This is a genomic window from Parasphingorhabdus pacifica (assembly GCF_054779195.1).
The window spans coordinates 1-230,040 of the sequence record NZ_BAAGYS010000021.1; the positions used below are offsets into that span (position 1 = coordinate 1).

The window sequence follows — 230,040 nt, forward strand, 5'->3', positions numbered from 1 at the left end:
CGTTTTGAGAACCGGAAGCCGGAGGAGCGTCGGGATAAGCCGCGCTTTGAGAACCGGAAGCCGGACAAGGACGCGCGCCCCGGGCGAGATGGCGGCAGGTCCGGTGGTCGACGGGATGACCGGTTCCAGAATCGGAGCAACGAGCGGTCTCAGGACAAGCGCTCCGACAGCGCCGAACCGCAGGTCGAGAATCCCGCGCCCGAGTTGCCGGAGGAGATCGAGCCTTCCGAATTGGACGGCGAGGTGCGGCGCGAGATGCGTTCGCTCCCCAAGGGGTTGGCGGACAAGGTAGCCAAGCACCTCGTGGCAGCGGGCAAGTTGATGGACACCGACCCGGAACAAGCACTCGTGCATGCTCGATACGCGCGGCAACGAGCTTCGCGGATCGCCTCGGTTCGGGAGGCCAACGGGCTCACCGCTTACGCGGTTGGTGAGTGGAGTGAAGCGCTGTCCGAGCTTCGAGCCGCACGCCGAATGGCCGGTGGTGCGGGCCATCTGGCGATCATGGCGGATTGCGAGCGCGCGCTCGGGCGTCCCGAGAGGGCGATCGAGATCGGCCGAAGTCCCGAGGCCGCCGAGTTGGAAGGGCAAGAGGCGGTCGAACTCCGCATCGTCGCGGCGGGCGCGCGTCGCGACTGCGGCGAGATCGAGGCATCGGTCGTCGGGCTGCAGATCCCGGAGCTCGACCCGAAGCAACAACAACCCTGGAGCGCTCGACTCTTCTACGCGTACGCCGACAACCTGCTCGCGGCCGACCGGGTGCAGGAGGCGTTCACGTGGTTCGTCCATGCTGCGCATGCTGACGACGAGGGCGATACCGATGCGCCCGAGCGTCTCGACGAACTCGTCGTCCGACTCGGTGGTCCCGAAGTCGCCCAGGAACTCGTCGACGAAGTCGAGGAGTCGCTGCCGGAGGAAGCAGAGCCGGAGGAAGCAGAGCCGGAGGTGCAGGCAGAGGTGCCAGTAGAGGCGACGGATCCTTCGGACGGAGGGTCCGAGGAACGGTGAGTACGCCCTTACTGGACGATCACGATGTCGTCCTGCTGGATCTGGATGGCACGGTGTATCGCGGAGGCGAGCTCGTTGCCGGCGCCAAGGAATCGATCGACGATGTCCATGCACGGGACGTGCGTGTCCGGTACGTCACCAACAACGCTTCGAAACTGGCGCAGAACGTCGCGGACCACCTGACGGTTTTGGGGCTTCCGGCCGACGCCGTGGAGGTCAGCACCAGTGCGCAGGCCGCTGCGGCGGTGCTCGCGGCCGAACTGCCCCCGCGGGCCAACGTGCTCGTGGTGGGTTCGTCCGCGCTGGAAGCGGAACTCGCGGAGGTGGGGCTCACTCCGGTTCGGGAGAACTCGGCCCGGCCCGACGCCGTTGTCCAGGGACATTCAACGGATACCGGGTGGGCCAATCTGGCTGAGGCGTGCCTGGCCATCCGGGAGGGCGCCTTGTGGGTCGCGTGCAATGGCGACGTGACGCTCCCGACCGAGCGTGGGGAGCTCCCGGGAAACGGTGCGATGGTGGCCGCGTTGCGCGCGGCTACGGGGTGCGAGCCCTCGATCGCGGGCAAACCCCAGCGCCCCCTCCTGGCCGCGGCGGTCACCTCCGCCGCGGCCAGGAGGCCCCTGATGGTGGGGGACCGGCTCGATACGGACATCGCGGGCGCGATCAATGCGGGCATGCCGTCCCTGATGGTGCTCACAGGTGTGAACGGGCCCGCTGACTTGCTGTCCGCACCGGTCGAACTCCGACCCGGATACGTCGCGGCCGACTTGACGGCGTTGCACCGTCCGGCGACCGAGTCGGCGATCGAGGGACAGACGTCGTGGTTCGTGGAGGTCGGTGCGGATCGGTTGGTCCTCGAGGCAAGAGACGCCCACCGGGGAGAAGCATTGGGTGCCTTGCGTGCGTTGTGTGCGGCGTGGTGGGCGGTTGGTGGCTCGGGTCTTCCCGACCTGATCGCCCGAGACGACGTCTCGAAGCGAGCGTTGAGGCAGCTCGATCTGAACTGACCGAGTCCACGCCGTTCGGCATCTGCGCGTCCGCGCTGGGCGTCCGATAGCGTGGAGCATGTCGTCATCCTTCGACGACGGGATCGAGGGAGCAGGAGGAGATGACCTCTCCGGGGCAACAGAGCAACGGTGCCGTGCCGAATCCCACGGTGCTCGCCAAGCCGAACCACGAGGACGAAACGCGGTCGGCCGAACAGGCCATCAGTACCGCGCTGAGTGGCCTCGAGGATATACGTCAGCTCCCGGTCTCGGAGCACGTCGAGCGGTTCGAAACGCTGCACACCGCTTTGACGGAGGCGTTGACCACGGCGGAGAACCTGAGTTCCACTTCGAACGGCTATGGGGGCTGACCAGTGCCACGCAGGGCGCGCTTGGACGCCGAACTGGTCCGACGCGGACTCGCCAGGTCGCGGGAGCAGGCGTCGGAGCTTGTCGATGCGGGGCGGGTGACCGTACGGGGAATGGTTGCTCGCAAATCCGCCACCGCGGTCGGGATCGATGCGCCGATCATCGTGGCCGAGGATGTCGACGATCCCGGATGGGCTTCGCGCGGGGCGCACAAGTTGCTCGGAGCGCTGGAGGTTTTCGAACCGGAAGGGCTCGTGGTCGACGGGCGACGTTGCTTGGACGCGGGAGCCTCGACCGGCGGGTTCACCGATGTGCTGTTGCGCCGGGGCGCCGAGGAGGTCGTGGCGGTCGACGTCGGCTACGGCCAGCTCGTGTGGAAGCTGCAGACCGATGAGCGCGTGACCATTTGTGATCGCACCAACGTGCGGTCGTTGACTCCGGACCAGGTCGGGGCCCCGGTGGATCTCGTCGTCGCCGATCTGTCGTTCATCTCGCTCAAGCTCGTGCTTCCGGCACTGGCCGCGTGCGCGAAACCGGACGCGGACTTCGTCCCCATGGTCAAACCACAGTTCGAGGTCGGCAAGCAGCGACTCGGCTCGGGCGGAGTGGTTCGCGATGCCGATCTGCGCGCGGAGGCGGTGCTGGAGGTCGTGAAGTTCGGGCTCGACAGCGGATTGGGTTTGCGAGGCGTGGCGCCCAGTCCGCTGCCGGGGCCCTCGGGAAACGTCGAGTACTTCGCCTGGCTGAAGGCGGGGGAGCACACGGAACTCGACGAAGCGGAAGCGCTCGTGCGGCAAGCCGTTCACGACGGGCCGCAGAACTCGCACAAGCACGGTGCTGACAAGTCGGGTGTGAAAACCTCGAGTGGTACGCAGCAGGAGAGTGGCACTTGACGCGAGAAGTGCTCGTGGTGGTCCACAGCGGGAGGCAGTACAACCTGCGTACCGCGGAGAAGGTCGCCGAGAAGCTGCTGGGTGCGGGGCTACGGGTGCGGGTGCTGGAAGAGGAGGCGCCTGAACTCGGTTCGAGCTGCTACACCCGGACCGTGGAGAACGGTCCTCTTGCCGCCCAGGGCGCCGAACTCGTGCTCGTGCTGGGTGGCGACGGCACGCTGTTGCGGGCGGCGGAGCTGGCACGTCCGACCGGTGTTCCGGTGTTCGGAGTGAACCTCGGGCGGGTCGGTTTTCTGGCCGGTGCCGACTCGGATGCACTGGACGATGCGGTGAACGCGGTCGTGGACGGCCGTTACCACGTCGAGGAGCGCATGACCATCGATGTCGTGGCCAGCCTCGATGGCGAAACGCTCGCGACGACCTGGGCGTTGAACGAGGCCAGCGTGGAGAAGAGTAGCCGGGAGCGGATCCTGGACGTGATCGTCGAGGTGGACGGTCATCCGGTATCGGCCTTCGGGTGTGACGGTGTGCTTTGTTCCACGCCCACCGGTTCGACCGCGTACGCATTCTCGGCGGGCGGGCCGGTGGTGTGGCCGGAGGTACAAGCGCTACTGGTGGTACCGAGCAATGCGCACGCCCTGTTCGCCAAGCCTCTGGTGGTCTCCCGGGATTCGCTGGTCGCTCTCGAGATCGACCAGTACGGCCACGACGCGGTGCTCTGCTGTGATGGGCAGCGGCACTTCGACCTGCCCCGAGGGGCTCGTGTCGAGGTGGTTGCCGGACGCCGTCCGTTGCGATTGGTTCGGTTGTACGACACCGCGTTCACCGACCGCCTGGTCGGCAAGTTCGAACTGCCGGTGCAGGGATGGCGTGGTCCGGTGCGGGACTGACAGCGACACCGCTACTGGAACGTTTTCGAACCTCTGTGCGGGTCGCCGTGGTTGATTCGAACAGGTGATCGCACCGTTCTGAGGTCGGTTTTCGCCGGCGTCTGGATAGTGGACCCCGTCGTCGTGGAGCAGCGCCCCGGCATCGTCGGATGTGGGGTTCACCGTGGTGCTCCCCCATGGCGGGGACTGTGCGACTAGGGTGCTTGATGTGTTGGCGGAGATGCGCATCCAGGGCCTGGGAGTCATCGATGACGCCACGCTCGATTTGCACCCGGGCTTGACCGTGGTTACCGGCGAGACCGGCGCAGGCAAGACCATGGTGGTCACGGGGCTCCACCTGCTGGGTGGCGGGCGTGCGGACGCGTCGAGGGTTCGAGCGGACACCCCACGAGCGCTGGTGGAAGGTCGATTCGAAACCAAGAGGGAGTCTTCCGCGGTGGCCGTGGCGGCGGATGCCGGGGCCGAGCCCGACGAGGACGGCAGTCTGATCGCCCTGCGGAGTGTGAACGCCGATGGACGCTCCCGGGCGCACCTGAGCGGGCGTTCGGTGCCGAACTCCGTGCTCTCCGACCTGGCCGACCAGCTCCTGGCCGTACACGGGCAGAACGATCAACTCCGGTTGTTGCGCACCGGTGAGCAGCGGAGTGTGCTGGACCGCTTCGCAGGCGCCCCCGTTGCCGACGTGCTCGTCGACTATCAGCAGGTACGCCAGGAGTGGACCGACGTGGTGCGGGAGTTGACCGAGCGCACCGAGCGTTCGCGAGAGCTCGCACGCGAGGCTGACCTCCTCCGGTACGGGCTGTCCGAGATCGACGCGGTGGCTCCGGAGCCAGGCGAGGACAAGGCACTGGTGGACGAGGCGCGAAGACTCGCCGATGTCGATCAGCTGCGCGAGATCGCTACCGGCGCGCAATTCGCCATGAGCGGGGCCGCGGACGGTGATCCGGATTCTCCGGGCGCGCTCGGATTGCTCGGTGACGCGCGGCGACGCCTCGGATCGGCCGAAGACCCCGCCCTGCGAGATCTCGAACCGCGGGTGGCCGAGGCCGCCGCAGTCCTCGCCGATGTGGGCGCCGAGCTCGGTGCGTACCTGGATCACCTCGACGCTGATCCGGGGCGGCTCGAGCAGGTGTTGGCAAGGCAGGCCGAGCTCAAGCAGTTGACGAAGAAGTATGCCGCCGACATCGACGGAGTCCTGGCGTGGGCTGCCGACGCCAGGACTCGCCTCGAGGGGATGGACACCTCTGAGGAGGCGTTGGCGGCGCTGGCCGAGAAGCGGGACGAGCTGGCGGGCAGAGTGGCGACGCTCGCGCACACGTTGTCCCAGGCGCGGCAGGAGGCGGCAGGCAGGCTTTCGACCGCGGTGACCGAGGAGCTCGCGGGGTTGGCGATGTCGCAGGCTCGCCTCGAAGTGGGCGTGCAGGTCAAGACAACCGACCCGAGCGATACGTCCGCGCTCGTCGTCGACGAACGTACGGTGCACGCGGGTCCCGAGGGGATCGACGAGGTCGAGCTCCGGCTCGTCGCACACTCCGGCGCGCCGGCGTTGCCGATCCACAAGGGAGCTTCCGGCGGCGAACTCTCCCGCGTGATGTTGGGCCTCGAGGTCGTACTCGCCGGTGCTGACACGGTGCCGACGCTGGTGTTCGACGAGGTGGACGCAGGTGTCGGTGGGCGTGCGGCGGTCGAGATCGGTCGTCGCCTCGCCAAGCTCGCTCGGACTCATCAGGTGGTCGTGGTGACGCACCTGCCGCAGGTCGCCGCGTATGCGGATCGGCACCTGGTCGTCGACAAGGGGTCCGCAGGAGGTGGCCTGACTCGTAGCGACGTCCGCACCGTCGCCGACGAACGTCGGGTGGCCGAACTTGCGCGCATGTTGGCCGGGCTGGAATCCACCGAGACCGGACGAGCACACGCCGAGGAACTGCTCGCCACAGCCGAGAAGTACAAGGCGGATGTTTCTGCCGCTGGGCGTGCCTCGAAGGGTGGTGCGACGAAGGGCGGCGCTCGAAACGCCGGGGCCAGAACGGCGGGCGCGAAACGGGACACGGGCGGTGTCGACGACCGGGAGCCGGGAGGGCAGTAGGCGAAGACCGGCCGGTGGATTCGACCTCCGGCCGTGCGCGCAGGCCGCCGGTGCTGCAAATGGCCGAACGCGTTCGGCGTGGCGGAGTGGCGAAGGGTGATCTGTTTGTCACCATCGGCGCATGAAACTCAGCGGTCTGCTTGCCCGCAAGGAGGAAAGTCTCCCCGGCGTCACCGGCATCGCCAGGGTGGAGCGGCGTTCGGGTGATCTGCTTCGCCGGGTCAGTTCCGGCGACATCGCCGTCATCGACCAGGTCGACCTGGACCGCCGCACTGCGGAGGCGCTGGTCGCGGCCGAGGTGGTCGGCGTCGTCAACGTCGCGCCGTCGATTTCGGGACGGTTTCCGAACCTGGGGCCGGACGTCCTCCTCGCCGCGGGCATCGCGCTCATCGACGGAGTCGGTTCCGACGTGCTGCACGAGGTCAAGGATGGGGCCAAGCTGCGCATGCACGAGGGCTGCGTCTACCTCGGTGAACGTGAGGTGGCACGCGGCGAGGAACAGAACGCGGACTCGGTCGCCGATCATCTGATCGAAGCGAAGGCCGGGATGTCCACCCAGCTGGAGGCGTTCTCCGCCAACACGATCGAGTTCCTCCGGCGGGAGCGCATGCTCATCCTCGACGGGATCGGTGTACCTGAACTCACCGTGACGCTTGAGGGGCGGCACGTGCTGGTTCTCGTGCCCGGGTATGGCCATGCCGATGACCTCAAACGCCTCAAGCGCTACATCCGGGATTTCCGGCCGGTGCTGATCGGCGTGGACAGCGGCGCCAACGCGCTGCGCGCGGCGGGTTACCGGCCGGATGTCGTCGTGGGCGATCCGGAGGGGATCGAGACCGCGACGTTGAAGTGCGGTGCCGAAGTCGTGGTCCCCGCACATACCGATGGTCACGCTCCCGGCTTGGAACGCATCCAGGACCTCGGTATCGGCGCGGTGACCTTCCCCGCCTCGGGCAATTCCGAAGACCTGGCGCTGCTGCTCGCGGACGCGCACGGGGCGAGTCTGGTCGTGACGGTCGGCTTTCAGGCCACGTTGCACGAGTTTCTGGACCGTGGGCGGATGGGCTCGAACCCGTCCACTTTCCTCACCCGCTTGAAGCTGGGCGGCAAGTTGGTGGACGGCGGTGCGGTCACCAACCTACAACGCAACCGAGTTTCGGCAGGTGTGGTCTTCTGGCTGCTGTTCGCGGTGCTGCTCGTGGTGTTCGTCGCCTTCGCGACGTCGGGCTTCGGTTTCGCATACCTCGACGTGATCGCAGATTCGGGTGACCGCCTTCTCTCATACTTCAAGGGGTTCTTGTGATTCCGTTTCGCTACCACCTCGTCTCGGTCACCACGTTCTTCCTCGCCCTCGCGGTCGGAGTCGTGCTGGGGTCCACGTCGCTCAGCGAACGGCTGTTGTCCGTCGTCAGCGATGAACGTACAGCGCTGAAGCAGCAGGCGACCGAATTCCGCCAGGAGAACGAGGACTTGCGGGCAGAACTCGCCGGAGCTGACCGCTTCGGGCGCGCCGTCGGTTCGATGGCCGTTCGCGGCAAACTCGACAACCGCCGGATTTCGCTGGTCAGCTCGTCGGCGGTATCCGAGCACGAGCGCAAGGCGATGCGGCAGAAATTGGAACAGGCGGGAGCCACCGTTGCGGGCGAGGTGCGGATGACCGATCGCATCACCGATCCCGGTGAAGCCGATCAGTTGCGCAGGATGATCGTCGGGCTGCTGCCCGCGGGTGTGCAATTGCCCGACACCGCCAATCCGGGGACGTTGCTGGGCGGCTTGCTCGGGCCGTTGACGCTGCTCGACCCGCAGACCGGAGAGCCGCAGGTGTCGGAGCGGGAAAGAGTCTCCGTCGTGGCAGGCATGACGGATGGTGGGTTTGTGCGCTTCACCTCGGATGGCGAGCCTGCTGAACTCGCGGTCGTACTCACGGGTGGCCGGGTGGAAGGCAACGACGCGGGGACCACAGCGTCGACCCTGGCGCGGTTGGCCGCTGAGTTGGACAACTCCGGTTCGGGCGCCGTCCTGGCCGGTCGGACGGGCTCGGCAGCCGGCAACGGGGCCGTCGGTGTGGCAAGGACCGATCCGGCTTCCGAAGCAGGTTTGTCTACAGTTGACAACACGGACGCTGCCTTCGGGCGGGTCGCGGTCGTGCTCGCCTTGGCCGCGGAATGGGAGCGCCGGTCCGGCCACTACGGACTCGCCGAAAACGCGCAGGGCGTGGTTCCGGGGGCGCGAGACTGAACCATTCGGTTCCGCTGCTGCGCGCCGAGGGGCCCCGGAGTCGGTGGTTCGGAATTGGGCCGTTGGTCGTGCCGGGCGACACCGTCGGGGAGGTGCCGCCCGGCCATGTGACCCAGCGTGCATCGGGGAGGGGAGATGCGCCGGGTCGGGTTTGTGGGTCGGTTCGGGTTCGGCGGTCGGGCTCGGAGGGGTTGGCTCGGAGGGCCTGGCTCGGGTCTGTTTCGGGTTCTGATTCGGGATTCTGATTCGGGGTCAGGCTCGCCGATCGGGTTCGGCGAGCCGTGACTCCATGATGGCGTCGAATTATTCGATTTGCCATAATTCGACCAGGTGATATTCCTTAACGATGCCGTTGGTGCGTCGCAAGCTGGCCCTATGACATCGGGTTCACCGCAGGTGCCACAGTCCAGGCCAGAGGATCAGCAGGCACGGGACCAGCAGGCACAGGACCACCCGGGCACGCGACCGGACGAATCATCGGACCGGTCACCCGGAGGACGCGACGGTCCTGGGGATGGTGGGACGGCGTCTTCGCTCGCCGAGAGTTCCGCTGAGGCCCTGGGCGGCAGGGGCAGCGCCGCCGCGAGTCCGACCGTTCGTCGACGGGTCCTCGCCGCGGAACTGAAGCACCTCCGCCGGGCGGCCGGCCTGACGCACGTCGACATCGCGAACCGCCTCGGATGGCAACAGGGGAAAGTCAGCAAGATCGAAGGTGCGAAGCAGGGCGTCGGCATCGATGCGGTGATCGCGCTCGCCGAGGTGTGCCACGCCTCCTCCGGGCAACGCGATCGATTGGTGGAGCTCGCCCGCACGGCACGCACGAAGGGGTGGTGGGAGGCCTACGGAGACGTGCTGGGGCCGGAACAGCGGACCTACGTCGGTCTGGAAGCCGATGCGGACGCTCTCACCGCTTTCGCCGCTGAGAGCGTGCCGGAGCTGCTGCGGACCGTGCCGTACGCCGAGGCGGTGCTGCGGGCTCACGGAGGTGGAGACGGCGAAGCGGATCGGCTGGAACGCGCCATCGAGGTGCTCGTGCAACGGCAACGGAACGTACTCCGGCGCGGTAAGCCGAATATCGATGTGCTGATCTCGGAGTCGGCTTTGCGCAGGGCGGTCGGTAGTCGGCAAGTCATGCTCGACCAGTTCGAGTGGTTGACCGCATCGGCGGCCGGAGGCGATATCGCGCTGCGGGTGATCCCGTTCTCGGCGGGTGCGTTGCCTGCGGATTGCCCGTTCTCGCTCCTGGAGTTTTGGTACGACCCGCATCCAGCGGTCGTGTTCGTCCCCGGCGAAGGCACCTGTGCGCACGTTGAGGACTCGGTGGAGGTGGATTCCTTCCGTGCGGAGTTGGCGGACCTCCGCTCGTGTGCGTTGGATCCAGACGCTTCGGTGGAGTTCGTCCGGGAGGTCCGGCGCGAGATCGAACTGGGCGGTCCGACATCGCCCAGGACACGTTGCTGATCACGCGCCGGGGCGAAACGCTCGGTCGACATCGGCGTATCCCGGGGGCTGTGCAGAGGGAGTTCCGGAGCAGCGGTCCCCGACGGAGCGGGCTGATCGTTCAACGGTGCGAAGGGCATCCATCGCGACCGGTCGGGCCGTGGTGCGCCCCTGATTGGTGGTGCGTTAGGCTGGAATCCCGTGGGAGCGACGGATGCAGCCGTCCTGCCAGCGCAAATACCTAGCCCGGCGACGGCTTTGACCACGGGGAGCCTTCTTGGTGCCGCAAGCACGCACGATCAAGCACGTGTTCGTTACTGGGGGCGTGGCCTCCTCATTGGGTAAGGGGCTCACCGCCTCCAGCCTGGGCGAGCTGCTGACCTCCCGCGGACTGCGGGTAACCATGCAGAAGCTCGACCCCTACCTCAACGTTGACCCTGGGACGATGAACCCGTTCCAGCACGGTGAGGTGTTCGTCACCGAGGACGGTGCCGAAACCGACCTCGACATCGGGCACTACGAGCGTTTCCTGGATCGGAACCTCACCAGGAACGCCAACGTCACCACCGGCCAGGTCTACTCGTCGGTGATAGCGAAGGAACGCCGTGGTGAGTACCTCGGCGACACGGTCCAAGTCATTCCTCACATCACGGACCAGATCAAGGCCCGCGTCCGGGCGATGGCCGAACCCGACGACGACGGTCGGACGCCGGATGTCGTCATCACCGAAGTGGGTGGCACGGTCGGCGACATCGAGTCGTTGCCGTTCCTGGAGGCCTGCAGGCAGGTTCGTCACGACGTCGGGCGGGACAACTGCTTCTTCCTGCACGTCTCGCTCGTGCCCTACCTGGCGCCTTCGGGCGAGCTCAAGACGAAACCGAGCCAGCACTCGGTCGCCGCGCTGCGCAACATCGGTATACAGCCGGACGCGCTGGTGTGCCGGGCGGACCGCGAGCTGCCGGAGGACCTCAAGCGCAAGATCGCGTTGATGTCCGACGTCGATTCCGACGGGGTGGTCGCCTGCCCGGACGCACCGTCGATCTATGACATCCCGCGTGTGCTGCACGCCGAAGGACTGGATGCCTACCTCGTGCGCCGGCTCGGATTGCCGTTCCGGGATGTGGACTGGACGGTGTGGGGCGATCTGCTCGACCGGGTGCACAAGCCGACCGAGAAGGCGCGCATCGCGTTGGTGGGCAAGTACGTCGACCTTCCCGACGCCTACTTGTCCGTCACCGAGGCGATGCGGGCCGGCGGGTTCGCGCACCGGGCGAAGGTGGAGATCGTGTGGGTCCCCTCCGATGTCTGCGAAACGGAGGCCGGTGCGGCCGAGGCGCTCGCGGGCGTGGACGGCGTTCTGGTTCCCGGTGGATTCGGGGTTCGTGGCATCGAGGGCAAGCTGGGCGCGCTGCGCTATGCCCGTTCGCACCGGATTCCGGCCCTCGGGCTGTGCCTGGGATTGCAGTGCATGGTGATCGCTACCGCTCGTGATCAGGTCGGGTTGGCGGGAGCGAACTCCACCGAGTTCGAGGACGACTCTCGGCACCCGGTCATCAGCACGATGGCCGACCAGCACGACGTGGTCGCAGGTGAGCGTGACATGGGCGGAACGATGCGCCTGGGGTCGTATCCGGCGAAGCTGGAATCGGGCTCGATCGTGGCCGAGGCGTATGGGACGACCGAGGTGGCCGAACGGCACCGGCACCGCTTCGAGGTCAACAATTCCTACCGGGACCGTTTGTCCAAGGCGGGGATGGTGTTCTCCGGTACGTCGCCGGATGGGCGACTTGTCGAGTTCGTGGAGCTGGACAGGGAAGAACACCCGTTCTTCGTCGGTACCCAGGCCCACCCGGAGCTCAAGAGCCGGCCGACGCGTCCACATCCGCTGTTCGCGGCCTTCGTGCGCGCGGCGCTGGACTGCCGTACCGGAGACGGGGGCTCGTCCGAGCTGCCCTCGGGGGACGGCTCCGAGGATTCGGGACCGGAGAGCGCCGGTGCGGAGAGCTCGGACCCCGAAGCCGAGACAGCGGACGCTTGACCTCACGGGGCGTGCGAAGCTGGCCGGGTGAGCACGGAGGAGAACCCGGTTTCGACCGGGGACGAGGTTGCCAGGACCGACGGTGAGCACCGGTTCACCGCGGTGGCCAGTGAGGACGTCTACGTCGGCAAGATCCTCGCGCTGCGCGCGGACCACGTTGCGATGCCCGGTGGTCGTAGTGCGCGGCGCGAGGTCGTCGAGCACATGGGTGCGGTGGCGGTGGTGGCCCTTGACGAGGCCGACCGGGTGGTGTTGATCCACCAGTACCGGTATCCGCTTGACCGGAGGCTTTGGGAACTGCCCGCGGGCCTGCTCGACGTCGTCGGCGAGGAACCGGTGCGCACGGCCCAGCGTGAACTTGCCGAAGAGGTCGGACTTGCGGCGGACGAGTGGTCGGTGTTGGTTGATCTCGCCTCGTCCCCGGGTTTCACTGACCAGGTCGAGCGGGTGTTCCTGGCGCGCACGTTGACCGAGGTCGATCGGCTGCCTCCGACCGGGAACGAGGAGGCGGACCTCGTGGTCCGTCGCGTGGACCTCGCGGATGCGGTCGACATGGTCTTGGCGGGGGAAATCGTCAACGCGCCTGCCGTGTCGGGGATTCTCGCGGCGCACGCGCTTCGTCGAAGTCGAGTGCAGCAGCGGCCACCTGAGGCCCCGTGGCGGGACCGCCCGTATCGGTTTGCCGCGCGGGGCGGCAGTTGAACCGCGGGGGGGGGCGGTCGACCGGGCGCCCTCAGCGGTTTCAGGATCCCAGCTGCCGTCCTTCGGAGTCGGTGTTTTCACTGTTCAACAGGCTGATTCCGTCGACTATGCACCAGATCACCGCGGGGATCGCGCCGACGCCGCACAGCACCAGCCCCGATGTGAAGGCGATCAGCTGACCGGCTGCGATGCCGGTGTGCCCGGTGTAGAAGCGCCCGATCCCGAACGGTAGGAAGATCTGTAGCAGTCCGGCCGTCGTTTTCGATTTGGGCGAGAGTGGCGGATAATTCCCCGTTCCCGGGTGCATCGGTGGCGTCCCGTACGCCTGTGCGGGGTATGGCGCCTGCGCGGGGTGCGAAAAGTGCGCGGGGTGCGGAGGGTGCGTGGTGTGCGGCGGTGGCATACCGACAAAGGGGTGTGGGCCCGGTAGATCCGCGAACAACGAGTGCAACTGCCCCGCGGTGCGCGCCTCGGTGGCCGCGGTCACGCGTTCGTCGAACTCGTGAATGTCGATTCGTCCCCGCGTGTAGTGCTCCCCGAGAGCGCGAACGGCTTCTTCGCGTTCCTCGTCTCCGATGCGTGGTTCATGAGGATTGCCGGATTGGGTCACCGCACAACAATAGCGATCACCTGCCCGCTGTTGGGGACGATCACGGCTGATTGGGTGGTGGCTCCCTCTATGCTGCTGACACCCCCGCACCCGGTTGGAGGAGTCCACGATGAAAGCCTTCGAGGATGTGCCTGCTGGTGTTCGGGCCGTGATCACGAGCTATCTCGACCACCTCGCGGTGGAACGGGGGACCGCTCGCAGCACCCTGGATTCGTACGCCCGCGATCTGCGGCGCTACGCCGACCACCTGATGGAATGGGACGTGTCGTCGCTGGGCGAGGTGCGTGCCGAACATCTCGCGGGTTTCCTCGCGCTGCTGCGGGAGGGTGCGGGAGAGCGGCAGCCTTTGGCGCCGTCCTCGGCGGCGCGTGCGCTGGTGGCTGCTCGCGGATTGCACCGGTTCGCGCATTCGGAGGGGCTGTTGGAAGCGGATGTCTCCCGTGAGGTCTCACCTCCCAGCCCGCCCAAGCGCTTGCCCAAGGCGCTGCCGGTGGAGGACGTGCTTCGGTTGCTCGATAACACCGGTGGGTCGGACATTCGCGGATTGCGCGATCGTGCGCTGCTGGAACTGCTGTACTCCTCGGGTGCGCGCATCTCCGAGGCGGTCGGAACCGATGTCGACGACGTGGATACCGAGGAGCGAACGGTGTTGCTCGACGGCAAGGGCGGGCGTCAGCGGGTGGTGCCGGTCGGCAGGCCTGCCCTGACGGCTTTGGACGCCTACCTGGTGCGTGCGCGCCCGGTGCTGGCCGCGCGGGGGCGGGGTGATGCGGCGATCTTTCTGAATTCCCGCGGTACTCGGTTGTCCAGGCAGAGCGCGTGGAACGCGTTGAAGGCGGCGGCGGACCGGGCTGGGGTCACCAGCGGGGTTTCTCCGCACGTGCTCCGCCATTCCTTCGCGACACACCTCCTCGAGGGCGGTGCGGATGTCCGCGTGGTGCAGGAGTTGCTGGGGCACGCGTCTGTGACGACGACCCAGGTTTACACGATGGTCACGGTGAACACGCTCCGCGAGGTCTTCGCGACCGCACACCCGCGTGCGCATCAGCCCGCCGCGGCCGGCGACCAGTCGTGATGGCGACAAACCGGGGGAGATGTGTGATCGGCGTCGAACCGCGAGTGATTTCCAGAGGTCCGCAGCGGAGCCGAACGAAAAATGTGGTTCCGGTCCCGCGCGACACACTGCCGGAATGGGTCGCGAATCGGGTTCGTGGCGGTAACGTTGGCATTTCCGGCGCACCGGCGAGGCGCGTTGCCGCTGGTAGCGAATGCCGCATAGGCTGAGTTGAGCAGTACAGGCAGACAAGGAGTCAGATCGCGATGTCGACACCGCAGCCCTCCGCCGACCGGCGGTCCCGGGGCGCTGTCGACCTGAGCATCGCCCCGGACAAGAGCGATGGGGCTACCGGTGGATCCGGCGCGTCGCAGGATGAGCTCTCACCGGGAGTGGGGCCGACGGGCAGGCCGCTTCGGCGAATCGCAGAACCTCCTCTGTTGGACAAGCACGGGCCTGCATCGGTTCTGGCGATGTGCAACCAGAAGGGCGGTGTCGGGAAGACGACTTCGACGATCAATCTCGGTGCCGCGCTGGCGGAATACGGTCGCCGGGTGTTGTTGGTCGATTTCGATCCGCAGGGAGCGCTCTCGGTGGGTTTGGGCGTGCACCCGCACCAGCTCGACCACACGATCTACAACGTCATCATGGAGCGGGCGGTCGGTGTTCAGGACGTGGTCATGCAGACCACCGTCGAGGGCATGGACCTGCTGCCGAGCAACATCGATCTGTCGGCGGCCGAGGTGCAATTGGTCGCCGAGGTCGGCCGGGAGCAGGCGTTGGGTCGAGTGATCCACCCGGTGATGAAGGAGTACGACTACATCCTGGTCGACTGCCAACCGTCGTTGGGACTGTTGACGGTGAACGCGCTGGCGGCTTCCGACGGGGTGGTGATCCCGCTGGAGTGCGAGTTCTTCAGCTTGCGCGGGGTGGCGTTGCTCATCGACACCATCGAGAAGGTCCGTGAACGGCTGAACCCCAAATTGGAGATCAGCGGTATCCTCGCGACGATGTTCGACCCTCGTACGCTGCACTCGCGCGAGGTCATGGCGAGGGTCGTGGAAGCATTCGGCGATGTGGTCTTCGACAGTGTCATCAACCGCACAGTGCGGTTCCCGGAAACGACCGTGGCCGGAGAACCGATCACGCGGTGGGCACCGCGTTCGGCCGGAGCCAACGCGTACCGCGCGCTCGCTCGCGAGGTGATCGATCGATGACCGGCGGAGCGATCGCGGGGGCGGTGGGGTGACGCGCCGGTCTTCGCTGCCGGGTGCGGCGGAGTTGTTCCGGACGACCTCGCCCGGTCAGCCGGGCCGTGTGGGTGTTTCTGGTGGTGTCGTTCCAGCGGATACCGGTTCCACCCGCACCGGGCCGGCGGAGAAGGCCGGGCGGGTCGACAGCGGACGCCGCAAGCACGATGCGAAGATCACGGTGTACGTGTCCGACGAGGAGCTGCTGGGTCTCGAACAGGCGCGATTGGCGTTGCGCGCCGATCACGGCATCGCCGTCGATCGCGGTCGTGTCGTTCGCGAGGCGGTAGCGGTCGTGTTGGCTGATCTAGGGGAACGTGGAGAGGATTCGGTGCTGGTGCGACGACTCCGGGAGGAGACCGGCGAGTGACCGAGTCCGGGGGCGTCGAGGTTCCCGAGCCGACTGATGCGAACACGTCCACCGGGCGTTTCACGGTGCGGCTGGAGAACTTCGAAGGCCCGTTCGACCTGCTGCTGCAACTGATCTCACAACATCAGCTCGATGTGACCGAGGTGGCCTTGCATCGGGTCACCGACGAGTTCATCGCTTATACCAAGGCGTTGGGTGAGCGATCGGATCTCGACGAGACCACGGAGTTTCTGGTGGTGGCCGCCACGCTGCTCGACCTCAAGGCGGCGCGGTTGCTGCCTGCCGCGGAGGTGGAGGACGAGGAAGACCTCGCTTTGCTGGAGGCTCGCGATCTGCTGTTCGCCCGCCTGCTGCAGTACCGGGCGTACAAGCAGGTCGCTGCGTTGTTCAGCGAGTTGGAGGCAGGTGCGCTGCGTCGCTATCCGCGTTCGGTCTCGCTGGAGGAGCGGTTCGAGGGCTTGCTGCCCGAGGTGGTGATCGGGGTGGGGCCCGAGCGCTTCGCGGAGGTCGCCGCGTCCGTCTTTCGGCCGAAACCGGCGGAGACCGTCTCGTTGGAGCACCTCCACCAGCACCAGGTTTCGGTGCGGGAGCACGCCGCCTTGCTTCGAGTGCGGATCGCGGAACGAGGGCAGGCGACTTTCGCCGAGCTGGTTTCCGATTGTGGGCACACGGTCGAGATCGTGGCTCGGTTTCTGGCGCTGCTCGACCTGTTCCGCGAGTCCGTGCTGCAGTTCGACCAGGACGAGCCGCTCGGGGAGCTGGTGGTCACCTGGGTCGGTGGGAGCGTTGTGCAGGCGCGGGCTGATGCCGAGGCCGCACGGGCCGAGCGGGAAGAAGAGGAGTACGGGTGAGCGAACCAGTCGAGCCCGGTATGACCGGAGCTGACGAGCAGGACAGCGGCTCCGGTACGGGTGTGGCCGCCGAGCCGCACCGGAAGCGGGAGGAGATGTCCGCCGGGACCGGTGCGGTCGTCGGGTACGGAGATGTCCCGGCCGAGGTCGACGAGGTTTCGGTGGACCCGGCGGCCGACGCGGACAGTTCCGCCGATGCTGAGCAGGTTCCGCAGACGGACGCTGACGCTGGGGCGGACGAGTCCGGTCCTGGGGGAGCGGTGGCTGGTGAGACGCAGCAGGCTCCGGACCTGAGTACCGACGCGACTTTGGACGCGGCGCTGGAGGCGCTGCTGCTGGTGGTCGACGTGCCTGCGGGCGAGGAGCTGCTCGCGAGCACGCTGGAACAGCCGGTTGCCCGGATTCGTGAGGCGTTGCGACGTCTTTCCGACGGCTATGCGGCGGCGGAGCGGGGAATGGATCTCCGTAAGGTGGGTGATGGTTGGCGGTTCTACACCCGCGACACGTATGCGGCTTATGTGGAGCGCTACCTGTTGGACGGGCAGCGTTCCAAGCTGACTCGCGCGGCGTTGGAGACGTTGGCGGTGATCGCCTATCGGCAACCGGTGACGCGTTCTCGGGTGTCGGCGGTACGCGGTGTGAACGTGGACGGCGTCATCCGTACCCTTGTGGGTCGAGGTCTGATCGAAGAGGCCGGGACCGATCCGGAGACGGGCGGCATCTTCTACTGCACGACCGAACTGTTCTTGGAACGGCTCGGGCTGTCGTCGCTGAAGGACCTGCCCCCGCTCGCCCCCTTGTTGCCCGAAGTGGATGCAATTGATGACGTCTGAACACCGTGACCCAGCGAACCCGCACGACGCCGCTTCCGAAGGGGAGCGGTTGCAGAAGGTGCTCTCGCGTGCGGGTGTGGCTTCGCGACGCGCCGCCGAGAAGATGATCACCGAGGGCCGGGTGGAGGTCGATGGTGAGCTGGTGGTCGAGTTGGGGCGGCGGGTCGACACGTCCACGGTGACCATCCGCGTCGACGGCAACCGAGTGGTGGTCAACGACAACATGACCCACCTTCTGTTGAACAAGCCGACCGGCATCGTGTGCTCGATGTCCGATGATCAGGGGCGGCCGTGCATCGGTGACTACCTGAGGGAGCGGCAGGGGCGGCTGTACCACGTCGGCAGGTTGGACGTGGACACCGAAGGACTGCTGTTGATCACCAATGACGGCGATCTGGCGCATCGTCTGATGCACCCTTCGTACCGGGTGCTCAAAACTTACCTCGCCGAGGTTCCCGGTCCTGTTCCGAAGGACCTGGGTCGCCAGCTGCGGGAGGGCGTCGAGCTCGACGACGGTGTGATCAAGGTGGACAAGTTCCGGTTGCTGGACGCAGGTGAGGGACGTGCCCTCGTCGAGCTGGTGGTTCACGAGGGGCGCAAGCGCATCGTGCGCCGGCTGCTGGACCACGTCGGGCATCCGGTGCAGCGGCTCGTACGCACTTCGGTGGGCAACGTGCGGCTCACCAATGAGCGTCCCGGAGCCATCCGCCCGCTCGACCGCAAGGAAGTGGCGAGCCTGTACCAGGCCGTGGGGCTGTAAGCGGCGCGTTCACCGCTCGGTCGGACGATCTGCGCGGCGACTTTTCGGGCCGGCACTTTCGAGTTGCCAAGACCTATAACTTCAGTGCTGAGTGAAAGCATCTCGGCGGGCTGGCACGGTGTCCGAGTCGCGAACCCGCGCAGCGCGTGCGCCCGTGAAAAGCTGGGCGGCCGGTTCGACCATGCGCGCCGCGACCGGGCCCAGGATCGCCATCAACAACACGTAGGTGGTGGCCAGGGCCGCCAGCTCGCCGGATACCGCACCGGAGGAGACCGCCAGCCCGGCGATGACGATGGAGAACTCGCCGCGGGCCACGAGCGCGGCACCGGCACGGGCGCGTCCCATCTTGCCGATGCCCTGCGTCTTCGCGGCGAACCAACCCGTGCAGATCTTCGTTCCGCTGGTGACGATGGCCAGCAGGAATGCGAAGAACAGCACTGGTGGGATCTCGGCCGGGTCGGTGTTGAGGCCGAAAACCACGAAGAACACCGCGGCGAACAGGTCGCGCAGTGGTTCGAGCATGCGGGTGGCGTTGACCGCGGTGGACCCGGAGATCGCGATGCCGAGCAGGAACGCGCCGACCGCGGCCGAGACCTGTAGTTCGGAGGCGATTCCCGCGACCAGCAGCGCGGCGCCGAAGAGGCGAAGCAGGAACACTTCCGGGTCTGGGCTGTGGACGAGGGCGGAGACGTAGCGGCCGAATTTGAGGGCGATGATCAGCACGAGAGTGATGACCACGAGCGAGATGCCCACGGCCGTGAGTCCGCCGAGGAAGCTGACTCCGGCCAGCAACGCGGTCAGGATCGGCAGGTAAACCGCCATCGCGAGGTCCTCGAACACCAGGATCGACAGGATGACGGGTGTTTCCCGGTTGCCCAGCCTGCCGAGGTCGCCGAGCACTTTGGCGATGATGCCGGACGAGGAGATGTAGGTCACTCCGGCCATGGTCAGGGCACCGACCGGCCCCCAACCGAGAAGCAACGCCACCGCGACGCCGGGGGCGGCGTTCAACACGATGTCCACCAGGCCGGCCAGCCACGACTTGCGCAGACCGGTGACGAGCTCACCCGCCGAGTACTCCAGCCCCAGCAACAGGAGTAGGAGTACGACGCCGATCTCGGAGGCGAGGTGGGTGAACGGTTCGATGCCGTGCAGCGGGATGAGGCCGCCGGAACCGAAGGCGAGTCCCCCTAGGAGGTAGAGCGGGATCGGGGAAATCCCGATTCTCCACGCGAGTCGCCCGAGGATGCCGAGACCGAAGAACACCGCTCCCAGCTCGATGAGGGAGATCGCCGTGTCTTCTTGCACCGTGTGTCCTCTCGCCCGGTCGGTCGCATCTTGAGTTGTGATCCGCGGCGGGTCCGCCACCCGAATGGTCCGGCTTCCAGCGCCGTCGGAATAGCCCGGACGACGGCCACCCGGGTGCGGTCCGGTTCGACGGAGTCGGTCTGCTGGTTCTCAGCCCCGTTCGAGGATCTCGCTCGCGGCATGGAGACCGTCGGCGGTACCGACGACGACCACGAGATCGCCACTCGAGAAGGTGAAGTCGGGCCGCGGGGAGGGATGGACGGTTCCGTCCCGCACCACCGCGACGATCGAGGTGAAGGTGCGGGACCGCATCTCGGTGTCGCCGAGAGCGCGGCCTGCATACGGGGAATCGTGGTGGATCGGCAGCTGCCAGGTCGTGATGCCGGTGACATCGCGTTGCTGCTCGGAGAGTTGGGTGACCAGCTGCGGTGCACCCAGCAGATTGGCGAGGGCGCTGGACTCCTCGGAGGTCAGGCCGACCGAGGCCACCACCTTGTCCGGATCGTGCGGGTCGGAGACGATCAGCTCGAAGCGACCGTCCCGGTAGGTGATCACGCCGATGCGGTTTCCGGAGGAAGTGCGGAAATCCTGCTGCGTGCCGAGCCCCGGCAGCGGGGTGACTGAGACGTCCACGCGGCGACTGTAATACACCGCGGGAGCGATTCATTTTCGCCTCGCGGACGCGCATCGATGCGTCGCTGCCCTCAAGGGCAGAATGGGGGGTTGGTTAGGCACTTGACGGTGCCGGAGGTTGGTGAGACAGGGAGGACACTCGACGTGGCACATGCCGAGCTTCGCGGGGTGGTGGCTCTCGACGGTCCGTCGGGAACCGGCAAATCCACGGTTGCCCGCAAACTGGCATCGACGCTCGGCGCGGCGTACTTGGACACCGGGGCGATGTACCGGGCGGTCACGTTGGCGGTGCTGCGTGCACGGGTGGAGCCCACGGCCGCTGACGAGGTCGCCAGGGTCGCGGGCGGGGCTGTCCTTTCGATGGGGACCGATCCGCTCCATCCGTCGGTGGTACTCGACGGCGAGGAAGTGGAGCAGGAGATCCGGGGTCCGGAGGTGACCGGTGCGGTCTCCGCGGTCTCCGCGGTGGCCGAGGTCCGCGAGCTCCTCGTTCGCGAGCAGCGTCGGGTGATCGACGAGGCGACGCGCCGCGGCGGCATCGTGGTCGAAGGACGGGATATCGGAACCGCCGTCGCGCCTGATGCGGGGCTGAAGGTGTACCTCACCGCCTCGTCGCATGCGCGGGCGCAGCGGCGCAGTTCCCAGGACATCGAGGCGGGTCGTGGCGCGGACCTGGAGGGAACGCGAGCCGATGTGCAACGTCGGGACGCGCTGGACTCCGGACGCGCCGTCTCCCCACTGCGCATGGCCGAGGACGCCGTGGAACTGGATACCACCGAACTGGATGTGGCCGGTGTGCTCGAGCAGTTGACGAAGATGGTCGAGAGCAACGGGTTGCTCACCGGTGCGGACGGGATGGCGCGATGAAGGCCGGGGACAGCGTTCCGGAGCGTTCCGGCGGCCATGGACCGTCGGCGGATGGGGAGCGGTTGCTTCCCGCGGGGAGCAGTCTGCGGTGGCATCGGTTCGGCCAATGGATCTCCAGACGGCTGGTGCGCATGCCGTACCGCGTGCGAATTCATCACGCCGAACGAGTGCCTGCTTCGGGCGCGGTAGTGTTGGTGGCGAACCACAGTTCTCTTCTCGAAGGTCCCCTGCTTCTCGGCATGGTGCCCCGCACGGCTTCCTTCCTGGTCAAGGATGAGCTGTTCCGCGGGCCGCTGGGTTGGTTCCTGCGCAGGATCGGTCAGATACCGGTTCGGCGGGGCGAGCCCGACCGTGCACCTCTGCTCACCTCGGTGCGAGTGTTGCGCGAGGGCGGCTTGGTCGGGGTCTTCCCGGAGGGGACACGGGGCGACGGGACGGTCGCCAGCGCGCAGAACGGAGCGGCGTGGTTGGCCCGTTCGTCCGGGGCTCGGGTTCTGCCGGTCGTATGCCGGGGTGCGAAACGGCCGGAGGGACGTGGCCGTAGGCTGCTGCCCAGGGTCGATGTGTTGTTCGGTGAACCGGTGACACTGCCGGAGGCCAAGGGACGCGCCGGGTTGGCGGCCGCGACCGAGCAGGTGCGCGCCGAACTGGTCGAGCTGATCGCCGAATTGGACCGGCTGGTCGCAGACCACGATGACGACGAAGTGAGAGGGAACTGAGCGTGACCGATGAGTCGCTTTCGGGCCCCGGTGGCGTCGATGAGTCGCTTGCGGGCGGGCTCGACGGCACGTGGTCCGACGAATCCGAATGGGCTGCTTTCGACGCGGCCGACGTTTCCGGTGACGAAGCCGCACCGGCTCCGCAGCCGGTTCTGGCTGTGGTGGGGCGTCCCAACGTCGGCAAGTCGACGTTGGTGAACCGCCTGTTGGGCCGCCGGGAGGCGGTTGTGCAGGACACTCCGGGCGTGACGCGCGACCGGGTGTCCTACGACGCGTTGTGGAACGGACGACGCTTCACGGTGGTCGACACCGGTGGCTGGGAGCCGTCCGCGAAGGGTCTGCAGGCGGCCGTGGCGTCGCAGGCGGAGATGGCTATGTCCACCGCCGATGCCGTCCTTCTGGTCGTGGACGCGCAGGTCGGTGCTACATCCACCGACGAGGCCGTGGCGAAGGTGCTGCGCCGGTCCAAGCGGCCGGTGCTGGTCGCGGCGAACAAGGTCGACGACGAGCGCACTCATGCTGAGGCCTCGGCATTGTGGTCGCTCGGGTTGGGCGAGCCGCATTCGATCAGTGGGTTGCACGGACGTGGTTCGGGGGATTTGCTCGACCTGGTTCTCGAATCGTTCCCGGAAACGCCTCGAGAGCAGTTCGGTACGACCGGTGGGCCGCGTCGGGTCGCCTTGGTGGGCAAACCCAACGTGGGTAAGTCGAGCCTGCTCAACCGGTTGACGGGTGAGGACCGCTCGGTGGTGCACGACGTCGCGGGCACCACGGTCGACCCGGTCGACTCGTTGGTGGAGATCGACGGTGAGGTGTGGCGGTTCGTCGACACTGCCGGCCTGCGCAAGCGGGTGAAGACCGCGAGCGGAACCGAGTACTACGCGTCGTTGCGGACCAAGGCCGCGATCGAGGCTGCCGAGGTCGCGATCGTGCTGGTCGATGCTTCGGAACCGCTCACCGAGCAGGACCTCCGGGTCATCAGCATGGTGGTGGAGGCGGGACGTGCGCTCGTCATCGCCTACAACAAGTGGGACCTGGTCGACGATGAGCGGCGGCAGCGGTTGGACAAGGAGATCGACCGCGACCTGAACCGCGCACGTTGGGCCGAACGGGTCAACGTTTCGGCCCAGACCGGGCGAGCGGTGGGGAAGCTGGCACCGACGTTGCGCACCGCGCTGGAGTCGTGGGACACCCGCGTGTCGACGGGACAGCTGAACGCGTGGATCTCGGAACTGGTCGCTGCCCACCCGCCGCCGGTTCGTGGCGGTAAGCAACCGAAGATCCTCTTCGCGACCCAGGCCCACCCACGTCCGCCGACGCTGGTGTTGTTCACGACCGGCTTCCTCGAGGCTGGTTACCGCAGGTTCCTGGAACGCAAGTTCCGGGAGACTTTCGACTTCGTCGGTTCTCCGGTCAAGATCTCGGTGCGGGTTCGCGAGCGCAACCCTGGTAAGAAATCCCGACGTTGAGCGAGTAGGACGGTCATCCACGGTCGGTCCGTGCTCGCCGACCCGTGGGTGATCCGCTCGGGCCGCGGTGATCGCACCGGCGAGTGCGGACCTGGTCGGCGTGGGATGGCCGCTGTCCTCCCACGAGGCCCTTCGGCGCATGCTCTGGTTGCTCTCGTCGGCGTGCCCGGAGCCTCCACCGTCGCGGTGTGCGTTCCCCGACCCACGGACGTCGGACCACGAGTGTAGGTGGGGTTTGCGTCGCGTCGTCATGATCAACGTTACTCTTCGGGCAGCTCTCGTCAGCAGGGGGAAGGTGACCGAGTGGTGCGTGAGGCAGGTAACCGGAGGGTGGCACGGCCGATTCGCCTGGTGCTGGCCGATGACGAGCCGAGGCTCCGGCGCGGCTTGCGGGTGTTGCTGGAGGACGGTGGCGCCATCCGGGTGGTGGCCGAGGCGGGGGACGGCTACGAGGTGATCTCCGCGGTGCGGACGCACCAGCCGGACGTCGTACTCGTCGACGTGCAGATGCCGGGCAAGGACGGGTTGACCGCGCTCGGGGATCTCCGCGCATTGCCGGATGCACCCGTGTACGCGGTGTTGACCACGTTCGACCTCGATGACTATGTGGCCGAGGCACTCAGGTTGGGTGCGCAGGGATTCCTGTTGAAGGACGCGGATCCCGCGGTGTTGGGGCGAGCGGTCCGCGACCTCGCGGCGGGGGGTGCGGTGCTGGACCCGAGGGTTGCCGTTCGTCTGCTGCCGCGGCTTCGAGGTTTCGGCGAGAGCAACCAAGAGGTGCAGCTCGTCCGGAATCTGTCCGGGCGCGAGAAACAAGTACTCAACTTGTTGGCCGACGGACGTTCCAACTCCGACATCGGCGATCGGCTTGGCCTGACCGAGGCGACGGTGAAGAGCTACGTCTCGACCGTGTTGAGCAAGCTCGGGGCAGACAACCGGGTCCAGGCCGCGTTGATCGCCCAGCGTGTTTCGGTTGCCGGTGACGGTGATCGGTGTTGACGTCGGCCGGCCGAGAGCGGGTGCTCCGCTGGCTGGCCGAAACAGCGGCAGTGGGGTTGCCCGCCGCTGCCGTGCTGTTCGCCAAGGCACCGGAGATCCAGTTCTGGACCGCGCTGTTCGCCTGCGCGGTATTGCCGCTTCGCCACCGCTGGCCGCGTGTCGCGGTGGTGCTGTGCGTACCCGGTCTCGCCTGCGGGATGGGCTGGCCGCCGGCGATCGTGGCGCTGTTCAAGGTCGGTTGGGTCCGGCCGCACTTCTGGTCGCTGATGTTCTGGGTGCTGGTGGCGAGCGCGTCGGCGCTGGCGCCGGTGCTGATCCGCGAGTCGTTGGATTTCGGCAGTCTCCTGGTGACGATCAGCTTCGTGCTGTTCGCGGCGGGCAGTGCGGCCGCGCTCGGGGCGTTGGTCCAGACCCGGCGACAGCTGACCGAGAGCCTGGCCAGGCTGCGTGAGGTGTCGGAGGCCGAAGCTTTCGCCAAGGCCGAGACAGCTCGGGCCGACGAACGTGCTCGCATCACCAGGGAGATCCACGATGCGGTGGGCCATCATGTCACCTTGATCGCGATTGAATCCGCGGCACTCGCCGCGACCAGCGAGGAACCGGAAACCGCGGAGTCGGCGGGCCGGTTGCGCGGCCTCGCGAAAGAGGCACTCGCCGAGATGCGGACCACGCTCGGTCTGGTGCGTGCGGGCGGTTCGCCGGACGATGCGAGCGCTCGGTCGCTTTCGGATCTGGTCGCCCGAGCTCGGGAGACCGGCCTCGACGTGCGGTTTTGCGGGTCCTCGGACGGGAGCCGGCTGGCGGCCGGAGTGGGGCGGGCCGCCTACCGGGTGGTTCAGGAAGCGTTGACCAACGCCTCGAAGCACGCTCCCGGAGCCGAAGTCGTCGTGGACTTCGACAGCGACAGCGACGACGAGATCGTGCGAATCGCGGTGACCAACGGCGCGCCGCTGGGGAAGGTCGTGGACATCGGCAGCGGGGGGTCCGGGTTGGCGGGACTGTCCGAACGGGTCCGAACCGTGGGCGGGCAGCTGGAAACCTCCGCGTTGGGCGGCGGGGGTTTCCAGCTGGTGGTCGTCCTGCCGAAGGGTGAGGTCCCGGCTGCGGACGTCTCCTGACGACTCTCCCCGGAAGCGGATCAGGCGATGTCGGTTCGGGGCAGCGAGTCGCGGAGGAAGTCGACCTGGAGCAGCAACAGGTTCTCGGTGGTGAGTTCGTCGGTGGGCATGTGGCTGACTCCGGGCAGGGGAAGAACCGTGTGCGGTCGTGCCGCGGCGGTGAGGGCCGCCGACAACCGGAGCGTGTGGGCGAGCACAACGTTGTCGTCCACGGTCCCGTGCACGAACAGCAGCGGGCGGCGAAGCTCGGACGCATCGTCGAGGAGCGAGCTGGTGCGGTAGTTCTCCGGGCTTTCGTCGGGCAGACCGAGATAGCGCTCCGTGTAGTGCGTGTCGTAGAGCCGCCAGTCGCAAACGGGCGCGCCCGCGATCGCGGCGTGGAAGACGTCGGGGCGGCGCAGCACGCCGAGCGCGGCGAGGTATCCACCGAACGACCAGCCGCGGATGGCGACCCGGTCGAGGTCGAGTTCGGGATGCTGTTCGGCGGCCGCGTGCAGCGCATCGACCTGGTCGTCGAGGGTGGGGCCCGCGAGGTCTCCGGCGATGGCTCGATCCCATTCCGGGCCGCGCCCGGTCATGCCGCGCCCGTCGGTGATCAAGACGGCGAAACCTTGGTCGGCGAACCACTGTGAGGTCAGGTACCCCTGCTGCCGGGCGAGTACTCGCTGGGCCTGCGGCCCGCCGTAGGGGTCGACGAGCACTGGCAGCCGCCCGTGGATCTCCTGGTACCCGTTGGGCAGCAGCAGCGCGCTGCGCAATTTCCGCTCCCCGAGCCGGAGGAGTTCGACGTTGAGCGCCAGATCGGGTGTTTCGGCGTGCGAGGTGACTTCGCCGATGTTCCGGTCGCCATCGAACACGCGCACCCGGGATCGCGGCTCGTCGAGTGTCGCCGAACTCAGCACGACCACCGAACCGGAGCGGGCGGCCGCGTGCACGCCCGGCTGCGTGGAAAGGCGTTCAACTCCGTCGACACCGACCCGGTAGACGTGGACTTCGGCGGGGTCGTGCTCGGAGGCCGTGATCAGGACGTCGTCGGCGACGTCGAGAATGCCGCGGACCTGCAGGGTGCTCGGTGTCCACGCGTGGTCTCCGACCAGCAGCCGGTAGGCACCGTCCTGGGCCCGGATGCGGACGAGCTCGCCCTTCGGCGACCACGCGGGCCAACCGGAGGTGATCTCCACCCAGTGTGGATCGGTGTCGCGGTGGATCTCCTGCGTCGTGCCGGTCTCCGGGTCGACTTCGAGCACGAGTTGGGTGCGCTGATCACGGGATTGCACGGCCAGCAGCGGTCGACCGTGCCTCGACCAGTGCGCGGCTACCAGATAGGGGTGGGCCTGGCGGTCCCATTCGACGTCGATGCGCTCGCCGTGCAGGTCGAGTACCGCGAGTCGCACCTCGGCGTTGTGGGTACCGGCAGCGGGGTAGCGCATGGTGGTCGGTGGCCGGGTCGGGTCGGCGGGATCGGCGAGGTGCCAGGTGTTCACCGGCGATTCGTCCACTCCGGCGGCGAGTATCCGCGTGCTGTCCGGCGCCCACCAGTAACCGCGGTGGCGGTTCATCTCCTCGGCCGCGATGAACTCGGCGGCACCCCAGCTCCACCCGTCGTGCTCGGGCTCGACCAGGGCGCGGTCGTCGGATCCGTCGGTGGCGATGACCCGCAGGGCTCCGTTGGCCAGGTAGGTGACCGTGTGCCCGTCGGGGGACAGGCGGGGCTCGGCGGCGGGCTGCTGGGTGGGCAACGCGCGTACTGCCGCCCCGGATCGGTACTCCTCCGGTATGGCGGTCTGCTGCTCGGTGTCGCGGACGAGCTCTGCCAGGAACAGCTTCCCGGAGAGGCCGAAGACGACCCGTCGGACTTCCCGGTCGGTGGCGTATCCGGTGATGCCGGTTGCGCGTTCTCGCGCTCGTTCCCGCCGGGCTTGCTCTTCGGGGGAAACCTCTTTCTCGTCGTGCAGCGCGGCGGGATCCGCGATCAGCCGCTCCTGGCCGGACCCGGTATCGAGCATCCATAGCGCGGTATTGCGGTCGGTGCCGTGGAACGACCTGAGGAAGATCACTGCGTCACCTGCCGGAGCGACGGTGATGTTCCGGGGGGCGCCGAGGGTGAATCCCTGTGTTCGGGCGCTGTGACGCGGGAAGGACGGCACGGACGACATGTCTTCAGACTGCCAGGCTCTGTGCGGTCGAGCAGAGGCAGGTGACGCACCGGAGTGTCGGCTCTTGACGATGCCACAACATCGGGAGAATCGTCGACGAAGCGTGATCGAGAGTGTTCAATAGGTGATTGCCGGGAGGCCGCGTGTCCGCAAAGGTTCGGGTGTCCGCAATGGTTCGGGTGTCCGGAGCGGTTCGGGCGGCCGGGGTCGTTCAGGCGACCGGGGCGCGAAATCGTGTTTCGTCATGGGTGAGGGCACGGATCCTTCCGAATGCGCGGTCTTCGGCGGTGTCGGGATGTCAACGGTGGGGGTTCGTGCGACACCGGTCCCGGCGTGTCTCCCGGATGTTCGGGATGGTGATGGTGGTCCCGTTCCTCGTCGCGGCTGCGTTGGGAACCGGGCCTCGGGCAGGGCAGGGAGAAGCGAGTAGTGGCCCCGCGGGTTCCGGCGGAACGAATGCCACCTTCTACAACGATGCGGCGAATCCGGCGGCCGACCCGCACGTGCTGTACGACGAGAGCAGCGGTTACTACTACGCCTATTCCACCGAGGGTGCCGATCCTGAACACGTGTTCGCGATCTACCGGTCGCCGGACCTGGCCACCTGGGAACGGTTGCCTGGCGGTGCGATGGAACGCGGCGACGGGAATCACTGGGGACACGACTGGTTCTGGGCTCCGGAGGTGTACCACAACACCGAAACCGGGCTGTACTTCCTCTTCTACTCCGCCCGGATGCGAGAAGGCGTCGCCGAGCACTTCCGCTACCCGGATTTCGAGGAGGCGAGCAAGATCGGTGTTGCCGTCGCGGATTCCCCGGGTGGACCGTTTCGCAACATCACCGATCAGCCGATCGACTACTTCCCCTACGATCCGGACTACCACGACGTCAACCTCATCATGGATGCGACGCAGAAGAAGCCGCCGGGCACACTGGCCGAAGGCCGCACGGCCCCGCTGGGAACCTACATTCCCTCCATCGACCCGAACGTCTTCTTCGACGACGGGCGGATGTTCCTCTACTTCTCGCGCAACGCCTACCGGAACTGGGTGTGGGACCGGGACCTGGGCAAGTACGTGGAGGAGTCCAACATCCTGGCGGTGGAGCTCGACGACGAGTGGTGGCACGATCCGACCGGTCGAACGATGCCGAAGATCCATTCGAGCTACCGCGACGCGAACCGGGATCCGGAAGATCCTCCGGGAGTCCGCAAGGACGGTTTCACCCAGATCCTCGATTACGGCTCGGACCAGCAGGCGTGGGAGAACGCACATGTGGACGATTACGCGGAGACGGGCGGGAAGAAGAAGGATCGGCGATGGGCCGAGGGGTCGACCGTGGTCAAGGCGTTCCGCGCGGACGGCCGACCGCTGTATTTCCTGACCTATTCGGCGAACAATTTCGCGGACCCGTTCTACGGCGTCGGGTACGCGGTGGCGGAAAGCCCGTTGGGACCGTGGCGCAAGAGTCCGGACAATCCGGTGCTGGCGCAGGACGAGCAACGCTCGATGTACTCGACCGGGCACGGCAGTGTGACCGCCTCGCCGGACGGTTCACAACTGTACTACGTGCACCACGGCAGGCCCTCGGTGACGACGAACCGGCGCCTGTACACCGAGCGGATGCGGATCGATGCGGATGCGGCGACGTTGCGGATCGATCAGTCGACGAGCGACGAGCCGGTACCTGCCGGTGTCGCTCCGTACGAGCTGGCGGCCGATCGCGAGCTGGTCGACCTCGCCGGCGGGCGAGGCCGGGTCAACTGGGAGGTGCGGAGCGCTTCGGGAGCCGCGTTGGACCTCGTGAACCCGAGCAACCGGGTCACCGCGGAATTGGCGCCTGTCGGTGCGGTGCGGGTCGAGGTGGAGCACGATCACGCGGTGCTGGTGGGCGAGCAGTCGGGGGTTTCCGCGTTGAACCTGCGATACCAGCGTCGTCGGTCCGACGGGACGCACGTCGACGTGAGCAACATCGACGACCGGTGGCATCCGGTGGGCAAGACCGTTCCGGTGGCCGCGTGCACCTCGAAGCTCACCGAACGGAACCTGCGGTCGCTCGACGTATCGGAAGGTGTGCTGTGCTTGCGCGGCGGCACGGTTTCCGGCGATGTCCGAGTGGCCCCGGGGGCTTCGCTGGTGGTGCTCGGCACCAGGATCGGTGGTTCCGTGCACGCTCGGGATGGCGAGGCGCTGTGGCTTTCGGACAGCGATATCGCGGGATCGGTCGACGGGCGGTCCGTGGTCGGCGGTGTCCGCATCGATGGCATTCGGGCCGGGGGATCGGTGACGCTGGTCGGTAATCGCGGGAGCCGACCGCCGGTCGTGGCGGGGTCGGACATCGCGGGTTCGTTGCTGTGCGTCGGAAACGCACCGGATCCGACGAATCTCGGGCGTTCCAACACCATTCGCGGAACGGTGCGGGGCCAGTGTTCGGAGATGTGATCGCTCGGGTGCCGTTGCGACGGTCGGCACCCGAGCGATCGCGGTCGATTCGGGCCGGAGCTCGGTCCCGAACTGGTGGTTGCTCGCGGTGGGGACGCCGACGCGTCCGCACCGCGCCCCGAACCGTTTCGGGAACCCTGCCTATGCGCTGACCTCTTGCAGGCTCTTGCCTTCCTGGATGGCCTTCTCGCTGTCTTCAGGCAACTTCAGCAGGGTGGTGAGCCCGATGGCGACCAAGTAGAGCGCCGCGAAGATCACCGTCACACCGGCTGCGCCGACCAGTGGGAAGAACAGACTGGCGATGGCTGGTCCGACGAAGGTCGCACCCCCGGCGCCGAGGTTCAACAGTGCCATGGCGCCACCCTTGTTCGTGGGAGCCATCGAGGGGATCAGTGCCGAGATCGGTACGAAACCCGCGAGCGTCGCGCCGTAGAGCATGCCGACCAGGACGGCGGCCCAGTAGTATTCGGCTCCGAGCGCTACCGGGATGAAGTACAACAGCGCGACGCTGATCGCACAGCCCACGCCGCCGAAGGTGGCGATCGTGGTTCGCCAGCCGATCTTGTCGCTGAGCGCGCCGAAGATCAGGTTGAACACGATGTTGGTGCCGTAGATGATCGCCAGCAGTTGAAGCCACTTGCTCTCGCCGAAGCCGATGTCCTCGGAGAAGATGCGTGGCAGGAACACCAGCATGCCGAACTGCGGAGCGGTGTTGATGATGCGCACGATGCAGCCCACGAGCACTCGGGGATGCGTCCACATCACCGAGACGCTGTTGTTCAGGCTCTCGCGGAGGGTGATGTGGGAGGGGATCAGCCTACCGTGGCCGGTGCGTTCCTTGACGCCGAGGAACACGAACGCGCCGCCGAGCCCGATCAGCAGCAGCGCGGACCAGAGGGTCCCGAACTGGCCGATCATGGGAGTGGTGAAGCTCGCCCAGAGCGATCCCAGCGTGGGAAGTCCGCCGGTGAAGGCGAAGTAGAACCAGCCTACGGCGGCTCCGAGTCGCGCGCTCGGCGCTGTCGCGGTGATCCAGACCAGGAACCCGAAGGCGAACAGCGGGTAGCCGAAACCGCGAATCCCGTAGAACACGAGCATGAGCACGTAGTTTTCGCTGCCGAGCGCGAAGACCAGGTAGAGGACGTCGAAGACGACCCAGATCACGAATCCGATGATCATCACCCTGCGCGGGCCCCACACGTCCGACAGGGCGCCGGAGAACCAGGAAGCGACCATCACGGCGACGCCGTAGACCGTGATCACGTACCCGGCGCGCACGTCGCTTCCCGCGCCGTGGTCGGCCATGAAGGGCGAGATGAATCCGGACTCGACGCCGTCGCCGATCATGAACAGCAGGACGCCGATGTAGCCGTACACCAGCGCCTTGGGCAGGCCCCATCTGTCGAGCAGAGAACCTGGAGTGGTGGCAGTGGACACGCCGAAACCTCCACGTTGAGGTGGTGCGAGTGGAGGTCGTCCGCACACACCTGTGTTCCCAAGCAGCGCGGGTGAACCCCTGTCCCGGGGGTCACTGGTGGACGTCGACCTCGTGAACGTACGCATCATGTTCACTCGTGGAGATAAAAATATCAATAGTAGTGTTAATTTGAGTGCGCAGTAGAGCTGTGCGGGTCGTTGCCGGCCTGGCGGACCTCGGTGTGCTCGCTCATTGATTCGACGAGCTCGTCGTCGAATTCCCCCGCGAGCAGCACGTGGTCGAACGAGTGGACCGGGGCGAAGCGGTGCAGTGCGGCACGCCCCACCTTGCTCGCGTCCATCATGAGCACCTTGGTCGCCGCCGCGTCGAGCATTGCCCGCTTGACCAGTACGATCTCCTGCTCCTGGTGGAAGGTCATTTTCGCGTTCATCGCGGAGGTGGACAGGAAGACGATGTCGACCGAGAAGCCTCCGATCATCTCCTGGCAGGGCAGCCCGAGGTAGGAGTCGTGCGTCCTGGAGTACTCGCCGCCGAGGCAGATCAGTCGGATGTCGGGCGCCTCGCGCAGGGTCTCCTGAACCTGGCGGTAGTTGCTGACCACGGTCAGGGGCCCCACGTCGACCAGCAGGCGCGCGAGTGCCAGCGCCGTCGTGGAGTCGTCGAGCATGACCGACATGCCAGGGGTGATCAGCTGCAGCGCCTCGGCGGCGAGTGCTTCCTTCTCCTGGGTGTGGGTGTGCAGCCGAAAGTCGGAGCTGCTCTCGAAGACCGTCGAGGGCTGGGCCGACACTCCGCCGTGGTACTTGCGCAGCAAACCGCGGGTGACCAGGTCGTCGATGTCGCGGTGCACGGTCATCAGGCTGACGCCGGTCATGCTCGACAGTTCGGCGGCGCTGGCGAAACCCTGGGAGACGACGTGGTCGATGATCTTCTGCTGCCGCAGTAGGCGGGGTGATTGCTTCTTCGGTGCGGACGCCATGCGCGACATCTTGCCTGTTCCGCCTGCCGGGGCGCTGCATGTGCCCCCGGAACACCGGTGAGTACCAAATGACTAGTGACAGTTAACGTTCAGACTGTTAATTTGTCTCAACCGGTAACCGGCAGGAGGAAATGGGATGACCCAGTCCGAGGAGCAGACGGTCGCGCACCAGGCGGTCGTGTTCGACATGGACGGTGTTCTGGTCGAGAGCGAGCACCTGTGGGAACGGATGTGGAGCAGGTTCGCGGAAGCACGAGACCGGACCTGGACCGTCGAACAGACCCGCCACGTGCAGGGCATGAGCGCTCCGGAATGGGCGGCGTTCCTCGCCGAGTTCAGCTCCGCGGCCGAAACCGTTGCCGAGACCGAACGCATCGTGGTCGACGACATGATCGCCGCGCTCGACTCGGGAGAGATCACGCTGCTTCCGGGCGCGCGGCGCATGGTGAGCGAGGCCGCCGGACAGGCACCCATCGCGCTCGCCTCCTCCGCGCCTCGCAGGCTCATCGACTCCGTACTGGACCGGCACGCCTTGACCCGGCTGTTCAGCGCGACCGTCTCCAGCGCCGAGGTGCCGAGGGGCAAGCCCAGCCCGGACGTGTATCTGAGCGCGGCGGACAGGCTCGACACGGCGGCGACGGCTTGCCTGGCCGTGGAGGATTCCAGCAACGGTCTTCGTGCGGCGGCAGCCGCGGGTATGACCGTGGTGGCCATCCCGAGCCCCGCATACCCGCCCGCCGAAGACGCCCTGGCCAAAGCGAGTTTCGTTGCCGCCGACCTGGACGAGGTGCGGCTACGTCTGACCGGGTCTCTGGGAACACCCGTCGGAAGCTGAAACCCACGCCCGCTGGGCGATCGTCGTCGACAAAGGAGTCCTCATGACCAGCGTTCTCGCGGCCGGTGACCACTTCGTGGCACCGGACGTGTTCGTCGACTCCCTGCGCGAACACGCGGGGCGGCACGAGCTGCGCTTCGAAACGCTGCGCTTGCCGTGGCCGGTGGAACCCTTCGGCCCGATCGGCAATGTACGGGAAGCCAGCGGCACCGAGGAGCAACTGCTCGAATCTCTGCCGGGTGTTCGGATCGCGACCACCCAGATGGCCCCGTTCACCGAGAAGGTCCTCGCCAACAGCCCGGACCTGCGGTTCGTCGGAGTCTGCAGGGGCGGTCCGGTCAACGTGGATCTGGCGGCGGCGACCGAAGCCGGAGTTCTCGTGAGCTACGCCCCCGGTCGCAACGCGGCGGCTGCCGCCGAGTTCGCCGTCGGGATGATCCTCGCCGCGCTGCGCCGCATTCCTGCATCGGACGCCGAACTCAAATCCGGAAATTGGCGCGGAGACTACTACGCCTACGACAACGCCGGGATCGAACTGCAGGGCTCGACGGTCGGCTTGGTCGGCTACGGTGCGATCGGCCGTATCGTGGCCAGGGTGCTGGCCGCCTTCGGTGCCCGCGTCGTCGTGTCCGATCCGTTCGCGGACAAGGCGCAGCTGACGGCCGACGGCGTCGAACTGGTCGAGCTCGAAACGTTGCTGCGGCGCAGTTCGGTGGTGAGCTTGCACGCGCGGTTGACGGCCGGGACCGAAAATCTGCTCAATGCCGACAACCTGGCGCTGCTGCCCGAGGGGGCCGTGCTGGTGAACTCGGCCCGTGGTGGCCTGCTCGACTACGAGCCGCTGCCCGAACTGTTGAAGTCGGGCAGGCTCGGGGCGCTGGCCGTCGACGTCTACGACATCGAACCGCCGCCGCGCGACTGGCCGTTGTTCGACGCGCCGAACGTGATCACCACACCACACTTGGCCGGTGCCACCAGGCAGACCGCCCACCGCGCGGCCGACATCGTGGCGGGCGAGGTTGCCAGATTCCTCGACGGGCAGCGCCCACGATTCGTGGCCAATCCGGACGTCCTCGAACGAATCGAAGGTCTGCGCCCATGATTCTCGGGGTCGATGTCGGAACATCGGTGACCAAGGCTTCGTTGCTGCGGCGGGACGGCACGGCGGCGGTCACCCACAGTGTGCGCAGCTCGCTGGAGCGGCTGCCCGGTGGTCGGGTCGAGCAGGACCTCGACGACGTCGTCGACTCGGTGGTGCGAGTCGTGCGTTCGGTCGGTGCGGAAGCACCGGAACCGGTCGAAGCATTGGCCATCACCGGCCAGGGGGACGGACTGTGGCTGCGCGACGCCGCGGGCGAGCAGGTCGGTCCCGCGCTCTCGTGGCTGGACGCGCGGGCCTCCGAGGTGATGGAGCGCTGGGGCGGCGACGAGAACAGTGTGCTCAACAAGGTCCACGGCTTGACCGGTTCGGGGATGTTCCCCGGGTCCGCGGGACCGCTGCTGGCCCATCTCGCCGAGCACGATCCGCGACGGCTGGATCGGGCAGCGGTCGCCGGGTACTGCGTGGACGCGATAGTCCAACGGCTTACCGGCGAAATCACGGTGGATGCCTCTGACGCGTCCCTGCCCTTCCTCGACGTGCCCAGCCGGACGTACTCGCAGGAGGCACTGGCGGCGTGCGGTCTCGACGATCAACGCCGGTTGCTCGCCGAACCCGCACCGCCCGGAAAGTTGTTCGCCCTCAGCGGTCCCGGCGCGGAGATTCTCGGCTTGCCTTCCGGGTTGCCGATATCGGCCGGCCCGTTCGACTTGCCCGCGTGCGCGTTCGGCTCCGGTATCAGCGATGTCGGCGACGGCGCGCTGGTGATCGGTACGACGCTGGGCTGCCAGGTGCTCACCGACGACGTCACCATCGTGCCGGGTGCCGAAGCCGCCGGGATGTGGCTGGCCACGCCGCGGCCCGACCGGTACATGCGGGTGATGCCTGCGATGGTCGGCACGGCGAGTCTCGACTGGGTTCTGAGCATGGTCGGCGCCAAGGTCGAAGAACTGGAGACGTTGCTGGAGAGCAGCTCTCCCGGCGCGGGTGGTGTCTCGGCTCTCTCCTTCCTGTCGAACTCCGGTGAGCGCGCTCCCTTCGTCGAGTCGAGGGCGCGAGGGCAGTTCACCGGATTGTCACTGGACACGACTCCTCCGGATCTCGTGCGCGCGCTGTGCGAGGCCGTTGCCTACGCGGCAAGGCACAACCTCGAGTCGGCGGGGCTCGAAGGTGACGTTTCGGCCTGCGGCGGTGGGGCGCGTTCGGCGGCGTGGAGCCAGATCTTCGCGGACGTCCTGGGACGCCCGCTGCACGTGCCGCACGAAGTGGGTGTGGGCGCGCGAGGCGCGGCGATGACCGCTTGGGACTCGTTGGGTGAACCGATCGACCGGCAGCAGTGGGAACAGGCCAGGCACACCGTCGAACCAAATCCCAGTGCCGTCGAATTCTACGAGCACGGGTACGCGGAGTACCTGGCGACGATCGAACAGGCACGACCGAGCTGGCAGCGAGCAGCTACCCGAGGAGCGAAGCGATGACCCGTTTGTACGACGATCCCGCCTCGTTCACCGAGGACATGGTCGCCGGATTCGTGGCTGCCCACCCCGGCCGGGTGCGGTCCGTTCCGGGTGGGGTGGTGCGGGCGAACCGCGCGCGCGAGGGAAAAGTCGCGGTGGTGACCGGTGGCGGATCCGGGCACTACCCCGCCTTTTGCGGAGTGGTGGGTCCTGGGTTCGCGGATGGTGCGGTCGTGGGCAACATCTTCACCTCCCCCTCGGCCGAGGACGCCTACTCGGTGGCCAAGGCGGCCGATGCGGGCGCCGGGGTGGTGTTCTCCTTCGGCAACTACGCCGGGGACAACATGAACTTCGGGCTCGCCGTGGAGCGGTTGAGACGGGAGGGGACCGCGGCGCACAACGTCGTGGTGACCGACGACGTCGCCAGCGCCCCGGCGGAGGAAAGTACTGCGCGCCGCGGCGTCGTCGGCGATTTCGTCGTCTTCAAGGTGGCTGCCGCAGCGGCCGAAGAGGGCTACTCGTTCGACGAAGTGGTCCGGGTCGCCGAGCACGCCAACGCCCGTACCCGAAGCCTCGGTGTGGCCTTCGACGGCTGCACGCTACCGGGGCAGAAGGAGCCGCTGTTCCACGTGCCGGTGGGTCGGATGGGCGTCGGACTGGGCATTCACGGCGAACCGGGGGTGTCCGAGCGGGAGATGCCGACTGCCTCGGAACTCGCCGAGCTCCTTGTCGACGGTGTGCTGGCCGAGACGCCGGACGGAGCTGCTCCCCGAGTCACGGCGATCCTCAATGGACTCGGGTCGACCAAGTACGAGGAACTTTTCGTCGTGTGGCGCACGGTCGCGCGGAGGCTGGCCGAAGCGGGCATCGAGGTAGTGGAGCCCGAGGTCGGGGAGCTGGTGACCAGCCTGGACATGTCCGGGTGTTCGCTGACGCTGGCTTGGTTGGACCCGGAACTGGAACGCCTGTGGCAGGCCCCGGTCGACACGCCGGCTTACCGCAAGGGAAACGTGGTCCTCGACGAGTCCGGCACGGAATTGGCGGAGGAGATCGCCGAAGCCGCCGCCGCCGACGTCGTCCCGGTCGCCCCCGAGGCAGGCCGGCGGACCTCGGCCGTGGTCGCCCGTGCGTTGGGCGAGGTGGCGGAGTGCTTGGGCGATGCGGAGGAGAAACTCGGCAGGCTTGACGCGGTCGCCGGAGACGGTGATCACGGACGTGGGATGACGCGTGGCAGCTCGGCCGCCGCCACGGCTGCGGAAGATGCCGCGGGCAAGGGGCTGGGTCCGGCGGCCGTACTGATCGCCGCCGGTGATGCCTGGGCGGCGAAGGCCGGCGGTACTTCGGGTGCGTTGTGGGGCGCGGCGCTGCGGTCGTTCGGGGATGAGCTGCCCGCCGATCGTGCGGCGGCGGCGGCAGACCTGGTCAGAGGGGCCGAAAGCGCGTTGGGCGCCGTCCGGCGCCTCGGTCGGGCCGAGTTGGGCGACAAGACGTTGGTGGACGCGCTCGTCCCGTTCGCGCGCGCGTTGCGCGGTGCGGTCGACGAAGGCGCGACCGGTGCGCGGGCCTGGGTCGCGGCGGCCGCGGAGTGCGAGCGCGCCGCCGAGGCCACCACCGAGCTCCGTCCCCGTACCGGACGTGCCCGGCCGCTGGCCGAGCGCAGCGTCGGGACTCCGGATCCGGGCGCGACGTCGCTCGCCCTGGTGATGAACCGGATCGCCGGCGTGCTGACCGAGAACACGAGCGTCGAAGCGAAGTGAGGACCATGAGCGAGCAAGCACCGTGGCGGATCGTCGTGGGCTGTGACGATGCCGGACTGCAGTACAAGAACGCGTTGCGGGCGGATCTCGAAGCCGATGCCCGGGTGGCGTCGGTGACCGATGTGGGAGTCGGGTCCGACGAGCACACCGACTACCCGCACGTGGCGGTGGCGGCCGCGCGGTTGGTCGCCGCGGGTGAAGCCGACCGTGCGCTGCTGGTGTGCGGGACGGGGCTGGGGGTGGCGATCAGCGCCAACAAGGTCTCGGGGGTCCGAGCGGTCACCGCGCACGACAGCTATTCGGTGCAGCGGTCGGTGTTGAGCAACAACGCGCAGGTATTGTGCGTCGGCCAGCGTGTGATCGGATTGGAACTGGCCCGGTTGTTGGCTTCGGAATGGCTCGACCACCGATTCGATACGACGTCGGGCTCGGCGCAGAAGATCGCTGCGATTGAGGGTTACGAGGGCGCGTCGAACGTTCCGGGCGTGGCGTGCTGAGGGGGACAGGTGAGCGACGGAGTCCGTTGTGCCGCTCAGCGACAAGAGGTTGTCGAGATCGCCAACCGGATGACCGGAGACCGGTTGGTGGTGGGCACGTCCGGCAATGTTTCGGTTCGAGTGGGCAGCCTGATCGCGGTGACCCCCTCTGGGGTGGATTACGACGCCCTGACGGTCTCCGACGTCCCCCTGGTGGATCTCGACGGCCGGGTGGTCGACGGCGCGCTCAAACCGACCTCGGAACTGCCGATGCACCTGCGGGCGTACGTGCACCACGATGCGGGCGCGGTGGTGCACACCCATTCGCTGAACGCCACGGCGTTGTCGCTGCTGCGGGACGAGGTTCCGGCCGTGCACTACCAACTGGCGGACTTCGGTGGTGGCGTTCGGGTCGCGGACTACGCGACGTACGGTACGGACCAGCTCGGCGAGAACATGTCGGCGGCGATGGCCGGCCGGACCGGCTGCATCCTGCGCAACCACGGCACCGTCACGGTGGGCGAGAACCTTTCGAAGGCGTACAACCGGGCTCGTCAGCTGGAGTGGCTGTGCGAGTTGTGGTTGACCGCCCAGCGTGCCGGTACACCTAGTCTGCTGCCGGATTCCGAGATCGCGTTGTGCGTGGAGAAGTTGCGCTCCTACGGCCAGTCCTGAAGCGCCACCGTCCGCGGGGGGGCGGGTGATGTCCCGCATCGCGTGGAACGTCCGGACGCCGGGGTGAATCCACGGACGCCCGAGTGAAACACGATGGCAACGAGGTGGGAACACGGTTCTCACCCGGGTGTCATCGTGGCGGGCTCCGCGGCAACATTCGCCCGGCAGCATGTGGGTATGGCTTCCAGCGAAGTTCGTCCGACCGGGACCGGTGCTCGTCCAGCCGGGGGCTCCACCCGGTATGCGCCCCGGTTGATCGAGTTCGGCGCGCTGCTGTGCGTCGCGGGAATCGCTCTGTTGGTATTCGCGGGCATGCGGGACGGCTCCCCGGCCCTCCATGTGCTGACGACCGTCGGCGCGGCTCTGCTCGGAGGGATCGCGGCACGTCGATGGCGGTCCCGAAGGCCGGACCTCGCAGGCACGCCGGATCCCGATGATCTTCCGCCGTCCGGCGTTGCGGCCGCACCCGACCTCGCCGGATCCGATGTCGCCGGACCTGACGGCGCCGGACCCGACGTCGCCGCTGCCGAATTCGCACCGGGCGAGGTGGCCGCGGGCGCTTCGCGCGGTCGCGCGTTGTGGCGCTTGCGCGCATCGGTGATCGATTCGCCTGGGCGTCTGGCTCGGATCGCTTCGGGACTGGCCGCCCTGGGCGGCAACATCCGCACGGTTCAGGTGCAGCCGGTGCCGGGCGGTGCCGTCGACGAGGTCCTGTTGCACGTTCCGAGCAAGGTGACCGCAGACGAGCTCGGCAGGGCCGTGGAGCGGGCCGGCGGCAGGCAGATCACCGTCCGCAAGGCTGATGTGCGCGAACTCGACGACCTGCCTACCCGGACGATCAACCTCGCCAGGGAACTGGTGGCCGGTCGCTGCGAGACGTTGCGGACGTTGCGGGCACTGCTCGGCGAGGTCGACGTCCGGTGGATGGAGGAGTCGGAATCGCCGATGGTGATCGACGACCTCGCCGACCGCACGATGTGCTTGCGGGCACCGGGCGGGGGAGTGCTGCTGCTGGAACGGACCACTGGCTCGTTCACTCCGTCCGAGTTCGCCCGTGCCCGTGCGATGGCCGAGTTGGCGGCCGGGTGTGACCCGCGACCACTCCGGGACGGCAGGACCGTCACCACGAGGCAGGGCACCGAACTGACCGTGCGCACGGCGGACCGGGACGACCTGTCGCCGGTCGCGGCGTTTCACGAGCGCTGCTCCAAGGCCGCCCTGTACCGGCGCTACCGCGGTTCCGGCCCGGCGGAATCGCGTCTGCTCCGGTTGCTGACGCCTTCCCTCGGGAGATCGCTGGTCGTGGAGATTTCCGGAGGTGAGGTGGTGGCGCTGGGGACCCTGGCCTACGAGGGCGATTCCGGAGAGATCGCGCTGCTGGTACACGACGATTGGCAGGGGCGCGGTATCGGAACCCTGCTCGCTCGTGAGGTGGTGGCGGTGGCCGATTCGCTGGGGCTGGCCTCGCTCGAGGCGAACACCCAGGTCGATGACCTCGCCATCGCGGGGACGCTGCGCGCGGCCGGGTTCAAGGTCGCGGGGGTGCCCGAGCCGGGTGAGTGGTGCTGGACCCGGAGTCCGACCCGTACCAGCGTCATCCGGGCTTCGCCCGCGTTCCGGTGGTGGTCCGAGCGGACACGCGCATGGTGATCCGGGCGGAGACCACGACCGTGTCCGACGTGTCCAGGACACGCACCGGAACGACCCAGTCCTGCGGTTGTTCTTCGAGGTCGGGCAACGGGGTGAGCTCGGCTACCGCCCGCAGGTTCGTCGTGGCTTTCGCGGTGTAGTCGACGGTCATCCCGACCGGGATCCAGCGGTGCGTGCCGGGCAGGCTCGCGTCGGTCAGCAGTCCGGCGGCGACCTCGGCCATGTTGCAGGCGGCGATCGCGTGGAAGGTGCCGATGTGGTTGTGCACGCGCCGGCGCTTGGTGGCCCGAACTTCGCAGCACCCCGGGCGCAGCTCGGTGATGTGCGGACGGATGGTGCCGAAGTAGGGAGCCTTGAAGCAGACCGCTCGGGAGAACAGCCAGGTTCCGAGCGGGTACCGGCTCACTTTGCGCCACAGGTTCAGCGTGCTGGACATGATCGCCTCTCGACATGGGTTACTGGTCAGTAACCTATGTCGAGGGCGGGTTCCGATGCAACCCGCACCGCACGGGTCGCCCGATGCCGCCCGATTCGTCGTCGCTACCCGGCACTCGTCACCGGACCCGGGTGGTCGCGGCCGAGACGAGGTCGCCGAGCACCGCGCGCACATCGCTCTCCACGGACATCGCCTCCAGCGCCTCGCTCGCGGCGGCACCATTCCGCTGGATGAGTCGTTCGCTCTCGGCCAGCGCGCCCGTGTCGACGATGATCGTTCGCACGCGCCCGACCGCGTCGTCGTCGAGATCATCACCGCCCGCGAACCACCGGTCGATCTCGGTGGCCTGCGCGGCTGTGGCTCGCACGCGGCTCATGGCCACCAGGGCGGTCGACTTCCGGGCGCGCAGATCGTCGGCGACCGGCTTGCCGGTCACGGCCGGATCCCCGAACGCGCCGAGCACGTCGTCGCGCAGTTGGAAGGCTTCCCCGAGCGGCATCGCGTAGGCGCTGTAGTCATCGAGCAACTCGTGCCCGGCTCCCGCCAGCACGGCACCCATGTGCAGCGGTCGTTCGACGGTGTACTTGGCGGTCTTGAAGCGCATCACCGTGCTCGCGCGGTCCAGCGACTGCGCACCGCTGGCTTCCTCGGCGAGATCGAGGTACTGGCCGACGACCAGCTCGTTGAGGATCTGGCCGACCAGCTCGTGGGCCCGCAGCTTGCGTTCGGCGGGCAGGTCGGCCTCGGTGAGCATTTCGTGGAACCAGCTCAGGCACAGGTCGCCCAAGAGCAGGGCGACCGAGGAACCGAACCGGTCCGAACGACCGCGCTGGCCGCTGCGCCGATGCTCGTCAGCGTGCCTGCGGTGCAGCGAAGGCCCACCCCTCCGACTGTCGCTGTCGTCGATGAGGTCGTCATGGATCAGCGCGAAGGCGTGCAGCAATTCCCAGCACGCGGCGGCGTCCACGATTCCGGGCGCGGTGCTCCCACCTCCCGCACCGCGCCAACCCCAGTAGCAGAACGCGGCGCGCAGTCGCTTGCCGCCGTCGAGGAACTCCCGCACGGTGCTCACCGCGCCCGTCCACCGGTCATGACTGTCCTGGTCAAGGCCCATGTGGTCGAAACGCAGTCGCTGGCGGTCGACGAACTGCGAGAGAGCTTCCTGGACCCGCCTCCGCAGTTCTTCCACATCGAGCGGGTGGATGGTGGCGGGATACGTGGTTGCCATGATCGCTCCTGGTTGACGGGTCGTTGCGCGGTGGCCGTTGCCGGTCACCGCGCGGCGGCAGGCAGGTCCTCGTGGTCGGCCCGCGGCCACCGGTGCGGTTCCGGCCCCAGCTCCACCAGCTGACCGACCTGCTCGCGGCACCACGGGGACACGGCGGTGCGGGCGGCGAGGACGTCCTCGGTGAAGCGCGGCCAGGAAACCCATTCGGTTTCGGCCACTTCGCTCGGTACCGGTCGAGGAGCATCCGCGGTGACCGCCCGGAAGACCGGACACATCTCGTTCTCCACGACGCCGTTGTCCATCACGGCCCGGTAGCGGAAACGTGGGAGGACCAGCTCCATGTGCTGGACGGTAATCCCCAGCTCCTCGTGGAGCCTGCGGCTCACCGCGGAGTCCAGGGACTCGCCAGGCCCGGGGTGACCGCAACACGTGTTCGTCAATACCCCCGGCCAGGTGCTCTTGACCGGCGCGCGCCGGGTGAGCAGCAGTCGGTCGTCGGAGTCGAAGACGTAGCACGAGAACGCCAGGTGCAACGGTGTGCGGCGGTCGTGCACGCTCGTCTTGTCCATGTACCCCGTGGCGTGTCCCGACTCGTCGAGTAGGACGACCTGTTCCACGTGCCTACCTCCTACTTGGCCCCGCTGAGCTCCGGCGGGCGGTGAATTCCCTGTTGAGGAGGACACTAGAGGTGGTGGCGACGACGGGCATCAGCCGATGCGCCGCGGAGGATCGTTCGAAGGGCCGAGCCGCTCGGACGATCATGTCCGTTCGGCTGAGGCAGGCCCCGGACGAGAACGGGCCGCTCACCTCCGCCAGGAAGGTGAGCGGCCCGTGGGGAGCGCGCCGGGAGCCCGCTAGACCACGAGGATTCCCGCGATGGCCGCACTCATCAGGTTGGCCAGGGTGCCGCCGAGGATCGCCCGCATGCCGAACTCGGCGATGAGCGGCCGCCTGCTGGGTACCAGGCTGCCGAGTCCGCCGAGCAGGATGGCCAGGGACGAGAAGTTGGCGAAGCCCGTGAGCGCAAACGTGATGATCACGGCGCTCTTGTCGCTGAACTCACCGATCTGCGGCCCGAAGTCGGCGAAGGCCACGAACTCGTTGAGGACGAGCTTCTCGCCGACGAAACCACCCGCTGCGATCGCTTCCTCCCATGGCACGCCGATGACGTACATGATCGGTGCGAACACGTATCCGAGGATCTGCTCGAAGGTCAGGTCGGGGAGACCGACGATGCCTCCCAAACCGCCGAGGATGAGGTTGACCAGCGCGATCAGCGAGATGAACGCGAACAGCATCGCGCCGACGTTGAGTGCCAGCTTCAACCCGTCGGAAGCGCCGAGCGCCGCCGCGTCGATGACGTTCCGAGGTTTGGTTTCGGTCGCCTCGGAAACGTTCGACCCCGGCTTGGGCTGAGAAGAGGTGCCTCCGGCGGCGGACCCGTCCTCCCGGTCCGTGCCGGTGCGGGAAACCTCTTCGGCATCTTCGCTCCCGGCGGGTTCCCGATCGTCGAACCGGTCGTCGTCACCAGCGGGTTCGGACGTGCCGGAGACGGGAGCGGAGTCCGATTTGGCTTCGGAGGTTTCCGGTACGAGGATCTTTGCCATGAGCAGCCCCGCGGGTGCCGCCATGAAGCTGGCCGCGATCAGGTGATCCAAGCGCGCGCCGAGCAACGAATAGCCGATCATCACCGAACCGGCCACCGTGGACAGGCCACCGACCATGACGGCGAAAAACTCCGACCGGGACATCAGGGCGAGGTACGGGCGCACCACGAGCGGTGCTTCGGTCTGCCCGACGAATATGTTCGCGGTCGCGTTCAGCGACTCCGCCTTGGTGGTGCCCAGCACGCGCTGGAGTCCACCACCGATGATGCGGACCACCCACTGCAGGATGTTCCAGTGGTAGAGCACCGCCGTGAGCGATGCGATGAACACGATGAGCGGCAGCACCTGGAACGCCACCACAGTGCCTTCGCTGGGGATGATCGGTCCCACGAGGAAGTCGATTCCTTCGCTGGAGGAGTCGATTACCTTCTGCACGCCTTCGGAAACCGACGCGAGGGCGCTTTTCCCGGCCTCCCACCTCAATACGATGAAGCCGAAACCGACCTGGAGGAGCAGGGCGCCGATCACCGTCCGCGGTTTGACCGCGCGCCGGTTGGTGGACAGAGCGAATGCGATCAGCAGCAGTACGAGCATGCCACCGATGCCCCAAAGGACCTGCACGATTAGGGGCCTTCCTGTGATCTTCGGCGCGACTGCCGGTGTGCGTTCCGCGCCAGGCTATAAGCCGGGATGGTCGCATTTGGACCGATCTGTGGGGAAGCCCGGACACCTGGTCGTCACGAACCGAGTTCCATCTGGGAATACGTGAATGCGCGGCGAATACACGCCAAGCCCGCCACCAGGGACGCTGCGTCCGGCTACCTTGACGCCCACTTGGCGACGACTACAGGTGGGCCGATATGCGAAAACGTCCCCTCATCGCGGCAGTGGCAGCAGTCGCGGCGGCCTCCGGAATCGCGGTTCCGGCCTCGGCGACGGAACGGGCGCCGGGCACGATCAGCGCTGCCGCTGTGCAGGAACACTTGGTGGAACTGCAGAACATCGCTGAAGCCAACGGGGGCAGCCGAGCTTCCGGAACCCCCGGCTACCGGGCATCGCTGGACTACGTCAGAGCCGAACTCGACACGGCCGGATACGAAACCTCCGTCCAGGAGTTCGATTCCTGGAGCGGAACGACCTACAACCTGATCGCGGAATCACCGGCTGGCGACGCGGAGAACGTGGTCATGATCGGGGCGCACCTGGACAGCGTCAGCGTGGGTCCGGGAATCAACGACAACGGGACCGGTACCGCGGCCGTTCTGGAAGCAGCGCTTAACCACGCCGAAAGCGGTGCCGAACCCGCGAACAAACTCCGTTTCGCGTTCTGGGGCGCCGAGGAGGACGGACTCGTCGGCTCATCGCACTACGTCGACGCACTCGATGTGACCGAGCGGCAGAACATCGCGCTGTACTTGAACTTCGACATGGTCGGTTCGCCCAACGCCGGGTATTTCACTTACGACGGCGATGATTCGGACGGCGAGGGAGCGGGTCCGGGGCCGGAAGGATCGGCCGAGATCGAGCAGTCGCTCAACGACGCGTTCGGCGCGGCGGGCATCGAGACGGAAGGCACGGACTTCGACGGCCGTTCCGACTACGGCCCGTTCATCGAGGTAGGAATTCCTGCGGGCGGGACGTTCACCGGAGCCGAGGGAACCAAGTCCACCGAGCAGGCGCAGAAGTGGGGTGGTCAGGCGGGCGAAGCATTCGACCCCTGCTACCACCGGGCATGCGACACCGTCGAAAACGTCAACGCCGAAGCACTCGAACTGAACGCGAATGTCATCGACGAGGCGGTAAGCGCCTACGCCCAGCGGATCCCCTGACACGCCGATCGACCAGCGGTGGGGAATCAGGAGAGGAATTCACGAGCACGCGACGTGCGTGAATCCGCGAAGCCACCGCCGGCCCGGTTGACCTCCACCTTCCGGGTCGGCGGTGTTCCACATCGAAAGTTCGAATCCGCTCCGATCGTTTCATTGCCGGATCGCTTTCCGGGTTGGAATCCACGGGGCGTCGTCCTGTTCGTCAGGACGACTTCACCGCCGACCCGGTGCTTCGAGTCCAGGAAAAGTCAATCCCGGGGTGTCTCCGCGCTGCGACGCGCGAGGCGAACGCGGACCGAGTCGAGCGAGCGGGCTCGGCTCGGCGCTGTGTCGGCGTGCTGCTTCGCCTCACCGGGTCTGACCAGCAGAAGCCCTTCGAGTGCGTTCCCTTCGACGCCCGCTCGAAGAGCGTGACCGACAACGACAGCGGGACGGCTGCGTACCGGCTCGAGCGGCGGAGGGGCCCCGTTTTCGACAGCTGGACACGAGAAATTGTCGCGGCCGGCGATTCAAGGGTTCATTCGGGTGATGTGGACAAATTCACCCGCTTGCTTGCATGATTCACCCGATGTGGAGCGCCGGGAAAACCGGGAAGGGTAAATCTGTGGCGCCTATTCGCCAATCCGTCGAATGCGGGCGGGAGAACGCGTTGAATCGACTCCGTCTCGATTTGTCTGCTTCTCCAGAATTCCCGCTCCGGAGGATGTATGCGTCACTTTCGTCAGGCCGCGTGTGCCATCGCGGCAGCCGTCGTCTCACTCGGCGTGGTCGCGGTCCCGGCATTCGGTGCCGAAGCGGCCACCAACTACGTCGCACTCGGCGATTCCTACGCGTCGGGGACCGGAACGAGGGAATACTTCGAGGACAGCGGTGATTGCTACCGCAGCCCCCACGCGTACGCCCAGCTCTGGGCGGATTCACACGACGTCGCGGACTTCGCGTTCGATGCCTGCTCCGGTGCCGTCACCGGCGACGTGCTCGCCAATCAGCTCGACTCCCTGAGCGAGGACACGTCACTGGTCACGATCTCCATCGGTGGCAACGACATCGGATTTGCCAGCGTGATCCAGGACTGCCTGCTGGGGACCAACGAGATGTGTGATGCCGCGGTGAGCGAAGGCGAGGCGAAGGCCCGCGATGAGCTGCCCGCGAAACTCGACGAGACGTACGCGGCGATCGCGAACGCTGCTCCGTCCGCCGAGGTGATCGTTGTGGGTTATCCGCAGATCAACGAGCCGACCGGCAGTTGCGGGATCCCCGGGTTCACCGAGGCGAAGCGTCAGCGGATCAACGCCGGCGGCGACGTGCTCGCCGGTGTGATCTCCGAACGCGCGGCGGCAGCGGGATTCACGTTCGCCGACGCGCGTACGGCGTTCGAGGGCCACGGTGTGTGCAGCGACGCGGAGTGGATCAACGGGCCCAGCAACCCGCTTCGCGAGTCCTTCCACCCCAACGTGGATGGGCACGCGGAGGGATACCTCCCGGTGGTCAACGCCGTTACGGCTTGATCGACCGGTAGGTGGCGGGCTCTTCCGGTGAACACGCAGCCGGGAGGGCCCGCGTTCGCCTCGGCGGAAGCCCGGACGCATTCGCCGTGTCCGGTGCCGCCCGCGGCGGGCAGGCACCGACCGGACTCGAACGTCGAGGAGGTGAGTGGCGAAGGAGTCGAACCTCAGGAGGCGGCCAAGTGCTTCGGCCGGGGTAGTGGCGTTCGGACGCCGATCTTGTCGCTGATGCCATCGACCGTGGCGACGGGGTGCTGGGGCACAGCCCGTGGGGGCGCATCGATCCATTCTCCCAGCCGCCGCGCGCCGACGTATCCGAGCACTGCGGCCGATCCGAATACGGATGCGGCCGCGAATCGACGAAACACGCTACGTCCTCCTCTGTTAGGAGCGTGCTGTACTGACGTGCCCGACCACGATCCGCGGCGAAGTACCGTCGGTACGCGAAATGGGCTCATGCCGCCATAACGCCGGGACCCATCGGGCTCCCGTTGCAAGCTACAACCGCGCGACGAGGGCCGAAAATCCGGAGCGGCTAAACCGCTGGTTCAGGTGACGAAGCCCGAGCCGCCCTCGGTGGCATGGCGCAAGTAGCGATCGGCGGAGCGGCGAACCGCGGCGGACCCGTCGGAATCGACGATGCGCCGCCACCACGCGCCGTAAACGCGCTCGAAGGGGAACGGTTCGAGCCTGGCGACCGCACGTCGGATGATCTCCGGTCGCTCCGGTATCAGATTCGGGTAGCTGCGCATGAAGCTCACCCAGCGGCGGTCCGGCACCACCTGCAGGATGTCCCCGCTGAACAGTGCGGAACCGGCGTTCCAGTGGAGCACCGAACCACCCGCGAAATGCACCCCCGCATTGATGAGGGTCAAGCCAGGACCCAGTTCCGCGGTATCACCGGACCAGAACACGACCCGGTCGTCGTGCTCCGGGACCCACTGCCGGTCGGCCTCGTGCAGGTACACGGGGGCATCGAACGCACGCGCCCACTCGAGCATCGTGCTGTAGTAGTGCGGATGGCTGATGGCGATCGCATTGATGCCGCCCAGCTCGGTGACGCGGTCGACGATGCCATCGTCGAGGTAGGTAACGCAGTCCCACAGCACGTTCATCGTTCCGGTCCGAATGAGCAACGCCCGTTGCCCGATCGCGAAGTTCGGCTCCGTGCCGATGCCGATGACGTCCGGCCCCTCCTGCTCGATGCGGGCCGAGTACCCCGCCGCGCGCATGTCGGGCAGCGTGGTCCACTGCTGGCCGTTCCAGTTGACGAACTGGCGTTCGTCCCGGCAGATCGGGCAATCCGGCCGAGGTCGCGGGTACTGCGTCCCGCACTGGACGCAGATGGGGCTGGCATCGTTCGACGCGGTCATCCACCCGATCTTTCCGCAACGCGCGGCGGAGAGCACAGCGGCTCGTCGGGGACGGGCCCTCGCTCCACCTCAGGCGGAGTCGGGGTGGACGTGGCGAGCGGTGTCGATGATCTTCTCGATGCGTCGTGCGTGCGCACCGCGCCAGTAAACCTTGCCGCAGGAGGTGCACCGCGCGAACACGTCGTAGTTCCGGCGGGTTCCGGCCCGTAACTGCTCGGCGACCTGGTTCTCGGCGACGCCGAGCAGTTCGCCGTTGCACGCGGTACATCGGGACCAGGGACGGAGCGCGGGCGCGAACCGATCGATCACGTCGGTGAGCTGGTCGGTCGGCCGTGATCCCCGGACGTAGGCGGCGCTGGGCAACGCCCGACGCCGGAGCAGGCCGCGGTCCTGGGTGAGCAGGGTTCGGTTCTCCCGCTGTGCCTGGGTTACGAGTTCCTCGTCGGCCGCATCGTTGTGGTAAGCGGTGTCGACCCCGAGTAACCGCAGGTAGCGGGCAAGCGTGCCGAGGTGCACGTCCAGCACGAATCGCGGTTCGATCCGTTGGGGGCGTTGCACGGGCCGGACCGTGATCCGATCACCGGCTCGCGGACGGTGCGACGGGTCGGCGACAACGTCGTTCACCAGCAGGGTGCCCACTTCGGGCAGCGGCACTCCGAGGGATTCCACCACGTGCCCGAGCGATGCCGTGCCGTCGTGCGGCACGATGTTGCATTCCGCGTCTCGTCGCCCGGCGGACAGGAAGAATCGTAGGCCCGGTGAGGTCCGTATCCACAGTTTGGCGTCCGAGTCCATCGAAGACCGGCCTCCTCCCGAAGTGGGACGGCGTCTTCCCACGGCGACCTCGAATGATGACCTCAGGCCAGTTCCCGCAGGCAGACGGTGGTCAGGAGTCCGTCGTCGCCGGCTTGGCGCAACGCCACCGTGGCGTGCCGGGACTCGAGGTCGAGCTCCGCGATCATGTTGCCCAGGTACGGACCCGCGAACTTCGACCAGGTCAGCGGCACGGGCGGAACCCCCGCACGCTCGGAGAGCTTCCGGATGATCTTCGTGAACCGGTCGGACCACGCGAGGCGCAATGGTCCGCGCAGTCTCGAATGGAGCGCGTTGTGCAGCGGTGAGCACGTGATCTGCACGACGCGGGAGCGAGTCCCGCTCGGGTACTCGGCATCGGCCAGGTAGCTGTGGTGGACGTCGCCGGACAGCACGTTCACGGTCGCCGGCCCGCGAGCGGCATGGGCGATGAGGTTCGAGAGCCGGTCGAACGAGCGGCGGAAGGCCGCCCAGTGCTCCAGGTCAGCGGCTTGCCGGAGCTTTTCGGCGAGCCAGGGCGTGCGACCGCGCTCGGTGCAGGCGACCTCGTTCCAGGATTGCACGTGGTGGATCACCGGGGGCAGGAGCCACGGCAGTGACGAGGCGAGCAGGACGTGGTCGTGCTCGCCGTCGAGTGACTGCTCGATCCATTCGAAGTCGGCCGCCGAGTGCATGGAGCGTTCGGTGGTCTCCAGCATGCGACCACACCGGGTGTCGAGCACGACCAGCCTCGCGGGGCCGAGGTCGCGGCGGTAGCTCCACCGCGCGCCCTTCCTGCCGTTGTGCTCGGTGTCCGCTCGGGCCGCGAACTCGCGCAGGACTTCCCAGGCGTCGCCCGCTTCGCCGACCTCGACGACAGCGCGGTACACCTCGTCCTGGGCGAGCTGGTCCGGGCTGAGATTGCCGATGTGCTGGTAGATCCAGTAGGCGACGATCCCGCCCAGCAGACGTTGCCGCCACCACGAGGTGCGTGCCATCCGCGCGCGCCACCGTTGGGAAATGTTCCAGTCGTCCCGGATGTCGTGATCGTCGAAGATCATCATCGTGGGCACCGTGGACAACAGCCAGCGCACCTCGGGTTCCGACCACGAATATCGATACAGGTGGACGTACTCCTCGAAGTTCGCGATCTCGGTGCCCGGGGGACGGTCCAGATCTCGGCGGGTGCGCAGCTCCCGCTGCAGTTCCGGGGCTGTCTGATCGGCGTAGACCTGGTCGCCCAGCAGCAGGAGGGCATCCGGGCGGTGGTGGTCGGGAGCTCGCTTGAGTAGGCGAGCGGACACTCGGAGCGCGTCCGTGCCCAGTTGCTCCGCGTGTCGGACGTCCTCGGTGGTGCCGAAGCGGCACGATCCGAACCACAGTCGGAGTCCGCTGCCATGACCGGTCGGTATCGTCTTGATCCGGCACGGTGGTTCGTCGCCGACCGGCCAGACCGGCTCATCGTCAAGTCGGACCTGGTACGGAGTGGTCGAGCCGGGGCGAAGTCCCCGCACCGGGACCAACGCGTAGTGGTGCCCTCGTACCTGGAAGGTGCGCGCAGTGCAGCCGAGTACCTCGACGGTGGCAGCGACATCGGTCTCCACCCACACTGTCGCGCTCGTGTCGTCCACGTACCGCAGCAGTGGACCCAGCAGCAACTTCGCCACGGGCACGGGATACCGCACGGGTACCGATCCCGAAACACGATTCGCACCCGGATCGTCGGAGGTACGGGTGTTTCGCGTGGCCATGAGCGCGGGGTAGGGTTCGGGTCACTCGTCCGCTCCGCGCTGGCGGCCCACTCCGTTGTGCAACGGCAGGATGCAACAGCACGGCTGCAACAGAAGTGCGCACAGCGTCGGATGAGTACTTGAGCAACAGCAGACTTGAGCGAGCCGTCGCGATTCCAGGCGCCATCCGGAAGCGTGCGCGGCTGTTCCGGGTGGCCGAAAAGGGAGGGAACGCGGTACGCCGCGGTCCCGGCCGCCCACGGTGGAAGAGCCCGCTGGCCATGATCGGTCAGCGGGTTTTTCGCCTATCCATCGTCGACCGGGTCAGGCACTCTGCTTGATCGCCGAGATGTCCAGCTCCAGCGTCACCTTCTCGCTGAGGAGCACCCCGCCGGTCTCCAGCGCCGCGTTCCAGGTCAGTCCCCAGTCCTTGCGGTTGACCTGGACGCTGCCTTCGAATCCGACCCGGTCGTTGCCCATCGGGTCGCTGGCGGCGCCGGTGAACTCGACGTCCACGGAAACAGGGCGAGTGGTTCCCCGGATCGTGAGATCGCCGGTTACTCGGTAGTTGTTCTCCGATATGGGCTCGATCGAGGTGCTCCGGAAGGTGATCTCCGGGTAGTTCTCGACGTCGAAGAAGTCCGCGCTGCGCAAGTGCTCGTCGCGCTGTTCCTGCCTGGTGTCGACGCTGGCGGTCTTGATCGTGAGGTGCCCGTGGGAGCGTTTCGGGGCCGTCGCATCGATGTGGAGGGTCCCTTCGACATCGCTGAAGCGCCCCCTGACTTTGGTGATCATGGCGTGGCGGACCACGAATCCGAGGTTGGAATGAGCCGGATCGATGTTGTAGTCCCCGGTGATGTCCTGCTGCCCGTTGCCGGTCACGGTCGCTCCTCAGCGTGTCGTCGCTTTCTTCGAATGCGCTGGGTATCGTCGCCACAGCTGGTGAGCTCTGCCATCCCGACGTCGAGGCTCCCTCCGTTCGGGGGACGGGGAGGCGGTTTATGGGTGCGCTCGACGACGTGCGACGGCAGCTGTACTCGGCGGACCCGACCGAGTTCGTCGGAGTCAGGGACCGGCTGGCCGCCGAGGCCCGCGATCGGGGAGACGGCGAAACGGCCGCGGAGATCAAGAAGCTCCGCCGCCCGGGAATGGCCGCCCACGCCGTGAACCTGCTGGCGTGGCACGAATCGGAACGGGTCGACCGATTGGTCGAACTCGGGGAGCAGATGCGCTCGGCGCAACGAAACCTGCGCGGCGACGAGGTCCGGCAACTGGATGAGGAACGATCCGGGCTTCAGGTTGAACTGATCGATCGTGCCGTCGAGCTGACCGGGGCCGGCGGACGTTCGCTCGGCGAGCAGGCGCGCAGGCAGGTCGAGCAAACCCTGCACGCGGCGGTTTCGGATCCGGAAGCCGCCCGGCAGGTGTGCTCGGGTGCGTTGACCGCCCCGGTCGAGTACAGCGGGTTCGGTCTGGACGAGGTGTCGGCGGCGGCGTTGCGGAATCGATCGAACGCGGCGGAGTCGAAGGACGTCGGACGGAGCCGCCGTGACCGCTCCCGGAAGGGCTCCCGCAGCGGAGAATCCGGAGCCGCGGAGCGGACTCGCGAGGTCGAGGCGGGCGCGGCTCGAGCGGAGGGTTCGCCCCGGAGTTCCGCTCGCCGGAAGAAGAACACTCGAAAGCAGCAACAGCCCGCGGCGGGAAACGCCGCGATGGAGGAAAAAGACGCGGAAGAAGCGAGGGATGAGACTCGCAGGAGTGCGCCGGACCGGCTCGACGAGGAGCTGCGGCGCGCTCGGGAGGAACTCCGGCACGCCGAGAGCGAACAAGATCGTGCTGCGCGCAGGCATGAGCGGCTGCGCGGTCGGTTCGACGAGATCGAGCTTGAGCTGCGGGACGCCGAACAGGAGTTGGACCGAGCCCGCGAACGTGTCGACGAGGCCCGAAAGCGCTGCGGTGACGCGGAAACGCGCCGACCGGGGTCCCATCGGAAGCGGTGATGATGTCTCCGGTTGGTGGGTCCGGACGCGACCCGAAATCGCGTCAATGTGGCTTGCGTCACATCGGAAACGATCATCCGAAGCTGGTAAAGTCGGAGCCAGTCGTTAGCTTCTGGGTTCGTGTTCGTGCACGCTCGCAGGAAAGTGTTGCGGGCGAGCTGCTCTCTTTGGTGCAAGCCGGAGAAGTCGCCGTCTGACACCGCGGCTCGGGCCTCCACGAGGTGGTGGAGGTCCGCACCTCCAGTTCGATCAAGGGAGACAGCGAAATGGCGCAGGGAACCGTGAAGTGGTTCAACTCCGAAAAGGGCTTCGGCTTTATCGCACCGAACGACGGTGGCGCGGACGTGTTCGTCCACTACTCGGCGATCGACGCCCCCGGATTCCGCAGCCTGGACGAGAACCAGCAGGTCAGCTACGAGGTCACGCAGGGCCCGAAGGGCCCGCAGGCCAGCAACGTTCGCACGCTCTGATTCCAGAGCGCTGAACCACCGGTTGCGCCCGGCGGCGTCCTGAACGCCCCTGGGACCCGGTTTCGAGGCGGCGGCTCGCTCCCCGGAAGGGGAGGGGGTCGCCGCCTTTTCGCGTCAACCTCCCGCTGCCGCACCGCCACCCCCCTTTACCGCACGGCCATTGGGGTGAGTGAACCGCATCTGGGTGATCTTGGTCCACGGCGAGGCAATACTATGTTCGCGCAGTCGTGGAAGGTGGGCGGTAGTTCGGTGCGCGGGGTCGACTATTACGAGCTCCTCGGTGTGGATCGCGGTGCTTCGGCGGCGGACATCAAGTCGGCGTATCGGACGCTGGCCAGAACCATGCACCCCGACATGGGGGGCACGAGCGGGACGTTCCGGCTTCTCCAGGAGGCTTACGAGACGCTGAACGACCCGGTCCGACGGGCCGCCTACGACGGGGAGGCGAACCGGACCGAAGCCGGCGACACACCGAAACGAGGTCGCGGTGAGCCGTCGCGCCCCTCCAGGCGAAAGGGGTTCGGGGACGACCCGAACTTCGTGCCGACTCGGACCCGGCTGACCGCCGACGACATTCCGTGGTGGGATTCGGTCAATCCGAACGCGAAGATCCGCTACCTGCCCGCGACCGGCCCGGAACCGGCGCCCACGCTGGCGATGGTGGGCGCCTGGACCATGCTGCTCATGGCCGGTTTGGCCGTCGAGTTGTCCGCCGTGTTGCTGGCGCTGTGGCTGTCCTTGCTGATCAGTGCGGGTGCGGCGATGGTGATGCTGTTGCGCCGGTACGTGGAGGCCAACCGCACCGACCGGCGGTTCGCCGCGGAGTTTCGCGGCCAGGTGGTGTTCGGTCGCCTGGAGACCGATGCCGACGAGGTGGCCAAGGTGCTCACCGCCGAGCTGCTGAGCATGTACCTGACCCGTATGCCGGGTGTGCGGATCTTCCACGGTTTGGCCTGGCCCGGTTCGGTGTTCACTGACGTCGATCATGCCGTGCTCTGCGGTCGGCGACTGGTGCTGATCGAGTCGAAGCGGTGGTTGCCGGGGCACTACACGATCGACGAGTCGGGGATGCTGTTCCGCAACGGTCACCGATTCCGAGGTGGGGACACCCGGCTGCCCGACGGGGTGGCGGCGTTCGAACAGCTGCTCCCCGACATCCAGGTGCGTGGTGCTCTGCTCATCTACCCCAGTCGCGCGGGCGAGGTGACCACCGGGGAATACTCCGGGGCAGCCTCGTCACCGGTGACTCCCGAACAGTTCGTTCGGGAGTTCGGTGGATGGCTGGCCGGCGATGCCGACGCGATTGATCGGGAGATCTTCAGCGTGCTCCTCGGTCAGGTCGTGTCCGCCTGAGCGTCGAGTCGTGCGCCGGGTACGGATCTCGGACCGGCGAACGCGTCCCCAGGGGTGATCTACCTGGTGATGCCCGGCTGGTGAATGGTCGCGCAGGAGGCTCGTGCACCGGTCGGCGCCCATCGATCCGCGAGGTTCGAGACCGAGCGGTTCCGGTTGAGGCCGGCCGTTGCATCGCGGAAATTCATCCCACCGTGCGGGCTGGTCCGTTGCTCAGAGATGGGTACCCACTGTTGTGTGGAGTAGTGCACGTCGGATGTCGGCACATCCGGGACAACGGATTCGAGGTTTCGCGCGATGGTCACCACTACCGGTACCGGCACGAGTCAGCCGGTCAACAAACCCGTCTTCGCTGGTCGTCGAGGGATCGGCCCGCAACTGTCGGTCTACCTGTTCATTTTGGGGCCGTTCGTCGCGTTGATCGCGGCGGTTCCGCTGGCTTGGGGGTGGGGGCTGCGCTGGTGGGATGTCGCGCTGGCGGCGGGGTGGTACCTGTTCACCATCCTGGGAGTCACCGTGGGCTTTCACCGGTACTTCACCCACGGCGCGTTCCGGGCGAAGAGGTGGTTGCGGATCACGCTCGCCGTCGCGGGAAGCATGTCGGTGCAGGGTCCGATCCTGCATTGGGTCGCCGACCACCGCAGGCACCACGCGTTCGCCGACAAGGAGGGTGATCCGCATTCCCCGTGGGCGTTCGGGTCGTCGCCCGCTGGTCTCGTGCGCGGTTTCTGGCACGCGCACATGGGGTGGCTCTTCGAGCGGGACCTGACCAATCAGGAGCGGTTCGCTCCCGACCTGCGCGCTGACCGGGATATCTTGCGGGTGCACCGGTTGTTCGGGCCGCTGACGCTGGCGACTCTGGCGTTGCCCGCGTTGTGCGGTGGTCTGATCAGCGGGTCCTGGTGGGGAGCCCTTACCGCTTTCTTCTGGGCGGGGCTGGTTCGAGTCGGCTTCCTGCACCACGTGACCTGGTCGGTGAACTCGATCTGCCACATGATCGGAGCGCGGCCGTTTCGGACCCGGGACAAGGCGGCGAACTTCTGGCCGCTGGCGGTGCTCAGCATGGGCGAGTCGTGGCACAACCTGCACCACGCTGATCCGACCTGCGCGCGGCACGGTGTTCGTCGGGGCCAGATCGACATATCCGCCCGGTTGATCTGGATCTTCGAGCGGTTCGGCTGGGCCTCGCACGTTCGTTGGCCCACGCAGCAGCGGCTGGGTCGGCTGAGCGCGCGTACCGGCGGGTGAGGTCCGGTGGCCACCACAACGGCCGAGCGCGGTGCTCCAGTGGTCGTCGGCTGGCGTGCGCTGCTGGGCTCCGGGGTCGGGGTCGGGAAGCGCGTGGTGGCGCGCACGGTTGAAGCAATCCGGATATATGTACGGCCAAATCCGCTCTCGGGTTGGTGCGGCCGAGCACGGTGGAACGGGAAGGTGACCGGCGAAGGCCCCGGATACTGCGTGATGGCGCCTGAGGGCGCTTGATCCGGCCCATTGACAAGACTCGAACGAGGGGGGAGTCTTTCCACGAAATTGGCCGTACAAATATGCGGAGGCGTCGGTGGGGGAAGCACGGGTAGCTGAAGGGCCGTACTTCGACGACCTCGAAGTCGGACGGGTGTTCGACCGGGCCCCGGCGATGACCCTCACGGAAGGCCACGCAGCCGTGCACCAATCGATCGTCGGTGACCGGTTGCGGTTGGCCCTGGACCGGCAGCTCGCCGAGCGTGTCACGGGGGAGCCGGCGGCTTTCGCCCACCCGGCCCTGGTGTGGGACCTCGCCGTCGGACAGTCGACCCTGGTGACCCGGCGCGTCAAGGCCAACCTCTTCTACCGGGGATTGGTGTTTCGGCGGGCGCCCGTGCTCGGTGACACCCTCCGGACCAGTACCGAGGTCGTGGGACTGCGGCAGAACCGGTTACGCCCGGGGCGATCCGCCACCGGATTGGCCGCGCTCCGGATCACCACGGTCGACCAGCGCGATCGACCGGTACTGGACTTCTGGCGGTGCGCCATGCTGCCCTTGCGCGATCCCGATGCGGCTACCGGCCACGCGGACGACCTCGATGCCATAGGCGAGCAGCCGGAGTCGCTCGGCGCGGCCGTCGAAGGCTGGCGGCTGGAGGAGTTCCGCGCGGGGGCCGCGCCCACGGCCTACCCGGAACCCGGGGACTCCTGGCGCGTGGACGGCGGAGACGTCGTCTCGTCCGCACCGGAACTGGCCCGGTCGACGCTGAACGTGGCCGCGGTGCACCACGACGCCACGGCAGGCGGTGGTGGCAGGCTCGTCTACGGCGGGCACACGATCGGGATCGCGCTGGCCCAAGCCTGCCGAGCGCTGCCGAACCTGGTCACGGTCGTCGGCTGGCACGGATGCGACCACACGGGCCCGGTCCGGGAACAGGACACTCTGTCGAGCGACGTCAGTGTGGAAGCCGTCGAACCGGCTGGGCCGGACGGCGTCCTCGCGCACCTGCGGTCGACGGTGACCGCCGTCGGTGACGGGGAAACGGAGCAGCGCGACGTTCTCGACTGGCGCTACGTCGCCCTCCTCGCCTGAGAACCCGCTCCACGCGTGCGGAGCGTCGAACGTCCGGAACTTCCCGAGGGCAGGCAGATGAGGAGTGTGTCATGGCTGAGCTGAGCGCGGAGGAACGCGCGATCGTCGAGACGGTGCGCGATTTCGTCGATCGCGAGGTCAAACCGGTCGCGGGCGAGCTCGAACATGCCGATGCTTATCCGGAAGAGATCATCGAAGAGATGAAGAAGCTGGGCGTCTTCGGCCTGGCCATCCCGGAGCCGTACGGCGACGTCGCGGTGACGACCCCGTGCTATTCGATGGTGACCGAAGAGCTCGCCCGGGGCTGGATGAGCCTGGCGGGGGCAATGGGCGGCCACACCGTCGTGTCCAAGCTGTTGTTGCAGTTCGGGACCGAAGAGCAGAAGGACCACTACCTGCCGCGGATGGCCACCGGTGAACTGCGCGCCACGATGGCGTTGACCGAACCCGGTGGCGGATCGGATTTGCAGGCGTTGCGAACAGTCGCGCGCAAGCAGGGTGACGACTACGTGATCAACGGTTCCAAGACCTGGATCACCAACGCCCGCCGCTCCGGCCTGGTGGCCCTGCTGTGCAAGACCGACCCTTCCGCCGAGCCCGCGCACAAGGGCATCAGCATCCTGCTGGTCGAGCACGGGCCGGGCTTCACCGTCTCCCGCGATCTGCCGAAGCTCGGGTACAAGGGGGTGGAGAGCTGCGAGCTGGGTTTCGACGATTTCCACGCCCCGCGCTCCGCACTGCTGGGCGATGCCGAAGGACGCGGCTTCGGGCAGATGATGAAGGGTCTGGAGATCGGCCGCATCCAGGTAGCCTCGAGAGCGCTCGGAGTCGGCCGGGCGGCGTTCGAAGATGCCCTGCGCTACTCGCAGGAGCGGGAGTCGTTCGGCAAACCGATCTGGCAGCACCAGTCGATCGGCAACTACCTCGCCGACATGGCCACCAGACTCACGGCCGCGCGCCAGCTGGTGCACCACGCCGCCGAGCGGCTGGACTCGGGCGCTCGCTGTGACATGGAAGCAGGCATGGCCAAGCTCTTCGCTTCCGAGAGCGCCATGGAGATCGCGCTGAACGCGGTGCGCATCCACGGCGGTTACGGATACTCCACGGAGTTCGACGTCGAACGCTACTTCCGGGACGCCCCGCTGATGATCGTCGGCGAGGGGACCAACGAGATCCAGCGCGACGTCATCGCACGACAGCTGGTCAATCGCGGCGGGCTGGCCGCGCCCGAACAGTGAGGCGAACAGAGGAGGACATGTCGATGCTCCCGTTGCAAGGCGTGACCATCGTTTCCCTGGAGCAGGCGGTGGCTGCGCCGTTCGCCACCCGCCAGCTGGCCGACCTGGGCGCCAGGGTGATCAAGATCGAGCGCGCCGCTGGTGACTTCGCTCGCGGATACGACACCACGGTCAACGGCATGGCCAGCCACTTCGTCTGGCTCAACCGGAACAAGGAAAGCGTCGTCCTGGACCTCAAGGACGCGGACGATCGCCGCGCGATGGGCAAGTTGCTCGGCGCCGCGGACGTGTTCGTGCAGAACCTCGCTCCTGGGGCGGCCGCTCGACTCGGCCTCGGGGCCGACGAGCTGATCGCCGAACATCCACGACTCGTGGTCTGCGACATTTCCGGGTACGGCAGTTCCGGCCCGTACCGCGACAAGAAGGCTTACGACCTGCTGATCCAGTGCGAGGCCGGGCTGGTGTCGATCACCGGGAACGAGCAGGAGCCCGCGAAAGCAGGTATCTCGGCCGCCGATATCGCGGGCGGGATGTATGCCTACAGCGGGGTGCTCACCGCGCTGTACGAGCGGGAGCGCACCGGACGGGGCACGGCTTTCGAGGTATCGCTGTTCGACGCGCTGGGCGAGTGGATGGGTTTTCCGTACTACTACGCGAACTACGGCGATTCCCCGCCGCCGCGCGCCGGTGCGCGGCATGCCGCGATCGCTCCGTACGGACCGTTCGCGGCAGGCGACGACTCGCAGGTGTTCCTCGGGGTGCAGAACGAGCGGGAGTGGGTGACATTGTGCGAACAAGTGCTCGGCCGGCCCGAGCTGGCGGCTGACCCCAGGTTCCGTTCCAACCCCGAACGGGTCGCCAACCAGGACGGATTGCGGGTGGCGATCGAAGCCGCGTTCACGGACATGACCGGTGAGGCCATCGTCGAACGGCTGGAAGGGGCAGGCATCGCCAATGCGCGGATGCGCACGATGGCCGAGTTCGGCGAGCATCCGCAATTGGCGGAGCGGGATCGCTGGCGTGAGGTCGACTCACCTGCCGGGCCGCTGCGGGCACTTCTGCCGCCGGTGACGGTGAGCGGGCGGGAACCCCGTATGGATCCGGTACCCGGAATCGGTGAGCACACCGAGTCCGTGCTGGCCGAGTTCGGCGAGCGACGGGGCGACTGAATGACTCGGCGGTGACTCCGGAACGGGGCGCCGGGATCGGACCGGCTCACCCCGATCGTTCGTCCGGGGCCTCCGGGTTCTTCGGCGGATCAGGAGCCTCCGGCGGTTCCGGCGTCTCGGGGTGGGGCTTCGCCGGCTTCTCCGGTGCTTCGGGAGGGTCCGGTGTCTCGGGAACACCCGGCACTTCTGGACTTTCCGGTATCTCCGGGCTGTCCGGCACCTCGGGAATGTCGGGCGTCTCGTGATACGGCTGCTCGGCGCGACACGCGGCCAACTTGCGACCAGTCGTCGGCGTGTGCTGCCACCAGCGCGGCCTCCGGTCCGTGTTCGAGCGCGCATCCCGGACAGCGGTTCGCACAGCGACCTCCTACGCGGTTGTTCGGTCGTACCCGGCCGGTCCGTGCCCGGCACATACCCGCAGTCCGCCGAGAGCAAACCCGATCGGACCGGTGCGGCGTGGTACGCATGAATCGGCTGCTCGTCTCGTCATGCAGGCCGACAAAGCCCACCTCCGCGCCGGAGGTGGGCTTTGTCGGTCAACGACTCACATGTAGCGGCCGCCGGTGATCTCCAGCACGCAGCCGGTCATGTACGACGAGAGGTCCGAGGCCAGGAACAGGACCACGTTGGCGACCTCTTCGGGCTCACCCGCCCGGCCCATCGGGATCTCGGCGAGCTTGGCGTTCCAGATGTCCTCGCGCAACGCGGCGGTCATGTCGGTGCGGATCAGCCCGGGCTGGACCGCGTTGACCCGTACGCCCTTGTGCGCCACCTCTTTCGCCGATGCCTTGGTCAGACCGACCAGCCCGGCTTTGGCGGCGCTGTAGTTGGTCTGACCGACCATGCCGACCTTGCCCGAGATCGACGAGATGTTCACGATCGAGCCGCTGCCCTGCTCCCGCATGATCGCTGTCGCGGCCTGCGTTCCCAGCCACGCACCCTTGACGTGCACGTCGAGAACCGACTCGAAGTCGTCGACGGTCATCTTGCGCATGGTCGAGTCCTTGGTGATGCCCGCGTTGTTCACCATGACGTCGAGCGAGCCGAACTCGTCGACGGCTGCGCGAGTGGCGGATTCCACCGCGTTCTGGTCGGTGACGTCGCAGGCCACACCGAGCGCCGCGCCGGCACCGCCCAGTTTCGCGGCTGCTTCCCGAGCCTGCTCGCCGTCGATGTCGGCGAGCACCATCCGAGCGCCTTGCGCGCTGAACGTTTCGGCGATGCCGAAGCCGATTCCCTTGGCACCACCGGTGATGACGACGACCTTGTCCTGCAGCATGGCTGCGTACCTCCTTGATCTTGAACGATGCTGGACCGGACGGGATGCGCGCGGTCGGGACTCGCCCGCGTTGTTCCGAACAGTTTCGGGATGAGGGTCGGCTCGGCGGACACCACGGACCGGACGTTCCGGGTCAGAGCGTGCTCAGCGTTCCGAGTACGGCGGTCACCTCACTGGAGAGGACGCCGCCGTTGCCGTGCGCCAGGGCGACTTCCGCCCCGTCTATCTGGCGGGTCTCGCAGTCCCCACGAAGCTGCCGCACTGCTTCGATGATGGTGAAGATGCCGTACATCCCCGGGTGGCAGTAAGAGAGACCCCCACCGTTGGTGTTGACCGGGAGTTTGCCGCCGGGTGCGATGAGCCCGTCGGATACGAACGGTCCGCCCTCGCCCTTGCCACAGAAACCGAGGTCTTCGAGGAAGAGGATCGGGTTGATGGTGAACGCGTCGTAGAGCTCGACCACGTCCACGTCCCGCGGTGACAGGCCTGCCATCTCGAATGCTCGCCTGCCGGATTCGGAGGCCGCCGTGACCGTCAGATCGGGCATCTGGGAAATGTTGCGGTGCCAGTTCGCCTCCCCGGCGCCGAGCAGCGAAACGGGTGTGCTGTCGAGATCTCGTCCTCGCTCGGTGCTCGTCAGGACCACCGCGCCGCCGCCGTCGGTAACCAGGCAGCAGTCCCTGGTGGTCAGCGGGTCGCTGACCATGCGGGCGGCGAGGACTTCCTCGCGACTCAGCGGTTCGCGGGCGAACGCGGCGGGATTGAGCTGCGCCCATCGGCGAGCTGCCACGGCAACGTCGGCGAGTTGTTCACGTGTCGTGCCGTACTCGTGCATGTGTCGAGAAGTGGCCAGCGCGTACATGCTGATCGGGTAGCGCGGCTCGTAGGGAGCTTCGTACGGGTCGGGTTTGGACGGTGAGACCAGTCGCCCGCCGTCGGAACGTTGGGTGCTGCCGTACACGATCAGCGCGGTGCTGCAGAGTCCGTTGGCGATCGCGGACGCGGCGTGCAGGAGGTGGGAGACGAACGAGCTGCCGCCGATGCTCGATCCGTCCAGGTACCGGGGTCGGATGCCGAGGTACTCGGCGGTGTCCATACCGGCCATCGGGTAGTAGGACGACGCGGTGAAAAGCCCGTCCACTTCGGACTTGTCGATTCCGGCGTCGGCGAGTGCTCGCGCCGTGGCTTGCCCGACCAGGTCCAGCGGGCTCGTGCCGGGCGCCACCGAACCGAGATCAGATTCCGCCACACCGACAACCGAAGTCGCGCCACGCAGACTCACTTCTGACCTCCCTTCCGGAACACCGCGATCGGTGTGCCCCCTTCGTCATCGGTGACCGCGAAACGCACCCGCAGTCCGATCGACACGTGGTCGGGTTCGACGTCCTCGACCCGCGACATCATGCGGAACCCTTCGTCCAGGTCGACCAGCACCACGTTGCGCACGCCTGTCCGGGCGCGCACGTTCGTGGTCGCGTAGACGGTTCCGACGCCCGAGCTGCGTTGCCACCGCAGGTCCTCGGATCCGCAACCGGGGCAGAGCACCCGAGGGTAGAAGATCGCGTTGTCGCACCCGCCGCAACGCTGGAATCGAAGCTCGCCACTGGCGAGGCCCTCCCGGTACACCGCGTCCGGTGCCGCGGGGACGGCGTGTTCACTCATTCGTCGATCCTTCCGGAATAGGACGCTGCGACTCGGGATCGGAGAGGACCGCCAGGCAGTCGACCGCGACCACACCACCGCCGCGTGCGTCGAGCAGCAGCGGGTTGACGTCCAGCTCGGCTACGTCGGAAGCGAGGTCGTGGGCCAGCCACGAAAGCCGCGACACGGCATCGGCTGCGGCGTCGAGGTCCAGTTCGGGACGGCCGCGGACCGCCCCGAACAGCCGGCTGCCGCGCAACGAGCGCAGCAGTCGCTTGGCCCCATCGGGGTCGACCGGTGCGACGGCTACTCGGCTGTCCGCCAGCACATCGACGAGCACGCCACCAAATCCGACCACGACGACCGGACCGAAAGCCGGGTCGTGTTTGATCCCGGCGATGAGTTCGGTTTCGGCGGTGGCCATGCGCTGAACCAGAACCCGGGCGTCGGGGGCGTTCGCCTCCCGCGCGATCCGCAGCAGTTCGTCGACGGCCTTGCGAACCTCCGCCGGTTCGGTCAGCCCCAACCGGACGCCTCCGACATCGCTCTTGTGCCCGATCCGGTCCGAGAGCAACTTGACCGCGACCGGGCCGCCTATCGCCTCGGCGGTGGCCGCGGCCGCTTCCGGAGTGTCCGCGGGAGATGACTCGGCACTGCGCACACCGTACGCCGTGATCAGCCGGCTGGATTCGTGCTCGTTGAGCTGTTCCCGCCCGCGCGCTCTCGCCTCGGCGATCACGTCGCGCGCGGTCGACTCGTCGACGTCCGCCGGTCGTTCCGGCTGGGTGAGTCCGGGGCGGTGGCTGTAGTCGGCCAGCACGCCGAGCGCCGCCGCTGCCCGGCCGGGGTCGGTGAAGCAGGGAATTCCCAGCTCCCGCAGGCGTTCTCGCGGTTTTCCGCTACCACCTGTCCACACCACCACGAGTGGGCGGTCGGTGTTGCGATGCACCCGTTCGATGGTGGCGATGAGCTCGTCGGCACCCTTGTCGGCATTGCCGAGCAGCACCGCGATCATGTCGGTTTCGGGATGTTCGGCCGCGAGCTCGAGACTTCGGCGCAGCAGATTCGGTTCGCTGATCAACGTGGCAGTGAGGTCGATCGGGTTGCGGGGGGATCCGAAAGCCGGGATCACCGTCGCCATTCGCCGTTGCCACTCCTCGTCCCACGCGTCGACCGCGATGCCGTGCGTGCTGGCGGCGTCCGCCATCAACACACCGGCACCACCGGACAGCGACAACGTGCTCAACCGTCGACCGCGCACCCGCCTGCCGGTCGCGAGCAGCTGCGCGGCATCCAGCATCGCGTCCGGGCCGTCCACCCGGATCATGCCCACTTGCCGTGCGGCACCCTCGAACACGGCGTCTTCCCCGGCGAGCGAGGCGGTGTGGCTTTGCGCCGCGCGGGCACCCGCGACCGACCTACCGACCTTGACGGTGATGATCGGCTTGTCCAACTCGTGGGCGCGCCGGGCGACGTCGAGGAGCTCCCGTCCGTGGCTCACCCCTTCCAGGTAGGCCAGCAGCACCTCCGTCCGACCGGTTTCGACGAGGGCGCCGAGAATCTCGGACACGGACAGGTCGATCTCGTTTCCCGTGTTGAGGTAGTGCGAGATGCCGAGTCCGGTCTGTTGCGCCTCGCTGAAGATGCAGGAGCCGAACGCGCCGCTCTGGCTGACGAACGAGACCGGGCCCTCCCGCAGTTCGACGTTCTCGTCGAGCGCCGACGTGAAGGTGGGTGTCGCCCGGTCGCGCACGCTGATCATGCCGAGGCAGTTCGGTCCGAGTACCCGAATACCAGTTTCGTCGATGACTTCGCGCAGCTGCCGCTGCAGATCCGCGCCGTGCTCGCCCGCTTCGGCGAAACCCGCCGCGGCCACGATCACAACGGACACGCCTCGGCGGGCGCAGGCGCGCACGCCGTCGACGACCTGCTCGGCCGCGAGCATGACCATCGCGAGGTCGATCTCGCCGTCCACCTCGTCGAGGGAGCGGAACGAGCGCAGTCCCTGCACTTCTTCGCGGCCGGGATTAATCGGGATGATGCGTCCGTCGAACCGGAACCGCTTGAGGTAGTCGACCGGTCGTCCGGAGAGTTTGATCGGGTTGTCGGATGCCCCGAGGATCGCGATGGATCTCGGGTGCAGCAGGTATTCCGCCGATGCTGTCTCTTGCCTCGGTGCGACGTTCACGTCGTGCTCCTCCCCCGTGCTGTTCGCCCCTGTGGTCAGGACGCGGCCTGGCGCAGCAATTGCTTGGCGATGATGAGTTTCTGGACCTCGCTGGTGCCTTCGTAGATTCGGAAGACGCGGGAGTCGCGGTAGAAGCGTTCGACCGGAACACCGCGCATGTAACCGGACCCGCCGTGCACCTGCACCGCGCGGTCGGCCACGCGCGAGACCATCTCGCTGCAGAAGAGTTTGGCGGAAGACGGGGCCAGCCGGGTGTCCGCGCCGCTGTCGTACTCCTCGGCGGCCTGCAACACCATCGCCCTACCCGCGTAGAGCTCCGCTTGCGATTCGGCCAGTTGCGCCTGCACGAGCTGGAAGCGGCCGATGGGTTCACCACCCTGTTCGCTGGTGGCGGCGTGGGCGACGGACTCCTCGACGATCCGGCTCGCCAACCCCACGCAGATGGCGGCGATGTGCAGCCGTCCTCGTGTCAGTGACGACATCGCGGCGTTGAATCCCGCGTTCTCCCGGCCACCGACGAGTGCCCCGGCGGGAACCCGGGCATCGTCGAAGAACACCTCGGCGGTGTGGGCACCGGCTTGGCCCATCTTCACGTCGGACGGTCCGATCCTGACACCGGGGCGGTCGGTTTCGACGAGGAACACCGAAATTCCCTTGTGCGGCGCGACGTTCTCGTCGGTCCGCGCGAAAACGACGAGCAGGTCGGCTTGGGGTGCGTTGGTGATGAACCGCTTGCCGCCCGACAACACGTACTCGCCACCGTCCCGGACCGCGCGGGTTCGGACCCGGCTCGGGTCGGATCCGGCACCGTCCTCGGTGAGGGCGAACGACGCGATCGCTTCGCCCGCGGCCAGCTTCGGCAACCACTCCTGCTGCTGCTCGTTCGTGCCGAACTTGACGAGCACCTGCCCGGCGATGCCGTTGTTGGTGCCGAACATGGACCGGAATGCGGGCACGGTGTACCCGAGTTCCATGGCCAGGCGCACGTCTTCGCTGGTCGAAAGACCGAGGCCGCCGAACTCCTCGGGTAGGGCGAAGCCGAACAGCCCCATCTCGGCCGCTTTCTCGCGCAGTGCTTCGGGGATGGCGTTCGTCTCCTCGATGGTGTCCTCGTGGGGAACCACCTCGTTCCGGACGAAATCGCGCACCGTGCTCAGGACGTCGTCGAATACCTGCGGGTCCATCGTGTCCTCATTTCGATTCGGCGGTTTCCGCGGGTGTTCGGGTGGACTCGCGGGGCGGTCGGTCAGGTGCGAGCAGGGGCGGTGGGCGTGCTGCTGTCCTGCTCGGCGTGGCGGGCAGAGAGTGCGAGCAGGCCGCGCGCGCCGAACAGCGACATCAGCACCGTCAGCAGCGCGTATCCGACGACCGGGACGATCGACCCGAACGTGGTCAGCAGCGATTGCCCGATCAAGGGGGTCGTGCCGCCGAGGAGCGTTCCGGCCAGTGCGTACGACAACGAGACACCCGTGTACCTGATGCGGGCGGGGAACGCCTGAGCCAGGATGCCCGCGAGGATCGAGTAGTACATTACGTGCGGCAGGGTGGCCAGAACCATTCCGACGGCCGACATCGCAAAACTCCCGGTTCCGATGAAGAAGAACATCATCGGCAATACCGGCAATTCCAGGATGAGTAGGATCGTCACGACCTTCCGGATGTTCCACCGGCTCGCGAAAATTGCGCCGAACGGCTGAACGAAGAACTGCACGATGCTGCTGATCAGAATGACCGTCAGGAACGCTTCTCGTTCGAACCCGAGTTCATTGGTGGCCCAGGAGAGGGCGAACGTGTTCTTGAAGTAGGCGGCGGAGAAAGCGATTGTGCTGGCGCACACGCCGAGCAGGATCAGCGAGGTGTGGTTCCGGAACACCTCGATCAGCGGGAATCGGGCGGTTTGTCCGCTGCCCTTGAGCCGCTCGACAGCCGGGGACTCCTCCAGGCTCAGCCGGATGATGAGGCCGAGCACGATCAGGATCGCCGACGCCAGGAACGGCAGCCGCCAGCCCCAGCTCAAGAAGGCGCCGTCGGGTAGCTGTGAGGCCAGCATGAACGCGAAGGAGGCGAGTATCTGGCCGGCCGGAGAGCCCTGCTGGGCGAAGGCGCCGAACAGGACGCCGCGGTGCTTGGGCGCGTGTTCGGTGGCGATGAGCACGGCGCCGCCCCATTCGCCTCCGACGGCGATGCCCTGCACGATGCGGAAAAGCACGAGAAGTACGGGAGCGAGCATGCCGATGCTCGCGTAGGTGGGCAGCAGGCCGACGCCGACCGTGGTGAAGCCCATCAGCAGCAGCGTTGTGATCAGGGATTTCTTGCGTCCCACCCGGTCACCGAGGTGGCCGAAGATGATCCCGCCGAGCGGGCGGGCCAGAAAGCCCACCCAGAACGTCGCGAAGGAGACCAGAACGCCGATGGCCGGGCTGGTCGCCGGAAAGAACAGGGGTCCGAACACCAGTGCGGAGGCGGTTCCGTATATGTAGAAGTCGTACCATTCGATGGTGGTGCCGATAAAAGAGGCGATTCCCGCCTTGCGGCCCATCTTCTCTTCCGGGCGGAGCCGGCTTTTTGCCATGCGATGACTTTCCTTCGTGCGGCTTCGTCGACGCGCAGAACGGCTCTCTTCGGGCTGGTGCCAGGAATTGCCGTAAGCGTGGCGGTTCCTGTTTCGGCCGTGCTGGTGAAAGTAGTGCAGGTGGTGTGTTCCGTCTAACACTAAGTTGGTGTACGGTTGATTCGTTTCGGCGACATAATCGGTTATGACCTGCGCGGATGGTTACGCGGTCGAATGCACCCGTGATCCTCCGCCCGGATGCACACCGGCGGACGTGCCGAGGAGGCGTGGACCACCGGATGCGTTTCGGCGGGTCGCGGACACGGCCGCTCCTCGGCGGGACGGGCGGGGAGAGATGAGGACGGTGCCGTGGAGCTTCGCCACTTGAACGCGTTCGTGGTCGTCGCGGAGGAACTCAACTTCCGACGGGCCGCCGCTCGCCTGCACATGTCGCAACCACCGCTGTCCCAGCAGATCAAGCGGCTCGAAGCGGAGGTCGGAGTGCGTCTCCTGCAGCGCACCACGCGACAGGTGGCACTGACCGCCGCGGGTGAGGCCTTCCTGCGGGAGGCGCGCAACACGTTGCAGTCGGCGCACGCGGCGCCGCGGGTCGCCCGGCAGGCCGCGGCCGGTCAGATCGGCGCGCTGCGCCTGGGGTTCAGCGGGCCGACGTCGTACGAGGTGTTGCTGCTGCTCGTGCGCAGGTTCCGCGAGCAGAATCCCAAGGTGCGCTTCGACATCATCAGTCCCGTGTTCGGGGGAGAGCTCGTCGAGAAGCTCGACCGCCAGGAGGTCGATGCGGGTCTGCTGCGCCTGCCGATATCGGCGAACGGCCTGCGGGTGCGGGAACTGATGAGCCATCCGCTCGCGGCCGTGCTGCCGACGGAACACGCCCTCGCCGAGCGGGAGGAGATCCACCTGCGAGAACTTTCCGGTGAGCGGTTCGTCTGCTACCCGACCGATCGCGGATCAGTCGTCAACCAGGTCGTGCTGGCGGCGTGTTTGCAGCACGGGTTCAGCCCGGACTTCGCGCAGGAGGCGCCGGACACCCACACGATCCTGTCCTTGGTCGGGGCAGGCGCGGGGGTCGGTCTGGTGCCGTTGTCCGCGGGGCACTTGGAAGTACCGGGAGTGGTGGTGGTCGCGGTCACCGACCCGCCCCAGGTGCCGTTGGGGTTGGCCTGGCGGGAAGATGACCCGAACCCCGCCCTGCACGCGCTGGTCGACCTGCTGGACCAGATCGCGGCCGATGCCACCGCCGAGCAGTCGTCCGCGCCGATGCGCGGCTAGCGCGGTATACGGGACGCACGGTCCCCTCGAGGACCGTGCGCTGTCGATCAGTCGTTGCCGGGGAACTCGCGCCGCAGCACGTGTGCCGCCTCCGACCAGGTGAGCTCGCGCAGCAGACCCGGCACATCGGCACCGCAGGCGGCGAGCTTGTCCCGCAGTTCCCGGTCCGTGGGAGGGCGCTGCGGTGCCCCGGGCGGCAACTGCAATCCGACCGTCCTCGTCGTTCCGTCGGTCAGTGCGAACTCCAGAGTGAGATCACCGGCCAGCAGCCCGTCGCCCTCGTCCGGTGTCGCATCGAGCGAGACCACCTTCAGCAGGCGCTGGGCTTCGGCCCGCTGCACAGCCGAGTCCGTGAAACTGTCGAAATCCGGGTACTCGTCGAGGACCGCGGTGGCGATCGCGTACTCCAGGCTGAACTTGCCCTGCAATCCGGTGCTCGGCCGGTGGTGGATCAATGGGTGCACGGTTCCCGCAGGCGTGCGCGCCATGATCGCCGCGACCTCGTGGGCAGCAGGCTTCTTCGACCCCAGGTCGCGGACCGCGCTGATCGGCCGCTGCAGGGCGTAGCAGCAGGGGAAGACCTTGATCGCCAGACCGCCGGGAACCGCCGGGCCGGAGAGGTCGACGCGATCGGCAGCACCACCCACCAGCTCCAACCACTGTTCGAGCGAGCCGGGGGCTGCCGTCGCCCCGGCGGCGGCGAGTCTGGCCGCCCGCACCCCCGCCTCCGCGGCGAAGCCCACCTGCAGGGATTTGGTCGCAGTACCGAACGCTTGTTGCACTCCTCCTGCCGCGGGGACCGCGAGCGCGATCGCCCGCGTGATGCCGTCGGCGTCCAATCCGAGCGAGACGGCGGCGGCAACGGCCGCCGCAGGGGCTCCGGCCGTGCACGTGGTATGCCAACCCTGCGTGTAGTGCTCCCAGCCGAGAGCGTTGCCGATCCGGGCCATCACACCGGCACCGGCGAGGTAGGCGCGTGCGTCACCGCCGGTGGCCAGGGTGGCGGGTACACACACCACGCTGATGTGCGTGGTCGAGTCCACGTGCAGGTCGTCGAAGTCGAGCACGTGGCCCACGGCCGCCCACCGTGCCGGCTCCGGCAGCGAGGCGGCCAACTCTCCGACCGGATCCCGGCGGGCGGCCAGTGCGACCGCCACCGTGTCCAGCAGGGAACGCTCGGCCAGCGCCAGGTCTTGCTCGCTCGGGGCGAGCTCGACGGCCCACTGTGCGATCCGGTCGGCAAGGGTGCTCATGCGTCCTCCATGTGTGGCGTTGGTGGTGGCGGACGGGCGGACCGGTCAGCGAACGCTGCGGCGCAGCCGGACCCGGTAGGAGTAGTGCTCCGGCAAGAAGTGGCTGATGGCCAGTTCGACGGGGTGCTGCTCGCTGTCGTGGTAGAGGCGGTCGATGCGCAGAACCGGGCTCCCGGCGGGTGCGGCGAGCAGCTCGGCGTCCTCGGCGGGCAACATCGCCACCGAGATGCTCTGGTCGGCTTCGGCGACCGGGGCGGTGGACTTGTGGTCGAGCAGCCCGAGCACGGTGATGGTGCTGCGCGCTCCTGGAGTGGTCAGCTCGGGAGTGCCGGTGAGGAGGTCACCGACCCTGGGCGGCAGGTGGACGGTGGTCGCACAGAACGGCACGCCTTCGTGCAGGCGGCGAAAGCGCACGGTGCTGACCGCGTCGGAGTGCAGGCGCAGGCGCCCGGCTGCGGACACGTCGACTTTGCGCTGCAGCGGGGTGCTGAGCTCGAATTCGGTGTCGAGGGACAGGCCCATCAGGTCGTCGACCGAACCGAACTGGCGAAGGTACTGGCCCTCGCGGGCGGCGGGGAAGGTGCCCCGACCGGGAACGCGGTAGACCATGCCTTCGGCGACGAGGTCCTGAAACGCTCGCCGCACGGTCTGCCTGCTCACGCCGTGTTGTTCGGCGAGCTCGGCTTCGGTCGGCAGGCGCTGGCCGGATGTGTATTGGTGTTGCAGGATCGCGGTGCGCAGTTCTCGGGCCAGTGCCTGGTAGGCACTTTCTCCGCCGGTTCCTCCGATGTTCATCGGTTGACCTCCGGCTCTATTTGTACGGCCATATTATGGTCACCCTTATTCGGTGTCAACGATCGCTGTGCGATTGAAATTTCGTGCAGTCGTGCTTTTCGCGGGGCCACGGCCGGTCGGGATGAGATGTTCGGATTGAATTTTGGCCGTACAAAAGTGTCCGCGAGGTGGATCCGGCGACGCTCCGCGTGGCCGCGCAGATCGGGATCGGCTTCGCGGTGCCCGGACGGATTGTGGCGGAGTGCACCTTCGCGGCATCCGAGCGGGCTTCGCTTGAGCGCGGCCAACACAATGGACGCGGCATCCGCTCGTCGTCGATCTCGCGCGGCCCGTCGAAACCGGTCCACCGCGCAACAGGGGAGGTAACTCGTGACTGCCGACCGGACGCGGACGCGTCGGGCATGGTGGATCTGGGCGAGTGGGGTGGTGGTCTACCTTGCCGCCGTGTTCCACCGGGGCAGTCTGGGGGTTGCGGGCCCCACGGCGCTCGAACGTTTCGGCGTGGGACCAGCCGCGCTGAGCGCGTTCACCGTCCTGCAAATGAGCATCTACGCGGGAATGCAGGTCCCTACCGGGTTGCTCGTCGACCGCTTCGGTCCCCGAAGGGTGATCACGGGCGCGGCTCTGCTGCTCGGGATCGGCCAGGTGCTCTTCGCGGTGGCCGCCTCCTACCCGATGGGGCTGGTGGCCAGAGCTGTGCTGGGAATGGGTGACGCCCTGGTGTGGGTGAGCCTGCTGCGCGTGGTCGCCGCCCACTTCTCGACCAGGCAGTACGCCATCGTCACCACCGTGTCCAGCGCGCTCGGCGCGGTCGGTGGGGTCGCGGCCACCTTCCCGCTCGGCTGGATACTGCGTGATTGGGGATGGGGCCCGACCTTCCTGCTCTTCGGCGCGATCACCGCCGCTTACGCGGTGATCCCCGCGCTGTTCGTTCCCGACGGCCAACCATCCGCGTCGCTCGGCCGATCGGCCCGCTCCGGGGAAGGCCTGCTTCGCAAGGTCCGGGACGTCTGGGCGGTACCCGGGACCCGCTTGGCGTTCTGGGTGCACTTCTGCACGCTGTTCGTCACCGGGGTCCTGTCCCTGCTGTGGGGCTACCCGTACCTCGTCGACAGCATCGGGCTCGACCCCGACACGGCAGCGCTCGTGTTGAGCGTGCTCATCATCGGCCAGGCGCTGGGCGGGCCGCTGGTGGGTGCGCTGATCGGCTCGCGCCCTGGGATGCGCATGCCACTGGTGGCGGCATACCTGCTCTGCAACGTCACGGCCTGGGGCCTTCTACTGGGGTGGAGCGGTGGGAAGCCGCCGCTGGTCGTGCTGGTGATCGCGTTCGCGGTGTTCGCGCTCGGTGGGCCGGTTTCAGCCGTCGCCTTCACCTTGGCCCGGGACTACAACCCGCTCGGGCAAGTCGGTACGGCCACCGGACTCGCCAACGCCGGTGGCCACTCGGCCACCGCGCTCGGTGCACTGCTCGTCGGCCTGCTCCTCGACCTGACCGGCGACTACCGGTTGGCGCTGGCGGCGCTGCTGGTCATGCTGATCTTCTCGTCCTGGCGAACGTTCGTATGGTGGCGGCGTACTCGAGCGGGGGTGCTCGCCGCGCAGGAACGCGGCGACAGCGTCCCGGTCCTGGTGCGCAGGCGCCGATGGGACCTGGAGCGGGACGAGCAGCCGGAGAACGCATCCGCCTGAGCTGTCCGGCTGCCCGCCGACTCGCACCGACGTCCACACGGGTGCACCGCGTCGTCAAGGCTCGAGGACGACCGGCAGGTGATCGACACCGCGGAGGAGCATTCCGGGGGAGCGGTGACGCACCGCTCCCGCTGCTCGCATCCGCGGAAAACGGCGCAGCAGCATCGGCAGCAGGGTCTGCGATTCCATCCGTGCCAGGCGCGCTCCCAGACAGGCGTGCGGTCCGGCGGAGAGCGAGACGTGTGGAGCCGGTGGCCGGGTGACGTCGAGAACTTCCGGGTGGTCGACGACCGCCGGATCGCGGTTTGCCGAGGCCAGCAGGATCCAGACGAGCGACCCGGCCGGGATGTCCGCTTCTCCGGCCCGCGTCGAGGAGGCCGCCACTCGAGTGGTGGCGTGCACCGGCGGGTCGTAGCGGAGCAGCTCCTCCACCGCACCCGCCGCCAGCTCCGGTCGCTGCCGCACCAGCTCGGCCTGCTCGGGGTTGCGCAGCAGCGTCCGGATCGCCGAGCCGAGGAAGCTGGTCGAGGAGTCGTATCCGGCTGTGAACAGGAACAACAGATTGCCGAAGAGCTCCGATTCGTCGATGTCGCCTGCTTCGGTAGCCCGGATCAACGCCGTGACGAGATCGTCCCGTGGTTCGTCGCGCCGTTGGCGGACCACGCCGTCGAAGAATCCGACGAACTCGTCGGCGGCGCGGTTCACCCGCTTGTGGATCCCGGGGGTCTGCATCGGTTCGAGGAAGCACGACAGAGTCCTGCCGGACCAGCCGAAGCGGTGGGTGGCTTTCGGGTCGAGCCCGAACACCGCGCTGATCACCGCGAGCGGGAAGGGCAGTGTGAGCTCTTCGACGAGGTCGACGACCTCGCCGGTTCCGGCGCGTTCGGCGAGGTCGTCGATCATGCTCTCGGCGGTGTCGTCGACGACGTCCTGCAGCGCGTTCGTCCTGGTCCTGGTGAAGTGTGGTGTCAGCAGCCTGCGCACGTCGCTGTGCCGGTGCTGGCTTTGGAAGACAAGGCTGCGGTAGAGCAGCCGGGAGGCGGTGTGCTCGCGCCAGCTCGGGTGAAAGCTGTCGAGGTGCTCGCCGCTGAACGGAGCCAGCGCGCGGTTGCGCAGGGCGGCCGAGCACTCGGCGTGCCTGCTGAGCACATGCCCGCCCAGCAGGTTGGGCAGTGGGCTCCGCAGCAAGGGGGTGTGCGTGCGCAGCCGCGCGTACAGCGGATAAGGGTCGGTCTCGCCACGCGAGAACATGAGTGCGCGGAAGGTGGAGACGGCTTCGTCTCGGTCCTCGAGTACTGCCGGAGAAGTCATGCCGATGAAGTATCCAGTTCGGGTTGGGGGGTGATCGGTGCGCCGGAGTCCACTGCCGACCAGAAGCGGGCGAGCGCGTCGGCGGTGGCGCGGGGATGTGTCACGGTGGGCGAGTGACCGGCTCCTTCGATCGTCGTGATCGGAGCGCTCAGCCGTTCAGCGAGGCGATGTTGCCGGTCGGTGTTCCACATGTCGTCTCCGGACCCGTGCGTCACCAGGACGGGAACGGCAATGGCGCCTCCGAAGGGGAGCCGGTCGGTCGTGTCCGGGTAGTCGGCGACGGAGCCGCTGAAGTCGGCGAGGAAATCCGGGCGGATCGCCAGGTAGCTGTCCTGAACGCGGTCGACGCTTCGGTGTGAGACGCCTGCACGCACCGCTTCTTCGCGGATCTTGTCGAACACCGCGGTGATTCCCTCCGTCGCCACGGCGTGCGCGACCTGTTCGTGCAACCGCGGTGCTGCGGAGTCGGCCAGACTCCACCCCGATCCGAGCAGCACGAGGCTCCGGACGCGGTGAGGGGCCCGATAAGCGAGGTCCCGGGCGACGAACCCGCCGAGGCAGCCTCCCACCACGTGCACCGGCTGCTCCGGGGAGAGCTCGTCGATCAGTGCGCGGAGATCGTCGGCGAGCTCGCGCACGGTGCGGGGCGAGGTTTCCCGGCTACTGAACTGTCCTATGTGGTCGTAAGCATAGGCGGTGTGGCCGAGGCGGGCGGCCTGCACCAGTGCCGGTCCCCAGCGGTGACTCGTCTCGGCGAGACCGTTGACAGTGATCGACACGGGCCTTGTGGACGGGTCCGGCGCGTTGCGCAGGCATTCGATGCGACCGCGCGGTGTGTCCACAATGTCCTGATGCATGCCGAACGGAGTGCGGCGGCGCTTCCGGGGCGCTTCGGGATCTCCCGTTCCGGGGTTCATGGCGCACTCGGCATGGTCAGCGGCAACGAGGGCTCGACCGGAGATGCGGGAATCGTTTGCTGCGCGGTCGGTCCGGCGCCCAGGGCGGTGAGGGTGCTGACGATTTCTGCCGGCATCGGCATGGACTCGATCTCGGCTCGGATGCGCTCCGCGTGCACACGGTACGACGGTTCGGTGAGAAGTTCCTCGACCTCGTCGCGAACCACGCCCGCCGCCCGGTCCGCGAACCCGATGCTGCGGGCCGCTCCGCTGCCGGCCAGGCGGGCGGCGTTCTCGAACTGGTCGCACATCTGCGGCAGGATCAGCTGCGGCAGCCCGTAGCGCAGCGCGGTCATCGCGGTTCCCGAGCCGCCGTGGTGGACCACCACGTCGCAGGTGGGAAAGACCTGGTCGTGCGACAGCCAGCCTGCGGCGCGCACGTTCGGGGGCAGGTTGCTGAGCGCGGAGTTGCGCGAGCCAACCCCCGTGAGCACCACCTCACCGTCGAAGTCGGCGAGTCCTTCGGCGACGGTGCACAAGCCGTCGATGCCGGCATCGAGTTCGACGCTGCCCATCGAGACGCACACCCGGGGGCGGGTGCGGTGGGTCCAGAGCCACGGTGACGGCAACCCGACTCCGCCGTAGGGGATGTACTGCATCGGAAGCCAGCTCGTGGAATCGAAGCAGGCCAGGCTGGATGGGCACAGGTCCACCGTGGCCGCGGGCGTGGTCTCGGCGGGAAGCAGCCCGAACTGCTCCTGCAGCGCGTGCAGCCGTCCCATGGTCTCTTCGTCGAACACCGTCGCGGACAGCTCGTCCGAGATGTGCATGCCCCAGTGCTGGGAGATCGAGGGAATCGCCGAAAGCGCGGCCGCGATGGGGCCCGAGTACTCGGCGAAATCGGAGACGATCAGGTGTGGTCGCCACTGCCCGACCAGGTCGATCGTTTCTGCGACGGTGTGCTCGGCGAGCGCCACCCACGGTTCTGCGGTGAAGTCGTGTTCCCCCGCGGGTCCGGCTTCGTCGGGCCACAGCTTCAGCGGGTTGACGTTGCCGCCGACCGAAGCGTGTTCGAGCCCTGCGGTGCGAACGGACTTGGCGATCGGACGTGGACCGGCGACGAGAACCCGGTGTCCGGCACAGCGAAACGCCCATGCCAGCGGTACCAGGGGGAAGAAGTGACCGCAGCCGGGCGTGGTGGTGAACAGTACACGCATGCGAGGAAGTAACCCATCGAACGACGACGTGTGCCTGGACGATCAACGCCCATCTACGGCCGACAACGTCACTACTACGTGATGGCTTGAACAAGATCACTCGATCGAGCGGTCCTCTGTGGTGCGATCCAGGGGAGTGTCGCTCGGATCGTTCACTCTGCCGAGTCCGGATCGGGTCTTTCGGGAAAGAAGTCCGCTTTGCTGTGGAAAGTGCGATCGCGTCCGCTGGAGCACGGTCGGCGCAGACGTAGGGAAAGTCGAGCGACCGGGAAATCCGTGGAGTACGGCCAACGGCTGTACTAGGGTCCGGTTGGTGCGCATCCTGTTCTCCAGCCTTGCCGCCCATGGCCACACCTATCCGTTGCTGCCGCTGGCGACTGCTGCGCGAGCCGAAGGGCACGACGTCCGTTTCGCCAGCGGCGAGGCGATGCACGAGCCACTGCGAGAAGCGGGCTTCGACCCGATCCTCGCAGGCCTGTCGATCTTCGAGGCAGGAACGGAGGCGGGCCGCCGGATTCACGGCCCCGGGTTCGACCTCGCCGCACTGGCACCGGAACAGATGCGTGCGGTCGGTGCGGCGGCGTTCGGCGAGGTCCTCCCACGACGCTTCGTCAATGATCTGCAGCCGGTGCTGGAGCGGTTCGACCCGGCGCTGGTGGTTTTCGACTCCGCCAACAGCGGTGCGGAGATCGCCGCACGATCGGCCGGCGTTCCGGCGTTGTTCCACGGGCTCGGACCGGCGGTGACCGCGGGCTTCGAGGACCACCGTGAGCGGTTGGCGGAGTTCGCCGCAGGACTGGACCCACCCGTTCCGGAGGATGCGGACGGCACCCCGTACCTGGACATCTACCCGCCTTCGATGCAGGAGCACGGATTCCGCTCGGGCGAGCACCGGGTGGAGATGCGTCCGGTGCCGTTCGCCGAGTCCACGCAGCCGCCCGAGGGGATGGCCCGGAGCGACCACGACCGGCCGATGGTCTACCTCACCTTCGGAACCGGGTTCGGCACGGCACGCACGCTGCGACGAGTGATCGACGCGCTGGCTCGGTTGAAGGTGAATGTGCTGGTCGCGACCGGGCCGTCGGTGGACGTGGCGGCCCTCGGAACGTTGCCCGACAACGTCCGAGCCGAAGCGTGGGTGCCGCAGGCCGCGGTGCTGCCGCACGCCGATGTTCTCGTGCACCACGGCGGTAGTGGAACCACGCTCGGCGCGTTGAGCGTGGGTGTTCCGCAACTGCTCCTCCCGGCGGGAGCGGACCAGTTCGCGAACGCGGACGCCGTGCGGTCCTCCGGCGCGGGCGAACGTCTGCTCGCCGACGAGGTCGGCCCCGAAGCACTGGTCGCCATGGTGAGCGGACTGCTCGCGGACCGGAGCTACCATGAGGCCGCCGGGCGCGTCGCCGCCGAGATAGCCGCGATGCCCTCGCCCGAGCTGATCGCCCGTGGCTTGCCGGAGCTCGCGGACCGCTACCGCCCGGTGTGATCGTTCGGATCTTCGAGCACGTCGAAGGGCCGACCACCCCGTCCGGTGCGGCGGGACAGCACCCGCCGCACGCCGATGGGCGCGGGTGCTCAGCGGGGCAGGTTCGCCACCGCGGTCGTGGCACAGAATCCGATCGGCCCCGTCGGGTCGTGCAGCGTGCACTGCCCGGCCGCGATTCCGTCGTCGCTGATGTGCCCGTCGGAGTGTATGCCGATGAAGTCGCCGTCGGGTGGTCGGCTCAGCGTCAGGTTGTAGTCGGCGTTGATGAAACCGAGCCCTCGGGTGCCGTAATGCGCCAGCGGGCTGGCGAAATCGGCCGCCAGAGCTGTTCGGACGACCGGTGACGTCGTCTCGCCCTCGACCAGCGGATGCCGCTCGCGCAACCACACCCGGCGGGCGCCGCGGGTATCCCAGTCCTCCGTCGGCTTGCCGTCGGAGGACAGCAGCCAGCTGTCGAACGGTGGCTGCCAACCGGGCCGGATCGGCGGGGCACCGAGCTCGTGCGGATCGGGGGCCTCCCAGCGCGGTGTGCGTTCGACGTCTCCTGGCGGTTGCTCGCTGCGGCGCAGCAGCACCACGCTCGCTCGCGCGACCGGACGTTCCTCGGCGAACACCGTGGCATCCGCGACCCGGATCCGACGGCCGTCCCGGACCCGGGTGGTCTCCACCCGGACCGGAACCATCGCGGTGCTGCGGAACAGGTCGACGGTGAGCCGTGCGCACTGTAGTCCGGGCTCGGCGTGCCCCTGCTCCACCGCCCGTGCGAGCAGGCCGCCGAGCAGGCGGCCGTGCAACATGTCCGGCGCCCACGGGCTGTTCGCGGGCGGGGTGGGCCGATAGTGTCCCCCGTCCGGGGTGAAGAACGCCTCGGCCTCGTCGGTTTCGGTCACCGTTCCTCCTCGGAACTCGGAGAGCTGGGGCGGTCCTCCCGCAGGGGGTCCAGCCGTTGGATGAGTCGGATGGCCGCTTCGAGCACGGTGTGCGCCTCTTGTTGGTCGGCGCAGGTGGCGATCTCCCGCCCCGCCTCGCCGATGATCGTGGTGAGCACCGCCACGGTGACCCGGTCGACGGGGTCGCTACCTGCCCCGAGCAGGACCGCGTTCTGGCGCACCCATTCCTTGTCGCGGGTGCGTCGGATCAGTTCGAAGTTCGGTGGTCCGTCGCCGTTCATGAACAGCAGAACGAGGTCCCGGTGCTGCCACGAGTCCTCCAGGAAGGCACGCGCCCCGATGGAGAACAGTGTCAGCGGGTCCTCCTCGCCGGTCTCCCGCGCGCGGGAGACCGCGTTGGTGGCGTTCTGCTCGTGGGTGGCTTGGTGATCTTCCCAGAGGGCCAGGAACAGTTCGCTCTTGCCGCCGAAGTGGTGGTACAGGCTCCCGACGCTGGATCCGGCCCGCTCGACCACCTTGGCGATGCTGGCCTCGTTGAAGCCGCGCTCGGCGAAGATCTCGCGGGCCGCGTGGAGCAACCCACGCCGGGTTTCGGCGGTGCGGCTCCACTGCCAGGCGTTGGCGCCCGTGCGGCCGGTCCTGGGTGGCATCGCGTCCTCATGCTCGGTGGAAGTTCCGAGCAGAATACCGAATCAGATTTCAGAATTCGTTTCGAGTGAGGTGTCGCACAACGGCTTGCGCGGCTTCGTGTCGATCGTCGGTTCGCCGGCTGCGGAGCAGCGCTCAGCCGCGGGGCGTGGCGGTCGACGCCAGGCGGCCCCAGCCGGGTTCGACCTCGGACCACGAACTGTCCCCCGCGATCACCGCGATCGAACAGGTTTTGAGTTCCTGCGCGGTTCCGGTGAGCGCGGTGACGAGTTCTTCGAGGCCGGGGTTGTGGCCGACGAAGACGACTGTCCTGGCGGAGTCCGGAAGCTCGTTGGCCAGCTCAATCAGCTGTCCGGCGGTAGCGCCGTAAATGCGTTTGTCGTAGCGCGCCTGCACCTCGGCATCGAGCTCGGCGGACACCAGGCGCCACGTCTTGCGTGCACGGGTCGCCGGGGAGCAGAGGGTGAGGTCGGCGGGTTCGGTGTTCTCTTGCAACCACCTCCCGGCGGCCGGAGCGTCCCGCAGTCCGCGCTCGTTGAGCGGACGTTCGAAGTCGGAGAGCTCCGCGGGCCATGCGGACTTGGCATGCCTGCACACGATCAAAGTCCGTTCCCCATCAGCCATGGCCTCAGCCTAGTAGGTCCGGGCCGCTCGTGTCGGGGACGGGCGTGCTGCTGATCACTCGGCTGCTGGTGGTTTCGGGGCTGCCGGTGGATTCGGAAATGCCCTCGTGGACGAGCGGTGCGCGTACGGATCTCTCATCCGGAAGATGGCGGAGGTTCCATGAAAAACCGAGCAAGATCCGTGTGGGGACTGTGCTGTGGGGCCCGCCGCCGATAGTGTCGGAAAAATGGGCCGATCGCTCCTGGGCAACGAGGTCAACCGTATCGAGGATCCGGATCTGCTGCGCGGTCGCGGAACCTACGTCGACAACACGAAGGTCGAAGGTGTCCTGCACCTGGCATTCCTTCGTTCGTCGCTGGCCCACGCGCTGATCACGCGCGTGGACGTGTCCGAAGCGCTCGCCGCTCCCGGGGTGGTAGCGGCCTATTCGGCAGACGACTTGCCGATGCCGCCGCTGGTGCCGTTCGTCGAGGTGAACTCGGCGTGCACCCGGTATCCGCTTGGGACGGATCGCGTGCGCTTCGCGGGTGAACCCGTGGCCGTGGTGGTGGCCGAAAGTGCCGCGCAGGCGGCCGATGCGCTCGAATTGATCGATGTCGACTACGAACCGCTTCCCGCGGCCGTCGATGTCGAGGAAGCTTTGCAGCCGGATGCGCCGACGCAATTCCCGGAGCTGGGAACGAACATCGCGATCGGTGAACGAGATCCCGTGGGACCCGAGGTTCTCGATGATGCGGACGTGGTCGTGCGCGCCAGACTGGAGAACCAGCGCATGGCGGTCGCGCCGATCGAGGGCAACGCCGTCGTGGTGGTTCCCGGTGGCTCGGACGAGGACTACGACGTCACCATTCGGGTCTCCACCCAGATGCCGCACGGTGTGCGTTCCGGTATTGCGGCGACGTTCGGCTGGGATCCGGATCGGGTACGGGTGATCGCACCCCACGTCGGCGGGGCTTTCGGCGGCAAGGTCGGTGCCGGTGCCGAGCACGTGCTGGCCGTCGCGATCGCGCAGCGGTTGGGGCGGCCTGCGAAGTGGACCGAGACGCGCACCGAGAACCTCCAGGCGATGCCGCAGGGCAGGGCGCAGGTGCAGTACGCGGAACTGGGGCTGCGTTCCGACGGGACCATCGCTGGCCTGCGTTGCAGGATGATCGGTGATTCCGGGGCGTACGCGGGTTTCGCCGGTGCGCTGGTCACGAGCATGACGCGGGTGATGGCCCAAGGGGTCTACCGCATTCCCGCGATCAGCTACGCCGCGCTCGGTGCGTTGACGAACACGGCTCCGGTCGGTGCGTTTCGTGGTGCGGGAAGGCCGGAGGCCGCGGCGATGCTGGAGCGAATGATCGATATCGCGGCTGCGGAACTCGCCATGGATCCAGTGGAACTGCGTAAGCGAAATTTCCTGCAGCCAAGCGAGTTTCCGTACACCACGCTGACGCACGCCGCTTATGACAGCGGCGACTATGAACTCGCGCTCACCGAGGCGTTGCGGTTGGCCGACTACGAAGCGCTGCGTGCGGAACAGGCCCGCCGGATCGAAGCGGGCGAGAACATGCTGCTCGGGATCGGTGTGAGCAGCTACGTTGAGATCACCGGCGGCGGCGCCGGGGAGTACGCGCACGTCGAGATGCACGAACGAGGTGCGACGATCAAGGTCGGGACCTCCGCCCACGGACAGGGCCACGCGACAGCGTTCTCGATGATCGTCGCGGACCTGTTGAACGTGCCGATGGAATCGATCGAGTTCGTCCAGGCTGACACCGGGAGCGTTCCGCGCGGTGGGGGGACTGCGGGTTCGCGCTCGATGCAGATCGGCGGCAGTGCCGTTCGGGGCGCGACCGAAACCGTGTTGCGGAAGGCGAAGGAACTCGCCGCGGATCGACTGGAAGCCGCGGTGGAGGACATCGAGGTGATCGAGGACGGTCATCTCGGCGTATCCGGCGCGCCGAACGCGAAGCTGAGCTGGTCGCAGCTGGTGCGGTTCGCTGCCGAGGACGATCACGCCCTCGCGGCGGAGATCGATTTTCAGCCGGACGGTGCCACGTTCCCGTTCGGTGCTCACGTATCGGTGGTGGAGGTGGATTCGGAGACCGGGTACGTCCGGCCGTTGCGGCACATCGCCGTCGACGACTGCGGGCGCGTGCTGAACCCCGTGCTGGTGCGCGGGCAGCAGCACGGTGGTGCCGCTCAGGGCATCTCGCAGGCCTTGTGGGAGCAGTTCTCCTACGACGTGGACGGCAATCCCGCCACCGCCACGCTGGCCGATTACACGATTCCCACGGCAGTCGAGCTGCCCTGGCTCGAAACCGCGAACACCGAGACGCCGACGACGCGCAATCCGATGGGTGCGAAGGGAATCGGTGAGTCGGCCACGGTCGGCGCCACGCCGGCGGTCCAGAACGCGGTCGTGGATGCACTGCGGCATCTGGGAGTGCGGCACATCGACCTGCCTGCCACTCCGCAGCGGGTGTGGCGTGCGATGCGGGACGCCGAGGCAGGCAAGCCGCCAGTGCCCTGGCAAGAACCGCCCGAGGCGTTCGACGCCCTGCCGGTCCGGGGTGCACACGCGGACGACTCCGGAGAAGCAGTGGCCTGACCAGCGGGCACGTGGTTGCTGGTTCGCGGAATGTGCCGACGGCGGATCAGCAACCGCGAGGACACACCATGCCCCCGCCTCCCTGAATAGGGATCATGGGTGTGCCACAGCTGGTGCAGGTATGTCCGCTGACGCGAGGTGGCGGACTTCCCACCGCATAGGTGGGAACGCTCATCCTCGGTATCCGACGGTGTGCACAGTGCACTCGGGTTCGGTTACCGCCTCGACCCACAGGTACATCCGTCCGTGTTCCCGGTTGACATCGGCGTAGATGCTGTCGCCCCGGGCAGCGATCTCCAGGTTGCTGTGCCACTCGTGATCGAGGTGCGCTTGGTCGCCGACCTTGCCGTCGCCACCGGGTGTGCCGATGAGGCGGACCCAGTCCTGCCTGGCCTCTTCCCGAAACATCCGGCAGATCCAGTCCGCGACATCTTTCGGGGTGTGGATGACCGCGTCGGGGACCCGGCCGAGTCGTTCGTCGCGCAGGCTCGAGAACATCTCGGTGCCGTCCCGAAGCTCGACATACCCATGCCAATGCACCCCTTTCTCCCGCCATTCCTCGGGCTCCGGTACGGCGATCGCGTCCTGTGTGGACCAGTGGTCCGGCCGGTACGCTTCGTGCTCGTCGATGTTCACAGCTGCCCTTCTACCTGTTGGCCCTTGCGGATGACCAGTGGACACACTCGGCTGTGGGGTGCCCATGAGGGCGAACGGTACCGCCGCCGACGTGATCGGCGGGCGGGGTTCGGGTTCATCGACGTTCGCACGGCCGAGGGATACCCGTCCGTCGGAGTCCCGGCGACGTGGTGGTCGGGAACGGCCGGCGCAGGCGAAGGCGTGGGCACGTGAACCGGTGACCCGGACACGAGCGGGACGTTTCAGAGGTCCAGGACGAGCCTGTCGCGCTCCGCGCGGGATACGCACGGTAGGAAGGAGCAGGCGCGCTCGTCACCGGCGAGCACGTGGTCGCGGTGATCGGCTTCGCCTGCGAGCAGTCCGACCCTGCAGGTACCGCAGAAGCCCTGCCGACACGAGTAGGCGACGTCCGGCCGGACGCGGCGAACCGCATCGAGGGCCGACTCGTCAGCGGCCACGGTCAGCACCCGGCCACCAGCACCGAGCTGCACCTCGAACGGCTCACCAGCGGTGATCGGCGGTGGGGAGAAGCGTTCCGAGTGCAGTTCCCTGGCGCCGCTCGCGGGCAGATCCATTCGCAGACCGGTGGTCAGGGCAGCTGGTCCGCAACAGTAGACCGTCGCGCCCTCGGCGCCTGCCAGTAGTTCCGACCCGGAGACCGGCACACCGTACTCGTCGTCCGGCCGGATCCAAGTCCTGGCGGGATCGAACGTGGCCAGTTCTTCGAGCAGCGGCATCGACTCCCGTGACCGGCCACAGTAGATGAACCGCCAGTCGGCTCCACCGGCGGAGACCGCGCGCAGCATCGGCAGAATGGGGGTCACCCCGATGCCGCCTGCGATGAACAGGTACCGCTCGGCCCGGACGAGCGGAAAGGCGTTCCGCGGACCTCGAAGCGTCATCCGCCGACCAAGGTGGAGTTCCTCGTGTACCTCCTGGGACGCCACTCCGATCCGCCGGACGGCGATCCGGTAGCGATCGCGGTCGGCCGGGTCGCCGCACAACGAGTACTGCCGAACCCGCCCGGAGGGCAATTGGACGTCGACGTGGGAACCTGGCTGCCACGGGGGCAGCGTGGTGCCCTCGTCCGGAACGAACGTCACCGATCGGACATCGGGCGTCTCCGTCCGCACCCGCTCGACCACCACGTGGAGGTCGCGGTCGACGGAGGTGACCGGTGGGCGGCCGGTGTCGAGCCCCGCCACCCTGTCGAGGGCCTCGACCATCGTGGCCATCGCTCGCATCAGCCGGTCTTGGCGGCGGCGCCCGTAGAGGTCGCCGGGGACTTCCGGTTTCAACGGGCTCCTTCTGTTTCCTCGCGGGAAGGTGGCCAGCGGCGCACCGTGGCTGCGGTCCGTGGTACCGACTCCGGTACCGCTGCGCTGCCGTGCTCGACCGTTCTCCGGACGTCGCAGTACATGTGCTGGGTACTGGTCGGCACGAGCTCTCAGTGTTCGGCAGCGCGCGCGGCGGGCGAACGTGCCAGGTAGGAGACCGCCTGGCTCGTCGACCCCGTTTCGGAAGGGTGGTAGGAACGGCGGAAGTACGGTGCCAGCAGTCGCACGAACTGCAAGTAACTCGGTGTGAGACCGCGGTTGCCGCTGTGGACCAGGTCGCGCCAGCGAGCTTTGCGCCGTCCCCGGAGTTCGGGATCGTTGGCCACGAGGAACCTGGCGCCTCGTGCCCACAGCCCGAAGAAGAACGGGGCCGCGAGCAGGAAAAGTCGAACTCGCCGGAAGTAGCGGCCGTCCAGGTGCATGAACAGGTCGTAGGCCACCGACCGGTGCTCGACTTCCTCCGCTCCGTGCCAGCGGAGCAGATCGAGCATGGTCGCGTCGGCGCCGACCCGGTCGAGGGCCTCGGCGTCCAGGATCCATTGGCCGAGGAATGCGGTGATGTGTTCGATGCCCGCGACCAGAGCGACCCTTTCGACCAGCCATTCCTCGGCGCGCTTGCCGGTGCGGCCCCGATCCCCCAACAGCGAGCGGAACAGCCAGCTGATCTGCCGGACATAGGGTTCGGTGTTCAGCCCGCGGGCATTGAAGTGGTCGACGACTCCCTGGTGGGACTGCGCGTGCATGGCTTCCTGTCCGATGAAGCCGAGCACTTCCTCGCGGAGCTTGTCGTCCTGGATCATCGGTACGGCCTGTTTGAAGATGTCGACGAACCAGCGCTCACCTTCGGGCAACAGCAGGTGCAGCACGTTGAAGACGTGGGTGGTGACCGGCTCGTCGGGGATCCAGTGCATGGGCAACTCGGACCAGTCGAAGTCCACGTCCCGGGCGTGCAGCGCCACTTCGTCGGGTTCGTCCGGTTCCGTATCGTGCGAGGTCCACGGCTGTGGGGACATGGGTGGTCTCCTGATGTTCGGTCCGCCGCGCGTGGGCAGCGTGTTCAACGGTGGGCGGCCCCGAGTCGCGCTGCTGCGCGGAGCAGTCCCGGTGCGAACCGGGAAAGGACGAGGCCCGCCTTGGCTTCCGCGGTGATCGGAGCTATGGCCGTGTTCCGCTCGACCGCGCGCAGGATCTCCTGCGCCGCACGTTCTGCGGTGAACCCTCGGCGGCGGTACAGCTCCGACGCCCCGCGCCGGCGACGGTCCTGCTCGGTGCTGTCGACACCCACGAAGCGAGTACTGCCGGTGATGCCGGTCCGGACGATTCCGGGGCACACCGCGACGACTCCGATCCCCTTCCCCGCGAGTTCGGCACGCAGGCAATGGGACAGGGTCAGCACCGCCGACTTCGAAGTCGCGTAAGCCGTGAGCGGCTGGGGGTGCAGGTAGGCGGCCGCGGAGGCGATGTTGACGATCCGGCCGCCTTCGCCGCGCCGGGCCATCCGATCGGCGAATGAACGGCAGCCGTGGATGACACCGCGCAGGTTGACGTCAAGTACCTGCTGCCAGTCGTCGTCGGTGGTCTCCGCGAAGGGACCGGCGAGGCCGATCCCGGCGTTGTTGATCACTACGTCGGGGGAGCCGTGTTCAGCCTCGATCCGCTCCGCGAGGGACTCCACCGCCGCGCCGTCCCCGACATCCACGGCGGAAGCATCGGCGACCGCACCGCGTTCCCGAGCGAGTTCCGCTGTTCGCGCGGCGGAGTCTCCGTCGATATCGGTGACCACCAGCTGTGCTCCCGCTTCGGCGAACGCGAGTGCGGTGGCGCGACCGATTCCGCCGCCCGCGCCACTGATCACCACCAGCTGATCCTCGAAACGCCGTCCGGACGGAACGCCGACCTTGCCTCTGCGCAGGCCGCGCGCGTCGGAACCGTTGTCCACCCGGTCGATGAGTTCGGTCGCGCATCGGGCGACGGCTTCGGGATTGCTGCGCGGAACCCAGTGCGACCCGGTGATCCGGCGCACGCTGAGGTCCGGGACCCACTGCTCGATCTCGGTTTGCATGGGAGTTCCGACGAAGGGGTCGCCCCGGGGGGCGAGTACCTGGACCGGGATTCTCGTGAAGCGTTCCCGTGGACGGGAGAGTCGACCGGTCATGTTCGCCCGGTAGAGGTTCAACCCGTGGAGGGCGTCGGCGAGCTCCGGTTCCGGATTGGCGGGTTCGAGGAGGCCCAGCCACTTGCCGAGGAGCCCTGTCCGCCACACGAGTTCGGGCAGCAGCGGTAGCTGGAAGAACAGGGTGTATCCGGAGCAGGCGAGTTGCTTGCCGAGGTCGCGCAGAGCACGAGGGTGGGGCCGCAGGCTGGAGCGCATCCATTGCCCCGCGTGATCGAGGCACGGGCCGGAGATGGAGGTGAAGGAGGCGAAGCGGTCCGCCGATTCGGGGGAGGTGACGGTGTGCCAGGACTGGATCGAGCCCCAGTCGTGCGCGAGCAGGTGCACGGGTTTCTCGGGGGAGACCGCGTCGAGCACCGCGGTGAGGTCTTCGGAGAGCCGGTCGAGGTGGTACGCGTTCCGGCCGCGAGGCCTGTCCGACTCCCCGGCGCCGCGAACGTCGTAGGTGACCACGTGAAAGCGCTCGACCAGGCGGTCGGCCACTCCGCCCCACATCGAGCGGTTGTCGGGGTAGCCGTGCACGCAGACGACCGTCGGGGCGTTCGGGTCACCGCGCTCGCTGACGGCGAGTGTCGTTCCGTCCCGGGATGTGACTCGGGTGTGCACGCCTGACCTCCCACGTTGCGCACGCGGGGTGCGCACTCGCCGATTACTTGTAACTTCGAGTAACAGATACTTGTGAATACTATGCGAGTTGCCCGCGTCAATGTCAATGAACGATGTAAACGTGGGCGTTCGTTTCGTCCTCCGCTGTCGCGAAGACCACTACGTGTGAAACCGCACGCCCAATATGTGGGCGCGGATTCTCGTTCTGTGAACGGACCTGAGTAAGATTCGCAGGTCAACATGCACTTCAGAAGGAGGATGGGCGCCATGACGGTCGGCCACGCCCCCGACTCCGGGACCGACTCCCCTGAACAAGGGTCGGGCCCCAGCAATTCGAGACGCCAGGTCGTGGTGGCCAGCCTCGTCGGCACGTCGATCGAGTTCTACGACTTCTACGTTTACGCCACCGCTGCGGTACTGGTGTTTCCGCAGCTGTTCTTCCCCGCGGGAGACCCGACCGCGGCCACCCTGCAGTCGCTGGCGACGTTCGCGATCGCCTTCGTCGCGCGCCCCGTCGGTTCCGCCCTGTTCGGACACTTCGGTGACCGCGTCGGCCGCAAGTCCACTCTGGTCGCCTCGTTGCTCACGATGGGGATATCCACGCTGCTGATCGGTTTCCTACCCGGTTACGCCGAAATCGGCGTGGCAGCCCCGTTGTTCCTGGCACTCTGCCGGTTCGGCCAAGGGCTGGGACTGGGCGGCGAGTGGGGTGGGGCCGCGTTGCTGGCCACCGAGAACGCCCCCGCGAAGAAGCGCGCCTTTTACGGCACGTTTCCGCAGTTGGGCGCCCCGATCGGTTTCTTCCTCGCCAACGGGATCTTTCTGCTCATGTCGGAGACGATGACCGATGAGGCGTTCCTCTCCTGGGGTTGGCGGCTGCCGTTCCTGCTGTCCTCGGTCCTGGTGATCGTCGGGCTCTGGGTGCGGTTGAGCCTGCACGAGACGCCGGCGTTCGCGAAGGTGGTGCAGAGCGACCAGCGCGCCAAGGTTCCGTTCACGCAGGTGTTCCGCACCGACTTCAAGGGACTCGTGCTGGGTACCTTGATCATGTTGGCCACCTACGTGCTGTTCTACCTGATGACGGTGTTCTCGCTCTCTTACGGCACGGCGGACTCCGGACTCGGCTTCGAGCGCTCGCAGTTCCTCCTGCTGCTCATGGTGGGAGTGGTCTTCTTCGGGCTCACCATCCCGGTGGCCGGCGTGCTGGCCGACCGCTACGGGCGCCGTCCGACCCTGATGGTCACCACCGCCGCGATCCTGGTGTTCGGATTGCTGCTCGGCCCCTGGTTCGGCAGCGGCTCGCTGCTGGCGGTGGTCACGTACCTGATCGTCGGCCTCAGCCTGATGGGTCTGACGTTCGGACCGATGGGGGCGGTACTGCCCGAGCTCTTCCCGACAGCGGTCCGCTACACCGGCGCGTCGGTCTCGTACAACATCGCGAGCCTGTTGGGTGCTTCAGTCGCCCCCTACATCGCGACCTGGCTGGCCAGCTCCTACGGCGTCGGCTGGGTGGGTATCTACCTCGCCGCGATGGCGTTCGTGACGCTGCTTGCGCTGGCGGCCGGCCACGAGACCCGTGGATCGTCGTTCGACGACTGATCGATTGCCGGGTGGGCGCGTCGCCCGCCGACGTGCCCACCCCCGGCCGGACCGCACCGACCACCGTTCCCCGCAGTGGCCCACGAACCCGTCGCTCGCCGCGGGAGAGATTTGTTCAGCGATCCCGCAGCAACAGGTGCAGCCGCTGCAGGAACTCGGCCTGCGCCGGGTTGATCCGTTCCCCGGCCGACTCCAGGTCCCACCACCGCGCCTCGTCGACTTCCGGAAAGGACGCCGTCTTCCCCGACCGGGGAGGCCACTGGATCTCGAAGGTGTTGCTGCTCAGCGTCGACACGTCGAACTCGCCTTCCAGCGCCCACGCCGCCACCACCTTCCCGCTCCGCTGACTGATCTCGCCGAGCGGAATGAGTCCGTCAGCGGGTAGGCGAGTGCCGGTTTCCTCCCGGAACTCCCGCAACGCGGCTTCGCGCGGATCCTCGCCCTGGGGATGCTCGCCCTTGGGAATCGACCACGCGCCGAGATCTTTGCCCTGCCAGTACGGCCCTCCGGGATGCACGAGCAGAACTCTCGTCACTCCCGACCTCCTGGTGAACAGCAGGATTCCAGCGCTGCGCTTAGCCACCACGTCCTCCAAATCGGGTACTGCGACAGTACCTCCTCCGGACGGCGGGTCGCTCCGGTGCGGATGGTGGGTACGGCTCGGAGACCCGCAGACGAACCGACTGCTCGACGGGCGAGGGCGAGCGGTGATCGGTTCCGGCTGTCCGGTGAGGACTCGCCAGAGACTCGGACCGCGAAGTACTGTCGGCCGGGAAGATCGTAGTGCGGGTGGGTCCCGGCGCGGTTCTTCAGCAGGTGCGAAGCTGTGGGGGAAGATCGTCGGACCGCGAAGCAGCGACATCACGAGGAGTGGCATGGCGGACGAACAGGACCTCGCCGTCTCGGAGCGCGCTCGCGCGCTGCTCGACGAGCATCCCGTGTTCGACGGGCACAACGATCTGCCGTGGGCGCTGCGCGAGCAGGTCCGCTACGACGTCGGCAAGCGCGACATCGCCACGGATCAGTCCTCACACCTGCACACCGACCTGGCGAGGTTGCGGACCGGCGGTGTCGGAGCCCAGTTCTGGTCGGTCTACGTGCGTTCGGATTACGAAGGAGACGAGGCGGTCAGCGCGACGCTCGAACAGATCGACTGCGTGCTGAATCTCGTCGAGCGGTATCCGGCGGACCTGATGCTCGCGCGTACCGCCGACGAGGTGGTGGCCGCACGTGCGCAAGGGCGGATAGCTTCGCTGATGGGCGCCGAGGGCGGTCATTCCATCGCCTGCTCATTGGCGACGCTGCGGGCGCTGCACGCCCTCGGGGTGCGGTACATGACGCTGACCCACAACGACAACGTGGCCTGGGCGGACTCCGCGACGGACACACCAGCTGCGAATGGGCTCACCCGGTTCGGGGAGGAGGTCGTCCGGGAAATGAATCGCCTGGGGATGCTCGTCGACCTCTCCCACGTGGCACCCACGACCATGCGGGACGCGATGCGGGTGAGTCGATCTCCCGTGGTCTTCTCCCACTCGTCGGCGCGCGCGGTGTGCGATCACCCGAGGAATGTCCCGGACGACGTGCTGGCATCGCTGCCTTCCAACGGCGGAGTGGCGATGGCGACGTTCGTCCCCAAGTTCATCCTCCCTGAATCGATCGAATGGACGCGGGCCGCCGACGACGCTCTCCGCGCGCACGACCTGCACCCGCTGGACACCACCGAGGAGGCCATGGAGGTCCTGCGCGCCTACGAAGCGGACCATCCGAGGCCCGCCGCGACCTCGAAGACCGTGGCCGACCACCTCGACCACATGCGGGAGGTCGCCGGTATCGACCACATCGGCATCGGTGGTGACTACGACGGAACGGCCTTCACCCCCGCCGACCTGGCCGACGTCTCCGGCTACCCGGTTCTGATCACCGAGCTGCTCGACAGGGGCTGGTCGGAGGCCGACCTCGCCAAACTCACCTGGGACAACGCGGTGCGCGTGTTGCGGGACGCCGAGGATGTCTCCCGGGAGCTGCGCCGCAGTGAAGAGCCCTCCATCGCGACTATTGAGCAGCTCGACGGCTGACACCGGACGGCTCCGGAACTCGACTTGACCGGTCGTCGTCGACGTGGGGCCGAACGGCGTCGTGAGGTGGGGCAGCGAGTGTGTGCCCGCCGCCGGGATTGAACGATCCCGTTCTCGGGTACGAGATGGTCGAGGCCATACGAAAGGAGGATCGATGTCGGATCCGCTGAACGCTTCGACCCCCTCGCCGAACGAGGTGGAACCGGACGCCGGTGCTCCGGAGGACCCTGCCACGTTGCAGTCTGCCCAGGACCTCGACGAAGACGAACTCGGCGCCGACCCGCTGGAAGCAGGAGCCGAACCGGCGGAGAGTTGGTCGGAAGTGGCCGCGGACCGGCCTACGCCGAGGGAACAGCGCGAGGGCGGCACTCTGGACGGCAGGTTGGCAGCGGAGCGCTCCGACCGGCCCAACGAACCTGCCGATCAGGAGCCGCTGACCGACAGCCCGTTGCGCGAGTTGGACGAGACCGTGGACGAGCGTGCGCAGGCCGAAGTGGCGGACGGGACCGCCAGTGAGGCGGCTGCCGCCGAGCAGAACGAGAATGCGCACGGCGCCGTCCTGCAGGGCGATCAGGTCGAGGCGACCGGCCTGTCAGCCACCACCGATGAAGGTGACGTGACGGGGGAGGACGCGCGGGAACCCGGCGGGGCGCCAGAGGAGCAAGCCGAACGCGTCGAGGACAGCGGCTTCTGACAGTCGCCCGCGCGGAACCCGCGCGGGCGACTGCCAGGCGGCGATATTCCGGCGGGCTTCCGGCCCGGCGGCGACAACAGCGGTGCTGTCGCACACGCTCACGTCGACACGGTGCGTGCTGGGATAGCGTGAGGGACTCCGCGAACCGGTATGAACGTGAGCAGAGGAACCTCTTTGTCCGACGAACTGCTGTTGGAGCGCACCGGGCCGGTGGCCACGCTGCTGCTCAATAGGCCACACCGGCACAACGCCCTCACCATGAACATGTTCCTGCAGTTGCCGTCGTTGGTGGAACGAGCCGTCGCCGACCCGGCGACCAGGGCGATCGTGGTGCGTGGTGCGGGTGAGCGCGCGTTCGCAGCAGGGGCCGATATCCGGGAGTTCGTAGGTGCGCGCGGACGAGGACGGCGTGCGCGCGCACGGCGAAGCAGTCGCCGCCGCCGAGAACGCGCTCGTTTCGGCGCCCGTGCCCACGATCGCGATGGTGCAGGGATACTGCATCGGTGGTGGATGCGGCTTGGCGCTGGCGTGCGACATGCGATTCGCCGACACGACCGCCCGGTTGGCGATCACACCCGCGAAACTCGGAATCGTGTACTCGCTGGAGGCCACCCGACGCCTGGTAGAGGAGGTCGGGGCAGCGGAAGCGAAGCGGATGTTGATGTCCGCCGAGCAGCTCGATGCCGAAGACGCTCACCGGATCGGTCTGGTCAACGAGCTCAAAAGACCCGGCGAGCTCGAAACCTACACCTACGACTACGCCCGGCTGCTGGCTTCGCGCGCACAGAACACCGTTCGGGCTGCCAAGGATTTCGTCGATCGAATCGTCGCCGGTCAGCGGTACGAGGATGATGACACGCGTCGGATGAGCGCGGTCGCCGACAGCCCCGAATACGCAGAAGGATTACGTGCCTTCCTCGAAGGTCGGCCGCCGGATTTCCCGTGATGCACCGGATTTCTCGTGGTGCGGGGATCTTTACGGGATGTGGCGGTTTCAGGGCAGGACACTGTGGATGGTTCCAATCGATCCGCGACGGCGATGTCCCGCGCCGCCGCGGATGTCAACGGTCCACCAGATCGCGCACCTGTGCGTAAACGGTGGCGTCCTCGTGCAATGCTCCGTGACTGAGGCAAGCGGTCTCGGTGTTGGACGCGCCTGAGAGCACGGTGCTGTCCTGCGGCATGATGATCTCGTCGCAAGGCGACCACCAAGTCGCGTACCGGGCGGATCCGGGAGTTTCATCGCCGGAATTGAGCTGGTCCAGGAAGTCCGAGCCGATGCGCATTTCCTCGCAGGAGACATCGACGCATCCGTTGGCCGACGTCGTACCGTGGTTCGGTCCGCCAAGGGAGACCCAGCCGTCGACATTCCCGTCACCGTCCAGGTTTTTGGTGTAGTACCGAGATGACAATCCGCCCATAGAGTGAGTCACGATGTCCACTTCGGAGTTTCCGGTGGCGGCCTTGAGACTCTCCACTTCCTGGGCGAGCTGTTGCGCCGTGGTCGCGTTGGATTGGGTGGTGTCGTAGGACCATTGATCCAGGTGGCTGCTGGGCCAGCCGTCTGCCTGAAAACGATTGGCCATGGTGTCCCACGTCGATCCGTTCGAACGGTATCCGTGCACGAAGAGGATCGGGTCGCTGTCCTGGCTGAACGACGAGCTGGTCGCCGCGCCGGCCGATGGGGGCAGCCACACGGAGGGGAGGACGAACAGCGTGGTGAGGAGTGTCTTGGCCCGCATGGTTTTCATGAGAGTCCCGTGATCTTCGGCCGTGGAGCGGTGGGCGCAAGGGATCGCGATCGCCTTTCGCTCCGAGGGGGGAGGTTGGTGCCGGGGAAAGCTCGGAAGCTCGACGAAGAATGTCGGATCTGTCGGAACGCGGACAGGAGATTACTGCCGAGTGATCATTGAACGTCAGGAGTCGGTTCGACGTGGCCGGTTCGTTCGAGCGCGTGCAGAGATTCATTGCGCGTCAGACGATCAAGATGGCGCTTTTCGAGAATCGCGGCAAGCCGCCGAAGGGGTGAAGATCGGCTTGCCCCTGGTGTGGCTCCCAGCTTGCGGAGGTCTCCGAGAGGTGGACTGGACGTGGTAGCCACCGGATCGTTGACGGGATTTGCGAAGCTGGTCGGGAAGGTCCGATCCGGTCAGAGATGGGCTCGTTCGCATGAGTGCGCCCGGTGGAGCGAAACCACGGCACGGCCTCACAGGCGCGGCACCCGCAACCCGGCCATGCCGCCGTCCACGGGAAGCGCGGTTCCCGTGGTAGCGCCGGACAGCGGTGACGCCAAGTAGCAGATCGCGTGCGCGACCTCCGCCGCGCTGATCAGTCGGCCGGACGGTTGGCGGGCTTCGAGTCCGGCGCGTTCCGAGGCGGGTTCGGGGGAGGCGTCGAGCAGCCGCTGCACCCACGGGGTGTCCACGGTTCCGGGCGTGACGCAGTTGACCCGTATTCCGTGGGCCAGGTGGTCGGCCGCCATCGCCAGCGTCAGCGAATACACGGCTCCCTTGCTGGCGCTGTAGAGCGCGCGCTGCGGCAGTCCGGCGGTCGCGGCGATCGAGCAGGTGTTCACCACGGCGGCATGCTCCGATCGGCGCAGTGCGGGCAGTGCTGCCCTGCTCACCCGCATGATGCCGAGCACGTTGACGTCCAGCACCGTGGACCACTCGTCCTCGCCGTTGTCCTCGACCGTGCCCCGCGCCCCGATCCCCGCGTTGTTCACGACCGCGTCGAGCCCGCCGAACTCGTCGACGACCCGGTCGACCGCGGCACGAACCGAGGTGTCGTCGGTGACGTCGCACCGCAGGCCCAGCAGGGGCGAGGCAACATCCTCGGGGTGAACGTCCAGGCAGGCGACCGTTGCGCCGCGGGAGGCGAGCAACCGGGCAGTGGCGAGTCCGATTCCCGAGGCGCCACCCGTCACCAGCGCTCGCACGCCGTCGAAGTCGGTCAATTCACAGCCTTCCACGCTGCGCCGTTCGGGTATCGGAATCGCTCCCGGGACGCTTCGAAGATCTCCGCACCGCTGCCCGGCTCGGTCGGCGGCAAGTACCGTCCATCGCGCATCCGCACCGGTGCGGTGAAGTGCTCGTGCAGGTGGTTGACGTACTCGATGGAGCGATCCGTCCTCGAACCGGAGACGGTGACGAAGTCGAACATCGACAGGTGCTGAACCAATTCGCACAAGCCGACTCCACCCGCGTGCGGGCACACCGGGACACCGAACTTGGCCGCCAGCAGCAGAATGGCGACGTTCTCGTTGATCCCGGCGACCCGGGTGGCGTCCAGCTGAAGCACGTCGATCGCCCCGGCCTGCAGCAGCTGCTTGAATACGATCCGGTTCTGGCCGTGCTCGCCAGTGGCGACCCGCATCGGTGCCACCGCCCGGCGGATCGCGGCGTGCCCGAGAACGTCGTCCGGCGATGTGGGCTCCTCGATGAACCACGGATCGAACTCGGCGAGGCGCTCGAGCCAGGGGATCGCGTCGGGCACGCTCCAACGCTGGTTCGCGTCTATCGCGATCCGCACGTCCGGCCCCACGGCTTCGCGGGCGGCGGCAAGGCGCCGTACGTCGTCCTCGACGTCGGCGCCGACCTTGAGCTTGATCAGGTCGAAGCCGTCGGCGACGGCCTCCCGCGCGAGCCGGGTGAGTTTCGCGTCGTCGTATCCCAACCAGCCGGGCGATGTCGTGTATGCGGAGTAGCCCTCCGATTCGAGCAGCGCCATCCGCTCAGCTCGACCCGGCTCCGCGGTGCGCAGCAGTTCCAGGGCCTCGTCCGGGGTGAGCGCATCGGTGAGGTAGCGCCAGTCGACGAGATCGACGATCTGCTCCGGTGTCATCCGCGAGAGCAACTGCCACACCGGGAGGCCTGCCCGCTTGGCGGCGAGATCCCACGCCGCATTGACGACCGCCCCGGTTGCCATGTGCATGATCCCCTTCTCGGGGCCCAGCCAGCGCAGTTGCGAGTCGTTGAGAAGTGAGCGGGAGAGTCCGCCGAGATCCGCGCACATCGCTTCGACGTCGAGGCCGACGACGTGCTCGGAGAGCAGCTCGATCGCAGCGCATTGCACCTCGTTCCCGCGGCCGATGGTGAACGCGAACCCGTGGCCGTCCGGACCCTCGTCGGTGTGCAGCACGACGTACGCGGCGGAGTAGTCGGGGTCGGGATTCATCGCGTCGGAGCCGTCGAGTTCCCGAGATGTCGGAAAGCGGACGTCCTCTACGGAGAGGGAAACGATGCGGCTCATGCGACATGCTCCTTCGTGCCGTCGACCATGGTTTGGTGTTGCCTGCCGAGCCCCTCGATTTCGAGCTCGACGACGTCTTCCGGGCGCAAGTACGGGAAGCGACCGGACATCGCGACGCCTTCCGGGGTACCCGTGTCGATGACGTCACCGGGTTCGAGGGTCATGTACTGGCTGAGGTGCCAGACGACGTCTGCGACCGAGAAGATCATGTCCGCGGTCGTGGAGTCCTGCCTCGGTTCGCCGTTGACCCAGGAGCGCAGCCGTAGCCGTTGTGGATCGCCCACCTCTTCGGCGGGCACGAGCCAGGGGCCCAGTGGGTTGAACCCCGGAGCGCACTTGCCCTTTGACCATTGCCCGCCGGAGTGTTCCAGTTGCCAGGTTCGCTCGGAGATGTCGTTGGCGATCGCGTATCCCGCGACGTGGTCCAGTGCGGCGTCCGGGGAAGCGAGGCGCCCGGCCCGGCGTCCGATGACGACGGCGAGCTCCACTTCCCAATCGGTGCGCTCGCTGCCGTCCGGAACCGTGATCTCGTCGTCCGGCCCGACGAGAGTGCCGGGGTGTTTGAAGAACACCACCGGGGCCGCGGGTATGTCCACACCGGCCTCCGCGGCGTGGGCGGCGTAGTTCAGGCCGATGCCGATCACGGCCGCGGGGCGCGCGATCGGGGGTCCGATGCGCAGACCGGTCGAGTCGACGAGGGGGAGCCCGCCTTCTTGCACGGCTGCTCTGGCCCGGGAGATGCCGTCCGCCGCGAGGAATTCGCCGTCGATGTCGGTGGTCATGTTGCTCAGGTCGTGGACCGCGCCGTCGGCTCTCCGAACAACGGGGAGTTCGGCTCCGGGGGGTCCCAGACGCATCAGCTGCACGCGTGCTCCTCGGTCGGTGATGGGTGTGGGTCAGGTGCCGGACACCGGTCGCAGCCGCTCGTAGCAAGCCGTCTCGAGGTGGGCCCGCATCGATGCTTCCGCGGCCGCCGGATCGCCTTCGGTGATGGAGTCGGTGATGGCTTGGTGTTCTTCCAACGTCTTCTGCCCGATCCCCGCGTCGTAGTGGAGTCGGAAGATGTGCAGGTGACAGTGCGTGCGCTCGAAAGCACGTCGGACTTGCGCGCTGCCTGCGAGTTCGGTCACCAGCACGTGGAACCGGGTGTCGTGCGCGGTCAACGCCTTGTACGCGTCGTAGGTGTCGTCGCGGGGTGTGTCGCATGAGGCCATTTCCGCGCGAATCCGCTCCCGCCCGCCGGCATCGGCTCGTTCGGCCGCGCGGGCTGCTGCCCACGGTTCGATGAGCAGCCGGAACTGGTACAGGTCGTCGAGCTCTTCGCGGCTCAGCAGCGGCGTCGTCCGATATCCGCGCAGTGGTTCTTTGACGACGAGTTCCGCCGACTCCAAGCGGGCCAGCGCCTCGCGCACGGGCGTGGGGGAGACGGCCAACTGGCGGGCCAATCCGTCGATCGAGACCCGCGAGCCGGGCTCGATGGCGTGGTCCATGATCAACGCCTTGACCGCCTCGTACACGTCGTCGGCGAGCATCTGGCGGCGTGCCAGTGGCGCTACCGGTACGCCGCCGTGTGCCGCGCCGGTCGGTGCGCCGTTCATCTTCGTCTCCTACGTCTTGTCGGGTTCGAATCGATCGACGGTCCCACATCTCTTGACGTGTGATCCCGGGCACTCCAATAATCCCATGGCCTACCGGAAGTATCCTATAGGATTTCCATGGAAGTGTTCCAGGACACACATCAGTTGTTGTCCCGACAGGGTTGTCGACCGACGGGCGGGGTTGGACATGACCACACAAGGAATCGGGCACACCGCGGGCTCTGACCTGCGGTTACCGGATCCACCGGCGGAACTGCGCCGACGGCGCGTGACCGTCACGACTTTCCTCAAGTTCTTCGGGCCCGGCGCGATCATCGCCTCGCTCACCATCGGTAGTGGCGAGTCCATCCTCGCCTCCCGTGAAGGTGCCGTCTTCGGCTACGCAGTGCTCTGGGCCGTGGTCGTGGGTTCCATCGCCAAAGGTGCCCTCGTCTACGCATCCAACCGGCACATGACCCTCACCGGCGAGCACCCCATGACACGGTTCGCCAAGGTGCTCCCGGGGCCGCGTGGCTGGTTCCCGGTGCTGCTGGTGCTGATCTGCCTCGTTTCGTTCCCCGGCTGGGCCAGCGGGGTGGCGGTCGCGCTCGGCGACTACCTGCAGTCGCTCGGCGCGGGAAACGCCACTGCCTACGCAGTGGGGGTGCTCGTCTTCGCGGCGATACTGTCCTATGTGGGCGGTTATGCCCTGTTGGAGAAGGTGCAGGTCGCGATCGCCGGCTTGATGGTGGTTCTCGTACTGATCGCGGTGTTCGTCGCGAACCCCGACTGGCTCGGTGTGCTCGGCGGACTGGTGCCCGGCAGCTTCGACTACGCGCCGTTCGTGGGTGAGAAATACCCGGAGATCGTGTCGACGTCGGTGTGGGTGGAGCTCGTGGTCTTCATGGGCAGTCTCGGCGGCGGCATGTACGACTACATCGGCTACACCGGCATGCTGCGCGAGAAGAAGTGGGGAATGCTCGGGCATCGCGATGTCGAGTCGATCGGTCGCCAGCTGTCCACGATGGATGACCGCGCGCGGTTCCCACTGTCGACCGACCCCGAAGACGTGGCCGCCGCCCGCGCTTGGAGCCGCGCTCCGTTGTTCGACATGCTGGCGGCGTTCTTCTCGCTGGGCATCATCGCCGCCGCATTCATGATCAACGGCGCGGTGATCCTGGGCGAACAGCAGCAGGTACCCGAGGGGAACGACGTACTGACGTTCCAGTCGCAATTCCTCGCGGTGGTGGCACCGGTCTTCGAGTATTTCTACGTCGTCGCGATCGCGATGGTGCTGTTCGGCACCGTGTACGCGATGTTCGAGGTCTACTCGTGGACCACCTACGAGAGCCTCGCGGCGGTCTCGGACAAGGTTCGCGCTCGCGGGCAGCGCGGCATCCGGCTCTACGTCTACGCGTGGACCGGCATCGGCGGCCTCCTGGCGATCGCGTCCGGTGCGAGTTTCGTCGCGCTGATCAGTCCTGCCTCCATCCTCGGTGGTGTCTTCGCCTGCGGGATCTACGGGGCCGGACTCCTCTACGTCGACAAGGTCAACCTCCCCGCGCCGTACCGGATGAGCACGCTCCTGCGGGTCTTGGTCACCGTGGGTTCGGTGGTCCTGACGGTGTCCGGCATCGTCGCGATGCTCGCCTTCGCCGGGGTGATCGCGTGAGTTCCTCGGTGCAGTGGCGTTATGCGGTGCTCGGACTGGGGTTCCTGGCTCTTGCCGGAACCCGGGCCGCGCAGGACGCACCGGTCTGGGCGATGGTTTTCCTCGTCGCGGCGGTCATCAACGGCTGGCTGGCGGTGCACGAGGCGCCCCCGAACACGCCGGTGGACCTGAGTGGAGTCGACAAATCCGAAGTGGACAGGTCGTTGCAGGTGTATCGCACCTCGGCGCGGCAGTGGCAGGTTCTCGTCCTAGCCGGTGTGTTGGTAGGCGGTGTGCTGCTGTTGGTCGAGCCGACGCTCGCCGTGTTCGCCGGTGCCGCCGCGCTCTTCGCGCTCCACCGCGCGCACCGGGCCGGTCGCGCCGTCGCGACCCTGCGACGAATGGCGGTGGTGGGACGGTGACGTGTTCACTCGACGACCTCGGGGCGCTCCCCGCCCCGGGAGACAACGCCGCGGTGGCGACCCGGCGAATCGAGGCGGGCACCGCGGTCGCGTTGCCCGGCGGTCCGGTCGGGCTGCCGCACACGGTGCCGGAAGGGCACCGGTTCGCCGTCGTGCCGGTGGCCAAAGGCGGGGACCTCTTGTCCTGGGGGCTGCCCTTCGCCCGGGCCACCCGGGACATCGGCGCGGGGGCATACCTGGGAACCGAAGGGATGCTCGAGGTGCTGCGCGAGCGCGGGATTCCGGGCACCTTCCCCGCGGGCCCCAACATCGAGAACCGGGCGCTCGAGCCGTACGTGCTCGACGAACACACTCTGCGTCCCGGGCGGCCGCCGGAGTTCGTCGCCGACCCCGGCACCTTCCTCGGGCACGATCGAGGCCCGGGGCGTGGCGTCGGCACCCGAAACCACCTGGTCGTGCTGGGGACGTCGTCGCGCACGGCCTCCTACGCCCAGGTCTTGGCGGACCGCTTCAGCGACACCCCGACGCACCCGGGCTTCGACGGCGTGGTCAGCGTCGCGCACACCGAAGGCGCATCAGCGGGCAACAACGCCGAACTCGTGCTCCGCACACTCGCCGGATTCCTCACCCATCCGAACGTCGGAGCCGTGCTGGCGGTCGACGACCCCGCGTCCGGTGTCACCAACGACGCGGTGCGGCGGTATCTGCACGCGCACGGATACCCGCCGCTCGGGGTGCCGCACGCGTACCTGAGCCGGAGCGACGGCTTCACCGCGGATCTTGAACGCGGTGCGGACCTGGTCGAGGGATGGCTACCGGCACTCGCCGAGGCGAGACGCACCGAGCAACCGCTGGCGCACCTGCGGGTCGCGCTGCAATGCGGAGGTTCGGACGCCTTCTCCGGACTTTCCGCCAATCCGTTGGCCGGTGCGGTGGCCGGTGAGCTGATCCGACACGGCGGCGGTGCCATCCTCGCCGAGACCGACGAGCTGATCGGCGCCGAGCACTACGTGCTGGAGAACGTGCGCGACGCGGACACCGCTCGACGTTTCCTGGCGATGCTGGCGCGATTCACCGAACGGGTCGGTTGGCACGGTCACACCGCCGAGACCAACGTGTCGGGGGGCAACGCGTACCGCGGCCTCTACAACATCATGATCAAGTCGCTCGGCGCCGCCCGCAAACGCGATCCTGCCGTGCGGCTCGATCACGTCCTGGACTACGCGCAGCGGATCACCGAACCGGGCTTCCACTTCATGGACAGCCCCGGCAACGACCTGGAGAGCGTGGCAGGGGAAGTCGCAGGCGGGGCGAATCTGATCTTCTTCACCACCGGGAACGGTTCGGTAACCAACTTCCCCTTCGTGCCCACGGTGAAGCTCGTCAGCACCACGGGGCGTTACCGCAAGCTGCCCGACGAGATGGATGTCGACGCGGGTACCTGCCTGACGGGCACGCCGATGGCCGAGCTGACGCGCTCCACCTTCGACCTCGCCGTCCGGGTGGCGAACGGGGATCGGACGGCGGGCGAGCGAGCAGGCCACAGTCAGGTGTCGATCTGGCGGGACTGGAAGCAGACCCGGCCGCTGCCGGCGACGGCACTGGCCACCGCCGCGGACCGGGATCTTGCCGGCGAACCGCTTCGGGCGCCCGGCAGTCCGGCGCCGCAGCGGTCGTTCCCGGCGCTCGCCGTCGGTGATTCCGTGCGGCCCGACCGAGTCGGGTTGATCATGCCGACGAGCCTGTGCTCGGGGCAGATCGCGTTGCGGCTGGCCGCGCGGTGTCAGGAGCACCCGTCGCGCGCCGGCAGACTCACCCGTGTCGTCGCGCTACCGCACACCGAGGGGTGCGGTACTTCCGGCGGACCGTCGGAGGACGTCTACGCGCGCACGGCGGTCGGCTACCTGACGCATCCACTGGTGCGCGCGGCGCTCCTGCTCGAGCACGGTTGCGAGAAGACCCACAACGACTACTTCGCCGACCGGCTGCGCTCCGCGGGTGCCGATCCGGACTCCTTCGGCTGGGCCAGCATTCAGGGCGACGGGGGCATCGCCGGGGTGACGGAGCGAGTGGATGCCTGGTTCGACGCCGCGCTGCGCGATGCCGAACAGCTACGCGAGCACGACGCGGGCCTGGGCGACCTCGCCCTCGGACTGCACGGGCAGGGACTCGTCCCCGAGGAGGCGGCGCGGGCGCTGCTCGACTGCGGCGCGGCGATCGTCGCTCACGGTGGCACGGTGGTGGTGCCCGAGAACTCGCCGCTGTTGTTGTCGCAGGCGTTCCGGAACGCTCTCGGCGACCACGCCGGACCCACTCTCGCCCACGGCCAGCAGGTGCGCTTACCCGGCTGGCACGTGATGCGCGCGCCGACCGCGGACTGGCTCGAGACGACGACCGGGCTCGGCGCCACCGGAGTGCACCTGTTGCTGGCGCACGTCACCGGCGCTCCACCGCCCGCGCACCGGATGTTGCCACTGCTGCGGGTCACAGCTGATTCCGCGACGGCTGCCGCGTCGGCGGCGGATCTCGACATGGTGCTTGCCGAGGAAAGTTCGGAATGGACGGACCGACTGCTCGACGTGATCACGGCGGTGGCGGGGCGCGAACTCGTACCTGTCGCGATGCGGACCGCCGATGTGGGTTTCCAGGTGACAAGGGGGTTGTTGGGTGTCTCGATCTGACCAGGACACGGCCGGGCTGTCGAGAGCGGCACCCGACCTGCTCGTGGCCGATAGCACCGAGTCGACCCACACCTCCACACGTGAGGGGCCACGGAAGCCGAACGGGCCGGTGTCACGACTGGTACGAGTTCCGGAATCCGGTTCGTTGCCCGCCGATGTCGCGGCGTCCGCCGCGTGAGCAGAGAGGAAGAGCCGATGGAAATCGTCCGCTACCTGCAGGACGGGGTCACCCGGGTCGGCGTCCGCGACGAGGGCGAGGTGGCACCGCTTCGGTGGGCGTCGACCGTCGCCGAGGTGTTGGCGCAGCCGTTGGCGGACTTGCGCGGAAGCCTCACCGAAACCGGTCCCGCCGTCGATGCCGCCGAGGTCAGGTACCTGCCGCCGGTGGACGGGCGCACGGAGGTGTGGGCCGCGGGCGTGACCTACGAGCGTTCCCGCAGCGGCCGGGTCGAAGAAAGCGCCGAAAGCTCGGTGTACGACAAGGTGTACGACGCGACACGGCCGGAGCTGTTCCTCAAGGCCGTCGCATGGCGGGTCGTCACCGATGGAGAGCCGGTCGCCGTCCGCGACGATTCGGCGGTGGACGTCCCGGAACCGGAACTCGCGGTGGTCGCGAATCGGTATGGCGAGACGGTGGGCTACACCGTGTGCAACGACATGAGCTCACGCGGGATCGAGGGCGAAAACCCGCTGTACATCCCGCAAGCCAAGATCTACAACGGCAGCTGCGCCCTGGCCGCCGGGATCGTCCCCGCATGGGAAGTGCCCAACCCGTGCGATCTCACGATCACGATGAGGGTCGTGCGCGGTGGCGCGGTGGTGTGGTCGGGAGAGACCAGCACCGCGCGCTTGCACCGGCGGCTGGACGAGCTGGTCTCGGCGCTCTACCACCCCACGGACTTCCCCGACGGCGCCGTGCTGACCACGGGGACCGGCGTGGTGCCGGAACTGAGCTTCACCCTCGCCGAAGGCGACCGCGTCGACATCGGGATCGAAGCGGTGGGGGCCCTCTCCAATCCGGTCGTTCGCGGTCGTGAACCGATGTCCTGGCTGGTGGACGCGTTGGAACACCCCGAGAAGAGGAAGGTGCTGCCTTGAACGGCGACACGACACCCGAGGACCTCGACACCGTCCTCGCCGGCGCAACCGCCGCGGCGGGGCCGCTGGCGGCGTTGCGACCCGCGCGGCGGGCCGCACTGCTCCGCGCGGCGGCCGCTGCGCTGGACGAAGCCGTCGGTGACCTGGTGCCGATCGCGATGTCCGAGTCATCGCTGCCCGAGCAGCGGTTGACCGGCGAAGTGGCCCGCTCCAGCGGCCAGCTGCGGCTGTTCGCCGATGAACTCGAGGAGGGCGCCTACCTCGAAGCGATCATCGACACCGCCGACCGGACCGCCGTTCCGGTACCGCGCCCGGACCTGCGCCGGATGCTCGTTCCGCTCGGTCCGGTGCTGGTGTTCGCCGCGAGCAACTTCCCGTTCGCGTTCAGCGTGCCCGGTGGTGATACCGCGTCCGCCCTCGCGGCCGGAGCCCCCGTGGTGCTCAAGGCACATCCCGGGCATCCGGAGCTCTCCCGCCGCACCGGTGAGGTGCTCGTCGAGGCGCTGCGCGCGGCGGGCGCTCCCGAGGGCACCCTCGCTGTGGTGCACGGGACGGATACGGGCACCTCGGCGCTGACCGACTCGCGAATCAAGGCAGCCGCATTCACCGGTTCGGTGCACGGTGGGCGCGCACTGCTGGATATCGCCAACAAACGTCCCGATCCCATCCCCTTCTACGGTGAGCTCGGCAGCCTCAACCCGGTGTTCGTCAGTCCGGCCGCGCTGGCCGCGCGCGGTGACACGATCGCCGACGGATACGTCGCATCCTTCACCCTCGGTTCCGGGCAGTTCTGCACAAAGCCCGGCCTGCTCTTGCTTCCGGAAGGACACGGGTTGGAGCAGCGTCTCACCGGCGCCGTTCGCGGCGCCGCACCCGCAGCGATGCTGGGCGACCGGATACGGGCCGGGCACGCCGAGCAGCGCGACCGGCTGGCCCGTCTCGAAGCAGTGCGCACGCTCGTTCGCGGGAACGACGACACGCCCGAGGTCGCCCCCACACTGCTCGCGACGACGGCCAAAGAGCTGCTCGCCGAGCCCGACGCGTTCCTCCAGGAGTGCTTCGGCCCCACCTCGATCGTCGTGGAGTACGCCGGGATCGACGAGATGCACGCAGTCGCGGAGGTTTTGGCCGGGAACCTCACCGCCACAGTGCACGCCGAGGAGGGCGACGACGTCTCGCCGCTCGTGGCACGTCTGCGTGAGCGGACCGGGCGCATCCTGTTCAACGGATGGCCCACGGGTGTCGCCGTGTCGGCGGCGATGCACCACGGGGGTCCGTGGCCCGCCACCACCGCGTCGGTGCACACGTCGGTCGGTACGACGGCGGTGCGCCGCTTCCTGCGCCCGATCTGCTACCAGAACACGCCGCAACACTTCCTTCCGGAAGCGCTGACCGACCGCAACACCCTTGGTCTGCCGCGCCGGATCGACGGAATCGTCACGACCGGGGAGGTCGCATGAACCTGCGCAGCCACGAATGGTTCGGGGAGTCCGGCCGGAACGGCTTCATCCACCGGTCCTGGATGAAGGCCCAAGGATTCTCCGACGACGTCTTCGACGGTCGGCCGGTGATCGGTATCTGCAACACCTGGTCCGAGCTGACCCCGTGCAACGCGCACCTGCGCCGCCTCGCCGACTCGGTCAAGCGCGGTGTGTGGCAGGCGGGCGGGTTTCCGGTGGAGTTCCCGGTGATGTCGCTCGGAGAAACGCTGCTTCGTCCCACTGCCATGCTCTTCCGCAACTTGTTGAGCATGGACGTCGAGGAGTCGCTGCGCGGCAACCCGGTGGACGCCGCCGTGCTGCTGACCGGCTGCGACAAGACCACCCCGGGGTCGGTGATGGGCGCGGCGAGTGTCGACCTGCCGACGCTGGTGGTCACCGGTGGGCCGATGCTCAACGGCAAGTTCCGCGGCTGCGACATCGGGTCCGGTACCGCCGTCTGGCAGTTCACCCAGGACGTCAACGCCGGTCGGATGTCCGAAGAGGACTTCGCCGCGGCGGAATCGGGAATGTCGCGTAGCAACGGGCACTGCATGACGATGGGCACCGCGTCGACGATGGCTTGCATGACCGAGGCGCTGGGCTTGCAGCTTCCCGGCTCGGCGGCGGTCCCCGCAGTCGACTCCCGCCGTTACGGACTGGCACAGCAGGCCGGTCAGCGGATCGTGGGGATGGTCGGCGAGGACCTGCGGATGAGTGGCGTCGTCACTCGGGAGTCCTTCGCGAACGCGATCAGAACCAACGCGGCGCTCGGCGGTTCGACGAACGCGGTGATCCACCTGCTCGCCATCGCGGCGCGACTCGGGGTGCCGCTGGAACTCGATGACTTCGACACCTTCACGGCCGAGGTGCCGTGGCTGGTGGACCTGCAACCGTCCGGTCGCTATCTGATGGAGGACTTCTATTACGCCGGCGGGCTCCCCGCGGTACTCCGTGAGCTGCTGCCGCTGCTCGACGGCGACGCGCACACCGTCACGGGCGAGTCCGTGGCCGTGAACGTGGCCGGTGCGGAACGCGTCGGCGAGGTGATCCGGCCACTCGCCGAGCCGCTCGGTGTCGACGCGGGCACGGCGGTGCTGCGCGGCAATCTCGCGCCGGACGGAGCGGTGCTCAAGCAGTCCGCCGCGTCACCGCATTTGTTGCGGCACCGCGGCCGGGCACTGGTCTTCGACAGCATCGAAGCCTATGACGCGGCGGTCGACGAACCGGAGCTCGATGTCGACGCCGACACCGTGCTGGTGTTGCAGAACGCGGGCCCGCGCGGGTATCCGGGCATGCCGGAAGTCGGCAACATGACGATTCCGCGCAAGCTCGCGGAGCAGGGCATCGACGACGTGGTGCGCATTTCCGACGCCAGGATGAGCGGGACCGCCTACGGCACGGTGGTGCTGCACACCTGCCCGGAGTCCGCAATCGGCGGACCGCTCGCTCTGGTGCGCACCGGTGACTGGGTGGAGCTCGATGTTCCCGGGCGTCAGCTGCACCTCGAGGTCTCCGACGAAGAACTCGCGAGTCGTCGTGCGGCGTGGCAGCCACCGCCCGCGCCGCACGACCGCGGCTGGTCGCGGCTCTACGGCGAGCACGTGCTGCAGGCGGCCGAGGGCTGCGATCTCGACTTCCTCGTCGGGAACAGCGGTTCCGCGGTGGGGAGGCAATCGCATTGAGGGTCGCGCTGTTCACCTCCTGCGCCGCGGATGTGGCGGCGCAGGGGCCCGCGCTGGCCGCGGCGCGGGTTCTGGAGGCGACCGGCGCGGTGGTGGACGTTCCGGGCGGGCAGACGTGTTGTGGCCAGATGGCGCTCAACTCCGGGCACCCGGGCCCCGCTACGCGGCTGATGCGGCGCTGGTTGCGAGTGTTCGAGGATTACGACGCGGTGGTCGGGGTCTCCGGATCGTGCACCGCCACGGTGTACCACCAGTTCCCACGCGTGCTCGAAGGCCGCTGGTACCGGCGGGCCGAAGCGGCGGTGGGCCGGACGTGGGAGCTCACCCAGTTCCTCGCCGAACACGGCGCGTCCCTCGAACTCGCGCTCTCCGGCGACATCACCTGGCACGACTCCTGCCACATGCTGCGGTCGCTGGGGAGAAGGCATCGCCACGGGACGTCCTCGCCCGGGTCCGGGGACTGCGGCTGCACGAGGCGGTCGACAACGAGGTGTGCTGCGGGTTCGGCGGCACGTTCGCACTCAGGTACCCGGAGTTGTCCTGCGCCATGGCAGACCGCAAGATCGCGGATGTGACCGCCACCGCCGCGACGCACGTGGTCTCCTCGGATCCAACGTGCCTATTGCACCTGGCGGGACGGGCCGAGTGGCGCGACGCACCGCTGCGCACGTTGCACGTCGCCGAACTGCTCGACGCGGCTCTGTCCGACGGGGTCGGCTCCATTGAGGAGGTCTTCGCTTGAGCGCTCGTTCGAACGCGTTGCGGGGAGCCGAACGGGTACCGCACCTCCGGCCCGAATGGGCAAGTGGTGCGCACCCCGAACATCGGGAACTGCTGCCGATCGTGACCGCGGAGGCGGTGTCCCGGCCGGAATCCGAACGCACCGCGAGTCGGCTCGGCGAGCGCAGCCGTGAGCAGCAACGCGGGGGGTGGCCGGAGCACCTGGTGCCACTGCGCGAGCGAGCCGCCCGAATTCGCCGGGAAACGCTCGGTGACCTGGAAGGCTATCTCGGCGCGCTCACCGCGAAGGTCACCGAGCACGGTGGGGTGGTGCACCGCGCGAGCACCGCGTCCGATGCCACCGCGATCGTGCGCGGTATCGCGGCCGAGCACGGCACCCGACTGGTCGCGAAGTCGAAGTCCATGGTCGCCGAGGAGATCGAGCTGAACACCGCGTTGGAGGCCGACGGGATCGAGGTGGTGGAAACCGACCTCGGCGAGTACATCGTCCAGCTCGGTGATGAGCGACCGGCGCACATCATCGCGCCCGCGGCGCACCTGGCGCACGATGACGTGGCCGAACGTTTCGACGCGCTGGCGGGGGAACCGCTGGATCACGACGTCACCGCCCTGGCCGGATTCGCCCGCACACGGCTGCGGGAGGACTTTCGCCGTGCGGACATGGGCGTGACCGGTGTGAACTTCGCCGTCGCCGAGACCGGCACGCTGGTCACCGTCACGAACGAGGGCAACGCGGACATGGTGACCTCGCAGCCACGGGTGCACGTCGCGATCATGACGATGGAGAAGGTCATCCCCAGGATGGCCGATCTAGGCGTGCTCGTTCCGCTGCTCTCACACGCGGGCACCGGGCAGCGGGCGACGGTGTACCAGACGCTGGTCACCGGTCCCCGCCGCGCGGACGAGACCGACGGGCCCGACGAACTGCACCTGGTGATCCTGGACAACGGCAGGCACGACATTCTCGGAACCCGTTACGAGGACGCGCTGGCCTGCATCCGTTGCGGGGCTTGCCAGACCGTCTGCCCGGTGTTTCGCACGCTGGGCGGTGGGCATGCGTACGGGTCGACCTACGGTGGCCCCATCGGCGCGGTGCTCTCGCCGTTGTTGCGCGAGCACCCGCAGGACGCCGAGCTACCGCATCTGTCCAGCTTGTGCGGGGCGTGTGCGGATGTCTGCCCGGTGAAGATCCCGCTGCCGGACATGCTGGTGGATCTGCGTGCCGACCACGCCTCGGCGGGTCATCGGGTGGCCGCGGCCGGCTGGCGCGCGTGGGCGGCGCTGTGGTCGAGCCGAGTGGGCTATCTCGCGTCCGTCACTGTGGCCGCGGTCGGCGCCCGCGTCCTGCCGCGTCGAGTGCTGGCCGCCCTGCCCGGGGCCCGGCGATGGGCGCGGGGGCGGGGACTGCCGGATCTCCGTGGTGCGGGAAAGCTGCGGTGGGCAGCGCGACGGGGCAAACGTGAGGGGAATTCGGAATGACCGGGAATGCGTTCGGCCCCGACGTGGCGGACGCGAGCAACGAGGCGAATTCCGATCCACCACGGCACTCGCCGGCGTCTCGCTTCGCGACCGCGCTAGGTCTGGTCGGCGGATGCTGCCACCCGGTCACCGACCTGACCGCGGCCGGGAAAGTGGTAGCGGATCTGTGCGAGGACGGCGCCGTAATCACCGACCGCGACGTGCTGATCGAGCAGGTGGTCGGCGAGCTCCGCGTGATCGCGAACCCGTGGGCCGCGGACGTGGGATTGACGACCGCGCTGGTCGCCGTCGCCGACACCGGATCTCTCGCGATGGTCTACGACCGGGACCACCCACGCAGCAATTCGCTGGTGCCGCCGGTGCACGTCGCGGTCGTACCGGCATCGCGGCTGGTGGACTCGTACGCCGATGCGATCGACCGGCTTGCCGCCGTCCGACCCGTACCTTCCGGAATGCAATTGATCACCGGCCCCAGCAGCTCGGGCGACATCGAAATGGTGCAGGTGCGCGGCATGCACGGACCGCTCGCGATGCACGTCGTCCTGGTCACGGCGAGCTGAACCCTCCGTGCGGGCTGCGGCATCGGTGGTGGGGTCCGGATACGGTCGGAACTAGCCACGGGGTTTGAGGCGTCCGTTCGGCAGTTCAGGAGCGGGCAGTGTGTCCGACCATTGTTCCGGGAACCGCCCGAATCGAGGCGTGGTCGAATCGGCCGCACCTGTTCGCTGGTGTTGCCACTGCTCGCGGAAGGCGACGATTTCCTCGTGGGTGCGGCCGATGAAGTTCCACCACATCACGATCTGCTCGTCGAGCGGCTCCCCACCGAGCAGCAGCATGCGCACCTCTCCGGTTGCCGAGGCCGTGAGCGAGAGATGCGTGGAACCAGTGCCCTGGTGGATCAGCTGGCCCGCGGTCGCGGTGGCTCCCGCTGCGGTGACCTCTCCGGTGTCGACGAGGACGCCGTGCTCGAACGAAGGGTCGATGTCGAGCCGCAGGGTCTGGTCGGCAGGTAGCGTGAGCTCTGCCCCGAGCAGTGGCGTGTAGGTATGGACCGGCGATGTGTGGCCCAGCAGGCTGCCCAGGAAGAGGAGTGCGCGCGCACCGTCGTGCTCGAGCACCGGGGGTGCGTAGTTTTCGAAACCGGCGTCGACGAAACGGTGTTCGTCGGGCAGGGCGACCCACAGCTGCGCTCCGTGCAGCACCGTCGTGCCCGGTGTTGAATGCTCCGAGTGGGCGATGCCCGAGCCTGCCGTCATCAGGTTGATCTCGCCCGGGCGAACATGAGCGTGTGTGCCCACGGTGTCGCGATGTTCGACCTCGCCGCTGAACAGCCACGACACGGTCTGCAGCCCGGTGTGCGGGTGCCCGGCGACGTGCATTCCTCCCGTTGTGGCGACGTCATCGGGCCCGTAGTGGTCCACGAAGCACCAGGCACCGATCAGTGATTGCGTCCGCTGCGGAAGCGTGCGGCGCACCGTCATCGCCCGGGGCCCGCCCAGCGGGACCTCGCGAGCGTCGAGGACCCGGCCGCGCCCCGAATCCTCATCGCCGCCGCTGACGCATGTCAGCTCGGCCGGTGCGGTTTCCAGATTGCTCATTGCGCTCTCCACGATCCACTCTGCTCGCCACTCCGAGCCCGGAGGCGAGGCATAGTGGCAGCGTGGCAGATGAACAGAGCAGCAACGAGGCCGGGAGCCGGAGCGGCTTTTCCGTGCGGAAAGCGGAAGAGCGACACCGCTACGAGATCAGCATCGAGGGCACGCAGGCGGGGTTCACCGAGTACCTCGATCGTGGAAACCAGCGCATCTTCTTCCACACCGAGATCGACGAGTCCTTCGCAGGCGGCGGGGTGGGAGGCAGTCTCGTATCCGACGCACTGGCCGACACCCGCGCCGCGGGCAAGCGCGTCGTGCCGGTCTGCCCGTTCGTGGCCAAACACCTCGTGAAGTACCACGACTTCGACGACATCACCGATCCGGTCACGCCCGCCGTGTTGGCCGCTGTGGAGGCGCGACAAGCGTGACCACGCCGTCGCCGGCTGCGGGTGGGCCGCTACCGGCGGGCGACTAGCCGGATCCCCCGGCAGGCGGGTCGGCGAGGACGCCCGCCAGCAGCCCGGTGGATTGGCCGACTTCGATAAGGTAGCCGTCCGGATCGCGCACATAGCAACGCAATTCGGCTTTGCGGTCGATGGGCGGTGTGAGGAACTGCGCGCCTTTGGCGCTCCAGTCGTCGTAGACGGCGTGGATGTCGGCCACGCGGAGGTTGAGGAAGCTGGAGACAGTGTCGGACTCGGTGGGCGGGCGCAGCGTCACGTCGGGCTTGTCCTCGGTAGGGCCACCGCCCGGATTCATGATGATCCAGCTGTTGGCGAGCTTGATGATGCAGGGGTTCTCGGTCAGTATCACTTGACCGCCGAGTACGTCGCTGTAGAAGGCCCGCGCGCGAGGCACGTCGGCAACGGTGAGGAAGTGCGTGACCAGCAACCCTTCGTGGGGCGCGGGAAGATCGTCGCGGTTCATACCGGCGTGTCCTTTCATCGCGAGGACAGGTGCTCGCGGGCGAGGTGCTGCGCGGGCCTCTCCGGACGGCGGGCTCGCCCGGACCTCGTAGGGGCACGCGGGCTCGGAACGGGCGCAGCACGGCTTCGACGTAGTCCAGTCCACCGCGAATGACACGGAGATGCGACTCGGGCCTGTCCGGCGGAAGTGGTCGACCGGACTGAGCGGGCGGACGTCACCGGCAGCCGGTGCCCAGACAGTCGACGTGCAGGAACATCCGGTCGTCGACTCGGATGACGTAGTCCTCGCGTTGGGCCGGAGTGCCCGCTGCGGTGACCACGCCGTGCACGGTCACCGCGGAGTTCTCCGGTGTCGAAGCTGTGCACACGACGGTGAAGTCGGAGCCGAGGCGGGCGTTCTCGGCGCCGGTGCTGCGGCAAGCCGGGCGATCTCGTAGCAGCACGCCGTGCTGCGCCAGCTCCGTCCGAGTGCCCAGGGATACGGCATTGCGGTACCCGGCGGCCGAGATCGCCTTGGCCGGGTCTGCGCAGCCGGTGACCACAAGGGGGAGCACTGCCAGTGCCAGCGCCAGTCCGGTCCTCATTTCCACCATTCCGTTGCGGCCTCGATGGTCTCCACCACCACGTCCGGACATTCCCATGCCAACTGGTGCCGACTGTCGGGAAGCAGGCGGTGGCAACCTCCCAAGAGCCGTGCCAGGCGGGTGTGGCACCTCGTCCACCGCACGGCCGCGTTCGCGTACATCCCCCCGACAGCGGTGAGAATCCACACGGGCACGGGAGGAAACGTCGTGCGTTCTCGGAGCGCGGCCAGGTCGCGCAGCATCGGCTCGAAGGCGAGGTATTCCTGCCATGCCGCGGTGATCGCGGCCGGTGAGCGGAATCGGGCACGTCCGGCCGCCCGCACCGCCGGTGGCAACGGTCGGGAGGTCTGTGAACGCGCACCGGCCGTCCAGATGGCGGGTCCGAACGGTGCGACGCAGGTGGCAGCATGGCGGCCCAACGCTTCTGCGGCTACCAGCGGCCACTCCGGGTGCGGCGGGGCGCTGCCGCAGCTCGGGTCCAGCAGCACGAGCGCGCGCAGCGAGCGTGGATGCCGCCGACCCATCGCCTCGGCGTGCAGCGCCGAGACCGAATGTGCGACCACCACCGCACCGCCGTGTTGGTCCGCGGTGGCACCGAGGCGGTCGGCCTCGTCATGCAGGTTGGGTAACCCCGGTCGAGGAGTGCGCCCGTCGAGGCCGGGCCGTTCCAGCCGATACACGTGATGCAGCGCCGACAACGCAGGCAGGACCGGTTCCCAGTCGTAGGCAGCACCGGCCATTCCCGAGGTCAGCAGAACTGTGGGCGATTCAGGCATCGAAGCCACCCGCGGATCGCGTTCGACGGGCACCGGTGAGGGCCAACGCGATCAGCCACGTCGCGACAAGGCTGAGCTGCACTCGCTGCACCACCCCGGCTCCCGTGCCCATCCACAGTGCTCCCAGCGTCACCACGGTTGCCAGCCCGGTCACCGAACACCACGCCCAGCCCCAGCGTGCGGGCGGCCCGATACCGGCCCCGGCCAGTCCGCCCATGGCCACGAGCACGCCCAGCGCCGCGACGGAACTGGTCATCTCGTGCAACGTGTGGGTGGCGGGGAGCGCTCCGACGAGCTCTCGCACCGCGCATCCCGAGTCGACGAAGCTCGCGCACGTCATCGGGGTCAGCGCTCCGTCCAGCCCGGTGGCGACACCGAAGACCAGCAGACCGCTCCACCCGACGACCCCGCCGCTGCTGTACCGGATCCCGGCCACGGCAGCTGCGGTGGCCAGCAACCCGGCGAGTCCGTCACCGCTGCGGAAGAGCCAGCTGCCCGGCTGGTCACGGGCGGCGAATTCGCTGACGTAGCCGTTGAGCGCGTCCAGATCAGGATTGATCCACGGTCCCAGCATCCACAGGCTGTAGAGCACAGCGGCGCACACGCAGCATCCCGCTATTACACGTGCCTCCCACCGGACCGGAACCCGGGCGTCGGAGTCGGCGCGCATGAACCGTCCTAGGGTCGGTGAGGTCAACATCGATCGTCCACTGCATGCCAGCGTAGGTGGAGGAGGTACGGATGGGTCGGGCAGTATCGGCGGGCCGGTCGCGGAGCGAGTGGGTGCCTGCGACCGAGCCGGTCTGGACGGCTCGAGTCCCACGGATAGTGGTCGGGACATTGGTGTGCATCGCGGCCCTGTGCGCCTTGGCCGCTGTCGGAGCGGCGTTCCGAAGCGGGATGCAGCCGGTGCGCGAGTTCACCGACCTGGTGCTGTTCCCCGCTCCTGCCAACCTCGGATACGCGGCCTTCCTGCTGGTGCTGGCAGGGGCGTTGGGGCGCCGCAAGCGCATCGCCTACTGGATCTTGCTGCTGGTGCTGGCTTTGCAACTCCTCCTCTCAGGGCTGGTGCTGCTGCTCGTCCTGGCGATCCCGTGGGAGCCGGGTGTCGTCGAGCAGGTGTTGCCGAGCTGGTTGCGGTGGTCGCTGGGAGCGAACGTGGTGCTCACCACGGCCGCGATGGTGGTTCTGGGGCTGGCCTCACGGCAGTTCTACGGCCGGGTTCAGCGTGCCAGCGTGCCCAAGGCGCTGGGGACGTTCGCCGGACTCGTCGCGGTGTTCATCGCGCTGGGCTACGGGTTGGTCGGGGTGTTCCCGGGCTCGTTGCGCGACACCGCCGACCGGTTCAGCTGGACGGTCGAACGAGTGCTGGGGGGCGCGGTGACCCTGGACATCACCCGTACCGGCGAAGCTCCGGGTTGGGTGAACCTCGTACTCGGCACGTTCGGGATGGCCACGCTGTTCGCCACGCTGGCGGTGCTGTTCCGATCCCAACGCACCGCCTCGGTTCTGCCCGCCGCCGACGAGCGCCGGGTGAGGGCGCTGTTGGCCGAGCACGGCGAGATCGACTCGCTGGGCTATTTCGCCACGCGTCGGGACAAGGCAGTGCTCTTCTCGACCAGTGGCAAGGCCGCCATCAGCTATCGCGTGGTCGCAGGGGTCTGCTTGGCCAGCGGTGACCCGCTGGGTGATCCCGAAGCGTGGGGACCGGCGATCGAGCGTTGGCTCGGAATGTGCCGGGATTACACCTGGCGTCCGGCGGTGATCGGCGTCGGTGAGCGCGGCGCCCGCGCCTATGCGCGGGCCGGATTGAAGATCCTTCGGTTGGGCGACGAAGCGATTCTGGACTTGTCCACCTTCAACCTGGAAGGCCGCGAGATGCGGCCGGTGCGCCAGGCGGTCAACCGGTTGCATCGCGCCGGATACCGGGTACGGATCCGCAGGCAGGAGGAGATCGCGGCGGAGGAGATGGCCGAGGTGGCCCGCCGTGCTGTTCGGTGGCGGGGCAGCGACACCGAACGCGGCTTCTCGATGGCGTTGGGCCGGTGGGGCGACCCGGCTGATGGCGGATGCGTGCTGGTCGAAGCCGTCAACGCCGACGGTGAAGTGTGCGCGATGCTGTCGCTCGTGCCGTGGGGGCGCACCGGCCTGTCCTTGGAAGCCATGCGCCGAGCGCCCGAGAGCGACAACGGGCTGGTGGAGCTGATGATCAGCTCCCTGGCGCGTTCGGGAGGGCAGGTGCGGGGCGCGACACCTGCGGGCATCGAGCGGATCTCGCTGAACTTCGCGGTGTTCCGAGAGGTGTTCGAGGAAGGCGCCCGGTTGGGTGCGGGTCCGGTGCTGCGGTCCTGGCGCGGGATCCTGCTGTTCTTCTCCCGTTGGTGGCAGTTGGAGTCGTTGTACCGCGCGAACGCCAAGTACCAGCCCGACTGGGTGCCTCGGTTCATCGGTTTCGGCGATCGACGCGATCTTGCCCGGGTCGGGCTTGCCTCCGCGGCGGCCGAGGGGTTCGTACCCCTGCTCGGTTCGAGTGGCACGGCCACCACTGCCACGGCCGCACCAGGTGAGGACCGGATGCCGGTGACCGAGCCGCACGAGCAGGAGCCCCGTCGGCGATCGATCCCCGAACAGATGCGGGTTCGCCTGGACACGGTCGCCAGGATCCGGGAGTCCGGGGGCGATCCGTACCCGGCGCAGGTCCCGAGCACCGATTCCTGCGCGGAGATCGTCGACCGGCATGCCGGAACCGCACCTGATACCCGCACCGGCGAGCGCACCGCGGTCACCGGCCGAGTCGTGTTGATGCGTGACCACGGTCGGTTGTGCTTCGCAACGTTGCGCGATTGGTCCGGACAGCTGCAGGCCATGTTCACCACCGCCGATACGGGTACAGCCCGGTGGCGAGCTTGGAAGGACGAAATCGACATCGGCGACCAGGTTTCGGTGCAGGGGGAGGTCATCACCACTAGGCACGGCGAGATCACGGTGTTGGCCGATGATTGGACCTTGGCCTCCAAATGCCTGCGTCCCCTGCCGGACAAGCACGCCGGTCTCACCGACCCGGAAACCCGATCCCGAGCGCGTGCGGTGGACCTCATCGTCGGTACCGACGCCCGGGAGATGTTGCGGGCCCGCTCGGCCGGCTTGCAGGCGTTGCGCTCGACGCTGACCGACCACAGGTTCCTGGAAGTCGAGACGCCGATTCTCCAACCCGTGCACGGTGGTGCCTCGGCGCAGCCGTTCCGGACTCACATCAACGCCTACGACATGCCGCTGTACTTGCGTATCGCCCCGGAACTCTATCTGAAGCGATTGTGCGTGGGCGGGGTGGAACGGGTCTTCGAACTCGGACGCACGTTCCGCAACGAGGGGGTTTCGTCCCGGCACAATCCGGAATTCACGATGCTGGAGGCTTATCAGGCCCACGCCGATTACACGGTGATGCGGCAGCTGTGCGAACAGCTGGTGCAGGCCGCCGCCACTGCTGTGCATGGGGCGCCGGTAGCGCGGCGGCAGGGCACCGGCGATCACGCCGAGGAGTTCGACCTGTCCGGCAGTTGGCCGGTGATCACGGTGCACGAGGCGTTGTCGTCGGCGTTGGGGGAGGAAATTACCCCGGAGACTCCGCCGGAGCACTTGCGGTCGTTGTGCGAGCGGACGCACGTCTCCTGCGATCGGGACTGGCCCCGTGGCGCGTTCGTGGTCGAGCTCTACGAGCGCTTGGTCGAGCGCCACACGACGCGCCCGACCTTCTACACCGATTTTCCTGTCGATGTTTCTCCGCTGACCCGCCCACACCGCCACGACCCGAGGCTGGCCGAACGTTGGGACCTGGTCGCTTTCGGCGTGGAGATCGGTACCGCCTACTCCGAACTCGTCGATCCGATCGAGCAGCGCCGCCGTTTGACCGAACAGTCGTTGCAGGCGGCCGGCGGTGATCCGGAGGCGATGGAGTTGGACGAGGACTTCCTGCGCTCGTTGGAGTTCGCCATGCCGCCCACCGGCGGACTCGGGTTGGGAGTGGACCGCCTGCTGATGTTGCTGACCGGTCGGCCGATTCGGGACACGTTGCCGTTTCCGCTGGCCCGTCCCGCGCGGCACTGACCACCCGCGAACGACACGTGGCCGCACCGAGCGGCGTTCCGGGGCGAGCGGGGCGAAGGGAAACCGGCCGTCTCGCTCGCAACGACGTTCCACAGTGAACTGTTCGCGGCGAAGGGGGTCGACCGTGAATTCGGCTGAGTGGCTCGCGTTCGAAATCGAACCGGTGCGGAGCGATCGGGTAGTCGAGGTGAGGACGTTCCCCGGCAACTGGGATGTTCACGGCGGGAGCGGCGGAAGGAGGCGAAGCGAAATTTCGATCAGCCCCGGGAACACAAAGCCGAGTGCGGATCGCAGCGCAGCAGCGAAAACTGATGTTCTCGCTTGGTCAGATCGATACTGCGGCCGATTCCGGCCTGTGACCGATTCGGACTGCGGCTGCTTCCGGGGCGCGCGCTCGTGCGGCAGGCGGTAGAGGGGGCCGGACACATCGGGCGCGATTCCGAATGTGCGGTCGGTTTGGGGGCACTCGGCAGCCTCGCGGGGGCCGGGGTCGAACTATCGGAATGGACGTGTTTGTCCTGTGTCCCGGTTCGGGTGTCCGATTCGGTTCGTGGTATACGTCTCAGGAGTGGCCGGAGTGCCTGCTGTCGTCGGCGATTCTGGCCGGGGTGATATCGACAAGCAGCGAACACCGCTTTTCGTAAGCATGCGAAAACAGACGGTGACCAAGTTCTGGGTGCGCAGTTTGCAATCGGTCATGACTCGTTGAGAGCATTCGCCTGCAAATAGCGGGTCAGGCTCTGCCGGTCAAGCCAGCGGGGCGAACTGAAAGGTCAATTCGTGCTGAGTGCATCATCCGGATTCGTCGGCTCTCAGGCCGGTCCTGAATCGCTCGTCACGCAGGCTGGGCCGGTGGTTGACTGGTTCACCTCACACACTGGTTCCTTCATCTCGGGCCTGATCAACGTCGCCATCATCTTCGTGGTCGCGTTCCTTGCCCGCTTCATCGTGGGCCGATTGATCGTCCAGCTCGTCAAGCGGATCGTCAACTCGCACCAGAAGCTGGACCAGGCCCGGAGCAGGGCCAGTCGAGCGGTGAAGAAGTCCGCCGAGAACAACGGAGACGGTCAGCAACGCCAGCAGCAGCGTGCGCAGACGATCGGCTCGGTACTGCGGAGCATCGCATCGTTCGTGATCTTCGGCGTGGCTTTCATGATGGTCCTGAGCGAGTTCGGGATCAATCTCGGGCCGATCCTGGCCAGCGCTGGTGTGCTCGGTCTGGCCATCGGGTTCGGTGCGCAGAGCCTCGTGCAGGACTTCCTGTCGGGCATCTTCATGATGTCGGAGGACCAGTTCGGCGTGGGCGATGTCGTCGATGTCGGCGACGCGGTCGGCACCGTCGAGGCGATGACGATGCGGGTCACCAAGGTTCGGGACCTGGACGGAAATCTCTGGCACGTGCGCAACGGCGAAATCATGCGCGTGTGCAACATGAACCAGGACTGGGCCAATGCGGTGATCGAGATCCCGCTCGACTACTCGGTCGACCTCCCCGAGGCCAGGCGCGTGATGGAAAGCAGCCTGGAGGAGTTCGCCAACGAGCCCGAATTCAAGTCCGACATCCTCGAGAAGCCGGACGTCAACGGCGTGGTGGGCATCGGCAACGGTGCGGTGACGATGCGCGTGATCATCAAGACCAAGCCCGGTGCGCAGTGGTCGATCGGCCGCGCCGTCCGCAGCCAGCTCAAGAGCCGGTTCGACAAGGAAGGCATCGAGGTCGCACACCCGGTGCGATCGCTGGACGGCAGCGGAGCGACCAAGCAGGGCTGAGCCCGTAGCTCGTCCAGTCGAGTGGAGTGATGGTGCGGAGTCCCGGTGCGCAATCGAGCGCCCGGGACTCCGTTTCGTCGGGTGGCTTCGCTCGCCTGACGTCTCACCGGCCCCGAGTCGGGCCCCGCCGGCATCGAGTGTCCGGCGTAGTAGCGGGACGCCCTCGCGGACGAGGTGCGCAAGCCTGCAGCGAGCCCGGTTGTTGCCGCTTCCTCCGAGCACCAGGACTTCTCGGCTTCGCAAACCGTGCTCCGGCACCCAGCTCCGCCCGGAATTCGGCGACGTGGTCGGCGCCGTTCGGTCACCACGGTCTGCTCGGGTAGGTAGTCCACCCTGCCACCTTCCTCGGCCTCGGCGTGCACGGTGCTGCCACTGCCGCCGGAACGGTGGCCGGGTAGAGCGAGTTCGTTGAGTGGGAGGTCGCACTCGCCGACTTGCCGCGTGTTTCCCCTCCGATGGGCACTGGTGCGTTTTGGGTCTTGTCGACCAGGTTCGGGAGCGAGTGCAGTAGGTCCCGCCTCCGTCGAACAGCCCAATTCGGATACGGGCGCGGTTCAGCCGCGCGGGCGATGTAGAGGTGACCGGAAACGCGGAGACTACCCGTCATGGTTCGCGAACAACATGCGATATTTCGAACAAACAGATTGCTCAGCGGGACCCGTTCCGGGGTGGTTTCGTCGCCGCGATCTCCGCTCGACGCGTGAAATCCGGATGTTACGTGCCGGCGGGGCGACTCCGCCGCGCGACCGATTGACCCGTGCCGGATGGGCCGGATGTCTACCGGTCGGTTCTGCGAGTCGGTCGAGACGTGAACCGGGCAGATGTGCGGTCCGCGCGCCCGCGGAGGGGTTCCTCGCCGCATGCGTTCGCTCAACGAAGGAGGACTCATGTCGATTTTCGTCAACCGGCCGGGGTGGAACCGCCGGCAATTGTTGCGGACCGGCGCACTGTTGGGGGCCGGCGTGGCACTGGGAGGGGCGAGTGCCGTGAGTGCCCAGGGAAGTCCTCGCTCCACGAACCCGGTGCACAACCCGCTGATCCGCCAGCGCGCCGATCCGTTCATCACACGCCACGGCGGGCGGTACCACTTCACGGCATCGGTACCGGAATACGACAGGCTCATCATCCGTTCCGCGCGGACTTTGGCCGGACTGGGTTCCGCAGAAGAGGTCACCGTCTGGCGGCGACCGGAGAGCGGCGCGATGGCCGGTCACGTCTGGGCCCCGGAACTGCATCGCATCGAGGGCCGATGGTATGTCTACTTCGCTGCCGGTGACTCCGAGGATCCGTTCCGCATGCGGATGTTCGTCCTGGAGAACCGGGCGACGGATCCGCGTGAAGGGGAATGGCGAGCCCTGGGGCGCATCGACACTCCGCTCGACACCTTCGCGCTCGACGCCACGACGTTCGCTCATCGCGGGCGGCGATATCTGTGCTGGGCGCAAACGGATCCGGGGATGGAGACGAAGAGCAACCTCTACATCGGCGAGATGACCTCGCCTGCAGCGATCACGGGGAGACCCGTGCGAATCTCGGCACCGACCCACGACTGGGAGATGCGAGGCTTCCGGGTCAACGAGGGTCCGGCGGTACTGGCCAGAAACGGTCGCGTTTTCCTCTCCTATTCCGCCAGTGCCACCGATGCGAACTACTGCATGGGGCTGTTGACCGCTTCGGCCGGGGCGAACCTTCTCGATCCCGGGTCCTGGAGCAAGAACCCGGCTCCCGTGTTCATGAGCAATGCGGAGAACAGCCAGTATGGCCCGGGCCACAATTCGTTCACCGTGAGCGAGGACGGCGAAACCGATGTCCTCGTCTACCACGCGCGGCCGTACGAAGAGATCGACGGTGATCCGCTGTTCGACCCCAACCGGCACACGCGGGTGCAGCAGGTCGGTTACCACGAGGACGGAACACCCGACTTCGGTGTCCCCGTGGCGGACGGTCCCCTCCGGGGCTGAGCTGTGTCCTGGCTTGCTGCCGCGGTCAGTCGAAAGTGTTGACCAGGTCGCCCTTGGGACGTACTTTCCCGAACAGCGTCCGACGTGTCGGACATGCGAGGTTTCGGGAAACTGCGGGGCCGGTTCCGGACTTCGCCAACGAGACTAGGAAACCGAACCATGCTCACTCAGGCGGACGGACTACGCCTATCGATGAACTGGATGGACAACCTCATCCTGGTCACGTACTTCATCGTGGTGCTCGGTATCGCAGTGGCTGCCAAGCGCAGCATCAAGAACAGTCTGGACTTCTTTCTGTCCGGTCGATCCCTGCCCGCTTGGGTCACGGGCCTCGCTTTCGTGTCGGCGAACCTGGGTGCGACGGAAATCCTGGGAATGGCGGCGAATGGCGCCCAGTACGGGGCATACACCGTGCACTGGTACCTCATCGGCGCGATCCCAGCGATGGTATTCCTCGGGCTCGTCATGATGCCCTTCTACTACAACTCGAAGGTGCGCAGCGTTCCCGAATTCCTGTTGCTGCGGTTCAGCACATCCGCGCATCTGCTCAGCTCGATCATCTTCGCCGTGGCGTCCGTGTTGATCGCAGGAGTCAACCTGTACGCCCTGGCGATCGTGCTCCGGGCGTTGCTGGGTTGGCCGTTGGCGATGTCCATTGTGGTCGCTGGTCTCTTCGTGCTCGCCTACATCGTCATCGGCGGGTTGTCGTCGGCCATTTACAACGAGGTCCTTCAGTTCTTCGTCATCGTGGCGGCCCTGGTTCCGCTCACCGTTCTCGGACTGGTGCGGGTCGGTGGCCTCGACGGGTTGATCGCCAAGGTGACCGCCGATCACGGCGCCGACTTCCTGACAGCCTGGGGAGGTACCGGAATCGGCCAGGAGAACCCACTCGGCGCGAACTGGTTGACGATCACGCTCGGACTGGGATTCGCGGTGTCCTTCGGATACTGGACGACCAACTTCGCCGAGGTCCAACGATCCCTGTCGGCGAAGAACCTCTCCGCGGCGAGGCGAACTCCGTTGATCGCCGCGTTCCCGAAGATGTTCATTCCGCTCATCGTGGTGCTACCCGGTATCATCGCGCTGCTCGTGCAGCCATCGATCGGTCAGCCAGGCAGTGGGTACGACTACAACGACGCGATCCCGCTGCTCATGCGAGATCTGCTGCCCAACGGTGTTCTCGGGCTGGCGGTGACCGGCCTGATGGCTTCGTTCATGGCGGGCATGGCAGCCAACGTGTCCAGTTTCAACACCGTGTTCACCACGGATATCTGGCAGGCCTACGTCAAGCCGGCCATGGCCGATGCCCACTACCTGAAGGTCGGACGCGTCGTGACGGTGGTCGGCGTCGTGGTCGGCATGGGGACGGCGTTCATCGCCTCCTCGTTCAGCAACATCATGAATTACATGCAAACCCTGTTCTCGTTCTTCAACGTCCCGCTCTTCGCGACGTTCATCCTCGCGCTGTTCTGGAAGCGGATGACAGCGAAAGCGGGTTTCTGGGGCTTGTTGATCGGCACGCTGGCACCGATCTCGTTCTACCTGGCATACCAGAGCGGATTCGTACCGATCAGCACGGATCAGGGTGCGAACATGGTCGCGGCGATCATCGCTTTCGTCGTCGATGTCGCGGTCAGCGTTCCGATCGCGCTCGCTACGGCTCCGAAGACGGACGCCGAACTCAAAGGGCTCGTCTACAGCAGGAGCATCGCGCGCGACAAGGGTGAGGTCGAAGCGGGCGACGATGCCTGGTACCGCAAGCCGGCGCTGCTCGGTTGGGGCGCGATCGTTCTGGCCGCACTGTGCTATGTCCCGTTTTCCTTCTAGTGTTGACCAGCAGGTACGAGGAGGTAGGCATGTCGGAGGGCACGGTCGAACCGGTAGGACGCCAGGAGGGCGTCGAAGAACTGGAACAGAAGTCGGCCACCGCGTCCTCGCTCTTCGACGTGCGCACGGTGATCGGCGGACTGTTCCTCGTCTACGGCGTGCTCATCGGGGGCGCGGGGTTGTTCCCCACTCCCGAGGGCCTCGCGAAATCACAGGGCATCAACATCAACCTCTGGACCGGACTGTCGATGCTGGCCGTGGGCGGAATCTTCCTGCTGTGGCAGCGACTTCGCCCGCTGGTTCCCGCGGGGACTGGGGACGACGCGTGACGGGTGCCGTCAGGTGGCCCGGTATCCGAGGCGTTCGGAGAGTGCCGTGGCGCCCTGGCGGACGAACTCGCCGAGTTCCACCTCGACATCACTGTTCCAACGCAGGATGGGCACCGCGATGCTCACCGCTGCGATGACGGTGCCCGAACGGTCGTGGACGGGGGCCGCGACGCAGGCGACGGCCTCGTTCGATTCGCAGTACTCGCGGGCGAGGCCGCCGTTGGTGGCGATGTTGTCGAGCTCCCGCAGCAGGGCCTTGCGGTTGGTGATGCTGTTCTCGGTCATCGGCGTGAGGCGCGTGTTGGCGTAGAGCTCGTCGATCCGGGTATGCGGCAACGCGGCGAGCAGAGCTTTGCCTATACCGGTGCAGTGGGCCGGTAGACGCCGTCCGACGGCGGAGACCATTCGGACCGGGTGAGTGCTGTCGACTTTGGCGACGTACAGCACGTCGGTGCCGTCCAACAGACCGATGTGGACGGTTTCGTGGCATTGGTCCGCGATCTCGGCGGCCACGAGTTGGCCCTCCCGGGCCAGGTCGAGCCGTTCGGCGTAGGCGGAACCCAGCTGGAAGCCGCGCACGCCGAGTCGGAACCGGTTGCTATCGGGGCCTGCGGGTGCCAGGTAGCCCCGTGCGGTCAGGGTTCCGACGATCTCGTGCACGGTCGTCCGAGGAAGTCCCAGCTTCGCGGTGATGTCCGGGGCGCTGAGCTCGTGTTCGTCGAGGAACAGTTCGAGGACGTCGAATGCCCTCTCCAGGGCAGGTATCGCTCGTGCCATCGGATGTGCTCCTCATCGTCGTGAGCAGGTAGCGGCCGGTCGCCCCTTGGTCGGTATTTCGAACAGGGTAGCGGACCGTCCGGTCGCACGCCTGAGGCCCGTGCCTTGACTGGCTGGAGGAGCACGGTTACGTTTCCGAACAACGTCCGACATTCCGAACGGAGCACTGGTGTTGGAAACGCGAGAATTCTTGACTTCCCACGGTCTTCCCGACGGGGATGTGCCGGCGACGAGCGGAAAGCGGTTCCCCGATGGTGCGCAGTACCGGGTGGAGATCCCGAGTGCGGAAGGGCCTGAAGCCCTGGAAGCCGTTCTCGCCGAGGCGGCGGCGAGGAATGTCGTGGTCCACCGCATCTCCCAAGGCAGCGGTGGGATGCTGCTGACCGACGACGAGTTGCGGGCGATGAGTGATGTCGCGGCCGCGCACTCGGTGGAGCTGAGCCTCTTCGCGCGGCCGACCGCCGCGTGGGACATCGGAGCCATGGTGACCGCCCAGGGCGGGGGACCGGTCGCCGCTCAGGCCAGAGGTGCTGAACAGCTCGTGCACGTGTTGGAAGACATCCGCCGTACCGCCGAGTCCGGCATCCGAAGCGTCTTGATCACCGACCTCGGCGTGCTGTCCGTCGCGGCGCGAATGCGCGCCGCCGGAGATCTTCCTGCGGACATGCGGTTCAAGATCAGCGTACAAATGGGGCTGGCGAATCCCGCATCGATCAAGATCGCCGAGGATCTCGGCGCCGACACCTACAACGTTCCCACCGATCTCACCGTGGGGCAGCTGGCCGCCATTCGGGCCGCGACGGACCTGCCACTGGACGTCTACGTCGAGTCCCCGGACGACCTGGGCGGCTTCGTTCGCCACTACGAGATCGCCGAGATCGTCCGGGTGACCGCCCCCGTGTACGTGAAGTTCGGACTCCGCAACGCGCCGAACATCTACCCGAGCGGAACGCACCTCACGCCCACCGCGACGGTACTGGGACGCGAACGGGTGCGCCGCGCGCAAATCGGGCTCGACTTGTTGCAACGGCACTGCTCGGATGCCAAGGCATCGTCGCTTCCTGCCGCCGATCTGGCAGTGCCCCGTCCGGAATCCCGCTGACGCGCAGAAATGGTGGAAACTACGTTGAAGATCACTCACCTGGAAACCTTCGTTCTCGGCACGCCCTGGCGTGATCTGACCTACGTGCGAGTGCACACCGACGACGGACTCGTCGGTGTCGGTGAGACCCGCATGCTCGGGCACACCGAGGCACTACTCGGCTACCTGCGCGAGGCGGGCTCCCAGCACGTCGTCGGCTCCGATCCGTTCGACATCGAGTCGCTGGTATGGCGGATGAAGCACGGTGATTACGGCCGGGCCGGGGAAATCGTGATGTCCGGCATCGCCTGCGTTGAGATGGCGTGCTGGGACATCATCGGCAAGGCGTTGGGCCAGCCGGTATGGCGGTTGCTCGGAGGGCGAGTGCGTGATCGCATCAAGGCCTACGCCAACGGCTGGTACACGGTCGAGCGCACCGCGGACGAATTCCACGCCGCAGCGCGCGAAGTCGTGGCGCGCGGATACTCCGCCCTGAAGTTCGACCCGTTCGGTCCGGGAAGGTGGGAATTGGAGGCTGCCGAACGGAGGCGCTCCATCGAGCTCGTCGAGGCGGTACGCGACGCGGTCGGCCCGGACGTGGAAATCCTCGTCGAAATGCACGGGCGATTCACTCCGGCGGAGGCCGTGCGCATCGCCGGCGACCTCGCCCGGTTGGAGCCGAGCTGGATCGAGGAACCGGTACCGCCGGAAAACTTCGATGCACTGTCGCAGGTTTCGCGCCAGGTCACGCTCCCCGTCGCGACCGGGGAACGGATTCACGACCGCATTGAGTATCGCGAGTTGTTCGATCGCCAGGCCGCCGACATCATCCAGCCGGACATCGGCCACTTCGGTGGAATCCTGGAGACGAAGAAGGTGGCTGCTGCCGCCGAGACCCACTACGTGCTTGTCGCTCCGCACAACGTCGGTGGACCGGTGCTCACGGCCGCGAACCTCCATTTGGCAGCCACGATGACCAACTTCAAGATCCAGGAGCACTTCAACGACTTCGCCGATGAACACGTCAAGAAGGCGGCACCCGGGGTCCCCGAGGTGGTCGACGGACATTTCGACCTTCCGGAAGCGCCCGGATTGGGTGTGGAGCTGGACGTCGACTTCGTTCGCGGGCACCCTCCGCAGGGAGCACACTTCGACCTCTACGCAACCGACTGGCAGTTCCGCGGAACCAAGGAAAAATCATGACCACGCGGGCCGTGACGATCGAGGCACCGGGCGACCTCCGGGTTGTACCGGTCGAGCCGCGCCCGCCCGATCCCGGCGAGGCATTGGTCAAGGTCGCCTGGAGCGGAATCTGCGGCTCCGACCGTGAAGTATTCACCGGCGTGCGCCCACGAGACTTCGTGCGTTACCCCGTAGTGCCGGGACACGAGTGGTCCGGCACGGTCGCGGAGGTCGGTGCGGGAGTGCCGAACGGCCTCCGAGGCAAACCGGTCGTCGGAGAGGGATTCCGCTCGTGCCGGGCCTGCTCGGCGTGTCGCCGAGGCGACAACAACCTGTGCTCGGGGGCCTACGACGAGACCGGCTTCACCCAACCCGGAGCATGGGCGGACTACCTCACCTTGCCCGCCCACTCGCTGCACGTGCTGCCGGAATCGGCCTGCCTCCGAGCTGCGGCAGTCCTGGAACCCGCGGCGTGCGTCGCGGCGGCGTGCCTGAAACTGGGGAGCGTGCCGGGTGAGCGGGTCGCCATCGTCGGTGGTGGCAGTCTCGGACTGCTCGCGGCCCAACTTCTCGCCGCGACCTCCCCGGCCGAGGTGTTCCTGGTGCACCCCAGTCGGAACCGTTCCGACCTCGCCGAGGCGTGCGGGGCGACGAAACTCATCACCCCAGCGGAAGCCGAGCGGCACCTGGGCGGGTTCGACGCCGTGCTGGAAGCGGCCGGAGCATCCGGCACGGCGGACCTGGCATGCCGGCTCTCTCGCCGAGGAGGCCGAGTGGTGCTCACCGGAATCACCGCCCACGACGAAAGTCCTCCGCCACCAAGCAGGCTGGTGCTTTCCCAGATCACCGTGCACACGGTCTTCGGTGCCCCGTCGCACGCCTGGACGTACGCGGTCCGGGCCTTCACCTCCGGGGCGTTGGACCCCGGTCTCATCGTCGGCCGAGAACTCGACCTCGATGATGCATCAGCAGCGTTGCGGATCCTCGACGAAGAACGAGATCGCACCGTGAAGATCTTGCTCCATCCATAGAATCTCAACCTCGTACGAGGAGTCTCACCTCCATGACAACGACGGAGAACGCGGTCACCCGCGGCCACGACCTCGAAGCGGTGCTCGACGCCGCGGTCGACGCGGCGGAGCCGCTCGCACGACTGCGGCCGACCGAGCGAGCGAATCTCCTGCGCGAGGTCGCCAACGCGCTGGACGGCGCGACCGAGGAGCTGGTGGCGCTCGCCCAGGACGAGACGAAACTGCCCGAGGCGCGGCTGCGGGGAGAGCTGGTTCGCACGACTTTCCAGCTGCGCCTGTTCGGAGAGGTTCTCGAGGAGGGGGCCTACCTGGACGCCACGCTCGACTCCGCTGACGAGAACTGGCCAACCGGTGCGCGACCGGACATGCGGAAGATGCTGTTGCCGCTGGGACCGGTGTTGGTGTTCGCCGCGAGCAACTTCCCGTTCGCGTTCAGCGTGGCCGGTGGCGATACCGCCTCGGCTTGGGCGGCCGGTTGTCCGGTCGTGGTCAAGACACACCCCGGTCACCCGCGATTGTCCCGGCGCACGGGCGAGATCATCAGCGCCACCCTGCGGTCGGTCCAGGCCCCCGACGGCGTGTTCGCGCTCATCGAGGGGCAGGAAGCGGGCCGTACCGCCACGTGCGATCCCCGTGTACGGGCAGGTGCGTTCACCGGTTCCACGCAGGGCGGCCGGGCTCTGTTCGACCTCGCTGCCTCGCGCCCCGAGCCGATCCCGTTCTACGCGGAGATGGGCAGCGTCAACCCGACGTTCGTCACCAGGGGAGCGGCGGCCGAACGTGGGAGCGAGATCGCCGACGGTTACCTCAACTCGTTCACCTTGGGAGCGGGGCAGTTCTGCACGAAGCCCGGTTTGTTGTTCGTGCCAGCGGAATCGGCCGACGAGGTCGAAAGCGCGCTGGTCTCCGGGTTGGCGCAACGCCCCGCGGCACCGATGCTGAACGCCGCGATCGAAGACGGCTACTGGGACACCCTCAACTCGATCAGCGAGCACTCCGCGGTGCGCGTCGCCGTCCGCGGTGAGCGCACGGAGAACGGTCCCACCCCCACTCTGCTGCGGACGACGGCACGGGACGTTCTGGAACAGCAGGAGGCGCTCACTGCGGAGTGCTTCGGTCCCACCTCCATTGTGGTCGAATACGGTGGGGACGACGAGATGCTCGAAGCGGCCCGCATGTTCCGAGGTGAGTTGACCGCCACGGTGCACGGCCGGGCCGAGGAGGCGAACGCGACCCTGTTGTGCGCCGAACTCCAGCAACGTGCGGGGCGGGTGGTCTGGAACGGATGGCCCACCGGGGTCAGCGTCAGCCATGCCATGCAGCACGGCGGGCCCTACCCGGCGACGACGGCACCGACGCACACTTCGGTCGGAACGGCCGCCATCGAACGCTTCCTCCGCCCCGTCTGTTTCCAGAACATGCCGGGCGAGCTCCTGCCCGAAGCTCTTCGCGATGGAAATCCGCTCGACATCCCGCGGCGGGTGGACGGTCGCATCGAACGGGGCTCGCAACCGTCATGACGGTCCCCGAGCAGGTCACGGAACCGTGTGTGCATCACGGTGAAGGTCCTGTCTGGCATCCGGCTTGGGGGTTGCGGTGGGTGGACATGCTCGCAGGCGACGTCCTCACCCTCGACACCGGAACCGGTGCGGTCGGCCGGCGGTGCGTGGGGTCCGTCGCGGCGGCTCTGCGCCCGCGCACCGGCGGTGGCGCGATCCTCGCTCTGGAGCGGGGATTCGCCATCGCCGACGATGAGCTCCTGGACGTCCGCCCGCTCGGTGAGTTGTGGAGCGATCCCACGATCCGCATGAACGAAGGTGGCTGCGCACCGGACGGCAGTTTCTTCTGCGGCTCGATGGCGTACGACGCCAGGCACGGCGCGGGTGCCCTGCACCGGTTGGATCGGGATGGCACGGTCACCGCGGTGCTCGCGGACGTCACCATCTCGAACGGGCTCGCGTGGAGTCCGGACGGAAGTACGGCCTATTACGTGGATACCCCCACCCAGCGAGTAGATGCGTTCGACTACGAATGCGGAACGCTGAGCAGTAGGCGGACCGTGGTGCGGATCGATCCCGCACTCGGAGCCCCTGACGGGTTGACGGTCGATTCGCGGGGTGATCTGTGGGTCGCGTTGTGGGGAGGTGGCGCGGTCCACCACTACACGTACCGGGGTGAGTTGGTCGATGTCGTGCAGGTGCCCGTCCCCCGGGTCACAGCCTGCACTTTCGGTGGGCCGGACCTGGACCAGCTCTACATCACCACGTCTCGAGTGGACACCGATGTCGCGGCGCATCCCGAGGCCGGGGCGCTGTTCCGGGTGGGTCAGTCGGTACGGGGGTTGCCCCCGCTTCCTTATGGCTAGTGGGTTGTCTGCCAGCCGGTCGGGTTCTGGGCCACACCGAACCTTACGAAGAGGCGCCTGGCAGTCCACGGTCGTGCGAACGGCATAACCCGTTCGGGTTGCCTAATGCGGTCACGTTGCCGGACCGGATTCATCTTCGCTCACTGGCTTTCTTAATCGATTGCCAAACCGATGTGGTGAGCGGAGATGCGTAGTGATCGTTCCGCGATTGGGGAGCATTTCCGTTACGCTGAAGGTAATCCCCTTCAGCGATGTGACGGTGCTTTTGCGTCTGTGAGGAGCGGTAGGATGACCGCAGCGACCATCCCTGGTCTTGATCAGGCTCCGATCGAGCACGAGCGTGTGGTGTCGTGGGTTCGCGAGGTGGCTGAGCTGACCACTCCTGATCAGGTTGTGTGGTGTGACGGGTCGCAGGAGGAGTGGCGGCGGCTCACGGATGAGTTGGTGGAGGCGGGGACGTTCACTCGGTTGGAGAAGAAGCCGAACTCGTTTTGGGCTGCGTCGGATCCTGGCGATGTGGCACGGGTGGAGGATTCGACCTTCATTTGTTCGCGGAATCCGGAAGACGCGGGTGTTACGAATAATTGGATGCATCCGGTCGACATGAAGATGATCATGCGTGAGTTGTATCGGGGTTGCATGCGTGGTCGGACGATGTATGTGGTGCCGTTTTGCATGGGGCCGGTGCGCGCGGAGTCTCCGAAGTTGGGTGTGGAGATCACCGATTCGGCCTATGTGGTGGTTTCGATGCACATTATGACGAGGATGGGGCCGGAGGTTCTGGAGCGCTTCGGTGCGGATGGGGAGTTCGTTCCGGCGTTGCATTCGGTCGGGGTGCCGTTGGAGCCGGGGCAGGCTGACGTGGCGTGGCCGTGTAACGCGACGAAGTATATTACCCATTTTCCCGAAGAGCGGATGATCTGGAGTTTCGGCTCCGGGTACGGCGGGAACGCGTTGTTGGGCAAGAAATGTTATTCGTTGCGGATTGCTTCGGTGATGGCGCGGGACGAGGGTTGGTTGGCTGAGCACATGCTGATCCTCAAGTTGACCTCGCCGGAGAATTCTGTGCATTATGTGGCTGCGGCGTTCCCGTCGTCGTGTGGTAAGACGAATTTGGCGATGTTGGAGCCGACTCTTCCGGGGTGGAAGGTCGAGACGTTGGGTGATGACATCGCGTGGATGCGGTTCGGTGCTGATGGCCGGTTGTATGCGGTGAATCCGGAGGCCGGGTTCTTCGGGGTGGCGCCGGGCACGGATGACAACACCAATCCGAATGCGATGCGTACGATCGAGCGGGGTAACTCGTTGTTCACCAATGTCGCGTTGACCGATGATGGTGATGTGTGGTGGGAGGGCTTGGGGACTCCGCCGCAGCATCTGACCGATTGGAAGCGGCGGGACTGGACTCCGGAGTCGGCGGAGACGGCGGCGCATCCGAATTCGCGGTACTGCACGCCGATGTCGCAGTGTCCGATCTTGGCGCCGGAGTGGGATGACCCGCGAGGTGTGCCGATTTCGGCGATTCTGTTCGGTGGTCGGCGTAAGACGACGGTGCCGTTGGTCAACGAGGCGTTCGATTGGCGGCATGGCGTGTTCATGGGGGCGACGATGTCGTCGGAGACGACGGCGGCGGCGACCGGCCAGGTGGGTGTGGTGCGCCGGGATCCGATGGCGATGTTGCCGTTCCTCGGCTATAACGTGGGTGATTACCTGCATCATTGGTTGCGGATGGGGGATTCGACGGATGGTGCGAAGCTACCGAAGATTTTCTATGTGAACTGGTTCCGGCGGGACGAGTCGGGTAAGAAGATCGTGTGGCCGGGATTCAGTGAGAATTCCCGTGTGCTCAAGTGGGTCGTGGAGCGAATCGAGGGCAGTGCGACTGCTGAGGACACTCCGATCGGCCGGGTGCCGTCGGCCGACCAGATCGACTTGTCGGGCCTGGAGACTCCGCGCGAGGACGTCGATACCGCGCTCGACGTCGACGTCGAGGAATGGCAGGCCGAGATCCCGCTCATCGAGGAGTGGTTCGACAAGCTGGGCAACACCCTGCCGAAGGACCTGGAAGACCAACTGGCGGCGCTCAAACAGCGCCTCGGGCAGTCGGACCCAGGTAGTGCCAAGTCTCGTGCCGAGGCTTGGCACTCACCGCACTAGCTGCGGAGACGGGCCAAGACGCGGTCGAGCGAGTGGCGTACGGCGTCGGGCATGCCCTCCTGGCGAAGGTCGGTCAAGAGTTGTTCGTTGATGCCACCCGGTGTTGTGTGCTTGTCGGTCATGGTGGTGAGTGCTCCGTCTTGCTGGGACAGGGAGCGGCCGAGCTGTCCGAAGATGTGTGTGATGAAGGTGCTCGCGGTGTCCTGATCCACGCCGTGGTCGGCCAGCCAGGTGGCGATGGTGGTGAGGTAATCGAGGTGGGCGGCGAAGGTTGCGGTTGCTGCGCTGGAGGCGTCGAGGGTCTGTTCTTCGTCCGGGACGAGGACACCGCCTACTTGGTCGAACAGTGCGCGGGTGACGGTGTCGTCCGGGTAGATCGTGGTGAGACTTTGGCGGTGCGCTGCTTGCGGGAGTGGGATGACCCGGACGACGTGGCCGGCTGGTGCGGCCCAGTCGTGCAGTTGGTGCAGTCGCAGCCCCGCGACCGCGCTCATCAACAGGTGGTGCGGTCGAAACGACAGTTCGGCCAGGACCGCCTGTGCGGTCGGTGGCGGTACGGCGAGCACGATCGACGTCGCGTGAGCGAGGACGTTCTGGTTGCTGTCGCCGACGTGCACATTCGGGAACCGATTGGCGAGTTCGCGTCCGACGGTGTGTCCCCGGGGTGAGAGGAAGATCGTGGGAGGTTCGGTGGCCCCGGTGTTGAGTCCTTCCACGATCGCGGCGGTGAGCTCGCCTGTCCCGATGAATCCGTACGCGGCGGAACTCGGCGACGACTGCGGCATGGCTCGCTCCTTGGTCAGCTCCCCGTGGGCAAGGTCGATCGAGCATACTCGCTGGTGAGCGGTTGCTCACCGGTTTACCGTCAGGCGACGCCGTTGGCGCCCCGCAGGGGCTGGTCCCGGTCAGGCTCGAGACTTGCCGCCACTCGCTGCTGGGGTGCGCGTTCCCGTAGCGGTCCGCCGGTCAACGGGCATCGCCGAGCACCTCCGCGATCCCCTCGTCGGAACGCCACTCCGGCACCAGCCGGTGAGCCCCGACGAGATCGAGTTGTGGTCCGACACCGACCGGGTTCCGAGGACCGAAGATCGTAAAACCACGCCGATGCGCAAGTTTCGAAACCAAATGTGGGAAGTTGCGCATCGAACACGTCTTCCTGCGGCATATATGACCTCTTAACATTGCGCACCATCGTGCTGTGGTTCACATCGTTCCCCTGGTCGGGTGTGAGCTGTCGGCTGGAGCCCCGCCCCTTTATCGCAGGAGAAGCTGAGTGGTACGCGAACACATAACCGACCCGCCGAAAGCCACCGCGGGTGCCGAACGCGCCGGAACTCGCAAACCGGGGTGGGCGCAGCGGTTGCTGCGGAAGAAGCAGGTCCGCGACCTGGTCGCCGAGAGCGGCCAAGGGGAGGGCGGCCAGCTGTCCCGGTCGCTCGGGCTGGCGCAACTGACGATGATCAGCATTGGCGCGACGCTGGGTACGGGTATCTTCGTCGTCCTGGGGGAGGCCGTGCCCAAGGCCGGACCGGCCGTGGTGCTGTCGTTCGTGCTCGCCGGTTTCACGGCATTGTTCTCGGCCCTGTCGTATGCCGAACTGGCCGGGATGATCCCCGCTTCGGGGTCCTCGTACTCCTATACTTACGCAACGATGGGCGAGCTGATCGCCTGGGTGTGCGGGTGGTGCCTCGTCCTCGAGTACGGGGTTTCCGTGGCTGCCGTGGCCGTCGGCTGGGGCCAGTACCTCAACGAGCTGCTGTCGCTGACGGTCGGTGTCGCGATTCCCGAGGCGCTCAGCCAGCCACCGGGCGAGGGAGGATTGATCAACATCCCCGCCATCGCTGTCGTGGTGCTGGCGATGGTGCTGTTGCTCGGCGGTGCCCGCGAGAGCGCTCGGGCCAACGCGGTCATGGTCGTGATCAAGATCGCGACGTTGTTGTTGTTCTGCGCGGTGGCGTTCCTCGCCGTGCAGGCCAAGAACTTCACGCCGTTCATGCCCCTCGGTATGGCGGGAGTCAGCGCGGCTGGTGCCACGCTGTTCTTCTCCTACATCGGGTTCGACGCAGCTTCGACGGCCGGGGAGGAGGCGCGGGACGCCAAGCGTGACCTGCCCCGCGCGATCGTGCTGTCCCTGGTCGTGGTGACCGCCCTGTACTGCCTGGTGGCATTGGCCGCGGTCGGTGCCATGCCCTGGAACGCCTTCGCGAGTACCGAAGCGGTGCTCAGCCACGTACTGACGCAGGCCACCGGCGCAGGAGTGTTGTGGTCGGTGCTGCTGTCCGTGGGAGCGCTCGTCGCGATCTCCAGCGTCGTTCTGGCCGTCATGTACGGGCAGACTCGTGTGCTGTTCGCGATGTCGAGGGACGGCCTCGTTCCGCGAATTTTCTCCCGGGTGGATGCGAAAACCGGCAATCCGAGGGCCAACGTGGTGCTGGTCTCCTCATTCGTCGCGGTCCTGGCTTCTGTGATCCCGCTCGGATCGTTGGCGAACGCCACCAGCATCGGAACTCTGTTCGCCTTCGGCCTGGTCAACGTCGCCGTCCTCGTGCTGCGGCGTACCCGCCCCGAGCTGGACCGCACCTTCCGGGTCCCGCTGGCGCCGGTGACCCCGTTGCTGGGGATCGCCTTCTGCGCGTACATGATGCTCAGTCTGGACACCGCGACCTGGCAGGTGTTCGGGGCGTGGATGGCTGCGGGGCTGCTGATCTACTTCGCTTACGGCATGCGTCGGTCACGCCTGGAGGGGCGTCACAGGGCGTCGATATCCGGGAGCTGACGCGGGCCGAGCCGCAATGGGTGCGGGGTGGCGGACGCACCGCCACCCCTCATTGGCGTTCAGGCTGACGCAATAAAACTCCGCCTGTTCAGAAAAGTACGCAATATCTCGTTATCATACTCGCAAAGAAAGCACATTGTTTTGCGTAATCAGCTGCCCATACGATCGAAACCATGCGACTTGCTCTTGACCAGGCGCCGGACGCGGGTGGTCTCACGGCGAACCTGACACGCCTGGCCTCGGTGGCGCGGCGGGCGGCCGCTGCCGGTGCTCACCTGCTGGCATGCCCCGAGATGTCACTGACCGGGTACAACATCGGTGAAGACACGCGCCGCCTCGCGCAGGACGTGGACGGAGCCGCCGCTGAGCACGTCGCCCGGATCGCCGCGGAAACCGGCATCGCCATCCTCCACGGATTTCCCGAACGCGACGGTGCGGAGGTGTACAACACCGCGCGCATTGTCGACGTCGACGGCACCGCCGTTGCGACCTACCGCAAGACCCACCTGTTCGGTGATCTGGACCGATGCTGGTTCTCACCGGGCGATCACCCCGTCGTGCAGACCACTGTGGCGGGAGTCCGGCTTGGCCTGCTCGTCTGTTACGACGTGGAGTTCCCGGAAATGGTGCGAGCACACGCTCTGGCGGGAACCGAGATGTTGCTCGTTCCCACGGCGCTCATGCGCCCGCACGACTTCGTGGCCGAAACGCTGGTCCCCGCCCGCGCCTACGAGAACCACCTGTACCTGGCCTACGTCAACCGGTGCGGGTGGGAGGGGGAATTGGACTACTGCGGAAAGAGCTGCGTGATCACACCAGTGGGAACCGAGCTCGTCCGCGGCGGAGGCGATGAGCAACTGCTCCTGGCCGACATCGACCCCGCCACCGTGCGGACCGCTCGCGAGGACAACCCCCACCTCCGCGATCGCCGTCCCGACCTGTACCCGGGCACCAGCCACGCCCTGCGTGCCTGAGCTGCCACCCATTCCACCGAGGAGAACCGCCCATGGCCTCCGCGACACCGAGGCGCGACGCTGCGCGCGAGCCGATCACGATGTTCGGACCGGACTTTCCCTTCGCCTACGACGACTACTTGGACCACCCCGCCGGGATCGGGGCGGTGCCGGCGAATCGCCACGGCACCGAGGTGGCGGTGATCGGCGGCGGACTTTCCGGCATTGTCACCGCCTACGAACTGATGAAGATGGGACTCAAGCCCGTTGTGTACGAGGCTGACCGGATCGGCGGTCGGTTGCGCACCCAGACCTTCGAGGGGTACCCCGACGACGTCGTCGCCGAGATGGGAGCGATGCGGTTCCCGCCGGCCTCCACCGCGCTGTTCCACTACATCGACAAGATGGGGCTGGAAACGACACCGTTTCCCAATCCGTTGGCGCCGGAGACGTCGAGTACGGTCATCGATCTCAAGGGGCGCAGCCACTACGCGCGGAGTCCCGAAGAGCTGCCCAAGGTGTTCGGAGACGTCTCGTCGGCTTGGCAGCAGGCCCTCGAGCACGGCGCCCGGCTCTCCGAGATGCAGCAGGCGATCCGAGACCGCGACGTGGTCCGGATCAAGGAGCTGTGGAACGACCTGGTGACCGGCTTGGACGACCAGACGTTCTACGGGTTCCTGTGCGCCGCGCCGAGTTTCAGCTCCTTCACCCACCGCGAGATTTTCGGGCAGGTCGGTTTCGGAACCGGTGGTTGGGACACGGACTTTCCGAACTCCATGCTGGAGATCCTGCGCGTGGTGTTCACCGGTGCCGATGACGACCACGTGAGCATCGCCGGAGGGTGTGAGCAGCTTCCCGTCCGGCTGTGGCACGACGTTCCCGACAAACTCGTGCACTGGCCCGATGGCACCAGCCTGGCGTCGCTGCACGAAAACGGGGTGCCCCGAGCGGCTGTGACTCGGCTGAACCGCACCGCTCCGAACAACGTCACCGTCACCGACAGCTCCGGAAACATCCGCACCTATCCCGCGGCCGTGTTCACCGCGCAGAGCTGGATGCTGCTCAACAAGGTGGACACCGACGAGTCGCTGTTTCCCATCGACCACTGGACGGCGATGGAACGCACCCACTACATGGAGTCCTCGAAGCTTTTCGTGCCCGTCGACCGCCCGTTCTGGAAGGACGTCGACCCGGCCACCGGTCAGGAGGTGATGAGCACGACCCTGACGGACCGGATGACCCGTGCCACCTATCCACTCGATTTCGGGCCCGACCGCCCCGCAGCGCTGTGCTTGTCCTACACGTGGTGCGACGACTCGCTGAAATGGCTGCCGTTGCCGGTCGACGAGCGGCTCGAGGTCATGCTCGGCTCGCTGGCCGAGATCTATCCGGACGTGGACATCCGGCGGCACATCACAGGCAACCCGGTGACGGTGTCGTGGGAGAACGAGCCCTATTTCATGGGAGCGTTCAAAGCCAACCTCCCCGGCCACTACCGCTACCAGCGCCGCCTGTTCACCCACTTCATGCAGGACGCACTCCCCGAGCATCATCGCGGCGTCTTCCTGGCGGGGGACGACATCTCCTGGACGGCGGGATGGGCCGAAGGAGCAGTCCAGACCGCCTTGAACGCGGTGTGGGGCGTGGTCCACCACTTCGGCGGCGGAACGGACCCGTCCAATCCCGGTCCGGGGGACGTCTACGACGACATCGCGCCGGTTGAACTGACTGACGAATAAGACATCCGCGTGGGGCGCGAAGATCGCGCCGGCGGGCGGGAGTGCGCTCGCCGGCGCCTCCCCGTCCCCTCCTACTCCCCGTCGGTTGTGCGGCGCGTGCCGAGCTCGGTTGACTCTGATGGCGTTCGGATGAATCCACGGCGATCTCAAGACAGGTCCGTCGTTCGGTGAGCTGACCGACGCCGGCGGGAGTTTTCGCATGGTCGAGTGCGCGTTGTGCGTTCCTCCAACGCGGGCCGCCAGTGTTGGAGAAACGAATGCTGCTGTACGTCAACCGCTTTGCTCCACACTCGTGGAACATTCGCGGCCGGTTCGGCTGCTCCCTCGGAACAAGCGTCCGATGGTAGGGGAGTGCGTACAGGTGGAACGGATGTGCACGGCGCGGTCGGTCGACTGTGCTGCCCGTCGTCCCGGAGGGAGCCATGATTCTCGACTACTTGGTGATCGCGTTGTATTTCGCCGGCATGCTCGGTGTGGGTTGGTGGGGGCTGCGCCGGTCGCGAAGCAAGGAGGACTACCTGGTCGCCGGACGCCGACTCGGTCCGGCGTTCTACATGGGCACTCTCGCGGCGGTCGTACTCGGCGGTGCGTCCACGATCGGTAGTGCCAGCCTCGGTTACGAGTACGGGATTTCCGGCCTGTGGCTGGCGGCGATGTTGGGCATGGGCATTCTGGTGCTCAGCGTGGCGTTGTCCCGCAAGCTTGCTCGCCTGGGCGTCTACACGGTCGCCGAGATGCTCGAACTGCGATACAACGCGTCCGGGCGGGTCATCAGCGGGATCATCATGATCGTCTACGACCTGATGGTGGCTGTGACCGCCACGCTCGCGGTGGGCACCTTGTTCGACGTGCTCCTCGGGGTTCCGCGGGTGCCCGCGATCCTGGTCGGTGGCGGCATCGTCGTGGCGTACACCGTGCTCGGTGGCATGTGGTCGATCACGCTGACCGACCTCCTCCAGTTCGTGATCATGACGGTGGGCATCTTCGTGCTCCTGCTACCGCTGTCCATCGCCGACGCAGGTGGCATGAGCGGGCTTCGGCAAGCGCTACCGTCGAGCTACTTCGACATCACTGCCATCGGTGGTGGCACGATCTTCACCTATTTCCTCATCTACTTTTTCGGGATGCTGATCGGCCAGGACATCTGGCAGCGCGTCTTCACCGCGCGCACCGAACGCGTGGCTCGCAACGCGGGAGTCGCCGCGGGGTTGTACGTGGCGGTATACGGCACGGCAGCCGCCGTGATCGGCATGGCCGCCAAGGCGCTGTTCCCCGGTCTCGACAACAGTGACGACGCGTTCGCGACCATGGCGCAGAACGTTCTGCCCGAAGGCCTGCGGGGATTGGTGCTCGCCGCGGCTCTGGCCGCGCTGATGTCCACCGCGAGCGCGACGCTGCTGGCTGCCTCCACGATCGCGGCCAACGACATCTACGCTCGCTTCGTGCCGAAGCATTCGGAATCCGGCGGAGTGAGGATGAACCGGGTTTTCGTGCTTGGCGGTGGCGTGGTCGTGATCGCCACTTCACTGCTCGTCCAGGACGTGGTCGGGGCTTTGACCATCGCCTACAACCTGCTGGTGGGAGGAGTCCTCGTCCCGATCATCGGTGCGTTGTTCTGGCGGCGCGCCAGTGCCACCGGAGCGTTGGCGTCGATGACCGTCGGTAGCCTCACCGTCGTAGGGTTGATGATCGTGCGGGGAATCGACGCCAACGAGCCGGTCTACATCGGGCTGGTCGCGAGTGTCACCGTGTTCGTCATCGCCAGCCTGCTGGCCCAGCCCACCGAGCGGAAGCAGCTCGCGGCGTGGGAAGCGCGCCTGCGTGGCGAGGGGGCGACTTCCCCGAGCGCCGAGCAGTCCGGCAGCGTGAGCGCCGATTAGGGCAGCCACGAGGCTGAGCTGCTGGCGCACGGCACCCGTTTCCTGGAGCCCGTCCCGCCCGGATCTTGGCGCCACCCCCGGTTCGGACCTCGGAGCGGGGGGTGGCGCCAGGAACGGGCCCGTCTCGGAGCCCGGCCACAATCGGCAACCCCTGCCGAGGCCCCGCGCCCCCGACCCGTGCGGCTCGGAGACGACGAGCGTCCCCGAGCCGCACCGGGAAGGTCGACGGGGCTAAACCGCGATGCCGGTCAGAACCGTGACGTGCTCTTCGGTCAGATCGGTCATGGCGGCACGGACGCCCTCGCGGCCGGAGCCGGACTCCTTGACACCGCCGTAGGGCATCTGATCGGCGCGGAAACTGGGCACGTCGCCGATGATCACCCCGCCGACTTCCAGTTCGGCCGACGCGCGGAACGCCAGCGGGAGGTCGCGGGTGAACACCCCGGCCTGCAGTCCGTAGCGGGATGCGTTGACCCGCGCGAACCCGTCGTCGATGGAGTCCACGGGTTCGACCACCAGTACCGGCCCGAACGCCTCCTCACAGGAGATCCTGGCGTCTTCGGGGACTTCGGTCAGCACGGTGGGGGCGTAGGTGGCTCCGTCTCGGAATCCTCCGGCCAGCACCTCGGCGCCCGCGGCGACCGCTTCGCCGACCCACTGCTCGACGCGCTCGGCCGCGGCCTGCTCGATCAGTGGTCCGACCCGCGTCTCCTCGTTGGTCGGGCTGCCGGTGGCTTGCGCCTCGACGGCTTTTACCAGCCGCTCGGTGAAGTCTTCGCGGATGTCTCGGTGCACGTACACGCGCTGGACCGAGATGCAGGACTGGCCCGCCTGGTACATGGCGAAGGTGGCGATGCGATTCGCTGCGAAATCGAGGTCCGTCCAGTCGGAATTGACGACCACGGCGGCGTTGCCGCCCAGTTCGAGCGTGACGTGCTTGCGCGGCACCGCATCCCGGATGCGCCAGCCGACCGGTCCGGAACCGGTGAACGACACCACTGGCAGGCGCGGGTCGGCGACCAGCTCGGGCGCCTTTTCGTCAGTCGTGGTGATCACTGACCAGGATCCGGTGGGCAAGGTCGTCTCGGCGAGGATCTCGCCGAGGACCAGAGCGGTGAGCGGCGTTTTCGGCGCCGGTTTGAGCACGATGGGCACGCCTGCGGCCAGTGCAGGCGCGACCTTGTGGGCCACCAGGTTCAGCGGGAAGTTGAACGGTGCGATCCCGAGCACGGGGCCGCGCGGCACGCGCCGGACGAGGGCCATCCGTCCGTTCGCTCCCGCGTCGGTGTCCAGCCGCTGCAGTTCGCCGCTCCAGCGTCGAGCCTCCTCCGCGCCCCATCGGAACGTCGACACGGCGCGGTCGACCTCCGCGCGGGCCCAGAAGATCGGCTTGCCGTTCTCGGCGGTGATGAGCTGGGCGATCTCCTCGGTACGTTCGGTGAGCCGCCGGCTGACGTGGTCGAGTGCCGAGGCGCGCGCGTGGGCGGGCAGTGCGGCGAACTCGCCGCGGCAGGCGTGAGCGGCGGCGACGGCGCGTTCGACGTCCGCGTCGGTCGCATAGCTGGCCGTCCCGACCGGAGAGTCGTCGTAGGGGTGCTGAATCTCGAACGTTTCGTCGCTACGGGCTGCCTCACCGGCGATCCAGTATCCGGTAACCGTTGCCATCCGTTCCTCCTCTGTCCTGGGATACGTCCCGACGCTACGGCCGTGTCCGATCGAGATGGAGTGCCAATCCGTCCATGGGAGCTCGGTTCGGATAGACGGATTGGCGCCAGTTGCGGCATCGGCCGCACGTGCTCGCGGGCGAGCGCGGTCCGGGGCGCTTCGGCGAGCATCTCGCCGAGTGGCGCCACCTCCCGCGTAGCTCGGTGTTCAGCCGAAGCTGTGCATCACGTGCTTGATCCGGGTGTAGTCCTCGAGGCCGTACTTCGAGAGGTCCTTGCCGTACCCGGAGTGTTTGAACCCACCGTGCGGCATCTCGGACACCAGCACCATGTGGGTGTTGACCCACACGCACCCGAAGTCGAACCTGGCCACCGAGCGCTGGGCCCGCCCGTGGTCCTTGGTCCACACACTGGCGGCCAGTGCGTAGTCGACTCCGTTGGCCATGCTCAGCGCCTCCTGCTCGTCGCGGAAGGTCTGCACGGTCAGGACCGGGCCGAAGATCTCCTCCTGCACCGGCTCGTCGTGCTGGTGTACTCCGCTGATCACGGTGGGTGCGAAGAAGAAACCGTCCTCACCGACCCGATGACCGCCGGTGAGCACCCGGGCATGTTCCGGGACTCGGTCCACGACTCCCTGAACCCGCTCCAGCTGGGCGGCGTTGTTCAGCGGGCCGAACGCCGCGTCCACATCGGATGGTGGACCGCACCGCATGGTCGAAGCCTGCTCGACGAGCTTGGCGGTGAACTCCTCGGCCACCGACTGCTCGACGAGCACGCGGGTGGCGGCGGTGCAGTCCTGCCCGGCGTTGAAGAAGCCGGCTCCGGCTATTCCCTCGGCCGCGGCGTCGAGGTCGGCGTCGGCGAACACCACCGCGGGCGCCTTGCCACCGAGTTCGAGGTGCACCCGCTTGACGTCCTCGGCGGCAGCGGCGGCTACCTGCTGCCCGGCCCGCGTTGAGCCGGTGATCGACACCATCGACGAGGCCGGGTGTGACACGACCGCACGACCGGTTTCGCGGTCACCGCAGACGACGTTGAGTACGCCGGGCGGGAAGATGCCCGCCACCAGCTCGCCGAGCATCGCGGCCGTGACCGGAGTGGTGTCGGCGGGTTTGAGTACCACGGTGTTGCCCGCGGCAATGGCAGGCGCCACCTTCCATACCGCCATCATGAGAGGGTAGTTCCACGGCGCGACCTGGCCGATCACGCCGACCGGTTCGCGGCGCACGTAGGAGGTGTGCTCGGGCGCGTACTCGCCTGCTGCCACGCCTTCGAGAGCCCGCGCCGCACCCGAGAAGAAGCGGATCTGGTCGACCGATGCGCCGATTTCCTCGGTGCGGGCGGCCTCCAGCGGTTTGCCGGTGTTCTCGGTTTCGGCCGAGACGAACTCCTCGGTCCGCCCTTCCAGCTCGTCCGCCAGCCGCAGCAGCAGCCGCTGTCGCTCGGCGGGAGTGGTCTCCCGCCAGTGCTCGAACGCGCGCGCCGCGGACTCGTAGGCCGCGTCAACGTCGTTGCCCGACGACAGCGGGGCGCTGCAGAACACCTTGCCACTGCACGGGTCGACCAGGTCGGTGGTTCGCCGGTCCTCGGCGTCCAACCGCTTGCCGTCGATGACGTTGCGGATCGTACGCATCAGAGTCCTCCTACGGGCAGGGCGCTCAGCAGCTCGTAGGTGGTGTGAGCCGCCGCGATCCCGGTGATCTCGGCATGGTCGTAGGCGGGCGCGACCTCCACGATGTCGGCGCCTACCAGGTTGAGTCCTTCCAGGCCCCGCACGAGCTCCAGCAGTTCTCGGCTGGACAGGCCGCCCGCTTCGGGGGTGCCGGTGCCCGGCGCGAAACCGGGGTCGAGTACGTCGATGTCGAGCGACACGTACACGGGACGGGACCCGAGTCGGGTACGGACGCGGTTGATGATGTCGTCCAGCGGGCTGCGCGCGAAGTCGCGGCAGTGCACCGCGGCGAAGCCCATCTTCTCGCTCTCGTCCAGGTCCAGCCGCGAGTACAGCGGGCCCCGGATGCCGACGTGCATCGAATGCTCGAAGTCGATGAGCCCTTCTTCGGATGCCCTGCGGAACGGGGTTCCGTGTGTGTAGGGCGCGCCGAAGTAGGTGTCCCACGTGTCGAGGTGCGCGTCGAAGTGCAGCACCGCGATGGGCCCGTGCCGCTCGTGCTGCACGCGCAGCAGCGGCAGGGCGATGGTGTGATCGCCGCCCACCGTGACCAAGGTGCGGCGGGTTCCCGACAGCTCCCGGGCGTTCGTCTCGATGGTGCTGATGGCCTCGCCGATGTCGAACGGGTTCACGCCGAGGTCACCGGCGTCGGCGACCTGACGGGTCGCGAACGGCTGGACGTCGAGCGCCGGGTTGTACGGGCGCAGCAGCCGGGAACTCTGCCGCACGTGGTTGGGGCCGAATCTGGCACCGGGCCGGTAGCTGACTCCGGTGTCGAACGGCACGCCCCACACCAGGGTGTCGGCGTCCGGGACGTCGCTCAGCCGGGGCAATCGGGCGAATGTGGTGTCGCCGCCGTACCGGGGGATCTGGGTGGAGTCCACCGGCCCAATCGGATCGTTCACTTGTCTCTCCTCGTGTCCACTCAGGACTTCTCTGCGGCCAGGATTTCCGCGGCGCCACGCTTGCCGGATTCGATGGCGCCGTCGATGAAGGCGCGCCAGCGACGCGCGGTGTGCGAACCGCCGAAATGCACCCGCCCTTCCGGCTCGCCGACGGCAATCTCGTACTTGGTGAACTGGCCTGCCCCGAAGGTCGCCCACGTTCCCTTGCTGAACTCGTCGTTGACCCAGTCGTGCGACTCGGCGTCGACCACCTCGGCCTCCGGAGCGAACTCGCGCACCGCTCGCTGCACGTCGGCCAGGTCCGCGGCGTCGACCCGGTCGTGCTCCGGGGCGAAGCAGACCAGCACAACGCCCGCGTCGGTGGTGGCCATCGCTCCGACGTAGTCGAAGCTGGTTCCCCAGCCGAAGCCGCTGATGTCCTCGTCGACGTTGCGCGCCAACGCCCACACCTTCTGCCCCTGGCCGGCGTGGTTCTCCTTCGACATCGCCTGCTTGGCCACCGAGAGCTGGGGGCTGAACTCGATGTCCTGCCAGACTCCGACGGGGGTGGTCAGCAGGATCCGGTCGGCCCGCACGGCACCGCCGTCGTAGCTGACCGTCACGCCCTCGCCGTCGGCGGTGACCTCGCGGACCGGGCTGGACAGGCGGAGTTCGGCCCCACCGTCCGCGCGGATCGCCTCGGCCAGCGACGCGGTGCCGTTGACGAACGTGTAGCCGAGGACGCTGGCCTGCACCATGCCCCACAGCGAGTTGTCCATCGAGGACAGCCAACGGATGACGTCCAACGCCGACCCCGTTTCTTCGCTGGCGTTGGCACAACCGCAGAACCACGACATGAGCAGTTCTTTGGCGTTGCCGGTCAGGCCCGCTTCCTCGGCCCACTGCCGGATCGGCACGTCGAGGTCGGCCAAACCCTGCTCGGACAGCGGGCGCGTCGGGTCGAGCCGCTCGCCCGCTTCGACCAGTGCGCGCATCGCGTGTTCCAGCGCGCCGTACTCTTCCGGCGGCACAGGCAACAGGGTGTCGAGCACCGTGCCGTGGTCGGACCACGTCATCCGCTCGGGCAGCTCGCTGTCGGCGACCGGGACTCCGTAGCGTTCCGCCTCGGCCCATACATGGGTCTGCCGCGGGACGATCCAGGTGCCGCCCATCTCCAGGCCGTACCCGCCGAGTGCGTCCGGCCGGTACCAGGTGGATCCGCCGATGCGGTCCCTGGCCTCCAGGATCAGCACGCTCCTGCCGGTTTCCCGCAGGTCGCGGGCCGCGGTCAGCCCCGAGAACCCCGCGCCGATCACGACGACGTCGTAGTGGTTCATTCCTTGTACTTCCTCGTTTCGCGGTGGTTGCCGGCTCAGGCGGACACGGCCTGGGCCGGGACTTCGGTTTCAGTCGCTTCCGGTACCGGTTGAGAGGAACCGATCGTCAGCAGCGAGTAGGCCACCGCAGTGGTGGCCGCGGCGAGCACGAAGCTCAGGTCGATGCCGTAGGTCCATTCGATCAGCGGACCCCGGAACAGGGCGGTGTCAACCGACAGCAGGCCGACGGTCGAGCCGATCGCCCAGGCGGCCACGGCGCGGAGGTTCCAACCGGCCGTGAACCAGTAGATGCCGCCGCGCGAACGCCGGTTGTAGACCTGCAGGGCATCCGGGTCGTAGACGCCGCGGCAGCGGCGGAAGCCGATCAGCGTGATCACCGCCCACGGGGTGCCGATGGCCGTCAGCAACAGGACGAAGGCGGTGACCGCCTCCTGGGCGTCCCAGACGAAGTAACCGAGAAACACCAGGGTCGTCGACACCGCGGAGGTCAGAATCGTGGCCTTGACTCGGGACAGCGCCGGGATGATCGCATCCAGGTCCAAACCCATGCTGTAGATGAGCACGCCCGCGTTGCCGATCGTGCCGAACACGCCGTTGAGCAGCAGTGGGATCAGGAACCACAGCGGAGCTGCCGCCACCAGCGGACCGACGTAGTCCTCCGAGGCGCGGGAGGCGAACGCGGTGAAGGTGCCGAACAGCTGCGGCACGAGCAGGCCGAGCACCATGCCCACGGCGGATGCGGTGAATACCTTGGCGTTCGAGTAGCGCTGCGGTGAGACGTAGCGGCTGTAGTCACCCAGCAGCGTGATGAACGCCATCGGGCCGCTGAGCCCAGCGGCGACCGTCGACAGCGCCCAGGTCGTCCAGAAGTCACCCATCAGGTAACCGCTGTCGACCACCGGAGCCGTGCTGAACTTCCCGGCGTAGCCGTACAAGCCCACCACCATGAGCACCAGAGTGCCGAGCGCGACCCACTTGCTCATGCGCGTCAACAACTGGTACCCGAAGATCGCGATCAGCACTGACAGCGCGGCCAGTACCGCGTAGGCCACGGAATAACTGGTACCACCGGCAGGCAGGCCGAACAGGCGGTGCAGCGGGCCGACGATCGCAGCACCACCGGTCCACACCGTCAGCGCTGCGTAACCGAGGAGAGCAGCAGGCCGATCATCGATCCGACGAGCCTGCCCCGCACCCCGAACGTGCCACCACTGCTGGTGGACAGATTGGTGCCGGTCCGGAACGACACGAGCGCGAGAGGGGCGACCAGCAGCGTCCCCATCAGGGTACCGGCGACCATGGAGCTGACCGCAGGCCAGAACTCCAGTCCGAACGACGCCGGAAGCCAGCCGAAGATGACCACGCCCAGGCACATGTTGGATCCCAACAAGATGCCTATGACATCACGCGGACGACCCGTTCGGTTCCTCTCCGGGATCGTGTCGACCCCGTGCTTTTCGATCCCGGCGTCGCGTGGTGCGGAACCGGCATCCGGGAACGGCGTTGTTTCCGGGGACATCTGGCGGTGACCTCCTGGGCGGAAGGGGCAGCGACGGGCTGCGCAGCTCCAGCAAGGGTGGGCGGTATCACGCCGGGGCTGGTAGGGGCTAATCCTCCGAAGTCACCGGTGGGCGTTGGACGATCGCACAACGCCACCGCCGACTCGGAGGACTGAGCTGGGGCGTCAGCTCGGGTAGGTGCGTCGCCCGTCGCCGCGCACCGGCTGCGTCCGCAGAGCCGTTCCCCGCCGGTTCCGGGCTCACGCTGAACCGGTGACCCCGGGCATCCGACAGAGTGTTGCTTTAGCGGCCGAAAACACACCAGATTGTCCACTGTTCGGAGCAGGGCATACGCCGGAAGCTGGTCACCACAACGACGTAAAGGAGAGTCGCCCGTGACCACAACGATGTCCCTGCCCCAGGTTCGCGAGCTGCGCACCGAAATCCCGGGGCCGCTTTCGACAGCGCTGCAGCAGCGTCGCTCCGAGACCGTGGCGGCCGGGGTGTCCAGCGTGCTGCCGGCCTTCATCACCGAGGCTTCCGGAGGTGTGCTGCGCGACGTCGACGGCAACTCGCTGATCGACCTGGGGTCCGGTATCGCGGTGACCAACGTGGGCAACGCGGCACCCGAGGTCGTCGAGCCGGTGCACCGGCAGGCGGACTCGTTCACCCACAGCTGCTTCATGGTGACCCCGTACGAGAACTACGTCGAGGTCTGCGAGGAGCTCGCCGAACTGACCCCGGGCGAGCACGCCAAGCGCACCGCGCTGTTCAACTCCGGGTCCGAAGCGGTGGAGAACGCAGTCAAGATCGCCCGTCGGGCCACCGGGCGGCAAGCGGTCGTGGCGTTCGACCACGCCTACCACGGCCGCACGAACCTGACCATGGCCCTGACGGCCAAGTCCAAGCCGTACAAGCACGGCTTCGGCCCGTTCGCCCCCGAGATCTACCGCGCCCCGATGTCGTACCCGGCGCGCGACGGGCGGAACGGGGTCGAGAGCGCACGGGAGGCGGTGGGGCGGATCGACAAGCAGCTCGGCGCCGACTCCGTCGCGGCAGTGCTGATCGAACCCGTGCAGGGCGAAGGCGGTTTCATCGAGCCTGCACCCGGCTTCTTGCCCGAGCTCGCGGCATGGTGTGCCGACAACGGTGTCCTGCTGATCGCCGACGAGATCCAGACCGGATTCTGCCGCACCGGGTCTTGGTTCGCCTGCGACCACGAGAACGTGGTCCCCGATCTCATCACCACGGCCAAGGGCATCGCGGGCGGTCTGCCGCTGGCGGCCGTCACCGGACGCGCCGAGATCATGGACGCGATGCCGCCGAGCAGCCTCGGCGGAACCTACGGCGGCAACCCGCTGGCCTGCGCCGCCGCGCTCGGGTCGATCCGCGCGATGCGCGAACAGGACCTCGCCGCCGCCGCACGCGACATCGAGGACCTGGTGCTGCCCCGGCTGCGCACGCTCGCGGCAGACTCGGACCGGATCCTGGAGGTACGGGGACGCGGCGCGATGCTCGCCATCGAGTTCGTCCGCCCCGACGGCACCGAACCGGACCCGGAGCTGACCGCGGCGATCGCCAAGACCTGTCACGCACGGGGAGTCGTGGTGCTGACCTGCGGAACCTACGGCAACGTGATCCGCCTGCTGCCGCCGCTGGTCATCGGGCACGACCTGCTCAGCGAGGGCATCGGCGTGCTCGAGGAGGCCATCGCCGAACACACCCGCTGATCCCGAAGCCGGGCCGCGACACCTGGCCGGGAATGCACGCGGTCCGGGGTGCCCCGCAGAACCTCTTCAGCGGGGCACCTCCACCGCTGGGGCGCCCCTCGCCCGAACGCGCCCGTACGGCGAGGGGCGCCCCAGTCGCCCTCGGTCGCGAGCGATTCTGCTCATTCCCGGGCACTCCCGGCGGATCCTGCGGCGGCGGGGGAGAGTTCCCCGGCGATGCCGTCCAGGAACACGGCCACGCCGTGCTCGAAATACTCCGCACCGAGCCGAAGCCGGGGGAGCCGGTCGAGCCGACCTCACCGGTTTCGCCGCCGACCCGCTGACCGTCACCCCGACCGAACTCGCCGAGGCTCCCGTCCGCCTCACCATCGTCGACGGCAACGTGGTCCACCGGGCATGACCGCACGGGCACGGGCCGAACCATCGGCCCGGGCCTCGATGCCGCACGGGCAGCGGGCTTCGGCGGCCGGCCTTACCGAAGGGCACGCAGGGCGAGGTAGAGGTCGACGCGGTCCGAGGTGCGGGACAGACTGCGCCCGGTCAGCTCCTCGACCCGGCTCATCCGGTGCCGCAGCGTGTTGATGTGCACGTGCAGCTGTTGTGCGGCCTCCTGCCACCGGCCGCCCGCGTCGAGGAAGACAGCCAGCGACGGCAGCAGGTCACCGCCGCGGCGCTCGTCGTGGTCGAGCACCGCCCCCAGCAAGGTCTTCGACGTCGCCGCCAGCAGCTCCGGGTCCTGCACCGACAGCAGCAGCGTCGGACTGCTGAGCTGTTCGTGCGTCATCCACCCGCCGTCGGACCGCGACGACATGGCCTCGGCCGCATGCCCGGCCTGCAACAGGCTCACCCGCAGCTCCGCGGCGGCGCCCGGTTTCCCGACGCCCACGTGGACCGCCTGCCCGGAGTTGCCGAGCGCGTCGTGGATCCGGTATGCGAGATCGGCTTCAGTGCCGCGGACCCGTGCGAACGCGACCACCTCGCCGCCGCGCTGAACCGCGACGCCGTCGGTTGCCAGCAGATCTCCCAGGCGCACCGAGTCGACGTCCGGGTTGGTGCTGCGCAGGACGACAGCCGCGAGCGGGCCGTCCGGCGGCAACCCGAGGGAGTGCAGTCGGGTGCGGACGGTGTCGATCTCGACCGTTCCACTGTGGATCCATTCGAAAAGTTCCCACGCGTAGCGAAGTTCGGTGGCCCGCACGGCGCGAGTGCGCTCGATCTCCAGCGCGATGAACGGCATCGCCTGCACGACGGCCGCGTGCTGTTCGACGTCGAGCTCGTCCAGCGGCCGTGGCAGCAGCAGTTCGGCGTCGGCGAGCCCCTCGCCGACCAGGGGAAGCGGGTGGCTCGGCTCCGGCGCCTCGCCTTCGGTCAGATTCCCGCCGCCGCGCACCGCCACCGGCAGTCCGAGCTGGCCGGACAGCGTGCGCAGCACCGTGTCGACCCCCCGCCGCATGCGCAGCGCCGCGACGATCGCGTCGTGCTGGCCGAGGTGGCGCCGCAGCGGGCGTTCCCACTCCGCGCGCTTGCTGCCGACGAACGCCTCGACGATCTGCAGGAACGCGATGTCGACCGGCACGACGAAGCAGGTGAGGCCCCGTTCGCGAGCGGCGTCGACGAACTCTTCGGGCACCTCGGTCTCGGGTGGAACGAGTCCGAACCCGACAGCCGCGACGTCGGCGTCGGCCAGGTCGGAGACGAAGGTTTCGGCGGTGATCCCGGCCGAACGCCACACCCCGGCGGTGAGCACCACCTCGCCTCCGCGCAGGAACCGTCCCGGAGCCCGCACCTCGATGGTGTGCACCCACCGGATCGGCCGGTCCACCTTGCCGCGCACCCGCACCTGCAACGCAAGTTCCGGGTCGCGGAGAAGATCGTCGACTACCACCGCGAACCTCCCGTCACTCGGTTGGCTGATCCAACACCTGCAGCGCCAGCCACAGCTCCGCCCGAAGCCCGGGCTGGTCGAGGCTGCGACCAAGCAGTGCCTCGACCTTGCCGATGCGGTTGCGCAGCGTGTGCCGGTGGACGCCGAGCCGACTCGCGGCCGGATCCCATTGGCCGTGCTGAGCGAGCCATTCCCGCAACGAACGCCGCAGCGCATCGTGCCCGTGCAGCGGACCGAGCAGCGATTCGGAAAAGGTCCGCGCCTCGTCTTCAGGCACCAGCCGAAGCAGCCCGCCTCCGGCGAACTCGCCGAACCGTACGACACCGCCGTGTCGTCGCGCCGCACCGGCAGCCTGCCGCGCCTGGCGGAGTCCTTCGGCCATCTCGTCCAGCGTGCACGGTTCGGACATCCCGATGCGCAGGTTCAAGCCGATCAGCCACTCTGCGTCGTCCTCGGCCGCGAGGGCGACGACGGCGCCGTCGTGCTCGGCGAAGAACATCGGTGCGTTGGGTTTCTCGGTCTCCAGCCACCGCAGGAGTTCGTCCGGATCGCGCTCGCCGTGCAGCAGCAGTACCCGCATCGGCTCGGTGGGCAGTTCGGAGTGCAGGTCGCCGAGGGCATCGCGGATCGGTTCGCCGTGCACCAGCAGCCGGAAGAAGCCCGCTCGGAGCCTGCGGCGTGCGGATCCGAGCACATCGGCCTGCTCCAGGGCGAGCGTGAGCAGCGAGGCAGCGGAGTTGATCACGTGGTGGTCGGTCGTGGCGAACGGGCCCTCACGTCCCGCGACGAGGAATCCGCGAGCTCGGCTGCCCAGCGCCTGCAGGCTGACTTCCTGCGAGCCCAGCGAAACCCCCGACGCGGCAAGACCTTTCTTCGCCCGCAGCCGTTCGACTTCGGCGACGAGGGACTCCCGGCGCGCGGCGGCCGATGCGGGAGCGGCGTGCATGAGCGAACCCGCCGGGTCCAGCAGCAGCACCCAGGCGTCCAGCAGCGCGGACAGCTTGCGCACCAGCGCTGCCACGCCATTGGACGTGCCCGCTGCCTGTGCGAGTTCGTGCTGCGCTCGGCTCGTCCGGCGCAGACTCGCGTACTCCTCGGCGGCGATCGCCCTCGACACCGCCTTGGTGATCGCGATGAACGGGATTTCCCGCGGCACCTCCAGCAGCGGCAGCCCTGCCCGCTCGGCAGCCCCGATCAGCGCTTCGGGAACTGCGCGGTGGCTCAAGCCGATCCCGAAGCCGATCCCGGCCACGCCCACCGCGATGAGCCGGTCCACGAACTCCGCGCACTCCTCCGGCCGCAGGGCCAGCCCCGTGGTCAGCAGCAGCTCGCCGCCGGCGAGGAACGGTGTGGGATCGGCCAGCTCGCTGACGTGCACCCACGACACCGGGCGTTCGAGTGCCTCGGCGTCGGCGTGGGCGGTGAGCTGCAGCTCGGGGTCGTCGAGCAGCGCGCGCAGCGTCACGGGCATGCGCCACCTCTCTGACACTGTGTCGATCGAAGTGGTCCGAGTTAACCAGATCGGCCACCGTTCGTCGCCTTCGCCTCCGGCCGTGTGCCGTCCCGTGAGGCGAGTGGATCCAAATGCACCTGCGCGCCCGACGACCGTTGTGGGTGGATCTCCCCGAGGCTGGCACTTCACCGAAGGCGAGAAGCCGCGCACCGAGCTTCACGCCAAGTTCCGCCGTGAACGAGTCGAATCCGAACTCGCCGAGTCCGGATTCGCGGTGTCGCGTTGGTGGACCGCCGCAGCCGAGCGTTGCGCGCTGGTTCTCGCCCACGCCGCCGGCGAGGACTAGCGCGGTGAGAAGTTTCCGGCAGCCGACACTTCACCAATCACTTCAAGCGCACGCGCGCTCGTGGGGCGCGAGTCGCGCCGCAACGACAGCGATCGCGAGCCCGGTCCGGGGTGAACGACCTTCCCACCGCTACTTCCGGTCCCGTGCGAGTCTGCACTGGCGGTCGGACGGGGGCAGGATGTGAGGGAAGACGGCCAGGCACCGACGGGGAGGTGGCCGTGACTGGGTGCTTGATCAACTCGCACGCCCTGGTTTCGGATCGCCACTCCGCCGGGTTGGTGAACACGGAGGGGACCATCGACTGGCTGTGCCTTCCGCGGTTCGACAGCTCGGCGGTGTTCGCCTCGATCCTGGACGACACGGCTGGTCACTGGGCGGTGCGTCCCGTTGGCCGGGCCCGCGTGGAACGGGCTTATGTCGGCGAAAGCATGGTGCTGCGGACGACGTTCCGCACAGCCGAGGGCACCCTGGAGCTGCTCGATTGTATGGCGCTGCCCGAGGCGCCCGATCCGCATCGCCTCGGCGAGAACGCCCCGCACACCTTGGTGCGTGGTCTTCGCTGCACCAGCGGCAGGGTCACGATCGAGATGCGGTTCGTGCCGCGCCCGGAGTACGGGCTCGTGGTTCCGGTGCTGACGGAGCATGACGGAGGCGTCGTGGCCACCGGAGGCCCGAACCGCCTGACCCTGTCCGCGCCCGTTCTGTTGCACTGCGCCGACGGAGAGGCATCGGCGTGGTTCGAGCTCGACACCGACCAGCGAGTGTTCTTCGCGCTTCGGCACAGCTCGCTCGGCGAGACCATCCCGGGCACGGAATCTCAGGAGCAGATCAGCGCGGCGTTGGACAGCACCCTCGAGGGCTGGCGCGCGTGGGCGGCGGTCCACCAGGCTTACGAAGGACCGTGGCCGGATCTCGTCAACGTCTCGGGACGCGTTCTGCAAGCGCTCAGCTACCAGCCGACGGGTGCGATCATCGCCGCCCCGACGACTTCGCTCCCCGAACGAGTCGGTGGGGAACGCAACTGGGACTACCGCTACTCGTGGGTCCGGGACGCCAGCTTCACCCTGCGGGCGTTGCGCGTGGCGACGTGCCCGGACGAAGCGGCCGAATTCTTCGACTTCATCGCCACCGCTGCCGCCCACGCGGACCCGGATTGCTCGTTGCAGATCATGTTCGGCATCACCGGTGAGCGAGATTTGTCCGAACGCCACCTGCCGTGGTTGGCGGGGTGGCGGGGCAGTTCTCCGGTGCGGGTCGGCAACGGCGCGTGGGCTCAGACGCAGCTGGACGTGTACGGCGAACTGCTCGACGCGGTCTCGCGTGTCCGCGATCAGATCGGCGAACTCGCCCCCGGTACCCGGCGGTTTCTGACGGCTCTGGCAGATACGGCCGCGCGGCAGTGGCAGCTACCGGACAACGGAATCTGGGAGGTCCGTGGTCAACCTAGGCACTTCCTGCATTCCAAGGTGATGTGTTGGGTGGCACTCGACCGCTCGACGGGCATGGCGAACCTGCTGCACGCCGAGCACAGGGCGGCAGCGTGGGCGAAGGTCGCTGACGAGATCCGGCAAACGGTGCTCTCACAGGGGTGGAATGAACGACTCGGGGCGTTCACCCAGTCCTTCGGCGGGCACGAGCTCGACGCGACCGCGCTGCTGCTCCCGCTGGTCGGCATCCTGCCTGCCGAGGACCCGCGCGTGCTGTCCACCATTGACGTGATCCGCGAGGAGCTCGTCGACGAACGTGGTCTCGTCCGCCGCTACCGCCCCGAGTCGGGGATCGATGGCCTGGCCGGAGGTGAGGGGACGTTCCTGCTGTGCACGTTCTGGCTCGCACGTGCCCTGGCCGCTGCCGGACGCGTCGACCAGGCTCGCGAGGCGTTCGAACGGGCCGCCGGCCATGTCAACGATGTCGGTCTGCTGGCCGAGGAGATCGATCCGTCCACCGGCGAGCAGCTGGGAAACTTCCCCCAGGCGTTCAGCCACGTCGGTTTGATCAACGCCGCCTGGACGATCCACCAGGCGGAGCAGGGCCAGCTCTAACGACGGTCGTGTCGAACGCGTCGACTTCCGGGAGCGGGCAGGCGTGCTCAACCCGCGTAGCGGCGGATGCTGTTGATGTCGCCGATGTCGTCGATGCTTTCCACCTTGACGTCCTGGCCCTCGGTCGGTGCGTGCACCACGTTGCCGCCACCGATGTAGATCCCGTTGTGGCTGGCCGAGCTGTAGTAGAAGACCACGTCGCCTGGCCGGAGCTGGCTCCGGGAGACACCGCGACCCGCCTTGACCTGCGTCTTCGTGGACGCGGGCAGGTCCACTCCGGCCTGCTCGTAGGACCACTGCACCAGGCCCGAGCAGTCGAAGCTCGACGGGCCCTTGGCGCCGAAGACGTACGGCGATCCCTGCTTGCCCAGGGCTGTGTTCACGGCTTCGATGGCGGCACCGGACCCGGCGATCGAACCGACGCTGGTTCCGTCTCCGGACAGGGCGTCCTGTTCCTGCTGGCTCAGCCTGTTGTACTGCTGCTTGACCTTGGCCACTTGGTCATCCATGGTGGCCTTCTTCCCGGCGATCTCGTCCTTGATCCGAGCGGCGTCGGTTTCGGCCTCCGCCGCGCGGTTGTGGGCGTCGTGCGCCCGCCGTTCGGCTTCCTCGGCGCGCTGCGTGGCGTCGGACAGGCGCGTGATCGCTTCGTTGTTGTCCTTGGCCAGGACATCCAATGTGGACGCGCGGTCCAGGAAGTCGTTCGGGTTCTCGCTCACCAGCAGGGCGGAGAGCTTGTTCATCCGCGCGCCCTGGTAGGAGGCGTGGGTCAACCGGTCGACCTGGCCGCGAAATTTCTCCTCGGTCAGCCGCGACTGGTGGGAGACCTGTTCCGCCTTGGTCGCGTCCGCAGTGGCCTGGGCAAGCTCGGCCTGCTTTGCCGCGTGGTCGTCCTCGGCCTGCTTGTACTCCTCGGTGACTACTTCGGCTTGCCGCGAGAGGTCGCGAAGTTGCTGCTGCGCCGCCGAAGCGCTGTCCGGAAGGTCCGGATCTGCGAGTGCGGGGACGGAACTCGCACCCACTGCCGCGGCGACGGCGGTGACCGCCAAGGCGCCGCGGGCGGTCCGATTCAGTCGCTTCGGCGCCACGTCAAGCACATCCTTCATCTCGGGCTCGGGGACGGGTCGTGCGGCGTCGAGGAGGTGTGCACGAAGATCGACACGCTCCTCGACTCGCCGATTCGCAGTCTTGGCGACGCCGTCTTGTGCGGGTCACCGATCGAGCGAGGCCGAGCACAGGCTATGAAACGTGGAATCGGCCGTCCAGGCGCGGTAAGCGACCAGGGGCCCGGTTCCGCGCAGCACGTCGGCCGGTCGGCGCACCTTGCCCTGGGCACTGATGTACGGATCGAGCACGGGCCGCCGAAGTGATTTCGCGCTCACGGCACCGGTAATCGAGTCGGAGACTCAGGACTGGCCACTCCGCGTCACGAGGCCGACACTCGCGGCGAACTCGCGTCCAGATAGGACTGGATGCTTTCTCGTTGTGCCGATCAGCTCGACGTTTCGGGGCGTTTGGCGTTGGCGCGTCGGGGGAGCTGTTGGTCGTGGTTGGTGAAGTAGTGCGGTGCCATCGACTTGACGGCGTCGATGTCGCGGAACACCTCGCGCAGGTGGGAGCGCAGGGAGTGATCGGCATCATCGAGGTTGCCCGCGGCGAGCTGATCGACGATGTCGGTGTGCTGCTGCAGCATCCGTTCGAGAGTGTCCGACATGGGCAGGCAGACCCGCCGGGCACGGTCGAGGTGTGCCTTGGCCGATCCGACCACGGTCCATGCCGATGCGTGGCCGCCCAGTTCCATCATGGTGCGGTGGAACCGCTCGTCGAGTTCGAAGAACTGGTCGACGTCGACCGCGTCCACGGCGAAACGTTGTTGTGCCAAGGTGCTGCGCAGGAGCGTGATCTGCGCGGGTTCGATCACAGGCACCAGCTCGCGCAGGGACGCGAGTTCGAGCGCTTCCCGGATGAACTGGGAGTCGGCGACGGCGGCCGGGTCGATCCGCGAGACGAAGGTTCCCATCTGCGGGTAGATCTCGACGAGTCCTTCGTTGACGAGCAGGATCAGCGCTTCCCGCACGGGTGTGCGGCTCACCGCGAGTTCCTTGGCCAGCTCGTTCTCCGCGAGGGCACTCCCTGGCGGCAGAGTCAGGTCCAGGATCCGGCGCCGCAGGTCTGCGATGACCACATCCCTGGTGGTGGTGGTGCCGCGGCTTCTCTGCCCAGTGTTCATGTCTTGAATCCTATTGCGGCGTGTGGTTCCGTGTCACTAATATACTAGTACTCCACATGGAGGTCGCGTTGAGTACCGACACAGGCGTCGAATCGCGGGATCCCTATCTTCTGCGGCCGGCCGACATCAAAGAGCCACCCATTGGATGGCGGGGGTCACTGCGCTTCCTCGGCCCGGGGCTGATCCTGAGTGCGTCGATCGTCGGCTCGGGAGAACTGATCGCCACCACCGCGCTGGGGGCCGAAGCGGGCTTCGTTCTGCTCTGGCTGGTCATCGTCAGCACCTTGCTCAAGGTCGCGGTTCAGGTCGAGTTGGGTCGGTGGGCGATCGTCACCGGTCAGCCCGCATTGGAGGGCTACAACAAGGTTCCGCCGCGATTCGGCCGCCTCGGCTGGGTCAGTCTCATATGGATGCTGATGGCCCTGGTCAAGGTCCTCCAGGTCGGCGGTGTCGTGGGAGGTCTCGCCGCGGCGCTGAGCATCCTGTTCCCGCTCGCGTCCGGTCCGCTCGAGTTGCCCTCACTGGCGATCTGGACCGCCGTGGTGGTCATCGGTGCGATCGTGTCGCTGTACTCCAACAAGTACTCGCTGATCGAACGCGGCGCGGTCGGACTCACCGTGTTGTTCGTGCTGATCACCTGTGCCATCGCGTTCGGGCTTCCGGCGACCGGAATCGGCTACGGACTCGACGACTTGGGCGCGGGGATGCAGTTCGCATTACCCGCGGGCGCGGTCGGAGCTGCCGTCGCGATGTTCGGACTGACCGGAGTGACCTCCGACGAGATCACTTACTACACCTACTGGTGCATCGAGAAGGGCTACGCCCGCTGGGTTGGTCCGAACGACGGCAGCGACGAGTGGAAACGCCGCGCCCAGGGGTGGATCCGGGTGATGTACAAGGACGCGATGGTCTCCTGGGTGGTCTACACCGTGGGCACCATGGCGTTCTTCATCATGGGGGCGGCGGTGCTGCACCCGGCGGGCCTGGTTCCCGAGGGCAACGCCATGATCACCACGCTCTCGCACATCTACACCGACACCCTCGGCGAGTGGGCGAGCAGCGCATTCCTGCTGGGAGCGGTGGCCGTGCTCGGCTCGACGCTGTGGGCCGCGTTGCCCGGCTGGGCGCGGGTCGCCACCAACGCCGTATCGCTGTGCGGCGTGTTCGACTGGCGGGACACCGCGCAGCGACAGAAATGGATGCGGGTGTTCACCGTGCTGTTTCCGATCGCGTGGGGTGGCGCGTACCTGTTCTTCGCCGCGCCGGTGTTCATGATTCAGACCGGTGGTTTCATCGGTGGGCTGTTCCTGATCGCGGTCACGGTCGCCACGTGGTACCTGCGCCGAACCGAGGTGGAGGTCGAACTCCGCGGGGGAGCGTGGTTCACCGCGGCCTTGGTCACCAGCAGCTTGCTCATCGCCGCGCTCGGGGTCTACACGGCGGTCGGCGCACTCGGAGGGACGGTTTGATGACCCGAATGCACGCAGCGGTGTTGCACGGTGCCGAGGACCTGCGGGTGCAGCAGCGTGAAGTTCCGCGCGCGGGGACCGGTGCGGCGCTGGTGAAGGTCGAAGCGGTCGGTCTGTGCGGATCGGACCTGCACTACTACCGCGAGGGGCGAAACGGCACCAACGTACTGCGAGAACCCGCGGTGCTCGGTCACGAGATCGGCGGAACGGTCGTCGAGACCGGTTCCGGGACACCGGACGACCTGGTGGGACGTCGCGTGGTCGTCGAGCCCGCCGCACCGTGTCGGACTTGCGTGCTTTGCGTTGCCGGTCGCTACAACCTCTGCCCGCACAGCACCTGTCTGGGCTCCCCGCCCGTAGACGGAGGACTGGCCGGCTACGTCACGGCTCCCATTGCCCAGCTGCACCCGGCACCGGAAGCTCTGGAACCGTTCGCGATCCCCGTGCTGGAGCCGCTGGCCGTGGCGGTGCACGCGCTGCGGCGCGCCGACTTCACTCCCGGCCAGTCGGTGCTGGTCACCGGTGCGGGCCCGGTCGGTCTGCTGGTCGCGCAGGTGGCGCGGGCCTGGGGTGCACGCGAGGTCGCGATCAGTGACGTGGACCCGCGGCGTTTGGACGCCGCCCGTGCACTCGGTGTCGAACGCGCCCTGCTCACCGAGGAACTCCACGGGCTGCGCATGGACCGGAGCCTGGAGTGCTCAGGTTCTGCCGGCGGGCTCGCGGGTGCTTTGGCCGCGACGACCCCCGGTGGCCGGGTGGTGCTGGTCGGCACGATGCCGGCCGCCGACAGTGCCGTGGCGCTGAGCCAGGTGCAGCGCCACGAGGTCGACCTCGTGGGCACGTTCCGGTATGCGGCCGGCTTCTCGACCGCGACGGATCTCGTGGCGCGCGGTGCGGTCGAAGTCGCGTCGCTGGTCACCGATCGCTTTCCGCTGACCCGGTCTCAGGAGGCCTTCGACTGCGCCGCGAGCGGGCGGGGGCTCAAGACCGTCATCGACTGTATCCAGCAGGTAGACCCCCGAGAAACACCCGCGGGGTTGGACGGGTAGGCGCCGGAACCGTCCCCCGCCGTCGCGGGGGACGTGCCCGGATCGACACATACTTTCCGACGGTGTGCATGGAGATCTCCACGGAGCGTGCCCGCGCATGTGGGCGACATGAGACTTGGTGGTCGAATTGCCTCTGACAAGGATCGCGTCGCGGTATAGCGTCAGAACGTGGTCAAAGTTGCGCAACTGAACGCTTACCCGATCAAGGGCTGCGCTGGTACGTCCTTGTCCACGGCGACCATGACGCCGGCGGGTCTTCAGCATGATCGTAGTTTCATGGTTGTCGACGAGAACGGTGTTTTCCGAAGTCAGCGCCGGGATCCGCGGTTGGCGCTCATCCAACCCGAGGTCAGCGCGGACGGCGCGCGGCTGACACTGCGTGGGGAGGGCTTCGAGGCGATCCGCATCGACATCGATGTCGAACGAGCTCGCCGCCACGTGAAGCTGTTCAACGCTGCCTATACCGGCATCGACCAGGGGGAGACGGTTGCCGACTGGTTATCCGAAGCGCTCGGCGCACCGAGCAGACTGGTGCGAGTGCCTCCGGAACACAACCGCTTCGTCGACGGCCATACGCCTGCCACCTCCGCATATGCCGACAGCAGCCCTGTGCACCTGACTGTCGAAGCGTCATTGAGCGCGCTGAACGAGCGCATCCTCGCAACGAGTGCCAAGCCGGTGACGATGGAACGTTTTCGCGCCAATATCGTCGTCGAAGGATGGAACGAACCCCACATCGAAGACCGGGTACGTTCGGTGGTCATCGGTGACACCGAGTTGGCCTTCAGCAAGCTCGCCATCCGGTGCGCGGTGACCATGATCGACCAACGCACAGCGATCAAATCCAGCCGGGAACCCTTGCGAACTCTCGCCGACTATCGCCGCACCGCGCAGGGTGGCGTCGCGTTCGGAACCAAGTTCGCCGTGGTCCACCCCGGCACACTCGCCGTCGGGGACGAAGTCGACGTCACCTCGTGGTCCTCTTCCGAACTGTGAGCAGCTCCGGCAGCCGGTGGCCTGCAAGTTCTGTGTGTGGGGCGTGCCTCGCGCGAACTCCTCGGCGGGATTGCCCGAGTCCCGCACTTTTCAGCGTGCGGTGCAGAACACCGAATGTTGACCGGTGGCCCCACCCGGAATCGGCCGGGACCCTGCGGGCGGTCTGGGCGTAGCTGGAGCGATCGGTGGCGCGGCACTCGATGTAGTGGCCGGCGGAGGAGACTCCGATTCCACTTCTGCCTGTGCTCATGCCGAGGATTCGTCACGCCTCCGAATATCGATTGCTCGATCCAGGCAGGCCGCATACCTACCCCAACCGGAACATCGGTGGTTCTCACGGTTCGAGTTTCCACTTCGCGTCGAACCTCGTACGTCAGCCGGGTAGCACCTTCCCCGGATTCATCAGTCCGTCCGGATCGAACAGTTGCTTGAGTCCACGCATCATGTCCAGCTCATGATCGGGCTTGTAGTCGGCGATGCTCTCCCGCTTCGACTGCCCCAAGCCGTGCTCGGCACTGATGCTGCCGTCAAACGCGGCCGTCACGTCGTAGATGGCGCGAGCGAGGGCATCGGCCCGGGCCAGGAACTCGTCGTCGTCACCACCCACAGGCTTGCTCAGATTGTAGTGCAGGTTCCCGTCGCCGATGTGGCCATACGCGACGATCCGGATGCCGGGGACCACTCGCTCAAGGTCCCGATCGATCCGCCCGACGAACTCGGGGATGCGACCGACCGGCACGGTGACATCGTGCTTGAGGCTGGGGCCTTCGTGGTTCTGCGCCTCCGAGATGCCTTCGCGGAGCGCCCACAAGGCGGCGATCTGTGCCGAGCCGGAGGCCACCACCGCATCCACCACCGCACCCTGTTCGAAGGCGGTCGCCAATCCGCGCTCGAGCACTTCGTCGAGTCCGGCATCCGGCAGCGTGTCGCTCAGTTCCACCAGCGCGTACCAGGGGTGGGCATCGGCGAACGGGTCGCGCGCACCCGGCGAGTGACGCAGCACGAACTCCACGCTCTGCCGGGACATGATCTCGAATCCGGCCAGCCGGTCACCACCCAGCCCCCGCAGGACACCGATGAGATCGACCGCCGCCTGCGGATCCGGCAGGGCGACCCACGCCGTCACTCGGCTGCGGACGGCGGGGTGAAGCGTCAGCACGGCGGCCGTGATGACGCCGAGCGTGCCCTCCGCGCCGACGAACAACTGCTTGAGGTCGTAGCCGGTGTTGTCCTTCCGCAGACCTCGGAGCCCGTTCCAGATCCGCCCGTCCGGAAGCACCACCTCCAGCCCCAGCGTCAAGTCACGCATCGTGCCGTAGCGCAGGACGCCCGTCCCTCCTGCGTTGGTCGCGAGGTTGCCGCCGATCGTGCAGCTGCCCTCCGCACCCAGGGACAGCGGAAACAATCGACCGGCCGCAGCCGCGGCCTCCTGCACCGACCGCAGGACCACGCCGGCCTCCGCGGTGATGGTCTGGTCAGCGGGGTCGAGATCGCGGATCCGCCGCATGCGGGTCAGGGAGAGCACCAGTTGGCGGCCGGAGGAGTCCGGGACGGCGCCGCCGCACAGGCCCGTGTTGCCGCCCTGCGGCACCACGGCGACACCGGCTTCCCGACACAGCGCGACCACCGCGGCGACTTCGGCGGTGTTGCCCGGCCGTACGACGGCGGTGGCGGTACCGGAGTACGCGTTGCGCCAATCGGTCAGGTAACCGTCCGGGTCGCTGACCTGACCGCTGGAGCCGACGATGTCGCGCAGCCGGGTGGTGAAATCGGCGATCACGAGTCCGTCACTCCTGCCTATGGGTGGTGGTGCTCAGCGGGGCCAGCCCAAGAACCTGGCGGGCCCGCGTCAGTTCCTCGGTCAGGCTGCCGGGGTCGCGCTCTCGGAGCGTCCGCGCGGACGGCACCAGTCGGTCCAGCCGGGGCGCCCACTCCGGCATCCGCTGCGGAAAGCTCGCGGCGAGTACGTCGAGCATCGTGGACGCGGCGGTGGAGGCACCGGGTGAGGCACCGAGCAGCGCGGCCAGCGACCCACCCGCGGAGGTGACGATCTCCGTGCCGAACCCGATCAGTGTGCCCCGGCCGTCGGTCTTCTTGAGGACCTGCACCCGCTGGCCGGCGTTGACCAGCCTCCAGTCGTCCGTCCGGGCCGCCGGTACGAACCGCCGCAACGCGGCCATCCGAGCCTCCGCCGACTGGGTCACCTGTCGGACGAGGTAGGTCAGCAGAGAGCGGTTGTCCCGCGCGGAGGCCAGGAGAACGGGCAGGTTGCCGAGGCGCACCGAGCGCGGGAGGTCGGTCAGCCGGCCGCGGAGGAGGAAACGAGGCGAAAAGGACGCGAACGGGCCGAACAGCAGCGACTCGCGCCCGTCGATCACCCGCAGGTCGAGGTGGGGGACCGAGAGCGAAGGAGCCCCCCGACCCGCGTGGCCGTACACTTTGCCTCGGTGCGCCGCCACGAGTTCGGGGCGATCGGTCCGCAGGAACTGGCCGCTGATGGGGAAGGCGCCGTACCGCCGGGTCTCGGGGACCCGTGCCGCCTGCAGCAGTGGCAGCGTCCCGCCGCCGGCGCCGACGAAGACGTATGGTGCCCGCAGCCGCCCGCGCCGGTTGCTCCCGCGGTCGCGGACCTCCAGCTGCCAGTGCTTCCCTCGGCGATGCAGGGACGTTATGTGCCGGTGAGTGTGGACGGTGCCGCCACGCTCCTCGATGACCGACAGCAACTGCCGGGTCAGGGCGCCGAAGTCGACATCGGTGCCCTGGCCCGCCCTGGTCAGTGCCACTGTTTCGTCGCCCGTCCGGTGCTCGGACATCAACGGCAGCCAGGAGGCGACGGCATCGGGGGAGTCGCTGAACTCCATGTCGGAGAAGAGCGGGTGGTCCCGCAGCGCCTCCCACCGGGCGCGCAGGTACGCCACGCTGTCCGCACCAACGCCGAAGCTCAGGTGCGGGACCGAGCGGATGAACGTCTCCGGCGGCCCCAGCACACCCCGCTCCACGAGACGAGACCAGAACAGCAGGGAGGCCGCGAACTGCTCGCCGACCCGAACGGCGCTGGACGCGTCCACTGTGCCGTCGGGCCTGCGCGGCGTGTAGTTGAACTCGCAGAGCCCGGCATGACCGGTGCCGGCGTTGTTCCGGGCGTTCGAGCTCTCCATCCCGCCGTCGTCGAGCCGCTCGACGACGGCGATCCGCCAGTCCGGTTGCACCTCGCTGAGCAGTACGCCCAGCGTCGCGCTCATGATTCCGCCTCCGATGAGGACGACGTCCCAGTGCTCGGTCGGCTCGTTTTTGGACACGGGTCGTTGCCCCTCCCGTCGGATGACCCCGCGGACTGCTCAGGCGGTGTGGTGGCCCACGGTCGATTGTTCGGTGGTCCAGGCACGGCTCTGGTCGCTGAGTGAGAGCCCGAGACCGGGACGGTCCGGCACCACCATGCGGCCGTCGCGGCATTCGATGCGTTCGTTGAACAGCGGTTCGAGCCATTCGAAGTGCTCGACCCAGGTGGTGCGCGGGTAAGCGGCGGCCAGGTGCAGGTGGATCTCCATGGCGAAGTGCGGTGCCATGTCGAGGTGGTGTTCGTCGGCGAGCGCGGCGATGCGAAGGAACGGTGTGATACCTCCGACTCGCGGCGCATCGGGCTGGACGAAGTCGCAGGCTCCGGCCCGGAGCAGTTCTCGGTGCTCGCCGACGCTGGTGAGCATTTCACCGGTTGCCACGGGGGTGTCGAGCTTGCTTGCGAGGGCGGCGTGCCCCTCGGTGTCGTAGGCATCGACGGGCTCTTCGATCCAGGTCAGATCGAAAGTTTCCAGAGCGCGTCCGATGCGTTGTGCTGTGGCGCGGTTCCACTGCTGGTTGGCATCGACCATGAGTGGCACGGTCTCGCCCAGGTGCTCGCGGACGGTTTCCACTCGTCGGATGTCGACGGCGGAATCCGGGTGCCCCACTTTGATCTTGATCCCGCCGATGCCACGGCTGAGCGATGCCGTTGCGCTTTCCAAAATTTCCTCGACGGACATGGACAGGAACCCGCCAGAGGTGTTGTAGCAGGCGACGGAATCGCGGTGGGCGCCGAGCAACTTGGCCAGCGGAAGCGCGGCACGGCGCGCCTTGAGATCCCACAGCGCGATGTCGAAGGCCGCGATGGCCTGGGTGGCCAGGCCGCTGCGGCCGACGGAGGCGCCTGCCCACACGAGTTTCTGCCAGAGGCGTCCGATGTCGTGGGGGTCCTCGCCGATCAACTCGGTCGCGATCTCGGTGGCGTGGGCGTAAAGTCCGGCACCACCGGCGCGTTTGGAGTAGCCGAATCCGAGACCTTCCCGGCCGCTTTCGGTGCCGATCTCGGCGAACAGCACCGCGATCTCGGTGAGTGGTTTCTGGCGTCCGGTGAGCACCTTGGCATCACTGATCGGTGTGGCAAGCGGCAGGTGCACCAAGGACAGACGTACCCACGTGATGCGGTCGGTCGTGGGTTCGTCCGTTGCGGTGGCGGCTGATTCGGTGTCGTGGATTCCGGTGGTGGTCATGTGATCTTCTTTCGTTGGGAACCGGTGCACGGGTTCTCGGGATGGTGCGGAGCTGGCTACCAGCGGGGTATCGGCGGCATGGTCCAGTGCGGCATCGCCACTCGCATCGCGGCGACGTCGTCCCGCGCGCGTACATCGCTGTTGAGCCAGCGCTCGTGCAGGTGAGCGAGCGCCTCGCGGTCGAGCTCCACGCCCAGTCCCGGCCCGTCCGATACCGTGACGGCCCCGCCGTCGAACCGGTGCGGCTGGGTCACCACGTCTTCGGCCTGCCACGGACGGTGGGTATCGCAGGCGTGTAGATCACCGCGTACGCAGGCAGCGGCGTGTGTCATGGCGGCGAGACTGATGCCCAAGTGGGTGTTGGAGTGCATCGACAGTCCCACGCCGTAGGTCTTGCAGATGGCGGCGAGGTGCTGGGTGGCCCGCAGTCCGCCCCAGAAGTGGTGGTCGCAGAGCAGGACTTGGACGGCTTCGGCGGTGAAAGCCTCGGGGATCTCCTCGGGGGTGGTGACGCACATGTTGGTCGCCAGCGGAAGCTGCGCACGTCGATGGACCTCGGCCATGGCTGGGGTACCGGTGCAGGGGTCTTCGAGGTATTCGACAACATCCCGCAGGCTTTCGGCGACCTTGGTGCCGGTGTCGACCGACCAGACCCCGTTGGGATCGAGCCGGACGGGTAGGTCGGGAAAGGCCTGGTGCAGAGCAGTGACGGCGGCGATCTCCTCGTCGGGTGGAAACACACCACCTTTGAGCTTCAACGACCGGAATCCGTGCTCACGCACCATGCGTTCGGCCTGGCGGACGATGCCGTCCGGGTCCAATGCCGCGCCCCAGTCGTCGCTCGGGGCGTGCACCGTGGGATGTTCGGCCCACCGGTAGAAGAGGTAGCCCGCGTAGTCGACCCGGTCGCGGACCTTCCCACCGAGCAGGGCGTGCACGGGAAGCCCCACGGTGCGTCCGAGCGCGTCGAGCAGGGCCACCTCGAAGGCCGAGACGACGATCCCGTGCAGTTTGTCGAGGTTCCTGCGGCCGAACATCGCCTGGTCCGGTCGTTCGCTGATGAGGTGCGCCTCGACGGTCTCGGGACGCAGGATGTCGGCTGCCAGGTCCCACAGCCGGGCGGAGGCGGTGACGGGGTGGCCGGACAGGTGCGCGGCGAAGGTCTGCAACGCCGCCAGATGCTCCTGGTCGCCGTAGGTTTCGCCGAGACCGATGACTCCGCCTTCGGTGACGACTTCGATGACGCAGCGAGGAGTGTAGGGCTGGTGCACACCCTGGAGATTCAGCAGCGGTGCGTCACCGACCAAGATCGGCGTCACACGTGCCTCGGAAATGACCATCGATCGCTCGTGCATGGAGAGTTTCTCCCGTGGTATTTGCTGGAGGTGGCTGACTCTTCCCGGTTGTTCGGATCGGACGGCGTGTTCGGGGAGCGCGCCGTTTCGGGGAACGCACCGTCCGTCGTTCCACCGGCACCGCCGCCCGCGCGGCGTCACGGCGTCGCGCCGACCGATTCCGATCGACTGCCGGTTCCGAGGGGTTCGACCTTGACCACGAACATGTAGATGGCCGCCGCTCCGAGGCACAGCGCACCCATCGCCACCAACGGGGCGACGAAGGAGCCGGTCACGGCGACGAGGAAGCCGACCACGATCGGGCTCAGCAGCCCACCGATCTGAGAACCCGTGTTCTGGATCGCGTAGATCGACGACACGTTGCCCGCACCCGGTGCGACGTCGATGGGAAGGCTCAGGATCGCCGCCGAGGCGAAGGAGGAACTGGCGAAGGAGACGCTCAGGAACACCAGCGCGATGGCCGCGTTGGGCGCGAAAACCGCGAACGCGACGGTACCGGATCCCAGAGTGCCGATGATGATCGGGATTTTGCGTGCCAGGCTCAGCGACGTACCGCGCCGTACGAGGTAGTCGGAGAACCAGCCACCGGCGAAATTTCCGAAGATGGCGACGATGCCGGGAATGGCTCCGTACTTGGCCAGGTCCATTGTGGAGAAACCCTGCACCTGGACGAGGTAGGTCGGATACCAGGTGATGAAGAAGTAGTTCAGGAAGTTGCGGCAGATGTAACCGGAGAACAGCCCCCACACCGTGCTGTGGCGAAACAGCTGGATCCAGGGCATCGACCGTTCCTGGGCGTCCGGCTCGGCATTGAGGCCACCGCCGTCGGCGATGTAGTCCACCTCGGATTGCGAGGTCCACCGTTGTTTGCGCGGTGTCTGGTAAATCCACAACCAAGCCGCGGCCCAGAGCAGACCGAGCGCACCGGTCGCCACGAACGCTCCTCGCCAGCCGACGACGACGATGATCAACGCGACGAGAGGAACGGCAATCGCGGCACCTGCCTCGCTGCCCGATCCGTAGAGCCCGGAGGCGAGTGCTCGTTCCTTCTTCGGGAACCATTCCGAGACGGCCTTGGCACTGCTGGGCATCACCGGGGCCTCGCCGATCCCCAGCAGGAGCCGTAGACCCATCAGCGTGCCGACGCCGCGTACGAGTGCGACGGCCGCGGTGCACAGCGACCACCACACGATCGCGACGGTGTACACGGTTCGCGGCCCGAATTTGTCCGCCAGCCAGCCTGCGGGCAACTGGAACACCGCGTAGGTCCATGCCCAGGCGCCGAGCAGGAGTCCTTGCGTCGCCGGGCTGATGCCGAACTGCTCGCTGATCGTGGGCATGGCCACGGACAGGTTGGCGCGATCGACGAACGCGATGACCAGACCCATCGCCAGCATGCCGGCGATCAACCACCGAACCTTGCTGCGCCGGACGGGTCTGCCCGGAGCGTCGGTGCTGACCTCGGCAGTTTGTTCCGACATCGATTCCTCCTGGTGGAACGTGTTCGGGTGCGAAATTGTTGCGCCAACAGCGATTGGTGGACGGAATGAGTGGTGCGGCGAACGTGCTTTCTCATGAATGGAGCACGAGTGGAATCGTGAGTCCGGTACGGCGATGCTCGAATCCGTGGGAGTTTGTGCGGCGGTTGTCTGCTGCGAGGTGTGCGGTCGGACAGGTAGTGGCGGGAGTCGTGGCGGACGACTGCCATTCCCAGCTTTCGGGTGTGTCCGGGGTCACCATGTGTTGGTCGGCTTCGACCGTAAGCGGCAATATCGATGCAGGTCCAACACCGATGTGGCATCCTTCAATACCGGCAGCGCATCAATGTCACCTTCGGGTAACTGAGCAGCTACCGGAGAAATCGGGAAGCAACCGGGCTGGTGGTCCGCCGTACAACATCGAGCTTGTCGCCGACCCGGGTTGTTCTGGAGATACACCGGGTGGTTGCGACACCCCCACGGTGCCTCCCACGGCAGGTAGCCTCGACGTACCACAATGAATCAGGGACTCCACGTGAGAGTTCCCCGGGAACGGCGGGGCGGGAGTAGTTGTGCTGATCCATTGTTTGGGCGTCGCGGCCGGTGGTGGGTATCCACAATGGAACTGTGCTTGTGCTGGATGTCGTAGGGCTCGCGAACATCCGGAAACCGCTTCGTTGCACGCATGCCTCGCGGTCTCCGGAAAGGGGGAGCGATGGTTCCTGCTGAACGCCACTCCGGACGTCCATCACCAGATCGCCTCCGACTCTCGCCTACATCCCGGGCCGGGGGCGCGGGAGACACCGGTTGCGGGAGTGTTGCTGACGGACGCCGAGTTCGACCACACGATCGGGCTGCTGCTTCTCCGCGAAGGATCGTCCTTGGACGTCTACGGGACAGAACCGGTGCTGGAGTCGCTTGCCGAGCATTTCCCGGTCAGCAGGTTGCTCACCGACTACGCGGACCTGTCGTGGCGGCGAGTGCGGGTGGACAAGCCGATCGACCTGGACGACCGGTTGCGGGTGACGCCGTTCGCGACCGGCAAGAAGGCGCCGCGCTATGTCGCGAACGCGAGCCCGGACCGGGTTTGGGAAGTAGCCTACCGACTGGAGGACCGAGTAACCGGTGGTACAGCGGTGTACGCCCCGGCTGTTCCGCAGTGGGACCCTGAGATCGACGCGCAGTCGTCCACAGCGGACTGCGTGTTCATCGATGGCACGTTCTGGACGGACGACGAGATGCTGCACGCCGGCACGGGAGATCGGGTCGGTCGCTCCATGGGACACATGCCGATCAGCGGCGAGGGAGGCTCGGCGGAGGTCCTGGCGCAACTGAAGGCGCGCACGATCTACACCCACATCAACAACACCAACCCGATTCTGGACGAGACTTCGGCCGAACGTGCCGAGTTGGCCGCACGTGGGATCGAGGTGGGTTGGGCAGGCCTGCAGGTCGAATTGTGATGGTGCAGCCGCGCGGGGCGGTCGAACTCCGCTGTTCAAGCTGTGACGCCGGGACCGTGCATTCAAAGACAGTTCTCGTTCGCTGAGCGGGTATTCGTTTCGACCTCTCGCACGGGTATCCGAGCACGCCGACGAAGGGCGCGGTGGGCCAGCTCACCGCGAGCACGCTACTGTGCCTCGGATTCCTCTGCGAACACCCGACTGTGCCTGATGTCGTCGGCCTCGATGCGGACCAGGTCGGTCTTGCGCACGATGCCGTCCCCGGAGGAGACGATTCGGTTGGCCTGTCGTAGCCGAATCCTGTCCAGCGCGTTGCGCACGCTTCGCGCGTTGGCGAAACGCGGTTGGCGCATGCGCACGTCGATGTATTCGGTGAAGGTCTCCTCCGCGTCGGGGGAGAACCGGTATCCCTCCTGGTGGAGCATGGTTCGATCCAGTTCCCGCAGCTCTTCCCGACCGAAGTCCGGAAAGTCGAGGTGGTGGGCCACCCGCGAGGCCATCCCGGGATTGGAGCTGAAGAAGGTGTCCATGCGATCCTTGTAACCGGCCAGGATGACGACGAGGTCGTCGCGTCGGTCCTCCATTACCTGCAGGAGTATCTCGATGGCTTCTTGTCCGTAGTCACGTTCGTTCTCGGCCCGGTACGGGTAGTACGTCTCATCGATGAGCAGCACACCACCCATCGCACGTTTGAGTACCTCTTTGGTCTTCGGCGCGGCGTGGCCCACGTATTGCCCGACGAGATCATCCCGTGTGGCGCTGACCAGCTGGCCCCGTCGGAGGTAACCGAGCCCGTGCAGCAGTTCCGCCATCCGCATCGTGACGGTGGTCTTGCCGGTGCCCGGATTGCCCGTGAAGCACATGTGGAGGGTAGGCCTGGAGTGCCGACCCCGAACCGTTGGCGGAGCCGATCGGTCGCACGAACTCGTGGTGGTGAGCTCCCCGGAACTGGCCGCCGGGATGGGGCAGGAGTCGCAGGGCAGCTGGTTGAGCAGGCAAACCTGGCTGCTTCGGGAACCCGGTTCCGGTACGCGGGCGGCAACGGACGAGCTCCTGGCGAGGCTGGAGACGCGCCCCCTGACCCTGACCGTCGGAGCGAACGTGGCGATTCGCGAATCGATCATCGCCGGGCTCGGCGTCACGCTGATCTCGAGGGATGCGGTCCGACGGGAACTGGCCGAACGGCGGCTCCTCGTCCTGGGATTGGTACGTGCTCGCGCGCCCCGGCCGGTTGCTGGCCACTGCGGCGTTGTTCGTCGCCCACGTACTGGAGGAGGGTGAGTTCCGTTCACCTCGGCATCCCCCTCGGCAGGGGGACGCCCCACCGCCTCGACATGCTTAGCATCTTGCACACCCGGTGGGTGTCGATTTCGGCGTGACGTGACGGCGGGTGTAAGCCACAGTGAATCCATCCCGCGGACTTCGGAGAACAACGTCCCACATCAGGAGGTGGGCGAGGTGAATAATCTTGCCGAGAAAGCTCGAGCACTCGTCGCTCCGGGGAAGGGCATCCTCGCGGCCGACGAGAGCACCGGCACGATGAACAAGCGGCTCGCCGAGGTGGGTGTCGACACCACGGAGGAGTCCCGGCGGCGTTTCCGGGAGTTGATCGTCACCACTCCCGAACTGGGCCGGTGGATCAGCGGCGTCATTCTGTTCGACGAAACGTTCCGGCAGCGGAGCTCCGACGGAACACCGCTCGTCGAGTCGGCCCGTCAGACGGGTGTTATCCCCGGGATCAAGGTTGATACCGGAGCGAAGCCGCTGGCGGGGTCCGCCGGCGAGACGGTGACCGAGGGGCTGGACGGACTCCGCGAACGCTTCGCCGAGTACGTGGAACTGGGAGCGCACTTCGCCAAGTGGCGAGCGGTCATCCGGATCGGCGCGGACATGCCCACCGACCAGTGCCTGCGGGCGAACTCGCATGCGCTCGCGCGCTATGCCGCCCTGTGCCAGGAAGCCGGCCTGGTGCCCATCGTCGAACCCGAGGTGTTGATGGACGGCGATCACACCCTCCAACGGTGCGAAGCGGAGACCGCACGCGCCCTCGATCAGGTCTTCACCGAGCTGGAGGCACAGCGAGTGCGGTTGGACGGCATCGTGCTCAAGCCCAACATGGTTCTCGCCGGGTCGGCATGCCCGGATCAGCCGGACGCGGAATCCGTTGTGTCCGCGACGTTGCGCTGCTTGCAAAGGTGCGTGCCACCGAGTGTTCCCGGGATCGCTTTCCTCTCGGGCGGGCAGAGCGACGAAGCCGCCACCCATCATCTCAACGCGCTCAACCAGCGGGAGAGCCAAGACTGGAGCCTCACGTTCTCCTTCGGGCGCGCGCTCCTGGCACCCACGCTCGGCGAGTGGCGAGGGGACCAAACCAGGGTCGGAGCTGCTCAAGCGACGCTCGCACACCGCGCGCGGTGCAACGCCGCCGCGACCGAAGGGCGGTACGGACCGGAGATGGAGCAGGACAGGGAGCCGCTCAGCTCGATGTGAACGGGATTCTCAACCGCAGCCGGGTGCCTGAACCGGGCTCGCTGTGCAGTTCCAGCGTTCCACCGAGGAGTTCGGCGCGCTCGCACAACCCCGGCAGGCCGTCCGGATGCGGTTTGGGAACCGGTATCTCCGTGCCCGTGAGCACCATCGCAAGCGCAGCCCCGTGTTCGACGACTCTGCACCGGACTCTTGCTCCCGGTCGACCCGGTGCTGGTGGTTGTTGTGCAGAACAGCAGTCGCGGATCGCGGGGGAGACGACCCTGCTGGGTGACGACCCCGCGATCCGTTGGACCTACGCCTTCTCGTGACGGGTCAGGAGAACTGGATACCGCCGTCGATCATCACCGACTGCCCGGTCATGTAGTCCGAATCCTTGGAGGCGAGGTAGGAAACAAACCCGGCCACGTCCTCGGGTACCGAGACCCGGCCGAGGTGAATCAGCTCCGAGTACTTCTCGATCGCCGCGCCCTTGCGCAATCCCTCGTTCTCGGCGAGTTTCTCGTCGATGTGGTCCCACATCGCGGTTCCGACGATGCCGGGGCAGTAGGCGTTGACCGTGATGCCGTACTGTGCCCATTCCATCGCGGCCGCTTGGGTGAGTCCGCGAACAGCCCACTTCGAAGCCGAGTAGCTTCCGAGCAGGGGGAACGGCCGGTAGGCCACGATCGAGGCCGCGCCGATGATCTTGCCTCCGGTGCCCTGCGCGATCATTTGCCGCGCTGCGGCCGTGTAGCAGAGATGCACCCCGCGGAGGTTGATCGACATCAGATGGTCGAAGTCCTCGGGTGAGGTTTCCAGCAGCGGCTTCACATCGGCGATCCCGGCGTTGGCCACCATGACGTCGAGGCGTGCGAGTTCGTTTGTCACGCGCTCGACCATGGTCTGGACGGCGTTCGGGTCGGACACGTCGGCCAGGATGGTCGTCGAACGCCTACCCATCGAGGTGATCTCGTCCGCGACGCCTTGAAGTTCGTCGTTGTGGTCCTCGACATCGTTGACGGCGACGTCGAGGCCGTCGGCGGCGAGTCGCAGTGCGATGCCTTTGCCGATACCTCTGGCGGCCCCTGTGACGAGTGCGGTCCGGGACGATTCTTCCCGTGCGACCATGAAAGTTCCTCCGAATTCTTCTCTTGTGGAAAATGGTTAGCTCTGGTTCTGCACGGACATTTCACCGAGAAGGGACCAGTCGTCCTGATCCAGCTTCGTATTGATGACCCGTGGTGTCTCCACCAGATATGCGGGCAGCGTTTCCTGCGCGTACTTGAAGTGCTCGGAGTTGACGTGCGCGGAACCGGCTTCGTCATCGCGGAAGGCCTCGACCAGCACGTACTCGTTCGGGGCCTTGAGGCTGCGGGACCACTCGTACCAGAGGCACCCCGGTTCACCGCGGGTTGCCTGCGTGAAGGCATCGGCGATATTGGGCCACTGGTCGGCGTATTCGGGCTTGACCCGGAATTTCGCGGTAATGAAGATCATCGGTTTCTCCTCGATGGGTTGTGCTGGTGTGCCTGGTATCGGCTTCTCGTTCGGGGGCGGGCCTCGAACGGCGTTCCGAACTGGATCACCGTCCGCGTCCCGAGCGCGGGCCGCGACCACTTTCGGACGCCCTTCCGGCGATGCGGAGAAGAAGCCGCATCGCATTCCGGTTCGATTCGCCGGGGTGCTCGCGCGGATTCGTTTCGCCTTGGCTGATTCTCGGGGCTGGGCGGGTTGGGCGCACCGCTGATGGCTCGGACGGGTCTCACGGCGGCGGCCATACCGCCGTGCCCATCGAACGGGTGAGCGCCGTGCGAAGGCGGTTTCGCGTCACGTCCTCGGTCAGGGGACGAGGATCGCGCGGCCGCGGACCCGGCCGGAGTCCAGATCGTCGATCGCGGTCTGGAAGTCGTCCAGTGCGTAGCGGCGGGTGTGCAGGGTGACCAGGCCGCGTGCGGCCAGCTCCATCAATTCGCACAGGTCGTTGTAGTTCCCGACCAGGTTGCCCACCACGTTGCGTTCGGTCGAGATCAGGTCGATCGTCGGGACGTCGAGGTTCTCCCCGTAGCCGACTACGTGGTAGTCACCCGCCCGGCGGAGCATGCGCAGGCCCTCGCGGGTGCTACCGCCCTCGCCGACGAAATCGATCACGACCTTGGCGCCCTGTCCGCCGGTCAGCTCCAAAACCCGGTCGACGTGAGTACCGTCGGCCACGATTCCCCGATCCGCCCCGATCAGCAGGGCGAGCTCGACCGCTTCCGGGCTGCGGTCGACGACGACGATCTCGGCGGCCGTCATCGCCTTCAGCACCTGGATGCCGATGTGCCCCAACCCGCCCGCACCGATCACGACACACCGGTCCCGGGGAGTGAGTCGTGTCGTCGCCTTGGCCACCGAGTGGTAGGCGGTCAGCCCCGCGTCGGCGAGGGCGGCGACATCGGCGGGTTCAAGCCCGTCGTCGAGCTGGACGACGCTGCGGGCCGAAGTCCGGAGGTATTCCGCGTACCCACCGTGGGTGTCGATCCCGGGAAACTGCGACTGCGTGCAGTGCACGTCGTCGCCCGAGCGGCAGGGGCGGCACAGTCCGCACGTGATCAGCGGGTGAACGATGACCTTGTCCCCTTCGGTCACGTTCGTTACCGCACTGCCGACCGACTCGACCCAGCCCGCGTTCTCGTGTCCGATCGTGTAAGGCAGCGTCACACCGGACTTGTCCTTCCACTGTCCTTCGAGGATGTGGATGTCGGTCCGGCAGACCCCGGCGCCGCCGATCTTGACGATCACGTCGTGCGGTCCGACGATGGTCGGTGCGGGAACCTCGGTCATCTCCGGCTTCCGGTGGTAGCCGACGACCTGTACGGCCTTCATGTGGTGTTCTCCTTGATGTCGAGGGGTTCGTCGGGGTACCGGGTGCGCAGCAGTCCCCGGCAGAAGTGCGAGTTGCCGTCGATCGAGATGCGCGTGGAGCGCGCCCACCGCAGCCGCAACGGGACCTCCTCGGGCTGGTACGGCCTGCCGTGCTCGTCGACCAGCACCGGCCGTTCGGGGCCGGTTTCGAGTCCGAGGGCGGAGCGGCGACGCCGCAGAGCCCGGGCGGCGTCGTTGTCGGGCAGGTCGGCGAAGGTGATGTTGTGCAGGTCATCCTCGGCGAGGCTCGGGTCGGCGCGCAGCATCCCGGTCAGTACCCGTTCCATCGCGGCTGTGTGCGCCTTGCGGCGGAACGTGAACCGCAGTTCGTCGAGGTTCTGTCCGGCCTCGTCGCCGAACGTGCCGCGATAGCCGGCGTCGACGGCGAGGCCGCGGTTGATCACCTCGGAGTCGTGGTGGTCGTCGAGCTCGACGGTGACCGCGCGCGTCCACGGCAGCTCGGTGAGCACGTCCTTGGCGTCCGAGGCCATCAGGTACGCGAAGTTCGGTGCGCAGAACGAGGTGGGCAGCCGCAGGTGCACGGTGACCGAATCGCCGTCGACGTCGAGCGAGCGGACGAAGCCGAGGTCGGTGATCGGCTCGTCCAGCTCGGGGTCGACCACGGCACCGAGGGCGGTGAAGGCGTCCTGTTCCGGGCTGCGCATATCAGGCTGCCGCCGTGGTTCGCGGTTCGGCCAACTGCAGCTCCGTCGGTACGGGGATGTCGTACATCGCGGCCGCGTTGAGCCCGAGGATCTTCTTCTTCTGCGCCGTGGTCAGCGGTGCGTATTCGGTCATGTCCTCCGGGATCTGGAAGTCCACGAACCGTTCCACCAGCCACCGCGGCGTCCACAGTGCGTAGTCGCTGGAGAACTGGATGCGGTCCTCGTCGAGCCAGTACAGCAGCTCTCCGATGATCTCGGCGAAGTATCGCGGCCGGGTGTGCATAAACGGGATCGCCACAGCGAGTCCCGCGTGCACGTTCGGTTCCTGGGTGGCGATCCAGCAGAAGTCCTCCAAGCGTGGCAGCCCGCAGTGCTCGATCACGAAGTTCATGTCCGGGAAGTCCGTGGCGACCTTGTCGACGTCGGCGACGTTGAACGCGTCCAGATCGAGTGGCCGGATCGTCGGCCCCTTGTGAATGTGGATGTTGCGAATGCCCAGCTCCCGGGCCATCTCCAGGTAGCGGTACGACCACGGGTCGTCGAGCTTCCAGCCGCGCGATTCGCCGTGCCACTCGGCGGTGTAGAGCTTGCAGCCCTTGAGTCGGAAGCGTTCGGCGTCCGCGCGCAGCTGGTCGAGTCCGGCCTCGCCGAAGCGCGGATCCCAGCAGTGGTTGTAGGTGAGCTTGTCCGGGTGTGCGCTCGCGAGTGCGAAGGACTGCTCGGTCTGCCCGAAGCCGCGCTCGTAGAACTCACCGAGCAGGGCGGGTTGGAAGATCGCGTGGTCGACGTAGCCGTCGTCGAACAGGTCTCGCATGAGCCTCTCGCTGCCCTGGTAGAGGAACTCCTTGTAGGGCCACGTCTCGGAATCCGGGCTCAGGTTCCGGTGGTAGTCGTAAAAGCAGTCGATGAACTGCTTGCCGTGGATGTTGCGCTGGTTCTCCGGTCGGGCGTCCCACAGGGCGACGTGGGCGTCGACGATGAAGTAGGACTCGCCGTTCTTCGAGTACATCGCTGTTCCTCCTCAACGAGGGCGATCTCGGTTCGTTCTGGCTGGGGACGTTAGACAACGGGGAGCCGACCGCAGGGCGACTCGGCGTCTCAATTTGAGACTCCGGTCACACTCAACTGCGTGTTGGCTGTGCCACAGTCGGTGCTGGCCCAGCTGGGCGTACAAGGAGGTGCGCAGATGGATGAGCTTGTTGAGCCGGCCCGAGTGGGCGGTGCGCCGGTCGCCCCGACGCGGCTATCGGCGTCGTGGCGTCGGAGCCAGGACTACGGGGCGCCGTTGGAGCAGGTCGGCCCGGTCTTCACCGGTGCCGTCGACGATGAGTCGCTGTTCTTCCAGTGCGGCCAGGAGGTCCTGCGCGGCCTGCACGAGACGCTCGTGAATGAGCCCGTCAGCCTGATGCTGACCGACGACGGCGGCCACGTGCTCAGCCGGAACTGCCACGATCGCGCGTTGGTCGGGGCCCTCGACAAGACCTACCTCGCGCCCGGGTTCGCCTTTTCCGAACGGGAGGCCGGCACCAACGGGCTCGGCCTCGCGCTGGCCGACAGGGCTCCCTCGCTGGTCAGCGGCGACGAGCATTACTGCACTGCCCTGTGGGACTACACCTGCGCGGCAGTCCCGGTGCTGGATCCCGTGCACGGGGGATTGCTCGGGAGCGTCAACCTGACCACCTGGTCGCAGAGGTCCGCGAACCTGCTGCTCGCCCTGGCGCAGACGGCGGCCGGACACACCTCGGCGTTGATGTTGTCCCGTGGTCACGGCATGCGACCGCGCCCCACCCCTCGTGGCGAGGTCTTCCGGGTGTACGCGACACGACCGGAGTCCGAGCCCGAGCCGGAACTGTCGGGGCAGTGGCAGGTCGCACTGACCGAGGTCGAGGCGGCGCTGACCACCGGACGGTCGGTCGCGGTCGTCGGGGAGCCGGGAGCAGGCAAAACCGCGTTGTTGGGCACGGCGCTACGCCGTACGCAGAAGCATGATCGAATCCTCAATGCCCGACCACCGGGTCCGCAGGACACCGAGTCGTGGCTCGCACTCTGGACTCCCGAGCTGGGCAAGGACAACACCAGCATCATCGCCGCTCGGGTCGACGTCCTGCCGCTGTGGGGCGCGACCGAGCTCGCCGGGATCGTCGCGGCTCAGGCCCGGCGACCGCTGACGGTTACCGCGCGTGAAGCGACGGCGATCCCGGACGCGTTGTCCGGGCTGGTTGACGCGGTGGTGGAGCTGCCGCCGCTGCGGCGTCGGCCGGACGACATCCTGCCGTTGGCGGAGTGCCTGGGCAAGCGAGCTCGTGGCCGTGACGTCCGGTTCACTCCTGCGGCGGTCCGCGCGCTGCGCACCTACCACTGGCCGGACAACGTCGAGCAGCTCCGGCGAGTCGTCCGCGAGGCGGCTACCAGGAGCGACGTCGTGGACACCCGGCACTTGGCTCCCGAGGTGCTGTGTGGGCCAACTCGCACGCTGACCCGGATCGAAACCCTCGAGCGCGACGAGATCGTCCGTTGCCTGTCCGAGCCGGAAACCACGGTGACCCGCGCCGCGGAGATCCTCGGCATGAGCCGGGCGACGATCTATCGCAAGATCGCCCAGTACGGCATCCGCATCCCCGGCTGACCGGCGGCGGAGGATGCCCGGTGTCTTCGGATATTGATGCGGGTGTTCGGGGCACGGTTGAGTCGGATTCCCGCTCGGCGGCTGTCAGTCCAGGGCGAAACCCGTGGCGAGATGGCGCATGGCGGAGTCGATGACGTCGCAGAGCTCCGCCTCCGGGTGATGGAGCCATTCCTCGTACGCGGCCAGTGCCGCTCCCAAGCACGCATAGGCGGCCGTTTGCGGCACCAGCGCATCCGTCGGTTCGCCGCGTCGGCGGGCTACGAACTCGGCGACGATCGTGCGCCACTCGGCATAGCGCAGAGTTGAGTGCGCCTGCAGCGCGGGCACTTGCAGGATCAGTTCGAGGCGGTGTCGGTGCCGTTGTGCTTCGGCGGGGTCGACTCGGTTGAACTCGACGACGACCGTGCGCAGCGCCTCCATCAGCGGCTGATCGTCCGGGCAGGCGAGGAACCGATCGCGCATGAGGTCCAGCTGCTCGGTGAAGTTTCCCCAGGCCACGTCGTTCTTGGAGTCGTAGTACCGGAAGAACGTTCGTCGCCCGACTCCGGCCGCGCGGGCAATCGCATCGACGGTGGTGGCGTCGAACCCGTGGTGCCGGAAGAGGTCGAACGCGACCTTCTCGAGTTCCTCGCGGCTGGTCGACGGGCGCCTGCCCGGTCCGTTCGTTGCTTCGAAGGAGTGTTTCGAAGTTTCTCTCGTCATAACCCTTCCATTGTGACACGGGATGCCATTATTGTGGTGTGCGTCATCACATGATCAGTTGTAGAGGGGTTGAGCTTTCCATGAGTGACTCCAACCATGTCGAGGCGTCGAACGAAGAGGCCGTTGAGGAGGACTTGCTCGTAGAGGAAGTCTCGATCGACGGGATGTGCGGTGTCTATTGATGACCGTGTTTCCGATGAGGTCGATGCCTCGTCGGGTGCGCGGGACGGTGCATTCGACCCGGAGCGCCGCTACCGGTTGAGTCCGAACGTGTCCCTGCGGCCGGAGTCCTTCGGAGCGTTGGCTTATCACTTCGGCAATCGCAAGTTGTCCTTTCTCAAATCTCCTCGGCTGGTCGCGATCGTGCGGAGCTTGGAAGACCATGCGTCCGCGCGTGCGGCCGTCGAATCCGGTGATATGGCCGAAGGACAGCGCGCCAGCTATTTGCGGGCGCTGGCCTCGCTCGCCCGTACGGACATGATCGTGTCCGCCTGACCGAACATCACTACGTTTGACGAAGGGCCAGGCCCATGACGAGTGCTGTCGAGAGGAATTCGGCTCCGGCGACGTCGGAACCGTCGATTACGAGTGCCGAGCCGGCTGTCCTGCCGCTGGTCGAGCAGTTCAAGTTCGGGTTGGAATCGCCGATCTGCCTGACCTGGGAGTGGACCTACGCGTGCAATCTGTCCTGCGCGCATTGCCTGTCTTCTTCGGGGCGTCGCGACCCGGATGAGTTGAGCACGAACGAGATCAAGAAGGTGATCGACGAGCTCGAACGGATGCAGGTCTTCTACGTGAACGTGGGCGGGGGAGAGCCGACCGTTCGGGACGACTTCTGGGAATTGCTCGACTACGCCGTGGCGCACCACGTGGGAATCAAGTTCTCCACCAACGGTTTCCGGATCACCGCGGAACGAGCCCGCAGGTTGGCCGCCACGGACTACGTGGACGTGCAGATCTCGTTGGACGGTGCCACTCCCGAGGTCAACGATGCCGTCCGCGGGCCGGGTTCCTATGACACGGCGATGCGTGCGATGGAGAACCTGGCTGCCGCGGGCATGCGTGGCTTCAAGATCTCGGTGGTAATGACCAGTCAGAACGTCGATCAGCTCGACGAGTTCAAGCGCATAGCCGATGGGTTTGACGCGCAGCTGCGGATCACCCGGTTGCGGCCGTCGGGTCGCGGCGCGGATGTGTGGGACGAGTTGCATCCCACGGCCGAGCAGCAGTGGACGATCTACCGCTGGTTGTTGGACAACGGGGAGAACGTGCTCACGGGCGACTCGTTCTTCCACCTCAACGCGCTCGGTTCGGAACCGTTGCCGGGGCTGAACCTGTGCGGGGCGGGCCGGGTGGTGTGCCTGATCGACCCGGTCGGTGATGTCTACGCGTGTCCGTTCGCCATTCACGATACCTTCCACGGCGGCAATGTTCGCGACGCCGGATTCGGCTTGGTGTGGCGAGAATCCGAATTGTTCAAGGACCTGCGTCAGCCGCAGACCGGCGGAGCGTGCCTGTCGTGTTCGGCCTACGACGCCTGTCAGGGCGGTTGCATGGCCGCGAAGTTCTTCACCGGCCTGCCGCTGGACGGTCCGGACCCGGAATGCGTCAAGGGGCATGGTGCGGCGGCGTTGGCCGAGGTAGACCCGGAGCACTCGCCGAGACCGGCGCAGGACCACTCGAAGCCCAGCGCGCAGAAGCAGCAGGTCCTGCTGGGACTTCCCTCGATCCGGCGGCCGGAGCGGGCCTGCGACGAGAGTCCGATCGCCGGAATGACCTGAGCCCACTCGTCGGAGGATTCGGCTGGGTCGGAATTGTTGTTCGTTATGAAAGGAAGGTCTAGCCATGGGCAACGACTGGTTCGAAACCGTGGCAGAAGCGCAGCGTCGTGCACGCAAGCGGTTGCCGTGGTCGGTGTACGGTGCACTGGTCGCCGGTTCGGAGAAGGGTGTGACGCTGCGGGACAACCAGGCGGCGTTCACCGAATTGGGATTCGCTCCGCACGTGGCGGGCCTGCAGCACGAGCGCGATCTGAGCACTACCGTGATGGGGCAGCCGATTTCCTTCCCCGTGATCATCTCGCCGACCGGGGTACAAGCCGTGCACCCGGATGGTGAACTGGCCGTTGCGCGCGCGGCGGCGGCTCGCGGCACGGCCATGGGGCTGAGCGGTTTCGCCAGCAAACCGGTCGAGGAGGTTGTGAGGGCCAATCCACAGACCTTCTTCCAGACCTACTGGGTGGGCGGGCGCGACGAGATCGAGCAGCGCATGCAGCGCGCTCGGGATGCAGGCGCGGTCGGCATGATCGCGACGACCGACTGGTCGTTCTCCCACGGCAGGGATTGGGGCAGTCCCGCCATTCCGGAGCAGATGGACCTGCGGACGATGCTGAAGTACGCACCGCAGGCGTTGACCCACCCGCGCTGGTTCGCCGCGTTCGCCAAACAACGCCAGATTCCCGACCTGCGGGTGCCGAACGTGCGTGGTAATCGGGAGGATGCTCCGCCCACCTTCTTCAACGCCTACGGCGAATGGATGTTCACGCCCCCGCCGAGCTGGGATGACGTGCGGTGGATGTGTGAGCAGTGGGACGGGCCGTTCATGCTCAAGGGAGTCGGCCGGGTCGATGATGCCAAGCGCGCCGTGGATGCGGGCGTCACGGCGATCTCGGTGTCGAACCACGGCGGCAACAACCTCGACGGCACACCCGCCAGCATCCGGACCCTGCCCCGAATCGCGGAGGCGGTGGGGGACCAGGTGGAAGTGGTGCTCGACGGCGGTGTCCGTCGCGGTAGCGACGTGGTCAAGGCGCTGGCGCTCGGGGCGAAAGCCGTCATGGTGGGACGCGCCTACCTGTGGGGTCTGGCGGCAAACGGCCAGGCGGGTGTGGAGAACGTGCTCGACATCCTGCGTGGTGGTATCGACTCGGGGCTGCTGGGCTTGGGGCGCTCGTCGGTGCACGAGCTCGACCGGTCAGATGTGGTCGTCCCGCCCGGCTTCGAGAGCGGGTTCGGGGGAGCGGAGACCATCGGCGCCGGCTGAGGCGAGTCCGCGCGTGTTTTCCGGTTCGTTCGTTCGGAGGGGAGGTGGGCGATGACTTCGCCGGCGAGCTCGTGCTGGCCGGATCTCGTCGATCGGCATCCGACGGTGCTGCTGCCGCTCGGCGCGTGTGAGCAGCACGGTCCACACCTACCGCTCGACACCGACTCGTCGATCGCGCATGCCGTCGCCGGACGTGCCGTGTCCGCACTGGCACCTGGAACCGACGTGTTCCTCGCGCCGAGCCAGCCGTACGGGGCGAGCGGGGAACACGAGGGCTTTCCCGGAACCGTCTCCATCGGACACGAGGCATTGGAGCTCGTGCTGGTGGAACTCGGACGCTCGATGAGCCGGTGGGCATACCGGATAGTTGTCGTCAATGGTCATGGCGGCAACGTCGCGAGCGTGCGGCGGGCCGTCTCCCGGTTGCGCCAGGAGGGGCGGGAGGTGGCGTGGTGGCATTGCGGTGCCACGGGGGGCGACGCACATGCCGGTCGTAGCGAGACATCGCTGATGTCGGCCCTGCGCCCCGAGTCGGTGTGGGGAGAACGCGCTCGCGCGGGGCGGACCGAGCCACTCCGAGAGCTGCTGCCCGAGCTCACCGGCGGCGGGGTGCTCGAGGTCAGTCCGAACGGAGTGCTCGGCGATCCGGCGGGCAGCTCCGCCGAGGAAGGCGAGGAGATGCTCGGCGACATGGTCGACCGGCTCGTGGCAGCGGTGACCGAGTGGCGGATCACGGGAGGGGGGTACTTGGGGCATGTTTCGAAAGAGGCGAGCACGTGAGGCGCGCCTCGCCATTGGACCAGCACGGTGGTTGCGCATGACGAACGGACCTGCGGGATCGTGGGTACGGAGCCACCCTTACCCGGTGGATTGCGAGAGGGTGTCCGGATGACCGAACCCAGGGTCGCCGTGGTCACCGGTGCCGCGCGCGGTATCGGTGCCGCCGTGGTTCGGAGACTGGTCACCACCGGCTGGTGCGTAGTCGCCGTCGATCGTTGTGCCGATGATCCGGGCGTCGACTACTCGCTGGCCACCGGGGACCAGCTCGCCGAACTCGCCCGGGAACATCCCGGAAAAGTGGTCGACGCCGTCGCCGACGTCCGCGACGCCGAAGCGATGCGAGAGGTGGTGTCGCTGGCCGAGCGACGCTTCGGCGGGCTCGACGCGGCCGTCGGAGCCGCCGCGCTGATGGCAGGCGGCAAGCCGTTCTGGGAGGCCGATGAATCAGAGTGGGACGTGCTGTTCTCGACCGGCGTGACAGGAGTGGCCAACCTCGCGCGGGCCGCTGTTCCGGCGATGCTACGTCGCCCGCAGCCGCGGAACGGACGGTTCGTGGCTCTCGCCTCGGCCGCGGCGCACCGCGGATTGTGGCGGCTGACCTCGTACAACGCTGCTAAGCACGCCGTGGTCGGCTTGATCCGCGGGCTCGCGACCGATCTCCGGGGTACGGGCATTTGCGCGACGGCGGTCTCACCCGGCTCGACGCGTACCGATATGCTCGACGCGACTGCGGGCCTCTATGGGCTGCCCGATGTCGAGGAGTTCGCCCAGCACCAGATCACCGAACGCCTCCTCGATCCCGACGAAGTGGCCGCGGCGGTGTGCTTCCTGTGCTCCCCGGAAGCGTCTGCGATTACGGGCACCGTCGTTCACGCGGACGGCGGGTTCACCGTATGAGTGGCCGAGAGGATTCCGATTCCACGGATCTGCCACCCGGCACGATCCTGGCTCCGGATCACTCGGTGCGACGGTTCGCGGATGGCGCGGTTTTGATCGGCGGTTCCCCGCTTCGACTGGTGAAACTCGGAGCGCGAGGGGCGTCCACTTTCGACCGTTGGAGCAACGGTGAGCCGCTCACCGGGAACGCGGCTGAGCAGCGGCTGGCCCGACGGTTGCTCCAGGCCGGAGTTGTTCACCCCGCACCGCCCGAAGGCCCGTTCAACCTCGCAGATGTCACACTAGTCTCGCCGGTGAAGGACAACACCTCCGGGCTGCGCCGGTTGCTGGCTGCCACCGAGGAAATCACCGAACGGATCGTCGTGGACGACGGTTCGGCCGAACCGATACCGGAAGCCGCGCTGCGCAACGAGAAACCGATGGGGCCGGCGGTCGCACGCAACGCCGGATGGCGCCGTGCGCGGACCGAACTCGTCGCCTTCGTCGATTCGGACGTGGTCCCGGAGGACGGGTGGTTGGACCACGTGCTCGCACAGTTCGCGGATCCCGAAGTCGTCGCTGTCGCACCGCGGGTCCGGAGCGTTTTCGGCGCGCGGTCCCTGGCTCGATACGAGGTGGATCAGTCCAGTCTGGATATCGGCGACCAGCCCGCTCCCGTCCGCCCGATGAGCCGCGTCAGCTACGTACCCAGTGCCGCACTCGTCGTGCGTCGGCGTGCTCTCGAGGAAGTGAGCGGTTTCGACCAGCGGCTGCGGTTCGGCGAGGACGTCGACCTCGTATGGCGACTGATCGCGCGTGGCGGCACCGTCCGGTATGCACCGGCGTCGGTCGCATGGCACGAGCCGCGTACCGGACTGCTGCAGTGGATGCGCCAGCGATTCGACTACGGCACCTCGGCAGCCCCTCTGTCCCGCCGCCATACCGGCCTGCTCTCCTGCGCGAAGGTCTCACGGTGGAGCGCGCTCTCCTGGGGACTACTGGTGTTCGGGCACCCCGTGCTCGCACTGGTGATGGCAGGGGTGACCACCGCCCTGTTCCCCCGCAAGCTGCGTTCCCGGGGCCTTCCCGCCATCGAGGCGCTGCGGTTGGCGAGCCTAGGGCACTTTGGGGCCGGGAGGATCCTCGCCGAAGCCACCCGACGCGCCTGGTGGCCACTCGTCGCGGTGGCCGCGCCGTTCAACAAGACCGCGCGAGTGGCCATGCTGGCCGCCCTGCTTCCGTGCTTCATCGAGTCGACGGGCAAGGGGCCGCGCTGGCTCGTTTTGCGCGTGTTCGACGATCTGGCCTACGGAACCGGGGTCTGGTTCGGCTGCGTGCGAGAGCGCACGATCGAGCCACTGCGTCCACAGTTCACCAATGACTCGTTGAGGTGATCGACGATGGCTCGTCAAGCGTTCCGCACGTGGCATCAGCGAGTCCACATCGCTCGGAGCTTGCGAGCCTGGGTCGTGTCCTACCGCGGGCCGATCGCCGGTTTTCGCCCGGACCGGGTGTACTCGTGGAGACAACCGTGGTGCGTGGCGAACCGACTCGGCACGAGATGGAGCCTTGACTGGTTCCCGTTGACTTTCCATGCTCTGAAGGCCAGATGTCGCGATGCCTTCCCGCTCGATCGTCTGAACCATTCAATGAGGAGTGGATATGAAGACCAAAGCCGCCGTGCTGCACGGGCCAGGCAAGGATTGGGAAATCGACGAGATCGACCTAGGAGATCCGGTTGCCGGTGAGCTTCAGGTGCGGCTCACGGCTTCGGGATTGTGCCACTCCGACGAACACTTGCGCACCGGTGCGACTCCGATTCCGTTCTACCCCGCGGTGGGAGGACATGAAGGTGCGGGTGTGGTCACCAAGGTCGGCCCTGAGGTCTCCGGCCTCAATGAGGGCGACCACGTGGTGCTCACGTTCATTCCCGGCTGCGGGACGTGCAGATCGTGCGCTCGCGGACTGCAGAACTTGTGCGATGCGGGTGCGTATCTGCTCAGCGGCCAGGCGATTTCGGATGGAACGCACCGGATGCACCTGCGCGGCGCTCCTGCCGTGCCCATGTGCCTGTTGGGAACGTTCGCACCGTACGTGACCGTCAACCAGGCGTCCGTGATGAAGATCGAGGACGACATTCCGTTGGACAAGGCGGCGCTGTTGGGCTGTGGCGTCTCCACCGGCTGGGGTTCGGCCACGGAGATCGGTGATGTGCGTGCCGGCGACACGGTGGTGGTCGTGGGTATCGGCGGAGTCGGCATCAATGCAGTGCAGGGAGCGGCTGCGTCGGGTGCTCGCCACGTGGTCGCGATCGACCCGGTGGAGTTCAAGCGGAAGAAGGCTCTGGAACTGGGTGCCACACACACCTTCACGTCGATGGAAGAAGCCGCCGAGCCGATCATGGAGATGACTTGGGGCCAGAACGCGAACCCCACGATTCTGACCATGGGCGTGGTCGAAGGTGAGCACCTGCAGCCCGCGCTGGCGCTGACGGCGAAGGGTGGTCAGGTCGTCGTCACCGGTATGGGCGATGCGCAAGCGACCGATGCTTCGGTCAACCTGTTCGAGCTGAGCTTGCTGCAGAAGCGCGTGCAGGGCGCGATCTTCGGTGGGGTGAGTCCCCGCACCCAGATTCCACGACTGCTGGAGTTGTACCGGGAAGGCATGCTCAAACTCGACGAGCTGGTCACGACCACCTATCGGCTCGAAGAGATCAATACCGGGTACCAGGACATGCGGGAGGGCAAGAACCTCCGTGGCGTGGTCCTCTACGACGACGCCGACTACTGACCGGAACGATCGCCACCCGAGTTGGCCACCCGAGCTGACGACCGGGCTGCAGCGACACGGTACTCGGCCGGTCGGGAGCGGTGACTGATGGGAACCGCCATTGGCCTGACACCCCTGCCGCTCCAGGAGGGTGGTGGGGGTGGGCCGTCAACCATCGATCACGACGTCGACCAGCCAGAAACAGGGTCTTCAGCGTCGCCAGTAGCCCATGAACGCTACAGCGCTCTTCGGCAGGCCGAAGTCGCTGACCATCAGCCTCCGCAGCCGCTTGATCACGGTGGATTCCCCGGCAATCCAGCCGTAGAGTTCGCCGCTCGCCGCATCTACCGGACCGCGTTGCTCCGGCACGTCCCACAGCAGGTTCGAGACGGCCTCTGGTTCGTCCCAATCTTCGACGGTCGGGCGGCGAACGTCGCACAGTTCGTCCAATGCGCTCGTCACGGTCGTTTCCAGCAGAGCTCCGTGCGGAGTCGCCACGTGCTGCCGGTTGGACCACCGGATCTCGACCCCCTCCGGCGGATTCCACCATTGGATGTCGCCCGCCGCCGGGACTTCGACGCAGACGATGCCGCGCGCATCGCGTGGAAGGGATTCCACAATGGAGGCTACGGCGGGCACGGCCGTCTCGTCGCCGGCCAGCAGGAAGCTCTTCGCGGTCGTGGGCGGATTCCATTCACACCCCCACATGCGACCGCTGCCCATGCGGTCGGGTCCGAGCAAGGCAACGGTGTCACCCGGCTCGGACATCGCGGCCCACGTCGACGCCGGCCCGCCGTGGCCGTCATCGACCCCGTGCAGAACGAAGTCGATGTCGATCTCGGCTACCTCCGGTCGGTAAGCGCGGACCGTGTAGGTGCGCATGGTCGGACGCACCTCCTCCGGCATCCCCTGCCAGGTCGGGTACCAGTCCTCGCCGTCCGGGACGTCGGCGACCGTCCTTCCAGGACGTGGCAGCATCAGCTTGATGCGTTGATCGTCGCCGCCTGCCCCGAATTCGCGCAGGCAGTCGCCGGTGAAGGTCACTCGGGCAAAGCTGGGGCCGAGTCGTTGAGTGCGCGCCACCCGTACCACGAACATCCGGTAAACCGGCGCGTGCCGGTCCTCGCGTGGCTTGACCGGGCGAACCTGCGTCATTCCGTGACCTCCGTAGCTCTCGCTTCCCGAGATGTCCCATAGCTTAGCCTAAGCTAAGTTCGCGGCGGTCGCAGCTTCGGGGGTGCCGCCCGATCCGGCGATGTGTCGGACTTCGCCCCGCCCCGGTCCGGTTGTGTCGAGCTCTCGGTGCAATCGCGGCGAATTTGCTGCCGAGGGGTTCGACGCGGGATGGGTGTCGAGCTTCAAGGCGGGACGGAGTTGGTCCGGTTGCTGTTGGTGGTCGGTGAAACTGCTGGTCGATCAGTTTCTGGCCGAGGCTTTTGGCGAAGCCATCGTTCTGCTGATCGCGGGCGGGGTGCGGCTGCGGAGACGGAGCGTCGTGCCGTTCGGGCTTTCGCCGGAGTGATCCACGCCTCCTTTACTTCCACTTTGAAATCTGGTTGAGTCCCACAACGAAAAGCAAAGGTTAGCCTTACCTTGTCTACGGTCAATGTTCCCGCGTGCTCGTCACAAGGGAAAGGACGCGAGGAACGGATCACCGCGATGCCGTGAGCGTCGGTGGCGCGGGCACCGCTGCGCCGGTGCGTGCCACACGTGCGCGGGTTTGCCCGCAGTTCTCGTGCCCGTTCGCTTGCCACGTCCACGTGGCGCAGGTCGATTGAGGAGGAGACAGTTCATGAGTTCCCTCGCGAATCCGGCAGAGGATTCGACCGCCGGGGCCCCGCATCGCAAAGCGGACCGCAAGGCCTATCTGCTCAACGAGCGGAACGTGGCGGAATACCGGCGATCTGTCCGCGGCGGGGTTGAACGGGTGGCAAGCAAGGTCGCGAGCGCCGACCGTCCCGTCACGGGCCGGTCGGCCGCGCAGTTGGAACCGGTCGTGTCCGCAATCGATCTGAACGCGCCGCTGCACGACACGAACGCGGCTCTCGACGAGCTGGAGAACATCTACCTCCGGGACGCGGTGTACTTCCACCATCCGCGCTACCTGGGCCACCTCAACTGTCCGGTGGTGATTCCCGCGCTGCTCGGGGAGGCCGTCCTCTCGTCGGTCAACTCCTCGCTGGACACCTGGGACCAGAGCATGGGCGGCACGCTCATGGAGCGACGACTGATCGAGTGGACGGCCGAGCGCATCGGGTTCGGCAACCAGGCCGATGGCATCTTCACCAGCGGCGGTACCCAGTCCAACCTGCAAGCGTTCGCTCTGGCCCGCGACGAGGCCTGTGTTTCGGCGGAGCGGGACACCGGGCGAGGGCGGGAGGAAGTCCTGTCGCAGCTGCGCATCATCAGCTCGGAGTGCAGTCACTTCAGCGTCTCGAAGTCCGCTGCCCTGCTCGGGTTGGGGCGCGATTCCGTGATTTCCGTGCCGTGCGATTCCGCCAAGCGGATGCGCACGGACGTGGTCGCTGCCGAGCTCGAGCGCTGTCGGCGGGAGGGCCTGATCGTCATGGCAGTGGTCGCCACCGCGGGAACGACCGACTTCGGCAGCATCGACCCGCTGCACGCGACCGCTGACCTCTGCGCGCGGTTCGGTGTGTGGCTGCACGTGGACGCCGCCTACGGCTGCGGCGTGCTGGTATCGCGCCGGCGGCGGCACCTCGTAGACGGAATCGAGCGCGCGAACTCGGTCACAGTGGACTATCACAAGTCCTTTTTCCAACCGGTGAGCTCCAGTGCGGTCCTGCTGCGCGATCGAACAACGTTGCGCCATGTGACCTACCACGCCGACTACCTCAACCCGGAGCGAAGTGTCGCCAAACGCATTCCGAACCAGGTGGACAAGAGCATCCAGACGACGCGCCGCTTCGATGCCCTCAAACTCTGGCTCACGCTACGGATCATGGGTGCGGACGCGATCGGGGACCTGTTCGACGACGTGGTGGACCTCGCGGCAGCGACCTGGAAACTACTCGCCGACGACCCCCGCTTCGAGGTTGTCACCAAGTCCGACCTGAGCACACTGGTGTTCCGTTACGTTCCGTCGGTCGGAGCCGCGCCCGAATTCTGCGACCAGCTCAACCTGCACGTTCGCGAATCACTGTTCGGCTCCGGAGAAGCCGTCGTCGCGGGCACGGTCGTCGACGGCGGCCACTACCTGAAGATGACGCTGCTCAACCCGCAGACCTCGGTGGAGGAAGTCGCGGAGGTCTTGGAGCTCATCGCCGACCATGCCCGCCAGTTCCTGACCCAGCACGCCGACGACCGGGAACTCGCCCGTCCCCGGGCCAGCTGATCGAGCAGAAAGAAGATCTCGTTGACCACGCACGACTTCATCGCTGTCGGGCTCGGCCCGTTCAACCTCGGGCTGGCCTGCCTGACCGAACCCGTCGCCGAGCTGGACAAGCTGTTTCTGGAGAGCAAACCCGAGTTCGACTGGCATCCGGGAATGATGCTGGAGAACAGCACCGTCCAAACGCCGTTCATGGCGGACCTGGTCACCATGGCCGATCCGACCTCACCACTGTCCTTCTTAAACTACCTCAAGCAATCCGGGTACCTCTACTCGTTCTACATTCGCGAGAGCTTCTACCCGCTGCGCGAGGAGTACAACGACTACTGCCGCTGGGCGGCGAGCCAGCTCGGTACCGTCCGCTTCGGACAGCGCGTCGAGAAGATCGAGTACGACGAACGCGACGAGAAGTACCTGGTTCGCACCATCGAGTACGCGACCGGACAGCAGCTCACCCACCGGGGCAGGAGGTTGGTACTCGGGACCGGTACACCCCCGCACATCCCGGAATCGTGCCGGGGCCTCGGTGGTGATTTCATCCACAACTCGCGTTACCTGGACTCCAAAGCCGCGCTGCAAGGCAAGGACAGCATCACCATCGTCGGCAGCGGGCAGAGCGCGGCCGAAATCTACTATGACCTGCTCCAGGACATCGACAAGTACGGGTACGGGCTCAACTGGATCACTCGGTCGGCGCGGTTCTTCCCGCTGCAATACACCAAGCTCACCCTGGAGATGACCTCCCCGGACTACTCGGACTACTTCCACGCGCTGCCCACCGAGAACCGGGATCGGCTGCTGGCCTCGCAGAAGGACCTGTACAAGGGCATCAGTTCGACGTTGATCGACGAGATCTTCGACCTGTTGTACGTGAAGAAGCGCCGGGGGACGTGTCCGACGCGGTTGCTGACCAACACCGCGCTGACCGGGGCGCGGCACGACCCGGTGACGGGGGAGTACACGCTCGAGCTGCGGCATGAGGAGCAGGGGGAGGAATACGCACTCGACACCCAGGGACTCGTACTGGCGACCGGGTACGGCTACCAGGTGCCGGACTTCCTCGCACCGATCACCGACCGGATCTCCTGGGACGAGCGCGGTCGCTATGCGGTGGGACGCAACTACAGCATCGACCCCGCGGGCAGTGAGATCTTTGTGCAGAACGCCGAACTGCACACCCACGGCTTCGTCGCACCCGACCTGGGGATGGCCGCGTACCGCAACTCGCGCATCATCCGCGAAATGCTGGGCGGCGAGCACTACCCGATCGAGGAATCGATCGCATTCCAGGAGTTCGGGGTTCCGGCTCTGGCCCGCCAATCTCTGGAGGTTCCTTCCGCATGAACGAGATCGTCTTCACCCGTGCGGACAAGAGCCTCGGGGAGTTCGCGGTGCGGCACGTCGATCCGCACGCCGACGCAGAACTGCTCTACCGCTGGCTCACGCACCCGAAATCGGTGTTCTGGCTGCTCAACGGCGCCGACTTCGACGAGGTCAAACAAGAGTTCCTGGACATCGATGCGGCGGATTCGCACGAAGCGTTCCTCGGTCTGCACGACGGTCGGCCCGCGTTCCTCATCGAGCGCTATGACCCGGTGCACAGCGAGTTGAACGAGGTATTCGAACTCGAACACGGCGACATCGGCATGCACTTCCTGGTGGCACCGACCGAGGAACCGTTGCACGGGTTCACCCATGCCGTCCTGGTCACAGTAATGGATCTGCTGTTCTCCGATCCGTCCGCGAACCGGGTCGTGGTGGAGCCCGACGTCCGCAATCCGGGCGTGCACGCGCTCAACGCGGCCGTGGGTTTCGAGGGCCGCAAGACCGTGTGGCTGTCGGGAATGAGCAAAGACGCCTACCTCAGCACCTGCACCCGCGAGCAGTACCGCGCGGCGCGTTCGAACACTGCGACCGCGAACGAAGGAGCATCCCGATGACCACGAATCTCGACCCGCCGCAGGCCGCTGCCGCGCATCTGACTCCCGAGCATTGGGAGCGCGCCAACCGGCTGCTCGTACGCAAAGCGCTTGCCGAGTTCGCGCACGAGCGCCTGATTTCTCCGGAGCCGCAGCCGGCCGGGCACTACGTCGTGCGCGGCGATGACCAGCTGGTCGAGTACCGGTTTATCGCCAGGTTGCTGACGCTGGAGCACTGGGAGATCGACGCGGACAGCATCAGCAAGCACCGTGACGGGAGCGAACTCCCGCTCGACGCGCTCGACCTGATGCTCGAGATCCGCGGAGCCCTGAGTCTGGACGAGAACGTACTCCCGTCGTACTTGGAGGAGATCAGCAGCACGCTCGCCGGTACTGCTTTCAAGTTGGCCTCCGGCCCGGCCTCCGCGGTGGAGCTGGCGCAGGCCGATTTCCAATCGATCGAGACCGGGATGACCGAGGGACATCCGTGTTTCGTGGCGAACAACGGGCGGGTCGGGTTCGACAGCCGCGAATACCGTTTCTACGCGCCGGAGGCGGCCTCACCCGTGCGGTTGATCTGGCTGGCGGTGCATCCCGACGTCGCGACGTTCTCCGCCGCGTCCGATGTGGACTACAGTAGCCTCGTCCGCAACGAACTCGACGTCGCAACGGTGGAGCGGTTCTCCGGAGTGCTACGAGAATCGGGACTCGACCTCGACGACTTCTACCTCGTTCCGGCACACCCGTGGCAGTGGTGGAACAAGCTTTCGATCACTTTCGCCGCCGACATCGCTCGAAGGCGCATCGTCTGCCTCGGCTATGGCGACGACGAGTACCTCGCCCAGCAGTCCATCCGGACCTTCTTCAACCGCAGCGCTCCGGGGCGGCACTACGTGAAGACCGCTCTTTCGGTGCTGAACATGGGATTCATGCGGGGCCTGTCCGCCGAGTACATGAAGGAAACTCCAGCCATCAACGAGTGGCTCGGCGACCTGGTCGCCGAGGACGCGGTGCTGTCGCAAACGCGCTTCGACATCCTCCGGGAGCGAGCGGCAGTGGGCTACCACCCCGAGCACTACGAAGCCGGAGCGGCCAAGGGCTCGCCCTACCTGAAGATGCTTGCGGCGTTGTGGCGGGAGAGCCCGGTTCCGAAGCTGGAACCCGGGCAGCGGCTGGCGACCATGGCCTCCCTTCTGCACACCGACACCAACGGTGGTTCCGTCGTCGGTGAGCTCATCGCGGAGTCGGGGCTGGAGCCGGCGACCTGGCTGCGACGTTACCTGGACGCCTACCTGCTGCCCATCCTGCACTGCTTCTACGCGTACGACCTGGTGTGCATGCCGCACGGCGAGAACATCATCCTGGTGGTCGAGCAGGGGGTGCCCGTGCGGGTGCTGCTCAAGGACATCGGCGAGGAAATCGCCGTGATCGACCAGAACGTAGAACTTCCGGCAGCGGTCGAGCGGATTCGCCAGGAGGTGCCGGACCACCTGAAGACGCTGTCGATCTTTACGGATGTGTTCGACTGCTTCTTCCGCTTGCTCAACGGGATCCTCGACTCGGCTGGAATCCTGGACGAGGACGCGTTCTGGTCGACGGTGGCCGGGTGCATCACCGATTACCAGAAGTCCCTCCCGCAGCTGGCGTCCAAGTTCGCCGAGCACGACCTGTTCGCCGAGCGGTTCGAGCACTCCTGCCTGAACCGTCTGCAATTGCGGGACAACAAGCAGATGGTCAATTTGCAGGATCCGGCGGGCGGGCTGCAATTCGCGGGGATGCTCGACAACCCCCTCGCTCCTCACCGCGTTTCCTGATACCGAAGTGGAGCGGGGGCGCACCGTGGCTGATCGATAAGCCCAGGGAACGAATTACCTTGATCCCTAGCGTAGCCCTCGCATCCCGCGGTCATGGAGAAGGATTTCCAGCCCGAACGGCCCCATTGGACTAGCCGGGTGCGGTAGCCTCTGGCGACCTCACAACGCGCGATGCGACGCAGCGGAACCTCCAGCCGTTACCGCGCGTCCGATGGGGGACTTCGCAGTGATTAAGGGAGCGATACATGTCCATCGCAGCGGCCGGGCAACGGGCGCAAGGTCTCGCCGGAGCGCTCGGCGAGACGGCAGAAGAAGTGAGCGACGAATTCGCGGTCAACCCCGGAGACTTCATCTCCGCTCGGGAACAGGGCACCTCGTCCGGGACCCGGATCGAACAACAGACGGCACCGATCGGCGAGATCGGTGAGATCGTCAACCGCAGTGTTTCCGAACGTGGTGACAACGGGGATTGGGTCAATGTCATTTGTCCCGTGGTGATCCCGAAGCGCGGTGCTTTCGCCACCGTTGTACTGCCGGTGTTGGCACTGACGATCCTTTCCGTGGTCGGGGCGGTGGTGACCAGCTCGATCGGCCTCGGCGAGGCATGGTTCGGACCGCACGTCTGGGTGCTGTTGGTGATCGTGGCCGCACTGCTGTGGGCGCGACGGAGCGTCATCATGGTTCCGGACGGTTGCCAGGCGATGATCACCAAGTTCAGCAAGCTCGACCGAACGGTCGGTCCTGGTCGCACGGTGCTTCTCGACCCGCGCAAACAGGTCAGCTACGTCGTGAACACGACACGGGAGTACCCGTACAACGCGCCGATCAGTGAGGCACCTACCCGCGGTGGGATCAAGGCCTCGGTCGATCTGTTCCTGCAGTTCCGCATCGAGGATCCGACGCAGTTCATGTTCGCCCTGGGCGCGGTGTCGGGATTCTCGGACAAGCTGTCCAACGCGGTCAGCGAGGTCACCCGGAGCATGATCTACCAACAGCGGGCCGAGGACATCTATGACCTCGTGGGTGAAGGCACCCAGACGTTGCTGGACAGCCTGAACGAGCAATTCTTGCCGGCTGTGCGGTTGACCAGCGCCAACATCACCCATGCCGAGCCGTCCAACCAGCAGTACCGGGCCGACCTCGCCGCGCCGGAAATGGTGCGACTGGCGAAGGAGGCCTACACCTACGAGTACGAGCTCAGCCTGCGCAAGGAGCAGAACGAGGGCGACCTGAACAAGGAACTGGCCTCGATGAACGAGAGCTTGTCCAGCATCAGGGCCGAGATCGCCAGTCACCAGGCGCAGATGGACACGGCGCTGGAACGTGAGACCAACCGAGCCAAGTCCCAGGCTCGTCAGCGCTTCGTCGAAGCGGAGAGCAGGGCGAACGCCAACTCGGCCCTGCTGGAAGCGCAGGCGCTGGACATTCGGGCGGTCAGTGCGGCGGAAACCCCGGAAGTTCTGGAATACCGTTACGAACAGGACGTTCTGAACAAGCTGGAAGGTCTCGCGGAGCACTTGCCGATGCTCGTCTCCTTCGGTGACGGCGATGGCAGCGACATCGACTACCTCGCCATCGCGCGGCGAATGCTGGGTATTTCCGAGGGGGGTGCCGGGTTGTCCGACGCTGACGTGGCTTCGATCCGCCAACGCACCGAGGCGATCCAGGAACGCATCCACTCTCGGGAGGCCGAGATCGAGGACCTGTTGGCAGCGAGCGCCCAGGGCGCTACCGGAGCCGAAACCCCGGCTGAGGAGGCCGGAGGCGAGGACCAGATCGAGCAGATCAGGGCCTCGGTTACCGACGAGACGATCACCGATCAGGTCGAGCACCTCAGCGGCCCGACTTTCAGCGGCACCATCGAGGGCAACGAGCAGCACCAGGCAGGTGAGCAGTGATGGCGACCCAACAACGCAGCTTCTCCAAGATCACCGATGCGGTCGCGGCGTGGTCGAACATCCGGCAGCTCATCCGAGGTGGCGATGAGGGCAATCTCGTCCCCGTGGTGATCCCGAAGGACAACCGAGGTATCGGTTGGCTCCTCCTGCTGCTGGCAGGGCTCTACTTCGCGGGGACGGCGGCCTTCAGCAGTGGGATCGCGGCTTCGCTCGCCTGGCTCGGTGCCGCACTGGCGCTGGTGCTCGCCGTGGTGGCGCTGTGGCGTGGTTCGATCGTGGAAATCGAACAGGGTACGACCGGCATCCGCAGCCGCTACGGTGCGTTCACGGGCACTTTGTCGCCGGGCAGGCACTACCTGTGGTGGCCGTGGGACAAGGTGGAGTTCGTCGTGGACACCACCACGGAGATCCCGTATAACGCACCGGTCAGCGCCTGCCCCAGCTCGGAAGATGTGCCGCTGAAGGCGATCGAGTTCTTCCTGAAGTTCCGCATCGACAACCCGGTCGACTTCGTGCGCACGATCGGCGCCGGCAACTTCGACGCGGTGCTCTCCAGCGTGGTGCAGGACGCGATCCGGCAGCGCGCCAGGCAAGTGCAAACCGAGAAGGCCTATGACCTGCGGGGCAGCGATGTCGAGGACATGCAGGCGACGCTGAACCGCCAGCTCAGCAAGTACGGAGTGCGGATCCTCGGTGCGAACATTCCGGACGTGCAATTGCCGGACCAGTACCAGCAACACCTCGCTACCCGCGAGCGTGTCGCCAAGGAACTCAGTGCCTACGAGCGCGAGTGGGAGCTGACCCGCAAGCGGCGTATCGACAACCTTCTGATGGAGATCGAGCGCGCCAAGAAGACCCGCGACGCCAAGCTGGTCGAGGTGAACGCCGCCAGGAACAAGGCGCGCCAGGACGTCGCCCGAATGCTGGAGGAGCAGGAAACCGAGGCGCAGCGGGTGCAATGGGAGATCGAGATTCGCGGCAGGGCGACGCTGACCGAGGCACAGAACGAGGCCAAGTCCCGTCAACGGCTCGGCCAGGCCTACCGGGACAACCGCGCGGTGCTGCACTACGAGCTCGCCCGGCGCAGGCTGGAAGTCGGCGAAAAGCTTGCCGGGCACGCGCCGCGACCGGTTGTCGTGCACGGCGGTGGCGGAGAGACATCGACGTTGTCCACGCTGATGTTGTCCCACTTGTTGCCGAAGCTGAGCGCGCAGGCTTTCACCACGGGCAATGGCGCCTTGTCGTCGGGAGAGTCCGAGGAGGGCCACGGCGCCGCCGAGGGGGAGGCGATGCAGGCGATCGGGCAGACCGGTGAGCTCGCGCAGTCGCTGCTCGACCGTGGTGACTCGGGTAACCACAAGTAGCCGTTCAGGACGTGTTGCCGAGCGGCATCAATAACCGTGCGGCGCCGAATCCTCCACGGATTCGGCGCCGAGAGGAATCAGAACTGTGATTCGTTGACCGATGGTCCGGTCAACCGGGTCGCAGCATGGCCGTCGCCGACACGCGGGCGCGACCGTATCGGAACTGGTGTTCACGAACTGCCTGTTCGGTATGTTTGCCCTGATGTCGGCGACGGCCCTTTTTGCATACCGTGATCACGGTTCGTAAATCGGTGGCAGTATCCCCGGGCGGCAGCGTCCCGGGCGGCAGCGTCCCGGGCGGCAGCGTCCCGGGTGACGGTGCCCGCCGCTCGGGGGCGGCAGCCGCACGAGTCGCGGTGAACGAGCCGAGGTTCCAGGCCTCGGTGGGCGAGTGCTGCAGCTCGTTGAGCACCGAGCAGCAGCCGGTCTGCCGTGGCCACCGATCACCGGGTTCATGAGCGACATCGGCTCCGCGAACGACATCGGCCATTGAGAGCACGTACGGTCTCATCCTCGTAGCTGTGTGTTGCGGGCCAACTCGAAATTCGACGTCTTGTTAAACGGTTGCGTAAGCGCTTAACCGGAGGTACTTTTCCCTTCAACCTGAAGAGTGACCGGCAGCACAGTGATGCGCGGCACTCATGTCGCTACCGGGTGGCGCAGCTCAGGTGCCGCCGGAGGGAGGTAGTTCCCCAGATGTCTGAACATCTCAGCGCACCAACGGGTGTGGGCGTGATCGGGCTCGACGGTGTGCCGTCGGAGCGGACCGTGGCAGCGCGGGTGAAGGACGGCTCGGTTGTCGGTGTCACCGCGAATCCGAACCTGTACCGCACGAGTAGTGATGTGGGTGGCCGGGCATGACCGAGCTGAATGCGCGAACCGTGTCCGATCTCGGCGAGAAGATGACTGTGCCGAGGTACGACCGGGGACAGGTGCGCGGTGGGATGGTCCATCTCGGAGTCGGTGGGTTTCACCGAGCACATCAGGCGATGTACCTCGACACGCTGATGAACGAAGGCAAGGCTCTCGACTGGGGCATCGTCGGGGTGGGGCTCCTACCCCAGGACCGCCGGATGAATGCGGTGATGAACGCCCAGGACTGCCTGTACACGCTGGTGGTCAAACATCCTGACGGATCCATCGAGCCCCGCGTGATCGGTTCCATCGTCGACTACCTGTTCGCCCCCGACGACCCGGACGCGGTGCTGGCGAAGCTGACCGATCCCGCCGTGGGGATCGTGTCGCTCACGATCACCGAAGGCGGCTATCACGCGAATCAGGTCACCGGGGAGTTCGACGCGAGCGATCCGGCGATTCAAGCGGAAGTGCGCCACGGAGCGGTACCCGAATCCGCCTTCGGTTATATCACCGAAGCCCTCGAACGTCGTCGTGCCGCGGGAATCGCGCCCTTCACGGTGATGTCGTGCGACAACATCCAAGGAAACGGGGCACTGGCCCGGCGGATGATCTGCTCCTTCGCCGAACTTCGTGATCCGGACCTGGCGGCCTGGATCGCGGAGCACGTGAGCTTTCCGAATTCGATGGTCGACCGGATCACACCGTCCACGACGGATGCCGACCGTGCGCTGCTCGCCGAACGCTTCGGTCTCGAGGACGGCTGGCCGGTGGTATGCGAACCGTTCACCCAGTGGGTCGTCGAGGAGCGTTTTCCCTCGGGGCGACCTGCCGTGGACGAGGTCGGCGCGCAGGTCGTCGAGAACGTGGAACCCTACGAGCCGATCAAGCTGCGTCTGCTCAACGCGAGTCACCAGGCGCTGTGCTACCTGGGATACCTCAGCGGATACCGCTACGCGCACGAGGTGTGCGGCGACCAGCTGTTCGTCCGGTTCCTCCGCAACTACATGGACACCGAAGCCACCCCGACGCTGGAGCCGGTCGCCGGAATGGACCTCGACCGGTACAAGCACCAGCTGATCGAGCGGTTCGCGAATCCGGAGATCAGGGACACGCTCGCCAGGCTGTGCGCGGACAGCTCGGATCGCATTCCCAAATGGCTGCTTCCGGTCGTACGTCATCAACTCTCCACCGGTGGCCCGTTCCGTCGATCGGCCTTGGTCGTCGCGAGCTGGGCGCGGTACGCGGAAGGACGCGATGAGGCAGCCGAGCCCATCGAGGTCGTCGACCGGCAGCGGGATCAGGTGATGGCGCGGGCCGCGCGGCAGCAGCACGAACCGCTGGCGTTCCTCGAAGACCGGGACCTGTTCGCAGATCTGATCGAAAACGAGTCATTCACGTCCACTTATCTCGAAGCGCTGGAATCGCTGCACACCCTCGGTGCCCGGCGCACGCTCGAGAAGTGGGAAGCGGTGTGAGTGACGGTGCGTGCGATGCGTTTGCGGTCCGGTCTGTCGTGCAGAGCGCGGGCGGCGGCGCGATCCTTGTTCCCTGACGGAAGTGCCTGATCCTCATGAAGAAATCACTCAAGACCTGCGGCGGCCTTGCCCTGACGGCTTGTCTCGCGCTCTCGGGTTGTGCCGGAGCCGGCGAACTGAGCTCCTCCGCGGCCAAGACCGTGACCATCGCAATGGTCTCGAACCCACAGATGGAAGACGCGATCAAACTCGCGCCGCGGTTCGAAGCCGAACACCCCGGAATCGACCTGAAGTTCGTCTCGTTGTCGGAAAACGAGGCCCGAGCCAAGATTACCGCGTCCACCGCCACCCAGAGCGATCAGTTCGACGTGGTGATGATCAGCAACTACGAGACGGCTCGGTGGGCGAAGAACGGGTGGCTGCGGAATCTCTCGCCCCACGCCGCCAACACGCCCGGATACGACACGCAGGACTTCTTCCCGAGCCTGCGCGAAGCCCTGTCGTACCAGGGAGACATGTACTCGATGCCGTTCTACGGCGAGTCGTCCTTTCTGATGTACCGCAAGGACCTGTTCGAGCAAGCAGGCATCACCGTCCCGGAGAACCCGACGTGGCAGCAGGTCGCCTCCTACGCGAAGCAGCTCCATTCACCTGGTAAGCACGCCGGAATCTGCCTGCGCGGCAAGCCCGGTTGGGGCGAGCAGCTCGCACCCCTGAACACCGTCATCAACAGCTTCGGTGGTCGGTGGTTCGACCAGGATTGGAACGCACGGATCAACAGCCCGGAAGCCGCCAGGGCGGTCGGCTTCTACACCGACCTCGTCCGCGAGTACGGCCAACCGAGTCCCGCCACGACCGGGTTCTCCGAGTGCGCGACCCAATTCTCACAGGGCAAAGCAGCGATGTGGTACGACGCGACGTCGGCCGTATCCACTGTGGAGAATCCGGACGAGAGCCGCGTCGCCGGGAAGGTGGGGTACGTCTCCGCACCCTCGAACAAGACCACGTCGGACTGGTTGTACACCTGGTCGTTGGGGATTCCCAAGACGAGTGACCACCCCGAGGCGGCGTGGAAGTTCATCTCGTGGATGACCAGCAAGGACTACATCAACCTGGTCGGCAATGAACTGGGGTGGTCGCGGGTGCCGCCGGGCAGCCGGCAGTCGACGTACGAGATTCCGGAATACCGGCAGGTGAGTGCGGCCTACGCGCCCCAGACACTGCGGGCGTTGCGCCGAGCGGACCCGCAGGATTCGACAGTGCGGCCGGTCCCGTACACCGGCGCGCAGGTCATCCGGATTCCGGAATGGCAGGACCTCGGGACCCGGGCTAGTCAGCAGATCAGCGCCGTGATGGCGGGCAAGCAGAGCGTGTCCGAGGCGCTGGAGCAGACGCAGAAGTACGCCGAAGCCGTCGGCAAGACCTACCAGGAGCAGCGATGACCAAGCATTCGACGCTCTCGAGGGCGGAGAGATGGCGGCGCAGGGGCCCGTTGCTGCCCGCGTTGATCTTCACCATCATCGTGACCCAGATACCGTTCTTGGCCACGATGTACTTTTCGACGCAATCGTGGAACCTGGTTCGCCCGGGTTCGCGGGAGTTCGTCGGGATCGAGAACTACCTGTACGTCTTCGCCGACAGCCAGTTCCGCGAAGTCGTCCTGAACACTGTGATCATGATCAGCGGAACGGTCCTGATCTCCGCGTTGTTGGGGCTGGGCATCGCCTTGTTGCTCAACCGGACCTTCCGTGGGCGTGGCATCGTGCGGACGCTGCTCATCACGCCGTTTCTGATCACGCCGGTCGCCGGTGCTCTGCTGTGGAAGACCTCGATGTTCGATCCGCAGTTCGGGATCGTCAACTTCGTGCTGCGTCCGTTCGGCCTCGGCGGCATCGAATGGGTTAGCCAGTTTCCGCTGGCCGCGGTGATGGCGGAGCTGATCTGGCAGTGGACCCCGTTCATGATGTTGCTCATCCTGGCCGGTTTGCAGAGCATGCCCGGTGACCTACTGGAAGCCGGTCGCGTCGACGGTGCCGGGCCGGTGGCGCTGTTCCGCGAGCTCACCCTGCCCCACCTGCGTCGATTCATCGAGCTCGGCGTGGTGCTCGGCGCGATCTACCTGATCAACACGTTCGACGCGGTGTACATGATGACCTCGGGCGGACCCGGGGTGGAAAGTTCGAATGTGCCGTACTACATCTATCAGCGGGCATTTTTGGGCTTCGACATCGGCCAGGCCGCGGCGATGGGCGTAGTCACGGTGGTGGCCACCATCATCGTCGCAACGCTCGCACTACGCCTGATCTTCAAGAGCTTCAGTGGCGTACAGGAGGCAGCCTGATGCCCGACGGCACCCCGACCACAAGAACGGACCCGCGCGAGGGCGGGACGCCTACCGATCCCGCACTCCGTGAACGGTCCGCCGAAGAGATGCATGAGCTGCGCCGCCGATCCCGCCGGAAGCAGCGCGGCGCGGGGTCGCTCTGGTCCGTCCTGGCCTGGATCGTCGCGCTCGGGTTCTTCTTTCCCGTGCTGTGGATGGTGCTCACCGCGTTCAAGCAGGAACGTGACGCATCTACGGACCCGCCGAAACTGCTGTTCTCGCCCACGCTGGAGCAGTTCCAAGCCGTACTCGGCAGCGGAATGGGAATGACGCTGCTGAACTCCGCGTTCGCCACGGTGGTGTCGACCGCGTTCGTTCTCGCACTCGGCATCCCGGCGGCGTTCGCCTTGTCGCTGCGGCCGGTGAAACGGACCCAGGACGTGCTGTTCTTCTTCATCAGTACGAAGATGTTGCCGATCGTGGCGGTGATCGTTCCGCTTTACGTCATCGTCAACGAGATAGGTCTGCTCGACCACATCTGGGTGCTGGTCGTCCTCTACACGGCGATGAACCTGCCGATCGCGGTCTGGATGATGCGCTCGTTCTTCCTGGAAGTGCCTGGTGAGCTGCTGGAGGCAGCCAGCATGGACGGCGCAAGCCTCTGGAAAGCCGTGCGGCAGGTGATTCTGCCGCTGGTCTCTCCCGGAATCGCCGCGACCGCGCTGATCTGCATGATCTTCGCGTGGAACGAGTTCTTCTTCGCGGTCAACCTCACCGCGGTGCGTGCGCAGACGGGTCCGGTCTCGCTGGTCGGATTCATCACCGGCGAGGGCCTGTACTGGGCCAAGTTGTCGGCGGCATCCACACTGGCCGCTCTGCCGGTCGTCATCGCAGGTTGGATCGCGCAGAACAAGCTCGTCCGAGGGCTGTCGTTCGGGGCCATCAAGTGAACCTCCGCACCCGCGTGTGCCTGATCTACTCGAGGAGCCATCATGGCTGAAATCGCCTACAAGTCCGCATCGTGTCTCTACGAGGGAGCCGACGCTCCCGCCGTGGACAGACTGTCGCTCGAGATCGAGGACGGCGAATTCGTCGTGCTCGTCGGACCTTCCGGATCGGGGAAGAGCACCGCGCTCCGCATGCTCGCGGGCCTCGAGGACATCGATGAGGGCACCATCACGATCAATGGCGAGGACATGGTCGGGGTGCCACCGAAAGACCGGGACATCGCGATGGTGTTCCAGAATTACGCTCTGTACCCGAGCATGACCGTTGCCGAGAACATGGGGTTCGCGCTCAAGATGCGCGGCATCCCCGCAGCGGAGCGACGCGGTCACGTGGAGAAGGCGGCCGAACTGCTCGACCTCACCGATTTCCTGGATCGCAAGCCTGCCAAGCTGTCGGGCGGGCAACGGCAGCGCGTGGCCATGGGCCGGGCGATCGTCCGCGACCCCCAGGTCTTCTGCATGGACGAACCGTTGTCGAATCTGGATGCCAAGCTGCGCGTGCAGACCCGGACACAGGTCGCCGCGTTGCAACGACGGCTGGGGACCACGACGGTATACGTCACGCACGACCAGGTCGAAGCGATGACCATGGGAGACCGGGTCGCGGTCCTCAAGGACGGGAAGCTGCAACAGTTCGCGACCCCCACCGAGCTCTACGACTACCCGGTCAACGCGTTCGTGGCGGGTTTCATCGGGTCGCCGGCGATGAACCTGGTGTCCGCACAGGTGACGTCCGAGGGGGTCGCAGTCGGGGGAAGCACGTTACCGCTCGAGAGTGACCAGCTGAGCGCGCTGAACGAGTTGGGTCTGTCCTCGGTAACCCTCGGGCTGCGGCCGGAACAACTCGACATCGCGTCTCCCAGGGAGGGCATCGAGGTGCGGATCGACCTGATCGAGGAGCTCGGCAGTGAGTCGTACGTGCACGGCCACGTCGCCGACGACCACGCCGCCGAGCTGATCCAGCTGGTGGCGCGGTCGTCGATCCGTAACCCCGGTCGATTGGGCGAGACGATCGGCCTGCGCCACGGTGATGGCCGTGTGCACCTGTTCCACCCCGAGACCGGTGCCCGAATCAACGAAAGTCAAGTGTCGCAGGAAGTCGGGACGCGAGCGTGACCGGAATCAAGTCATCGACGCACCATGCGACCATCGCGGACCTGATCGCGCGTGCGCGGAAGTTCGCCGAGCCGGGTGCGCGACGCATCCTCGGAATCGCCGGCCCGCCGGGCTCGGGGAAGGGCACGGTCGCGGACACGCTGCTCGGTGCGCTCGGGCAGTCGGCGGTATTGGTTCCCATGGACGGATTTCACCTCGCCGAGGCGGAACTGCGCCGGCTCGGTAGACGGGACCGCAAGGGATCTCCGGACACGTTTGACGCCGCCGGCTATCTGGCGTTGTTGCGCCGGATCCGGGAACCGGCCGGTGCGACCGTTTACGCTCCGCAGTTCCACCGCGAGGTCGAAGAGTCGTACGCCGGATCGATCGCCGTTCCGCCCGAAGTGCCCCTGGTGATCACCGAAGGGAACTACTTGTTGCTGGACGACGGGCCATGGTCTGGGGTGCGGGGGCTCCTTGACGAGGCTTGGTTTCTGGCCCCCGAGGACGACCTCCGTCGGACACGGCTCGTCCGGCGGCACGTGGCCCACGGCAAGACACCGGGCCAGGCCGACGACTGGTTGCAACACAGTGACGACCACAACGCGACTCTGGTGGCACCGACTCGTGCCCGAGCAGACCTGATCGTCCACGGCGATGTCTTGTGACCGGCTGCGCTGTCCGAAACCCGCCGGGTTGACTTCCGGAACGGTCGGTACTTCGACAATCGACCGGTACTCCAACGACCCGCCTACCTGAGCAACCGGCGGCTGCCGCGGTGTCGAACTCAATCAGACGAAGGAAATCGATGTCAGACTCCGGAACGAGCAGGATCCCGAACATCATGCGTGCCTCGGTACTGCGCCGAACCAAGGAGGTGGTTGTCGAAGACCGGTCGGTACCGCGGCCCGGCACGCACGAGGTGCTCATCGAAGTGCGGGCGGTCGGCACCTGCGGGTCGGATACCCACTACTTCGAACAAGGCCGGATCGGCGAGCACGTGCTGGAAGGGCCGCTCGTTCTCGGGCACGAGGCGAGTGGCGTCGTCGTTGACCGCGGTCCGGGGGTAACCCGGCTCGAGGTGGGTCAACGGGTCGCACTGGAGCCCGGTGTTCCGTGCTTCACCTGCGAGCAGTGTCGTTCCGGACGCTACAACCTCTGCCCGGAGGTGCGGTTCTTTGCTACGCCGCCCACCGACGGAGTGTTCTGCGAATACGCCACGCTGCACGAGGAATTCGCCCACCCCGTGCCGGATACGCTCTCCGACGAAGCCGCCGCACTGTGCGAGCCGCTGTCGGTCGGGGTGTGGGCCTGCCGAAAAGCGCGGGTGGAACCAGGCTCACGAGTGCTGATCACCGGAGCCGGTCCGATCGGGCTCGTCGCCGCACAGACGGCACGTGCATTCGGAGCCACCGAAGTGGTCGTCAGCGACGTCAAACCGCACAGGCTGGAGTTGGCCGCCGAGCTAGGAGCCACCGCAACGATCGACGTTGACCGGGCACCGTTGGCAACGGCGGGTTTCGAACCTGACGTGCTGTTGGAGTGCTCGGGCTTTCCTCCCGCGATCGGAGAAGCCATCCGCACTGTTTCCCGTGCCGGTCGAGTCGTGCTCGTCGGGATGGGTGGTGACGAGATCCCGCTGCCGCTCGGCCATGTGCAAAGCCGCGAGATCGAGGTGACCGGAACCTTTCGCTATGCCAACACCTGGCCGACCGCGATCGCGCTCGCCACCTCGGGAACGGTCGATCTCGATCGGCTGGTGACCCACAGGTTCGGTCTGGATCAGGTGGAACGAGCACTGACGGAATCCGCACGCGATGACACGGTGGTGAAGAGCATCGTGCTGCCGTACGAGTAGGCCGCCGAGAGCCGTTGCGGTCACCGTGCTGAGTCACCGCTGACGGCTCCCGGCGTCTCGATACGCGCTCGAGTCTAGTGCGAGTGTCCTGCGGCCGTCTCGGTGAGAGTCATCCCCTTCGTTTCGGGAGCCAGCCACTGGGAGAGCGCGGCGCCGAGGACGGTGAGTCCGGCGGCAAACAGCATTGTCGGCCCCGGACCGAGGTTCGTCATCGACCACGGCAGCAGGAAGGTCCCGGCGCCCGCGCCCACTCGGCTCACGGCCGTTGCGAACCCTGTTCCGATCCCGCGAATCTCGGTGGGGAACACCTCTGCCGGGTAGATCCCGGTCAACGTGTTGTAGCCCGCGTTGAAGAACGAGTACGCCAGGAAGCAGATCAGCACGACGGCAGGGGGAGCGCCCGTCCACAGTCCGATGATGGCGAGGAGCGCAGCGCACAGCCACTGGGGCGGTACGGTCAGTACGCGGCGGCCGACTCGATCGATCAGCAGAACCGTGAGGATCACGCCCGCGGTCGCGAGCGCGGACAGGCCTACTCCGCCTGCCAGCCCGTCGCTCAGGCCGTAGGACGTCAGCACGCTCTCGGCGAAGGAGCCGATCGCGAAGTACGGCGTGACCGCGCAGAACCAGAACATCGAGGTGAACAGCGTCGCTCGCCAGTACCGCCGGGAGAACAGCATCCCGAAGGAGCCTTTGCGGGTGTGCTCGGACTCGAGGTCGGTGATGTCGGCGGGGTCTTCCAGGCGGCGGTGGGCGATCGCGCGGGCTTCGTCATGGCGGCCCTTGCTCCACAGCCAGCGCGGGGATTCGGGCAGGCCGAAACGGGCCACGAACAGAGCGACCGCGATCACGGTGCTCGTGCCGAGGATGGTCCGCCAACTCAGATCGGTCGCATTGGTCAGGATGTAGCCGACGATGAACGCGACCATGAACCCGGTGTAGAAGGCGACCAGGCCCAGTCCCATGAGCCGCCCCCGCAGCCGAGCCGGTGCGAACTCCGACATCATCGGCCAGCCGACGGCGTACTCGACACCGACCGCGATCCCCATCAGCAGCCGCACCAGGAACAACTCGGTCGGAGAGTCGACGAAGAACTGCAGGGCCGAACCGACGACGAAGATGCCCATGTCGATCATGAAGAGCGGCTTGCGACCGAACTTGTCGCTGAGCCAGCCACCGAGCGGCGAGCCGACCAGGATGCCGATCAGCGAGGATGCCACGATCAAGCCCTCCCACAACGGGGAGAACGCCAGGTCCGTGGAGATCCTGTCGATCACGGTGCCGACGATTCCGAGGATGTAGCCATCCAGGAACATTCCTCCAACGAGGACGGCGACAAGCCTGATCAGGAAGCGCCGTTTGGCTTTCGGGTCGACATCGCGTGGTGCGGTTACTCTGTCGCTGACGTCTGACATCGGTGTCTCCTCACGATCAAGAGCGTTGTGCTGGAGGGCTTCTCGGTTGCGCGTCTTTGCGGCCGGACGAGGCGAGGGGAGTCCGGTCATCGACGGAGTGAACGTAGGTTCGATGTGATCACAGGCAACCTCAAGCGTGATCACATAATCGGTTGCACCATGGGTTACCTGGGCGCTGCAGCGGTGGGGCGTCGAGCGATGTCGTCGCAGGCGTCGGCGCAGCGCTGCCGGATCGCGCTGGGCTGCGCGACGAGAAAGTCCACTAAGGACTTCGTTGCTCAGTTGGGAGAACTGGCCGCAGACGGTAGGTGAGTGGCGCCGCCGGTTCCTTCAACGGCGGACGGTTGGAGGGCTTGGTGGACGAGCCGTACCGCGGGGTTCCGCGCACGATCACCGATGAGCAGGTCGAGGCGGTCGTCGTGGCCAAGCTGGATCGTTGTGCGACGGTCCCGTCCGGGGCGACCCACCTCGATCCGGTACCGGTCCCCTTTCTAGAGGATCTTCTGCTCGGGCGCCCAGATGTCGCCGACCGTGAATCCGTTCGGATACGGATCGTGGGGATCGAGTACGTGGGTGCAGTAGCCGGTGATCCATGCCTGCCCGCTGATGGTCGGGACGACCGCAACTCGATCTCCGAGCGTGACCTCTCTGACCAGCTCGCCGGTGTAGACGTTCCCGAGAATCCCTTCATGTCGAAAAGGCTGGTTGAGCGCGAGTTCCCCCTTCTCGTAGAGCGATGCCATCTTGGCGCAGGTGCCCGTGCCACACGGGCATCGGTCGATCCCGCCGGTCCACGTCGCGGAGTTGTCGAAATCGACCGGCCCGCTCGCGACCATGACTGCGTTCTTACGGTCGGCTTCCGGGTTGTCCGTCGCGCCGGAGAGCTGTGCGATGGTGATACCGATGCCCGGGTAGTCCGGGTGTTCCACCGGCAACTGGTCCTGCGCCGCCTTCAGGATCAGAGCCGCGACCCTGGTGATGTCCCGTCCTCGCCCCGGTACGAGTTCGAGGGAATCGAATTGCGCCACGTCGGCGATGGCGTAGAACATGCCACCCCAGGCGACGTCTACCGTCACCTTTCCGAGCTCCGGCACGTCGAGCACAGCGTCGCGATACGCGGAGAACGCAGGCACGTTCTCGAAAGTTACGCGCTCAACCTTTCCTTCGCGGCATACGGCAGTGATATCGATCAGACCCGCAGGGGCCTCGAGCTTGAACCTGGTGACCGGCTCCTCCATGGGAATCATCCCGGTTTCGAGCAACACGGTGGCGACGGCGATGGTGTTTCCACCGCTCATCACCGGGTATTCCACCTGCTCCATGATGAGGAAGCCGGCGGCAGCATCGGGGTGCTTCGGCGGAACGATCAGATTGCAGCACAACGGCGGGTAGCCGCGAGGTTCGCGCAGCATCATCAGCCGCAGCTGGTCATCGTTCTTCTCCAGCCACTGCATCTGTTCGTACACGGAGTCGCCGGGGATGTGGGGGATCCCGCCGGTGATGACTCGCATCGGCTCGCCGGAGTGGATCTCGACGGACTGGATCATCCGCTTGTAGGACATTCGCGCTCCTTCCAGTGAACGTGGTGGGACCTCGCGTTGACGAATGCGCGTCGTCGACGTCGTCAGGAACCGGCAGGTTTCGCGTTCCTCAGGCGATCTAGCAACTCAGCACTGACCTCGATCGAGGTGGGTGTCTCATCCAGCTCGAGGGCCGGGAGGTGGACGTGCTGGTCATGCCGGAGATGCTCGAGGTGCCGGGACAGTCGATCCGCCGAGCCAGGGAAGTTGGCTGAGTTGATACCAAGAATGAAGACACCGATGCCCGGCGAAGCACTTCCGCTGTCGAACGGAGCCGCATCCAGCGAGAACGACCCTCCGGACAGCGTCGCGAGTACCTCGATAAGCAGGGCGACGTTCCCGCCGCGATGGCCGCCGAACGGCAACAGCGTGCCCTCGAGGGCGGCTCGCGGATCCTGGGTGGACTGACCCTCTGAGTCGAGCGCCCATCCGGCCGGAATGGACTCCCCGGCTTCGGCCGCCCGCCGGATGTTGACGAACGCCGTCGCTGACGAGGCCTGGTCGATAACGACGGGCTGCATACCCGGACGAGGAATACCGTAAGCAAGCGGGTTCGTGCCGAGAATCGACCGTCCCGCACCACCCAGCGACATCAGGGCAGGGCTGTTGGCCGAGGCGAGCGCGATGATGTTGCCGCTCCGGGCGAGGCGTCGCACGTAGTAGCCGAGCTCACCACAGGTGAACGAGCTCCTGATCCAGAGCGTGGCGATCCCGCATTCTCGGACGGCGTCCTGGAAATCGTAGAGTGCTTCCGTGAACGCGACCTGGGCGAGTCCGTCCCGGGCATCGACGTCGATCGCTGCCGGCGCCACTCTGTGCACGACGGGCTGCTCCGCCGTGCTGATCCGCCCCTTGCGATAGCCATCAAGATAATCGAAGAGATGCGCCACTCCCACGGCCCGGTTGCCGAGGGCCTCGGCTTCTACTGTCGCCTCCGCCAGCACCCGCGCATCCCGTGCTGCGACGCCGACGGACAGCAGGGCGTCGCGGCACATCTCCGTGAGCTCATCGCAATGAATCGCAGCCATCGACGGACATCCTTTCTCCTTGAGGTCCGGCCTCCGCGGATCCAGAGGCGTAGAGCCGCGGTGCGTCGCCGCAGCGACGTCGCACTCCTCGGCTCCTGCAGCGACCGATCTCCCGATTGCTGCTCGGAGCGCGCGGTGCCTTGTGAGATCCGACAACATGGCCGGGTTAGCGAGAAAGTATGCGGAAGCACCCGGTGGTCAACAATGTCTCGGCCATTCCCTTGGCGCTAAGCTTCAGACGAGGCATAAATTTGTTTACACTTGGCCCTATGGTCGGGAGGCCCAACAAACCAGTCTTGATCACCGACAGAGACCGCGCCACATTGCTGAGCTGGAGCCACAGCCGCAACTGCCCCCGGGCGTTGGCGGAGCGTGCGCAGATCGTGCTGGCGTGCGAACAGGAAGCCACCAACTCCGCCGTGGCTGAACGGCTCGGGGTCTCCCGATACACGGTCGGCAAGTGGCGCTCTCGGTTCCTGTCCGATGGCTTGGATGGCCTGCACGAGCGACCGAGGCCTGGGCGGCCTCCCGTGATCTGCGACGAGACCATCGCGCAGCTCCTCGTACGCACTCTGAGCTTGCCCGCCAACGGACGAGCCTGGTCAACTCGCGCCATGTCGGCGGATATCGGACTCAGCCAGACGACCGTGAGTCGGCTCTGGCGCGCTCACCGACTCCAGTCGTGGTCCGACCGCCCGCTGCTGCGGCCGGACGGGCGAACCACGTTGGTCTCCGCCGAGATCCGCGACATCGCCGGACTGTTCATCGCCCCTCCGCTGCGGGTTCTTGCCGTCGCCGTCGACGAGCACGCCACGTCCTTGTCACAACGCGAAACCACCTCGGCCACACCAGCGTTGCCAGCGGACCGGCGTTCCACCGAAGCGAGAAACATCCTCGCCGCAGCGAACGCGTTCGCATTGCTCCCCGGCAAGAGCGCCGCGTACAGCCCGTCCACGACTCACGCATCACTGCGCGCGTTCTTGGAGGACGTCATTCGCAGCGTGGCCCCGGGTTTAGGAGTGCACCTGCTCGTCGACAGCCGGCCGAACTCCGCAGGATCCGAGGCGATTGAGGCCTGGGTGCGGCGATACCCCCGGTTCCGGCAGGACCACGTGCCCACCACCTCGTCATGGATCGACGAGGTCGAGGTCCTTCTGGCGAACAATCCACTGCACGATCACGAGAACATGCCCGGTTTCGCGTCCTCCTTGGCAGGCCTGCGCGAGGGACTCCGGGCCTGGTGCAGCGCCTGGACACCGCACACGAGCCCTTTCTCGTGGATCAAACGAACCAGTTCTGTCTGGGGCGGCGCCCCCGGCCACTGGAGCCAGAACAAGGACTCAAGTGCAAGTTGGCCCAACTCCGAGGTACCTGACTTCACCGGCGAAACAACGTCGTCCGGCGTGCCACGCAACACCGACCGCATCGTCGAACTCCTGCGTGAAGCCCTCGCCACCGGTCAGTTCCACCACGGCCAACGCGTCAAGGAAGCACCGCTGGCGGCCCGGCTCGGAGTCTCCCGCGGTCCCGTCCGCGAGGCGCTGCGTGTGCTCACCGAGGAAGGAATGCTCGAGCGGCTCCCCAACCGCGGAGCAGTCGTTCCTCGCGTCAATACCACCACTATCCTCGACCTCTACGCCGCACGGGCCATGCTGGGCACCTTGCTCATGCGTAGAGTTGCCATGCTGCGCCGATCCGAACTCAAGTCCGTTGACGCCGCCCTGGACGATGTCAGTGCAGTCGCCCGACGCAGCGAGCACGCCCGCATCGCAGGTGCCGACCTGCGCTTTCAAGACGCGATTGCACAAGCAGCGAACCTGCCCCAGACAAGTCTGATGTTCCAACGCCTCACCATGCGACTGCGGATGTTCATCTCGATCCTGCACCTGGACTACGGCACAGCAGCGGTCGACCTCATCGCGCGCGAGAACGCTGGAATCTTCGAAGCGATCCGCAACGGCGACGGTGACGATGCAGCACGCCGGTGGCGAGTCAAGGTCGAACGCAGCGTCCGTTACATGGCCGCCCAGCTACCCGAAGATCACTTCGATCCCGATCTCTGGGGCGCCATCGCCGGTAAAGCCACCCCCGAACCCGGCGACCCGCGCAAGAGCTCCACCTCCGCAAAGTCGCGGAACGCCACCGAGACGAGCGCCCAAGGACACGCGACACCTTGAACGGCGCTCGCCGAACGACAGTGTGCGTCTGTAGGCGGAGAACTCGTTGGACGTCGACGATGGCAGGCCCCGGTCGCTCTGCCGCGATGCGATGTTCGGTGGGCAGGGTACAAATGCTGCGGAACGCGAGTTCCGTTGCTCGTTCAGGTAGTTCCGGGCTTACCTGGGAGAACTGTGCTGGGAGGAGACGTTGGCCTGGACCACTTCGAAGACCGGTCCTTCACCGGCCGGCACTGTCACCTCCCCCCTGGCCCTCCGCAGCACTCCTGCCCCACCTGCCACGTGCACACCCACCGGTTACCAAGTGAACAAGGCACTACTGGGTGGCGTGCGGTCGGCTCGTGAGGATGCTGATGGCGTTGGCGGCCACGATGGCTGCGATGGCGGCCCACTCGGACCACTGCAGTGCCTGTCCCAACATGAGCAGACCCATCGTGGCGGCGAAGACGGGGTTGACGCTCATGAACAACCCGAAGAAGGCTGCGGGGACGCGTCGTAGGGCGAGCAGGTCGGCCAGGAACGGCACTGCTGAGGACAGCAGACCAGCTGCCGTGCCGTAATACAGTGCACCTGTGGTGACCTGGCCTTCGAGGACGAGGTGGACACCGACGGGCGTGAACATCAACGCGGAGAAGGTGGCAGCGGTGGCCGAGCCTTGGGCACCGGGTAGGCGATGGCCGACCGTCCGGCTGAGGAGGATGTAGGCCGCCCAGCATACGGCCGCCGACATTCCGAGGGCGATGCCGATGTAGTCGGTGGTGGGCTGAGGCCGGGTGAGCACCACGACGGCGGCGGCAGCCAGGAGGGCGCAGCCGAGGTCGGTGCGCCGACGAGAGCGTGCCAGCGCGATGCTCAAGGGACCGAGGAACTCCAGGGTGACCGCGAGGCCCAAGCCAATGCGTTCGACGGCGCTGTAGAGCAACAGGTTCATCGCCCCGAAGACGCCACCCATCAACAAGGCGGGCCACCACTGAGCCCACGTGAAGCCGCGCCAGCGGGGGCGGTCGATGGCCACGAGCACGATCGCCGCGACGTACTGCCGCAACGCCACCACTCCGACGGGTCCGATGGCGGGAAAGGCAAGAGCACCGAGGGAGGCACCGGTCTGATTGGAAAGGCCGCTGACCGACATCAGGACGATTCCGAGCCCACGCCCGGGCCGCGTTCTCGGTGAGCCGGTGGTTGGGGCGGCGGTAGTGGTGGTGGTGCCGGTGTCCATGACATCCAGACTGGCCGTGCACCCGGGGCTCCGAGAAATACTCGGCCCGCCTCATCCATGTCTGTCGGTTATGAATCCAGCTCAGCGGTGGTGACCGTGCGCTGAGCGTGGTCGCGAAATTTCGCCACGGCCGTGTGGAAGGGATGGACACCCCAGGCCAGGTGGACCGTGATGGGCTCGGCATCGACGATGGGCACATAACGCACGCCCGGATGCGGATGGGTGTAGCCGGTGGCTTCGGCCGTTACTCCCACGGCCTCTCCGGTGGCGACCGTGGTGAGCCACTCGTCGACGTTGGCCACCTGCAGACTTCCCGGTGGGCGTTGGCCTTCGGGCCACAGTCGCACACTGGTGGTGCCGGTGGTGGGGCACAGTGCGATCGTCCGGTCGGCCAGGTCGGCGAGTGTGACCTCGGACCCCGTCGACAACGGGTCGTCGTCGCACACCGCCGCCAGGCGGGACTCCTGGAGCAGCGGCAATGCGTAGAAGGCGTCGTCGTCGGGAAGTGTCCGCAGGAAGGCCATGTCGATGGTGCCGTGGCGCAACGCGGTTTCGGGATCGTCCAGGCGGCGCATGCGCAGCGGGACATCGGGATGGTCCTGACGCCACCGGCGAATCAGCGGCACGGTGTGGCGCCCCAGCGCGGCCCAGGCGAACCCCACGCACAGCGGGCGTGGCCCTGCGGTCACCTCAGCGAGGGCGTCATCGGTGTGGGCGAGAATCCGGTGCGCGTGCTCCCACAGCCGCTGCCCTGCTCCGGTCAGATTCAGCCGACGTGTGGTGCGTTCGACCAGCACCACACCGACCTGCTTCTCCAGTTGTTCCAGAGTGCGGGACAGGGCGGGCTGGCTGATGGCCAGAACGACCGCGGCCCCCGTGATCGTGCCCTCATCGCCGATCGCGGCGAGCGCCCGCAGGTGACGCAGTTCCACATCCATGCTGTGGAAGCATAACCGCCGGTGGTGCGATTCTCCTAACCCCTGCCGCGCCGTAGTCCGGTCGGGTGCGCCGAGTCGGGAGGCTTGCGCGAGCGCTGTCTCATCGGCTACCAGCCCGGCGAACCGGCGTTGTGCCGGGAGGAGATCAGAGGTCCGGCAGTCCGAGGTCGAGGGAAGCCTGCTCGGTGCCCCGTCGACCTCCAGGATCTTGCCGGTGACGAACGATCCGGCGTCCGAGGCGAGGTAGACGACAGCGGCGGCGATCTCCTCCACCGACCCGATGCGACCGAGCTGAGCCGCTTGCTCCACTCGGTGACGCAGCGAGTCGTCGGCGGTCACCACCTCAGTGCCGAGGTCGCGACCGCACCTGGAGACCGCCTTGCACACCACACCGTAGGTACACAGCCCATGCAGGATCGGTTGGGAAAAGCCCGCCGCTGCGGCGGATTCCGGGTCGGCGTGCAGCGGGTTCCGGTCGCCGCACAGCCTGTAGAGCAACGCCTGCTGGGGCAGGGTGGAGGTGTCTCGCGAGAGGTCCGGTTCGCGTTCGGGGAATCTCGACTCGCCTGGATGAACCGCGGTGACCGCCGAATCCGCCTTCCCCGCGTGCGAAGATGCTCGACCGGGTCGTGCCCAGCGAAGTGCCGTCCTGGCTCGTGCTGCTCGGAGAGTCGTCGCAGCTCGGCGGCGAAGATCACCGAGTGCTCATCCCGGTTCGCGTAGACGAGCACGAACCGCCCATTTCCCCGTTCGAGCGCGGACTTCAGAATCGAGATCACCGGGGTTATCCCGCTGCCGCCTGCCAGCAGCAGCAGGTCCGCATCGAGCGAGCGGGGCGTGAAGACCCCGGCGGACGACAAAACCTCCACAGTAGACCCGGAAACGATGTTGTGGAGTCGAGTGCTCCTCCCTGCGGGGTGCACCGTTCCGAGTTCGCACGGCGCACCGGCTCCTCGGTAGCCGGGCCGCGAAACCTGGTCTCTACGTTCCCGCCTTGGCGAAGAAGCTGCACGCGCGGGTGGAAAGGCTGGAACGGCGCCATGCTCGGCTGTTGCAGGCGCTCTACCTGCTCAACAAGCGGGCGGTGCGGGGGACGACCGTGGCGGGGACGGCGACAAGGGCGGGCATCGACCGGCAGGTCTGCGGGAGACCGTGGAGGCGCACAACGCCGCAGCCGGCGACGGTTCCGGAGACCCGGCGGGAAAGCCCGCCGAACTTGTGGCCCGCGCGGAACTGTCCTCGTCGATTGTGGACGGTGTCGCCGAGTACCGGGTCGGAGAGCCCCCGGCCGGCGGGTGACTCGCCGTGGCGGGCAGCGGCTTGCTCGCCCGGCTCGCCACGATCGGTCGAGCTCAGTCGAGCAGCAGCCGGACGGTCAGTTCGAGTCGGTTGGACACGTCCGAAGCGGACGAGCGTCGGGTGACCCACGCCACCAGGTTCGACATCCACACATCGGTGATCACGCGGGCGATCGCCCGCTCTTCCTCGGTGGGTTCTTCGCCGCCGGTCATGGCCCGGGTGAAGAAGTTCTCGGCGAGTGAGGCCACGGCATCGACCTCGTTGGCCGCCGAGGTGTCGGCGAACATGAACGCCCGGGTCATCGCTTCGGTCAGTTGAGGATTGCGCTGGAGGGTGCGGGTCGTGCGTCCGAGGACCGACAGCACCCGCTCGTAGGGAGTGTCTCCCGGGATCTTGGTGCGGTCCAGCTTGTCCTGCGCGCGCTCGAACTCGCGGGCGAGGCTGGTCACCAGCAGGTGAATCTTGGAGGGGAAGTATCGGTACAGTGTGCCCAATGCCACATCGGCTTGCTCGGCCACCGTGCGCATCTGGACCGCCTCGTAGCCACCTTTCGTCGCCAGGGCCAGAGTCGCGTCGATGATGCGCTTGCGACGGGCATTCTGGGCGGCGGATCCGGTTTCGTCGCTGTTCAGTGGGTTCCAGCCGGACGACGTGGCCGTTGACCGTCGTGGCGTCGCTTCCATGGAGTGGGGCCCCTCGGTGTGAGTTGCGGGCTTGGTTGATCGATAACCCGAGCGGGTTAAGCTGAGCTTCGATCCACGATCGAAACATGTTCCAGTCTACCTAGTCCGTGCTGCGGCGGCTGTGTGAGGTCAAATCATGCGAGTAGCGCTCCTGTCCTACCGGAGTAAGCCGCATTGCGGAGGCCAAGGCGTCTACGTGCGGCACCTGAGCCGAGGACTGCTCGAGCAGGGCCATGACGTGGAGGTCTTCTCCGGGCAGCCTTATCCCGATCTCGATCCCGGTGTGCGGCTGACCGAAGTACCCAGCTTGGACCTCTACCGCGACTCCGACCCCTTCCGCACCCCGCATCCTCGCGAGATCCGCGATGCCACCGACCTCATGGAGCTCGGGACGATGTGGACGGCCGGGTTCCCCGAACCTCGGACCTTCAGCCGCCGGGTCGCCAAGATGCTGCGTGCCCGCGCGGGGGAGTTCGACATCGTGCACGATAACCAGTCGCTCGGCTCGGGCCTGCTGTCCTTGCCGCAGGCCGGCCTCCCGCTGGTCGCGACCGTGCACCACCCGATTACCCACGATCGCCGGGTCGAGCTCGACGCCGCCGGGACGCTGCGGCGCAAGCTCGGAATTCGCCGCTGGTACAGCTTCCTGGGAATGCAGGCCCGAGTGGCTCGGAGTATCCCGCAGCTGCTGACGGTCTCGCACTCCTCGGCCGACGACATCAGTGCGGACTTCGACGTGCCGCACGAGCGCATCCGCGTGGTCCCGCTCGGGGTGGACTCAACGATCTTCCGTCCGCCGGAGGCGGAGCGCGTCCCCGGCCGGATCGTGGCGATGGCCAGCGCGGACACACCGCTGAAGGGCATCGGCACGTTGTTGGAGGCGGTCGCCAAGCTGCGCACCGAGCGCGCGACGGAACTCGTTCTGGTCGCCAGTCCCACGCCGGGTGGGCCGACCGAGCGCATGATCGACGATCTCGGGATCACGGACGCGGTCCGCACGGTCAGCGGAGTCAGCGACGAGGAGCTCGCGGCCCTGCTCGGGTCGGCCGAGATCGCCTGCGTGCCCTCCCTGTACGAGGGCTTCTCGCTGCCGACGGTGGAGGCCATGGCCTGCTCGACACCGCTGGTGGCCAGCAGGGCGGGTGCGATCCCCGAGGTCGTCGGTGCGGACGGGGAGTGCGCCGACCTGGTCGAACCGGGCGACGCTGAGGAGCTCGCGAGAGCGCTGGGCGAGCTGTTCGACGATCCTGCGCGTCGGCGGCGCCTGGGCGAGAACGGAGCGCGCCGAGTACTGGAGCGCTACAGCTGGGCCTCCGTGGCCGCTGCGACGGCCGAGTGCTACGCGGAGGCGATCGAGGCAATGGGAGAAAGGCAGTGAAGCAGTGCTGACGGTGGACTTCGACACGCTCGGTGTGCGAGCGGGGCAACGGGTGCTCGACCTCGGTTGCGGAGCAGGACGGCACGCGTTCGAGATGTATCGCCGGGGCGCGGAGGTCGTTGCCTTCGACCAGAACGAGGCCGACCTGGCGGATGTGGGCACCCTGTTCGCCGCGATGGAGTCGGAGGGAGAGGTCCCGGCAGGGGCCTCGGCGCGCACCGTGGCGGGGGACGCGCTGGACCTGCCCTTCCCGGACGATCACTTCGACCACGTCATCGCCTCCGAGATCCTGGAACACCTCTGGGAGGACGAAAAGGCGATGCACGAGATGGCGCGGGTGGTCAAGCCCGGCGGCCGGGTGGTGGCGACCGTGCCGAGCTACCTGCCGGAGCGGGTGTGCTGGGCGCTGTCCGACGACTACCACCAGGCCGAGGGTGGACACGTGCGGATCTACCGGGCCGACGTGCTGATCAGCAGACTCCGCGGTGCCGGTCTGCGAGTGGTGCACCGCGACCACGCCCACGCGCTGCACGCGCCGTACTGGTGGCTGAAGTGCGCGGTCGGCGTGGAACGCGCGGATCACCCGCTGACCAAGGCCTACCACCAGCTGCTGGTCTGGGACCTCATGAGCAAGCCGTGGATCACGCGCGCCGCCGAACAGCTGCTGAACCCCGTGCTGGGCAAGAGCTTGGTGGTCTACCTGCGCAAGCCGGAGGTGGCCGTTGCCTGAGTGCCCGTCGGTGGAGGGCGTGCTCTCGGTCTCGGACGCCCGCGCGACAGCCAGGTCCATCGCCTCCGTCCAGGAGGAATCGGGTGCCGTGCCGTGGTTTGCGGGTGGTCACGTCGACCCGTGGGACCACGTCGAGGCGGCCATGGGGCTGGCCACGGCCGGACTGGTCGCCGAAGCCGAAGGCGCTTACGAGTGGTCGCGGCGGATGCAGCGCGAGGACGGATCGTGGCCGTTGCAGGTGCGCTCCGGCGTGGTCGAGGACGCCGGAGCCGACACGAACTTCTGCGCCTATGTCGCCGTCGGCGTGTGGCACCACCTGCTGACCACCGGTGATGAGCGGTTCGCCGAGCGGATGTGGCCGACGGTGCGGGACGCGATCGAGTTCGTGCTCAGCGTGCAGCAGGACCGGGGCGGGATCGGCTGGGTCGTCGGGGTCGACGGTGTTCCGGCGGACGAAGCTCTGCTGTCGGGGTGCTCGAGCATCCACCACAGCTTGCGGTGCGCGCTCGCGCTCGCCGACCACCTCGGTCGCCCGCAACCGGGCTGGGAGCTGGCGCTGGGCAAGCTCGGCCACGCGCTGCGGCATCACACCGGGGAATTCGCGCCGAAGCACCGCTACGCGATGGACTGGTACTACCCGGTCCTCTCCGGCGCCGTGCGCGGGCAGGCCGGCCGGGAGCGGCTGTTCGAGCGCTGGGGTGACTTCGTGTCGGATGGTTTGGGCGTGCGCTGCGTCGACGACCATCCATGGGTGACCGGCGCGGAGACCTGCGAGCTCGTGCTGAGCCTGGAAGCGTTGGACGAGCGCTCTCTGGCCGTCGAGCTGTTCAGCGCCATGCAACACCTGCGTGATCCGGACGGGTCGTACTGGACGGGATTGGTCTACAGCGACGGCAAGCGGTGGCCCGAGGAGCGCACTACCTGGACCGGTGCCGCGGTCATCCTGGCCGCGGACGCGCTGTCCGGGACCACGCCGGGATCCGGCATCTTCCGCGCCGAGACGTTGCCGAACGGGCTATCCGTCACCGGGTGCGAGTGTCGGCAGGCCCAGGTGGGTTGAGAGCGCGCTCGCGGCCGCCGGTCGCGTTCGCACAACGGTTCCCGACGAGATCCCGGTCGGTGTTGATCGAGTTCAGAGCGTGCCGGGCTGTCCGTTGACGCGCTGAAGGACCCGGAGGGAACCGGTCACCCCGACCTCGCGGAAGGTGCCACCGTCGAGGGCGCGGCGGTAGATCCGGTAGGGCGCCTGTCCGCCGTCCGCCGGGTTCGGGAACACGTCGTGGATGACCAGCGCTCCGCCGGGTTCGACCCACGGGGCGAAGCCCTCGTAGTCGGCTGTCGCTGCCTCGTCGGTGTGCCCGCCGTCGATGAACAGCAGGGACAGCGGGCTGCGCCAGAAGGACGAGGTCGCCGAGGAGCTCCCGACGATCGCCACCACGTGGTCCTCGAGCTCGGCATCGGCGATCGTCCGGCGGAACGTCGCGAGCGTGTCCAGCCGCCCGGTGTCGGGGTCAGCGAGGTCGGGGTCGTGGTACTCCCAGCCCACCTGATGCTCCTCGGAGCCCCGGTGGTGGTCCAGCGTCGCGATCAGGCCTCCGGTCTCCCGGGCAGCCGCGCCAAGGTAGAGCGTGGACTTCCCGCAGTAGCTACCGATCTCGAGGGCGAGTCCGGTGCCCAGGTGCTGAAGGGCTGTCTCGTGGAGGGCGAGGCCTTCGTCAGGTGGCATGAAGCCGATGGTCTGCTCGGCCTGGGCACGCAGGAGCGGGGGCACCGTGTTCGCCGGGCTCTGGTCCGCGCGCTCCGAGTCCGTGCGTGTCGATCCCTGGGACACGTGCCCTCCTCTGGAGTGTTCGTGGAAGCGGATGCTCACCGGGCTCGTACATCCTACGGCACGCTCACTCCGGCATAAGTAGAACGTGTTCTATTATGCTGCGGTCGGTGAACAGGAGGCGGCATGCCGATCGCGATCACGGGCGAGCAGCGTGACCTGCAGGAGTCGATCCGAGCCTGGGCGGCGACGTTCGACACCACCACTGTTCGGAACCGGGAGCCGAAACGGGAAACCTCGGAGCAGCCCCGGAATTCCGCGCTGGGCTGGGCAGAGCTGGCCGAGATCGGACTCTTCTCCATCGCGGTTCCGGGTGAGTCCGGAGGTGCAGGAGCCGGCATCGTCGACCTCGCCACTGCGCTGGAGGAGACGGCTTCCGCATTGGTGCCGGGGTCCGTACTGCCGACCTGCCTGGCGAGCGTGCTGCTGGGGTGGAATTCGGATTCTCCGGTTGCGGCCAAGATCCTTCCCGCTCTGATGAGCGGACAGGTGGCCGTCGCGGTCTCCGGAGAGCTGCCACTCGTCCTCGGTGTCGGTGAGGCCCCGTACCTCGTGCTGTCCGCGCGAACCGGATCCGGGCACGACGAGTGGCTCGTCGTGGAACTGGAAACCGTTGGTGTTCGGGTGGAAACTCGGCAAGCCGCGGACTTCTCGCGATCGCTGGGGCGGGTGGGTGAATCAGGTCGGACAAGCCGAGAACGTCCTCGTCACGGCAGGAACCGGGGTGCCGACGAGCGGGCTGGTGCTTTCCGCCGTGTGAGCTAGATGCCGAATGGTTCGGCGTAGCGGACTATGCCTGCGGGCAGCGGATGGTCAGCGTCGAGGGCGAGAGTCATCAGCGCCTCGTCCGGAACGGTGATGTTCAGCCCGATGCCGTGTTCGGAAGCTCGGACGAACCCGAACCGGGGGTAGTAGGTCGGGTGTCCGAGGACGACGACGAAACGCTCCCCGATGTTCTTGGCGGTGTGCAGCGCGGCGTTGATGGCCGCGGAACCAGCGCCGGAATTCTGTCGGCTGGGCAGGACGGCGCACGGCGCGAGGCACAGGGCGGGGACGTCGTCGATGTGGCAGCGGGTCATCAGCGCGTGCCCCACGAGGGTGCCGTCCTGGTCAGTGGTGACGGTCGAAAGTCCGTCGATCCAGGCGGTGTCCGCGCGCAGTGCGTCGACGAGGTCGGCCTCCTCGGACCTTTCGAACGCGGCGAGGTTGATATCCCGAACGGTCGGGATATCGGAGCTGGTTTCGGCGCGCGTTGTCCAGGCATTGCGGGTGTTCATGGAGGCACAGATCCATTTCGTGTTCGACTGACCGGCCCGTGAGCCTACGCTTCCAGCCGAGTGGACACGAGATCAGACAAGCGCCCGGACGGTAACCTGGTTCGGGACGCGGCACGTGGCATTTGCCCCGCGCACGGTGGCCGCACGAAATGACGGTTCGGGGAACGTTGTCCACCGTTCCCCGAACCGGAAACTTAACTCTTGATCGCTCCGCGTTTGCGGAGTCGGGATGTGAGAGATGTGAGACCGGCCAGAGTCGGCGACCGCCTGCTCGGCTCGCGGAGCTCGCCGGCCGTCGCATCGTCGAGCAAGGTGCTGATGGTTTCCTTGGCACATTCGCGATTGGCGCCGATACCACCGGACGGGCCGCGCTTGATCCAGCCGACGACGTAGGTTCCCGCCAACCCGTCGACGCGCCCGTTGGTGTGCGGGATCGTGCCGGTTCCGGCGTCGAAGGGCAGGCCGGGCAGCGCCGTTCCGCGGTAGCCGACCGCCTGCACGACCTGACCGGCCGCGAGTTCCACGTCGTCGTCATTACCGGTGACGCGCAGCCCGCGGACCTCGGTGTCGCCGAGGACTTCCTGCGGCGCCGAGTGGAAGCGGAGCACGATCCGGCGCTTTCCGTTCGCGGGTGGCGGGGCGGACCAGTCCACCGTCTCCTGCGGTAGGTCCTGCAGCAGCGCCGCCTTGGTATTGGGGTCGGCGGCATCGATGGCTCGTGTCGTGCGCGGGTCGTGTGCGTCGACCACCAAGTCGATGCCGTTCTGCTGGGTGAGCGCCAGAATTTCCGGCGTGGTGTATGCGGCGGATTCCGGGCCACGGCGACCGAGCAGCACGACCTCGCGGACCTTGCTGGAACGCAACTGCGCCAGAGCTTCCGGGGAGATCGACGTGTCTTCCAGTGCGCTCGGGTCCGCCGTCAGGATGCGGGCCACGTCCAGTGCGACGTTGCCGTTGCCCACGATGACCACGCGGTCGGAGGAGAGCCCGACGGCGTCCGCTGAGACGTCCGGATGGCCGTTGTACCAAGCCACCGCGGTCGTCGCGGTGATGCTGCCGGTCAGGTCCTCGCCGGGGATGTCGAGCTGCCGTGCGGCGGAAGCGCCCACCGCGTAGATGACCGCGTGGTGCCGCGCGTCGAGCTCCTCGGCGGTGACGTCCCGGCCGATTTCGACGCCGAGGCGCAGCCGCAACCGGGAATGCTCGTGGAAACGCGCGAACGTGTCACCGATCTTCTTCGTCGACGGGTGGTCGGGAGCGACGCCGTACCGGAGGAGACCGCCGGCGGTGGGTAGCCGGTCGAACAGCGTGACCCTGGCGTTGGTGTGCAACAAGAGGTCCTCGACGGCGTACATGCCCGCCGGACCGGTTCCCACCACGGCGACGTCCAGCGGCGCCATGTCGCTGGGGATGTTGCGGTTGAACACCGGCGGGTGCCACGAGTGGAAGTTCGGTGACGGATCCGCGGGGCCCTCGCTCGCGGCGGGGGTTCGGTCCGCGTAGTAGTCGGCGTTGACGTCCGCGTACACCTGGAGCGACCCGGTGAGGCTGTCCACCGGAAAGATCGCGTCCACCGGGCACGCATCGGCGCAGGCTCCGCAGTCGATGCAGGTCTGCGGATCGATGTAGAGCATGTCGGTGGCACCGAAGTCCGGCTCGTCCGGCGTCGGGTGGATGCAGTTGACCGGACACGCCTTGACGCACGAGGCGTCGTTGCAGCAGGTCTGAGTGATCGCGTAGGCCATGGGTTCAGATGAGGTTCGCGCGCTTGTAGAACCAGGTCGCCGGTTTGGTGAGCAGCCTGGCCGAGTGGAGGAATTCCATCAGCCCGGCGCAGCTGGACCGCATCATGGACTTGTGGCGCTCGTTCGCCTTCGCCTCGCGGACGGCGCGTTTCGTGTCCAGGCCGGCGTTCGCGTACACCTTCTTGTGCACCATGTTGGTCACGATGAAGTATGCCGCCCCGGCCACGACCACGGCGTTGATCTGGCGTCGGAGCCAGCCCGCGGACTTCAGGCGCTCCTTGGTCTCCTCGCGGGCGAACTTCATGTGCCGCGACTCTTCGACCACGTGGATGTTGTTGATGGTCCGGACGAACGGAACCACTCGCTCGTCGCGCATCCAGTCCCGCTGCATGACGTCGAGAACTTCCTCGGCGACCAGGATCGCGGCGTAGGCGGCCTCACCGGCAGCCACGGTCTTGAAGATGCGGCCGAACTCGACCACGAGCCGCCGCGGACGGTAAGCCGGAGCGTTCAGCTTCGCGGCACCGCGGGCGAACATGATCGAGTGCCTGCACTCGTCCGCGATCTCGGTCAGCGCCCACTGGAAGGCAGGATCGGTCGGGTCTTTCCCGTAGAAGTCCCGCAACATCATCTGCTGGAGAATCATTTCGAACCAGATTCCGGTGCTGGCGACCGATGCCGCTTCCTGGCGGGTCAGTTCGCGCTGCTGGTCCGGGCTCAACTCGTTCCAGTAGGACGTCCCGTACAGCGTGCTCCACTCCGGGCTGGCGCCGTGGTAGTCGGTGTCCAGCGGAGTCTCCCAGTCGACTTCCTTCGCGGGGTCGTAGGACAAGGTTTCGGAGGAGTCCAGCAACCTGCGCGCCATGTCGTCTCGCTCGGGACTGTCCCGTCCGGGCTGCGACGACGGCGTGTCCGCCCTGGTGATGCTGCTGCTCATGCGCACTCCCTTACGAGACGACCGTGACATCCATTACTGTTACCAATGGTAACGTGTTACGAACGGTAACACATACTGCGGCCGATGCAAGAGGTTCAGGCGAGTGGGAGGTTCAGGCGAGTGGATCGCTCCCGGGCTGATGGGTGCCGAGTCCGCGCTGACCTCCACGGAGCCGGGCGAGATGCCTCCGCCGGGACGTGGTTGGGCCGTTTTCGCCCTGCCGGTCCGCATGGTCCGCATGGTCCGCCGGGTAGTGGGTGTGCGGTGGCCCGGTTGAGATCGCGATTTCCGCGCCCGCCATATTTCGCGTCCACCGGACATGCTCTCGAACACGAGGCCTGCGCTGACCGGACTCGGGCGATCCGCGGGATTAATGGGATGGACGCTCGACGAGCATGTATTCGATTCGCCCGACAGGGCCGGCAGAAGACAATTCACCCGGTGATCCGGGTGAGTGGTCAGCGTTACAGAGGGGCGAATCGTGCACCGGACATCCGGTTCCGGCGCCCGGATATCAGTCGATGTGGCGCGGTGAGGGGCGGCGCCGAGCCGTCCGAGCAGGTCGGAGCAACCTGCGACGCGGTGGGGTGACGGGAGAACGGTGGAAACCGTTCCTCCGGCCGACGGTGCACAACCCGCCGGCGCGAAACAACACGATCATGCGGTCAGTCGGGACTTGTGCGGGCAGGCGTTCCCGCCGGCACAATTTCCTCCGGGTTCCGGCCCGTTGAATAAGAACCGAAACGAACGCACCGTTTCTCGGTCAGGAATCCGAATGGCGGCGCTCCGCGTTCTTCTCCTTGACGCGGGCGGCTTCCTTCCGGACTTCGGCCTGGGTGGCGATCTCTCGCTGGAGCCACTCGGGCTGCTCGGCCTTCAACGCGTTGATCTGCTCCGTCGTGAGGGGCTCGGTGATTCCGCCACGCGCGAGGCCACCGATGGAGATGCTCAGCTTGGCCGCGACGACCGGTCGCGGGTGGGGGCCGTTGCGGCGCAGTTCCCGCAGCCACTCGGGCGGATCGGCCTGCAGGGCGTTCAACTCGTCGCGCGAGACGAGACCCTCCTGGAACTCCGCAGGGGTGGCTTCGAGGTATACGTTCAGCTTCTTCGCCGCGGTAGCGGGCTTCATCGTCTGGGAGGTCTTCTGCGAGGTCATGTTGTCAAGGATATCGACCGTGCGCGCGCTACCTGTGGGTGACGCCGGTAATCTGACCACGTGCCACGCTCGGACGAATCTCCCTCTTTCACGCTCGCGTATGTCCCGGGGGTGACACCCGGCAAGTGGGTGCGGATATGGAACGAGCGGTTGCCAGGGGTCTCGCTGAATCTGGTCCAGGTCCCCGCCGCCGCAGCCGCCGATCCGGTGCGCGACCGATCCGTCGACGCGGTGCTCCTCCGGTTGCCGACGGACCGGACGGGTCTGCATGCGATTCCGCTGTACACCGAGACCACCGTGGTCGTGGTCCCGAAGGAGCACCTGGTCACCGCGGCCGAAGAGGTGTCCGGAGACGATCTGGCCGACGACATCGTGCTGCATCCCCTCGACGACACCCTCGAGTGGGAACGACCGCCCGGACAGCCGGCGATCGAGCGTCCGGCAACGACCGCGGCCGCCATCGAACTGGTGGCCGCCGGCGTGGGACTGCTCGTCGTCCCGCAGTCACTCGCCCGGCTGCACCATCGCAAGGACCTGACCTACCGGCCGGTCACGGACGCCCCGCAGTCGCGCGTCGCGTTGTCGTGGCTGGAGGACGAGACCACCGACCTGATGGAGCAGTTCATCGGGATCGTCCGTGGGCGAACCGTCAACAGCACGCGTGGGCGCAGCCCGGACCCGGAACCGGCCAAGCGCACGCGTGCCGCTGGGGACGGCAAGAAGACGCCTGCGCGCAAACCGACTGGCGGGAGCAGGCAACCAGGTTCCAAGGGTTCCAGCGGAGCCAAGGGTGCCAAACGCGGGAAGCCTCGCCGCCGTTCGTAGCAAGCCTGTGCGGCACGGCCCTCAGACCCGGTGCATCCGTCCACGGGCCTCCCCGTAGGCCTCCCGTACTGGGCGGGCGGAAGCCGGATCGTCTCCCGAAATCCGACTGCGGGCGACGTTCCAGGCCGGCGGCTCCTCCGATCCCGTGAGGGTCCAGGCGGCTTGACGGGCGGCCCCGATGGCCACGTACTCGTCCGGTTCGGGCACTTCGACTTCGGCGTCGAACAACGCCGGAGCAACAACCTGCACCGCGGCCGATCGGGCGGCGCCGCCGGTCAGCAGTACGCGATTGACCTCGACCCCGTGCCCGCGGAGTAGGTCCAGCCCGTCGGCGAGCCCGCACAGCATGCCCTCGACCGCCGCCCGGGCCAGATTCGCGGGGGTCATGTTGGCCGTGCGCATCCCGGTGAGTGTGCCTGCTGCCTCGGGCAGATTCGGCGTGCGCTCCCCATCCAGGTAGGGCAGTAGCGTCAACCCGCCCGCACCAGGTGTGGCCTGCCCGGCGAGCCGATCCAGCTCGTCGAGGTCGGTGTCGAGCATCGACGCGGTCGAGCTGAGCACTCGCGCCGCGTTGAGGGTGCACACCAACGGCAGGAACCGACCCGTGGCATCACAGAAGCCCGCGATGTCCCCGGTGGGTTCGGCGATCGGATCCTGGCCCACGGCGAACACCGTGCCCGAAGTCCCGAGCGATACGACCACGTCACCCGGCCCGATGCCCAGGCCCAACGCGGCGCCCATGTTGTCGCCGGTGCCGGGGCCGAGCACGATGCCGGTGTCGGTGGTGCCCGCCTGCTCAGCCGGCCCGCACACCTTCGGCAGGTTCGGCACCGAACCGAACGCCCGGGCGATCAGATCCTCTCGGTAGCTCCCCGAGAACGGCGACCAGTAGCCGGTGCCCGAGGCGTCCCCGCGGTCGGTGGTGATCCGGGTCGGATCGCCGGTGCCCGCCAAGCGCCACGTCAAGTAGTCATGCGGCAGGCACACCGCCGCGGTGCGCGAGGCCGACGCCGGATCGGACTCGGCGAGCCAGCGCAGTTTGGCCACGGTGAACGAGGCCCGGGGCACGATACCGACCGCCTCGGCCCAGTGCTGCGGGCTGAGTTCGTCCGCGAGCGCATCGGCCGCTGTGGCGGGGGCGAGGTCGTTCCACAGCGACGCCGTTCGCGCCACCTCGCCCTGTTCGTCGAGGCACACCAACCCGTGCTGCTGGCCCGCCACTGACACCGCCGCCACATCGTCGAGCCCGCCGGCCTGGTCGACAGCGGTGTTCAGCGCTGTCCACCAGTGGCGGGGATCCGCCTGCGTCCCGTCGGGATGCTCGGCACGCCCCTCGCGCACCGGCGCACCCGTTTCGGCGTCGCGGACGACGACTTTGCAGGATTGGGTCGACGAATCGACTCCCGCGACCAACGGCATGGTCAGCGTGCTCCCATCAAGTGTTCGACGGCCAGTTGCTGCAGCCGCGCGTTGCCCGCGCTGCGCTCGGCTGCTTCTTCGACGTCGAGCTCCTCGGACAGAATGCCCGTGACGTCCTCGCCCTTATCCAGGGTGGGCACCGCCAGCTGGTCCAACCGCGCGGCCTTGCGTGCCTCGACGACCTCGGGATCCTGGCGGAACTGTCGCGCCCGTTCCCGCAAGGCAAGGTAGGTGCGCATGTTGGCACGTGCACTCTCCCACACACCGTCGGTCTTCTCGGTGCGCAGCGGCTTGTAGTCGAAGTGGCGGGGGCCGTCGTAGCTGCTGTTCTCCAGCAGGTCGACCAGGAAGAACGCGTTGATGAGGTCCCCGTGGCCGAACACGAGATCCTGATCGTAGCGCGGCCCGTGCTGACCGTTGAGGTCGACGTGGAACAGCTTGTCCTGCCACAGCGCCTGGGCAAAGCCGTGCACGGCATTGAGCCCGGCCATCTGCTCGTGGCCGACCTCCGGGTTGACCCCGACCATTTCCGGGTGATCCAGCGTCTGGATGAACGCCAAGGCGTGCCCGATGGTCGGGAGCATGATGTCGCCGCGCGGTTCGTTCGGCTTGGGTTCCAGGGCGAACCGCAGTCGGTAGCCCTGTTCCTCGGCGTAGTGGGTCAGTGCGTTGAGGCCCTCGCGGTACCGCTCCAGCGCGGCCATCGGATCGTAGGCGGCCTCGGCTTCCGAACCCTCGCGGCCACCCCAGAACACGTAGGTCTCCGCACCGAGTTCGGCGGCCAGATCGATGTTGCGGGAGACCTTGCGCAGCGCGAAACGGCGCACGTCGCGGTCCTTGGCGGTCAGTGCGCCATCCTTGAACACCGGGTGTCCGAACAGGTTGGTGGTCGCGGTCGGCACTGCCAGGCCGGTCTCGGCCAGTGCCTTGCGGAATCGGTCGATGATCGTGTTGCGCTCCGCGGCGGGCGTGCCGAACGGGATCAGATCGTCATCGTGGAAGGTGATGCCGTAGGCGCCGATGTCGGCGAGCCCGTGCACGACCTCGACCGGGTCCATGCGTTCCCGGGTCGGGTCGCCGAACGGGTCGTTGGCCTGCCACCCGATCGTCCACATGCCGAAGGCGAATCGGTCTTGTGGGGTGGGGGTGAGGTCCATGGGGTTTCTCCTTGAGTCGAATCGTGTTTTGAGCTGTACGCGGACTCGGTCAGGATCGGCCTGTCCGCGTCAGGACCGTGCGGTCCATGTCTTCGAGGGTGCGTCCCTTGGTCTCCGGGACCCACTTGATGACGAACCACAGCGACAGGGCGGCGAAAGCGGTGTATCCGAAGTAGGTCATCGACAAGCTGATCTCGGACAGCGGTGGGAACGTGGCCGTGATGACGAAGTTGGCCAGCCATTGTGCGGCGGCGGCTACGGCCAGAGCAGGGGCGCGGAACCGGTTCGGGAACATCTCGCCCAACAGCACCCACACGACCGGGCCCCACGAGATCGCGAAGAAAAACACGAAGATGTGCGCGGCGATCAGCGCCATGGGCCCGTACGGGTTCGCCAGGTTCGGTTCGCCGTCGATGGTGTTGGCGTGGCTGAAGGCGAACGTGGCGATTCCCAGCATGACCGCCATACCGGCCGATCCGGTCATCAACAGGGGACGCCGTCCGATCCGGTCCAACAACATCAGGGCGATGATGGTGCCCAGGATGTTGAAGAATTGGGTGGACAGGCTCAGCAGCAGTGAGCTCGATTCGTCGATCCCGACCGACTGCCACAGCGCGGACGAGTAGTAGAAGATGACGTTGATTCCGCCGAACTGCTGCAACACCGACAGTCCGATGCCGATCCACACGATCGGCAGCAGTCCGGTACGTCCGTTGCGCAGGTCCCGCACCCGCGGGCGGTGGTCGTTGGTCACCGATTCCCGGATCTCGGACAGGCGTTCGTCGACGTCGCCGCCTTCGGTGGTGCGGAGGACCTCTCGGGCCTCGTCGAGTCGGCCACGGGTGACCAGGTAGCGCGGCGATTCCGGAATCGTGAAGGCGAGCACGCCGTAGAGCACGGCGGGGATGGCTTCCACGGCCAGCATCCACTGCCACGCGGCGAGCCCCAGCATCGTCTCCTCGGCGCCACCCGCCGCACCGGCGATGGCCCAGTTGACGGCCTGGGAGACCGCGATGCCGAGCACGATGGCCAGTTGCTGCAGGGCGCCGAGCCTGCCGCGACCACTGGCCGGGGAGATCTCGGCGATGTAGGCCGGGGCGATCACCGAGGCCATACCGACCGCGATGCCGCCGATGAGACGCCAGAACGTGAAGTCCCAGACGGTGAACGGCAGCGCTGATCCGATGGCGCTCAGCAGGAAGAGCACCGCGGCTGTGCGCATGGTGGGCACGCGGCCTAATCGATCGGCGAGTGTTCCGGCGTACCAGGCGCCGATGGCCGAGCCGATCAGGGCCATGGCCACGGCCAGGCCGGTGACGACGGCTCCGACTTCGAAGGTGCTGCGGATAGCGGTGACAGCACCGTTGATTACGGCGGTGTCGTAGCCGAAGAGGAGGCCGCCTAACGCGGCGACCGAGGCGAAATGGACTGTGCGCAGCGTGCGGGGACTTGCCCCGGCGCCGGACGCTTCAGTGATGGGAGGGACGGACATCGATGCTCCATTGCATTGTGGGCCTCTCGCAACGGTTGGTAAGGATCGTATCCTTACCAACTCATGTCAAGATGGAGAGCACCCCGGTTTCCGGGCGAGACGAAGTCACCGATAGTCATACGGCGACCCGGTTGGCGCCGGCGGTGGCTGCACGGGCTGTAGAGGAGGTATCGCGGTATGGCGGATCCCAGTACGGTCCGGCAGATGAATCGACAGCTCATGCTCGAGCTGTTCAGTGATGGCCAATCGCGCTCACGCGCGGAAGTAGCCCGCGCGACAGGACTGACCAAACCCTCGGTGTCCTCGATCATCGACTCACTGCTCGAAGAGGGCATGCTCACCGCCGCAGGGGTGGGCGAGGCCGGTGTGGTCGGTGGACGGCGACCGAATCTCGTCGTGTTCAATCCAGACGCTCGGGCCTACGTCGGAGTGCACCTGGGCGTGCGCCGGAGTTCGGTGGTCGTGGCCGACGCGCTGGGGCGCTCCCTGGCGGAAGCGGCGGTGCCCAGCGCGGTCGGTGACGCCGCGGAAGGGGTGCGGGCGCTGGGGCCGCTCGTGCGTGAAACGGCGGAGCGCGCAGGCGTGCCGTCCGGCCGCATCGCCTCGATCGGAGTGTCGGTGTCCGGACTGGTCGACCACCGCAGCGGTTATTGCCTGCTGGCGCCGAACCTGGAATGGCGCGATGTCCCGCTGCGCGAGTGGATGGAGGACCTGTTCGGCGTCCCCGCGGTGATCTACAACGAAGCCCACGCCGGTGCGCTGGCCGAACAACGCCTCGGTTGTGCCGAAGGAGTGGCCAACTTCGTACGGATCATGGTCGGGGTGGGGATCGGCGCGGGCATAGTGCTCGACTCCCGGTTGTTCTCCGGCGGTGCCGGGATCGGTGGCGAACTGGGGCATTGCCGCGTCGAGGACAACGGCAGGCGCTGCGCGTGTGGCAACGACGGCTGCCTCGAAAGCGTGGCCGCTCAGCCCGCGATCCTGCAGTCCGTGCGGGAAGCAGCCGATGCGGGAGTTGCCACCAGCCTCGAGCCGGACTGTGAACTCGACGAGGTGCTCGCCGCGGCAGCGCGCGGTGACGTCGCCGGGGTGACGGCTCTCGAACGCGCGGGCACCGGCCTCGGCCGCGGGATCGCCTACCTGCTCAACGTGCTCAACCCGGACCTGATCGTCCTCGGCGGCCCGGTGATCGGTGCCGGTGAGGCCTTATGGCCACCGGTGCAGCAGGCGGTCAGGGAATGCTCGTTGCCGCAATCCGCCTGTCGCCTGGTGACGAGCTCATTGCCCCATGCCGAGGTCGAGGGCGCGGTTCTGCTCGCGCGTGAACACGTCGCGTTCTGAGTCCGCCGTCGCCGTCCGGCATTCCCGCCGCATCGTCGGGAGTACCGCTGCGGCCCTGTTCGGCAGACGTGATTCCATCGTGGACGATCACGACGTTCGCCCGTGCTGGACCTTCGCGGCGCTCGCGGTGGGACGGGCGACGGAAGTTCGACCACAGTGGTCGCCAGCGACACCGCCAGGACCGGAAACCGTTGCAATTCCGGATCATTATCGACTCACGACAGGATCAAGCTTGACAAACTCCGTTATCACCGAGGTCGCCGGCGCGAAAGCACGTGGAGTCTTGCTCGGAGCCGCGATGGGCGACGCGCTGGGGGCGGCGTTCGAGGGCAGGCACATGGTCGATGACGCCTTGCTCCTGGAGCACGAAAGTTCAACAGCGCGGTTGCACTACACGGACGACACCGCCCAGACGTTGGTCCTGGCCCGGCATCTCCTCGAACAGCGGGACCAGAGCGCGCCGGTGGCCGAAGACGTGCTGGCCCGCGACTTCGCGCGAGCCTGGCACGACGAACCCTGGCGCGGATACGGTGCCGGAAGCCGCCGCGTGCTCGGGAGGATCCTCGATGGGGCCGACTGGAGCGATGCGGCGCGGGAATGTTTCTCCGGGCACGGCTCCTACGGCAACGGCGGCGCGATGCGCGTCGCCCCGGTCGCTGTGATCGCCACCGGCCTCGAGCACGCTTCCGAGCTCGCCCGGAGGACGGCGCGCGTCACCCACGCCCACCCGGACGGTGAGGACGGCGCGGTCCTGCAGGCATGCGCGGTCTACACCGCTCTGCACACCGACCCCTCGCGGCCATTGGACCGCGGGCACTTCCTCGACCAGCTCAACGGTGTGGTCAGGAGCACCAACTGGCAGGGGCGTCTCGATCGCATCCGAACGATGTCCACTTCGGCCTCGCCGAGCTACGCGGCCGAGCAGCTGGGAAACGACACGACAGCGATCAACTCCGTGCCCATGGCGCTGCACGCGTTCCTGCAATACCCGGACCGCCCGGTCGAAGCGATCCGTCATGCGATCAGGGCTGGAGGCGATACCGACACCATCGCCTCGATGGCAGGGGCCATGACCGGCGCCCGGACCGGGATCAACCACCTCCCCGCGGCCTGGCTGGAACGTCTGGAGGACGCGGACCGGATTCGCGACCTCGCCGACGAACTCGCGCGGCCGGGCTCCTGGAACCCCTGATTCCGCCCTCGCTATTCGACCGCGAGGGGGTCGTTCGGATCGTGCTGGTCACCGTCGGTCGAGCCGACCGGTGCTGGTGAGCAGTTCTGCCCCGCGTCGGGGCCGGTGGCGGCGAGCGATGCGAGCAGTCGCACGGGTTCGACCAGGCCGTCACAGCACAGCGAGTACACGTTGCTGCGGCCCTTGGGTGAGGCGATGATCAGCTGTTGCTCACGGAGTGGTGTGAGGTGGTGGCTGACCAGGGTTTGGCTCATCCCGG

The 230,040-nt window shown here is 67.1% G+C and carries 200 protein-coding genes and 4 pseudogenes (1 of these 204 only partly in view); 117 read left to right on the forward strand and 87 right to left on the reverse strand.

From position 1 onward, the window contains the following. From ACYVAN_RS23250 to ACYVAN_RS23300, 11 genes and pseudogenes are all read left to right on the forward strand, one after another. Nucleotides 1–1,008: hypothetical protein (locus tag ACYVAN_RS23250; protein ID WP_460963103.1), on the forward strand; the 1,008-nt coding region annotated here is incomplete at its 5' end. After that, nucleotides 1,005–2,015, forward strand: a complete 1,011-nt coding sequence (locus ACYVAN_RS23255) for an HAD-IIA family hydrolase (RefSeq protein WP_460963105.1) — start codon at nucleotides 1,005–1,007, stop codon at nucleotides 2,013–2,015. The genes ACYVAN_RS23250 and ACYVAN_RS23255, both read left to right, overlap by 4 nt. Before the next feature lie 101 nt (nucleotides 2,016–2,116). After that, the gene (locus ACYVAN_RS23260; RefSeq protein ID WP_460963107.1) at nucleotides 2,117–2,365 is read left to right on the forward strand and encodes a hypothetical protein; all 249 of its coding nucleotides are present in this window, start codon (nucleotides 2,117–2,119) and stop codon (nucleotides 2,363–2,365) included. Nucleotides 2,366–2,368: 3 nt separating this feature from the next. After that, nucleotides 2,369–3,256: a TlyA family RNA methyltransferase gene (locus ACYVAN_RS23265; RefSeq protein WP_460963109.1), complete on the forward strand. Its 888-nt coding sequence runs from the start codon at nucleotides 2,369–2,371 to the stop codon at nucleotides 3,254–3,256. Further along, entirely contained in the window at nucleotides 3,253–4,146 is an 894-nt protein-coding gene (locus ACYVAN_RS23270) for an NAD kinase (protein ID WP_460963111.1), read from the forward strand. Before ACYVAN_RS23265 ends, ACYVAN_RS23270 begins: the two co-directional genes overlap by 4 nt. A gap of 208 nt (nucleotides 4,147–4,354) precedes the next feature. Beyond that, nucleotides 4,355–6,232: a DNA repair protein RecN gene (gene recN / locus ACYVAN_RS23275; RefSeq protein WP_460963113.1), complete on the forward strand. Its 1,878-nt coding sequence runs from the start codon at nucleotides 4,355–4,357 to the stop codon at nucleotides 6,230–6,232. A gap of 121 nt (nucleotides 6,233–6,353) precedes the next feature. Next, nucleotides 6,354–7,535: a putative cytokinetic ring protein SteA gene (gene steA / locus ACYVAN_RS23280; RefSeq protein WP_460963115.1), complete on the forward strand. Its 1,182-nt coding sequence runs from the start codon at nucleotides 6,354–6,356 to the stop codon at nucleotides 7,533–7,535. Continuing rightward, entirely contained in the window at nucleotides 7,532–8,470 is a 939-nt protein-coding gene (locus ACYVAN_RS23285; protein ID WP_460963117.1) for a copper transporter, read from the forward strand. The genes steA and ACYVAN_RS23285 overlap by 4 nt, the downstream gene beginning before the upstream one ends. Nucleotides 8,471–8,845: 375 nt before the next feature. Further along, nucleotides 8,846–9,931 (forward strand): helix-turn-helix domain-containing protein, encoded by a 1,086-nt coding sequence (locus ACYVAN_RS23290; protein ID WP_460963119.1) that lies wholly within the window; start codon nucleotides 8,846–8,848, stop codon nucleotides 9,929–9,931. A 259-nt stretch (nucleotides 9,932–10,190) separates the two neighbouring features. After that, a pseudogene (locus ACYVAN_RS23295) lies at nucleotides 10,191–11,825 on the forward strand (CTP synthase); the annotation flags it as partial. Between the two features lie 150 nt (nucleotides 11,826–11,975). Then, a complete protein-coding gene (locus tag ACYVAN_RS23300) occupies nucleotides 11,976–12,650 on the forward strand; it encodes an NUDIX domain-containing protein (protein ID WP_460963121.1) in 675 nt (224 codons plus the stop codon). 40 nt (nucleotides 12,651–12,690) lie between these two features. On the opposite strand, the gene ACYVAN_RS23305 is transcribed toward ACYVAN_RS23300, so the two are convergent. Further along, nucleotides 12,691–13,260, reverse strand: coding sequence for a DUF1707 domain-containing protein (locus ACYVAN_RS23305; protein WP_460963123.1), 570 nt, complete (start codon nucleotides 13,258–13,260; stop codon nucleotides 12,691–12,693). 109 nt (nucleotides 13,261–13,369) lie between these two features. On the opposite strand from ACYVAN_RS23305, the gene ACYVAN_RS23310 reads away from it, so the two are divergent. The 6 genes from ACYVAN_RS23310 (at nucleotide 13,370) to ACYVAN_RS23335 (ending at nucleotide 18,378) form a co-directional block, all read left to right on the forward strand. Then, nucleotides 13,370–14,335 (forward strand): site-specific tyrosine recombinase XerD, encoded by a 966-nt coding sequence (locus ACYVAN_RS23310; RefSeq protein ID WP_460963125.1) that lies wholly within the window; start codon nucleotides 13,370–13,372, stop codon nucleotides 14,333–14,335. 245 nt (nucleotides 14,336–14,580) lie between these two features. Next, nucleotides 14,581–15,531 carry a ParA family protein gene (locus ACYVAN_RS23315; RefSeq protein WP_460963127.1) on the forward strand — a complete coding sequence of 317 codons (951 nt, stop codon included), beginning with the start codon at nucleotides 14,581–14,583 and terminating at the stop codon, nucleotides 15,529–15,531. A 28-nt stretch (nucleotides 15,532–15,559) separates the two neighbouring features. Next, nucleotides 15,560–15,934, forward strand: coding sequence for a hypothetical protein (locus ACYVAN_RS23320; protein ID WP_460963129.1), 375 nt, complete (start codon nucleotides 15,560–15,562; stop codon nucleotides 15,932–15,934). Beyond that, complete coding sequence (locus tag ACYVAN_RS23325; protein WP_460963131.1) at nucleotides 15,931–16,785, forward strand: segregation and condensation protein A; 855 nt, start codon at nucleotides 15,931–15,933, stop codon at nucleotides 16,783–16,785. Before ACYVAN_RS23320 ends, ACYVAN_RS23325 begins: the two co-directional genes overlap by 4 nt. Beyond that, a complete protein-coding gene (scpB, locus tag ACYVAN_RS23330; protein WP_460963133.1) occupies nucleotides 16,782–17,618 on the forward strand; it encodes an SMC-Scp complex subunit ScpB in 837 nt (278 codons plus the stop codon). Before ACYVAN_RS23325 ends, scpB begins: the two co-directional genes overlap by 4 nt. Then, entirely contained in the window at nucleotides 17,608–18,378 is a 771-nt protein-coding gene (locus tag ACYVAN_RS23335; protein ID WP_460963135.1) for a pseudouridine synthase, read from the forward strand. Before scpB ends, ACYVAN_RS23335 begins: the two co-directional genes overlap by 11 nt. A gap of 81 nt (nucleotides 18,379–18,459) precedes the next feature. Here the strand turns inward: ACYVAN_RS23335 and ACYVAN_RS23340 are convergent, their stop codons facing one another. Both ACYVAN_RS23340 and ACYVAN_RS23345 read right to left on the reverse strand, forming a co-directional pair. Continuing rightward, on the reverse strand, nucleotides 18,460–19,686 hold the full coding sequence (locus ACYVAN_RS23340; protein ID WP_460963137.1) for a cation:proton antiporter: 1,227 nt from the start codon (nucleotides 19,684–19,686) through the stop codon (nucleotides 18,460–18,462). A 150-nt stretch (nucleotides 19,687–19,836) separates the two neighbouring features. After that, on the reverse strand, nucleotides 19,837–20,319 hold the full coding sequence (locus ACYVAN_RS23345) for a cation:proton antiporter regulatory subunit (protein WP_460963139.1): 483 nt from the start codon (nucleotides 20,317–20,319) through the stop codon (nucleotides 19,837–19,839). 144 nt (nucleotides 20,320–20,463) lie between these two features. Between ACYVAN_RS23345 and cmk the strand changes: the two genes are divergently transcribed. The 5 genes from cmk to ACYVAN_RS23370 all read left to right on the forward strand — a co-directional run bounded on the left by cmk (nucleotide 20,464) and on the right by ACYVAN_RS23370 (nucleotide 25,491). Beyond that, nucleotides 20,464–21,186, forward strand: a complete 723-nt coding sequence (cmk, locus tag ACYVAN_RS23350; protein WP_460963141.1) for a (d)CMP kinase — start codon at nucleotides 20,464–20,466, stop codon at nucleotides 21,184–21,186. Continuing rightward, on the forward strand, nucleotides 21,183–21,905 hold the full coding sequence (locus ACYVAN_RS23355; protein WP_460963143.1) for a lysophospholipid acyltransferase family protein: 723 nt from the start codon (nucleotides 21,183–21,185) through the stop codon (nucleotides 21,903–21,905). The genes cmk and ACYVAN_RS23355 overlap by 4 nt, the downstream gene beginning before the upstream one ends. 2 nt (nucleotides 21,906–21,907) lie before the next feature. After that, nucleotides 21,908–23,374: a ribosome biogenesis GTPase Der gene (gene der / locus ACYVAN_RS23360; RefSeq protein WP_460963145.1), complete on the forward strand. Its 1,467-nt coding sequence runs from the start codon at nucleotides 21,908–21,910 to the stop codon at nucleotides 23,372–23,374. Between the two features lie 330 nt (nucleotides 23,375–23,704). After that, nucleotides 23,705–24,373, forward strand: a complete 669-nt coding sequence (locus ACYVAN_RS23365) for a response regulator (RefSeq protein WP_460963147.1) — start codon at nucleotides 23,705–23,707, stop codon at nucleotides 24,371–24,373. Then, nucleotides 24,367–25,491 (forward strand): sensor histidine kinase, encoded by a 1,125-nt coding sequence (locus ACYVAN_RS23370; RefSeq protein WP_460963149.1) that lies wholly within the window; start codon nucleotides 24,367–24,369, stop codon nucleotides 25,489–25,491. Before ACYVAN_RS23365 ends, ACYVAN_RS23370 begins: the two co-directional genes overlap by 7 nt. 20 nt (nucleotides 25,492–25,511) lie before the next feature. Here ACYVAN_RS23370 and ACYVAN_RS23375 read toward each other — a convergent pair whose 3' ends face one another. Next, nucleotides 25,512–27,647 carry a S9 family peptidase gene (locus tag ACYVAN_RS23375; protein WP_460963151.1) on the reverse strand — a complete coding sequence of 712 codons (2,136 nt, stop codon included), beginning with the start codon at nucleotides 27,645–27,647 and terminating at the stop codon, nucleotides 25,512–25,514. 353 nt (nucleotides 27,648–28,000) lie between these two features. Here ACYVAN_RS23375 and ACYVAN_RS23380 point away from each other — a divergent pair, with 353 nt between their 5' ends. Then, the gene (locus tag ACYVAN_RS23380) at nucleotides 28,001–30,088 is read left to right on the forward strand and encodes a glycoside hydrolase family 43 protein (protein WP_460963153.1); all 2,088 of its coding nucleotides are present in this window, start codon (nucleotides 28,001–28,003) and stop codon (nucleotides 30,086–30,088) included. A gap of 141 nt (nucleotides 30,089–30,229) precedes the next feature. Here the strand turns inward: ACYVAN_RS23380 and ACYVAN_RS23385 are convergent, their stop codons facing one another. Both ACYVAN_RS23385 and ACYVAN_RS23390 read right to left on the reverse strand, forming a co-directional pair. Beyond that, nucleotides 30,230–31,525 carry an MFS transporter gene (locus tag ACYVAN_RS23385; RefSeq protein WP_460963155.1) on the reverse strand — a complete coding sequence of 432 codons (1,296 nt, stop codon included), beginning with the start codon at nucleotides 31,523–31,525 and terminating at the stop codon, nucleotides 30,230–30,232. Between the two features lie 164 nt (nucleotides 31,526–31,689). Beyond that, nucleotides 31,690–32,505: a DeoR/GlpR family DNA-binding transcription regulator gene (locus ACYVAN_RS23390; protein ID WP_460963157.1), complete on the reverse strand. Its 816-nt coding sequence runs from the start codon at nucleotides 32,503–32,505 to the stop codon at nucleotides 31,690–31,692. 136 nt (nucleotides 32,506–32,641) lie between these two features. Here ACYVAN_RS23390 and ACYVAN_RS23395 point away from each other — a divergent pair, with 136 nt between their 5' ends. From ACYVAN_RS23395 to ACYVAN_RS23425, 7 genes are all read left to right on the forward strand, one after another. Next, a complete protein-coding gene (locus tag ACYVAN_RS23395) occupies nucleotides 32,642–33,340 on the forward strand; it encodes an HAD family hydrolase (RefSeq protein WP_460963159.1) in 699 nt (232 codons plus the stop codon). 43 nt (nucleotides 33,341–33,383) lie between these two features. Further along, nucleotides 33,384–34,442 (forward strand): 2-hydroxyacid dehydrogenase, encoded by a 1,059-nt coding sequence (locus ACYVAN_RS23400; RefSeq protein WP_460963161.1) that lies wholly within the window; start codon nucleotides 33,384–33,386, stop codon nucleotides 34,440–34,442. Further along, entirely contained in the window at nucleotides 34,439–35,917 is a 1,479-nt protein-coding gene (locus ACYVAN_RS23405) for an FGGY family carbohydrate kinase (protein WP_460963163.1), read from the forward strand. Before ACYVAN_RS23400 ends, ACYVAN_RS23405 begins: the two co-directional genes overlap by 4 nt. Continuing rightward, entirely contained in the window at nucleotides 35,914–37,653 is a 1,740-nt protein-coding gene (locus ACYVAN_RS23410) for a dihydroxyacetone kinase family protein (protein ID WP_460963165.1), read from the forward strand. The genes ACYVAN_RS23405 and ACYVAN_RS23410 overlap by 4 nt, the downstream gene beginning before the upstream one ends. Before the next feature lie 5 nt (nucleotides 37,654–37,658). Then, nucleotides 37,659–38,150 (forward strand): ribose-5-phosphate isomerase, encoded by a 492-nt coding sequence (locus tag ACYVAN_RS23415; protein WP_460963167.1) that lies wholly within the window; start codon nucleotides 37,659–37,661, stop codon nucleotides 38,148–38,150. A 9-nt stretch (nucleotides 38,151–38,159) separates the two neighbouring features. After that, nucleotides 38,160–38,804 carry a class II aldolase/adducin family protein gene (locus ACYVAN_RS23420; RefSeq protein ID WP_460963169.1) on the forward strand — a complete coding sequence of 215 codons (645 nt, stop codon included), beginning with the start codon at nucleotides 38,160–38,162 and terminating at the stop codon, nucleotides 38,802–38,804. 177 nt (nucleotides 38,805–38,981) lie between these two features. After that, the gene (locus ACYVAN_RS23425) at nucleotides 38,982–40,454 is read left to right on the forward strand and encodes a GNAT family N-acetyltransferase (RefSeq protein WP_460963171.1); all 1,473 of its coding nucleotides are present in this window, start codon (nucleotides 38,982–38,984) and stop codon (nucleotides 40,452–40,454) included. Here the strand turns inward: ACYVAN_RS23425 and ACYVAN_RS23430 are convergent. The 4 genes from ACYVAN_RS23430 to ACYVAN_RS23445 all read right to left on the reverse strand — a co-directional run bounded on the left by ACYVAN_RS23430 (nucleotide 40,399) and on the right by ACYVAN_RS23445 (nucleotide 44,346). Next, the gene (locus tag ACYVAN_RS23430) at nucleotides 40,399–40,890 is read right to left on the reverse strand and encodes a hotdog fold domain-containing protein (RefSeq protein WP_460963173.1); all 492 of its coding nucleotides are present in this window, start codon (nucleotides 40,888–40,890) and stop codon (nucleotides 40,399–40,401) included. The two genes, ACYVAN_RS23425 and ACYVAN_RS23430, sit on opposite strands and share 56 nt — an antisense overlap. Nucleotides 40,891–41,008: 118 nt before the next feature. Next, nucleotides 41,009–42,118 carry a polyprenyl synthetase family protein gene (locus ACYVAN_RS23435; RefSeq protein WP_460963175.1) on the reverse strand — a complete coding sequence of 370 codons (1,110 nt, stop codon included), beginning with the start codon at nucleotides 42,116–42,118 and terminating at the stop codon, nucleotides 41,009–41,011. 44 nt (nucleotides 42,119–42,162) lie between these two features. Beyond that, nucleotides 42,163–42,735, reverse strand: a complete 573-nt coding sequence (gene idi / locus ACYVAN_RS23440; protein WP_460963178.1) for an isopentenyl-diphosphate Delta-isomerase — start codon at nucleotides 42,733–42,735, stop codon at nucleotides 42,163–42,165. Between the two features lie 237 nt (nucleotides 42,736–42,972). Further along, nucleotides 42,973–44,346, reverse strand: a complete 1,374-nt coding sequence (locus ACYVAN_RS23445; protein ID WP_460963180.1) for a NupC/NupG family nucleoside CNT transporter — start codon at nucleotides 44,344–44,346, stop codon at nucleotides 42,973–42,975. Nucleotides 44,347–44,585: 239 nt separating this feature from the next. On the opposite strand from ACYVAN_RS23445, the gene ACYVAN_RS23450 reads away from it, so the two are divergent. After that, the gene (locus ACYVAN_RS23450) at nucleotides 44,586–45,554 is read left to right on the forward strand and encodes a M28 family metallopeptidase (protein WP_460963182.1); all 969 of its coding nucleotides are present in this window, start codon (nucleotides 44,586–44,588) and stop codon (nucleotides 45,552–45,554) included. A 707-nt stretch (nucleotides 45,555–46,261) separates the two neighbouring features. Beyond that, nucleotides 46,262–47,062 carry an SGNH/GDSL hydrolase family protein gene (locus ACYVAN_RS23455; RefSeq protein ID WP_460963184.1) on the forward strand — a complete coding sequence of 267 codons (801 nt, stop codon included), beginning with the start codon at nucleotides 46,262–46,264 and terminating at the stop codon, nucleotides 47,060–47,062. 164 nt (nucleotides 47,063–47,226) lie between these two features. Here ACYVAN_RS23455 and ACYVAN_RS23460 read toward each other — a convergent pair whose 3' ends face one another. From ACYVAN_RS23460 to ACYVAN_RS23480, 5 genes are all read right to left on the reverse strand, one after another. After that, nucleotides 47,227–47,427 carry a hypothetical protein gene (locus ACYVAN_RS23460; RefSeq protein ID WP_460963186.1) on the reverse strand — a complete coding sequence of 67 codons (201 nt, stop codon included), beginning with the start codon at nucleotides 47,425–47,427 and terminating at the stop codon, nucleotides 47,227–47,229. Between the two features lie 180 nt (nucleotides 47,428–47,607). Then, nucleotides 47,608–48,432: an MBL fold metallo-hydrolase gene (locus ACYVAN_RS23465; protein WP_460963188.1), complete on the reverse strand. Its 825-nt coding sequence runs from the start codon at nucleotides 48,430–48,432 to the stop codon at nucleotides 47,608–47,610. A gap of 69 nt (nucleotides 48,433–48,501) precedes the next feature. After that, entirely contained in the window at nucleotides 48,502–49,227 is a 726-nt protein-coding gene (locus ACYVAN_RS23470; protein ID WP_460963189.1) for a Mut7-C RNAse domain-containing protein, read from the reverse strand. 62 nt (nucleotides 49,228–49,289) lie between these two features. Then, nucleotides 49,290–50,891 (reverse strand): alkaline phosphatase D family protein, encoded by a 1,602-nt coding sequence (locus ACYVAN_RS23475; protein WP_460963191.1) that lies wholly within the window; start codon nucleotides 50,889–50,891, stop codon nucleotides 49,290–49,292. A gap of 387 nt (nucleotides 50,892–51,278) precedes the next feature. Further along, the gene (locus ACYVAN_RS23480) at nucleotides 51,279–51,836 is read right to left on the reverse strand and encodes a YceI family protein (RefSeq protein ID WP_460963193.1); all 558 of its coding nucleotides are present in this window, start codon (nucleotides 51,834–51,836) and stop codon (nucleotides 51,279–51,281) included. Nucleotides 51,837–51,955: 119 nt separating this feature from the next. On the opposite strand from ACYVAN_RS23480, the gene ACYVAN_RS23485 reads away from it, so the two are divergent. From ACYVAN_RS23485 to ACYVAN_RS23515, 7 genes are all read left to right on the forward strand, one after another. Beyond that, on the forward strand, nucleotides 51,956–52,954 hold the full coding sequence (locus tag ACYVAN_RS23485) for a hypothetical protein (RefSeq protein ID WP_460963195.1): 999 nt from the start codon (nucleotides 51,956–51,958) through the stop codon (nucleotides 52,952–52,954). A gap of 266 nt (nucleotides 52,955–53,220) precedes the next feature. Continuing rightward, nucleotides 53,221–53,424, forward strand: coding sequence for a cold-shock protein (locus tag ACYVAN_RS23490; protein WP_460963197.1), 204 nt, complete (start codon nucleotides 53,221–53,223; stop codon nucleotides 53,422–53,424). A gap of 213 nt (nucleotides 53,425–53,637) precedes the next feature. Continuing rightward, entirely contained in the window at nucleotides 53,638–54,777 is a 1,140-nt protein-coding gene (locus ACYVAN_RS23495) for a J domain-containing protein (RefSeq protein ID WP_460963199.1), read from the forward strand. Nucleotides 54,778–55,074: 297 nt separating this feature from the next. Beyond that, a complete protein-coding gene (locus ACYVAN_RS23500; RefSeq protein WP_460963202.1) occupies nucleotides 55,075–56,025 on the forward strand; it encodes an acyl-CoA desaturase in 951 nt (316 codons plus the stop codon). Nucleotides 56,026–56,335: 310 nt separating this feature from the next. Beyond that, nucleotides 56,336–57,334, forward strand: a complete 999-nt coding sequence (locus tag ACYVAN_RS23505; protein ID WP_460963204.1) for a MaoC family dehydratase — start codon at nucleotides 56,336–56,338, stop codon at nucleotides 57,332–57,334. A gap of 71 nt (nucleotides 57,335–57,405) precedes the next feature. Beyond that, the gene (locus tag ACYVAN_RS23510) at nucleotides 57,406–58,572 is read left to right on the forward strand and encodes an acyl-CoA dehydrogenase family protein (protein WP_460963206.1); all 1,167 of its coding nucleotides are present in this window, start codon (nucleotides 57,406–57,408) and stop codon (nucleotides 58,570–58,572) included. 23 nt (nucleotides 58,573–58,595) lie between these two features. Continuing rightward, nucleotides 58,596–59,741: a CaiB/BaiF CoA transferase family protein gene (locus ACYVAN_RS23515; protein ID WP_460963208.1), complete on the forward strand. Its 1,146-nt coding sequence runs from the start codon at nucleotides 58,596–58,598 to the stop codon at nucleotides 59,739–59,741. A 46-nt stretch (nucleotides 59,742–59,787) separates the two neighbouring features. Here the strand turns inward: ACYVAN_RS23515 and ACYVAN_RS23520 are convergent, their stop codons facing one another. The 7 genes from ACYVAN_RS23520 to ACYVAN_RS23550 form a co-directional block, all read right to left on the reverse strand. Continuing rightward, complete coding sequence (locus ACYVAN_RS23520) at nucleotides 59,788–60,099, reverse strand: hypothetical protein (protein WP_460963210.1); 312 nt, start codon at nucleotides 60,097–60,099, stop codon at nucleotides 59,788–59,790. A gap of 186 nt (nucleotides 60,100–60,285) precedes the next feature. After that, nucleotides 60,286–61,020, reverse strand: coding sequence for a 3-oxoacyl-ACP reductase FabG (gene fabG / locus ACYVAN_RS23525; RefSeq protein WP_460963212.1), 735 nt, complete (start codon nucleotides 61,018–61,020; stop codon nucleotides 60,286–60,288). A gap of 133 nt (nucleotides 61,021–61,153) precedes the next feature. Next, on the reverse strand, nucleotides 61,154–62,302 hold the full coding sequence (locus tag ACYVAN_RS23530; protein WP_460963214.1) for a thiolase: 1,149 nt from the start codon (nucleotides 62,300–62,302) through the stop codon (nucleotides 61,154–61,156). Then, entirely contained in the window at nucleotides 62,299–62,682 is a 384-nt protein-coding gene (locus ACYVAN_RS23535; RefSeq protein WP_460963216.1) for a Zn-ribbon domain-containing OB-fold protein, read from the reverse strand. The genes ACYVAN_RS23530 and ACYVAN_RS23535 overlap by 4 nt, the downstream gene beginning before the upstream one ends. Then, complete coding sequence (locus ACYVAN_RS23540) at nucleotides 62,675–64,849, reverse strand: acetate--CoA ligase family protein (protein ID WP_460963218.1); 2,175 nt, start codon at nucleotides 64,847–64,849, stop codon at nucleotides 62,675–62,677. The genes ACYVAN_RS23535 and ACYVAN_RS23540 overlap by 8 nt, the downstream gene beginning before the upstream one ends. Nucleotides 64,850–64,884: 35 nt before the next feature. Next, entirely contained in the window at nucleotides 64,885–66,033 is a 1,149-nt protein-coding gene (locus tag ACYVAN_RS23545) for an acyl-CoA dehydrogenase family protein (protein ID WP_460963220.1), read from the reverse strand. 62 nt (nucleotides 66,034–66,095) lie between these two features. Continuing rightward, complete coding sequence (locus tag ACYVAN_RS23550) at nucleotides 66,096–67,421, reverse strand: MFS transporter (protein WP_460963222.1); 1,326 nt, start codon at nucleotides 67,419–67,421, stop codon at nucleotides 66,096–66,098. Between the two features lie 348 nt (nucleotides 67,422–67,769). Between ACYVAN_RS23550 and ACYVAN_RS23555 the strand changes: the two genes are divergently transcribed. After that, nucleotides 67,770–68,690 (forward strand): LysR substrate-binding domain-containing protein, encoded by a 921-nt coding sequence (locus ACYVAN_RS23555; protein WP_460963224.1) that lies wholly within the window; start codon nucleotides 67,770–67,772, stop codon nucleotides 68,688–68,690. A gap of 47 nt (nucleotides 68,691–68,737) precedes the next feature. Here the strand turns inward: ACYVAN_RS23555 and ACYVAN_RS23560 are convergent, their stop codons facing one another. After that, the gene (locus ACYVAN_RS23560) at nucleotides 68,738–69,943 is read right to left on the reverse strand and encodes an MmgE/PrpD family protein (protein WP_460963226.1); all 1,206 of its coding nucleotides are present in this window, start codon (nucleotides 69,941–69,943) and stop codon (nucleotides 68,738–68,740) included. Nucleotides 69,944–69,988: 45 nt separating this feature from the next. Then, the gene (locus ACYVAN_RS23565) at nucleotides 69,989–70,738 is read right to left on the reverse strand and encodes a GntR family transcriptional regulator (RefSeq protein WP_460963228.1); all 750 of its coding nucleotides are present in this window, start codon (nucleotides 70,736–70,738) and stop codon (nucleotides 69,989–69,991) included. Between the two features lie 369 nt (nucleotides 70,739–71,107). Between ACYVAN_RS23565 and ACYVAN_RS23570 the strand changes: the two genes are divergently transcribed. After that, nucleotides 71,108–72,430, forward strand: coding sequence for an MFS transporter (locus ACYVAN_RS23570; protein WP_460963230.1), 1,323 nt, complete (start codon nucleotides 71,108–71,110; stop codon nucleotides 72,428–72,430). A 54-nt stretch (nucleotides 72,431–72,484) separates the two neighbouring features. On the opposite strand, the gene ACYVAN_RS23575 is transcribed toward ACYVAN_RS23570, so the two are convergent. From ACYVAN_RS23575 to ACYVAN_RS23585, 3 genes are read right to left on the reverse strand one after another with little or no spacing between them, the layout of a single operon-like run. Continuing rightward, a complete protein-coding gene (locus ACYVAN_RS23575; protein WP_460963231.1) occupies nucleotides 72,485–73,741 on the reverse strand; it encodes a cytochrome P450 in 1,257 nt (418 codons plus the stop codon). Next, complete coding sequence (locus tag ACYVAN_RS23580; RefSeq protein ID WP_460963233.1) at nucleotides 73,738–74,658, reverse strand: alpha/beta fold hydrolase; 921 nt, start codon at nucleotides 74,656–74,658, stop codon at nucleotides 73,738–73,740. The genes ACYVAN_RS23575 and ACYVAN_RS23580 overlap by 4 nt, the downstream gene beginning before the upstream one ends. After that, nucleotides 74,655–75,854 (reverse strand): nucleotide disphospho-sugar-binding domain-containing protein, encoded by a 1,200-nt coding sequence (locus ACYVAN_RS23585; RefSeq protein ID WP_460963235.1) that lies wholly within the window; start codon nucleotides 75,852–75,854, stop codon nucleotides 74,655–74,657. The genes ACYVAN_RS23580 and ACYVAN_RS23585 overlap by 4 nt, the downstream gene beginning before the upstream one ends. 313 nt (nucleotides 75,855–76,167) lie before the next feature. Between ACYVAN_RS23585 and ACYVAN_RS23590 the strand changes: the two genes are divergently transcribed. Then, entirely contained in the window at nucleotides 76,168–77,337 is a 1,170-nt protein-coding gene (locus tag ACYVAN_RS23590; protein ID WP_460963237.1) for a glycosyltransferase, read from the forward strand. Nucleotides 77,338–77,426: 89 nt separating this feature from the next. Here the strand turns inward: ACYVAN_RS23590 and ACYVAN_RS23595 are convergent, their stop codons facing one another. From ACYVAN_RS23595 to ACYVAN_RS23605, 3 genes are all read right to left on the reverse strand, one after another. Further along, on the reverse strand, nucleotides 77,427–78,227 hold the full coding sequence (locus ACYVAN_RS23595) for an acyl-CoA thioesterase domain-containing protein (RefSeq protein ID WP_460963239.1): 801 nt from the start codon (nucleotides 78,225–78,227) through the stop codon (nucleotides 77,427–77,429). Beyond that, nucleotides 78,224–78,877, reverse strand: coding sequence for a TetR/AcrR family transcriptional regulator (locus ACYVAN_RS23600; protein ID WP_460963241.1), 654 nt, complete (start codon nucleotides 78,875–78,877; stop codon nucleotides 78,224–78,226). The genes ACYVAN_RS23595 and ACYVAN_RS23600 overlap by 4 nt, the downstream gene beginning before the upstream one ends. A 133-nt stretch (nucleotides 78,878–79,010) precedes the next feature. After that, the gene (locus ACYVAN_RS23605) at nucleotides 79,011–79,499 is read right to left on the reverse strand and encodes a SixA phosphatase family protein (RefSeq protein WP_460963243.1); all 489 of its coding nucleotides are present in this window, start codon (nucleotides 79,497–79,499) and stop codon (nucleotides 79,011–79,013) included. A 226-nt stretch (nucleotides 79,500–79,725) separates the two neighbouring features. Between ACYVAN_RS23605 and ACYVAN_RS23610 the strand changes: the two genes are divergently transcribed. Continuing rightward, on the forward strand, nucleotides 79,726–82,095 hold the full coding sequence (locus tag ACYVAN_RS23610) for a xanthine dehydrogenase family protein molybdopterin-binding subunit (protein WP_460963245.1): 2,370 nt from the start codon (nucleotides 79,726–79,728) through the stop codon (nucleotides 82,093–82,095). 171 nt (nucleotides 82,096–82,266) lie between these two features. Here ACYVAN_RS23610 and ACYVAN_RS23615 read toward each other — a convergent pair whose 3' ends face one another. The 4 genes from ACYVAN_RS23615 to ACYVAN_RS23630 all read right to left on the reverse strand — a co-directional run bounded on the left by ACYVAN_RS23615 (nucleotide 82,267) and on the right by ACYVAN_RS23630 (nucleotide 86,847). Then, entirely contained in the window at nucleotides 82,267–82,731 is a 465-nt protein-coding gene (locus ACYVAN_RS23615) for a hypothetical protein (RefSeq protein ID WP_460963247.1), read from the reverse strand. Nucleotides 82,732–82,973: 242 nt separating this feature from the next. Continuing rightward, nucleotides 82,974–84,029 (reverse strand): PDR/VanB family oxidoreductase, encoded by a 1,056-nt coding sequence (locus ACYVAN_RS23620; protein WP_460963248.1) that lies wholly within the window; start codon nucleotides 84,027–84,029, stop codon nucleotides 82,974–82,976. Between the two features lie 149 nt (nucleotides 84,030–84,178). Continuing rightward, on the reverse strand, nucleotides 84,179–85,081 hold the full coding sequence (locus ACYVAN_RS23625; RefSeq protein WP_460963250.1) for a metal-dependent hydrolase: 903 nt from the start codon (nucleotides 85,079–85,081) through the stop codon (nucleotides 84,179–84,181). 44 nt (nucleotides 85,082–85,125) lie between these two features. Further along, the gene (locus ACYVAN_RS23630) at nucleotides 85,126–86,847 is read right to left on the reverse strand and encodes an SDR family oxidoreductase (protein ID WP_460963252.1); all 1,722 of its coding nucleotides are present in this window, start codon (nucleotides 86,845–86,847) and stop codon (nucleotides 85,126–85,128) included. Nucleotides 86,848–87,114: 267 nt separating this feature from the next. On the opposite strand from ACYVAN_RS23630, the gene ACYVAN_RS23635 reads away from it, so the two are divergent. After that, nucleotides 87,115–88,446, forward strand: coding sequence for an MFS transporter (locus ACYVAN_RS23635; RefSeq protein ID WP_460963254.1), 1,332 nt, complete (start codon nucleotides 87,115–87,117; stop codon nucleotides 88,444–88,446). A 115-nt stretch (nucleotides 88,447–88,561) separates the two neighbouring features. Here ACYVAN_RS23635 and ACYVAN_RS23640 read toward each other — a convergent pair whose 3' ends face one another. Continuing rightward, entirely contained in the window at nucleotides 88,562–89,029 is a 468-nt protein-coding gene (locus ACYVAN_RS23640) for an NUDIX domain-containing protein (RefSeq protein WP_460963256.1), read from the reverse strand. A 292-nt stretch (nucleotides 89,030–89,321) separates the two neighbouring features. On the opposite strand from ACYVAN_RS23640, the gene ACYVAN_RS23645 reads away from it, so the two are divergent. The 4 genes and pseudogenes from ACYVAN_RS23645 to ACYVAN_RS23660 all read left to right on the forward strand — a co-directional run bounded on the left by ACYVAN_RS23645 (nucleotide 89,322) and on the right by ACYVAN_RS23660 (nucleotide 92,164). Next, entirely contained in the window at nucleotides 89,322–90,524 is a 1,203-nt protein-coding gene (locus ACYVAN_RS23645; protein ID WP_460963258.1) for a dipeptidase, read from the forward strand. A gap of 154 nt (nucleotides 90,525–90,678) precedes the next feature. Beyond that, a complete protein-coding gene (locus tag ACYVAN_RS23650; protein ID WP_460963260.1) occupies nucleotides 90,679–91,218 on the forward strand; it encodes a hypothetical protein in 540 nt (179 codons plus the stop codon). Between the two features lie 264 nt (nucleotides 91,219–91,482). Further along, nucleotides 91,483–91,572 (forward strand): annotated as a pseudogene (locus tag ACYVAN_RS23655) (hypothetical protein); the annotation flags it as partial. Nucleotides 91,573–91,606: 34 nt separating this feature from the next. Beyond that, entirely contained in the window at nucleotides 91,607–92,164 is a 558-nt protein-coding gene (locus tag ACYVAN_RS23660) for an enoyl-CoA hydratase-related protein (protein WP_460963261.1), read from the forward strand. Nucleotides 92,165–92,279: 115 nt separating this feature from the next. Here the strand turns inward: ACYVAN_RS23660 and ACYVAN_RS23665 are convergent, their stop codons facing one another. From ACYVAN_RS23665 to ACYVAN_RS23685, 5 genes are all read right to left on the reverse strand, one after another. Continuing rightward, nucleotides 92,280–92,960 (reverse strand): esterase/lipase family protein, encoded by a 681-nt coding sequence (locus tag ACYVAN_RS23665; RefSeq protein ID WP_460963263.1) that lies wholly within the window; start codon nucleotides 92,958–92,960, stop codon nucleotides 92,280–92,282. A 464-nt stretch (nucleotides 92,961–93,424) separates the two neighbouring features. Then, complete coding sequence (locus ACYVAN_RS23670) at nucleotides 93,425–94,174, reverse strand: SDR family NAD(P)-dependent oxidoreductase (protein ID WP_460963265.1); 750 nt, start codon at nucleotides 94,172–94,174, stop codon at nucleotides 93,425–93,427. Further along, nucleotides 94,171–95,469: an L-fuconate dehydratase gene (locus ACYVAN_RS23675; protein ID WP_460963267.1), complete on the reverse strand. Its 1,299-nt coding sequence runs from the start codon at nucleotides 95,467–95,469 to the stop codon at nucleotides 94,171–94,173. Before ACYVAN_RS23675 ends, ACYVAN_RS23670 begins: the two co-directional genes overlap by 4 nt. Beyond that, a complete protein-coding gene (locus tag ACYVAN_RS23680) occupies nucleotides 95,466–96,326 on the reverse strand; it encodes a fumarylacetoacetate hydrolase family protein (RefSeq protein ID WP_460963560.1) in 861 nt (286 codons plus the stop codon). Before ACYVAN_RS23680 ends, ACYVAN_RS23675 begins: the two co-directional genes overlap by 4 nt. Nucleotides 96,327–96,365: 39 nt before the next feature. Next, nucleotides 96,366–97,067 (reverse strand): GntR family transcriptional regulator, encoded by a 702-nt coding sequence (locus ACYVAN_RS23685; protein WP_460963269.1) that lies wholly within the window; start codon nucleotides 97,065–97,067, stop codon nucleotides 96,366–96,368. Between the two features lie 187 nt (nucleotides 97,068–97,254). Between ACYVAN_RS23685 and ACYVAN_RS23690 the strand changes: the two genes are divergently transcribed. From ACYVAN_RS23690 to ACYVAN_RS23735, 10 genes are all read left to right on the forward strand, one after another. After that, nucleotides 97,255–98,718 carry an Nramp family divalent metal transporter gene (locus tag ACYVAN_RS23690; protein WP_460963271.1) on the forward strand — a complete coding sequence of 488 codons (1,464 nt, stop codon included), beginning with the start codon at nucleotides 97,255–97,257 and terminating at the stop codon, nucleotides 98,716–98,718. Beyond that, nucleotides 98,715–99,119 carry a hypothetical protein gene (locus ACYVAN_RS23695; RefSeq protein ID WP_460963273.1) on the forward strand — a complete coding sequence of 135 codons (405 nt, stop codon included), beginning with the start codon at nucleotides 98,715–98,717 and terminating at the stop codon, nucleotides 99,117–99,119. Before ACYVAN_RS23690 ends, ACYVAN_RS23695 begins: the two co-directional genes overlap by 4 nt. Next, on the forward strand, nucleotides 99,116–101,800 hold the full coding sequence (locus tag ACYVAN_RS23700; protein WP_460963275.1) for a UxaA family hydrolase: 2,685 nt from the start codon (nucleotides 99,116–99,118) through the stop codon (nucleotides 101,798–101,800). Before ACYVAN_RS23695 ends, ACYVAN_RS23700 begins: the two co-directional genes overlap by 4 nt. A gap of 195 nt (nucleotides 101,801–101,995) precedes the next feature. Then, nucleotides 101,996–102,898, forward strand: a complete 903-nt coding sequence (locus tag ACYVAN_RS23705; RefSeq protein ID WP_460963278.1) for a fumarylacetoacetate hydrolase family protein — start codon at nucleotides 101,996–101,998, stop codon at nucleotides 102,896–102,898. Then, complete coding sequence (locus tag ACYVAN_RS23710; protein ID WP_460963280.1) at nucleotides 102,895–104,358, forward strand: aldehyde dehydrogenase (NADP(+)); 1,464 nt, start codon at nucleotides 102,895–102,897, stop codon at nucleotides 104,356–104,358. Before ACYVAN_RS23705 ends, ACYVAN_RS23710 begins: the two co-directional genes overlap by 4 nt. Next, a complete protein-coding gene (locus tag ACYVAN_RS23715) occupies nucleotides 104,355–106,061 on the forward strand; it encodes an IlvD/Edd family dehydratase (RefSeq protein WP_460963282.1) in 1,707 nt (568 codons plus the stop codon). Before ACYVAN_RS23710 ends, ACYVAN_RS23715 begins: the two co-directional genes overlap by 4 nt. Then, nucleotides 106,058–106,636: a heterodisulfide reductase-related iron-sulfur binding cluster gene (locus ACYVAN_RS23720; protein WP_460963284.1), complete on the forward strand. Its 579-nt coding sequence runs from the start codon at nucleotides 106,058–106,060 to the stop codon at nucleotides 106,634–106,636. The genes ACYVAN_RS23715 and ACYVAN_RS23720 overlap by 4 nt, the downstream gene beginning before the upstream one ends. After that, nucleotides 106,528–106,803: a heterodisulfide reductase-related iron-sulfur binding cluster gene (locus ACYVAN_RS23725; RefSeq protein WP_460963562.1), complete on the forward strand. Its 276-nt coding sequence runs from the start codon at nucleotides 106,528–106,530 to the stop codon at nucleotides 106,801–106,803. Before ACYVAN_RS23720 ends, ACYVAN_RS23725 begins: the two co-directional genes overlap by 109 nt. Beyond that, the gene (locus tag ACYVAN_RS23730) at nucleotides 106,800–108,281 is read left to right on the forward strand and encodes an LUD domain-containing protein (protein ID WP_460963286.1); all 1,482 of its coding nucleotides are present in this window, start codon (nucleotides 106,800–106,802) and stop codon (nucleotides 108,279–108,281) included. Before ACYVAN_RS23725 ends, ACYVAN_RS23730 begins: the two co-directional genes overlap by 4 nt. After that, nucleotides 108,278–108,841, forward strand: a complete 564-nt coding sequence (locus ACYVAN_RS23735; RefSeq protein WP_460963289.1) for an LUD domain-containing protein — start codon at nucleotides 108,278–108,280, stop codon at nucleotides 108,839–108,841. The genes ACYVAN_RS23730 and ACYVAN_RS23735 overlap by 4 nt, the downstream gene beginning before the upstream one ends. 51 nt (nucleotides 108,842–108,892) lie before the next feature. Here the strand turns inward: ACYVAN_RS23735 and ACYVAN_RS23740 are convergent, their stop codons facing one another. Beyond that, nucleotides 108,893–109,879, reverse strand: coding sequence for a pirin family protein (locus ACYVAN_RS23740; RefSeq protein ID WP_460963291.1), 987 nt, complete (start codon nucleotides 109,877–109,879; stop codon nucleotides 108,893–108,895). A 62-nt stretch (nucleotides 109,880–109,941) separates the two neighbouring features. On the opposite strand from ACYVAN_RS23740, the gene ACYVAN_RS23745 reads away from it, so the two are divergent. After that, nucleotides 109,942–110,304 (forward strand): GNAT family N-acetyltransferase, encoded by a 363-nt coding sequence (locus ACYVAN_RS23745; protein WP_460963293.1) that lies wholly within the window; start codon nucleotides 109,942–109,944, stop codon nucleotides 110,302–110,304. Nucleotides 110,305–110,347: 43 nt separating this feature from the next. Here ACYVAN_RS23745 and ACYVAN_RS23750 read toward each other — a convergent pair whose 3' ends face one another. From ACYVAN_RS23750 to ACYVAN_RS23765, 4 genes are all read right to left on the reverse strand, one after another. Next, complete coding sequence (locus ACYVAN_RS23750; RefSeq protein ID WP_460963295.1) at nucleotides 110,348–110,803, reverse strand: VOC family protein; 456 nt, start codon at nucleotides 110,801–110,803, stop codon at nucleotides 110,348–110,350. Nucleotides 110,804–111,017: 214 nt separating this feature from the next. Further along, the gene (locus ACYVAN_RS23755; protein ID WP_460963297.1) at nucleotides 111,018–111,386 is read right to left on the reverse strand and encodes a hypothetical protein; all 369 of its coding nucleotides are present in this window, start codon (nucleotides 111,384–111,386) and stop codon (nucleotides 111,018–111,020) included. Continuing rightward, the gene (locus tag ACYVAN_RS23760; protein ID WP_460963299.1) at nucleotides 111,383–112,162 is read right to left on the reverse strand and encodes an alpha/beta fold hydrolase; all 780 of its coding nucleotides are present in this window, start codon (nucleotides 112,160–112,162) and stop codon (nucleotides 111,383–111,385) included. The genes ACYVAN_RS23755 and ACYVAN_RS23760 overlap by 4 nt, the downstream gene beginning before the upstream one ends. Then, nucleotides 112,155–112,832, reverse strand: coding sequence for a DUF998 domain-containing protein (locus tag ACYVAN_RS23765; RefSeq protein WP_460963301.1), 678 nt, complete (start codon nucleotides 112,830–112,832; stop codon nucleotides 112,155–112,157). The genes ACYVAN_RS23760 and ACYVAN_RS23765 overlap by 8 nt, the downstream gene beginning before the upstream one ends. Before the next feature lie 71 nt (nucleotides 112,833–112,903). Between ACYVAN_RS23765 and lysX the strand changes: the two genes are divergently transcribed. The 5 genes from lysX to ACYVAN_RS23790 all read left to right on the forward strand — a co-directional run bounded on the left by lysX (nucleotide 112,904) and on the right by ACYVAN_RS23790 (nucleotide 122,153). Then, nucleotides 112,904–116,266, forward strand: a complete 3,363-nt coding sequence (lysX, locus tag ACYVAN_RS23770; RefSeq protein WP_460963303.1) for a bifunctional lysylphosphatidylglycerol synthetase/lysine--tRNA ligase LysX — start codon at nucleotides 112,904–112,906, stop codon at nucleotides 116,264–116,266. Between the two features lie 852 nt (nucleotides 116,267–117,118). Next, nucleotides 117,119–118,036, forward strand: a complete 918-nt coding sequence (locus ACYVAN_RS23775; RefSeq protein ID WP_460963306.1) for a mechanosensitive ion channel family protein — start codon at nucleotides 117,119–117,121, stop codon at nucleotides 118,034–118,036. Between the two features lie 887 nt (nucleotides 118,037–118,923). Then, complete coding sequence (locus ACYVAN_RS23780) at nucleotides 118,924–119,997, forward strand: glycoside hydrolase family 43 protein (RefSeq protein WP_460963308.1); 1,074 nt, start codon at nucleotides 118,924–118,926, stop codon at nucleotides 119,995–119,997. Nucleotides 119,998–120,156: 159 nt separating this feature from the next. Then, a complete protein-coding gene (locus ACYVAN_RS23785; RefSeq protein WP_460963310.1) occupies nucleotides 120,157–121,824 on the forward strand; it encodes a sodium:solute symporter family protein in 1,668 nt (555 codons plus the stop codon). Between the two features lie 29 nt (nucleotides 121,825–121,853). Further along, a complete protein-coding gene (locus ACYVAN_RS23790) occupies nucleotides 121,854–122,153 on the forward strand; it encodes a hypothetical protein (protein WP_460963312.1) in 300 nt (99 codons plus the stop codon). 9 nt (nucleotides 122,154–122,162) lie between these two features. Here ACYVAN_RS23790 and ACYVAN_RS23795 read toward each other — a convergent pair whose 3' ends face one another. Further along, a complete protein-coding gene (locus tag ACYVAN_RS23795; RefSeq protein ID WP_460963314.1) occupies nucleotides 122,163–122,930 on the reverse strand; it encodes an IclR family transcriptional regulator in 768 nt (255 codons plus the stop codon). Nucleotides 122,931–123,099: 169 nt separating this feature from the next. On the opposite strand from ACYVAN_RS23795, the gene ACYVAN_RS23800 reads away from it, so the two are divergent. The 6 genes from ACYVAN_RS23800 (at nucleotide 123,100) to ACYVAN_RS23825 (ending at nucleotide 130,746) form a co-directional block, all read left to right on the forward strand. Beyond that, on the forward strand, nucleotides 123,100–124,032 hold the full coding sequence (locus ACYVAN_RS23800) for a U32 family peptidase (protein WP_460963316.1): 933 nt from the start codon (nucleotides 123,100–123,102) through the stop codon (nucleotides 124,030–124,032). 24 nt (nucleotides 124,033–124,056) lie between these two features. Then, nucleotides 124,057–125,214, forward strand: a complete 1,158-nt coding sequence (locus ACYVAN_RS23805) for a mandelate racemase/muconate lactonizing enzyme family protein (protein WP_460963318.1) — start codon at nucleotides 124,057–124,059, stop codon at nucleotides 125,212–125,214. Further along, entirely contained in the window at nucleotides 125,211–126,224 is a 1,014-nt protein-coding gene (locus ACYVAN_RS23810; protein ID WP_460963320.1) for a zinc-dependent alcohol dehydrogenase, read from the forward strand. Before ACYVAN_RS23805 ends, ACYVAN_RS23810 begins: the two co-directional genes overlap by 4 nt. Nucleotides 126,225–126,256: 32 nt before the next feature. Beyond that, nucleotides 126,257–127,744 carry an aldehyde dehydrogenase (NADP(+)) gene (locus tag ACYVAN_RS23815; protein ID WP_460963322.1) on the forward strand — a complete coding sequence of 496 codons (1,488 nt, stop codon included), beginning with the start codon at nucleotides 126,257–126,259 and terminating at the stop codon, nucleotides 127,742–127,744. Then, on the forward strand, nucleotides 127,741–128,589 hold the full coding sequence (locus tag ACYVAN_RS23820; protein WP_460963326.1) for an SMP-30/gluconolactonase/LRE family protein: 849 nt from the start codon (nucleotides 127,741–127,743) through the stop codon (nucleotides 128,587–128,589). The genes ACYVAN_RS23815 and ACYVAN_RS23820 overlap by 4 nt, the downstream gene beginning before the upstream one ends. 288 nt (nucleotides 128,590–128,877) lie before the next feature. Next, nucleotides 128,878–130,746 (forward strand): phosphoenolpyruvate carboxykinase (GTP), encoded by a 1,869-nt coding sequence (locus ACYVAN_RS23825; protein ID WP_460963329.1) that lies wholly within the window; start codon nucleotides 128,878–128,880, stop codon nucleotides 130,744–130,746. Here ACYVAN_RS23825 and ACYVAN_RS23830 read toward each other — a convergent pair. After that, entirely contained in the window at nucleotides 130,743–131,531 is a 789-nt protein-coding gene (locus ACYVAN_RS23830) for an NAD(P)-binding domain-containing protein (RefSeq protein ID WP_460963331.1), read from the reverse strand. The genes ACYVAN_RS23825 and ACYVAN_RS23830 overlap by 4 nt on opposite strands. Nucleotides 131,532–132,019: 488 nt before the next feature. Between ACYVAN_RS23830 and ACYVAN_RS23835 the strand changes: the two genes are divergently transcribed. From ACYVAN_RS23835 to ACYVAN_RS23850, 4 genes are all read left to right on the forward strand, one after another. Further along, nucleotides 132,020–133,522 (forward strand): amino acid permease, encoded by a 1,503-nt coding sequence (locus ACYVAN_RS23835; protein WP_460963333.1) that lies wholly within the window; start codon nucleotides 132,020–132,022, stop codon nucleotides 133,520–133,522. A gap of 173 nt (nucleotides 133,523–133,695) precedes the next feature. Further along, nucleotides 133,696–134,496: a carbon-nitrogen hydrolase family protein gene (locus ACYVAN_RS23840; RefSeq protein ID WP_460963335.1), complete on the forward strand. Its 801-nt coding sequence runs from the start codon at nucleotides 133,696–133,698 to the stop codon at nucleotides 134,494–134,496. A gap of 32 nt (nucleotides 134,497–134,528) precedes the next feature. Then, nucleotides 134,529–136,214, forward strand: coding sequence for a flavin monoamine oxidase family protein (locus tag ACYVAN_RS23845; RefSeq protein WP_460963337.1), 1,686 nt, complete (start codon nucleotides 134,529–134,531; stop codon nucleotides 136,212–136,214). 422 nt (nucleotides 136,215–136,636) lie between these two features. Continuing rightward, complete coding sequence (locus tag ACYVAN_RS23850; RefSeq protein WP_460963339.1) at nucleotides 136,637–138,094, forward strand: sodium:solute symporter family protein; 1,458 nt, start codon at nucleotides 136,637–136,639, stop codon at nucleotides 138,092–138,094. 231 nt (nucleotides 138,095–138,325) lie between these two features. Here ACYVAN_RS23850 and ACYVAN_RS23855 read toward each other — a convergent pair whose 3' ends face one another. From ACYVAN_RS23855 to ACYVAN_RS23880, 6 genes are all read right to left on the reverse strand, one after another. Continuing rightward, nucleotides 138,326–139,759 carry an aldehyde dehydrogenase family protein gene (locus ACYVAN_RS23855; RefSeq protein ID WP_460963341.1) on the reverse strand — a complete coding sequence of 478 codons (1,434 nt, stop codon included), beginning with the start codon at nucleotides 139,757–139,759 and terminating at the stop codon, nucleotides 138,326–138,328. Nucleotides 139,760–139,966: 207 nt separating this feature from the next. Further along, entirely contained in the window at nucleotides 139,967–141,391 is a 1,425-nt protein-coding gene (locus ACYVAN_RS23860; RefSeq protein ID WP_460963343.1) for a gamma-aminobutyraldehyde dehydrogenase, read from the reverse strand. Next, nucleotides 141,391–142,335, reverse strand: a complete 945-nt coding sequence (speB, locus tag ACYVAN_RS23865; RefSeq protein WP_460963345.1) for an agmatinase — start codon at nucleotides 142,333–142,335, stop codon at nucleotides 141,391–141,393. Before speB ends, ACYVAN_RS23860 begins: the two co-directional genes overlap by 1 nt. A gap of 20 nt (nucleotides 142,336–142,355) precedes the next feature. After that, nucleotides 142,356–143,651, reverse strand: a complete 1,296-nt coding sequence (locus ACYVAN_RS23870; protein WP_460963347.1) for a flavin monoamine oxidase family protein — start codon at nucleotides 143,649–143,651, stop codon at nucleotides 142,356–142,358. Nucleotides 143,652–143,686: 35 nt separating this feature from the next. Then, nucleotides 143,687–144,781 (reverse strand): purine-cytosine permease family protein, encoded by a 1,095-nt coding sequence (locus tag ACYVAN_RS23875; RefSeq protein WP_460963349.1) that lies wholly within the window; start codon nucleotides 144,779–144,781, stop codon nucleotides 143,687–143,689. A 2-nt stretch (nucleotides 144,782–144,783) separates the two neighbouring features. Next, a complete protein-coding gene (locus tag ACYVAN_RS23880; protein WP_460963351.1) occupies nucleotides 144,784–145,170 on the reverse strand; it encodes a cytosine permease in 387 nt (128 codons plus the stop codon). Nucleotides 145,171–145,545: 375 nt separating this feature from the next. Between ACYVAN_RS23880 and gabT the strand changes: the two genes are divergently transcribed. Beyond that, entirely contained in the window at nucleotides 145,546–146,880 is a 1,335-nt protein-coding gene (gene gabT / locus ACYVAN_RS23885) for a 4-aminobutyrate--2-oxoglutarate transaminase (RefSeq protein WP_460963353.1), read from the forward strand. 472 nt (nucleotides 146,881–147,352) lie between these two features. On the opposite strand, the gene ACYVAN_RS23890 is transcribed toward gabT, so the two are convergent. Together ACYVAN_RS23890 and ACYVAN_RS23895 are read right to left on the reverse strand one after the other, a co-directional pair. After that, entirely contained in the window at nucleotides 147,353–148,765 is a 1,413-nt protein-coding gene (locus ACYVAN_RS23890) for a PucR family transcriptional regulator (RefSeq protein ID WP_460963355.1), read from the reverse strand. Between the two features lie 13 nt (nucleotides 148,766–148,778). Further along, nucleotides 148,779–150,236, reverse strand: a complete 1,458-nt coding sequence (locus ACYVAN_RS23895) for a PucR family transcriptional regulator (protein WP_460963357.1) — start codon at nucleotides 150,234–150,236, stop codon at nucleotides 148,779–148,781. 103 nt (nucleotides 150,237–150,339) lie between these two features. Here ACYVAN_RS23895 and ACYVAN_RS23900 point away from each other — a divergent pair, with 103 nt between their 5' ends. Then, the gene (locus ACYVAN_RS23900) at nucleotides 150,340–150,564 is read left to right on the forward strand and encodes an L-histidine N(alpha)-methyltransferase (protein WP_460963359.1); all 225 of its coding nucleotides are present in this window, start codon (nucleotides 150,340–150,342) and stop codon (nucleotides 150,562–150,564) included. A 218-nt stretch (nucleotides 150,565–150,782) separates the two neighbouring features. Continuing rightward, nucleotides 150,783–152,606, forward strand: a complete 1,824-nt coding sequence (locus tag ACYVAN_RS23905; protein ID WP_460963361.1) for a glycoside hydrolase family 15 protein — start codon at nucleotides 150,783–150,785, stop codon at nucleotides 152,604–152,606. A 47-nt stretch (nucleotides 152,607–152,653) separates the two neighbouring features. On the opposite strand, the gene ACYVAN_RS23910 is transcribed toward ACYVAN_RS23905, so the two are convergent. Both ACYVAN_RS23910 and ACYVAN_RS23915 read right to left on the reverse strand, forming a co-directional pair. Then, entirely contained in the window at nucleotides 152,654–153,694 is a 1,041-nt protein-coding gene (locus ACYVAN_RS23910) for a C40 family peptidase (protein WP_460963363.1), read from the reverse strand. 404 nt (nucleotides 153,695–154,098) lie between these two features. Further along, nucleotides 154,099–154,836 (reverse strand): GntR family transcriptional regulator, encoded by a 738-nt coding sequence (locus ACYVAN_RS23915; RefSeq protein ID WP_460963365.1) that lies wholly within the window; start codon nucleotides 154,834–154,836, stop codon nucleotides 154,099–154,101. A 68-nt stretch (nucleotides 154,837–154,904) separates the two neighbouring features. Here ACYVAN_RS23915 and ACYVAN_RS23920 point away from each other — a divergent pair, with 68 nt between their 5' ends. The 3 genes from ACYVAN_RS23920 to ACYVAN_RS23930 all read left to right on the forward strand — a co-directional run bounded on the left by ACYVAN_RS23920 (nucleotide 154,905) and on the right by ACYVAN_RS23930 (nucleotide 158,350). After that, entirely contained in the window at nucleotides 154,905–156,305 is a 1,401-nt protein-coding gene (locus ACYVAN_RS23920) for an Nramp family divalent metal transporter (RefSeq protein WP_460963367.1), read from the forward strand. After that, the gene (locus ACYVAN_RS23925; protein ID WP_460963369.1) at nucleotides 156,305–157,354 is read left to right on the forward strand and encodes an alcohol dehydrogenase catalytic domain-containing protein; all 1,050 of its coding nucleotides are present in this window, start codon (nucleotides 156,305–156,307) and stop codon (nucleotides 157,352–157,354) included. The genes ACYVAN_RS23920 and ACYVAN_RS23925 overlap by 1 nt, the downstream gene beginning before the upstream one ends. Nucleotides 157,355–157,522: 168 nt before the next feature. Further along, nucleotides 157,523–158,350 (forward strand): MOSC domain-containing protein, encoded by an 828-nt coding sequence (locus ACYVAN_RS23930; RefSeq protein ID WP_460963371.1) that lies wholly within the window; start codon nucleotides 157,523–157,525, stop codon nucleotides 158,348–158,350. Nucleotides 158,351–158,723: 373 nt separating this feature from the next. Here ACYVAN_RS23930 and ACYVAN_RS23935 read toward each other — a convergent pair whose 3' ends face one another. The 5 genes from ACYVAN_RS23935 to ACYVAN_RS23955 all read right to left on the reverse strand — a co-directional run bounded on the left by ACYVAN_RS23935 (nucleotide 158,724) and on the right by ACYVAN_RS23955 (nucleotide 165,712). Then, nucleotides 158,724–160,130 (reverse strand): FAD-binding oxidoreductase, encoded by a 1,407-nt coding sequence (locus ACYVAN_RS23935; RefSeq protein WP_460963373.1) that lies wholly within the window; start codon nucleotides 160,128–160,130, stop codon nucleotides 158,724–158,726. A 7-nt stretch (nucleotides 160,131–160,137) separates the two neighbouring features. Further along, nucleotides 160,138–161,649: a malate dehydrogenase (quinone) gene (mqo, locus tag ACYVAN_RS23940; protein ID WP_460963375.1), complete on the reverse strand. Its 1,512-nt coding sequence runs from the start codon at nucleotides 161,647–161,649 to the stop codon at nucleotides 160,138–160,140. A 39-nt stretch (nucleotides 161,650–161,688) separates the two neighbouring features. Further along, nucleotides 161,689–162,876 carry an L-talarate/galactarate dehydratase gene (locus tag ACYVAN_RS23945; protein WP_460963377.1) on the reverse strand — a complete coding sequence of 396 codons (1,188 nt, stop codon included), beginning with the start codon at nucleotides 162,874–162,876 and terminating at the stop codon, nucleotides 161,689–161,691. A gap of 56 nt (nucleotides 162,877–162,932) precedes the next feature. Continuing rightward, nucleotides 162,933–164,231 (reverse strand): enolase C-terminal domain-like protein, encoded by a 1,299-nt coding sequence (locus tag ACYVAN_RS23950; protein ID WP_460963379.1) that lies wholly within the window; start codon nucleotides 164,229–164,231, stop codon nucleotides 162,933–162,935. A 137-nt stretch (nucleotides 164,232–164,368) separates the two neighbouring features. Further along, nucleotides 164,369–165,712, reverse strand: a complete 1,344-nt coding sequence (locus ACYVAN_RS23955) for an MFS transporter (RefSeq protein ID WP_460963381.1) — start codon at nucleotides 165,710–165,712, stop codon at nucleotides 164,369–164,371. A gap of 569 nt (nucleotides 165,713–166,281) precedes the next feature. On the opposite strand from ACYVAN_RS23955, the gene pqqB reads away from it, so the two are divergent. Continuing rightward, nucleotides 166,282–167,172, forward strand: a complete 891-nt coding sequence (gene pqqB, locus ACYVAN_RS23960) for a pyrroloquinoline quinone biosynthesis protein PqqB (RefSeq protein WP_460963383.1) — start codon at nucleotides 166,282–166,284, stop codon at nucleotides 167,170–167,172. 167 nt (nucleotides 167,173–167,339) lie between these two features. On the opposite strand, the gene ACYVAN_RS23965 is transcribed toward pqqB, so the two are convergent. Next, nucleotides 167,340–168,035 carry an AAA family ATPase gene (locus ACYVAN_RS23965; RefSeq protein ID WP_460963385.1) on the reverse strand — a complete coding sequence of 232 codons (696 nt, stop codon included), beginning with the start codon at nucleotides 168,033–168,035 and terminating at the stop codon, nucleotides 167,340–167,342. Here ACYVAN_RS23965 and ACYVAN_RS23970 point away from each other — a divergent pair. Together ACYVAN_RS23970 and ACYVAN_RS23975 are read left to right on the forward strand one after the other, a co-directional pair. Continuing rightward, a complete protein-coding gene (locus ACYVAN_RS23970; protein ID WP_460963387.1) occupies nucleotides 168,034–168,453 on the forward strand; it encodes a LysR substrate-binding domain-containing protein in 420 nt (139 codons plus the stop codon). The genes ACYVAN_RS23965 and ACYVAN_RS23970 overlap by 2 nt on opposite strands. Nucleotides 168,454–168,630: 177 nt before the next feature. Beyond that, nucleotides 168,631–169,662, forward strand: a complete 1,032-nt coding sequence (locus ACYVAN_RS23975) for a class I fructose-bisphosphate aldolase (protein ID WP_460963389.1) — start codon at nucleotides 168,631–168,633, stop codon at nucleotides 169,660–169,662. A 312-nt stretch (nucleotides 169,663–169,974) separates the two neighbouring features. Here the strand turns inward: ACYVAN_RS23975 and ACYVAN_RS23980 are convergent, their stop codons facing one another. From ACYVAN_RS23980 to ACYVAN_RS24000, 5 genes are all read right to left on the reverse strand, one after another. Next, complete coding sequence (locus ACYVAN_RS23980) at nucleotides 169,975–170,769, reverse strand: acetoin reductase (RefSeq protein WP_460963391.1); 795 nt, start codon at nucleotides 170,767–170,769, stop codon at nucleotides 169,975–169,977. A gap of 36 nt (nucleotides 170,770–170,805) precedes the next feature. Then, entirely contained in the window at nucleotides 170,806–171,138 is a 333-nt protein-coding gene (locus ACYVAN_RS23985) for a putative quinol monooxygenase (RefSeq protein ID WP_460963393.1), read from the reverse strand. A gap of 342 nt (nucleotides 171,139–171,480) precedes the next feature. Beyond that, entirely contained in the window at nucleotides 171,481–172,506 is a 1,026-nt protein-coding gene (locus ACYVAN_RS23990; RefSeq protein WP_460963395.1) for an NAD(P)-dependent alcohol dehydrogenase, read from the reverse strand. Beyond that, entirely contained in the window at nucleotides 172,503–173,210 is a 708-nt protein-coding gene (locus ACYVAN_RS23995) for an iron-sulfur cluster assembly protein (RefSeq protein WP_460963397.1), read from the reverse strand. Before ACYVAN_RS23995 ends, ACYVAN_RS23990 begins: the two co-directional genes overlap by 4 nt. Nucleotide 173,211: 1 nt before the next feature. After that, nucleotides 173,212–174,219, reverse strand: coding sequence for an amidohydrolase family protein (locus ACYVAN_RS24000; protein WP_460963399.1), 1,008 nt, complete (start codon nucleotides 174,217–174,219; stop codon nucleotides 173,212–173,214). 120 nt (nucleotides 174,220–174,339) lie between these two features. On the opposite strand from ACYVAN_RS24000, the gene ACYVAN_RS24005 reads away from it, so the two are divergent. Further along, the gene (locus tag ACYVAN_RS24005) at nucleotides 174,340–175,836 is read left to right on the forward strand and encodes an AAA-type ATPase lid domain-containing protein (protein WP_460963401.1); all 1,497 of its coding nucleotides are present in this window, start codon (nucleotides 174,340–174,342) and stop codon (nucleotides 175,834–175,836) included. Between the two features lie 84 nt (nucleotides 175,837–175,920). Here the strand turns inward: ACYVAN_RS24005 and mftR are convergent, their stop codons facing one another. Continuing rightward, the gene (mftR, locus tag ACYVAN_RS24010; protein WP_460963403.1) at nucleotides 175,921–176,538 is read right to left on the reverse strand and encodes a mycofactocin system transcriptional regulator; all 618 of its coding nucleotides are present in this window, start codon (nucleotides 176,536–176,538) and stop codon (nucleotides 175,921–175,923) included. Between the two features lie 80 nt (nucleotides 176,539–176,618). On the opposite strand from mftR, the gene mftA reads away from it, so the two are divergent. The 8 genes from mftA to ACYVAN_RS24050 all read left to right on the forward strand — a co-directional run bounded on the left by mftA (nucleotide 176,619) and on the right by ACYVAN_RS24050 (nucleotide 184,026). Continuing rightward, nucleotides 176,619–176,720: a mycofactocin precursor MftA gene (gene mftA, locus ACYVAN_RS24015; RefSeq protein WP_460963405.1), complete on the forward strand. Its 102-nt coding sequence runs from the start codon at nucleotides 176,619–176,621 to the stop codon at nucleotides 176,718–176,720. After that, complete coding sequence (gene mftB, locus ACYVAN_RS24020) at nucleotides 176,710–177,033, forward strand: mycofactocin biosynthesis chaperone MftB (RefSeq protein WP_460963407.1); 324 nt, start codon at nucleotides 176,710–176,712, stop codon at nucleotides 177,031–177,033. Before mftA ends, mftB begins: the two co-directional genes overlap by 11 nt. A gap of 35 nt (nucleotides 177,034–177,068) precedes the next feature. Next, entirely contained in the window at nucleotides 177,069–178,319 is a 1,251-nt protein-coding gene (gene mftC, locus ACYVAN_RS24025; RefSeq protein WP_460963409.1) for a mycofactocin radical SAM maturase, read from the forward strand. Nucleotides 178,320–178,383: 64 nt separating this feature from the next. Then, nucleotides 178,384–179,580: a pre-mycofactocin synthase MftD gene (mftD, locus tag ACYVAN_RS24030; protein WP_460963411.1), complete on the forward strand. Its 1,197-nt coding sequence runs from the start codon at nucleotides 178,384–178,386 to the stop codon at nucleotides 179,578–179,580. Between the two features lie 51 nt (nucleotides 179,581–179,631). After that, entirely contained in the window at nucleotides 179,632–180,360 is a 729-nt protein-coding gene (gene mftE / locus ACYVAN_RS24035; RefSeq protein ID WP_460963413.1) for a mycofactocin biosynthesis peptidyl-dipeptidase MftE, read from the forward strand. Between the two features lie 108 nt (nucleotides 180,361–180,468). Beyond that, nucleotides 180,469–181,257: a mycofactocin-coupled SDR family oxidoreductase gene (locus ACYVAN_RS24040; RefSeq protein WP_460963415.1), complete on the forward strand. Its 789-nt coding sequence runs from the start codon at nucleotides 180,469–180,471 to the stop codon at nucleotides 181,255–181,257. After that, nucleotides 181,254–182,630 (forward strand): mycofactocin biosynthesis glycosyltransferase MftF, encoded by a 1,377-nt coding sequence (mftF, locus tag ACYVAN_RS24045; RefSeq protein WP_460963417.1) that lies wholly within the window; start codon nucleotides 181,254–181,256, stop codon nucleotides 182,628–182,630. The genes ACYVAN_RS24040 and mftF overlap by 4 nt, the downstream gene beginning before the upstream one ends. Before the next feature lie 268 nt (nucleotides 182,631–182,898). Beyond that, entirely contained in the window at nucleotides 182,899–184,026 is a 1,128-nt protein-coding gene (locus ACYVAN_RS24050) for an NDMA-dependent alcohol dehydrogenase (RefSeq protein ID WP_460963419.1), read from the forward strand. Nucleotides 184,027–184,215: 189 nt separating this feature from the next. Here the strand turns inward: ACYVAN_RS24050 and ACYVAN_RS24055 are convergent, their stop codons facing one another. After that, nucleotides 184,216–185,160, reverse strand: coding sequence for a siderophore-interacting protein (locus tag ACYVAN_RS24055; protein WP_460963421.1), 945 nt, complete (start codon nucleotides 185,158–185,160; stop codon nucleotides 184,216–184,218). A 244-nt stretch (nucleotides 185,161–185,404) separates the two neighbouring features. Here ACYVAN_RS24055 and ACYVAN_RS24060 point away from each other — a divergent pair, with 244 nt between their 5' ends. From ACYVAN_RS24060 to ACYVAN_RS24130, 15 genes are all read left to right on the forward strand, one after another. Beyond that, nucleotides 185,405–185,527, forward strand: a complete 123-nt coding sequence (locus ACYVAN_RS24060; protein WP_460963423.1) for a hypothetical protein — start codon at nucleotides 185,405–185,407, stop codon at nucleotides 185,525–185,527. Between the two features lie 270 nt (nucleotides 185,528–185,797). Beyond that, nucleotides 185,798–187,357, forward strand: coding sequence for a pyridoxal phosphate-dependent decarboxylase family protein (locus ACYVAN_RS24065; RefSeq protein WP_460963425.1), 1,560 nt, complete (start codon nucleotides 185,798–185,800; stop codon nucleotides 187,355–187,357). Between the two features lie 21 nt (nucleotides 187,358–187,378). Then, nucleotides 187,379–188,698: a lysine N(6)-hydroxylase/L-ornithine N(5)-oxygenase family protein gene (locus ACYVAN_RS24070; RefSeq protein ID WP_460963427.1), complete on the forward strand. Its 1,320-nt coding sequence runs from the start codon at nucleotides 187,379–187,381 to the stop codon at nucleotides 188,696–188,698. Continuing rightward, on the forward strand, nucleotides 188,695–189,294 hold the full coding sequence (locus ACYVAN_RS24075; RefSeq protein WP_460963429.1) for a GNAT family N-acetyltransferase: 600 nt from the start codon (nucleotides 188,695–188,697) through the stop codon (nucleotides 189,292–189,294). The genes ACYVAN_RS24070 and ACYVAN_RS24075 overlap by 4 nt, the downstream gene beginning before the upstream one ends. Further along, nucleotides 189,291–191,087 (forward strand): IucA/IucC family protein, encoded by a 1,797-nt coding sequence (locus ACYVAN_RS24080; protein ID WP_460963431.1) that lies wholly within the window; start codon nucleotides 189,291–189,293, stop codon nucleotides 191,085–191,087. Before ACYVAN_RS24075 ends, ACYVAN_RS24080 begins: the two co-directional genes overlap by 4 nt. 245 nt (nucleotides 191,088–191,332) lie before the next feature. After that, on the forward strand, nucleotides 191,333–192,985 hold the full coding sequence (locus tag ACYVAN_RS24085) for an SPFH domain-containing protein (protein WP_460963433.1): 1,653 nt from the start codon (nucleotides 191,333–191,335) through the stop codon (nucleotides 192,983–192,985). Then, nucleotides 192,985–194,349, forward strand: a complete 1,365-nt coding sequence (locus ACYVAN_RS24090) for an SPFH domain-containing protein (protein WP_460963435.1) — start codon at nucleotides 192,985–192,987, stop codon at nucleotides 194,347–194,349. The genes ACYVAN_RS24085 and ACYVAN_RS24090 overlap by 1 nt, the downstream gene beginning before the upstream one ends. 696 nt (nucleotides 194,350–195,045) lie before the next feature. Then, complete coding sequence (locus ACYVAN_RS24095; RefSeq protein ID WP_460963437.1) at nucleotides 195,046–195,210, forward strand: hypothetical protein; 165 nt, start codon at nucleotides 195,046–195,048, stop codon at nucleotides 195,208–195,210. After that, complete coding sequence (locus ACYVAN_RS24100) at nucleotides 195,207–196,682, forward strand: mannitol dehydrogenase family protein (RefSeq protein ID WP_460963439.1); 1,476 nt, start codon at nucleotides 195,207–195,209, stop codon at nucleotides 196,680–196,682. Before ACYVAN_RS24095 ends, ACYVAN_RS24100 begins: the two co-directional genes overlap by 4 nt. A gap of 95 nt (nucleotides 196,683–196,777) precedes the next feature. Further along, the gene (locus tag ACYVAN_RS24105) at nucleotides 196,778–198,124 is read left to right on the forward strand and encodes an ABC transporter substrate-binding protein (RefSeq protein WP_460963441.1); all 1,347 of its coding nucleotides are present in this window, start codon (nucleotides 196,778–196,780) and stop codon (nucleotides 198,122–198,124) included. Next, nucleotides 198,121–199,023: a carbohydrate ABC transporter permease gene (locus ACYVAN_RS24110; protein WP_460963443.1), complete on the forward strand. Its 903-nt coding sequence runs from the start codon at nucleotides 198,121–198,123 to the stop codon at nucleotides 199,021–199,023. The genes ACYVAN_RS24105 and ACYVAN_RS24110 overlap by 4 nt, the downstream gene beginning before the upstream one ends. Next, a complete protein-coding gene (locus tag ACYVAN_RS24115) occupies nucleotides 199,023–199,955 on the forward strand; it encodes a carbohydrate ABC transporter permease (protein WP_460963445.1) in 933 nt (310 codons plus the stop codon). Before ACYVAN_RS24110 ends, ACYVAN_RS24115 begins: the two co-directional genes overlap by 1 nt. A 42-nt stretch (nucleotides 199,956–199,997) precedes the next feature. Then, nucleotides 199,998–201,128: an ABC transporter ATP-binding protein gene (locus tag ACYVAN_RS24120; protein WP_460963447.1), complete on the forward strand. Its 1,131-nt coding sequence runs from the start codon at nucleotides 199,998–200,000 to the stop codon at nucleotides 201,126–201,128. Then, complete coding sequence (locus ACYVAN_RS24125) at nucleotides 201,125–201,775, forward strand: nucleoside/nucleotide kinase family protein (protein ID WP_460963449.1); 651 nt, start codon at nucleotides 201,125–201,127, stop codon at nucleotides 201,773–201,775. Before ACYVAN_RS24120 ends, ACYVAN_RS24125 begins: the two co-directional genes overlap by 4 nt. Before the next feature lie 140 nt (nucleotides 201,776–201,915). After that, nucleotides 201,916–202,965 carry an NAD(P)-dependent alcohol dehydrogenase gene (locus tag ACYVAN_RS24130; protein WP_460963451.1) on the forward strand — a complete coding sequence of 350 codons (1,050 nt, stop codon included), beginning with the start codon at nucleotides 201,916–201,918 and terminating at the stop codon, nucleotides 202,963–202,965. A 74-nt stretch (nucleotides 202,966–203,039) separates the two neighbouring features. On the opposite strand, the gene ACYVAN_RS24135 is transcribed toward ACYVAN_RS24130, so the two are convergent. From ACYVAN_RS24135 to ACYVAN_RS24145, 3 genes are all read right to left on the reverse strand, one after another. Continuing rightward, nucleotides 203,040–204,380 (reverse strand): MFS transporter, encoded by a 1,341-nt coding sequence (locus ACYVAN_RS24135; RefSeq protein WP_460963453.1) that lies wholly within the window; start codon nucleotides 204,378–204,380, stop codon nucleotides 203,040–203,042. Nucleotides 204,381–204,871: 491 nt separating this feature from the next. After that, nucleotides 204,872–205,942, reverse strand: a complete 1,071-nt coding sequence (locus tag ACYVAN_RS24140) for a proline racemase family protein (protein WP_460963455.1) — start codon at nucleotides 205,940–205,942, stop codon at nucleotides 204,872–204,874. A gap of 62 nt (nucleotides 205,943–206,004) precedes the next feature. Continuing rightward, nucleotides 206,005–207,147, reverse strand: a complete 1,143-nt coding sequence (locus ACYVAN_RS24145) for an Ldh family oxidoreductase (protein WP_460963457.1) — start codon at nucleotides 207,145–207,147, stop codon at nucleotides 206,005–206,007. A gap of 137 nt (nucleotides 207,148–207,284) precedes the next feature. Between ACYVAN_RS24145 and ACYVAN_RS24150 the strand changes: the two genes are divergently transcribed. Next, on the forward strand, nucleotides 207,285–209,165 hold the full coding sequence (locus ACYVAN_RS24150; protein ID WP_460963459.1) for an IS630 family transposase: 1,881 nt from the start codon (nucleotides 207,285–207,287) through the stop codon (nucleotides 209,163–209,165). A gap of 316 nt (nucleotides 209,166–209,481) precedes the next feature. Here ACYVAN_RS24150 and ACYVAN_RS24155 read toward each other — a convergent pair whose 3' ends face one another. The 4 genes and pseudogenes from ACYVAN_RS24155 to ACYVAN_RS24170 form a co-directional block, all read right to left on the reverse strand. Next, on the reverse strand, nucleotides 209,482–210,384 hold the full coding sequence (locus tag ACYVAN_RS24155; protein ID WP_460963461.1) for an EamA family transporter: 903 nt from the start codon (nucleotides 210,382–210,384) through the stop codon (nucleotides 209,482–209,484). A gap of 68 nt (nucleotides 210,385–210,452) precedes the next feature. Further along, entirely contained in the window at nucleotides 210,453–211,322 is an 870-nt protein-coding gene (locus tag ACYVAN_RS24160; protein WP_460963564.1) for a LysR family transcriptional regulator, read from the reverse strand. A 201-nt stretch (nucleotides 211,323–211,523) separates the two neighbouring features. After that, nucleotides 211,524–211,862: pseudogene (locus ACYVAN_RS24165) on the reverse strand (SDR family oxidoreductase); the annotation flags it as partial. A gap of 122 nt (nucleotides 211,863–211,984) precedes the next feature. Next, a pseudogene (locus ACYVAN_RS24170) lies at nucleotides 211,985–212,245 on the reverse strand (hypothetical protein); the annotation flags it as partial. A 229-nt stretch (nucleotides 212,246–212,474) separates the two neighbouring features. Between ACYVAN_RS24170 and ACYVAN_RS24175 the strand changes: the two are divergent. Then, the gene (locus ACYVAN_RS24175) at nucleotides 212,475–212,621 is read left to right on the forward strand and encodes a hypothetical protein (RefSeq protein WP_460963463.1); all 147 of its coding nucleotides are present in this window, start codon (nucleotides 212,475–212,477) and stop codon (nucleotides 212,619–212,621) included. A gap of 53 nt (nucleotides 212,622–212,674) precedes the next feature. Here ACYVAN_RS24175 and kstR read toward each other — a convergent pair whose 3' ends face one another. Next, on the reverse strand, nucleotides 212,675–213,304 hold the full coding sequence (gene kstR / locus ACYVAN_RS24180; RefSeq protein ID WP_460963465.1) for a cholesterol catabolism transcriptional regulator KstR: 630 nt from the start codon (nucleotides 213,302–213,304) through the stop codon (nucleotides 212,675–212,677). Nucleotides 213,305–213,440: 136 nt separating this feature from the next. Between kstR and ACYVAN_RS24185 the strand changes: the two genes are divergently transcribed. Genes ACYVAN_RS24185 through ACYVAN_RS24195 form a run of 3 tightly spaced genes read left to right on the forward strand, consistent with a single transcriptional unit; the run spans nucleotide 213,441 to nucleotide 216,472 of the window. Next, entirely contained in the window at nucleotides 213,441–214,682 is a 1,242-nt protein-coding gene (locus ACYVAN_RS24185) for a glycosyltransferase family 4 protein (protein ID WP_460963467.1), read from the forward strand. Nucleotides 214,683–214,686: 4 nt separating this feature from the next. Further along, nucleotides 214,687–215,412: a class I SAM-dependent methyltransferase gene (locus tag ACYVAN_RS24190; protein WP_460963469.1), complete on the forward strand. Its 726-nt coding sequence runs from the start codon at nucleotides 214,687–214,689 to the stop codon at nucleotides 215,410–215,412. Then, nucleotides 215,405–216,472, forward strand: a complete 1,068-nt coding sequence (locus ACYVAN_RS24195; RefSeq protein ID WP_460963471.1) for a prenyltransferase/squalene oxidase repeat-containing protein — start codon at nucleotides 215,405–215,407, stop codon at nucleotides 216,470–216,472. The genes ACYVAN_RS24190 and ACYVAN_RS24195 overlap by 8 nt, the downstream gene beginning before the upstream one ends. 72 nt (nucleotides 216,473–216,544) lie before the next feature. Here ACYVAN_RS24195 and ACYVAN_RS24200 read toward each other — a convergent pair whose 3' ends face one another. Continuing rightward, on the reverse strand, nucleotides 216,545–217,243 hold the full coding sequence (locus tag ACYVAN_RS24200; RefSeq protein ID WP_460963473.1) for a class I SAM-dependent methyltransferase: 699 nt from the start codon (nucleotides 217,241–217,243) through the stop codon (nucleotides 216,545–216,547). A 123-nt stretch (nucleotides 217,244–217,366) separates the two neighbouring features. On the opposite strand from ACYVAN_RS24200, the gene ACYVAN_RS24205 reads away from it, so the two are divergent. Further along, entirely contained in the window at nucleotides 217,367–218,005 is a 639-nt protein-coding gene (locus tag ACYVAN_RS24205) for an acyl-CoA dehydrogenase family protein (RefSeq protein WP_460963475.1), read from the forward strand. On the opposite strand, the gene ACYVAN_RS24210 is transcribed toward ACYVAN_RS24205, so the two are convergent. From ACYVAN_RS24210 to ACYVAN_RS24220, 3 genes are all read right to left on the reverse strand, one after another. Next, nucleotides 218,002–218,517: a GNAT family N-acetyltransferase gene (locus ACYVAN_RS24210; protein ID WP_460963477.1), complete on the reverse strand. Its 516-nt coding sequence runs from the start codon at nucleotides 218,515–218,517 to the stop codon at nucleotides 218,002–218,004. The genes ACYVAN_RS24205 and ACYVAN_RS24210 overlap by 4 nt on opposite strands. Before the next feature lie 194 nt (nucleotides 218,518–218,711). Beyond that, the gene (locus ACYVAN_RS24215; RefSeq protein ID WP_460963479.1) at nucleotides 218,712–220,262 is read right to left on the reverse strand and encodes an FAD-dependent oxidoreductase; all 1,551 of its coding nucleotides are present in this window, start codon (nucleotides 220,260–220,262) and stop codon (nucleotides 218,712–218,714) included. A 4-nt stretch (nucleotides 220,263–220,266) separates the two neighbouring features. Then, nucleotides 220,267–221,199, reverse strand: a complete 933-nt coding sequence (locus tag ACYVAN_RS24220; protein WP_460963481.1) for an AurF N-oxygenase family protein — start codon at nucleotides 221,197–221,199, stop codon at nucleotides 220,267–220,269. A gap of 103 nt (nucleotides 221,200–221,302) precedes the next feature. On the opposite strand from ACYVAN_RS24220, the gene ACYVAN_RS24225 reads away from it, so the two are divergent. Then, complete coding sequence (locus tag ACYVAN_RS24225; protein WP_460963483.1) at nucleotides 221,303–221,476, forward strand: hypothetical protein; 174 nt, start codon at nucleotides 221,303–221,305, stop codon at nucleotides 221,474–221,476. Nucleotides 221,477–221,962: 486 nt separating this feature from the next. Here ACYVAN_RS24225 and ACYVAN_RS24230 read toward each other — a convergent pair whose 3' ends face one another. Continuing rightward, nucleotides 221,963–222,355 carry a DUF5997 family protein gene (locus ACYVAN_RS24230; RefSeq protein ID WP_460963485.1) on the reverse strand — a complete coding sequence of 131 codons (393 nt, stop codon included), beginning with the start codon at nucleotides 222,353–222,355 and terminating at the stop codon, nucleotides 221,963–221,965. A 60-nt stretch (nucleotides 222,356–222,415) separates the two neighbouring features. On the opposite strand from ACYVAN_RS24230, the gene ACYVAN_RS24235 reads away from it, so the two are divergent. Next, a complete protein-coding gene (locus ACYVAN_RS24235; protein WP_460963487.1) occupies nucleotides 222,416–223,180 on the forward strand; it encodes a LysR family transcriptional regulator substrate-binding protein in 765 nt (254 codons plus the stop codon). 21 nt (nucleotides 223,181–223,201) lie between these two features. On the opposite strand, the gene xylB is transcribed toward ACYVAN_RS24235, so the two are convergent. The 3 genes from xylB to ACYVAN_RS24250 are packed head-to-tail and all read right to left on the reverse strand — an operon-like array spanning nucleotide 223,202 to nucleotide 227,248. Continuing rightward, the gene (gene xylB / locus ACYVAN_RS24240) at nucleotides 223,202–224,599 is read right to left on the reverse strand and encodes a xylulokinase (RefSeq protein WP_460963489.1); all 1,398 of its coding nucleotides are present in this window, start codon (nucleotides 224,597–224,599) and stop codon (nucleotides 223,202–223,204) included. A gap of 2 nt (nucleotides 224,600–224,601) precedes the next feature. Beyond that, nucleotides 224,602–225,756, reverse strand: a complete 1,155-nt coding sequence (gene xylA / locus ACYVAN_RS24245; RefSeq protein ID WP_460963491.1) for a xylose isomerase — start codon at nucleotides 225,754–225,756, stop codon at nucleotides 224,602–224,604. Between the two features lie 49 nt (nucleotides 225,757–225,805). Beyond that, nucleotides 225,806–227,248, reverse strand: a complete 1,443-nt coding sequence (locus ACYVAN_RS24250) for a sugar porter family MFS transporter (protein WP_460963493.1) — start codon at nucleotides 227,246–227,248, stop codon at nucleotides 225,806–225,808. A 204-nt stretch (nucleotides 227,249–227,452) separates the two neighbouring features. Between ACYVAN_RS24250 and ACYVAN_RS24255 the strand changes: the two genes are divergently transcribed. Together ACYVAN_RS24255 and ACYVAN_RS24260 are read left to right on the forward strand one after the other, a co-directional pair. Further along, nucleotides 227,453–228,589, forward strand: a complete 1,137-nt coding sequence (locus tag ACYVAN_RS24255) for an ROK family protein (protein WP_460963495.1) — start codon at nucleotides 227,453–227,455, stop codon at nucleotides 228,587–228,589. A 232-nt stretch (nucleotides 228,590–228,821) separates the two neighbouring features. After that, nucleotides 228,822–229,781, forward strand: coding sequence for an ADP-ribosylglycohydrolase family protein (locus ACYVAN_RS24260; protein ID WP_460963497.1), 960 nt, complete (start codon nucleotides 228,822–228,824; stop codon nucleotides 229,779–229,781). 11 nt (nucleotides 229,782–229,792) lie between these two features. Here the strand turns inward: ACYVAN_RS24260 and ACYVAN_RS24265 are convergent, their stop codons facing one another. Next, nucleotides 229,793–230,040, reverse strand: partial view of an ArsR/SmtB family transcription factor gene (locus ACYVAN_RS24265; protein ID WP_460963499.1) — the 3' portion only. Its footprint extends 169 nt past the window's final position; only the last 248 of its 417 coding nucleotides appear in the window; its start codon lies beyond the right edge, outside the window; its stop codon occupies nucleotides 229,793–229,795.

Excerpts from the sequence above, each read along its gene's own strand:
- ACYVAN_RS23260 (WP_460963107.1), top strand. The coding sequence starts at position 2,117 with ATGACCTCTCCGGGGCAACAGAGCAACGGTGCCGTGCCGAATCCCACG.
- steA (WP_460963115.1), top strand. The coding sequence starts at position 6,354 with ATGAAACTCAGCGGTCTGCTTGCCCGCAAGGAGGAAAGTCTCCCCGGC.
- ACYVAN_RS23290 (WP_460963119.1), top strand. The coding sequence starts at position 8,846 with ATGACATCGGGTTCACCGCAGGTGCCACAGTCCAGGCCAGAGGATCAG.
- ACYVAN_RS23310 (WP_460963125.1), top strand. The coding sequence starts at position 13,370 with ATGAAAGCCTTCGAGGATGTGCCTGCTGGTGTTCGGGCCGTGATCACG.
- ACYVAN_RS23315 (WP_460963127.1), top strand. The coding sequence starts at position 14,581 with ATGTCGACACCGCAGCCCTCCGCCGACCGGCGGTCCCGGGGCGCTGTC.
- ACYVAN_RS23335 (WP_460963135.1), top strand. The coding sequence starts at position 17,608 with ATGACGTCTGAACACCGTGACCCAGCGAACCCGCACGACGCCGCTTCC.
- ACYVAN_RS23355 (WP_460963143.1), top strand. The coding sequence starts at position 21,183 with ATGAAGGCCGGGGACAGCGTTCCGGAGCGTTCCGGCGGCCATGGACCG.
- ACYVAN_RS23375 (WP_460963151.1), bottom strand. The coding sequence starts at position 27,647 with ATGTCGTCCGTGCCGTCCTTCCCGCGTCACAGCGCCCGAACACAGGGA.
- ACYVAN_RS23380 (WP_460963153.1), top strand. The coding sequence starts at position 28,001 with ATGGTGATGGTGGTCCCGTTCCTCGTCGCGGCTGCGTTGGGAACCGGG.
- ACYVAN_RS23390 (WP_460963157.1), bottom strand. The coding sequence starts at position 32,505 with ATGGCGTCCGCACCGAAGAAGCAATCACCCCGCCTACTGCGGCAGCAG.
- ACYVAN_RS23395 (WP_460963159.1), top strand. The coding sequence starts at position 32,642 with ATGACCCAGTCCGAGGAGCAGACGGTCGCGCACCAGGCGGTCGTGTTC.
- ACYVAN_RS23400 (WP_460963161.1), top strand. The coding sequence starts at position 33,384 with ATGACCAGCGTTCTCGCGGCCGGTGACCACTTCGTGGCACCGGACGTG.
- ACYVAN_RS23405 (WP_460963163.1), top strand. The coding sequence starts at position 34,439 with ATGATTCTCGGGGTCGATGTCGGAACATCGGTGACCAAGGCTTCGTTG.
- ACYVAN_RS23410 (WP_460963165.1), top strand. The coding sequence starts at position 35,914 with ATGACCCGTTTGTACGACGATCCCGCCTCGTTCACCGAGGACATGGTC.
- ACYVAN_RS23415 (WP_460963167.1), top strand. The coding sequence starts at position 37,659 with ATGAGCGAGCAAGCACCGTGGCGGATCGTCGTGGGCTGTGACGATGCC.
- ACYVAN_RS23425 (WP_460963171.1), top strand. The coding sequence starts at position 38,982 with ATGGCTTCCAGCGAAGTTCGTCCGACCGGGACCGGTGCTCGTCCAGCC.
- ACYVAN_RS23430 (WP_460963173.1), bottom strand. The coding sequence starts at position 40,890 with ATGTCCAGCACGCTGAACCTGTGGCGCAAAGTGAGCCGGTACCCGCTC.
- ACYVAN_RS23435 (WP_460963175.1), bottom strand. The coding sequence starts at position 42,118 with ATGGCAACCACGTATCCCGCCACCATCCACCCGCTCGATGTGGAAGAA.
- ACYVAN_RS23450 (WP_460963182.1), top strand. The coding sequence starts at position 44,586 with ATGCGAAAACGTCCCCTCATCGCGGCAGTGGCAGCAGTCGCGGCGGCC.
- ACYVAN_RS23455 (WP_460963184.1), top strand. The coding sequence starts at position 46,262 with ATGCGTCACTTTCGTCAGGCCGCGTGTGCCATCGCGGCAGCCGTCGTC.
- ACYVAN_RS23465 (WP_460963188.1), bottom strand. The coding sequence starts at position 48,432 with ATGACCGCGTCGAACGATGCCAGCCCCATCTGCGTCCAGTGCGGGACG.
- ACYVAN_RS23470 (WP_460963189.1), bottom strand. The coding sequence starts at position 49,227 with ATGGACTCGGACGCCAAACTGTGGATACGGACCTCACCGGGCCTACGA.
- ACYVAN_RS23485 (WP_460963195.1), top strand. The coding sequence starts at position 51,956 with ATGGGTGCGCTCGACGACGTGCGACGGCAGCTGTACTCGGCGGACCCG.
- ACYVAN_RS23490 (WP_460963197.1), top strand. The coding sequence starts at position 53,221 with ATGGCGCAGGGAACCGTGAAGTGGTTCAACTCCGAAAAGGGCTTCGGC.
- ACYVAN_RS23495 (WP_460963199.1), top strand. The coding sequence starts at position 53,638 with ATGTTCGCGCAGTCGTGGAAGGTGGGCGGTAGTTCGGTGCGCGGGGTC.
- ACYVAN_RS23500 (WP_460963202.1), top strand. The coding sequence starts at position 55,075 with ATGGTCACCACTACCGGTACCGGCACGAGTCAGCCGGTCAACAAACCC.
- ACYVAN_RS23510 (WP_460963206.1), top strand. The coding sequence starts at position 57,406 with ATGGCTGAGCTGAGCGCGGAGGAACGCGCGATCGTCGAGACGGTGCGC.
- ACYVAN_RS23515 (WP_460963208.1), top strand. The coding sequence starts at position 58,596 with ATGCTCCCGTTGCAAGGCGTGACCATCGTTTCCCTGGAGCAGGCGGTG.
- fabG (WP_460963212.1), bottom strand. The coding sequence starts at position 61,020 with ATGCTGCAGGACAAGGTCGTCGTCATCACCGGTGGTGCCAAGGGAATC.
- ACYVAN_RS23535 (WP_460963216.1), bottom strand. The coding sequence starts at position 62,682 with ATGAGTGAACACGCCGTCCCCGCGGCACCGGACGCGGTGTACCGGGAG.
- ACYVAN_RS23545 (WP_460963220.1), bottom strand. The coding sequence starts at position 66,033 with ATGGACCCGCAGGTATTCGACGACGTCCTGAGCACGGTGCGCGATTTC.
- ACYVAN_RS23550 (WP_460963222.1), bottom strand. The coding sequence starts at position 67,421 with ATGGCAAAAAGCCGGCTCCGCCCGGAAGAGAAGATGGGCCGCAAGGCG.
- ACYVAN_RS23560 (WP_460963226.1), bottom strand. The coding sequence starts at position 69,943 with ATGAGCACCCTTGCCGACCGGATCGCACAGTGGGCCGTCGAGCTCGCC.
- ACYVAN_RS23565 (WP_460963228.1), bottom strand. The coding sequence starts at position 70,738 with ATGAACATCGGAGGAACCGGCGGAGAAAGTGCCTACCAGGCACTGGCC.
- ACYVAN_RS23575 (WP_460963231.1), bottom strand. The coding sequence starts at position 73,741 with ATGACTTCTCCGGCAGTACTCGAGGACCGAGACGAAGCCGTCTCCACC.
- ACYVAN_RS23580 (WP_460963233.1), bottom strand. The coding sequence starts at position 74,658 with ATGAACCCCGGAACGGGAGATCCCGAAGCGCCCCGGAAGCGCCGCCGC.
- ACYVAN_RS23585 (WP_460963235.1), bottom strand. The coding sequence starts at position 75,854 with ATGCGTGTACTGTTCACCACCACGCCCGGCTGCGGTCACTTCTTCCCC.
- ACYVAN_RS23600 (WP_460963241.1), bottom strand. The coding sequence starts at position 78,877 with ATGCCACCCAGGACCGGCCGCACGGGCGCCAACGCCTGGCAGTGGAGC.
- ACYVAN_RS23605 (WP_460963243.1), bottom strand. The coding sequence starts at position 79,499 with ATGGCTGATGGGGAACGGACTTTGATCGTGTGCAGGCATGCCAAGTCC.
- ACYVAN_RS23610 (WP_460963245.1), top strand. The coding sequence starts at position 79,726 with ATGGGCCGATCGCTCCTGGGCAACGAGGTCAACCGTATCGAGGATCCG.
- ACYVAN_RS23625 (WP_460963250.1), bottom strand. The coding sequence starts at position 85,081 with ATGTCCCCACAGCCGTGGACCTCGCACGATACGGAACCGGACGAACCC.
- ACYVAN_RS23635 (WP_460963254.1), top strand. The coding sequence starts at position 87,115 with ATGACGGTCGGCCACGCCCCCGACTCCGGGACCGACTCCCCTGAACAA.
- ACYVAN_RS23645 (WP_460963258.1), top strand. The coding sequence starts at position 89,322 with ATGGCGGACGAACAGGACCTCGCCGTCTCGGAGCGCGCTCGCGCGCTG.
- ACYVAN_RS23650 (WP_460963260.1), top strand. The coding sequence starts at position 90,679 with ATGTCGGATCCGCTGAACGCTTCGACCCCCTCGCCGAACGAGGTGGAA.
- ACYVAN_RS23665 (WP_460963263.1), bottom strand. The coding sequence starts at position 92,960 with ATGCGGGCCAAGACACTCCTCACCACGCTGTTCGTCCTCCCCTCCGTG.
- ACYVAN_RS23675 (WP_460963267.1), bottom strand. The coding sequence starts at position 95,469 with ATGAGCCGCATCGTTTCCCTCTCCGTAGAGGACGTCCGCTTTCCGACA.
- ACYVAN_RS23680 (WP_460963560.1), bottom strand. The coding sequence starts at position 96,326 with ATGCGTCTGGGACCCCCCGGAGCCGAACTCCCCGTTGTTCGGAGAGCC.
- ACYVAN_RS23685 (WP_460963269.1), bottom strand. The coding sequence starts at position 97,067 with ATGAACGGCGCACCGACCGGCGCGGCACACGGCGGCGTACCGGTAGCG.
- ACYVAN_RS23690 (WP_460963271.1), top strand. The coding sequence starts at position 97,255 with ATGACCACACAAGGAATCGGGCACACCGCGGGCTCTGACCTGCGGTTA.
- ACYVAN_RS23705 (WP_460963278.1), top strand. The coding sequence starts at position 101,996 with ATGGAAATCGTCCGCTACCTGCAGGACGGGGTCACCCGGGTCGGCGTC.
- ACYVAN_RS23715 (WP_460963282.1), top strand. The coding sequence starts at position 104,355 with ATGAACCTGCGCAGCCACGAATGGTTCGGGGAGTCCGGCCGGAACGGC.
- ACYVAN_RS23735 (WP_460963289.1), top strand. The coding sequence starts at position 108,278 with ATGACCGGGAATGCGTTCGGCCCCGACGTGGCGGACGCGAGCAACGAG.
- ACYVAN_RS23740 (WP_460963291.1), bottom strand. The coding sequence starts at position 109,879 with ATGAGCAATCTGGAAACCGCACCGGCCGAGCTGACATGCGTCAGCGGC.
- ACYVAN_RS23750 (WP_460963295.1), bottom strand. The coding sequence starts at position 110,803 with ATGAACCGCGACGATCTTCCCGCGCCCCACGAAGGGTTGCTGGTCACG.
- ACYVAN_RS23755 (WP_460963297.1), bottom strand. The coding sequence starts at position 111,386 with ATGAGGACCGGACTGGCGCTGGCACTGGCAGTGCTCCCCCTTGTGGTC.
- ACYVAN_RS23760 (WP_460963299.1), bottom strand. The coding sequence starts at position 112,162 with ATGCCTGAATCGCCCACAGTTCTGCTGACCTCGGGAATGGCCGGTGCT.
- ACYVAN_RS23765 (WP_460963301.1), bottom strand. The coding sequence starts at position 112,832 with ATGCGCGCCGACTCCGACGCCCGGGTTCCGGTCCGGTGGGAGGCACGT.
- lysX (WP_460963303.1), top strand. The coding sequence starts at position 112,904 with ATGGGTCGGGCAGTATCGGCGGGCCGGTCGCGGAGCGAGTGGGTGCCT.
- ACYVAN_RS23780 (WP_460963308.1), top strand. The coding sequence starts at position 118,924 with ATGTCGATTTTCGTCAACCGGCCGGGGTGGAACCGCCGGCAATTGTTG.
- ACYVAN_RS23785 (WP_460963310.1), top strand. The coding sequence starts at position 120,157 with ATGCTCACTCAGGCGGACGGACTACGCCTATCGATGAACTGGATGGAC.
- ACYVAN_RS23790 (WP_460963312.1), top strand. The coding sequence starts at position 121,854 with ATGTCGGAGGGCACGGTCGAACCGGTAGGACGCCAGGAGGGCGTCGAA.
- ACYVAN_RS23795 (WP_460963314.1), bottom strand. The coding sequence starts at position 122,930 with ATGGCACGAGCGATACCTGCCCTGGAGAGGGCATTCGACGTCCTCGAA.
- ACYVAN_RS23810 (WP_460963320.1), top strand. The coding sequence starts at position 125,211 with ATGACCACGCGGGCCGTGACGATCGAGGCACCGGGCGACCTCCGGGTT.
- ACYVAN_RS23815 (WP_460963322.1), top strand. The coding sequence starts at position 126,257 with ATGACAACGACGGAGAACGCGGTCACCCGCGGCCACGACCTCGAAGCG.
- ACYVAN_RS23820 (WP_460963326.1), top strand. The coding sequence starts at position 127,741 with ATGACGGTCCCCGAGCAGGTCACGGAACCGTGTGTGCATCACGGTGAA.
- ACYVAN_RS23825 (WP_460963329.1), top strand. The coding sequence starts at position 128,878 with ATGACCGCAGCGACCATCCCTGGTCTTGATCAGGCTCCGATCGAGCAC.
- ACYVAN_RS23830 (WP_460963331.1), bottom strand. The coding sequence starts at position 131,531 with ATGCCGCAGTCGTCGCCGAGTTCCGCCGCGTACGGATTCATCGGGACA.
- ACYVAN_RS23840 (WP_460963335.1), top strand. The coding sequence starts at position 133,696 with ATGCGACTTGCTCTTGACCAGGCGCCGGACGCGGGTGGTCTCACGGCG.
- ACYVAN_RS23845 (WP_460963337.1), top strand. The coding sequence starts at position 134,529 with ATGGCCTCCGCGACACCGAGGCGCGACGCTGCGCGCGAGCCGATCACG.
- ACYVAN_RS23850 (WP_460963339.1), top strand. The coding sequence starts at position 136,637 with ATGATTCTCGACTACTTGGTGATCGCGTTGTATTTCGCCGGCATGCTC.
- ACYVAN_RS23855 (WP_460963341.1), bottom strand. The coding sequence starts at position 139,759 with ATGGCAACGGTTACCGGATACTGGATCGCCGGTGAGGCAGCCCGTAGC.
- ACYVAN_RS23860 (WP_460963343.1), bottom strand. The coding sequence starts at position 141,391 with ATGCGTACGATCCGCAACGTCATCGACGGCAAGCGGTTGGACGCCGAG.
- ACYVAN_RS23870 (WP_460963347.1), bottom strand. The coding sequence starts at position 143,651 with ATGAACCACTACGACGTCGTCGTGATCGGCGCGGGGTTCTCGGGGCTG.
- ACYVAN_RS23880 (WP_460963351.1), bottom strand. The coding sequence starts at position 145,170 with ATGTCCCCGGAAACAACGCCGTTCCCGGATGCCGGTTCCGCACCACGC.
- ACYVAN_RS23895 (WP_460963357.1), bottom strand. The coding sequence starts at position 150,236 with ATGCCCGTGACGCTGCGCGCGCTGCTCGACGACCCCGAGCTGCAGCTC.
- ACYVAN_RS23915 (WP_460963365.1), bottom strand. The coding sequence starts at position 154,836 with ATGAACACTGGGCAGAGAAGCCGCGGCACCACCACCACCAGGGATGTG.
- ACYVAN_RS23925 (WP_460963369.1), top strand. The coding sequence starts at position 156,305 with ATGACCCGAATGCACGCAGCGGTGTTGCACGGTGCCGAGGACCTGCGG.
- ACYVAN_RS23945 (WP_460963377.1), bottom strand. The coding sequence starts at position 162,876 with ATGACCACCACCGGAATCCACGACACCGAATCAGCCGCCACCGCAACG.
- ACYVAN_RS23950 (WP_460963379.1), bottom strand. The coding sequence starts at position 164,231 with ATGCACGAGCGATCGATGGTCATTTCCGAGGCACGTGTGACGCCGATC.
- ACYVAN_RS23955 (WP_460963381.1), bottom strand. The coding sequence starts at position 165,712 with ATGTCGGAACAAACTGCCGAGGTCAGCACCGACGCTCCGGGCAGACCC.
- ACYVAN_RS23970 (WP_460963387.1), top strand. The coding sequence starts at position 168,034 with ATGTGGAGGGTAGGCCTGGAGTGCCGACCCCGAACCGTTGGCGGAGCC.
- ACYVAN_RS23965 (WP_460963385.1), bottom strand. The coding sequence starts at position 168,035 with ATGTGCTTCACGGGCAATCCGGGCACCGGCAAGACCACCGTCACGATG.
- ACYVAN_RS23980 (WP_460963391.1), bottom strand. The coding sequence starts at position 170,769 with ATGGTCGCACGGGAAGAATCGTCCCGGACCGCACTCGTCACAGGGGCC.
- ACYVAN_RS23985 (WP_460963393.1), bottom strand. The coding sequence starts at position 171,138 with ATGATCTTCATTACCGCGAAATTCCGGGTCAAGCCCGAATACGCCGAC.
- ACYVAN_RS23990 (WP_460963395.1), bottom strand. The coding sequence starts at position 172,506 with ATGAAGGCCGTACAGGTCGTCGGCTACCACCGGAAGCCGGAGATGACC.
- ACYVAN_RS23995 (WP_460963397.1), bottom strand. The coding sequence starts at position 173,210 with ATGCGCAGCCCGGAACAGGACGCCTTCACCGCCCTCGGTGCCGTGGTC.
- ACYVAN_RS24000 (WP_460963399.1), bottom strand. The coding sequence starts at position 174,219 with ATGTACTCGAAGAACGGCGAGTCCTACTTCATCGTCGACGCCCACGTC.
- mftR (WP_460963403.1), bottom strand. The coding sequence starts at position 176,538 with ATGACGAGAGAAACTTCGAAACACTCCTTCGAAGCAACGAACGGACCG.
- mftA (WP_460963405.1), top strand. The coding sequence starts at position 176,619 with ATGAGTGACTCCAACCATGTCGAGGCGTCGAACGAAGAGGCCGTTGAG.
- mftC (WP_460963409.1), top strand. The coding sequence starts at position 177,069 with ATGACGAGTGCTGTCGAGAGGAATTCGGCTCCGGCGACGTCGGAACCG.
- mftD (WP_460963411.1), top strand. The coding sequence starts at position 178,384 with ATGGGCAACGACTGGTTCGAAACCGTGGCAGAAGCGCAGCGTCGTGCA.
- mftE (WP_460963413.1), top strand. The coding sequence starts at position 179,632 with ATGACTTCGCCGGCGAGCTCGTGCTGGCCGGATCTCGTCGATCGGCAT.
- ACYVAN_RS24040 (WP_460963415.1), top strand. The coding sequence starts at position 180,469 with ATGACCGAACCCAGGGTCGCCGTGGTCACCGGTGCCGCGCGCGGTATC.
- mftF (WP_460963417.1), top strand. The coding sequence starts at position 181,254 with ATGAGTGGCCGAGAGGATTCCGATTCCACGGATCTGCCACCCGGCACG.
- ACYVAN_RS24050 (WP_460963419.1), top strand. The coding sequence starts at position 182,899 with ATGAAGACCAAAGCCGCCGTGCTGCACGGGCCAGGCAAGGATTGGGAA.
- ACYVAN_RS24055 (WP_460963421.1), bottom strand. The coding sequence starts at position 185,160 with ATGACGCAGGTTCGCCCGGTCAAGCCACGCGAGGACCGGCACGCGCCG.
- ACYVAN_RS24065 (WP_460963425.1), top strand. The coding sequence starts at position 185,798 with ATGAGTTCCCTCGCGAATCCGGCAGAGGATTCGACCGCCGGGGCCCCG.
- ACYVAN_RS24075 (WP_460963429.1), top strand. The coding sequence starts at position 188,695 with ATGAACGAGATCGTCTTCACCCGTGCGGACAAGAGCCTCGGGGAGTTC.
- ACYVAN_RS24080 (WP_460963431.1), top strand. The coding sequence starts at position 189,291 with ATGACCACGAATCTCGACCCGCCGCAGGCCGCTGCCGCGCATCTGACT.
- ACYVAN_RS24085 (WP_460963433.1), top strand. The coding sequence starts at position 191,333 with ATGTCCATCGCAGCGGCCGGGCAACGGGCGCAAGGTCTCGCCGGAGCG.
- ACYVAN_RS24090 (WP_460963435.1), top strand. The coding sequence starts at position 192,985 with ATGGCGACCCAACAACGCAGCTTCTCCAAGATCACCGATGCGGTCGCG.
- ACYVAN_RS24095 (WP_460963437.1), top strand. The coding sequence starts at position 195,046 with ATGTCTGAACATCTCAGCGCACCAACGGGTGTGGGCGTGATCGGGCTC.
- ACYVAN_RS24100 (WP_460963439.1), top strand. The coding sequence starts at position 195,207 with ATGACCGAGCTGAATGCGCGAACCGTGTCCGATCTCGGCGAGAAGATG.
- ACYVAN_RS24105 (WP_460963441.1), top strand. The coding sequence starts at position 196,778 with ATGAAGAAATCACTCAAGACCTGCGGCGGCCTTGCCCTGACGGCTTGT.
- ACYVAN_RS24110 (WP_460963443.1), top strand. The coding sequence starts at position 198,121 with ATGACCAAGCATTCGACGCTCTCGAGGGCGGAGAGATGGCGGCGCAGG.
- ACYVAN_RS24115 (WP_460963445.1), top strand. The coding sequence starts at position 199,023 with ATGCCCGACGGCACCCCGACCACAAGAACGGACCCGCGCGAGGGCGGG.
- ACYVAN_RS24120 (WP_460963447.1), top strand. The coding sequence starts at position 199,998 with ATGGCTGAAATCGCCTACAAGTCCGCATCGTGTCTCTACGAGGGAGCC.
- ACYVAN_RS24130 (WP_460963451.1), top strand. The coding sequence starts at position 201,916 with ATGTCAGACTCCGGAACGAGCAGGATCCCGAACATCATGCGTGCCTCG.
- ACYVAN_RS24135 (WP_460963453.1), bottom strand. The coding sequence starts at position 204,380 with ATGTCAGACGTCAGCGACAGAGTAACCGCACCACGCGATGTCGACCCG.
- ACYVAN_RS24140 (WP_460963455.1), bottom strand. The coding sequence starts at position 205,942 with ATGTCCTACAAGCGGATGATCCAGTCCGTCGAGATCCACTCCGGCGAG.
- ACYVAN_RS24145 (WP_460963457.1), bottom strand. The coding sequence starts at position 207,147 with ATGTTGTCGGATCTCACAAGGCACCGCGCGCTCCGAGCAGCAATCGGG.
- ACYVAN_RS24155 (WP_460963461.1), bottom strand. The coding sequence starts at position 210,384 with ATGGACACCGGCACCACCACCACTACCGCCGCCCCAACCACCGGCTCA.
- ACYVAN_RS24160 (WP_460963564.1), bottom strand. The coding sequence starts at position 211,322 with ATGGATGTGGAACTGCGTCACCTGCGGGCGCTCGCCGCGATCGGCGAT.
- kstR (WP_460963465.1), bottom strand. The coding sequence starts at position 213,304 with ATGGAAGCGACGCCACGACGGTCAACGGCCACGTCGTCCGGCTGGAAC.
- ACYVAN_RS24185 (WP_460963467.1), top strand. The coding sequence starts at position 213,441 with ATGCGAGTAGCGCTCCTGTCCTACCGGAGTAAGCCGCATTGCGGAGGC.
- ACYVAN_RS24205 (WP_460963475.1), top strand. The coding sequence starts at position 217,367 with ATGCCGATCGCGATCACGGGCGAGCAGCGTGACCTGCAGGAGTCGATC.
- ACYVAN_RS24210 (WP_460963477.1), bottom strand. The coding sequence starts at position 218,517 with ATGAACACCCGCAATGCCTGGACAACGCGCGCCGAAACCAGCTCCGAT.
- ACYVAN_RS24215 (WP_460963479.1), bottom strand. The coding sequence starts at position 220,262 with ATGGCCTACGCGATCACTCAGACCTGCTGCAACGACGCCTCGTGCGTC.
- ACYVAN_RS24220 (WP_460963481.1), bottom strand. The coding sequence starts at position 221,199 with ATGAGCAGCAGCATCACCAGGGCGGACACGCCGTCGTCGCAGCCCGGA.
- ACYVAN_RS24230 (WP_460963485.1), bottom strand. The coding sequence starts at position 222,355 with ATGACCTCGCAGAAGACCTCCCAGACGATGAAGCCCGCTACCGCGGCG.
- xylB (WP_460963489.1), bottom strand. The coding sequence starts at position 224,599 with ATGCCGTTGGTCGCGGGAGTCGATTCGTCGACCCAATCCTGCAAAGTC.
- xylA (WP_460963491.1), bottom strand. The coding sequence starts at position 225,756 with ATGGACCTCACCCCCACCCCACAAGACCGATTCGCCTTCGGCATGTGG.
- ACYVAN_RS24250 (WP_460963493.1), bottom strand. The coding sequence starts at position 227,248 with ATGTCCGTCCCTCCCATCACTGAAGCGTCCGGCGCCGGGGCAAGTCCC.
- ACYVAN_RS24255 (WP_460963495.1), top strand. The coding sequence starts at position 227,453 with ATGAATCGACAGCTCATGCTCGAGCTGTTCAGTGATGGCCAATCGCGC.